The organism is Streptomyces sp. R35 (genome assembly GCF_041053035.1).
In the GTDB taxonomy this organism is placed as follows: Bacteria; Actinomycetota; Actinomycetes; order Streptomycetales; family Streptomycetaceae; genus Streptomyces; species Streptomyces lutosisoli.
In genome coordinates this window covers 7,300,036-7,530,721 of sequence record NZ_CP163440.1, presented here as the reverse complement: position 1 = coordinate 7,530,721, position 230,686 = coordinate 7,300,036, and the positions used below count along the sequence as shown (strand labels likewise).

The 230,686-nt window shown below is 69.6% G+C and carries 204 protein-coding genes, 2 tRNA genes, 4 pseudogenes and 1 riboswitch (2 of these 211 running past the window's edge); of the genes and pseudogenes, 94 read left to right on the top strand and 116 right to left on the bottom strand.

The annotated features are described in order from the left end of the window. On the bottom strand, positions 1–2 hold a 2-nt sliver of the coding sequence (locus tag AB5J50_RS34225; RefSeq protein WP_165340641.1) for an SCO5389 family protein. The gene continues 391 nt to the left of window position 1, outside the view; only 2 of the gene's 393 nt are visible here; the start codon is cut by the window's left edge — 2 of its three bases fall inside, at positions 1–2; the stop codon falls past the left edge of the window. Between the two features lie 301 nt (positions 3–303). Between AB5J50_RS34225 and nucS the strand changes: the two genes are divergently transcribed. Then, positions 304–975, top strand: a complete 672-nt coding sequence (nucS, locus tag AB5J50_RS34220; protein WP_327431784.1) for an endonuclease NucS — start codon at positions 304–306, stop codon at positions 973–975. Between the two features lie 67 nt (positions 976–1,042). On the opposite strand, the gene AB5J50_RS34215 is transcribed toward nucS, so the two are convergent. The 4 genes from AB5J50_RS34215 to AB5J50_RS34200 form a co-directional block, all read right to left on the bottom strand. Further along, positions 1,043–3,598 (bottom strand): ATP-binding protein, encoded by a 2,556-nt coding sequence (locus tag AB5J50_RS34215; RefSeq protein WP_369262223.1) that lies wholly within the window; start codon positions 3,596–3,598, stop codon positions 1,043–1,045. A gap of 269 nt (positions 3,599–3,867) precedes the next feature. Further along, entirely contained in the window at positions 3,868–4,191 is a 324-nt protein-coding gene (locus AB5J50_RS34210; protein WP_261707178.1) for an STAS domain-containing protein, read from the bottom strand. Positions 4,192–4,373: 182 nt separating this feature from the next. Then, positions 4,374–5,222, bottom strand: a complete 849-nt coding sequence (locus AB5J50_RS34205; protein ID WP_369262220.1) for a 3-hydroxyacyl-CoA dehydrogenase family protein — start codon at positions 5,220–5,222, stop codon at positions 4,374–4,376. 123 nt (positions 5,223–5,345) lie between these two features. Then, positions 5,346–5,987, bottom strand: a complete 642-nt coding sequence (locus AB5J50_RS34200) for a TetR/AcrR family transcriptional regulator (RefSeq protein ID WP_369262218.1) — start codon at positions 5,985–5,987, stop codon at positions 5,346–5,348. 98 nt (positions 5,988–6,085) lie between these two features. On the opposite strand from AB5J50_RS34200, the gene AB5J50_RS34195 reads away from it, so the two are divergent. The 3 genes from AB5J50_RS34195 to AB5J50_RS34185 are packed head-to-tail and all read left to right on the top strand — an operon-like array spanning position 6,086 to position 8,217. Then, positions 6,086–6,868, top strand: coding sequence for an ABC transporter ATP-binding protein (locus AB5J50_RS34195; protein ID WP_369262216.1), 783 nt, complete (start codon positions 6,086–6,088; stop codon positions 6,866–6,868). Positions 6,869–6,881: 13 nt separating this feature from the next. Beyond that, positions 6,882–7,631, top strand: a complete 750-nt coding sequence (locus tag AB5J50_RS34190) for an ABC transporter permease (protein WP_369262214.1) — start codon at positions 6,882–6,884, stop codon at positions 7,629–7,631. 13 nt (positions 7,632–7,644) lie between these two features. Beyond that, positions 7,645–8,217, top strand: a complete 573-nt coding sequence (locus tag AB5J50_RS34185; RefSeq protein ID WP_369262212.1) for a cob(I)yrinic acid a,c-diamide adenosyltransferase — start codon at positions 7,645–7,647, stop codon at positions 8,215–8,217. On the opposite strand, the gene AB5J50_RS34180 is transcribed toward AB5J50_RS34185, so the two are convergent. Continuing rightward, on the bottom strand, positions 8,214–8,363 hold the full coding sequence (locus AB5J50_RS34180) for a hypothetical protein (protein ID WP_369262210.1): 150 nt from the start codon (positions 8,361–8,363) through the stop codon (positions 8,214–8,216). The two genes, AB5J50_RS34185 and AB5J50_RS34180, sit on opposite strands and share 4 nt — an antisense overlap. Positions 8,364–8,393: 30 nt before the next feature. After that, positions 8,394–8,963, bottom strand: coding sequence for a hypothetical protein (locus AB5J50_RS34175; RefSeq protein WP_369262208.1), 570 nt, complete (start codon positions 8,961–8,963; stop codon positions 8,394–8,396). A 152-nt stretch (positions 8,964–9,115) separates the two neighbouring features. Between AB5J50_RS34175 and AB5J50_RS34170 the strand changes: the two genes are divergently transcribed. The 3 genes from AB5J50_RS34170 to AB5J50_RS34160 all read left to right on the top strand — a co-directional run bounded on the left by AB5J50_RS34170 (position 9,116) and on the right by AB5J50_RS34160 (position 12,907). Next, on the top strand, positions 9,116–10,303 hold the full coding sequence (locus AB5J50_RS34170) for a sensor histidine kinase (RefSeq protein WP_369262206.1): 1,188 nt from the start codon (positions 9,116–9,118) through the stop codon (positions 10,301–10,303). Further along, complete coding sequence (locus AB5J50_RS34165) at positions 10,300–10,941, top strand: response regulator (protein WP_369262204.1); 642 nt, start codon at positions 10,300–10,302, stop codon at positions 10,939–10,941. Before AB5J50_RS34170 ends, AB5J50_RS34165 begins: the two co-directional genes overlap by 4 nt. Positions 10,942–11,068: 127 nt before the next feature. Beyond that, positions 11,069–12,907 (top strand): glycosyl hydrolase family 18 protein, encoded by a 1,839-nt coding sequence (locus AB5J50_RS34160; RefSeq protein ID WP_369262202.1) that lies wholly within the window; start codon positions 11,069–11,071, stop codon positions 12,905–12,907. A gap of 10 nt (positions 12,908–12,917) precedes the next feature. Here the strand turns inward: AB5J50_RS34160 and AB5J50_RS34155 are convergent, their stop codons facing one another. From AB5J50_RS34155 to AB5J50_RS34030, 26 genes are all read right to left on the bottom strand, one after another. After that, positions 12,918–13,364 (bottom strand): DUF2550 domain-containing protein, encoded by a 447-nt coding sequence (locus tag AB5J50_RS34155; RefSeq protein ID WP_330307335.1) that lies wholly within the window; start codon positions 13,362–13,364, stop codon positions 12,918–12,920. Positions 13,365–13,502: 138 nt separating this feature from the next. Continuing rightward, positions 13,503–13,877, bottom strand: a complete 375-nt coding sequence (locus tag AB5J50_RS34150; protein WP_369262200.1) for a F0F1 ATP synthase subunit epsilon — start codon at positions 13,875–13,877, stop codon at positions 13,503–13,505. 128 nt (positions 13,878–14,005) lie between these two features. Beyond that, positions 14,006–15,442: a F0F1 ATP synthase subunit beta gene (gene atpD / locus AB5J50_RS34145; protein ID WP_369262198.1), complete on the bottom strand. Its 1,437-nt coding sequence runs from the start codon at positions 15,440–15,442 to the stop codon at positions 14,006–14,008. Beyond that, entirely contained in the window at positions 15,442–16,356 is a 915-nt protein-coding gene (locus AB5J50_RS34140) for a F0F1 ATP synthase subunit gamma (RefSeq protein ID WP_369262197.1), read from the bottom strand. Before AB5J50_RS34140 ends, atpD begins: the two co-directional genes overlap by 1 nt. Before the next feature lie 21 nt (positions 16,357–16,377). Next, entirely contained in the window at positions 16,378–17,967 is a 1,590-nt protein-coding gene (gene atpA, locus AB5J50_RS34135; protein ID WP_369262195.1) for a F0F1 ATP synthase subunit alpha, read from the bottom strand. A 129-nt stretch (positions 17,968–18,096) separates the two neighbouring features. Next, positions 18,097–18,918: a F0F1 ATP synthase subunit delta gene (locus AB5J50_RS34130; protein ID WP_369262193.1), complete on the bottom strand. Its 822-nt coding sequence runs from the start codon at positions 18,916–18,918 to the stop codon at positions 18,097–18,099. Continuing rightward, a complete protein-coding gene (locus tag AB5J50_RS34125; protein ID WP_327431769.1) occupies positions 18,915–19,457 on the bottom strand; it encodes a F0F1 ATP synthase subunit B in 543 nt (180 codons plus the stop codon). Before AB5J50_RS34125 ends, AB5J50_RS34130 begins: the two co-directional genes overlap by 4 nt. Before the next feature lie 42 nt (positions 19,458–19,499). After that, entirely contained in the window at positions 19,500–19,736 is a 237-nt protein-coding gene (locus tag AB5J50_RS34120; protein WP_043683105.1) for an ATP synthase subunit C, read from the bottom strand. Positions 19,737–19,810: 74 nt separating this feature from the next. Then, positions 19,811–20,632 (bottom strand): F0F1 ATP synthase subunit A, encoded by an 822-nt coding sequence (gene atpB / locus AB5J50_RS34115; protein ID WP_369262191.1) that lies wholly within the window; start codon positions 20,630–20,632, stop codon positions 19,811–19,813. A gap of 225 nt (positions 20,633–20,857) precedes the next feature. Further along, positions 20,858–21,292: a hypothetical protein gene (locus AB5J50_RS34110; protein WP_327431766.1), complete on the bottom strand. Its 435-nt coding sequence runs from the start codon at positions 21,290–21,292 to the stop codon at positions 20,858–20,860. Positions 21,293–21,585: 293 nt separating this feature from the next. Then, positions 21,586–22,944 carry an MraY family glycosyltransferase gene (locus AB5J50_RS34105; protein WP_369262189.1) on the bottom strand — a complete coding sequence of 453 codons (1,359 nt, stop codon included), beginning with the start codon at positions 22,942–22,944 and terminating at the stop codon, positions 21,586–21,588. Positions 22,945–23,073: 129 nt separating this feature from the next. Next, the gene (glyA, locus tag AB5J50_RS34100) at positions 23,074–24,312 is read right to left on the bottom strand and encodes a serine hydroxymethyltransferase (RefSeq protein WP_369262187.1); all 1,239 of its coding nucleotides are present in this window, start codon (positions 24,310–24,312) and stop codon (positions 23,074–23,076) included. A gap of 137 nt (positions 24,313–24,449) precedes the next feature. Further along, complete coding sequence (locus tag AB5J50_RS34095) at positions 24,450–25,115, bottom strand: protein-tyrosine-phosphatase (protein ID WP_369262186.1); 666 nt, start codon at positions 25,113–25,115, stop codon at positions 24,450–24,452. Continuing rightward, entirely contained in the window at positions 25,112–25,759 is a 648-nt protein-coding gene (locus AB5J50_RS34090) for an L-threonylcarbamoyladenylate synthase (protein ID WP_327431762.1), read from the bottom strand. Before AB5J50_RS34090 ends, AB5J50_RS34095 begins: the two co-directional genes overlap by 4 nt. A 53-nt stretch (positions 25,760–25,812) precedes the next feature. Beyond that, complete coding sequence (prmC, locus tag AB5J50_RS34085; RefSeq protein ID WP_369262184.1) at positions 25,813–26,658, bottom strand: peptide chain release factor N(5)-glutamine methyltransferase; 846 nt, start codon at positions 26,656–26,658, stop codon at positions 25,813–25,815. 70 nt (positions 26,659–26,728) lie between these two features. Further along, positions 26,729–27,805, bottom strand: a complete 1,077-nt coding sequence (gene prfA / locus AB5J50_RS34080) for a peptide chain release factor 1 (protein WP_327431760.1) — start codon at positions 27,803–27,805, stop codon at positions 26,729–26,731. Positions 27,806–27,940: 135 nt separating this feature from the next. Further along, positions 27,941–28,162 (bottom strand): 50S ribosomal protein L31, encoded by a 222-nt coding sequence (rpmE, locus tag AB5J50_RS34075; protein WP_033323852.1) that lies wholly within the window; start codon positions 28,160–28,162, stop codon positions 27,941–27,943. A 169-nt stretch (positions 28,163–28,331) separates the two neighbouring features. After that, positions 28,332–29,471: an LCP family protein gene (locus tag AB5J50_RS34070; protein WP_369262183.1), complete on the bottom strand. Its 1,140-nt coding sequence runs from the start codon at positions 29,469–29,471 to the stop codon at positions 28,332–28,334. Between the two features lie 206 nt (positions 29,472–29,677). Beyond that, on the bottom strand, positions 29,678–31,531 hold the full coding sequence (locus AB5J50_RS34065) for a trypsin-like serine protease (protein WP_369262181.1): 1,854 nt from the start codon (positions 31,529–31,531) through the stop codon (positions 29,678–29,680). A gap of 188 nt (positions 31,532–31,719) precedes the next feature. Further along, on the bottom strand, positions 31,720–33,735 hold the full coding sequence (gene rho, locus AB5J50_RS34060; RefSeq protein WP_369262179.1) for a transcription termination factor Rho: 2,016 nt from the start codon (positions 33,733–33,735) through the stop codon (positions 31,720–31,722). 389 nt (positions 33,736–34,124) lie between these two features. Beyond that, complete coding sequence (gene thrB / locus AB5J50_RS34055; protein WP_327431756.1) at positions 34,125–35,054, bottom strand: homoserine kinase; 930 nt, start codon at positions 35,052–35,054, stop codon at positions 34,125–34,127. Between the two features lie 443 nt (positions 35,055–35,497). Further along, positions 35,498–36,556, bottom strand: coding sequence for a threonine synthase (gene thrC, locus AB5J50_RS34050; RefSeq protein ID WP_327431755.1), 1,059 nt, complete (start codon positions 36,554–36,556; stop codon positions 35,498–35,500). 6 nt (positions 36,557–36,562) lie between these two features. Beyond that, positions 36,563–37,855 carry a homoserine dehydrogenase gene (locus tag AB5J50_RS34045; RefSeq protein ID WP_369262177.1) on the bottom strand — a complete coding sequence of 431 codons (1,293 nt, stop codon included), beginning with the start codon at positions 37,853–37,855 and terminating at the stop codon, positions 36,563–36,565. A gap of 201 nt (positions 37,856–38,056) precedes the next feature. Beyond that, on the bottom strand, positions 38,057–39,448 hold the full coding sequence (lysA, locus tag AB5J50_RS34040) for a diaminopimelate decarboxylase (protein ID WP_327431753.1): 1,392 nt from the start codon (positions 39,446–39,448) through the stop codon (positions 38,057–38,059). 7 nt (positions 39,449–39,455) lie between these two features. Beyond that, complete coding sequence (nrtL, locus tag AB5J50_RS34035) at positions 39,456–40,463, bottom strand: ArgS-related anticodon-binding protein NrtL (RefSeq protein WP_369262176.1); 1,008 nt, start codon at positions 40,461–40,463, stop codon at positions 39,456–39,458. A gap of 359 nt (positions 40,464–40,822) precedes the next feature. Further along, positions 40,823–41,359, bottom strand: coding sequence for a response regulator (locus tag AB5J50_RS34030; protein WP_369262175.1), 537 nt, complete (start codon positions 41,357–41,359; stop codon positions 40,823–40,825). A 243-nt stretch (positions 41,360–41,602) separates the two neighbouring features. Between AB5J50_RS34030 and AB5J50_RS34025 the strand changes: the two genes are divergently transcribed. Continuing rightward, a tRNA-Arg gene (locus tag AB5J50_RS34025) sits at positions 41,603–41,674 on the top strand. Between the two features lie 259 nt (positions 41,675–41,933). Here the strand turns inward: AB5J50_RS34025 and AB5J50_RS34020 are convergent. From AB5J50_RS34020 to AB5J50_RS34010, 3 genes and pseudogenes are all read right to left on the bottom strand, one after another. Continuing rightward, a pseudogene (locus tag AB5J50_RS34020) lies at positions 41,934–42,884 on the bottom strand (tyrosine-type recombinase/integrase); the annotation flags it as partial. Then, positions 42,800–43,831: an IS256 family transposase gene (locus AB5J50_RS34015; protein ID WP_369262173.1), complete on the bottom strand. Its 1,032-nt coding sequence runs from the start codon at positions 43,829–43,831 to the stop codon at positions 42,800–42,802. The pseudogene AB5J50_RS34020 and the gene AB5J50_RS34015, both read right to left, overlap by 85 nt. 154 nt (positions 43,832–43,985) lie before the next feature. Continuing rightward, positions 43,986–46,028, bottom strand: a complete 2,043-nt coding sequence (locus AB5J50_RS34010) for a SpoIIE family protein phosphatase (RefSeq protein WP_369262171.1) — start codon at positions 46,026–46,028, stop codon at positions 43,986–43,988. 381 nt (positions 46,029–46,409) lie between these two features. On the opposite strand from AB5J50_RS34010, the gene AB5J50_RS34005 reads away from it, so the two are divergent. The 4 genes from AB5J50_RS34005 (at position 46,410) to AB5J50_RS33990 (ending at position 47,762) form a co-directional block, all read left to right on the top strand. Continuing rightward, on the top strand, positions 46,410–46,847 hold the full coding sequence (locus AB5J50_RS34005) for a DUF6233 domain-containing protein (RefSeq protein WP_369262169.1): 438 nt from the start codon (positions 46,410–46,412) through the stop codon (positions 46,845–46,847). A 64-nt stretch (positions 46,848–46,911) separates the two neighbouring features. Continuing rightward, positions 46,912–47,136 carry a hypothetical protein gene (locus AB5J50_RS34000; protein WP_369262168.1) on the top strand — a complete coding sequence of 75 codons (225 nt, stop codon included), beginning with the start codon at positions 46,912–46,914 and terminating at the stop codon, positions 47,134–47,136. A gap of 165 nt (positions 47,137–47,301) precedes the next feature. Then, positions 47,302–47,628, top strand: a complete 327-nt coding sequence (locus AB5J50_RS33995; RefSeq protein WP_369262166.1) for a hypothetical protein — start codon at positions 47,302–47,304, stop codon at positions 47,626–47,628. Then, the gene (locus AB5J50_RS33990; protein ID WP_369262164.1) at positions 47,625–47,762 is read left to right on the top strand and encodes a hypothetical protein; all 138 of its coding nucleotides are present in this window, start codon (positions 47,625–47,627) and stop codon (positions 47,760–47,762) included. The genes AB5J50_RS33995 and AB5J50_RS33990 overlap by 4 nt, the downstream gene beginning before the upstream one ends. 896 nt (positions 47,763–48,658) lie before the next feature. Here the strand turns inward: AB5J50_RS33990 and AB5J50_RS33985 are convergent. Genes AB5J50_RS33985 through AB5J50_RS33975 form a run of 3 tightly spaced genes read right to left on the bottom strand, consistent with a single transcriptional unit; the run spans position 48,659 to position 51,330 of the window. Then, a complete protein-coding gene (locus tag AB5J50_RS33985) occupies positions 48,659–49,561 on the bottom strand; it encodes an NmrA family NAD(P)-binding protein (RefSeq protein ID WP_369262162.1) in 903 nt (300 codons plus the stop codon). Between the two features lie 49 nt (positions 49,562–49,610). Further along, complete coding sequence (locus tag AB5J50_RS33980) at positions 49,611–49,784, bottom strand: hypothetical protein (protein WP_369262161.1); 174 nt, start codon at positions 49,782–49,784, stop codon at positions 49,611–49,613. Between the two features lie 34 nt (positions 49,785–49,818). Beyond that, positions 49,819–51,330 (bottom strand): MFS transporter, encoded by a 1,512-nt coding sequence (locus AB5J50_RS33975; protein ID WP_369265590.1) that lies wholly within the window; start codon positions 51,328–51,330, stop codon positions 49,819–49,821. Positions 51,331–51,642: 312 nt separating this feature from the next. Here AB5J50_RS33975 and AB5J50_RS33970 point away from each other — a divergent pair, with 312 nt between their 5' ends. Next, positions 51,643–52,239, top strand: coding sequence for a TetR/AcrR family transcriptional regulator (locus AB5J50_RS33970; protein WP_369262159.1), 597 nt, complete (start codon positions 51,643–51,645; stop codon positions 52,237–52,239). A gap of 242 nt (positions 52,240–52,481) precedes the next feature. After that, positions 52,482–52,543, top strand: a tRNA-OTHER gene (locus tag AB5J50_RS33965). A 90-nt stretch (positions 52,544–52,633) separates the two neighbouring features. Here AB5J50_RS33965 and AB5J50_RS33960 read toward each other — a convergent pair. Further along, complete coding sequence (locus tag AB5J50_RS33960) at positions 52,634–52,795, bottom strand: hypothetical protein (RefSeq protein WP_369262158.1); 162 nt, start codon at positions 52,793–52,795, stop codon at positions 52,634–52,636. A 149-nt stretch (positions 52,796–52,944) separates the two neighbouring features. Between AB5J50_RS33960 and AB5J50_RS33955 the strand changes: the two genes are divergently transcribed. Further along, on the top strand, positions 52,945–53,550 hold the full coding sequence (locus AB5J50_RS33955) for a DUF4145 domain-containing protein (protein WP_369262157.1): 606 nt from the start codon (positions 52,945–52,947) through the stop codon (positions 53,548–53,550). Positions 53,551–53,831: 281 nt separating this feature from the next. On the opposite strand, the gene AB5J50_RS33950 is transcribed toward AB5J50_RS33955, so the two are convergent. Then, positions 53,832–54,566: a tyrosine-type recombinase/integrase gene (locus tag AB5J50_RS33950; RefSeq protein WP_369262156.1), complete on the bottom strand. Its 735-nt coding sequence runs from the start codon at positions 54,564–54,566 to the stop codon at positions 53,832–53,834. A gap of 213 nt (positions 54,567–54,779) precedes the next feature. Between AB5J50_RS33950 and AB5J50_RS33945 the strand changes: the two genes are divergently transcribed. The 4 genes from AB5J50_RS33945 to AB5J50_RS33930 all read left to right on the top strand — a co-directional run bounded on the left by AB5J50_RS33945 (position 54,780) and on the right by AB5J50_RS33930 (position 57,484). Beyond that, the gene (locus AB5J50_RS33945; protein WP_369262155.1) at positions 54,780–55,109 is read left to right on the top strand and encodes a hypothetical protein; all 330 of its coding nucleotides are present in this window, start codon (positions 54,780–54,782) and stop codon (positions 55,107–55,109) included. Between the two features lie 35 nt (positions 55,110–55,144). Next, positions 55,145–55,912, top strand: a complete 768-nt coding sequence (locus AB5J50_RS33940) for a transposase (RefSeq protein ID WP_369262153.1) — start codon at positions 55,145–55,147, stop codon at positions 55,910–55,912. A 275-nt stretch (positions 55,913–56,187) separates the two neighbouring features. Beyond that, positions 56,188–56,763 (top strand): SMI1/KNR4 family protein, encoded by a 576-nt coding sequence (locus tag AB5J50_RS33935; RefSeq protein ID WP_369262151.1) that lies wholly within the window; start codon positions 56,188–56,190, stop codon positions 56,761–56,763. A 169-nt stretch (positions 56,764–56,932) separates the two neighbouring features. Then, the gene (locus AB5J50_RS33930) at positions 56,933–57,484 is read left to right on the top strand and encodes a hypothetical protein (protein WP_369262149.1); all 552 of its coding nucleotides are present in this window, start codon (positions 56,933–56,935) and stop codon (positions 57,482–57,484) included. Between the two features lie 201 nt (positions 57,485–57,685). Here AB5J50_RS33930 and AB5J50_RS33925 read toward each other — a convergent pair whose 3' ends face one another. After that, positions 57,686–59,464, bottom strand: coding sequence for a hypothetical protein (locus AB5J50_RS33925; RefSeq protein ID WP_369262147.1), 1,779 nt, complete (start codon positions 59,462–59,464; stop codon positions 57,686–57,688). A gap of 787 nt (positions 59,465–60,251) precedes the next feature. On the opposite strand from AB5J50_RS33925, the gene AB5J50_RS33920 reads away from it, so the two are divergent. Together AB5J50_RS33920 and AB5J50_RS33915 are read left to right on the top strand one after the other, a co-directional pair. Continuing rightward, a complete protein-coding gene (locus AB5J50_RS33920) occupies positions 60,252–60,398 on the top strand; it encodes a hypothetical protein (protein WP_369262145.1) in 147 nt (48 codons plus the stop codon). A 333-nt stretch (positions 60,399–60,731) separates the two neighbouring features. After that, entirely contained in the window at positions 60,732–62,000 is a 1,269-nt protein-coding gene (locus tag AB5J50_RS33915; protein ID WP_369262144.1) for a hypothetical protein, read from the top strand. A 77-nt stretch (positions 62,001–62,077) separates the two neighbouring features. Here AB5J50_RS33915 and AB5J50_RS33910 read toward each other — a convergent pair whose 3' ends face one another. Continuing rightward, positions 62,078–62,227 (bottom strand): hypothetical protein, encoded by a 150-nt coding sequence (locus tag AB5J50_RS33910; protein WP_369262142.1) that lies wholly within the window; start codon positions 62,225–62,227, stop codon positions 62,078–62,080. Positions 62,228–62,565: 338 nt separating this feature from the next. On the opposite strand from AB5J50_RS33910, the gene AB5J50_RS33905 reads away from it, so the two are divergent. Beyond that, positions 62,566–62,859 (top strand): hypothetical protein, encoded by a 294-nt coding sequence (locus AB5J50_RS33905; protein ID WP_369262140.1) that lies wholly within the window; start codon positions 62,566–62,568, stop codon positions 62,857–62,859. 61 nt (positions 62,860–62,920) lie between these two features. Here AB5J50_RS33905 and AB5J50_RS33900 read toward each other — a convergent pair whose 3' ends face one another. Next, entirely contained in the window at positions 62,921–63,076 is a 156-nt protein-coding gene (locus AB5J50_RS33900; protein ID WP_369262138.1) for a hypothetical protein, read from the bottom strand. 500 nt (positions 63,077–63,576) lie between these two features. On the opposite strand from AB5J50_RS33900, the gene AB5J50_RS33895 reads away from it, so the two are divergent. Next, positions 63,577–64,566 (top strand): DUF6215 domain-containing protein, encoded by a 990-nt coding sequence (locus AB5J50_RS33895; protein ID WP_369262136.1) that lies wholly within the window; start codon positions 63,577–63,579, stop codon positions 64,564–64,566. A gap of 426 nt (positions 64,567–64,992) precedes the next feature. Here the strand turns inward: AB5J50_RS33895 and AB5J50_RS33890 are convergent. Beyond that, positions 64,993–65,634: pseudogene (locus AB5J50_RS33890) on the bottom strand (FG-GAP repeat domain-containing protein); the annotation flags it as partial. Positions 65,635–65,800: 166 nt separating this feature from the next. Between AB5J50_RS33890 and AB5J50_RS33885 the strand changes: the two are divergent. Further along, a complete protein-coding gene (locus AB5J50_RS33885; RefSeq protein WP_369262134.1) occupies positions 65,801–67,336 on the top strand; it encodes an aldehyde dehydrogenase family protein in 1,536 nt (511 codons plus the stop codon). 124 nt (positions 67,337–67,460) lie between these two features. Then, complete coding sequence (locus tag AB5J50_RS33880) at positions 67,461–68,477, top strand: DUF5954 family protein (RefSeq protein ID WP_369262132.1); 1,017 nt, start codon at positions 67,461–67,463, stop codon at positions 68,475–68,477. 92 nt (positions 68,478–68,569) lie between these two features. On the opposite strand, the gene AB5J50_RS33875 is transcribed toward AB5J50_RS33880, so the two are convergent. Continuing rightward, positions 68,570–70,036, bottom strand: coding sequence for an MFS transporter (locus AB5J50_RS33875; protein ID WP_369262130.1), 1,467 nt, complete (start codon positions 70,034–70,036; stop codon positions 68,570–68,572). Positions 70,037–70,192: 156 nt separating this feature from the next. Between AB5J50_RS33875 and AB5J50_RS33870 the strand changes: the two genes are divergently transcribed. Together AB5J50_RS33870 and AB5J50_RS33865 are read left to right on the top strand one after the other, a co-directional pair. After that, complete coding sequence (locus AB5J50_RS33870) at positions 70,193–70,648, top strand: MarR family transcriptional regulator (RefSeq protein WP_327431718.1); 456 nt, start codon at positions 70,193–70,195, stop codon at positions 70,646–70,648. A gap of 247 nt (positions 70,649–70,895) precedes the next feature. Beyond that, positions 70,896–72,659 (top strand): beta-ketoacyl synthase, encoded by a 1,764-nt coding sequence (locus tag AB5J50_RS33865; RefSeq protein ID WP_369262129.1) that lies wholly within the window; start codon positions 70,896–70,898, stop codon positions 72,657–72,659. A gap of 246 nt (positions 72,660–72,905) precedes the next feature. On the opposite strand, the gene AB5J50_RS33860 is transcribed toward AB5J50_RS33865, so the two are convergent. Further along, on the bottom strand, positions 72,906–73,910 hold the full coding sequence (locus tag AB5J50_RS33860) for a Ku protein (RefSeq protein WP_369262127.1): 1,005 nt from the start codon (positions 73,908–73,910) through the stop codon (positions 72,906–72,908). A gap of 80 nt (positions 73,911–73,990) precedes the next feature. Between AB5J50_RS33860 and ligD the strand changes: the two genes are divergently transcribed. Further along, the gene (ligD, locus tag AB5J50_RS33855; protein WP_327431715.1) at positions 73,991–74,872 is read left to right on the top strand and encodes a non-homologous end-joining DNA ligase; all 882 of its coding nucleotides are present in this window, start codon (positions 73,991–73,993) and stop codon (positions 74,870–74,872) included. A 304-nt stretch (positions 74,873–75,176) separates the two neighbouring features. Here the strand turns inward: ligD and AB5J50_RS33850 are convergent, their stop codons facing one another. Further along, a complete protein-coding gene (locus AB5J50_RS33850) occupies positions 75,177–75,980 on the bottom strand; it encodes a nuclease-related domain-containing protein (RefSeq protein ID WP_369262125.1) in 804 nt (267 codons plus the stop codon). 99 nt (positions 75,981–76,079) lie between these two features. Here AB5J50_RS33850 and AB5J50_RS33845 point away from each other — a divergent pair, with 99 nt between their 5' ends. From AB5J50_RS33845 to AB5J50_RS33815, 7 genes and pseudogenes are all read left to right on the top strand, one after another. Beyond that, entirely contained in the window at positions 76,080–76,589 is a 510-nt protein-coding gene (locus AB5J50_RS33845) for a dual specificity protein phosphatase family protein (protein ID WP_369262123.1), read from the top strand. Between the two features lie 24 nt (positions 76,590–76,613). Further along, positions 76,614–76,740, top strand: a pseudogene (locus AB5J50_RS33840) (class F sortase); the annotation flags it as partial. Between the two features lie 107 nt (positions 76,741–76,847). After that, positions 76,848–77,621 (top strand): hypothetical protein, encoded by a 774-nt coding sequence (locus tag AB5J50_RS33835; RefSeq protein ID WP_369262121.1) that lies wholly within the window; start codon positions 76,848–76,850, stop codon positions 77,619–77,621. Continuing rightward, positions 77,618–78,889 (top strand): ATP-binding protein, encoded by a 1,272-nt coding sequence (locus tag AB5J50_RS33830; RefSeq protein WP_369262119.1) that lies wholly within the window; start codon positions 77,618–77,620, stop codon positions 78,887–78,889. Before AB5J50_RS33835 ends, AB5J50_RS33830 begins: the two co-directional genes overlap by 4 nt. 132 nt (positions 78,890–79,021) lie before the next feature. Further along, positions 79,022–79,432, top strand: a complete 411-nt coding sequence (locus AB5J50_RS33825) for an SH3 domain-containing protein (protein WP_369262117.1) — start codon at positions 79,022–79,024, stop codon at positions 79,430–79,432. Positions 79,433–79,527: 95 nt separating this feature from the next. Beyond that, the gene (locus AB5J50_RS33820) at positions 79,528–80,904 is read left to right on the top strand and encodes an FtsW/RodA/SpoVE family cell cycle protein (protein ID WP_369262116.1); all 1,377 of its coding nucleotides are present in this window, start codon (positions 79,528–79,530) and stop codon (positions 80,902–80,904) included. 19 nt (positions 80,905–80,923) lie between these two features. Then, the gene (locus AB5J50_RS33815) at positions 80,924–82,411 is read left to right on the top strand and encodes a penicillin-binding transpeptidase domain-containing protein (RefSeq protein ID WP_369262114.1); all 1,488 of its coding nucleotides are present in this window, start codon (positions 80,924–80,926) and stop codon (positions 82,409–82,411) included. Here the strand turns inward: AB5J50_RS33815 and AB5J50_RS33810 are convergent. Continuing rightward, positions 82,379–84,406: a nitrate- and nitrite sensing domain-containing protein gene (locus tag AB5J50_RS33810; protein ID WP_369262112.1), complete on the bottom strand. Its 2,028-nt coding sequence runs from the start codon at positions 84,404–84,406 to the stop codon at positions 82,379–82,381. The genes AB5J50_RS33815 and AB5J50_RS33810 overlap by 33 nt on opposite strands. Before the next feature lie 166 nt (positions 84,407–84,572). Between AB5J50_RS33810 and AB5J50_RS33805 the strand changes: the two genes are divergently transcribed. After that, on the top strand, positions 84,573–85,031 hold the full coding sequence (locus AB5J50_RS33805) for a DUF3291 domain-containing protein (protein ID WP_369262110.1): 459 nt from the start codon (positions 84,573–84,575) through the stop codon (positions 85,029–85,031). A 320-nt stretch (positions 85,032–85,351) separates the two neighbouring features. Here AB5J50_RS33805 and AB5J50_RS33800 read toward each other — a convergent pair whose 3' ends face one another. Beyond that, the gene (locus AB5J50_RS33800) at positions 85,352–86,458 is read right to left on the bottom strand and encodes a ferritin-like domain-containing protein (protein WP_369262108.1); all 1,107 of its coding nucleotides are present in this window, start codon (positions 86,456–86,458) and stop codon (positions 85,352–85,354) included. A 138-nt stretch (positions 86,459–86,596) separates the two neighbouring features. Here AB5J50_RS33800 and AB5J50_RS33795 point away from each other — a divergent pair, with 138 nt between their 5' ends. From AB5J50_RS33795 to AB5J50_RS33780, 4 genes are all read left to right on the top strand, one after another. Next, complete coding sequence (locus tag AB5J50_RS33795) at positions 86,597–87,544, top strand: diiron oxygenase (RefSeq protein WP_369262107.1); 948 nt, start codon at positions 86,597–86,599, stop codon at positions 87,542–87,544. 230 nt (positions 87,545–87,774) lie between these two features. Next, positions 87,775–88,500, top strand: coding sequence for a helix-turn-helix domain-containing protein (locus AB5J50_RS33790; RefSeq protein WP_330307294.1), 726 nt, complete (start codon positions 87,775–87,777; stop codon positions 88,498–88,500). 34 nt (positions 88,501–88,534) lie between these two features. After that, positions 88,535–88,840 (top strand): hypothetical protein, encoded by a 306-nt coding sequence (locus tag AB5J50_RS33785; protein WP_369262105.1) that lies wholly within the window; start codon positions 88,535–88,537, stop codon positions 88,838–88,840. Between the two features lie 103 nt (positions 88,841–88,943). Beyond that, positions 88,944–90,095 (top strand): NlpC/P60 family protein, encoded by a 1,152-nt coding sequence (locus AB5J50_RS33780; RefSeq protein ID WP_369262104.1) that lies wholly within the window; start codon positions 88,944–88,946, stop codon positions 90,093–90,095. A 54-nt stretch (positions 90,096–90,149) separates the two neighbouring features. Here the strand turns inward: AB5J50_RS33780 and AB5J50_RS33775 are convergent, their stop codons facing one another. From AB5J50_RS33775 to AB5J50_RS33755, 5 genes are read right to left on the bottom strand one after another with little or no spacing between them, the layout of a single operon-like run. Then, positions 90,150–91,403, bottom strand: a complete 1,254-nt coding sequence (locus tag AB5J50_RS33775; RefSeq protein WP_369262102.1) for a styrene monooxygenase/indole monooxygenase family protein — start codon at positions 91,401–91,403, stop codon at positions 90,150–90,152. Positions 91,404–91,427: 24 nt separating this feature from the next. Next, on the bottom strand, positions 91,428–92,102 hold the full coding sequence (locus AB5J50_RS33770) for an ATP/GTP-binding protein (protein WP_369262101.1): 675 nt from the start codon (positions 92,100–92,102) through the stop codon (positions 91,428–91,430). Then, positions 92,083–92,484, bottom strand: coding sequence for a DUF742 domain-containing protein (locus tag AB5J50_RS33765; RefSeq protein WP_327431699.1), 402 nt, complete (start codon positions 92,482–92,484; stop codon positions 92,083–92,085). The genes AB5J50_RS33770 and AB5J50_RS33765 overlap by 20 nt, the downstream gene beginning before the upstream one ends. Next, entirely contained in the window at positions 92,481–92,987 is a 507-nt protein-coding gene (locus tag AB5J50_RS33760) for a roadblock/LC7 domain-containing protein (RefSeq protein ID WP_327431698.1), read from the bottom strand. The genes AB5J50_RS33765 and AB5J50_RS33760 overlap by 4 nt, the downstream gene beginning before the upstream one ends. Then, positions 92,984–95,962 carry a nitrate- and nitrite sensing domain-containing protein gene (locus AB5J50_RS33755; protein ID WP_369262100.1) on the bottom strand — a complete coding sequence of 993 codons (2,979 nt, stop codon included), beginning with the start codon at positions 95,960–95,962 and terminating at the stop codon, positions 92,984–92,986. Before AB5J50_RS33755 ends, AB5J50_RS33760 begins: the two co-directional genes overlap by 4 nt. 421 nt (positions 95,963–96,383) lie before the next feature. Between AB5J50_RS33755 and AB5J50_RS33750 the strand changes: the two genes are divergently transcribed. Further along, positions 96,384–97,172, top strand: a complete 789-nt coding sequence (locus tag AB5J50_RS33750) for a protein phosphatase 2C domain-containing protein (protein WP_369262099.1) — start codon at positions 96,384–96,386, stop codon at positions 97,170–97,172. Positions 97,173–97,179: 7 nt separating this feature from the next. Here the strand turns inward: AB5J50_RS33750 and AB5J50_RS33745 are convergent, their stop codons facing one another. Together AB5J50_RS33745 and AB5J50_RS33740 are read right to left on the bottom strand one after the other, a co-directional pair. Continuing rightward, positions 97,180–99,894 (bottom strand): hypothetical protein, encoded by a 2,715-nt coding sequence (locus AB5J50_RS33745; RefSeq protein ID WP_369262098.1) that lies wholly within the window; start codon positions 99,892–99,894, stop codon positions 97,180–97,182. 81 nt (positions 99,895–99,975) lie between these two features. Further along, on the bottom strand, positions 99,976–100,494 hold the full coding sequence (locus AB5J50_RS33740; RefSeq protein ID WP_327431694.1) for a MarR family transcriptional regulator: 519 nt from the start codon (positions 100,492–100,494) through the stop codon (positions 99,976–99,978). A 267-nt stretch (positions 100,495–100,761) separates the two neighbouring features. On the opposite strand from AB5J50_RS33740, the gene AB5J50_RS33735 reads away from it, so the two are divergent. Further along, complete coding sequence (locus AB5J50_RS33735) at positions 100,762–101,580, top strand: lysozyme (protein WP_369262097.1); 819 nt, start codon at positions 100,762–100,764, stop codon at positions 101,578–101,580. A 79-nt stretch (positions 101,581–101,659) separates the two neighbouring features. Here the strand turns inward: AB5J50_RS33735 and lon are convergent, their stop codons facing one another. Further along, positions 101,660–104,077 carry an endopeptidase La gene (lon, locus tag AB5J50_RS33730; protein WP_369262095.1) on the bottom strand — a complete coding sequence of 806 codons (2,418 nt, stop codon included), beginning with the start codon at positions 104,075–104,077 and terminating at the stop codon, positions 101,660–101,662. A 242-nt stretch (positions 104,078–104,319) separates the two neighbouring features. After that, positions 104,320–104,748, bottom strand: a complete 429-nt coding sequence (locus tag AB5J50_RS33725; protein WP_369262093.1) for a hypothetical protein — start codon at positions 104,746–104,748, stop codon at positions 104,320–104,322. A 329-nt stretch (positions 104,749–105,077) separates the two neighbouring features. Here AB5J50_RS33725 and AB5J50_RS33720 point away from each other — a divergent pair, with 329 nt between their 5' ends. After that, positions 105,078–106,655: a sulfatase gene (locus AB5J50_RS33720; RefSeq protein WP_369262091.1), complete on the top strand. Its 1,578-nt coding sequence runs from the start codon at positions 105,078–105,080 to the stop codon at positions 106,653–106,655. 13 nt (positions 106,656–106,668) lie between these two features. Here the strand turns inward: AB5J50_RS33720 and AB5J50_RS33715 are convergent, their stop codons facing one another. Both AB5J50_RS33715 and AB5J50_RS33710 read right to left on the bottom strand, forming a co-directional pair. Further along, a complete protein-coding gene (locus tag AB5J50_RS33715) occupies positions 106,669–107,571 on the bottom strand; it encodes a rhomboid-like protein (protein WP_369262089.1) in 903 nt (300 codons plus the stop codon). A gap of 133 nt (positions 107,572–107,704) precedes the next feature. Further along, positions 107,705–108,400: a TetR/AcrR family transcriptional regulator gene (locus AB5J50_RS33710; protein ID WP_369262087.1), complete on the bottom strand. Its 696-nt coding sequence runs from the start codon at positions 108,398–108,400 to the stop codon at positions 107,705–107,707. 203 nt (positions 108,401–108,603) lie between these two features. On the opposite strand from AB5J50_RS33710, the gene AB5J50_RS33705 reads away from it, so the two are divergent. The 9 genes from AB5J50_RS33705 to glgX all read left to right on the top strand — a co-directional run bounded on the left by AB5J50_RS33705 (position 108,604) and on the right by glgX (position 122,934). Beyond that, entirely contained in the window at positions 108,604–109,914 is a 1,311-nt protein-coding gene (locus AB5J50_RS33705; protein WP_369262085.1) for an MFS transporter, read from the top strand. A 30-nt stretch (positions 109,915–109,944) separates the two neighbouring features. Continuing rightward, positions 109,945–111,690, top strand: a complete 1,746-nt coding sequence (locus AB5J50_RS33700) for a glycoside hydrolase family 3 protein (RefSeq protein WP_369262083.1) — start codon at positions 109,945–109,947, stop codon at positions 111,688–111,690. Positions 111,691–111,738: 48 nt separating this feature from the next. Then, entirely contained in the window at positions 111,739–112,416 is a 678-nt protein-coding gene (locus AB5J50_RS33695; protein WP_369262081.1) for a spermidine synthase, read from the top strand. A gap of 113 nt (positions 112,417–112,529) precedes the next feature. After that, complete coding sequence (locus tag AB5J50_RS33690; protein WP_054236710.1) at positions 112,530–113,267, top strand: response regulator transcription factor; 738 nt, start codon at positions 112,530–112,532, stop codon at positions 113,265–113,267. A gap of 98 nt (positions 113,268–113,365) precedes the next feature. Beyond that, entirely contained in the window at positions 113,366–114,466 is a 1,101-nt protein-coding gene (locus AB5J50_RS33685; protein ID WP_369262079.1) for an ATP-binding protein, read from the top strand. Between the two features lie 292 nt (positions 114,467–114,758). Beyond that, the gene (locus AB5J50_RS33680) at positions 114,759–118,580 is read left to right on the top strand and encodes a multifunctional oxoglutarate decarboxylase/oxoglutarate dehydrogenase thiamine pyrophosphate-binding subunit/dihydrolipoyllysine-residue succinyltransferase subunit (protein WP_369262078.1); all 3,822 of its coding nucleotides are present in this window, start codon (positions 114,759–114,761) and stop codon (positions 118,578–118,580) included. Positions 118,581–118,768: 188 nt separating this feature from the next. After that, positions 118,769–120,109: a sugar phosphate nucleotidyltransferase gene (locus AB5J50_RS33675; protein ID WP_369262077.1), complete on the top strand. Its 1,341-nt coding sequence runs from the start codon at positions 118,769–118,771 to the stop codon at positions 120,107–120,109. A 27-nt stretch (positions 120,110–120,136) separates the two neighbouring features. Beyond that, the gene (locus AB5J50_RS33670) at positions 120,137–120,655 is read left to right on the top strand and encodes an SDR family oxidoreductase (RefSeq protein WP_369262075.1); all 519 of its coding nucleotides are present in this window, start codon (positions 120,137–120,139) and stop codon (positions 120,653–120,655) included. 146 nt (positions 120,656–120,801) lie between these two features. Beyond that, positions 120,802–122,934 (top strand): glycogen debranching protein GlgX, encoded by a 2,133-nt coding sequence (gene glgX, locus AB5J50_RS33665; RefSeq protein WP_369262073.1) that lies wholly within the window; start codon positions 120,802–120,804, stop codon positions 122,932–122,934. Positions 122,935–122,970: 36 nt separating this feature from the next. Here the strand turns inward: glgX and AB5J50_RS33660 are convergent, their stop codons facing one another. Beyond that, positions 122,971–124,659, bottom strand: coding sequence for an ABC transporter family substrate-binding protein (locus AB5J50_RS33660; protein WP_369262071.1), 1,689 nt, complete (start codon positions 124,657–124,659; stop codon positions 122,971–122,973). Positions 124,660–124,783: 124 nt separating this feature from the next. On the opposite strand from AB5J50_RS33660, the gene AB5J50_RS33655 reads away from it, so the two are divergent. From AB5J50_RS33655 to AB5J50_RS33640, 4 genes are all read left to right on the top strand, one after another. Continuing rightward, complete coding sequence (locus AB5J50_RS33655) at positions 124,784–125,767, top strand: ABC transporter permease (RefSeq protein WP_369262070.1); 984 nt, start codon at positions 124,784–124,786, stop codon at positions 125,765–125,767. Further along, complete coding sequence (locus AB5J50_RS33650) at positions 125,767–126,612, top strand: ABC transporter permease (RefSeq protein WP_369262068.1); 846 nt, start codon at positions 125,767–125,769, stop codon at positions 126,610–126,612. The genes AB5J50_RS33655 and AB5J50_RS33650 overlap by 1 nt, the downstream gene beginning before the upstream one ends. Further along, positions 126,609–129,029 (top strand): dipeptide ABC transporter ATP-binding protein, encoded by a 2,421-nt coding sequence (locus tag AB5J50_RS33645; protein ID WP_369262066.1) that lies wholly within the window; start codon positions 126,609–126,611, stop codon positions 129,027–129,029. Before AB5J50_RS33650 ends, AB5J50_RS33645 begins: the two co-directional genes overlap by 4 nt. A 645-nt stretch (positions 129,030–129,674) precedes the next feature. After that, positions 129,675–131,051 (top strand): helix-turn-helix domain-containing protein, encoded by a 1,377-nt coding sequence (locus tag AB5J50_RS33640; protein ID WP_327431675.1) that lies wholly within the window; start codon positions 129,675–129,677, stop codon positions 131,049–131,051. Between the two features lie 28 nt (positions 131,052–131,079). Here the strand turns inward: AB5J50_RS33640 and glgB are convergent, their stop codons facing one another. From glgB to AB5J50_RS33610, 6 genes are all read right to left on the bottom strand, one after another. Continuing rightward, the gene (glgB, locus tag AB5J50_RS33635) at positions 131,080–133,326 is read right to left on the bottom strand and encodes a 1,4-alpha-glucan branching protein GlgB (RefSeq protein WP_369262064.1); all 2,247 of its coding nucleotides are present in this window, start codon (positions 133,324–133,326) and stop codon (positions 131,080–131,082) included. Between the two features lie 228 nt (positions 133,327–133,554). After that, on the bottom strand, positions 133,555–134,985 hold the full coding sequence (locus AB5J50_RS33630; protein ID WP_369262062.1) for a hypothetical protein: 1,431 nt from the start codon (positions 134,983–134,985) through the stop codon (positions 133,555–133,557). Beyond that, positions 134,982–137,012: a maltotransferase domain-containing protein gene (locus AB5J50_RS33625; protein WP_369262060.1), complete on the bottom strand. Its 2,031-nt coding sequence runs from the start codon at positions 137,010–137,012 to the stop codon at positions 134,982–134,984. Before AB5J50_RS33625 ends, AB5J50_RS33630 begins: the two co-directional genes overlap by 4 nt. Further along, positions 137,009–137,626, bottom strand: coding sequence for a DJ-1/PfpI family protein (locus AB5J50_RS33620; RefSeq protein WP_327431672.1), 618 nt, complete (start codon positions 137,624–137,626; stop codon positions 137,009–137,011). Before AB5J50_RS33620 ends, AB5J50_RS33625 begins: the two co-directional genes overlap by 4 nt. 2 nt (positions 137,627–137,628) lie before the next feature. Then, the gene (locus tag AB5J50_RS33615) at positions 137,629–139,305 is read right to left on the bottom strand and encodes a thiamine pyrophosphate-binding protein (protein ID WP_369262059.1); all 1,677 of its coding nucleotides are present in this window, start codon (positions 139,303–139,305) and stop codon (positions 137,629–137,631) included. An 88-nt stretch (positions 139,306–139,393) separates the two neighbouring features. Continuing rightward, the gene (locus AB5J50_RS33610; protein ID WP_369262057.1) at positions 139,394–140,233 is read right to left on the bottom strand and encodes a type 1 glutamine amidotransferase domain-containing protein; all 840 of its coding nucleotides are present in this window, start codon (positions 140,231–140,233) and stop codon (positions 139,394–139,396) included. A gap of 323 nt (positions 140,234–140,556) precedes the next feature. On the opposite strand from AB5J50_RS33610, the gene AB5J50_RS33605 reads away from it, so the two are divergent. Continuing rightward, on the top strand, positions 140,557–141,018 hold the full coding sequence (locus tag AB5J50_RS33605) for a nuclear transport factor 2 family protein (RefSeq protein WP_330307259.1): 462 nt from the start codon (positions 140,557–140,559) through the stop codon (positions 141,016–141,018). A gap of 87 nt (positions 141,019–141,105) precedes the next feature. Here AB5J50_RS33605 and AB5J50_RS33600 read toward each other — a convergent pair whose 3' ends face one another. Next, positions 141,106–142,608 (bottom strand): MFS transporter, encoded by a 1,503-nt coding sequence (locus tag AB5J50_RS33600; RefSeq protein WP_369262054.1) that lies wholly within the window; start codon positions 142,606–142,608, stop codon positions 141,106–141,108. 58 nt (positions 142,609–142,666) lie between these two features. Then, positions 142,667–143,356: an NADPH-dependent F420 reductase gene (locus AB5J50_RS33595; protein WP_369262053.1), complete on the bottom strand. Its 690-nt coding sequence runs from the start codon at positions 143,354–143,356 to the stop codon at positions 142,667–142,669. Positions 143,357–143,666: 310 nt separating this feature from the next. On the opposite strand from AB5J50_RS33595, the gene AB5J50_RS33590 reads away from it, so the two are divergent. After that, complete coding sequence (locus AB5J50_RS33590; RefSeq protein WP_369262052.1) at positions 143,667–144,692, top strand: aldo/keto reductase; 1,026 nt, start codon at positions 143,667–143,669, stop codon at positions 144,690–144,692. A gap of 108 nt (positions 144,693–144,800) precedes the next feature. Here the strand turns inward: AB5J50_RS33590 and AB5J50_RS33585 are convergent, their stop codons facing one another. The 10 genes from AB5J50_RS33585 to AB5J50_RS33540 all read right to left on the bottom strand — a co-directional run bounded on the left by AB5J50_RS33585 (position 144,801) and on the right by AB5J50_RS33540 (position 159,888). After that, the gene (locus AB5J50_RS33585; protein ID WP_369262050.1) at positions 144,801–145,433 is read right to left on the bottom strand and encodes a nuclear transport factor 2 family protein; all 633 of its coding nucleotides are present in this window, start codon (positions 145,431–145,433) and stop codon (positions 144,801–144,803) included. Positions 145,434–145,475: 42 nt separating this feature from the next. After that, a complete protein-coding gene (locus AB5J50_RS33580; RefSeq protein ID WP_327431664.1) occupies positions 145,476–145,922 on the bottom strand; it encodes a nuclear transport factor 2 family protein in 447 nt (148 codons plus the stop codon). A 176-nt stretch (positions 145,923–146,098) separates the two neighbouring features. Then, positions 146,099–149,110: an FxSxx-COOH system tetratricopeptide repeat protein gene (gene fxsT, locus AB5J50_RS33575; RefSeq protein WP_369262049.1), complete on the bottom strand. Its 3,012-nt coding sequence runs from the start codon at positions 149,108–149,110 to the stop codon at positions 146,099–146,101. A gap of 255 nt (positions 149,111–149,365) precedes the next feature. Next, positions 149,366–150,892, bottom strand: a complete 1,527-nt coding sequence (locus AB5J50_RS33570; RefSeq protein ID WP_369265589.1) for an HEXXH motif-containing putative peptide modification protein — start codon at positions 150,890–150,892, stop codon at positions 149,366–149,368. After that, positions 150,892–152,091 (bottom strand): FxsB family cyclophane-forming radical SAM/SPASM peptide maturase, encoded by a 1,200-nt coding sequence (locus tag AB5J50_RS33565; protein WP_369265587.1) that lies wholly within the window; start codon positions 152,089–152,091, stop codon positions 150,892–150,894. The genes AB5J50_RS33570 and AB5J50_RS33565 overlap by 1 nt, the downstream gene beginning before the upstream one ends. A gap of 205 nt (positions 152,092–152,296) precedes the next feature. Next, the gene (fxsA, locus tag AB5J50_RS33560; RefSeq protein ID WP_369262047.1) at positions 152,297–152,482 is read right to left on the bottom strand and encodes an FxSxx-COOH cyclophane-containing RiPP peptide; all 186 of its coding nucleotides are present in this window, start codon (positions 152,480–152,482) and stop codon (positions 152,297–152,299) included. 52 nt (positions 152,483–152,534) lie between these two features. Further along, the gene (locus tag AB5J50_RS33555; protein ID WP_369262045.1) at positions 152,535–155,975 is read right to left on the bottom strand and encodes an SAV_2336 N-terminal domain-related protein; all 3,441 of its coding nucleotides are present in this window, start codon (positions 155,973–155,975) and stop codon (positions 152,535–152,537) included. Between the two features lie 7 nt (positions 155,976–155,982). After that, on the bottom strand, positions 155,983–157,011 hold the full coding sequence (locus AB5J50_RS33550; RefSeq protein ID WP_327431659.1) for a MoxR family ATPase: 1,029 nt from the start codon (positions 157,009–157,011) through the stop codon (positions 155,983–155,985). A 157-nt stretch (positions 157,012–157,168) separates the two neighbouring features. After that, positions 157,169–159,436 carry a trypsin-like peptidase domain-containing protein gene (locus AB5J50_RS33545; protein WP_369262042.1) on the bottom strand — a complete coding sequence of 756 codons (2,268 nt, stop codon included), beginning with the start codon at positions 159,434–159,436 and terminating at the stop codon, positions 157,169–157,171. Beyond that, positions 159,433–159,888, bottom strand: a complete 456-nt coding sequence (locus AB5J50_RS33540) for a CU044_2847 family protein (RefSeq protein ID WP_369262040.1) — start codon at positions 159,886–159,888, stop codon at positions 159,433–159,435. Before AB5J50_RS33540 ends, AB5J50_RS33545 begins: the two co-directional genes overlap by 4 nt. A 154-nt stretch (positions 159,889–160,042) precedes the next feature. On the opposite strand from AB5J50_RS33540, the gene AB5J50_RS33535 reads away from it, so the two are divergent. Then, positions 160,043–160,228, top strand: a complete 186-nt coding sequence (locus AB5J50_RS33535) for a DUF6104 family protein (RefSeq protein ID WP_030207192.1) — start codon at positions 160,043–160,045, stop codon at positions 160,226–160,228. A gap of 39 nt (positions 160,229–160,267) precedes the next feature. Here the strand turns inward: AB5J50_RS33535 and AB5J50_RS33530 are convergent, their stop codons facing one another. Beyond that, positions 160,268–161,107: a hypothetical protein gene (locus AB5J50_RS33530; protein WP_369262038.1), complete on the bottom strand. Its 840-nt coding sequence runs from the start codon at positions 161,105–161,107 to the stop codon at positions 160,268–160,270. A 165-nt stretch (positions 161,108–161,272) separates the two neighbouring features. Between AB5J50_RS33530 and AB5J50_RS33525 the strand changes: the two genes are divergently transcribed. Together AB5J50_RS33525 and AB5J50_RS33520 are read left to right on the top strand one after the other, a co-directional pair. Further along, entirely contained in the window at positions 161,273–162,244 is a 972-nt protein-coding gene (locus AB5J50_RS33525) for a DUF4097 domain-containing protein (protein ID WP_369265586.1), read from the top strand. 1 nt (position 162,245) lies between these two features. Beyond that, entirely contained in the window at positions 162,246–163,337 is a 1,092-nt protein-coding gene (locus AB5J50_RS33520) for a helix-turn-helix transcriptional regulator (protein ID WP_369262036.1), read from the top strand. Between the two features lie 319 nt (positions 163,338–163,656). Here AB5J50_RS33520 and AB5J50_RS33515 read toward each other — a convergent pair whose 3' ends face one another. From AB5J50_RS33515 to AB5J50_RS33500, 4 genes are all read right to left on the bottom strand, one after another. Continuing rightward, positions 163,657–164,226 (bottom strand): Clp protease N-terminal domain-containing protein, encoded by a 570-nt coding sequence (locus tag AB5J50_RS33515; RefSeq protein ID WP_369262034.1) that lies wholly within the window; start codon positions 164,224–164,226, stop codon positions 163,657–163,659. Beyond that, entirely contained in the window at positions 164,226–164,435 is a 210-nt protein-coding gene (locus AB5J50_RS33510; RefSeq protein WP_121405930.1) for a helix-turn-helix domain-containing protein, read from the bottom strand. Before AB5J50_RS33510 ends, AB5J50_RS33515 begins: the two co-directional genes overlap by 1 nt. Before the next feature lie 170 nt (positions 164,436–164,605). Continuing rightward, positions 164,606–165,571 (bottom strand): zinc-binding dehydrogenase, encoded by a 966-nt coding sequence (locus AB5J50_RS33505; protein ID WP_327431653.1) that lies wholly within the window; start codon positions 165,569–165,571, stop codon positions 164,606–164,608. Positions 165,572–165,996: 425 nt separating this feature from the next. Then, positions 165,997–167,220 (bottom strand): NADP-dependent malic enzyme, encoded by a 1,224-nt coding sequence (locus AB5J50_RS33500; protein ID WP_369262031.1) that lies wholly within the window; start codon positions 167,218–167,220, stop codon positions 165,997–165,999. 541 nt (positions 167,221–167,761) lie between these two features. On the opposite strand from AB5J50_RS33500, the gene AB5J50_RS33495 reads away from it, so the two are divergent. Genes AB5J50_RS33495 through AB5J50_RS33485 form a run of 3 tightly spaced genes read left to right on the top strand, consistent with a single transcriptional unit; the run spans position 167,762 to position 170,478 of the window. After that, positions 167,762–168,724, top strand: a complete 963-nt coding sequence (locus tag AB5J50_RS33495; protein ID WP_369262029.1) for an ABC transporter substrate-binding protein — start codon at positions 167,762–167,764, stop codon at positions 168,722–168,724. Positions 168,725–168,751: 27 nt separating this feature from the next. Continuing rightward, complete coding sequence (locus AB5J50_RS33490; RefSeq protein WP_369262027.1) at positions 168,752–169,717, top strand: amino acid ABC transporter permease; 966 nt, start codon at positions 168,752–168,754, stop codon at positions 169,715–169,717. Continuing rightward, positions 169,717–170,478, top strand: coding sequence for an amino acid ABC transporter ATP-binding protein (locus AB5J50_RS33485; protein WP_369262025.1), 762 nt, complete (start codon positions 169,717–169,719; stop codon positions 170,476–170,478). The genes AB5J50_RS33490 and AB5J50_RS33485 overlap by 1 nt, the downstream gene beginning before the upstream one ends. 68 nt (positions 170,479–170,546) lie before the next feature. On the opposite strand, the gene AB5J50_RS33480 is transcribed toward AB5J50_RS33485, so the two are convergent. From AB5J50_RS33480 to AB5J50_RS33470, 3 genes are all read right to left on the bottom strand, one after another. Continuing rightward, the gene (locus tag AB5J50_RS33480; RefSeq protein ID WP_369262023.1) at positions 170,547–171,320 is read right to left on the bottom strand and encodes a hypothetical protein; all 774 of its coding nucleotides are present in this window, start codon (positions 171,318–171,320) and stop codon (positions 170,547–170,549) included. Next, positions 171,317–171,805: a sigma-70 family RNA polymerase sigma factor gene (locus tag AB5J50_RS33475; protein WP_327431647.1), complete on the bottom strand. Its 489-nt coding sequence runs from the start codon at positions 171,803–171,805 to the stop codon at positions 171,317–171,319. The genes AB5J50_RS33480 and AB5J50_RS33475 overlap by 4 nt, the downstream gene beginning before the upstream one ends. Positions 171,806–171,932: 127 nt before the next feature. Next, on the bottom strand, positions 171,933–172,709 hold the full coding sequence (locus AB5J50_RS33470) for a trans-aconitate 2-methyltransferase (protein WP_369262020.1): 777 nt from the start codon (positions 172,707–172,709) through the stop codon (positions 171,933–171,935). A gap of 100 nt (positions 172,710–172,809) precedes the next feature. Here AB5J50_RS33470 and AB5J50_RS33465 point away from each other — a divergent pair, with 100 nt between their 5' ends. Further along, the gene (locus AB5J50_RS33465) at positions 172,810–173,439 is read left to right on the top strand and encodes an ABATE domain-containing protein (RefSeq protein WP_369262018.1); all 630 of its coding nucleotides are present in this window, start codon (positions 172,810–172,812) and stop codon (positions 173,437–173,439) included. Here AB5J50_RS33465 and sodX read toward each other — a convergent pair. After that, positions 173,343–173,777: a nickel-type superoxide dismutase maturation protease gene (sodX, locus tag AB5J50_RS33460; protein WP_327435207.1), complete on the bottom strand. Its 435-nt coding sequence runs from the start codon at positions 173,775–173,777 to the stop codon at positions 173,343–173,345. The genes AB5J50_RS33465 and sodX overlap by 97 nt on opposite strands. Positions 173,778–173,922: 145 nt before the next feature. On the opposite strand from sodX, the gene sodN reads away from it, so the two are divergent. Then, positions 173,923–174,318 (top strand): superoxide dismutase, Ni, encoded by a 396-nt coding sequence (gene sodN / locus AB5J50_RS33455; protein ID WP_023546844.1) that lies wholly within the window; start codon positions 173,923–173,925, stop codon positions 174,316–174,318. Between the two features lie 45 nt (positions 174,319–174,363). Here the strand turns inward: sodN and AB5J50_RS33450 are convergent, their stop codons facing one another. Continuing rightward, on the bottom strand, positions 174,364–175,635 hold the full coding sequence (locus AB5J50_RS33450; protein WP_369262016.1) for an MFS transporter: 1,272 nt from the start codon (positions 175,633–175,635) through the stop codon (positions 174,364–174,366). Between the two features lie 123 nt (positions 175,636–175,758). Between AB5J50_RS33450 and AB5J50_RS33445 the strand changes: the two genes are divergently transcribed. The 5 genes from AB5J50_RS33445 (at position 175,759) to AB5J50_RS33425 (ending at position 179,372) form a co-directional block, all read left to right on the top strand. Continuing rightward, positions 175,759–176,727, top strand: coding sequence for a LysR family transcriptional regulator (locus AB5J50_RS33445; RefSeq protein WP_369262014.1), 969 nt, complete (start codon positions 175,759–175,761; stop codon positions 176,725–176,727). A 92-nt stretch (positions 176,728–176,819) separates the two neighbouring features. Then, positions 176,820–177,245 (top strand): helix-turn-helix transcriptional regulator, encoded by a 426-nt coding sequence (locus tag AB5J50_RS33440; RefSeq protein ID WP_369262012.1) that lies wholly within the window; start codon positions 176,820–176,822, stop codon positions 177,243–177,245. 10 nt (positions 177,246–177,255) lie between these two features. Then, positions 177,256–177,672: a VOC family protein gene (locus AB5J50_RS33435; RefSeq protein ID WP_327431641.1), complete on the top strand. Its 417-nt coding sequence runs from the start codon at positions 177,256–177,258 to the stop codon at positions 177,670–177,672. Between the two features lie 77 nt (positions 177,673–177,749). Beyond that, on the top strand, positions 177,750–178,604 hold the full coding sequence (locus AB5J50_RS33430) for a hypothetical protein (RefSeq protein WP_369262010.1): 855 nt from the start codon (positions 177,750–177,752) through the stop codon (positions 178,602–178,604). Between the two features lie 15 nt (positions 178,605–178,619). Then, a complete protein-coding gene (locus AB5J50_RS33425; RefSeq protein ID WP_369262008.1) occupies positions 178,620–179,372 on the top strand; it encodes a VOC family protein in 753 nt (250 codons plus the stop codon). A gap of 22 nt (positions 179,373–179,394) precedes the next feature. Here the strand turns inward: AB5J50_RS33425 and AB5J50_RS33420 are convergent, their stop codons facing one another. The 8 genes and pseudogenes from AB5J50_RS33420 to AB5J50_RS33385 all read right to left on the bottom strand — a co-directional run bounded on the left by AB5J50_RS33420 (position 179,395) and on the right by AB5J50_RS33385 (position 185,766). Next, entirely contained in the window at positions 179,395–179,589 is a 195-nt protein-coding gene (locus AB5J50_RS33420) for a hypothetical protein (protein ID WP_369262006.1), read from the bottom strand. A 53-nt stretch (positions 179,590–179,642) separates the two neighbouring features. Next, a complete protein-coding gene (locus AB5J50_RS33415) occupies positions 179,643–179,990 on the bottom strand; it encodes a DUF952 domain-containing protein (RefSeq protein WP_369262004.1) in 348 nt (115 codons plus the stop codon). 10 nt (positions 179,991–180,000) lie between these two features. Next, on the bottom strand, positions 180,001–181,227 hold the full coding sequence (locus tag AB5J50_RS33410) for an RNA polymerase sigma factor (protein WP_369262002.1): 1,227 nt from the start codon (positions 181,225–181,227) through the stop codon (positions 180,001–180,003). Positions 181,228–181,242: 15 nt separating this feature from the next. Continuing rightward, the gene (locus AB5J50_RS33405) at positions 181,243–181,668 is read right to left on the bottom strand and encodes a YciI family protein (RefSeq protein WP_369262000.1); all 426 of its coding nucleotides are present in this window, start codon (positions 181,666–181,668) and stop codon (positions 181,243–181,245) included. A gap of 106 nt (positions 181,669–181,774) precedes the next feature. Continuing rightward, positions 181,775–181,975, bottom strand: a complete 201-nt coding sequence (locus AB5J50_RS33400; RefSeq protein WP_369261998.1) for a hypothetical protein — start codon at positions 181,973–181,975, stop codon at positions 181,775–181,777. 67 nt (positions 181,976–182,042) lie between these two features. Then, on the bottom strand, positions 182,043–182,651 hold the full coding sequence (locus AB5J50_RS33395) for a GNAT family N-acetyltransferase (RefSeq protein WP_369261996.1): 609 nt from the start codon (positions 182,649–182,651) through the stop codon (positions 182,043–182,045). A gap of 418 nt (positions 182,652–183,069) precedes the next feature. Then, positions 183,070–184,244, bottom strand: a pseudogene (locus tag AB5J50_RS33390) (family 2 encapsulin nanocompartment cargo protein polyprenyl transferase). Positions 184,245–184,359: 115 nt separating this feature from the next. Continuing rightward, positions 184,360–185,766 (bottom strand): family 2B encapsulin nanocompartment shell protein, encoded by a 1,407-nt coding sequence (locus AB5J50_RS33385; protein ID WP_369261994.1) that lies wholly within the window; start codon positions 185,764–185,766, stop codon positions 184,360–184,362. A gap of 277 nt (positions 185,767–186,043) precedes the next feature. Here AB5J50_RS33385 and AB5J50_RS33380 point away from each other — a divergent pair, with 277 nt between their 5' ends. The 3 genes from AB5J50_RS33380 (at position 186,044) to AB5J50_RS33370 (ending at position 188,049) form a co-directional block, all read left to right on the top strand. Next, entirely contained in the window at positions 186,044–186,277 is a 234-nt protein-coding gene (locus tag AB5J50_RS33380) for a hypothetical protein (protein WP_327431630.1), read from the top strand. A gap of 135 nt (positions 186,278–186,412) precedes the next feature. Next, positions 186,413–187,003, top strand: coding sequence for an N-acetylmuramoyl-L-alanine amidase (locus tag AB5J50_RS33375; RefSeq protein WP_369261991.1), 591 nt, complete (start codon positions 186,413–186,415; stop codon positions 187,001–187,003). A 101-nt stretch (positions 187,004–187,104) separates the two neighbouring features. Next, the gene (locus tag AB5J50_RS33370; protein ID WP_369261989.1) at positions 187,105–188,049 is read left to right on the top strand and encodes a 1-aminocyclopropane-1-carboxylate deaminase/D-cysteine desulfhydrase; all 945 of its coding nucleotides are present in this window, start codon (positions 187,105–187,107) and stop codon (positions 188,047–188,049) included. A gap of 54 nt (positions 188,050–188,103) precedes the next feature. On the opposite strand, the gene AB5J50_RS33365 is transcribed toward AB5J50_RS33370, so the two are convergent. After that, positions 188,104–189,699, bottom strand: coding sequence for a Na+/H+ antiporter (locus AB5J50_RS33365; protein ID WP_369261987.1), 1,596 nt, complete (start codon positions 189,697–189,699; stop codon positions 188,104–188,106). A gap of 61 nt (positions 189,700–189,760) precedes the next feature. Here AB5J50_RS33365 and AB5J50_RS33360 point away from each other — a divergent pair, with 61 nt between their 5' ends. The 3 genes from AB5J50_RS33360 to AB5J50_RS33350 all read left to right on the top strand — a co-directional run bounded on the left by AB5J50_RS33360 (position 189,761) and on the right by AB5J50_RS33350 (position 191,921). Continuing rightward, positions 189,761–190,021, top strand: a complete 261-nt coding sequence (locus tag AB5J50_RS33360; protein WP_369261985.1) for a UBP-type zinc finger domain-containing protein — start codon at positions 189,761–189,763, stop codon at positions 190,019–190,021. 338 nt (positions 190,022–190,359) lie between these two features. Further along, positions 190,360–190,773 carry an anti-sigma regulatory factor gene (locus AB5J50_RS33355; protein WP_330307219.1) on the top strand — a complete coding sequence of 138 codons (414 nt, stop codon included), beginning with the start codon at positions 190,360–190,362 and terminating at the stop codon, positions 190,771–190,773. Then, positions 190,770–191,921 carry an RNA polymerase sigma factor SigF gene (locus AB5J50_RS33350; RefSeq protein ID WP_369261983.1) on the top strand — a complete coding sequence of 384 codons (1,152 nt, stop codon included), beginning with the start codon at positions 190,770–190,772 and terminating at the stop codon, positions 191,919–191,921. The genes AB5J50_RS33355 and AB5J50_RS33350 overlap by 4 nt, the downstream gene beginning before the upstream one ends. Before the next feature lie 16 nt (positions 191,922–191,937). Here the strand turns inward: AB5J50_RS33350 and AB5J50_RS33345 are convergent, their stop codons facing one another. After that, on the bottom strand, positions 191,938–192,390 hold the full coding sequence (locus AB5J50_RS33345) for a hypothetical protein (RefSeq protein WP_369261981.1): 453 nt from the start codon (positions 192,388–192,390) through the stop codon (positions 191,938–191,940). A gap of 183 nt (positions 192,391–192,573) precedes the next feature. On the opposite strand from AB5J50_RS33345, the gene AB5J50_RS33340 reads away from it, so the two are divergent. Both AB5J50_RS33340 and AB5J50_RS33335 read left to right on the top strand, forming a co-directional pair. Next, entirely contained in the window at positions 192,574–193,542 is a 969-nt protein-coding gene (locus tag AB5J50_RS33340) for a diacylglycerol kinase family protein (protein WP_327431622.1), read from the top strand. Positions 193,543–193,860: 318 nt separating this feature from the next. Further along, a complete protein-coding gene (locus AB5J50_RS33335; RefSeq protein WP_006380970.1) occupies positions 193,861–194,118 on the top strand; it encodes a WhiB family transcriptional regulator in 258 nt (85 codons plus the stop codon). A gap of 218 nt (positions 194,119–194,336) precedes the next feature. On the opposite strand, the gene AB5J50_RS33330 is transcribed toward AB5J50_RS33335, so the two are convergent. Continuing rightward, positions 194,337–195,812, bottom strand: coding sequence for a sensor histidine kinase (locus AB5J50_RS33330; protein ID WP_369261979.1), 1,476 nt, complete (start codon positions 195,810–195,812; stop codon positions 194,337–194,339). Between the two features lie 449 nt (positions 195,813–196,261). Beyond that, positions 196,262–196,954, bottom strand: a complete 693-nt coding sequence (locus AB5J50_RS33325; protein ID WP_369261977.1) for a TetR/AcrR family transcriptional regulator — start codon at positions 196,952–196,954, stop codon at positions 196,262–196,264. A gap of 97 nt (positions 196,955–197,051) precedes the next feature. On the opposite strand from AB5J50_RS33325, the gene AB5J50_RS33320 reads away from it, so the two are divergent. After that, positions 197,052–197,804 carry an SDR family oxidoreductase gene (locus AB5J50_RS33320; protein ID WP_369261975.1) on the top strand — a complete coding sequence of 251 codons (753 nt, stop codon included), beginning with the start codon at positions 197,052–197,054 and terminating at the stop codon, positions 197,802–197,804. A gap of 164 nt (positions 197,805–197,968) precedes the next feature. Continuing rightward, a complete protein-coding gene (gene nagB, locus AB5J50_RS33315; protein WP_327431618.1) occupies positions 197,969–198,754 on the top strand; it encodes a glucosamine-6-phosphate deaminase in 786 nt (261 codons plus the stop codon). A gap of 127 nt (positions 198,755–198,881) precedes the next feature. Here nagB and AB5J50_RS33310 read toward each other — a convergent pair whose 3' ends face one another. From AB5J50_RS33310 to AB5J50_RS33295, 4 genes are all read right to left on the bottom strand, one after another. Continuing rightward, positions 198,882–200,393 carry a glycoside hydrolase family 3 protein gene (locus AB5J50_RS33310; RefSeq protein WP_369261973.1) on the bottom strand — a complete coding sequence of 504 codons (1,512 nt, stop codon included), beginning with the start codon at positions 200,391–200,393 and terminating at the stop codon, positions 198,882–198,884. A gap of 9 nt (positions 200,394–200,402) precedes the next feature. Continuing rightward, positions 200,403–201,269, bottom strand: a complete 867-nt coding sequence (locus AB5J50_RS33305) for a carbohydrate ABC transporter permease (protein WP_327435206.1) — start codon at positions 201,267–201,269, stop codon at positions 200,403–200,405. Positions 201,270–201,274: 5 nt separating this feature from the next. Continuing rightward, positions 201,275–202,261 carry a carbohydrate ABC transporter permease gene (locus AB5J50_RS33300; protein WP_369261971.1) on the bottom strand — a complete coding sequence of 329 codons (987 nt, stop codon included), beginning with the start codon at positions 202,259–202,261 and terminating at the stop codon, positions 201,275–201,277. A 155-nt stretch (positions 202,262–202,416) separates the two neighbouring features. Further along, the gene (locus AB5J50_RS33295; protein WP_369261969.1) at positions 202,417–203,700 is read right to left on the bottom strand and encodes an extracellular solute-binding protein; all 1,284 of its coding nucleotides are present in this window, start codon (positions 203,698–203,700) and stop codon (positions 202,417–202,419) included. 404 nt (positions 203,701–204,104) lie between these two features. Here AB5J50_RS33295 and AB5J50_RS33290 point away from each other — a divergent pair, with 404 nt between their 5' ends. The 10 genes from AB5J50_RS33290 (at position 204,105) to AB5J50_RS33245 (ending at position 217,515) form a co-directional block, all read left to right on the top strand. Continuing rightward, a complete protein-coding gene (locus tag AB5J50_RS33290; RefSeq protein ID WP_327431614.1) occupies positions 204,105–204,869 on the top strand; it encodes a GntR family transcriptional regulator in 765 nt (254 codons plus the stop codon). Positions 204,870–205,000: 131 nt separating this feature from the next. Next, positions 205,001–207,193 carry a carbon starvation CstA family protein gene (locus AB5J50_RS33285; protein WP_369261967.1) on the top strand — a complete coding sequence of 731 codons (2,193 nt, stop codon included), beginning with the start codon at positions 205,001–205,003 and terminating at the stop codon, positions 207,191–207,193. Beyond that, positions 207,165–207,386, top strand: coding sequence for a YbdD/YjiX family protein (locus tag AB5J50_RS33280; RefSeq protein ID WP_369261965.1), 222 nt, complete (start codon positions 207,165–207,167; stop codon positions 207,384–207,386). Before AB5J50_RS33285 ends, AB5J50_RS33280 begins: the two co-directional genes overlap by 29 nt. 128 nt (positions 207,387–207,514) lie before the next feature. Further along, complete coding sequence (locus AB5J50_RS33275) at positions 207,515–207,778, top strand: DUF3311 domain-containing protein (protein WP_327431611.1); 264 nt, start codon at positions 207,515–207,517, stop codon at positions 207,776–207,778. Beyond that, positions 207,775–209,382, top strand: coding sequence for a monocarboxylate uptake permease MctP (gene mctP / locus AB5J50_RS33270; RefSeq protein WP_369261963.1), 1,608 nt, complete (start codon positions 207,775–207,777; stop codon positions 209,380–209,382). The genes AB5J50_RS33275 and mctP overlap by 4 nt, the downstream gene beginning before the upstream one ends. Positions 209,383–209,566: 184 nt before the next feature. Beyond that, positions 209,567–209,659: riboswitch (cobalamin riboswitch) on the top strand. A gap of 143 nt (positions 209,660–209,802) precedes the next feature. Then, positions 209,803–212,184, top strand: a complete 2,382-nt coding sequence (locus tag AB5J50_RS33265; protein ID WP_369261962.1) for a ribonucleoside-diphosphate reductase subunit alpha — start codon at positions 209,803–209,805, stop codon at positions 212,182–212,184. Next, positions 212,184–213,209, top strand: coding sequence for a ribonucleotide-diphosphate reductase subunit beta (locus AB5J50_RS33260; protein ID WP_327431608.1), 1,026 nt, complete (start codon positions 212,184–212,186; stop codon positions 213,207–213,209). The genes AB5J50_RS33265 and AB5J50_RS33260 overlap by 1 nt, the downstream gene beginning before the upstream one ends. 405 nt (positions 213,210–213,614) lie before the next feature. Further along, complete coding sequence (locus AB5J50_RS33255; RefSeq protein WP_369261959.1) at positions 213,615–215,696, top strand: putative Ig domain-containing protein; 2,082 nt, start codon at positions 213,615–213,617, stop codon at positions 215,694–215,696. 147 nt (positions 215,697–215,843) lie between these two features. Further along, on the top strand, positions 215,844–216,323 hold the full coding sequence (locus AB5J50_RS33250; RefSeq protein ID WP_369261958.1) for a hypothetical protein: 480 nt from the start codon (positions 215,844–215,846) through the stop codon (positions 216,321–216,323). Positions 216,324–216,549: 226 nt separating this feature from the next. Next, positions 216,550–217,515 carry a GlxA family transcriptional regulator gene (locus AB5J50_RS33245; RefSeq protein WP_369261956.1) on the top strand — a complete coding sequence of 322 codons (966 nt, stop codon included), beginning with the start codon at positions 216,550–216,552 and terminating at the stop codon, positions 217,513–217,515. 59 nt (positions 217,516–217,574) lie between these two features. Here AB5J50_RS33245 and AB5J50_RS33240 read toward each other — a convergent pair whose 3' ends face one another. The 10 genes from AB5J50_RS33240 to AB5J50_RS33195 form a co-directional block, all read right to left on the bottom strand. Further along, on the bottom strand, positions 217,575–218,948 hold the full coding sequence (locus AB5J50_RS33240; protein ID WP_369261954.1) for a cytochrome P450: 1,374 nt from the start codon (positions 218,946–218,948) through the stop codon (positions 217,575–217,577). Further along, the gene (cyc1, locus tag AB5J50_RS33235; RefSeq protein ID WP_369261952.1) at positions 218,945–220,030 is read right to left on the bottom strand and encodes an epi-isozizaene synthase; all 1,086 of its coding nucleotides are present in this window, start codon (positions 220,028–220,030) and stop codon (positions 218,945–218,947) included. The genes AB5J50_RS33240 and cyc1 overlap by 4 nt, the downstream gene beginning before the upstream one ends. A 352-nt stretch (positions 220,031–220,382) precedes the next feature. After that, positions 220,383–221,033 (bottom strand): peptide deformylase, encoded by a 651-nt coding sequence (gene def, locus AB5J50_RS33230; protein ID WP_327431603.1) that lies wholly within the window; start codon positions 221,031–221,033, stop codon positions 220,383–220,385. A gap of 165 nt (positions 221,034–221,198) precedes the next feature. Further along, positions 221,199–222,179, bottom strand: coding sequence for a hypothetical protein (locus tag AB5J50_RS33225; RefSeq protein ID WP_327431602.1), 981 nt, complete (start codon positions 222,177–222,179; stop codon positions 221,199–221,201). A gap of 153 nt (positions 222,180–222,332) precedes the next feature. Further along, positions 222,333–223,625 (bottom strand): HD-GYP domain-containing protein, encoded by a 1,293-nt coding sequence (locus AB5J50_RS33220; protein WP_369261949.1) that lies wholly within the window; start codon positions 223,623–223,625, stop codon positions 222,333–222,335. Beyond that, positions 223,622–224,995, bottom strand: a complete 1,374-nt coding sequence (locus AB5J50_RS33215; protein ID WP_369261947.1) for an HD-GYP domain-containing protein — start codon at positions 224,993–224,995, stop codon at positions 223,622–223,624. The genes AB5J50_RS33220 and AB5J50_RS33215 overlap by 4 nt, the downstream gene beginning before the upstream one ends. Positions 224,996–225,176: 181 nt before the next feature. Continuing rightward, the gene (gene rsrA / locus AB5J50_RS33210; RefSeq protein WP_327431599.1) at positions 225,177–225,479 is read right to left on the bottom strand and encodes a mycothiol system anti-sigma-R factor; all 303 of its coding nucleotides are present in this window, start codon (positions 225,477–225,479) and stop codon (positions 225,177–225,179) included. Then, positions 225,476–226,159: an RNA polymerase sigma factor SigR gene (sigR, locus tag AB5J50_RS33205; protein ID WP_327431598.1), complete on the bottom strand. Its 684-nt coding sequence runs from the start codon at positions 226,157–226,159 to the stop codon at positions 225,476–225,478. Before sigR ends, rsrA begins: the two co-directional genes overlap by 4 nt. 255 nt (positions 226,160–226,414) lie before the next feature. Beyond that, on the bottom strand, positions 226,415–227,065 hold the full coding sequence (locus tag AB5J50_RS33200) for an alpha/beta family hydrolase (RefSeq protein ID WP_369261945.1): 651 nt from the start codon (positions 227,063–227,065) through the stop codon (positions 226,415–226,417). A gap of 1 nt (position 227,066) precedes the next feature. Beyond that, complete coding sequence (locus tag AB5J50_RS33195; protein WP_327431596.1) at positions 227,067–227,882, bottom strand: SOS response-associated peptidase; 816 nt, start codon at positions 227,880–227,882, stop codon at positions 227,067–227,069. Between the two features lie 50 nt (positions 227,883–227,932). Between AB5J50_RS33195 and AB5J50_RS33190 the strand changes: the two genes are divergently transcribed. The 3 genes from AB5J50_RS33190 to rsgA all read left to right on the top strand — a co-directional run. Further along, positions 227,933–228,655 (top strand): M50 family metallopeptidase, encoded by a 723-nt coding sequence (locus tag AB5J50_RS33190; protein WP_369261943.1) that lies wholly within the window; start codon positions 227,933–227,935, stop codon positions 228,653–228,655. A gap of 179 nt (positions 228,656–228,834) precedes the next feature. Next, positions 228,835–230,175, top strand: a complete 1,341-nt coding sequence (gene aroA, locus AB5J50_RS33185; protein ID WP_369261941.1) for a 3-phosphoshikimate 1-carboxyvinyltransferase — start codon at positions 228,835–228,837, stop codon at positions 230,173–230,175. A gap of 16 nt (positions 230,176–230,191) precedes the next feature. After that, positions 230,192–230,686, top strand: partial view of a ribosome small subunit-dependent GTPase A gene (gene rsgA, locus AB5J50_RS33180; protein ID WP_369261939.1) — the beginning only. 516 nt of this gene lie beyond the right edge of the window; the window shows 495 of its 1,011 coding nt (coding positions 1–495); its start codon is at positions 230,192–230,194; its stop codon lies off the right edge, out of view.

The following is a 230,686-nucleotide window of genomic DNA, read 5'->3' as shown; positions in this document are numbered from 1 at the left end:
ATGGGTACTCCTCTCGCACCCCCAGACCTCGGGGGTTGCCGGACAGGGATAGGGAATTCGCGATATCGAACACGCTGAGTACACGCATCGCGACCTCCCGTTTATACGGTAAGCAACGGACGGTGACGGCACCAGGAGAATGCGCACATAGCGAACTCCCAGTGGGCACACAATCAGCCACCACCGAACAGGGTTCTTCCAGGAAGAAAGGGGCGGGACCGGAGGGCCCTCGGTTGAGGGTGGTGGTGGGAGACGGGCGGGCGAATCGCGTGCACCACCGCCCGTCGAGTAGCGTTGCCGACCATGCGTCTCGTCATTGCCCGCTGTTCCGTGGACTACGCGGGCCGGCTCACCGCCCATCTCCCGTCGGCCCCCCGCCTCATCCTCGTGAAGGCGGACGGCAGCGTCTCGATCCACGCGGACGACCGGGCCTACAAGCCCCTCAACTGGATGTCGCCGCCCTGCACGCTGAAGGAGGGTTCCGGCGACGACGAAGGCACCTGGACCGTCATCAACAAAGCGGGCGAGAAGCTCATCATCACGATGGAGGAGATCCTCCACGACTCCTCGCACGAACTCGGCGTGGACCCCGGCCTGATCAAGGACGGCGTGGAAGCACACCTTCAAGAGCTCCTCGCCGACCGCATCGAGACGCTCGGCGAGGGCTACTCGCTCATCCGCCGCGAGTACATGACGGCCATCGGGCCGGTCGACATCCTGTGCCGGGACGCCGACGGCCAGACCGTCGCCGTGGAGATCAAGCGGCGCGGTGAGATCGACGGCGTGGAGCAACTCACGCGCTATCTGGAGCTGTTGAACCGCGACCCGCACCTCGCGCCGGTCCGCGGCATCTTCGCCGCCCAGGAGATCAAGCCGCAGGCCCGCGTCCTCGCCACCGACCGCGGCATCGGCTGCGCGGTCCTGGACTACAACGCGATGCGCGGCATCGAGGACGACAAGCTGCGGTTGTTCTGACCGCGGGGACGACTACAGCGGGAGGGCCGGGTCCACGTCGTGGACCCGGCCCTCCCGCTTCGTACGGTCAGATCACCGCGCCGCCCGGCGATGTGGCACCGGTGCTGCTCGCCGGAGCGCTGGTGACGCTGCTCTCCGGGGCGCTGGCCGACGTAGTCACCGGGGCGCTGCTCGACGCGGGGCCGCTGGCGGAGTCCGACGTGGTCGGCTCCGTCGATGCGGTGGGCGACTCCGTGGGCGTCGGAGTCGTCGTGGGCGTGGGCGACGAAGTGGTCGGCGTACTCGACGGCGGCTTCGTCGTGGACGACGGGGGCTTGGTCGTCGCCGACTTCGAGGGCGAAGTGGACGGCGACTTCGACGGCGTACCCGACGTATGCGTGCCGCTCGGGTCGTCGGACGGCGTACCGCTGCCCGTGCCCGTGTCCGACGGCGTCGGGTCGTCCGACGTCCCGTACGTACCGTCGGGACCAGGATCCGTGGGCGTCGCCGCGGTGCCCGTGTCGGAGTCGCCGCCCTTCTTGGCCTTGTCCGCGCCGAGGCTGTCGTCGTCGCTGCCCTGGCTGGCCGAGGGATTGACGCCGACCTTCTCGGACGGGGTGTCGTTGCTGTGGTCCGAGGTCGCGCCGAGCGTCACCACGGTGCCCAGCACGGCGGCGAGGAGCGCGCCGGCGCCCGCGGCCACCAGGTTGCGCCGGGTGCCGCTCACCAGCCGGCCCGCGACGCCGACGCGCTTGGGCGCGGGGCCGCCGGGCTCGGCCCGGTGGGTGACCAACGTGGTGGGTTCGCCGGGCGGTTCGGCCATCACGAAGGCGGCCGGTACGCCACCGGGGGGCGACGCCGACTCCTCGTGCCGCGCGTCGGGCACCTCCTCCCCCGCCGCCGTGCGCCCGCCGGCCAGGGTGGCTCCGGAGCGGTCGGCGACCAGCGCGAGGGCGCGGCGGCCCGCGACGGTGCCGCGCTTGTCGGCGAGGGCGCCGCGCAGCCCGATGGAGGCCTCCAGCTCGGCGCGGGCCCGGTCCAGCTGGCCGCCGCAGAGCGCGAGGATGCCCAACTCGTGGTGGAAGTAGGCCTGTTCGGAGACCTCGCCGGAGAGCCGGGAGGCCTCGGCGCCGGAGCGCAGGGTGCGATCCCAGGCGCTCCAGTGCAGCCCCGCGGCGAACGCGGGCGCGGCCGTGCGCGCCAGCTCTACGGCGACGCTCTCGTCCTGCTCGTCGAGCGGGGCCGTGGTGAGCGGCATCAGGACGGTGAGCGCGGCGAGCAGCGCGTCGGCCTCGGCGCAGACCCGCTCCGGGGTGACCGAGGGGTGCCCGGCCCACCAGGTGTAGTGCTTCGCCGCGGCGAGCGCCTGCTCCTCAAGGCCGTCCGCGTATCCGGCGGCCTCCAGCTGGGCCTGCACGCCGGCGGCGAGCCGGTAGCGGGAGCCGACCGGGGAGACCAGCGCGCAGCTCGCCAGTTCGGTGAGGGCGGCGTCGGCGTGGGTGTCGCCCACGAGCGCGGGCAGGTGCGCCTGGTGCGGCACCTCGCCGCCGAGGGCGACCGCGAAGCGCAGGGTGGCGCGGGCCGAGTCGCTCAGCCGGGAGGCGAGCAGCGCGGCGGGCGCGGCGCCTTCGGCGAGCGACGGCAGCGGTACGTCGTGATCGTCGCCGTCCTCGGCGTCGAAGGGCGCGTCGACGGGGATGTTCTGGAAGACGCCGAACTCGTCGACGGCGCTCTCGCTGGCCCGCAGCTGGTCGCGCTGCCGCAGCAGCGCTCCCGCCTGCATGAAGCGCAGGGGCAGGCCCTCGGACTCGAACCAGAGGTCGCCGGCCCAGTTCGACTCGTCCTCGGTGAGGACGCGGCCGACGGCCCGCTCCAGGAGTTCGAGGCCGCCGCTGCGGTCGAGTCCGCCGAGGAACACCTCTTCGAGGAGGGAGTCGGCGGACGGCGCGGCGACGTCGGGCGTCGTGCTGATGAGGAAGGCGCACTCGGGGGTGGCGTCGAGCAGCTCGTCGAGCGCGCTGCCGCCGAACTCCACGTCGTCGAGGACGACGACCGCGCCGATCTCATGGACGAGCTGGAGCAGTTCGTCCCGTTCCGGGCGGTACAGGGGTGCGCTGTAGACGGCGGCGAAGAGGTCGTGCAGCAGGTCGCTCGCCGTGCGCCGGTAGCCGGAGAGGCGTACGACGCCGTCGGGGGCGAGGTCCGCGCAGTCGTCGGCGACGGCGTCGAGGAGGCTGGTGCGGCCCGATCCCGAGGGTCCGGTGAGCCGTACCGAGCGCCCGCGCGCGAGGAGGCGTACGAGCCGCTCGCGCTCCTCCTGGCGCTCCAGGAGCGGCAGCCGGGGCTGCGCGGGTCCCGGCGGGACGGGCGGCTGGGCCGTGCGGGCCAGCTCGGTGCGCTCGGCGGCGCTGAACTTCACCGGGCGCTGCGGCCGCTCGTGCGGCGGGCAGTTCTCGATCTCGCTGCCGTCGACGGGGTTGACCGTCAGCAGGAAGTCGCCCGAGACGAGCTGGACGGTGCGGGCGAGCGCCGGTGTGTGCTGGCCCAGGTCGGTCGTGAGCGGATCGCGAGGCGGGCGCGAGCGAGGCGCCTGGCCGTCGTCGTCATGGCCGTAATCTTCGGGTCCCCGGGTGTTCGGGTCCATGTTCCAAGCCCCCCAAAAGCGTCGTGTGCCGAGCCCCTCCCGGCCTTGCTGCACACCGCGCTGTCGCTTCTGGTCCGGTGCCCGCTCGTAGGGTTTCGGTCGGCGGGCAGCCGAACCCTAAACCTTCGCACAGTATCTCCGAACAGTCGGGGTACCGCGCCGTCCGAGACGTCACAGCTTCGTGAGGATTGTGCGCGTGGTGCGTTTCGTACGCCGGTCAGGACGCGTGTACGAGGTCTCACCCCCGGGGTGGTGCAGGCCCCCGGGTCTCACACCCGGGGCAGGGATTCCACTCCGATGCCGCCCTCGATCGCCAGGATCCGGTGCAGCCGGGTGGCGACCAGCAGGCGTTGCATCTGCGGTGGTACGCCGCGCAGCACGAGCCGTCGGCCGCACCGCCCGGCCCGTCGGTGGGCCCCCATGATGACACCGAGCCCGGTGGCATCCCAGGAGTCCAGTTCGGACAGGTCGAGCACCAGGTCGCCGGCTCCGTCGTCGACGGCCGAGTGCAGGACCGTACGGGCGTCCGCCGCGCTGCGTACGTCGAGGCGGCCCCCGACGACCAGCTCGGCGTGGTCGCCCCTGATGTACATATGCGCTCCCCGAGAGTGCGTCTCGTACTCCGCGTCTGTCTGTTCGCGTTCTGGCTGTCGTTCTGTGTTGTGCACCGTCTGACTGCCGAAAGGGCGCAGAGGTTGCCGTCTGTAAGCGAACCGATACCGAATTCACCTCATGGAGTGATACTCCAGAGGCACGTGCGGTTTCAGTGGGTGATTCAGTGCTTGTAGAAGCCCTGCCCGCTCTTGCGCCCGATGTCACCGGCGTCAACCATCCGGCGCATCAGCTCCGGCGGCGCGAACTTCTCGTCCTGGGTCTCGGTGTAGATGTTGCTCGCGGCGTGCAGCAGGATGTCGACGCCCGTCAGGTCGGCCGTGGCCAGCGGGCCCATGGCGTGACCGAAGCCCAGCTTGCAGGCGAGGTCGATGTCCTCGGCGGTGGCCACGCCGGACTCGTACAGTTTGGTGGCCTCGACGACGAGCGCGGAGATGAGACGGGTGGTCACGAATCCCGCCACGTCCCGGTTGACGACGATGCAGGTCTTGCCGACGGACTCGGCGAACTCCCGCGCGGTGGCGAGCGTTTCGTCGCTCGTCTTGTAGCCGCGGACCAGCTCGACGAGCTGCATCATCGGCACCGGCGAGAAGAAGTGCACGCCGACGACCCGCTCCGGGCGTTCGGTGGCGGCCGCGATCTTGGTGATCGGGATGGCGGAGGTGTTCGAGGCGAGCACGGCGTCGTCACGGACGATCTTGTCGAGCGCCCGGAAGATCTCGTGCTTGACCTCGAGCTTCTCGAAGACCGCCTCGACGACGATGTCGGCGTCGGCGACCGCGTCCAGGTCGGTGGTGGCGGTGATGCGCGCGAGCGCCTCGTCGGCGTCCGCGGCTTCGAGCCTGCCCTTGCTCACGAACTTGTCGTACGAGGCCCTGATGCCGTCGACGCCACGGGTCAGCGCCTCGTCGGTGACATCGCGCAGGACGACGTCCCAGCCCGCCTGCGCGGAGACCTGGGCGATACCGGACCCCATGAGTCCGGCTCCGATGACGGCGAGCTTGCGTGCCACTCCGACTCCCCTTACATGCTGTTTAGTACACCTCTTCGGCGGACCATAGCGTTCGCGAGGGGCTGTGTGACCGGTAAGTAATGCGCGTCACGTCTCATAGGACGGACATCACACCGGCACGGGTCATTCCACCGCCCGTACGGCGTAGTTGAGGACCTTCTCGCTCAACAGCTCCTCCATGTCGTCGAGGAGAACGAGCACTTCGCGTGATACTTCGTCCGGATTTCGACCGGTCATCATCTCCCGGCCGATGACGGACATCACGGTCTGGTGCACCCAGTTGATCTGACCGGCGATCAGCCCGGGCAGCGGGTCGTCGTCGGGCGCGCCGGTCTCCTCACGCAGGGCCACCTCCAGGTTGTCGAGGATCTCCTGGCCGATCGCCCACAGCCGCGAGCGGAGCGCGGGAGCGTCGTGGATGACCTCCATGAAGCGGGCATAACCGTCCATCAGACCGAGCCGGGGCGAGACCGCCTCGACCTCCTCGCGCAGTTCGCGCAGCACGGCGGCGGCGGCCGACTCACCCTCCTCCCGGCCGCGCACCCAGCGGGCGAGCCGTTCGACGATTCCCTGGGAGCGGTCGAGGAAGAGGTCCTCCTTCGTCGGGAAGTAGTTGTAGACGGTGTTCACGGAGACGTTCGCGGCCTCCGCGACCTCCGCGACCGTCACCGCGTCGAAGCCCCGCTCCAGGAACAGCCCGGTGGCGACATCCGAGATGTACTGCCGGGTCTGCCGCTTCTTCCGCTCCCTGAGTCCCTCAGCCATGCCCGCATCGTAGCTTTCGGTGCACCTCCTGAAATTTTGGAGCCACAGAAATCTTGGTGTCATTGCAAAATTTCATCGCCTCTGTTTTTCTGTACGGCATGGCAATCATCAGTACGGCCGGTCTGGCCCGTACCTTCCAGACGAAGCGCGGCCCGGTGGAGGCGGTGCGCGGTATCGACCTCACCGTGCGGCCGGGCGAGATCCTCGGCTTCCTCGGCCCGAACGGCGCGGGCAAGACGACCACCCTCCGGATGCTCACGACCCTGCTGCCGCCCACCGGCGGCGCGGCCACCGTCGCGGGCCACGACCTCGCCACCGACCCGGCCGGCGTGCGCCGCGCCTGCGGCTATGTCGCCCAGTCGGGCGGCGTCGACCCACACGTGAGCGTGCGGGAGGAGCTGGTCACCCAGGGGCGGCTGTATCGCCTGACGAAGACGCAGGCGATGGAGAGGGCCGGGGAGCTGGCGCGCGAACTCGACCTCACCGAGGAGTTGGACCGCAGGACCTCGGCACTCTCCGGCGGCCGGCGCCGCCGTCTCGACATCGCGATGGGCCTCACCCATCGGCCACAGGTGCTGTTCCTCGACGAGCCGACGACGGGCCTGGACCCCGGCAGCCGCGCCGACCTGTGGGACCTCGTCCGCCGGCTGCGCGACGAGCACGGCACCACGGTCTTCCTCACCACCCACTACCTCGACGAGGCGGACGCGCTCGCCGACCGGCTGGTGATCGTCGACAAGGGCGTGGTCGTCGCCGAGGGCACGCCGAGCGCACTGAAACTGGCGCACGGCGGCTCGATCGACGCCACGCTCCAGGACACGTTCCTCGCCATCACCGGCCGCGGCCCGACGCCGGCGGACGCCACCCCCGTGGCCGTATAGGACGTACGACGACATGCTTCTGCACGACACCGCCCTGATCTTCGGGCGCTACGCCCGCCAGACCCTGCGCTCCAAGTTCCAGCTCCTCTTCGGCGTCCTGATGCCGCTCCTCTACCTTCTCTTCTTCGGCCCGCTGCTGACCGGCCTCCCGCTCGGCTCCCGGGGCAGCTCCTGGCAGATCCTGGTCCCTGGGCTGCTGCTCCAACTCGGGCTGTTCGGAGCCGCGTTCGCCGGATTCACGATCATCATCGAGAAGAACCAGGGGATCGTGGAGCGGATGCGGGTCACCCCCGTGAGCCGCCTCGCCCTGCTGCTGGGGCGGGTGCTGCGCGACGCCGCCGTCTTCGTCTTCCAGGCGGTACTGCTGGTACTGGCGGCGGTGGCGATGGGGCTGCGCGCCCCCCTCGCCGGCATCCTGATCGGCTTCGCCTTCGTCGCCCTGCTGACGCTCTCCCTCGCCTCCCTCTCGTACGCCCTGGCCATGAAGGTCCGTACGCCGCAGGAGTTCGGCCCCGCCATCAACGCGCTGACCATGCCGTCCATGCTGCTGTCCGGCCTGATGCTGCCGATGACACTGGCCCCCGGCTGGCTGGACGTGCTCTCGCACTTCATGCCGCTCCGCTATCTGGTGGACGCGGTGCGGGACGCATACGTGGGCTCGTACGCCACCGCCCACATGCTGTACGGCGCCCTCGTCGCCCTCGGCTTCACCGTGCTCGCCGTGACGGTGGGCACACGGGTCTTCCGGAAGGCCGGAGCGTAACTACGCTGGGCTCATGGTCAATCTGACGCGCATCTACACCAGGACCGGCGACCAGGGCACCACCGCCCTCGGCGACATGAGCCGAGTCTCCAAGACCGACCTGCGGATCTCGGCGTACGCCGACGCCAATGAGGCGAACGCGGTGATCGGCACGGCGATCGCGCTCGGCGGCCTGGACGAGGAGGTCGTCAAGGTCCTCACCCGCGTCCAGAACGACCTGTTCGACGTCGGTGCCGACCTGTCGACGCCGGTGGTCGAGAACCCGCAGTTCCCGCCCCTGCGAGTGGAACAGTTCTACATCGACAAACTCGAAGCGGACTGCGACCACTTCAACGAACGCCTGGAGAAACTCCGCTCCTTCATCCTCCCCGGCGGCACCCCCGGGGCGGCGCTGCTGCACCAGGCGTGCACGGTGGTCCGCCGGGCCGAGCGCTCGACGTGGGCGGCGATGGAGGCCCACGGCGAGGTGATGAACCCCCTCACCGCGACCTACCTCAACCGCCTGTCGGACCTCCTCTTCATCCTGGCCCGCACGGCGAACGGTGACGTCGGGGACGTGCTGTGGGTGCCGGGGGGCGAACGCTAGGTTCCACCGCCGACGGCCACACCGACGGCTTCCCAGGCGGCGAGGACGGCTCGGTGCTCCTCGCCGCCTTCGCCGTAAGGGGCGACGGCGGCTTGCGCGGTGAGGCGGGCCCAGTCGGCGAAGAGGGTCCCCTCGCCCACTGCCAAGCGCACCCCCTTCGCATTTCTCCTGCGTACTCAGAGCTTCGTGAGCGTCCGGGACCGCTCGGGGCCCACCGTCGGCCCCTTCTTCGGCCAGATCAGATAGGTCAGCGCGATCAACCCGTGGATCACGGCCGCGCGCAGCGCCACCCACTGGAAGGCCCGCAGGGACTCCGTGTTGCCGTCGCCGACGTACCAGATCGCGGCCTGGAGGAGAGCACAGGCGACCGCGGCCGCCAGGACCGTACGGAGCCAGATCTTCCCTTCGTGCCCCGCCCGCGCCATCCCGTAGCGGGGCGGCTTCGGCGGGGGCGGGGCGCCCGCGAGGCGGTGGGCCGCGTAGCCGTCGAGCCGGCGGATCGTGTAGTGGCCGTACGCGACCGTGAAGCCGATGTAGAGCGCGGCGAGGCCGTGTTCCCAGCTCGGCTCGGCGCCGTTCTTCAGGTCGATCGCCGTCACCACGAAGAGCACCACTTCCAGCAGGGGCTCGCACAGCAGCAGGGCCACGCTGGTGCGGCGCCGCTTCAGCAGGTAGCGGACGGCGAGGCCGGCGGCCAGCATTACCCAGAAGCCGACCTCACAGGCGATGATCAGTGCGACGATCACGGTTCGCTCCTCTCGGTCACCTTTCCAGGCTCATGTGCGCACGGGCGCGATGCGTCGTCGGCGGTGACGAAGCGGGACTGCATCCTTCGATGTAGTCACGGACCGTTCCAGGGGAGAAGGCGAGCCGCCAGTACGCCATGTTGGATGGAGTCATGGCCTACCGACTCCCCCGCCCGCACCGCGACGACGTGCGCATCGCCGTCGGCGGCCTGCTCGGCGGGCTCGTCTTGTGGGGCGTCGGGCTCTACAGCCGTACGCCGGACGACCCGGTCTCCCTCGTCGACCAGACGTGGGTGGTCCTCGTTCCGCTGGTCGTCATGGCCGGCTGTGAGCTGATGCGCCGTACGCGGCCGCGCACCGCCCTGCTCATCGGCACCGCGGCCCTCACCGCCGACCTGCTCACCCGCGGCAGCCTGGCCACCGTCGTGATGTTCACGGACCTCGTGTACGCGGCCGTCCTGTACGGCTCGCCCGGTGCGGCCCGGCGCATCCCCTGGATCACCGGTCTGATCACGGTGATCGCCACGGTGTGGCCCGTCGCGGCCTGGCGCAAGCCGGAGGGACTGCTGATCGGGGCGTTCACCGGCCTGGTGACCTTCACCCCGGCCGCCACCGGCTGGATCGTCCGCAACCATCGCGACACCGCCGTCGCCGAGCGCCTACGTGCCGAACAGACCGCCCTGCTCGCCGAGGTCGACCGCACCCAGGCGGTCACGTCCGAACGGGCGCGCATGGCACGGGAGTTGCACGACATGGTCGCCAACCACCTGTCCGCGATCGCCATCCACTCGACCGCCGCGCTCTCGCTCGACGACCCGAAAACGTCCCAGGACGCCCTCGCCGTCATCCGCGAGAACAGCGTCGAGGGCCTCGCCGAGATGCGCCGGCTCATCGGCATCCTGCGCGACGACAGCGGCGACAAGGAGCCCGCCGCGGCGCCCACCCTTGACGGCCTCGAAGCGCTCCTGGCGGGTGCCCGCGCCAACGGACTCGACGTCGCCCTCGACACGGCGCACGAGGACCGGCTGCCCGCTCCGGTCGAGCTCGCCGCGTACCGCATCGTCCAGGAGTCCCTGACCAACGCCCTCAAGCACGCCTCCCCGGGCCAGGTCACCGTGACGCTCGCCCAGCCGGACGGCTCGCTCACGGTGCGGGTGAGTAGTCCGTACGGCGACCGGGACGGGCCGCGGGCCCCGGGATCGGGCGCCGGGCTGGTCGGCATGCGGGAGCGAGTCGCCCTCCTGCGCGGCACCTTCGAGGCCGGCCCCGAGGACTCCCCCACCGGCAAGGTCTGGACCGTACGCGCCGCCCTGCCCCTGTCCCAAGGAGAAGACGCATGATCCGCGTGCTCGTCGCCGAGGACCAGTCCGCCGTACGGGCCGGGCTCGTCCTCATCCTGCGCAGCGCGCCCGACATCGAGGTGGTCGGGGAGGCGGCGGACGGGGAGCGGGCGGTCGCGCTCGCCCGTGGACTCCGGCCGGATCTCGTCCTGATGGACGTCCAGATGCCCCGGCTCGACGGGGTCTCCGCCACCCGTCAGGTCGTCGCCGAGCAGCTCGCCGACGTCCTGGTGCTCACCACCTTCGACCTCGACGAGTATGTGTTCGGGGCGCTGCGCGCGGGCGCCTCCGGCTTTCTGCTGAAGGACACCGACGCGAAGGACCTGCTGGAGGCGGTGCGGACGGTGGCGCGCGGCGAGGGGCTGATCGCTCCGGCGGTCACGCGCCGGCTGATCGCCGAGTTCGCGGCGAAGCCCGTACGGGAGCCGACGGCCGACCCGGCCGTTCTGGAAGCGCTGACCCGCCGGGAGCGGGAGGTGCTGTCCTGCCTCGGGGAGGGGCTCTCGAACGCGGAGATCGCGGGCCGTCTGGACATGGCGGAGGCGACGGTGAAGACCCACGTCAGCCGCCTGCTGGGGAAACTGGAGCTGCGCAGCCGGGTCCAAGCGGCCGTTCTCGCACGGGAGTTGGACGTCTAACACAGCAGGAGCACAGGCATCCACCCACTGGTCCAGACCTATTGACCTATGGTCCAGACCTTTCTATTCTCACCGCACCGCGCTTAGCCATGCCCACGACACCCACGACTCCCGAGGAGAGGCATCCATGCGCTTCCGGCAGAGAGCCAGACAACGAACCGTGGCAGGACTCACCACCCTGCTCCTCCCGCTCGCCGCGCTGGTCGGCCTCGCGAGCCCCGCCCAAGCGGCCACCAGCGCCACCGCCACGTACGCCAAGACCTCGGACTGGGGTACAGGCTTCGAGGGCAAGTGGACCGTCACCAACACCGGTACCACCGCGATCAGTTCGTGGACGATCGAGTGGGACTTCCCCTCCGGTACGTCGGTGACGTCGGCGTGGGACGCGGACGTCACGTCCTCCGGCACCCACTGGACCGCCAAGAACAAGTCCTACAACGGCACCCTCGCCGCAGGCGCCTCCGTCTCCTTCGGCTTCAACGGCGCCGGCTCCGGCTCGCCCTCCAACTGTCTGCTGAACGGCGGCAGTTGTGACGGCGGCACCACCGTCCCCGGCGACAGCGCACCCTCCGCGCCCGGCACTCCCACCGCCTCCTCGATCACCGACACCTCGGTGAAGCTCGACTGGAGCGCGGCCACCGACGACAAGGGCATCAAGAACTACGACGTCCTGCGCGGCGGCACCAAGGTCGCGACCGTGACGACGACCTCGTACACGGACACCGGTCTCACCGCCGGCACCGACTACTCGTACACCGTCCAGGCCCGTGACACCGCCGACCAGACCGGACCGGTCAGCGGCGCGGTCGCCGTGCACACCACCGGCGGCACCACGACCCCGCCGACCACGAGCGGCGCGGTCAAGCTCGGCTACTTCACCGAGTGGGGCATCTACGGCCGCAACTACAACGTCAAGAACCTGGTGACGTCGGGCTCGGCCGCGAAGATCACGCACATCAACTACGCCTTCGGCAACGTCACCGGCGGCAAGTGCGCGATCGGCGACTCCTACGCCGACTACGACAAGGCGTTCACCGCCGACCAGTCGGTCAGCGGCGTCGCCGACACCTGGGACCAGCCGCTGCGCGGCAACTTCAACCAGCTGCGTGAGCTGAAGGCCAAGTACCCGAACCTCAAGGTGCTGTGGTCCTTCGGCGGCTGGACCTGGTCCGGCGGCTTCGGACAGGCCGCGGCCGACCCCGCCGCCTTCGCCCAGTCCTGCTACGACCTGGTCGAGGACCCGCGCTGGGCCGACGTCTTCGACGGCATCGACATCGACTGGGAATACCCGAACGCCTGCGGTCTGTCCTGCGACACCAGCGGCTCGGCGGCCTTCAAGAACGTGATGTCCGCGCTGCGCGCCAAGTTCGGCTCCAGCAACCTGGTCACCGCGGCCACCACCGCCGACGGCTCCACCGGCGGCAAGATCGAGGCCGCGGACTACGCGGGCGCCGCGCAGTACGTCAACTGGTACAACGTGATGACGTACGACTTCTTCGGCGCCTGGGACGCGCAGGGCCCGACCGCCCCGCACTCCCCGCTCACCTCGTACAGCGGCATCCCGAAGGCCGGCTTCACCACGGCCGACGCGATGGCCAAGTTCAAGGCGATCGGCGTCCCCGCGAGCAAGCTGCTGATCGGCATCGGCTTCTACGGACGCGGCTGGACCGGAGTCACCCAGGACGCGCCGGGCGGCACGGCCACGGGCCCGGCCACAGGCACGTACGAGCAGGGCATCGAGGACTACAAGGTCCTCAAGACGTCCTGCCCGTCCACCGGCACCATCGCCGGCACGGCGTACGCGCACTGCGGCAGCAACTGGTGGTCGTACGACACTCCGACCACCATCGGTACGAAGATGGCGTGGGCCAAGACCCAGGGTCTGGGCGGCGCGTTCTTCTGGGAGTTCAGCGGTGACACCAGCAGCGGCGAGCTCGTGAGCGCCATCAACAGCGGACTGAGCTAAGCGTTAAGCGCTAAGCGACATTGACGCGCTGACCGGGCGGGGCTGCTTCCAGCCACGCGAGAAAACCGGTCAGCGCGTCTTCGCTCATCGCCAGCTCAAGGCGTGTCCCGCGGTGGAGACAGACGAGGATGATCGCGTCGGAGAGCAGCGCCAGCTCCTCCTCGCCCTCGGGGGCGCGGCGGCCCGCCACCTCGATCGCCGAGCGCTCCAGCGTGCGGCGCGGTCGGGGGGCGTAGGAGAAGACGCGGTACCACTCGATGCGGTCGCCGTTGTAGCGGGCGACCCCGTAGCTCCAGCCTTTGCCGTTGGGGTCGCCTTTTTCGGGGACGTCCCAGCGCAGGCTGCAGTCGAACGTTCCGCCGGAGCGCTGGATCAGCCGGCGGCGGAGGCCGAAGACGAACAGCCCCACCACCACGAGCGCCACTACCAACCCGCACACAGTCAGAGCGAGGACCATCGACACCGACCTCCTCGTCTCCTAGGTAAAGCAGGTAATGAAACGGAAAAAAGCACCCGCATCGCCTCAGCCGCGGCCCGGTCTGGATATCTCCAGTCCCGGCCGCGGCTGAGTCACATCATTCCGTGCGCGCTGGTTTCAGCGCGCTGCCACCGCACGCAGGCGGACGTCCGCGCGACGCTCGGCGGAGGCATCGCCCTCCGCCTTCGCGCGCTCGAGCTCCCGCTCCACGCGCTGGACATCGATCTCGTCCGACAGCTCGGCGATCTCGGCCAGCAGCGACAGCTTGTTGTCGGCGAACGAGATGAAACCGCCGTGCACCGCGGCGACGACCGTTGCACCATCACTCGTACGGATGGTCACCGGGCCCGACTCCAGCACACCGAGAAGCGGCTGGTGACCGGGCATGACGCCGATGTCGCCGGACGTGGTACGCGCGACGACCAGGGTGGCCTCGCCGGACCAGACACTGCGGTCCGCGGCGACGAGCTCGACGTGCAGCTCAGCAGCCAAGGTGGGCTCCTCGGGTCACCACCCGGCGTTACTGCCGGGTGTTGGGTCAAAGTCTAGTAGGCGTACGAAGAGGGGCGGGACGCACCCGCCCCTCTTCAACGAAGCAGTGCTCGATCAAAAGCGCTGGTTCAGGAGACGCCGAGCTCCTTGGCGTTGGCCTTGAGGTCCTCAATGCCACCGCACAGGAAGAACGCCTGCTCCGGGAAGTGGTCGTACTCGCCGTCGATGATCGCGTTGAAGGCCGCGATCGACTCGTCCAGCGGGACGTCCGACCCGTCGACGCCGGTGAACTGCTTGGCGACGTGGGTGTTCTGGGACAGGAAGCGCTCCACGCGACGGGCACGGTGGACGGTGAGCTTGTCCTCCTCGCCCAGCTCGTCGATACCGAGGATCGCGATGATGTCCTGAAGGTCCTTGTACTTCTGCAGGACCGACTTGACGCGCATCGCGGCCGCGTAGTGGTCCGCCGCGATGTAGCGGGGGTCCAGGATGCGGGACGTGGAGTCCAGCGGGTCCACGGCCGGGTAGATGCCCTTCTCGGAGATCGGACGGGAGAGAACCGTCGTCGCGTCGAGGTGGGCGAACGTGGTGGCCGGGGCCGGGTCGGTCAGGTCGTCCGCGGGGACGTAGATCGCCTGCATCGAGGTGATCGAGTGACCACGGGTCGAGGTGATGCGCTCCTGGAGGAGACCCATCTCGTCGGCCAGGTTCGGCTGGTAACCCACCGCGGAGGGCATACGGCCGAGCAGGGTCGAGACCTCGGAACCGGCCTGCGTGAAGCGGAAGATGTTGTCGATGAAGAACAGCACGTCCTGCTTCTGCACATCGCGGAAGTACTCCGCCATGGTCAGACCCGCGAGGGCCACGCGCAGACGGGTGCCCGGGGGCTCGTCCATCTGGCCGAAGACAAGGGCGGTCTTGTCGATGACGCCCGAGTCCGACATCTCCTCGATGAGGTCGTTGCCCTCACGGGTGCGCTCGCCGACACCGGCGAACACGGAGACACCGTCGTGGTTGTTGGCGACGCGGTAGATCATCTCCTGGATGAGCACCGTCTTGCCGACACCGGCACCACCGAACAGACCGATCTTTCCACCCTTGACGTACGGGGTGAGAAGGTCGATGACCTTGACGCCGGTCTCGAACATCTCGGTCTTCGACTCGAGCTCGTCGAAGCGCGGGGCCTTGCGGTGGATGGACCAGCGCTCGCCGTCGTACTTCTCGTCGGAGTTCAGCACCTCACCGAGGGTGTTGAACACCTTGCCCTTGGTGAAGTCGCCGACCGGGACGGAGATACCCGCACCGGTGTCGGTGACCGCGGCCTGACGGACCAGACCGTCGGTGGGCTGCATGGAGATCGTGCGGACCAGGCCGTCACCCAGGTGCTGGGCGACTTCCAGGGTCAGCGTCTTCTTCTCGCCGGCGTTGGCCGGGTCGGCCACCTCGACGTGAAGGGCGTTGTAGATGTCCGGCATCGCGTCGACGGGGAACTCCACGTCGACGACCGGGCCGATGACCCGGGCGACGCGGCCCGTGGCAACGGCCGTCTCAGAAGTCGTCGTCATTACTTGTCACTCCCCGCGGTCGCGTCGGCAAGGGCTGCGGAGCCACCGACGATCTCGCTGATTTCCTGGGTGATTTCGGCCTGGCGGGCCGCATTGGCAAGACGGGAGAGCGAGGTGATCAGGTCTCCCGCGTTGTCGGTCGCCGACTTCATCGCGCGGCGCGTGGCGGCGTGCTTGGAGGCAGCCGACTGGAGCAGCGCGTTGTAGATACGGCTCTCGACGTACCGCGGCAGCAGGGCGTCAAGGACGTCCTCCGCCGACGGCTCGAACTCGAACAGCGGAAGGATCTCGCCCTTGGGCGCCTCCTCCGCAACCTCTTCGAGGCGCAGCGGCAGCAGGCGGCCGTCGACCGCCGTCTGCGTCATCATCGAGACGAACTCGGTGTAGACGATGTGGATTTCGTCCACACCACCCTCAGCCGTCTCCTTCTCGATGGCCTCGATCAGCGGACCCGCGACCTTCTTCGCGTCCGCGTAGGAGGGCTCGTCGGTGAAACCCGACCACGACTCCACGACCTTGCGCTCGCGGAAGTTGTAGTGGGCCAGACCGCGGCGGCCGACGATGTACGTGTCGACCTCCTTGCCCTCGGCCTCAAGGCGGGCGGTCAGCAGCTCCGCCTCCTTGATGGCGTTGGAGTTGAAGGCGCCGGCCAGTCCGCGGTCGCTCGTGAGGAGCAGCACCGCGGAACGGGTCGCCGTCTCCGCCTCCGTGGTCAGCGGGTGCTTGGTGTTCGAGCCGGTGCCGACCGCCGTGACCGCGCGGGTGAGCTCGGTCGCGTACGGCGTGGAGGCCGCCACCTTGCGCTGCGCCTTGACGACACGCGAGGCGGCGATCATCTCCATCGCCTTGGTGATCTTCTTGGTCGCGGTGACGGATCGGATGCGACGCTTGTAGACCCGGAGCTGGGCTCCCATGAGTCAGGTCCCTTCCTTACGTCACTTGGCCGCGGCCGGAACGTCTTCGCCGAGAAGCTTGCCGTCCGAGGTCTCGAACTGCTTCTTGAAGTCCGCGATGGCGTCCGCGATGGCGGTGAGGGTGTCGTCCGACATCTTCGCGCCCTCCTTGATGGAGGTCATGAGGCCCTGCTCCTTGCGGTGCAGGTACTCCAGGAGCTCCTTCTCGAAGCGGCGGACGTCGGAGACCGGTACGTCGTCCATCTTGCCGGTGGTACCGGCCCACACGGAGACGACCTGGTCCTCGGTCGGCATCGGCTGGTACTGAGGCTGCTTGAGCAGCTCGACCAGACGCTGACCGCGCTCCAGCTGGGACTTCGACGCGGCGTCCAGGTCGGAACCGAAGGCGGCGAACGCCTCCAGCTCACGGTACTGGGCGAGGTCGAGGCGGAGACGGCCGGACACCTGGCGCATCGCCTTGTGCTGGGCCGAGCCGCCGACGCGGGAGACCGAGATACCGACGTTCAGGGCCGGACGCTGGCCGGCGTTGAACAGGTCGGACTCCAGGAAGCACTGGCCGTCGGTGATGGAGATGACGTTGGTCGGGATGAACGCCGACACGTCGTTCGCCTTGGTCTCGACGATCGGCAGACCCGTCATCGAACCGGCGCCCATGTCGTCGGACAGCTTCGCGCAGCGCTCCAGCAGACGGGAGTGCAGGTAGAAGACGTCACCCGGGTAGGCCTCGCGGCCCGGCGGGCGGCGCAGCAGCAGGGACACGGCGCGGTAGGCGTCGGCCTGCTTCGAGAGGTCGTCGAAGATGATGAGGACGTGCTTGCCCTCGTACATCCACTGCTGGCCGATGGCCGAACCGGTGTACGGCGCAAGGTACTTGAAGCCGGCCGGGTCGGACGCCGGGGCGGCGACGATGGTCGTGTACTCCAGCGCGCCGGCCTCTTCGAGGGCGCCACGCACGGAGGCGATGGTCGAACCCTTCTGACCGATGGCGACGTAGATGCAGCGGACCTGCTTCTTCGGGTCGCCCGAGCGCCAGTTCTCGCGCTGGTTGATGATCGTGTCGACGGCCAGCGCGGTCTTGCCGGTCTGACGGTCGCCGATGATCAGCTGACGCTGGCCACGGCCGATCGGGGTCATCGCGTCGACGGCCTTGTAGCCGGTCTCCATCGGCTCGTGCACCGACTTGCGGACCATGACGCCCGGGGCCTGCAGCTCGAGGGCGCGGCGGCCGGTGGTCTCGATCTCGCCGAGGCCGTCGATCGGGGCGCCGAGCGGGTCGACGACGCGGCCGAGGTAGCCCTCGCCCACGGCGACGGACAGCACCTCACCGGTGCGCTGCACCGGCTGGCCCTCTTCGATACCGCTGAACTCGCCGAGGACGACCGCACCGATCTCGCGCTCTTCCAGGTTCAGCGCGAGGCCGAGGGTTCCGTCCTCGAACTTCAGCAGCTCGTTCGCCATGGCCGAGGGGAGACCCTCGATCTTGGCGATACCGTCGCCGGCGACGGTGACCGTACCGACCTCCTCGCGCGAGGCCGCGTCCGGCTTGTACGACTGGACAAAGTTCTCCAGCGCGTCCCGGATCTCCTCCGGCCGGATCGTGAGCTCCGCCATCTGGGTTCCCTGCTCTCCTTGTTGGGCCCGAAGTTTCACTTGGGGGGATGGGGACTCCCCCCTAAGAGAGGTGAATCCTCTGCACGGCCCAACGAGGGCCGTATGTACGTACTACGTATTGAGTTGCTGCTAGCCGGCCATGCGGCGGGTGGCGTCTTCAAGCCGGTCCGCGATGGAGCCGTTGATGACCTCGTCGCCCACCTGCACCCGGATCCCGCCGAGGACCTCGGGGTCCACGTCGAGGTTGAGGTGCATCTGACGGCCGTAGAGCTTCGCCAGAGCGGCGCCGAGGCGCTGCTTCTGTCCGTCGCTCAGCGCGACCGCCGAGGTGACCACGGCGACCATGCGGTTGCGGCGATCGGCGGCGAGCTTGGACAGGGACTCGAGTCCCGCTTCCAGGCTACGTCCACGCGGAGCGGACACCAGGCGCGTCACCAGACGCTCGGTCGTCGCATTGGCCCGGCCGCCGAGCAGGCTGTGCAGCAGCGCGCTCTTGGCCGCCTTGGTGGCGGCGCGGTCGGTCAGCGCGGCGCGCAGCTCGGTGTTCGAAGAGACGATCCGGCCGAACCGGAACAGCTCGTCCTCGACGTTGTCGAGGGCGCCCGTCCGCTGCGCCGCCGTGAGGTCGGCGGTGGCGGCCAGCTCCTCGATGGAGTCCACCAGGTCACGCGAGCGCGACCAGCGGGAGCGCACCAGACCGGCCACCAGGTCGGCGGTCGACCCGCTGACCTGACCGCCGAACAGGCGCCCGGCCAGCTCGGCCTTGGCCTCGCCCGGCTGCGCCGGGTCGGTGAGGACCCGACGCAGCGACACCTCGCGGTCGAGCAGCGCGGTGACGGCGGCCAGCTCGTCGGCGAGCTGCGCCGCGTCCACGGACGTCGAGTCCGTCAGCGCGTCGAGACGCTCACGGGCCGCCGCACTGGCCTCGCGGCTCGCTCCGTGCGTGGTCATCGAGCCGCCTCGGCCTTCTCCTCGAGGTCCTCGAGGAAGCGGTCGATGACGCGGCTCTGCCGGGCGTGGTCCTCAAGGGACTCGCCGACCAGCTTGCCGGCCAGGTCGGTGGCCAGGTGGCCGACGTCCTGACGCAGCGCCTGAGACGCGGCCTTGCGGTCCGCCTCGATCTGCGCGTGACCGGCGGTGATGATTTCCTCACGCTGCCGCTGGCCTTCCGCGCGCATCTCGGCGATGAGCGTGGCGCCCTGCTCCTGCGCCTCCTGGCGCAGCCGCGCGGCCTCGTGACGGGCCTCGGCGAGCTGAGCCTTGTACTGCTCAAGAACGCTCTGGGCCTCGGTCTGAGCGGCCTCGGCCTTCTCGATACCGCCCTCGATGGCCTCGCGGCGCTGCTCCAGAACCTTGTTGATGTTCGGGAGGAGCTTCTTGGCGAGGAAGCCGAAGACGATGACGAAGGCGATCAGGCCGATGACAAGCTCGGGGATCGGCGGGACGAGAGGGTTTTCCTTCTCGGCCGCCAGAATGAGCAGCTGGCTCATGTCAGTGCCTTTCGTCTAGTGGGCTGTCGCTGATCGGGTGGATCAGGTGCCGTAGACGAACGGCATGACCAGACCGATGAGGGCGAGCGCCTCACAGAAGGCGAAGCCGAGGATCTGGTTGGCACGGATCAGGCCGGCAGCTTCGGGCTGACGGGCAAGAGCCTGGGTGCCGTTGCCGAAGATGATGCCGACGCCGACGCCGGGACCGATGGCGGCGAGGCCGTAGCCGATGGAGCCGAGCGAACCGGAGACGGCAGCGAGGGTCTCAGTGGCAGCCATGCTGATTCTTCCTTATCTGTACGGACCGGCGGGGGTTGGCCGCCGGACACCAAGGGGGGTTCGGGAGGCGGTGCTCAGTGGTGCTCGGCGAGCGCGCCCTGGATGAAGGTGCAGGTCAGCAGCACGAACACATACGCCTGCAGAGCCTGGATGAACAGCTCGAAGGCCGTCATGATGATCACCATGATGAACGAGACACCCGCGTAGGCAATCCCGATGCCGTTGAGCAGGTACCAGCTGGCGATCGTGAAGAGCAGCAGCAGCGTGTGGCCGGCGAACATGTTCGCGAAGAGTCGTACGGCGTGCGTGAACGGCCGGACGATCAGGTTCGAGAGGAGCTCGATGAACATGGCCAGCGGGAGAACCGGGCCCAGCGACTTGTCGTAGCCGGTGAAGTTCTTGAACGCGCCGACGAATCCGTGCCGCTTGAACGTCAGCGAGACCCAGGTGATGTAGACGATCGCCGCGAGGACGATGGGGTACGCGATGATCGACGTGACCGGGAACTGGGCGAGCGGAACGATCGACCAGAGGTTCATCATCCAGATGAAGAAGAAGAGAGAGACGACCAGCGGTACGTACTTCTCGCCTTCCCTCTTACCGATCGTCTCGTAGACGACGCCGCGTCGGACGAAGTCGTAGCCCGCCTCGGCGACCATCTGGAGCTTGCCCGGGACGACCTTCGGCTTACGGAAGGCTGCCCAGAAGAAGCCGACGATGATGATCGAGCCGAGCAGCGCCAGGAGCATCGTCTTGTTGAAGTACACGTTGCTGTCGCCGTCACCCCACAGGGGCTCGAACAGGAACGAGTGCAGGCCGGGAGCGGGGAAGCCACAGTCGGCGAAGATGTGGCAGTCGGTCTCGAAGGCGAGCACCTGCGTCGGGTCAGCACTCACCGCGGGCTCCTTCAGCGTGGCGCATAGGTACGGCAACCTCGTTGTGTCGGCGCGGCGCACAGCCGCGGTTCGGCACTGGACTGGTGTTACGGATGTGGGGGCGGCTGTGGGGCATCAAGCCTCGCGATTGAGCAGGCGTCAGCTCAGATGCCCGCGCCCGCGATGCCGCAGTTGGCACCGGACGATAGCAGGATCTCTTACGCGCACTTATCCCGGCCCTACCCCTCACGACGAGTGCCCCGTCTTTTCGGGCTTGTCGCCCTTCGAGTCGGGTTCGACGTAAAGGATCTTGGCCTTCATCTGAGCACGCGCCTGTGCGCCGATCCACGCGAGCGTGGTGGCGACGAGCGAGATCGCGAAAGCCTTGGGATTGAACAGCGTCGTGTTCTTGAACGCGGCGACAAAGATGAACAGCAGAAGAATCTGCGCCGTGTAGAGCATGAGGCCCATCGCCTGGAACAGGTGCGGAAGCGATTTGGCGGTGCGCTGCAGTACGTAGAGCCCGATTCCCATGAAGAGGATCACGACCAGCGTCGCGACGATCGCCCCGATGGCTCCCTTGCCGCCCGCGACCACGCCGCTGACGACGGCGGCAATCGCGCCGACGGCAGCTGTGGGCACAGCGGCCTGAAGGAGAATCCGGACGTCATTGGACGGCATGGCGGCAACTCCGCTTGCTAAGGGGGGCGTGTCGTCATGGACGAGCGTAGTCCCGGGCTGAGAGGGAACCTCACGCCAAAGGACCGTCGCACTAGGGTCCTTCGGCTCTGTCCCGGGTTCTCGTGAACGGTATCACAAACTATTTGATGCGGTCTTTACCTAGAAGGTGTGCTCGCTGTCACACATGAGGGTGACGCTGCGCGTCTGTGCGCCCAGCGCGCCAAGTTGTCTGGTATTGGGGAGCTTTGCACCCCCACGACTTGGCAACGCGTTAGTCAGATTCTTACCTTGCGTCAGCGCGACGACCCGGCTTTGCGCCGATCCAGGAAGCGCGAACGGGGGCCAATTGCCGTCGCTCCGTTGACTCCTGAGACTCCCACGGCGACCGGGGCACGGTGTTCGCGGGCCTCCTCCGACTCCTCGGCAGCCGCCGTCCCGTGCGTGACGGACGGCTCGGCACCGGCGGCGGCCACGGAGACGCCCCTGCGCCGGCGGTAGCGCGGCGGCACCAGGTGCTCGGCCCAGCGCGGGGCGCGCGGCGTGAAGCGGGGCAGCAGGAGCAGCACGAGACCGACCGCGCTGAGCGCCACGATGACGAGCACGCTCCACATGGCCCCTGAGTTGACCGAGTACGCGAGGGCGCCGAAGGCGATCGTCGCGCACCAGAAGTACATGATCAGGACGGCCCGGCTGTGCGAGTGGCCGACCTCGAGAAGACGGTGGTGCAGATGGCCGCGGTCCGCGGCGAAGGGCGACTGGCCCCGCCAGGTGCGCCGCACGATGGCGAGCACGAGGTCGGCGGCCGGCACCGCGATGATCGTCAGCGGCAGCAGCAGCGGGATGTAGACGGGCACCATCTGGTGCACGGTGTTGCGCTCCGAACCGGAGAACAGGTTCATCGCGTCGGGGTCGACCTGCCCTGTGATGGAGATCGCGCCGGCGGAGAGCACCAGCCCGATGAGCATCGAGCCGGAGTCGCCCATGAAGATCCGCGCGGGATGCATGTTGTGCGGCAGGAAGCCCAGGCACATGCCCATCAGGACCGCCGCGAACAGCGTCGCCGGGGCCGCGGCCTCGATGCCGTACGAGTACCAGATCCGGTAGGCGTACAGGAAGGACGCGGCGGCCGCGATGCACACCATGCCGGCGGCGAGGCCGTCGAGGCCGTCCACGAAGTTCACGGCGTTGATGGTGATCACGACGAGGGCGACGGTGAGGAGGGTGCCCTGCCACTGGGTCAGCGCGACCAGGCCGACACCGGGGATCGGCAGCCACAGGATCGTCAGACCCTGCATGACCATCACACCCGCGGCGATCATCTGACCGCCCAGCTTGATCAGGGCGTCGATCTCGAACTTGTCGTCCAGGACACCGATCAGCCAGATCAGCGCCGCACCGGAGAGCAGGGCGCGCGGTTCGTTGGAGTTCGAGAAGACCGCGTTGAGGTTCTTCAGGTGGTCGGCAACCAGCAGGCCCGCGCACAGCCCGAAGAACATCGCGATGCCGCCGAGCCGCGGAGTGGGTTCCCGGTGCACATCGCGCGCACGGATTTCCGGCATGGCTCCGGCCACGATCGCGAACTTACGTACCGGCCCTGTCAGCAGATACGTCACCGCGGCCGTGATGCAGAGCGTCAGCAGGTATTCACGCACAGGCTTCCCCACAGGTCTCGCTGGCCATCTCAGCCCCACACCCTAGCGATGCGCGCATATGGTTGGGGACTTCCGGGTAGCGACGATGGTTGCACGAGTGGCTGAGCCCGGGGGCGCGCCTGCCCCTCTCTAGCCGGGATAGGGCGGAAATCTTCCGGTCAGCTCCCGCACTTCTTCACGCGCTTGTCTGCCGTCGATGTCGTCCCGCAGCACCCCCGCGAACAGTACGGCGATCCGCTCCATCTCCGCGTCGCCCATGCCCTGGGTGGTGAGCGCCGCCGTACCGAGCCGCAGGCCACGGGCGTCCCCGTGGGGCAGCGCACAGGTGTCGAGGACCATTCCGGCGGCGGCGAGACGCCCGCGGGCGGTGCGTCCGTCGACGCCGAGCGGCGCGGGATCGGCGGTCAGCAGATGGGTGTCGGTGCCGCCCGTGGTGATCGCGAGCCCCTCCGCCTCCAGCGCCGCCGCCAGCGTCCGCGCATGGGCGACCACCTGATGGGCGTACGCCCTGAAGGCCGGAGTTGCCGCCTCGCCGAAGGCGACGGCCTTGGCGGCGATGGTGTGCATCTGCGCGCCGCCCTGGGTGAACGGGAACACGGCCCGGTCGACCCGCTCGGCCAGCTCGGCGCCGCACAGGATCATTCCGCCGCGCGGCCCGCGCAGCACCTTGTGCGTCGTCGCGCAGACGACATCGGCGTACGGCACCGGATTGGGCGCCGCGCCGCCCGCGACCAGCCCGATGGGGTGGGCGGCGTCCGCGATGAGATAGGCGCCCACCTCGTCGGCGATCTCCCGGAAGGCTGCGTAGTCGATGTGCCGGGGGTAGGAGATGGAGCCGCACACGACGGCCTTCGGCCGGTGCGTGCGCGCGAGGGCCCGCACCTGCTCGTAGTCGATGAGCCCGGTGTCCGCCTCCACCCCGTACCCGACGAAGTCGAACCAGCGTCCGGAGAAGTTCGCGGGCGACCCGTGCGTGAGGTGACCGCCGAAGGCCAGGCCCATCGCCAGCACGGTGTCGCCGGGGCGCAGCAGGGCGGCGTACGCGGCGAGGACGGCCGAAGACCCGGAGTGCGACTGCACATTGGCGTGATCGGCACCGAAGAGCGACCTCGCCCGGTCGATCGCGACCCGCTCGGCGACGTCGACGATCTCGCATCCGCCGTGGTGCCGGGCGCCCGGATACCCCTCGGCGTACTTGTTCGCCAGCGGCGACCCCAGCGCGGCCAGCACGGCCGGCGAGGTGAAGTTCTCGGCCGCGATCAACTGCAGCGTCGTCGACTGCCGGTCCAGTTCCCCGAGAAGGATCTCGGCGAGCTCGGGATCCTGTCGACGCAGGACATCCGCTTCAAGCGTTTGTGTGACCGGCATGATGGACTCCGGACCTCGGCGGGGACGCGCTACGTCCAATGTAGAACCGGGACCGTTGTGACGCCCGGTGTTACGTCCTGCCGGGTGTCACAGCCGATACCGCCGGGTGCCGTGCGATCAGAGCCCGGCGGTGGCCTCTAGGCCCGCGCACGCACCCCGGTCAGCGCGGTCACCACCGGATCCAGGGCCTCGTTGATCTCGTCCCCGATCGACCGGAAGAACGGCAGCGGCGCCCCGTACGGGTCGAACACCTCGTCCGCTTCCGCCGTGGGGGCCAGGAGCCACCCGCGTAGAGCGGCAGCGGCCCGCACCAGCGCACGCGCGCGTTCGATCACGCCGTCCTCCAGCGGCGGCAGCGTAGCCGGGTCTATCGCTCGTACGAGGCGGGTGAACTCCTTCAGGGTGAAGGTGCGCAGGCCCGCCGAGTGGCCCATGGAGATGACCTGGGCGCGGTGGTCACGGGTGGCCGTCAGGACCAGGTCGGCGCGGATGACGTGGTCGTCGAGGAGCTCGCGGCCGACGAAGCCGGAGGGGTCCGCGCCGAAGTCGGCGAGGACCGTCTCGGCGTTGGCCTCCATCGGCGCGCCCTCGTGGCCCCAGGTGCCCGCGCTCTCCACGATCAGGCCGCCCCACAGGGGGTCGCCGAGCCGGTCCGCCAGGGCGTGCCGGGTCAGCCGCTCGGTGATCGGCGAGCGGCACACATTGCCGGTGCTGACGTGGAGGATGCGGAAGGACCCCCTGGAGAACCCACTGGTCCCCGTGATCCCCGTGCCTATGCCACGCCCCGCGTCAGGGGCTGTCAATTCGCCACCTCGAGGTCGGGTACGACCTTCCGGAGCTCCTCCGCCGACAGTGCCCCCTCGCGCAGCAGCACGGGCACCTTGCCGGTCACGTCGACGATCGAGGACGGCACGATGCCCGGGGTCGGGCCGCCGTCCAGGTAGACCGAGATGGAGTCGCCGAGCATCTCCTGCGCGGCGTCACAGTCCTCGGGAGCCGGGTGGCCCGTGAGGTTCGCGGAGGAGACGGCCATCGGACCGACCTCCGTCAGCAGTTCGATGGCGACCGGGTGCAGCGGCATACGGATGGCTACGGTGCCCCGGGTGTCCCCCAGGTCCCACTGGAGGGACGGCTGGTGCTTGGCGACGAGGGTGAGCGCGCCCGGCCAGAACGCGTCGACGAGCTCCCAGGCCATCTCGGAGAAGTCCGTGACCAGGCCGTGCAGCGTGTTCGGGGAGCCGATGAGGACAGGGGTGGGCATGTTGCGGCCCCGGCCCTTGGCCTCCAGGAGGTCGGCGACGGCCTCCGAGGAGAACGCGTCGGCGCCGACGCCGTACACGGTGTCGGTCGGGAGGACCACCAGCTCGCCACGGCGGACGGCGGACGCGGCCTCACGCAGACCGGTGGTGCGGTCGGTCGCGTCATTGGTGTCGTATCGCCGTGCCATTTAGCGGGCCTCCTCGTACACGTACTGCTGGCTGGGGATCACGATGCGCGCGCTCACGGCATCGCCTTGCGTGCGGTCGCGAACCGCGGCCGGTTGTTGAGGTCCGGGTGGTCGGCCGCGTCGGCCCAGCCCCGCTCCTCGGTGAAGATCCACGGCACCTGCCCGCCCTGGGTGTCGGCGTGCTCGATGACGACGACACCGCCCGGGCGCAGCAGCCGGTGCGCGGTGCGCTCGATGCCGCGGATGAGGTCGAGTCCGTCCTCCCCTGAGAACAGGGCGAGTTCGGGATCGTAGTCCCGGGCCTCCGGAGCGACGTACTCCCACTCCGTGAGCGGGATGTACGGCGGGTTGGAGATCACCAGGTCCACTTGGCCGTCGAGGTCCGGGAAGGCCTCCAGGGCGTCTCCCTGGCGCAGGTCGACCCTGGACCCCTCGACGTTCTTGCGCGTCCACTGGAGGGCGTCCTCGGACAGCTCCACGGCGTGCACACGGGAGCGCGGGACCTCCTGCGCGAGGGCGAGCGCGATGGCGCCCGAGCCGGTACAGAGATCGACGATCAGCGGCTCGACGACATCCATCGCGCGGACGGCGTCTATGGCCCAGCCGACGACGGACTCGGTCTCCGGGCGCGGGACGAACACCCCCGGCCCCACCTGGAGTTCCAGGTACCGGAAGTAGGCATGGCCGGTGATGTGCTGGAGCGGCTCGCGGGCCTCGCGGCGCGCGGTCACCTCCCAGTAACGGGCGTCGAAGTCCGCGTCCTTGACGGTGTGCAGCTCGCCCCGCTTCACGCCGTGCACGAAGGCGGCGAGCTCCTCCGCGTCGTTGCGCGGCGAGGGCACGCCGGCGTCGGCCAGCCGCTGGGTGGCCTGGGCCACTTCCGCGAGCAGCAGGTTCACGCTGGTCCTCCGGGGCTGAGCTGTTGTCGTACGGCCTGACAAGTACGGCCGTACGAGGCTGTGTTCGGCTTTACGCGGCCGCGAGCTTGGCGGCCGAGTCGGCGTCGACGCAGGCCTGGATGACCGCGTCGAGGTCCCCGTCGAGCACCTGGTCCAAGTTGTACGCCTTGAAGCCCACGCGGTGGTCCGAGATGCGATTCTCCGGGAAGTTGTACGTACGGATCTTCTCGGATCGGTCGACAGTACGGACCTGGCTGCGACGGGCGTCGGCGGCCTCCCGCTCCGCTTCCTCCTGCGCCGCCGCGAGGAGCCTGGAGCGCAGGATACGCATCGCCTGCTCCTTGTTCTGCAGCTGGCTCTTCTCGTTCTGGCAGGAGGCGACGACTCCGGTGGGAATGTGCGTGATGCGCACCGCGGAGTCGGTCGTGTTGACGGACTGGCCGCCGGGGCCCGACGAACGGTAGACGTCGATGCGCAGGTCGTTCGCGTGGATCTCGACGTCGACCTCCTCGGCCTCGGGCGTGACGAGGACGCCGGCCGCGGAGGTGTGGATACGGCCCTGCGACTCGGTCGACGGCACACGCTGCACGCGGTGCACACCGCCCTCGTACTTCAGGCGCGCCCAGACGCCCTGGCCGGGCTCGGTGGCACCCTGGCCGCCCTTGGTCTTCACGGCGACCTGGACGTCCTTGTAGCCGCCGAGCTCGGACTCGGTGGCGTCGATGATCTCGGTCTTCCAGCCGACGCGCTCGGCATAGCGCAGGTACATACGCAGCAGGTCGCCCGCGAACAGGGCGGACTCGTCGCCGCCGGCGCCCGCCTTGACCTCCAGGATGACGTCCTTGTCGTCGCTGGGGTCGCGCGGGACCAGCAGCAGACGGAGCTTCTCGGTGAGCTCCTCGCGCTGCTTCTCCAGGTCCTTGACCTCGGCGACGAAGTCGGGGTCGTCGGCCGCGAACTCCTTCGCGGTCCCGATGTCGTCCCCGGTCTGCTTCCAAGAGCGGTACGTCGCGACGATCGGGGTCAGCTCGGCGTAGCGCTTGTTGAGCTTGCGCGCGTTGGCCTGGTCGGCGTGCACCGACGGGTCAGCGAGCTTCTTCTCCAGATCGGCGTGCTCGCCGATCAGTTCCTCGACCGCCTCGAACATCTCCGGCTCCAATGGACTGTCCCCAGCTCCAGTGTGGGCTCAGGGACGTAGGTAAGACGAATAGGGGCTGCACCGCAAAGCGCCGGTCCCAGCGCCCCCGTGCCGGGGACGCCGAAGACCGGCGCTGTGGGCTCGCTACTTCTTGGCAGCGGCAGCCTTGCCGAAGCGGGCCTCGAAGCGGGCCACGCGGCCACCGGTGTCGAGGATCTTCTGCTTGCCCGTGTAGAACGGGTGGCACTCGGAGCAGACCTCGGCGCGGATGGAACCGCTGGAGATCGTGCTACGGGTGGTGAACGACGCGCCACAGGTGCAGCTGACCTGCGTCTCGACGTACTCGGGGTGGATGTCGCGCTTCAAGGTGTCTCCTAGTTTCGGGAGGGCGCCGGGTCGCCTCCGCGGATTGCGGGTGCGTGAACCGGAGCCGACGTACCAGTCTGCCAGGACTGGCCGCATCCCCCAAAACCGGGGGCCGCTGTGATCTATTCCCGAGCTCCCTCAAAGGGGCTCACGACCGGCTTCAGGGGGCTCAGGACGAGCTGACGACGCCCTTCGCCGTACCTGTGGCCGTGCCCTTGGTGGCCGCCTTCGGGATCGCCTGGTCGTTCTTCAGCGCCTTCCAGACCAGCTCGGCCTTGGCGGTGTCGACGAGTACGCGGTTGGCGTTCGCGCTGTCGTACTGGACCGGCATCGTGACCATGTTCATGTGCGACGAGCTGATGCCCTTGAGGCCGTCGGCGAACGACGCGAGGTCGGTGACCGAGCCTATGTCCGAGTCGGTGGTGATGGCCTTGGTCGCGGTGTTGGCGAGCTTGACCAGCTTCGTCGGGCTGGACAGCACCCCGATGTGCTTGACCTGGTTGACCAGGGCCTTGATGAAGGCCTGCTGGAGCTGGATGCGGCCGAGGTCGGAGCCGTCGCCGACGCCGTGCCGGGTGCGGACCAGGCCGAGCGCCTGCTGGCCGTTGAGCGTGTGCGTGCCGGCCTTCAGGTTCAGGTGGCTGTCCGCGTCGGAGATGTCCTTGGTGGTGGTGATGTCCACCCCGCCGAGGTCGTCGATGAGCTTCTCGAAGCCGCTGAAGTCGACCTCGATGTAGTGGTCCATGCGGATACCGGTGATGGACTCGACGGTCTTCACCGCGCAGGCGGCGCCACCGGTGGAGTACGCGGAGTTGAACATGACACTGGAGGCCGCGTCGTGCGTGACGCCCTTGGTGTCGGTGCAGGAGGGCCGCTCGACGAGGGTGTCGCGGGGTATGGAGACCACGCTGGCCTTCTTGTGACCCTGGTACACGTGCACGATCATCGCGGTGTCGGAGCGGGCGCTGCCGTCGTCGGTGCCGCCGCCCAGCTTCTTGTTCGTGCCGGAGCGGGTGTCGGAGCCCAGGACCAGGATGTTTTCGGAGCCGTTGTCGACCTTCGTCGGCCGGTCGGTGCCGAGGGCCTGGTTGATGTCGACGCTCTTGAGGTTGCTGTTGAGCTTGAAGTACAGGATCCCGGCGCCCGTGCCGCCGAGCACGACGATGCCCGCGGCGGTCCAGGCCGTGATGAGGAGGGCCTTGTGGCGCGCGCTGCGGGCCTTGCGGCGGCGCCCCTTCCCGCGATGGCGCGCGGCGCTCGTGCCGGACTCCCCCGGTATGCCAGGTTCCGGCGTGCTCTCGGCAGGCATGTGCTCCTCAGTCCCTCTGCGGTCGGATACCCCCTGCTTTCAGGGCTAGGCCCGTCTGGTCGTGACACGTATTGCTCCATGGTCACTCCGTACGGTCAGACGGGGAAACTCGGCAAAGGGTTGCACAACGCAGCGTGCCCACCGCGTGGAGCGGTGGGCACGCTGCGTGATCGGTGAATCCGGGGAAACCCCGCTCACCTGCGATTTCAGCCGAAAATGTCGTACTGCTTGAAATCGGTACCGACGGAGACCCTTGTGGCGAAGATCTCGCTGGTCGCCTTGCCGGTGCCCTTGTACAGGTAGAGCGTGCCGCCGGGCGTACGGGCCAGGAAGTCGGCCTTGCCGTCGCCGGTGATGTCACCGACCGCGTCGAAGGCGTTGTAGCCGGTCCAGGCGCTGCGGACCTTGATACGGCTGGAGAAGGCGCCCGTGCCGGACTTGCCGGTGCCCTTGTACAGGTACAGGTCGCCGGTGCTCTTGTTGCGCGCGAGCAGGTCGGCCTTGCCGTCACCGGTGAAGTCGCCGTGGCCGCGCACGGTGTTGTACTGGTTCCAGCCGGAGCTGACCTGGACACGCGCCGAGAAGGTGCCGTTGCCCTTGCCCGGGTAGAGCCACAGGACGCCGCCGGAGTCGACCGAGAGCAGGTCGGGCAGGTAGTCGCCGTTGATGTCGCCCGGAGCGATGATGCGGGTGCGGGTCTTCCAGTTGCCGAAGATCTTGTCGGTGGACCAGCTCCCGCTCGCGAACCCGTAGTGCGACCAGTAGACGTCACCGGTGGCGCTGTCGCGGATCACGAGGTCCTCGACGCCGTCCCGGTTGAGGTCGGCCTGCAGCACGACGTTGACGCCGTCCCACTTGTCCCACGACTGGCGCGCGCCGAACCCGGTGCCCGTGGAGTCCTTCTCGTAACCCGTCTTGGTGGACGAGTTGCGCACCCACAGGTCGGCCTTGTGGTCACGGCTCAGGTTGCCGTCGTCGACGCGCGGGTACGCGGCACCGACGTACGTGCTGACCTTCGAGAAGACGCCGTACGCGCCCTTCGCGACGCAGTCCTCGACGCCCCAGGAGACGACGCCGACGATCCGGGGGTTGCCGGCCGAGTCCTTCACGATCAGCGGGCCGCCGGAGTCACCGTTGCAGGCCGTGGTGGTGCCGGTGTCGCTGCCGGTCGCCGCGGTGCCCGCGCAGACCATGTGGCCCTCGATGAAGTCGTCCTCACCGAGGACCGACTTCATGGCGGTGTTGCAGGTGCTGTCGGACTTGATCGGCAGCGTGGCCGTCTTCAGCGTCTGGGAGATGTCCTGCGTGGTGGAGCTGGTGCGGCCCCAGCCGTAGAGCGTCGCGTTGGTGCCGGACGCGTACGAGGCGGTGTCGCCGGACGTCGTCATGCGGATCGGCTTGGCCGTGACGGGCTTGTCCAGCGTGATGACCGCGATGTCGTTGTCGACGGTCGTCGCGTTGTACGACGGGTGGTTCCACTGCCGCAGGGGCAGCGAGACGGTGCCGCCGTGCAGGTCGGTGTTGCCGGAGCTGTCGGTGGTCGGCAGCTGGGCGGTGCCGGTGAGGACGGCGCCGTACTTGTACCAGTTGTAGCCCTTGACGCAGTGCGAGGCGGTGAGGATCTTCGTCGGCGACACGACGGAACCGCCGCAGAAGAAGCCGAGGTCGTCGCTCTCGTCGGTGGTGCCCTTGTCGTCGTAGTACCAGAGCTGCGCCATCCACGGGGCCGTGGTGATGGTGGTCGTGGTGCCGCCGATGATCTTCGGGTCGACCGTCGCGGTGCTGGTACTGGCCGTGTTCGTGCTGGCGCTCAGCGACGACTTCTGGGTCGTCTGGCCCGCGGTGTCGTCACCGGCGACGGCGCCCGCGACGCGCTTCTCCAGCTCGGCCAGGGTGGGCGCGGAGATGCTGGGCTTGACGGTCGGCGTCGGCGGCGTGGCGGCGGTGGCGGCGTTCGCGGACGACATCAGGAGCGCGCCGGCGACCGCGGCCGCCAGGCCCGCTGCCGCGACGGGCACGGCGATGCGTATCCGACGTCTGTGACGACCGTTCCCGGACATGGACGTATCCACTCAAGTCCCCCCAGAGACAGGCGAATTCGAAAGAGCTTCAAGGATTCGAGGAAGCTTCGAACATGCTGAGAAACTTCAAAGAACCGCGATCGTACACCTGTCCCGGACAGCGCAAAGGGCCGCCCCCGTCACGTGCGTGACGGGGGCGGCCCTTTGTACTTCTTGCCCGGCTGACGTCAGTCGTTGCCGTTGCCCTGACCCGGAGTCGTCTTCTGGATCTGGAGCAGGAACTCGGCGTTCGACTTCGTCTGCTTCATCTTGTCGAGGAGCAGCTCGATCGCCTGCTGCTGGTCGAGCGCGTGCAGCACACGACGCAGCTTCCAGGTGACGGCGAGCTCGTCGCTGCCGAGCAGGATCTCTTCCTTGCGGGTGCCGGACGCGTCGACGTCCACCGCCGGGAAGATGCGCTTGTCGGCGAGCTTGCGGTCGAGCTTGAGCTCCGCGTTGCCGGTGCCCTTGAACTCCTCGAAGATGACCTCGTCCATGCGGGACCCGGTGTCGACGAGCGCGGTCGCGAGGATGGTCAGCGAACCGCCGTCCTCGATGTTGCGCGCGGCACCGAAGAAGCGCTTCGGCGGGTACAGCGCGGTCGAGTCGACACCACCGGACAGGATGCGGCCGGAGGCCGGGGCGGCGAGGTTGTACGCACGGCCCAGACGTGTGATCGAGTCGAGCAGCACGACGACGTCGTGACCCAGCTCCACCAGACGCTTGGCGCGCTCGATGGCGAGCTCGGCGACCGTGGTGTGGTCCTCGGCCGGGCGGTCGAAGGTCGAGGAGATGACCTCGCCCTTGACCGACCGCTGCATGTCGGTGACCTCTTCCGGACGCTCGTCGACCAGGACGACCATCAGGTGGCACTCGGGGTTGTTGTGCGTGATCGCGTTGGCGATCGCCTGCATGATCATGGTCTTGCCGGTCTTCGGCGGGGCCACGATCAGACCGCGCTGGCCCTTACCGATCGGCGCGACGAGGTCGATGATGCGGGTGGTCAGCACGCCCGGGTCGGTCTCCAGACGGAGCCGGTCCTGCGGGTACAGCGGCGTCAGCTTGTTGAACTCCGGGCGTCCACGCCCGGATTCGGGCGCCATGCCGTTCTGGGAGTCGAGGCGGACCAGCGCGTTGAACTTCTCGCGGCGCTCGCCGTCCTTCGGCTGCCGGACCGCGCCGGTGACGTGGTCACCCTTGCGCAGACCGTTCTTGCGGACCTGGGCGAGGGAGACGTACACGTCGTTCGGACCGGGCAGGTAGCCCGACGTCCGGATGAACGCGTAGTTGTCGAGGATGTCGAGGATGCCCGCGACGGGGATCAGGACATCGTCGTCGGCGAGCTGCGGCTCGCCCGCACCGGCGGCACCGAACTCGTCGCGGCCACGACGGCCACGGCGGTCGCGGTAGCGCCCGCGGCGGCCACGGCGGCCGCCCTCGTCGTCGAAGTCGTCCTGCGGGCCGTTGTCACGCTGCTGACGGTCCTGGCGGTCCTGACGACCGCCGCCGCCCTGCTGCTGACGGTCCTGGCGCTCCTGCCGCTGCGGGCCGCCACCCTGGCCGCCCTGCTGCTCGTCGCCCTTGCCGCCGCGGCGGTCGCGGTCACGGCCGCCCCGGTCGCGGTCACGGCGGTCGCGGCGGCCCTGACGGCCGTCGCCCTCGGCGTCGCCCTGCGCCTGGACCGGAGTCTCGGCCTTCGGCTCGCTCTTCGCCTCGGCGGTGACCGTCTCGGGGCTGCCGGCCTCGGCGACGGCCCGACGACGGCGACGCTCGCCCGCGGGGGCGTCCTCGCTGGCGGGCTGGCCGGGAATCTCGATCTGCTGCTGGGCCACGGCCGTCTCGGCGGCGGGCTTCGCGGCGGCCTTCTTCTCGGCCGGGGCCGCGGCCTCGTCACCCGTACGAGCCTTCGAGGTGGCCCGGCGCTTCGGCTTGGTCTCGGTGGCGGCCTCGGCCTTGGCCGGGGCCCCCCCGCCCGCCTGCGCCTCCTTGATGACCTCGATCAGCTGGCCCTTGCGCATACGCGCGGTGCCCCTGATGCCGAGGCCGGATGCGACCTGCTGCAGCTCGGCCAGCACCATGCCCTCGAGGCCGGTACCGCGGCGCCGCCGGGACCCGGCACCGGTGGCAGGCGCGGAGGCGTCCGTGGCGGGCGCGGCAGCGGTCTCCTCGACACGTGCGCCCATCAGATCGGTGGTGTCGCTCACGAAGGGTCCTTCCCTGGAGCGGACGTCGGCCTGTCTGGCTCGGCGACCGGTTGTGCTGTCCGGATTTGGTCCTCTTTGTATGGACCGTGCCGGGGCGGTTGTCCGCCAAAGCGGCGGAAGACATAACTGGTGATGACGATTCCGGAACCGAGGCACTGAATTGCGGTGTCATCGGCTCGATCACGCCGGTTCCGGAGCCGTGCTCAGCACTGCTCAGCGCATAGCGCCCAATGCATCGCACAAAGCAGTTTGGGAGGCTCCCGGAAGAATGGTTGTCCCGGACGGGGACGTGAAGCACCTCGCCATGGTGGGGTCGGGTGCAGACTTGAGGTTAACACTACCGGATCCAACAAACATTCCCCCTCTCCAAATCCGGCAACCGTGCGCGCTTAATTGACCCCGACGGGTGCGAGCGGAAGCACGCACGCCCCCTGGGCGTCGAGGTCCAGCCGGTTGGCGGCCCAGCCCTGACCTGCGAGATCGGCGACTTTGTCGGCCGACGCCGGGTCCGCCAGGGCGAGGACTGTGGGGCCCGCGCCGGAGATCACCGCGGGGATGCCGTCGGCACGCAGCCGCTCCACGAGGGCCGCACTCTCGGGCATCGCCGGGGCGCGGTATTCCTGGTGCAGCCGGTCCTCGGTGGCGGGCAGCAGAAGCTCGGGGCGCCGGGTCAGGGCCTCGACGAGCAGTGCGGCGCGGCCCGCGTTGGCGGCGGCGTCGACATGCGGCACGGTGCGCGGCAGCAGTCCGCGCGCGGTCTCGGTGAGAACCGGTTTCCCCGGTACGAAAACCACCGGAACGATGGAATCGGCGGGATCCATCCTGATCGCCCGCGCAGCGCCGGCCTCCATCCAGGAGAGCGTGAAACCGCCGAGCAGACAGGCCGCGACATTGTCGGGGTGTCCCTCGATCTCGGTGGCGAGCTCCAGGAGCGCGGTGTCGTCGAGCTTGGTGTCCCCGCCTATGGTCACGGCGCGCGCGGCGACGATTCCGGCGCAGATGGCGGCCGACGAGGAGCCGAGGCCCCGTCCGTGCGGGATGCGGTTGGCGCAGACGATCTCGAGGCCGCGCGGCTGTCCGCCCAGCAGGTCGAAGGCGGTGCGCAGGGAGCGTACGAGGAGATGACTCTCGTCGCGGGGCAGCGTTTCACTGCCCTCACCTGCGATGTCGATGTGCAGCCCGGAGTCGGCCACCCGGACGACCACGTCGTCGTACAGCCCCAGTGACAGGCCGAAGGCGTCGAAGCCCGGCCCGAGATTGGCGCTGGTGGCGGGGACGCGCACCCGGACGGCGGCGGCGCGGAACGCTGGACCGGCCATCGCTCGAAGACTCTCCTTGAGCTGCGTGATGTACGAGATTTTCGATGAACTGCGATGAACTTCGATGAACTCGATGAGATGAACTGCGATGCGTACGAAGACCCGGAGGCCGTAATGACGGCGCGGCACCGCGGCATATGCGGCGGGCGGGTTCGGTACAGCCTATCGAAGGAAGGTTCTGTGGCGACATAGGGCGCACAGGAGGCGCACGATGCGTGTCGTAAGCCCCCCGTGCACCCCCTGTCGGGTTGCCGTAGGGGTGGGCCCCGCGTCAGGCGGTTTCCGTCGGCTTCGGGCGCTTTTCGCCGTCGGCTCCTGGCGCTTTCCGCCTGCCTGTGACCATGTCCGGCTGCCTCTGGCGGATTCCCGCCAGGCGGCTTTCCGCCAGGGCCGGGCCGCGTGTGGTCCGGCCCTGGCGGATTTCCAACAGCTTTCCGACGGCTTTACGCCAGACCGAGCCGCTCCGCCGCCGTCGCCGCGTCCACGGGGACCGTGACGGGCTGCGGGGCGCCCGCGACGGCCCAGTCGGGATCCTTGAGGCCATTGCCGGTCACCGTGCAGACGATCGTCTGGCCCGGGTCGACCTTGCCCTGCTCGGCGGCCTTGAGGAGACCGGCGACGGAAGCGGCGGAGGCGGGCTCGACGAAGACACCCTCCTGCGCGGCCAACAGCCGGTAGGCGCGCAGGATCTCACGGTCCGTCACCTCATCGATGAGACCGCCCGACTCGTCCCGCGCGGCCAGCGCGAACTTCCACGAGGCCGGGTTGCCGATGCGGATCGCGGTGGCGATGGTCGACGGGTCCTTGACGACCTCGCCGCGCACGATGGGCGCGGAACCGGAGGCCTGGAAGCCCCACATGCGCGGGGTCCGCGTGGCGATGCCGTCGGCGGCGTACTCCGTGTAGCCCTTCCAGTACGCGGTGATGTTGCCCGCGTTGCCCACCGGCAGGACGTGGATGTCGGGCGCGTCGCCGAGCATGTCCACGATCTCGAACGCGGCGGTCTTCTGGCCCTCGATGCGTACCGGGTTGACCGAATTGACCAGCGCCACCGGGTAGTTGTCGGACAGCGCGCGCGCCAGCGTCAGACAGTCGTCGAAATTGCCGTCGACCTGGAGGATCTTCGCGCCGTGGATGAGCGCCTGGCCCATCTTGCCGAGCGCGATCTTGCCCTGCGGGACGAGCACGGCCGAAACCATGCCGGCCCGCACCGCGTACGCGGCGGCGGAGGCGGACGTATTGCCGGTGGAGGCGCAGATGACCGCCTTCGCGCCCTCCTCCTTGGCCTTGCTGATGGCCATGGTCATACCGCGGTCCTTGAAGGACCCGGTGGGGTTCGCGCCCTCCACCTTGAGGTGGACCTCGCAGCCCGTGCGCTCGGAGAGCACCTGCGCGGGCACGAGCGGCGTACCGCCCTCGCGGAGCGTCACGACCGGCGTGCTGTCGGATACCGGCAGCCGGTCCCGGTACTCCTCGATGATTCCGCGCCACTGGTGGGTCATTGCTGGTTACTCTCCTTCAACCCGCATGATGCTGGCGACACCCCGCACGGTGTCGAGGCTGCGCAGCGCCTCGACGGTCCCGTTCAGGGACGCGTCGGACGCTCGATGGGTGACGACGACGAGAGAGGCCTCGCCGGCCTTCCCCTGCTGACGAACCGTATCGATGGACACGCCGTGCTCGGCGAAGACGGCGGCCACCTGGGCGAGAACACCCGGTTTGTCCGCCACATCGAGGCTGATGTGGTAGCGCGTGACGACCTCGCCCATGGACGAGACGGGCAGGGCGGCGTACGCCGACTCGCCGGGCCCGGTCGTGCCACTGAGCTTGTTGCGGCAGACGGCCACGAGGTCGCCGAGGACGGCGGAGGCGGTGGGAGCGCCGCCGGCGCCCGGCCCGTAGAACATGAGCTGCCCGGAGGCATCCGACTCGACGAACACGGCGTTGTACGCGCCGCGCACGGAGGCGAGCGGGTGGCTCAGCGGAATCATGGCCGGGTGCACGCGCGCGGTGACCGAGCCCCCGTCCGCGGCCCGCTCACAGATGGCGAGCAGCTTGATGGTGCAGCCCATCTCCTTCGCCGAGGCGAAGTCGGCGGAGGTGACCTCGGTCATGCCCTCGCGGTACACGTCGTCGAGGCGCACGCGCGTGTGGAAGGCGATTCCGGCGAGGATCGCGGCCTTGGCGGCGGCGTCGAAGCCTTCGACGTCGGCGGTCGGGTCGGCCTCCGCGTACCCCAGGGCGGTGGCCTCGTCGAGGGCCTCCTGATACCCGGCGCCGGTGGAGTCCATCTTGTCGAGGATGAAGTTGGTCGTCCCGTTGACGATGCCCATCACCCGGTTGATCTTGTCGCCGGCGAGGGACTCGCGCAGCGGCCGGATCAGCGGGATGGCACCGGCGACGGCGGCCTCGTAATAGAGGTCCTTGCCGTGCTCCTCGGCGGCGGCGTGCAGGGCCGCGCCGTCCTGGGCGAGGAGCGCCTTGTTGGCGGAGACGACGGAGGCGCCGTGCTCGAAGGCGGTGGTGATGAGCGTACGGGCGGGCTCGATGCCGCCGATGACCTCGACGACCACGTCGATGTCGCCGCGTTTGACGAGCGCGGTGGCGTCGGTGGTGACGAGGTCGGCCGGGATGCCCTCGCGGACCTTGGAGGGCCGCCGGACGGCGACACCGGCCAGCTCGACCGGGGCGCCGATCCTGGCCGCGAGATCGTCGGCGTGCGTCGTCATGATGCGCGCCACCTCTGAGCCGACAACCCCACAGCCCAGCAGCGCCACCTTCAGCGGACGCGTACGCATCATCCGACCTCGTTTCCTCATACCGTCTTCGGTTGGACCAGTCTCACTCACCGGACGGGAGTTTCTATCCTTCGTCCGGATCGTGAGACATCTATTTCATTATTCTGGTAGCCGGACGCAGGAGATCTTCCACCCGAGTCATTCCACGGCTTCCATGGCTTCCATAGGCTGGCCTATGGAATGACTCGGGGCATGGCCTATCGGTCAACCGACATCGAGACGCAGGAGGTCCTCCTCCGTCTCACGGCGGACGATCACCCGTGCCTCGCCGTCGTTCACGGCGACGACCGGCGGGCGCAGCGCGTGGTTGTAATTGCTGGCCATGGAGCGGCAGTACGCACCGGTGGCCGGGACGGCGATGAGGTCGCCCGGGGCCAGGTCGGCGGGCAGGAACGCGTCCTTGACCACGATGTCGCCGCTCTCGCAGTGCTTGCCGACGACGCGGACGAGCATGGGCTCGGCGTCGCTCGTGCGCGACACGAGAGCGACGCTGTACTCGGCGTCGTACAGCGCGGTGCGGATGTTGTCCGACATGCCTCCGTCCACGGAGACGTACGTCCGCAGCCCGTCGAGCGGCTTGATGGTGCCGACCTCGTAGAGCGTGAAGGCGGTCGGGCCGACGATGGCGCGCCCCGGCTCGACGGAAATACGAGGCGTCCGCAGCTTGGCGGCCTCGCACTCACGCGTCACGATCTCGCCCAGCGCCTTGGCGATCTCGTGCGGCTCACGAGGATCGTCCTCACTGGTGTACGCGATGCCGAGACCGCCACCGAGGTCGATCTCGGGCAGCTCGACACCGTGCTCGTCACGAACGGCGGCGAGCAGCGACACAACGCGCCGGGCGGCGACTTCAAAGCCCGCCATGTCGAAGATCTGCGACCCGATGTGGCTGTGAATCCCGACGAGTTCGAGCCCGTCGAGGGCGAGCGCCCGCCGCACGGCCTCGGCGGCCTGTCCGTCGGCGAGGGCGATCCCGAACTTCTGGTCCTCGTGCGCGGTGGCGATGAACTCGTGGGTGTGCGCCTCGACACCGACCGTCACCCGGATCTGCACCCGCTGCCGCTTGCCGAGGGACTGCGCGATGTGGGCGACGCGCACGATCTCCTGGAAGGAGTCGAGGACGATATGCCCGACGCCGACCTCGATGGCCGTACGGATCTCGGTTTCCGACTTGTTGTTGCCGTGGAAGGCGATCCGGTCGGCGGGCATACCGGCGGACAGAGCGGTGGAGAGCTCACCACCGGAACAGACGTCCAGGTTGAGCCCTTCCTCGTGCAGCCATCGCACGATGGCCCGCGAGAGGAAGGCCTTACCGGCATAGAAGACATCGGCGTCGTGCCCGAAGGCGGTACGCCAGGCACGGGCGCGGGCCCGGAAGTCGGCCTCGTCGAGGAAGTACGCGGGAGTGCCGAACTCCTCGGCGAGCCGCGTCACTTCCATGCCCCCGACGCTGACGACTCCCTCCTCCGTACGGCTGACGGTGTGCGCCCAGACCTTCGGATCGAGGGCGTTGAGGTCGGCGGGCGGCGCGGAGTAGTGGCCCTCGTGGAGGACATCGGCGTGACGGGGCCCGGCGGGGTGTGCGGAACGGCTCATTCTTCTCTCACAGATAGTCAGGGGCACTGATGCCGAGCAGGGACAGGCCGCCGGCCAGCACCGTCCCGGCGGCTTCGGCGAGCGCGAGCCGGGCGCGGTGGGCGGCCGAGGGTTTCTCGTCACCGAGCGGCAGCACGGCGTGCTGAAAGGCGAGGAGTGCGTCGGCGGTGACGACGAGGTGCCGGGCGAGCCGGTCGGGGGTGCGGTGGCTCGCGGCGACACGGAGGGCGTGGGGGTAGTCGCCGAGGGCGGCAAGGAGATCGTGTTCCTGAGACTCAAGTTCCCGAGACTCAAGCTCCTGAGACTCATGGGATACGTGACTGGGGTCGCTGACGTATCCAAGTGCGGCGGCGTTGCGGCTGAGGGCCCGGGTGCGGGCGTGGGCGTACCGGACGCGGAAGAGAGGGTTGCTCTCGCGCTGGACGAGGTGGTCGGCGGTGATCCGGGGCCGGTCGTGGGGTGCGGGGTGGAGCAGGGCCCAGCGGGCGGCGTCGGGTCCTAGGGGCGCGGGGTCCTCCGGCGCCGGTACGGGCCGCAGATTCACCGGCTCGGCGTGCCGCACCTCGGCACGGCCGCCCTGGGTGGCGACGATCCGTACGAGGGTGTCGGCAACGACCTCGGCACGAGCGTCGTACGGCACACGCAGCTCGACGACCCGCCCGGCGAGGGTGTCACCGTGCCCGTACCGCGCGCCTTGCGTCAGGACGTGGTGCACGAGGGCGGCGGGTGCCCCGGCGCCGAGGCTGATGTTCAGGAAGCCGGGCCCGGTGATCGCGACGTCCGCGACACCGGCGGCGCCGCTGAGGTGCGGCCGCAGGATCTCGGCGACCTCCAGGGGCCCCCGCCCGGCCGGCCGCGCCAGCTGAAGGGCGATGTTCGTGGCGTAATCCCCACACCCACCCGGCCCCGGCAGCGTCACCACGGCACGCGCCGGCACAGCGACACTCAGCTCCCCCTCATCGACAGCACGACGCACCGCGCGCAGCACGGTACGGGAGAGCTCGACGGGGGTCACGGGACAAGCGTATGGGAGGAGGGGGGTGGGTAGGCGAGTCGATTTGGGGAGGGTCCGGGATGTGGACGGGGGTGGGTGGGAGCTGGGGTGGGGGTGGAGCTGGGGTGGGCGCGCGCGTGGCCGGGGGCGAGGGGGAATGGCCGGTGGGGGGGCGGACCTGCGGGCGTTGCAGGGCCGGGCTGGGTAGGGGGATGGCGGGCGGGGCCAGGCAGAGGGTTGGCGGGCGGAGTCTCGGTGAGCTTGGTACTTCTCGGTGACCGTCGTGCTTCTCGGTGACCGTCGTGCTTCTCCGTGGCTGGCGCGGCCGGGGCAGTGGCCCGGCGAGGACGGACAGTGCCGACTCGGCCGGTCAGTACCGGTCAGTGGCTGGCGCGGCCTGCGCGCTCGGTTTCCTCGACCTCGGTGGTGGCCCCGAAGGCACTCTCGAACGACGGCGAGCCACCCTCACCGCCCCCCGCATTGCCGCCACGCCCTCGCCGCTCCATCAACTGCCTGACGAGCCGCACGAGTTCGGCAGGTTCGAAGGGCTTGGCGAGAAAGGCGTCGACACCCACATCGAGCCCGCTCTCGACCTCGTGCTGAGTGCAGGCGCTCACGATGGCGAGGGGAAGATTCCGGGTCCGGGGATCGGCACGGAGCCTGGCGGCGGTCCGCAGCCCGTCCAGCCGAGGCATGACGACATCGAGCGTCACGACATCGGGCCGCACCTGATGCACGACATCCAGGCACTCGGCACCGTCGGCCGCGGTCACGACCTCGAGACCCTCCAGTTCGAGGTTGACCCTGATCAGCTGCCGGATGACCTTGTTGTCGTCCACAACAAGCACCCGACCAGACGCGCCTGGCACAACTCGAGAGTAGGTCCGTACCCACCGCCGCGTCCGGCTTTTCCCCACTTCCACCCCGTGGGGGGGCGCCCGGTCCGCCCACTACGGGTCGCCCGGTCCGCCTTGGACGGCGCGCCCTGCCCGGCCCGCGCGAGACGGCCGTTCCACCGTGTGCGGAGCGCCCGCCCGCCGTCCGGGACGGCTCCTACACACTCCCCACGACCCGCCCCTCCCGGCACCAAAACCCGTGGCAATCACCCCCGAAAGAGCTGGTAGGGTTCTACCCGTCGCCGCGAACACCGCGCCCGACACGCCCCCGTAGCTCAGGGGATAGAGCAACGGCCTCCGGAGCCGTGTGCGCAGGTTCGAATCCTGCCGGGGGCACCTTGCAAGAGGTGCCCAAAGACCCCGCCATCAGCGCTTTAGCTGAGGACGGGGTCTTCGCGTATGTGCAGGCAGATGCCACCGAAAGCAGCCGTTTGCCAGTGATCACGTAATGACGACGTAATGATCTTGGCGAGCCTTCCGGCAGGTCAACGGCCGGTTGGCGACCCTTTGAGCTTAACTTTCCGACACACCTCCGACACGACGAAAGCCCCGGACCACTCCGGGGCTCGCGTGAGGGGCGTGTGGGTTGTGTCAGTCAGTCTTCGCTGTCGCCCTCCTCCCCCAGACCTTTCAAGATCCGGTCGTTCATCTCCTGCTCCTGGCCGTCGATGCACTTGGCGTAGATCTTCAGCAGGACGTCGACCGAGTGACCGGCACGGGCCGCTACCTCCGGGGCGGGTACACCGGAGTTGAGCCACTGAGACACGCCCGCGTGACGGAGGTCGTACGGACGGAAGGCCAGCACTGACGACACCTGGTGCGGGACGAGCGCCAGTTCCCGAGCCTGTTTCCACGCCCGGGAGTACGACGAGGCCGCGATCACATTGCCCCGCTCGCTGGAGAAGAGCCGGCCGTCCTCCGCCGTACCGAATTCCTTCAGGTGTTCGCGGAGCAGCCGCACCAACGGGGGCGGAATCGGCACGATGCGCACCTCGCCCTGTGCCCGCTGCTTCAGGCCGCGCCGATCGTGCGCTTCCCCGGAATCCGTCCACGCCTTCCCAGCCGTGGGCCGCGTCTCCGCCAGCTCGATACGTCCCCAGCCCGACGCCGGAAACGTGCAGTCGGAGCGGCGGAGCCCGAGTGCCTCCCCCGGACGCATGGCCGCGTAGTACAGACACCCGAAGAACGCCCGCAGCCGCCGGCCGCTCGCACGGTCGTAGCCACCCACGTAGGTGAGCGCGGTCAGTAGCTCCCGAGCCTGCCGAGGATTGACTACCACCCGGCGGTCAACCTCCTGCACCGCACGCTTGCCCCGCTTGCGGCGCACCCGGCTAAGCGGGTTGGACGTCAGGTATTCCAACTCCACTGCAAATTCCAGCGCGTTGAAGACCACCGCCCGCCGACGCCGGTACGTCTGGGTGGCTGCAGGCTTGCCGTCCAGCCTCCGCCCCAACCCGTCAATCAGCCCATGAACACGGGCGATCTCTTGCAACTCCCCCACAGGGAGCGAGGCCTTGTCGATCCACCGTACGGCCGCCGCGATCTCTCCGCGGTTGGCGCGGTGTAGACGTACCGCAGCTCCTTCGCGATGAGTGCCCAGTGCTTGGTGGAGGCGTACTTGAGGCTGTGGCGGACCATATGGACCACGCACAGCTGCACGTCCACGAGCGGCCAGATGTTCTGGATCGAGTCCGGCAGCCCCTTCAGCCCGTCGCAGCAGGCGATCAGCACGTCCTGCACGCCGCGGTTCTTCAGCTCGGCCAGCCAGGTCATCCACGCCTTGGCGCCCTCGCCGCCGGTGCCCACCCACATGCCCAGCACGTCGCGTTCGCCGTCGAGGCTGATGCCGATGGCCACGTAGACGGGCCGGTTGGCGACCGCTCCATCCCGGATCTTGATGACGATCGCGTCGATCATGATCACCGCGTAGGTGCGGTCCAGCGGACGGTTGCGCCAGGCGTCCAGTTCGCCGGCGACCTTGTCGGTGGCCCGGGAGATCAGGTCGCGGGAGACCTCCACGTCGTAGATCTCCGCCAGGTGGGCCTGGATCTCCCCGGTGGTCAGACCCTTCGCGTACAGCGACAGGATCGCCGCGTCGAAGCCCTTGATCCGACGCGAGTGTTTGGGCACCACCTGCGGCGTGAACGAACCGGCCCGGTCGCGCGGTACCTCGATGTCGACCGGCCCGACGTCGGTCAGCACCGTCTTCTTCGACGTGCCGTTGCGTGAATTGCCCGAGCCCGCACCGGCCTTGTCGCCCTTCTCGTAGCCCAGGTGCTCGGTCAGCTCCGCCTCCAGGGCACCCTCCAGGACCAGTTTGACCAGACCCGACAGCAGGCCGCCCTCGCCGACCAGGTTCACACCCTCCCGGCGGGCCCGTTCGATCAACTGCTCGGCCAGGTCCCGGTCCAGCTGGGCCGCTCGCGCCAACTCCGCACCCGTTCTCACGCTGTTCGCGACGCTCTCGCGCGGGCCATCGTCCTTGATCGCCATGGTGGATCCTTCCCGGCAGAGGCCACACCTCATGCCAGACGGGCCACACCAGGACTTACACGAAATTCAGGACAGTCCCGTGGGGGGCCCGCGGCACGGGGCGATCTCGCGGCCGATGCTTCTGGGTCGCCTTTGGGCCGTGTGAGTAACGCCGTTAGGGGAGTGCCTGTTCGGTCCAGATGGTTTTGCCATCGGCTGTGTAACGGGTGCCCCAGACGTGGGCGAGTTGGGCGATGATGAACAGACCGCGGCCGCCTTCGTCGATGGTGCGAGCGTGTCGCAGGTGTGGGGCGGCGGGGCTGGTGTCGCGGACCTCGCAGGTGAGGGTGCGATCGTTGATCAGGCGCAGTTCCAGGGGCGGACTTCCGTAGCGGACCACGTTGGTGACCAGTTCACTAACGATGAGTCCGGTGTTGTAGGCCGCGTCCTCGTCGACGTTCCATGCCCTCAGCTGGGCGCGGGCGAGGCGGCGGGCTGTGGCGGGGGCCGTGGGGTCGTCGTCGAGTTGCCAGGTGGCGACGCGGTCGGCCGGGAAGGGCCGGGTGCGTGCGAGGAGCAGTACGGAGTCCCTCCCGGCATCATGCGTGTACCGGAGCTCGTCGCACAGGTCGTGGATGGGACGTTCGCCTTGAGCCAGCGCGCGCTGGAGCGGGCCGGAGCCGTCGGAGGCGTCCGTGACTGGGATCGGGGGGCTGGAAAAGGCCAGGACGCTGCCTTCCAGGATCTTGACTGTGGCGGTGGCGAACGGGATGTCCTCGGCACCTCCCAGCTGTGGCCCCGTCGGCATGTCGGGAAGCGCTACGGTGCCGTCGGGGTAGGCGATGACAGGGCCCGGGTGGCCGGCCGTGGCGACCGTGCACGTCTCCGTCAGCGGGTCGTAGACGGCGTAGACGCAGCTGGCGGTGAGCGCCTCGCGGTACAGGGGGTCCCTGGGAGGCAGGGAGGCGCGTTCTTCCGCGAGGAGCGTCGCGGTGTCGTTCAGCCGGGCAAGTAGTTCGTCGGGTTCCAAGCCGGACTCGGCGAGGGAGCGGATGACGGTGCGCAGCTGTCCCATGGTCGCGGTGGCGTTGATGCCCTCCCCGCTGACTTTTCCGACGACCAGGGCGGTGCGGGCGCTGGACAGGGAAATGGTGTCGTACCAGCCTCCTCCCCGGTCGTCTGTCGCGCGCATGAAGGCGGTTTCCAGGGCGGTGTGCGAGACAGGGCGGCGCGGAAGCAGCCCGCGCTGAAGGGTCGTGGCGATGGTGTGCTCTCGCGCGTAGCGGCGGGCGTTCTCGATGCACAGGGCCGTGTGGTTGGCCGCCGCGAGCACGACCTCGACGTCCCCCTCGTCGTACGGATCCGACTTCCCGGTGCGATAGAGGCTGACCAGGCCGAGCACGGTGCCCTGCAGCGTCAGCGGCGCCGCAAGAAGCGAATGGGCGCCGGACGCGTGGATCGCGTCCGCGCGGGCCGGGTCGGTCGCCAGCCAGGGCAAACCCGGATGCAGGGTGACCACCCGAGGGCGCAGATCCGACAGTGCCTGCGTGTATGGGGTCGGCGCCGGCAGGCTGCGCACGTCCCCCGGCTGATACGCCTGCGGTGGATCGCCGTCGGCGCTGCTACGGAAGGCGACCCGGCGCAGCGGCACGTGAGCCGGCAGCGGAGCGAGCGGGGGCTCATCGCCCCGCGCCATCGAATCCACCACCTCCACGACCGCGATGTCCGCGAACCCCGGCACCAGGGTGTCAGCGAGGTCCCCGCAGGTCACCAACGCGTCGAGGGTCCGGCCCACCCGCTCGCGCACCGCACCGATTACGGCCGCATGAGCACGTGCCTTTTCACGATCCGTGACTTCGACGCCCATCAGGGCAACACCGAGCACCTGCCCGCGCGGATCGTGCAGACGGAATGCAGAAACCTCGTAGGCACGCTCGCGCCCTGGATCGGTGGGGGGGCGTCCCCGCACGACGTGCCCCATTACGGGGACACCGCTGTCCAGCACCCTGCGGACGAGCAGGGCGAGCTCCTCGGGTTCCGCGGCCCCCCGGGCGGAATCGGGGAAGCGGCGCCCGACGAGGTCCTCCACTGCCACGCCGTGCTTGGAGGCTGCGGCCGAGTCGGCCCGCACCACCCGCAGATCGGTGTCCAGCAGGCGCAATCCCAGGGGCGACTGGGTGAACAGAGCGTCGAGCATCGCCACGTCCGCATCACTCAAACGCCTAGCCGCGTCACCTTGAGTCATGGAAATCACCTCCGCCAATTAGCGGGCTTCCTCCACCCAGGATGGGAGTGACGGCGACAATGCACTACTCACGACCACAGCCCAGGCGACAAGATCGCGCTTGCCATAAGTGCGCGTGGACGCCGGGGACCGCAGCGCTGACGGCAACGAACATGTGGCCGACGCCTGATCGCGGACAACTCCGCAGCGCTACACCACGTCGCGGGACGCCACCTGCGCGCTAGCTTGGTCAGCGAAGCCGCAGGTCACCAACAGGACGCCCCACCCTCTCTCCTAAAGCGGTGTTGGGGGTGACCAACTCGCCCCCGCTCGGGGCGCTCGACGAGGCGGGGGCCTGGTGTTTGAATCGAACATGTGACCGAGTTGCCGCCTGTCCCTGCGCGCCTGCGTGTGATCTTGGCGCACCTCGAAGCGCAGCTCGCCGACGAAGAGACCGTCGTCACGTACCTGCGGCTCCAGCGGGACGCTGTACGCCAAGCCCTCGCGGTGGCTGAGGGCCGGCAGGAATCGGCGCGGCCTCCGCAGTCTCCACGCCGTCGGCCGCCCGAGTTGCGCCCCGTGCTTGGCCCGGCGCCGGCCAGGTGCGAGCGTCAGTCGTCCGGCTTCATGGTCGAGCAGCGGCGCACGCCCACCGCTCCGCAGGAGGCTTGCTTCCACATCGACGACTGCACGATGACCAGCAACAACACGCATCCCATCTCGGCGCAGGATGCTCGGATGGCGCTCACGGACGCGCGCTTGGAGGCGTGCGCGTTCTGCCGACCGGACACCGAGCTAGGGATCCTCGACTGAGCCCCCGCACGAGCGAGTGCGGGGGCTCGATCCATATGCGGATAACCCAGAGCACACTGGGAGTATGTCCGGACAAGCGCCCGTGATCGTTCACCCGCCGCAGCCGGACGGCGGACGGCGGGTGACGATCCGCGATGAGTACGTCGGCACGGCGTACCACCTGCTCGACGTGGTGGAGTTCCTACGCCTCGCAGGCCTGCCCGAGGCTGATACGAAGATCGACGACCCGGAGCTGCTCGAATGGCGCGGCGGGGGACCGACCCACTGGGCTCCGGAGGCGCGCGGCTGAGGTTGTGCGGTTGGGTATGCGTGAGCCCCCGCACGAGCGTGTGCGGGGGCTTCGCTGTGCCCCTGTACATCCCCGAACGAGCCGAGAGACCCTGGTTAGGCAGGCCCATCCGGGCTGGGGGCGGTGCCGTGCAACGCTGCTCCTGCCACGGGGTGCGCAATGCGAGTGGAATTGATCAAACGCGCCGCCGACGTGCTGTGGGACGTCCCCGACGACGCGCGCAAGGAGATCATCCTGATCATTAGCGCCACGGCCGAGGCCCCGTTCCCGCCGCCAGGGGCGAAAGCGGCAGCCTTCGGCAATCAGTGCTGGGTCGAGTACATGGCCCGGGGCAACGTGATCCAAGTGATCGACGTCGGGTGTCTCTGCTTACAGAGCTCCGCAGCGGCGCTCTGCTCGGTCCAGATGCGTCCGCACCTGGTGCAGCGGGCGACGGGTGATGCGCCGGTGCCTCCGTGGAGGTTCAGAGCCGCGGTGCGTTCGCAGAGGTGAACTCGGTCGGCGACACGCCCGCGACGCCTTCGACCTCACGGACCTCCAAACCCCCTGTCGGAGCAGACTGGATCGACGACAGCGAATTCACCGCGTATGGCCTCGATGACAAGGCGATTGCCGAGCTGCGCTGACAACGGCCTTGTGGTGGCAGCCAGCACCAACGCAGGCGTGCCAGATTCGTGCCAGATCCTGCGGGGAACCACGGGGAACACCGGACACCCGGACGGCGGCCGAGCGCACACCGGCACCACTCCCCCGCAGGTCAGCCATGCGGCCAGCTCTAGATCACCTCAGCTTCCCAAGCTGATAGCGCGCCGGAGTGCGCCCACGTGCACCAACAGGGGCTGTCTGCGCCTTGTCTGTCGGCAGGAGACCGGCCACGGTTCCTAGAAGCTTCAGGAACTGCGGGGCGAGACCCGGAGGAGGCAGCGGCGTGGCGACGTGTGGCGCACCGAACAAGTCAGGGGGGCGGTGCCGGCGGAAGGTGGTGACCGGCACGTCCCGGTGTCCGGTCCATCAAGGGCCGTGGTCCGCGTACGGCGTGGCCCAACGCAAGGAGAAGGAAGCCAAGGCGAAGAAGCGCAGGATCCGCAAGAAGCGCTAGCTACGGCTGACATCCACAGGTGACATCAACAGCACTGGACGCAGGCATCCATGGGCGGCCAGGCACGTACGGTCCGATCGCGTGAGGACCTTGTCGGGCGGCGCTCGGATCGAACTCCTAAAGCGGGTGTCGCAGGTTCGAATCCTGCCGGGGGCACAAGCGTGACCAGGGGAAACGCCCCGGGCCAGGATGGTCCGGGGCGTTTTGACGGCAACGACCCACAGGTGGCAAGCAGGCGACCGCTACGCGATACGGGTTGACTGACACCCGAATCCTTCGGCATCACAACACGCTTCGGCCGATGGACCACGGCTACGGCGTCCCTGACGCGCCCGAGCTCGGGTAAGCCCGCTCCCGGAGCCAATCGCAAATGATGGACACCGCCTCCCGCGGCAGGCACCGAACGCGCACAAGCAGGTCGGTTCAGCCCAGGTAGAAGTCCTTCCGGGCGGCTACGAACGCCTCGATGGACTGGGCGGGGATGCCCGTCACGCGCTCGACGCCGTTGGCAGTGCGGTTGTAACGGTTGTCCCGGTGCAGCCGGGCCATGGTGGCGACGTGCTGTTCGAGGTGCGGGGGCATCCCCAGCTTCGGGAGGTGGGCCTCCCACCGCTCCGGGGGCATGTCCACATAGGACACCGGCCTGCCCAGCGCCCGAGAGAATTCCGCGGCCAGCTCCGTCATGTCGACCGAGCGCGGCCCGGTCAGCTCGTAGACCTGCCCGATGTGGGGAGCCGGGTCGCGGAGCACAGTGGCGATGACCCGGGCGACGTCGTCCACGGCGACCGGCGAGGTGCGTCCGGTGCCGAACGGCACCGCGATCGTGCCGTTCTCCTGAATCGACCGCGCCGCCATCGTGGTGAACAGCGGAGTGTCCAGGAAAGCCGTCGGCCGGATGTGCACCACCGGCAGACCCGACCAGTCGAACACCTGCTCCGCCAGCCAGTGCAGCCGCTGTTGGTGGGACTCCTCCGTGCTGGTGGCGGTCATCTGCGACACCGTCATCTGCGACAGGTCGACCAGGGCCTCTAGCTTCCCGTACTCCTTCGCAACGGAAGCCACCACGGTCGCCGCCAGCAGATGGTCCGGCGACACGCGCATCCCGAAGTACATCCGCGCCACGCCCTGCAGCGCGGCCGCTACCGTCTCGGGCCGGGCCAGGTCACCGATGACGACCTCTGCGCCCAGTGCCCGCAGTTCAGCGGCCCGCTCGTCATCGCGGCGGACCATGAAACGCACTGGCACGTCCTGAGCACGCAGGTGCTCGAAGACCGTGCGGCCCACGCCGCCGGCACCGGGGATAAGAACAAGGTTGTTGGCAACCATCGGGCGATCTCCTTCGAAATTAATGGAAAATATCTGAGTTGAGGTGTGATCAGAGCGTCAGCCCAGCCGTCAGCAAGGCATTGGCCCCTGCGATGCCACTGTGGGTCCGTGTGGCGATTTCACACGTCGTGGCGGTCTCTTCGAGCAGCCGCAGTACCGTCTCGATGACGGCGGTTTCGGCGACGACACTGCGGGGACGTCCCTGGCAGGCGGTCGCCTCCATGTCTCGCGGGGATGGTTCGTGATCACCGTCGGGCTCAGACGGTCTGGCGCTGGGACTTAGCACCGCTGGCGGCCGCAGCGGCGTCCTTGCCAGGCAGGAAGACCAGCACGACGACCGCGCCGACCAGGGCGACGGCTGCGGACCCCATCGCGCTGATGTGCATGGCGTGGATGAAGGCGTCGTGCGCGGGCTGCACCAGTGCCCTGCCGGCCGGTCCCAGCTTCTCGGCGACGGTAAGGGTCGCCTGGACGGATTCACCTGCGGCGTGCCGGTCGGAGGTGGGCAGTACGTCCAGGTGGCCGTCGATGCCGTCGCGGTAGGTGGTGGACAGCAGCGACCCCAGCACGGCGACGCCCATGGCCCCGCCGACCTGCCGGAAGGTGTTGTTGACCGCGGATCCGGAGCCGGCCTTCTCCCGCGGCAGCGACGACATGATCATGACGGTGGCGGGCGGCATCACATGGGCCATCCCCGTGCCCATCAGGAAGAACAGCACCTCCAGCACCCAGATGGGGGTGTCCTGGCCGAGCAGCAGGAAGCCTGCGAAGGCCACGGCGGTCAGGACGAGGCCGGTGGCGCACACGGCTCGGGCGCCGAAGCGGCCCACGACCAGCCGGGCCCGCGGGGCGAAGAACATCTGGGAGGCGGCCAGCGGCAGCACGAGCAGTCCGGACTGCAGGACGCTGTAGCCGCGCACGCTCTGGTTGTAGAAGACGCTGAAGAACGTGACGCCCATGAGGGCGAAGAAGACCAGGCCGATGGCGGCCACGGACGCGGAGAACCGCCGGTTGCGGAAGTAGGTGACGTCGAGGGCCGGATGGTCGCTGCGGGCCTCGTACACCACGAAGCCGGCGAGGACCGCCAGGCCGCCGAGGATCGTCGTCCAGGACTCGGGCCGGGTGAAGTCGCCCAACTGGCCGCCCTTGATGATGCCGTAGACCAGCAGCGCCAGACCGGCGATCGACAGCAGCACGCCGAACGGGTCGAGCCTGCCGGGCCTGGGGTCCCTGGAGTCGGGGACGATCGCCACCATCGCGGCCATCGCGGCGACCACGATCGGCACGTTGACCAGGAAGACCGAGCCCCACCAGAAGTGCTCCAGCAGGACGCCGCCGGCGATCGGGCCGGCGGCGATGGCGAAACCGACCACACCGGTCCAGATGCCGATGGCCTTGGGCTGCTCGTCGCGCTCGAAGACGTTCATGATGATCGCGAGGGTGGCGGGCAGGATGAAGGCGCCGCCGAAGCCCATCACGGCGCGGAAGGCGATGAGCTGCCCGGAGGAGTCCGACAGCGCGGACAGCGCGGATCCCGCGCCGAACACCAGCATGCCGAAGAGCAGCACCTTCTTGCGGCCGAGCCGGTCACCGAGCAGGCCCGCGGTGAAGAGCAGTCCGGCGAAGACGAGTGTGTAGGAGTCGACCGCCCACTCCAGCTGGCTCTGGGTGGAGCCGAGTCCGGTGGGAGCGGGCTGGGCGATGGTCTTCATCGCCACGTTGAGTATCGAGTTGTCCAGCATCACCACCAGAAGGCTGCACGAGAGCACGGTCAGGATGGCCCAGCGCCGACGGTGGACCGCCTCGGAAACGCTTCGTCGCCGGGCAGGCGGCTCGGGTGGCGTGGACCCCGCGGGCGTCGAGGAGTCGGTGGGGGTGGGTGGTGATGCCACAGGGGTCTCCAGTGCCGTCGGTGGTTCTGCGATTGCGGGCGGAGGCTGGCGGCCTCAGACGGTGGGAGGCAGTGCAAGGCCTTGCCCGACCTGCCGAGTGATCTCATCGGCATCAAATAGATGTCGCCAGCAATTTAAACGGCGGCTAGGATAGATGGCAAGTGACATCTATTCGAGGAGAGTGATTCCGTGGGCCGCGTGTCCCAGGCGCAAGCACAGGAGAACCGGCAGCGCGTCGTAGCCACCGCCTCCCGGATGTTCCGCGAGAAAGGCACCGCGGTCAGCGTCGCCGAACTGATGAAGGCCGCCGGGCTCACCCATGGCGGGTTTCACAAGCAGTTCGCTTCCAAGGAGGATCTGGTCGACGAGGCCATCGCCCACGCCTTCGCCGAGCAGGCGGCACACTCGACGGTGGCGCTCGAGGAGCACGCCGCGGAGCACGAGGCCGCCCGGCGGACCCTGATCGAGGACTACCTCTCGGCCTGGCACCGTGATCACCCCGCGGACGGCTGCCCTGTCTCCGGATTCGCCGCCGACCTGGGGCGCGCGCCCGAGCAGGCCGCCCGCGCCCAGCACGTCTACATCAACGGGGTACGGAACCGCGCCGCTCGGCTGGCCACCGGCGACGACGACGGCATGGCCCAGCTCTGCACCATGGTCGGTGCCCTCGCCCTCGCCCGCGCCACCCGGGGCAACCCGATCTCCGAAGAACTGCTGCAGGCCGCGCGCACGGCTCTCACCAAGAGCGGCTCCGGGCAGTCCGAACCGCAGCACCGCACGGACTGACCGAGGCCGGCTGACGGTGCAGGCCGCCGCCCGGGCCCGCAAGTCGGCTTCAGGCCGAACCCTGGCAGGAGACCCGCCTTGACCACCTCGGCGCGGGGGTCGAATCCACCGAGCGAGTCAACGCAGCCACCGACGAGATGAAGAGCGACGGCAGTTTCTGACGGCAACGTCAGCACACTGACCCGGTCCTGAGCACCTCCCAGAACACTCGCCGTGCCCTGCCACGGGCTTGGCGCCCAGGCGCCCCGTTCAGCTGGCAGAACTCCTAAAGCGGGTGTCGCAGGTTCGAATCCTGCCGGGGGCAAAAGCCAAAAGGCCCCGGACCGATCATGGTCCGGGGCCTTTGACATCCACTTCGCCAACGGTGCGGACAGCCCGGACGCCGACCCATACTTCAGACTGCTGCTTCGTGTACGCCGACCTCGGCTGCCAGTACCCGCAGGTCTTCGGCGGGTGGCCGGGTCATGGTCAGCAGGTCGGACACGAGTTGCTTCACTACGGGCATGGCGCCGACGATCTCGGGCGAGAGGTTCTGTGCCGCCCGTACGGCCGTCACGGCATCGGCGATCTGCCGCCGTTGGGCGTGCGCGCGGCAAGCTTACGGGCCCCGATGTCTCGCCCCATGGCAGCTCCCGCCCTAACCGCTACACCGACCTCCTGCACGCTAGGCTCGGCAGTCGTCCACCGTCGAATCCGGGGGTATGCATGGGCCAAAAAATGCGGTTACTTGAGTGTCCACAGTGCGATGAAAAATCCCTTTTTGACGAATGGGTCATACGCCGCAACGGGTCACCAGACCAAGCTGGCCGCCCAGCTGACTTCAAGCTCTGGGGTTGCCTGGCGTGCGGACAACCCCAGCTCTGGAACGAGCCCGTAGATTCTGACAACTCGAACGAGCCTCAACGATTGTGGCCCCAGGTCACCGCACTTGCTCCGGGCATCCCAGCATCGATAGCGCGCGAGATAGTGGAAGCGCGTGCATGCTTCGATGCCAACCTGTACACGGCAGCTGCCGTCATGGTCCGCCGTACGCTGGAAGGCATGTGCATCGAGCAGGGAACGCAGAAGAAGGCCCTCTTCCAGGCACTCCAGGAACTCCGCGATAACGGGAAGATCGAGGGCCGCCTCTTCGACTGGGCACAGGCGTTGAGAGTGCTAGGCAACCAAGGCGCCCACTTCAGCGAGGAATCGGTGAGCCGGAAAGACGCAGCGGATGCGTTGTCTCTTGCCGAGGCTCTACTGAACTACATCTACGTCTTCACAGCCAAGTACGAGGAATTTCAGAACCGTAGGCAGGCGTCAGCAAACTGAGTTCTGACATCCACAGTTGACATCAACGACGCCAGACAGAGGCGTACATCAGCGTCTCTGTCCGGCTGCCGCGCCAGTCGACGGCAGTAGCCGGAGCAGACTCGGATCGAACTCCTAAAGCGGGTGTCGCAGGTTCGAATCCTGCCGGGGGCACACGACAGTTCGTGCAGGTCACGGGCTAGATCATGAGACTGGCCCCGGGGCTGACCCCCGGGGCCAGTACACATTTAGTACACCTGGATTTGGTCACCCGACGGGCGCGATTACCGCTCTCAGCTTTATCAGAGCGGCAGAACGGCCCGCGTCGAGCACATCGGCCACCTCGTCCAATCGGTCCGGCCACAAATGCCGTACACGTCCAACGTCATGGCCGCAGATTTGTGGCCCAACATCAACTGGACGACCTTGACGTCCGCACCCGCGCTGATCGCCAGCGAGGCGGCCGTGTGACGCAATTTGTGTGATGTGAGGTCGAGCCCTTCCAGGCCGGCCGACTTCACCGCCTTCTCCCAGTCCCGACGCCGGAAGTTCGGGTACCGCATCGGTCCGCCCTCCGGAGCAGTGAAGAGCAGGGCGTCCCGGGGACGTCCGACAACCAGGGGCCGCAACTCCTCTGCGAACGACCGCGGGAGCGGCACAGAGCGCTTCTCGTGGTTCTTCACCGGCCCGAGTTCGAGGTGCCCGTCGATGTCCGAGTACGCCTGGAGGATGCGTATCCGTCGGTCGTCCAGCTGCGTGCGGCCGACCTTGATGGCGATGGCCTCACCCCACCGGATGCCGGTGTACCCGAGCGTCGTGACGAACGTCTGGTAGCGGCCTGCATGTTCGGCCAGCGTCTCCAGTTGGTCGTGGGTCAGGTAGACGTGGTTGTGCTGATCGTCGTTGCTGGGTAGATCGTGTTCGTGGTATGGACTGACTGAGATCCGGTGACTCTTGACCGCGTGCTTCATGACGCTGCTGAGCACGTAGTCGGGGACTTTGTCGCTGCCACGATCGCCGATGATGAGGCCGGGCACGCTCCTTGCAGGAGCCAGCGGTCTCAATTGCTGTCTACGTACCGTCCACCGGTCGGTGATGCCTGGTGGTGGGTTGACCGGTGACGGAGGCGATCATGTCGAAAACGCCGTCGTAGCCGGGCACGGTTAAGGGCTGTCCCGTAACGGGAGTGACTGTTGAGGTGTCAGTTCCGGGCTATGGACTGCGGGTTGACTGGGATGAATGATCTGGGCATGTCCACGGACGAGGCACTCTCCGAAACCGACCTTGATGCGATGGCCGAGCGCGCTGCAGCCGCATCGCCGGGGCCTTGGGTGCCCTGGCTGGAGACGCGCGGAGCAACAGGTGGCGAGAGCTTCATCCAGGTCGATCCTGACCACGGCGAGGAAGATGACGAGATCTATGTCAACCGGATCGTCGGCGCTCGGCAAATCCTCGGTCCGGACCAGCAGTTGGATGCGGATCTCGACTTCATCGCATGGGCGCGTCAGGACGTACCCCGCCTGATCGCTGAGGTGAGGCGGCTGCGGGCCCTGCTCGTGGAGAGAGGCTCACAGGACTGACCTGTGTCACTCGCTTGTGGTGAGATCCTCGCCGCGTGCCTCAAGTGATCACTGCAGCGGAACCGTCCTGGATAGGCCCGTTCAGTGGGCTCAGCCCGAGATCCTTCACCAAACTGGTGAACGCACTCCGGCGTGAAGGCGTCGACGATGCCCGCACGGGCCGACCCTGGGGTCTTCCTCTGGCCGACCGGGTGCTCCTGCTCGCTGCGTACTGGCGAACGAACCTGACGCTGCGGCAACTTGCACCACTATTCGGGGTTTCGAAGTCGGCAGCGGACCGGATCATTGCCCACCTTGGGCCACTCCTCGCAATGCGGCCGCGCCAGCGGTTCCGGAAGAACACCGTGCTGATCGTGGACGGCACCCTGGTGCCCACCCGCGACCACACAGTGGCGGAGCAGTCGAAGAACTATCGCTATTCCACGGCCCATCAGGTCGTCATCGACGCTGACACCCGCCTGGTCGTCGTGGTCGGCCGGCCCCTGCCGGGCAACCGCCACGACTCCCGCGGCTGGGAGGAATCCGGCGCCAAGGCCGCCGTCGGCAACACCATGACCATCGCCGACGGCGGCTATCAAGGGACCGGCCTGCTCATTCCACACCGGCGCCGCAAAGGCGAGGAACTCCAGACATGGAAGGAGGAGCACAACCGATCGCACAAGCAGGTCAGGGCCCGTGTCGAGCACACCTTCGCCCGCATGAAGAGCTGGAAGATCCTCCGCGACTGCCGCCTCAAAGGAGACGGCGTCCATCACGCCATGCTCGGCATCGCCCGCCTGCACAACCTGGCCCTCGCCGGATAGGCGAGCAAGCCCCCTGCAGACGACCTTGCCTTTCCCTACTCCAAGATCGTTACGGGACAAGCCTTAGGTTCTGTCCGACGTGTGAACGACGGCGATATCCTCCAGGGGTCGTGTCGTTGTAATTCACCATCCCCTGGGCCTCGGCTCAGCGGTCGACTGCTCAGGTTGAGCCCGCGGGACGGGCGTCGATCGCAAAGCTGTGCGAGGCGCTTCTGTGGCGCTTGAGACGCAGGGACTCAGCGGCGGCACGAAAGGCCGTCGTCTAGCCTCGGGCCATGAACCGTCCCGCCGTGCCACGTCCGCTGACCGAGGCCGAGGTGATCGAAGCCGAGGCCGAACTTGGAGTCACCTTCCCCAGCGAGTATCGCCACTACTTGCTGCAGGTGAGTTCGGGCGGGGCGGTCGAACAGCTTGAGAAGACGGAGAACGGCTGGTGGTGGGCGGGTAACAGCACGAAGCGACGTGACCTCCTGCCCCTGCCCTTCCCCCACCCCGACACCTACGAGGATGCCGACGACGAGTTCTATCGGCGCCTGCCTCGGGCTGAGGACTACGCAGATGAGGACGCGTTCTCGGAGTCCATGAATGGCTGGAACACCGAGTATTGGGACTTCAACGAGCGGAAGACAGCGGGGTCTTTCGTCGCGAAGGAGCACGGTTGCGGATTCGCCACGCTTTTGGTGATCACGGGCCCGTTCGCCGGGACGCTTTGGTGGGACGGACGGGCGACAAGCGACCTGATCATCCCGCTGTCCCTCGACCATGCCGGCGGCGCCCGGCCTGTGACCTTCGGCGAATGGCTCGGTCGTGACTCCTGGGACCTGCTTCCGCCCGGCTGGGGACGAGCCTGACGTCATCGGGACGGCAGGGGAAGATGAGCCGTGATCCGAGGAAGCGGCTTAGCTTTTCGCCGGCTTCTCACCGAGGTTCTTGGGTCGCTTGTTCGGCCGGTAGCTGGGTCCGTTCATCGCGCGCTTGCGTCGCTGGTTCCGGTCTTGCGCGAAACAGGGGGAGTACTGCGTGTTTGTGGTGAGAACGTCCGGCCGAAGCGCGGCAGTCGACGACGACCGCCATGAGTTCAAACTCCTGGGCAGGAGACAGTCCAGCGGGCTGGACCTCGCACGCCCGGCCACCACGGGCGTCCGATCCCGCGCGGTTCTGGAACTGCAACAGAACTATGGCCGTCTGCAGTTCAGGGCTCTGGTGGGTGGCGAGTTCGTGCCGGGAGAGGGCGACCGGATTGCCTGGCGGGTCAGGTGCTGGGAGACGGCCCGGCCTACTCCACAGCAGGGGCTGCTGCCCGGTGCGCTGCTGCCGGGCCTGCCCGCAAGGCTGGATCACGCTGCGGCGATGGGCCTGTGGGCAAACCTCAACGCCGGGGCCCTACCAGCCGGCCAGCTGGTGATCGACCGGGCGGGCTACAACCAGGAGTCCTCCCCCGCATTGTTCACAACGGCCGTCAAACTCCTGGTACACGTCCTGCTGGCGGGCGTCTTCGGATCGCCCGCGGAGCCGGTCATCAGATCCTGGGTGGCCACTGGCCGAATCCCGGATGTCACTGCCCAGAGTTGATGTCGAAGCGTAGGTATGGAGAGTCCTGGCCAGTGCGAAGAACCCCAGCACCGTTCGCATCGAGGGACTGTGGCGCGGTCTGCGGGCCGTGCCACTCTCGTGCCAGAACGGACGGGGACTCACGGGGAAGCGCGGTGCGCCACGGCACTCAACACCAAGCGCGCCCGAAGCCGCAAAGCCGCTGGTCGGAGCGGGGGTCGCTCATGTGCATCCGGCGTCGTTTTTCGGCCGCAGGCCCGGCTCGCGGACCATCGCGGTGATCTCGGCGGCGGCACGCTCAGCACGGCCTGGGCGGCGCAGCCGTCGCTCCAGCGGCGGGAAGCCGACACTGCCGACGGGGGTGTCGTCGACATTGGTGCGGCAACGGACGATCAGCTCACCTTCGGGGGTGTAGACAGCGCCGATGACATCCGCCCACGGGAGATGGGCAGTACGCCACAGGCCGCGAACGTGCAGTCCATTGGAGTCGGCGGTGATCCGCCAGATCATCATCCGGAGGCAGACGCTCACCCAGTACAAACCACCTACCGACCAGAAGGGCAGCTGCCACCACGTAGGGGAACCCGTGAAGAGCGTCCCCAGCAGCATGATGGTCACGACGATCAACGCCGCTCCGACGGAGCGCGCCACCGGACCTGCCTGCCACCGGACCGGTCCGGTGGCAGGGGTCATCGCGGCGAGGGCGTTTTGGACGCGGGCCTCAGCGGCCCTGCGGTGTGCGGCCGTGCGTGCTGTGCGTGCTGTGCGTGCTGTGCGTGCTGTGCGTGCTGTGCGTGCTGTGCGTGCTGTGCGTGCTGTGCCGGGACGGTATACCCCGGGCTTGCCCGTGCCGTCGGGAGAACCGTGCCGTATCGGGGACGCGGTCCCCTCGACGAGCCACTGCCCGGACTCCGTTGCGCTCGCCAGAATCAACTCACCGCCCTCGCGAGGTGCACCGTAGAGCAGGGCTTGGCGCAGTGCCGTGCGGGTACCGGTGTGGGGCTCGTAGCTCAGCACCGGACGCAGGGTGGCGGTGTCGTCGGCGGCGAATATCTCCGTACGCCCCTGATCGTGACGGGTCAGGACGCGCAGTACCGGGACCGGGGCGCGGTGCAGCGCCACCGCCCGGCGGCGGGAGAGCAGGCCCGAGCCAAGCACGGTGACACCGAGCCCGGCGAGGACGAGTGCCAGCGCCTGACGGCCGGTGCGGTCGCCGTAGGGCTCAGTGGCGAGCCGCATCCAATCGCCGTGCATCAGCACCGGCACGCTACTACCAACCCGATAGCTGCCCTGCGCGTCGAACCTGTGTCGTGTGTTATCGGAGAGGCGGACAGTGACGGTGTAGTCGTCAGTGTTGTAGGCCACGACTCGGGCGTTCTCCGACGTGGCCGTACGAGCCAGGCGGTCGTCTGCCCGGTCGTCCACGACGACGGTCGCAATCAGGGCACCGGCCACCGCGCACAGGATCGCCCCCACAATGCCGCGGACCAGGCCCCGGCGCCAAGGGCGGACGTCGTCCGTCGCCGGGGCAGGCACCGTGATGCCGCCGGCCGCGTCGAGCACGAGCGAGCGTTGGCGGCCGCGCGCCCGCAGCCGCGCCACGACGGCCGCCCAGCCCCAGCACAGCCCCGCCACAACGACGGCGTCCGCGATCTTCTCGGCCGGCCCACCCAGCCAAATATCGGGATTGCTCATCCAGATCAGCAGCAACGGAGCGGACACGAGCGCGAGTTCCGGTAGCACAAACAACCACACCAGGTGCGGCAGGAAGAACATCGATCCGGCCGCATCGAGCCAGTCCGCCCCACAGGGCGCTGCCACCGTGCACATCGAGTCGGGCGAGAACATCACCGCCGCCATGACCACCGCCACCAGCAGCACCACAGCCGGCCCCACCGGCCGCGCCCACGCGGGCACCCGGACGTCCGCCCACCGCCTGGCATCGGCGGACACCCAGGGGCGAGCGGGAACATCCGCATACGGCACTGAACTCGTCGTCACCCGCGCATTATTCGTCACGGTTGTATGCCCCCTGCGCCTGGGGCCACCCCGAGTAGTACGCCCGGTGGCGAACGCCGATCGATACTGCCGTTGGTCTCAGTTCCGGTCTCATTCACAGACTTTTTAAGCGCTTGGCCGCAGGTTCAGTCCTGCCGGCCGTCACCAGCAAAAACGCCCCAGAGGGGATATTCCTCCAGGACATTTCGTGTCTCTGGCGGTAACGGAGCAGTGGCCGCACCAAACCAGCAGTAACTGTCGAGGGCGGCGCAGCGTGCCGTCAAGCTCCGATCCGTCATCCGTCTCGTTTCGCAGAGGCGATCACGGAGGAAACGACGGCGGTCACGACGAGGCTCCCCATCATGGCCATCCCCACGCCGACCATGAAGAGGCCGCTGGAGTCGTCCGACCAGTCGTACTAGGCAGCAACGGTGAGGCCAGCCGTGGTGCCGAGCACAGCGCCTGCGGGCCCGCATCCGAGAGTGCGGTCCCTCTCGCGACTCTCCGCTGTCCCACCTGTCCGGCTGTCTGGTTATGCCTTTCACCTGCATAAACGGCCCGGACAGCTCGCAGTGCTGGTGTCCGGGCTGTCCGGTCACAGACGGGCTGCAACACCCGGGGTGTTGCAGCCCGTCGGCGAAGCCGACCACTCAACAGGCGCAGGAGCCGGAGGCGACTTCCCATCTGCTCTGGCTCACGAGACGCAAACCGCAGGACGCGAAACTGCCCCTACCGGATCAAGGCCCGCGCACAGCGCTGGCGCGCGCCGCCACGAGGACAACTCGCACCCATGAGGGCCGGTACCGCGCCCCGAGCCCTGGCCAGCTTCCGCAACCTGGGCATCAGTACGTTCCGCCTGGCCGGACGAGCCAACAACGCCCATGCCCGCCGCGATCTCCTCAACCACAACGACGCCTTCGCCGTCTACGGCATCTGATCAACCACTACGAAGTCGGCACAACGGAACAACGCCGGGGCCGTGCAGATCTACAAGGACGCTGCTTGCGGGACAAGCGCGCCGACGCGCTGCGGCTGACCCGGATCACCGGCCAAGTTGACCTCGGAATGCCCACCATCGGCACAGCCCGATAGCCAAGCCAGCCGGATCGCTCCAGCGACTGGGCCACGCAGGGAGTGAACCGGCCTGCGGGCGGGGCCGGAATTTCGCTTGCTCGTCATTTCTAGGCCGCCATTGATGCCATGTCGCACTCCCTGTGATCCAGTTCACTGGAGCGCCCCCCTCAACCGGACCTGAAAGAGGGACACATTGTTGGGACGCACGCTAAAGCGCGGGCTCATCACGCTCGTCGCCGTCGGCCTTGCCTCTTCCGTAGTGTCGGTCACCACGGCATCGGCAGCCAGCAGCCCACTGACGCTCGCCGTGTTCGGAGACTCGCCGTACGGCAAGACGGCGTACGCGCCCGCGGGCCAGACCGCCGACACCTCGCAGCTCCAGAAGACCCCGGCGTTCATCGGCACCATCAACAGTGACCCGACGGTCAGCGACGTCATCCACGTGGGCGACATCCACTCGGGCAAGGAGTTCTGCACCGAGGACTACGACGCCTCGATCGCGTCCGCGTGGCAGACCTTCACGAAGCCGCTCGTCTACACCCCGGGTGACAACGAGTGGGCCGACTGCCACAAGGCGTCGAGCCTCACCTCGCCCGGTCAGGGCGGCGGCTTCTACGACTCGGCCTCCGGTGCGATCAACTACATCGGCACAAGCGGCCTGTCGACCAACCCGGCGGACTGCGTCAACTACCACTGTGGCAACCCGCTCGACAATCTCGCCAAAGTACGGCAGGACTTCTTCGCGCAGCCCGGCCACACCCTCGGCAGCGGGACACTGAACGTGGTGTCCCAGGCCACCGCCTACGACCCGAGCCACCCGGCCGACGCGCAGTACGTCGAGAACGTGATGTGGGCTCAGAACGACATCGTCTTCGTGACCGTCAACGCGCCGGGCGGCTCGAACAACGACGCCGACCCCTGGTACAAGGCGCCGGCCGCGACTCGGGCGCAGACCGACGAGCGGACCAACCGGACCGCGGCCGACGTCCGCTGGCTCGATGCCGCCTTCGCCGACGCGCGGGCCAAGCACGCCAAGGCCGTGGTGATCTCGGTGCAGGCCGACATGTGGGACCTCGACGGCAAGACCAAGGACCACCTGACGAACTACGAGCCGATCATCAGCGAGGTCGCAGCGAAGACGACCGAGTTCGGCCGCCCGGTGCTGATGCTCAACGGTGACTCGCACCTGTACCGCTCGGACAACCCGCTGTCGCCGACGGCGACGTGCACCGGCGAGACAGACCCGGCCACCGGCGCCAGCGTGTGTGCCCACGACCCGGGTAACAACGCGTGGAACGAGCACCCGTACTACAACGTCTCGAACTTCCACCGGATCGTCGTGCACGGCAGCACCACCCCGCTGGAATGGCTGAAACTGACCGCCGACCCGAACGCCAACTACGCCGTCACCGACACAACCTACGGCCCGTTCAGCTGGCAGCGGATGCCGCAGCCGCAGTTGTAACCCGCCAACTGCACACGACGGGCCACGGAGTCCGATGCGGACTCCGTGGCCCGTCGCGGTCCCGTCGGAAAGCCCGGTTACTTCAGCGCGGCGGACGACTTGTTCAGCAGCCGGCCGGCAACGATGAGCTGCGAGCCCTCGCCGTAGCCGACCGAGCTGGCCAGCTCCACCGCGCGCAGTGAGCCTTTCTCGTGCGCCCGGCAGAGCAGCAGGCCCACGGACGTCAAGGAAGAACCGCGTGGGCACTGGGGGTATGTCCGCATGCTTGCCCACCTCGGCCCGCTGACCGCGTGGCGCCCGGCGGGCAGCGAACTTCTGGTCCTACACGGGGCGGGGCACGCCGGTCCGTCTGCGCTCGCGCACGCCTATCTCAACAACACCCTGCACCTGACCGGCCGGGGCAGGGTTGGTCGATGCCCGAACTGCGGGCCCTCAACGGCCGGTTCCCACAGCCGGAGAGCTTCGGCGGGGAGATCACCCCGCTCATCCCCGGCCTCCGCCACACCGGAGGCAGGCCAGCTCGCGCCGGGCCCTGACCGGCAGCAGCCACGGAGCGGTCCTGCCCGTGGTGCTGGCCAACGGACTGAAGATGGGAGGCCCTTCCCTTCTGGCCTCCCTCACCAGGAACGAGGTACGCGCGTACTTCACCGGGCTCGGCTATCAGCCGTTCCTCCACGACGGCACTGACGTAGGCAGCTTCAGGGACCTGCTGGCCGGTGCCTTCGCCCGCATCCGTCCCCTCGGCACGGAAGGGCGGCAGCCGGTGATCGCGCTGACCATGCCCAAGGGCCACACCGGGCCCGAGCAGGTCGCCGGGCGGAAGATCGCCGGACGCCGGCCGTTCACAAGACCCCGCTGAAAACCCCCGCAAGGACCACGGCCCCGGCGTTGTTCCGTTGTGCCGACTTCGTAGTGGTTGATCAGATGCCGTAGACGGCGAAGGCGTCGTTGTGGTTGAGGAGATCGCGGCGGGCGTGGGCGATGTTGGCTCGTCCGGCCAGGCGGAACGTACTGATGCCCAGGTTGCGGAAGCTGGCCAGGGCTCGGGGCGCGGTACCGGCCCTCTCGCGCGACACACCTCCGACACACTACGGGATGCTTTGAGATCCCCGACCAGCTTCCGCGCAGGTCAGACGGCACTTCTCACACGATCGGCGCATTCTCTCCGGAGCCGTGTGCGCAGGTTCGAATCCTGCCGGGGCACAGAAGCCGGACCAGCGCGATCAACCTGCTGACCAGCCAAAGTGCCAGACATTAAGAGCCGGACCCAGTCCTACTGGGTCCGGCTCTTTGTCGTTGTTACGCACTGATCGCGAGTGAGCAGCGAGTGGGTTCAGGGACCTAAAGGCCGGTAGCGGACGGCGGGTCACGGGCGTGCCGTGGGTGTCCGAGCTCAGGGCAGTGGAGTGGTCCAGAACATCAGGCAGCTTTGGCTCAGCCCTTGCACCCGCTGTCGTCCCGATAGCTGATCTCGGGATCGTCGGCTTGGTGTCTCTTGCTTCGGCAGGCCCTGTACGTGTCCGGAACTGTGGCTTCCATCATGGCGAATGTGATCTTGTCCTGGTGAGATCGCCGGATGCTCGGTTTCCTGCTCCGTCTCCTGCCGTTCTGGGTCCGCGAGCCCCTGCTCATCGCGGTCGGGTCGGTTCTCGGCGTACGCATCATGTATCTCGCCGTCCGCGATCACGATCGGGTCGCGGCCGGTCTCGGCGTGGTGTTCCTCGTGTTCACCGCAATACGCGTCTACGCGGTGATCCGGGCCCTGCGCGCACGCCGGAACCCGAGTCCGACAGCCTCCGCAGACGGGGCGGCAGTCGATGCTGCCGCCCAGCTCCAGGCCCAGGCCGGAACCGGGCCGCGTCCCAGCCCGGACACTCCGGAGAAGGAGCACAACCCGTGGCGCCAGGCCATCGCGGCCGTGGCCGTGTTCGGGGCACTCGCGGCCTCGGTGTGGGTGGGCCCACGCTTCATGCCGTCCGACGACAACGCCCCGCAGGCCGCCTCGTGTTCGGACGGGGCACACGAGGAGCTTCCGAAGGCCTACAAGGACACGCCCAAGCCTGTGACCGGTGAAGAGCTGTGCAAGGCGCTCTACCGGCCAGACCTGGCCAAGCTCCTTGGAACGCCTGGAGAGACCGCGACCACTGTTTCCGGCACCAACAACACCGCTCCTCTGACTGATGGGAAGGTCGCCCAACCGGAGGCCGAGGTCACGTTCGACACGTACACCGTGAATGTGTCGGCCACTTACAACGAGCTGTCGATCGACCAGTACGTGAAGCTGATGAAGTTCGGGGACGAGACGGACATCAAGACGCTTAAGGTTCTCGGTCGGCCCGCGGTCCTCTCCTCGGATCACACCATGAAGTTCGAGATCAATCTCGGGAGTGGCGGTTCCGGCGGACCGGTCGAACAAGGCCCCCTGGCCAGGACGCTGTCCGTAGCCCTGGACCGTAATGACCGAGGCGGCTACTGCGAGATCACCGTGTGGAGCACGTCCGGAGCCCTCCCGAACGACAGCGTTCTCCTCAACATCGCCGAGAAGGTTCTTCCGAGGATCCCCTAACGACCTGTCCGATGAGACGCCGAAAACATCTCGGCGAAAAGATCGGTCCAGTCGCGCCGCCGGCGACAGCATCAGTCTTGTGACGGGATCCGTGCCGCAATCTCCGGAGCCGTGTGCGCAGGTTCGAATCCTGCCGGGGGCACTCGCTCGGGATCAGCAGAAAGAAATCAAGTGCTGACCGGGGCGGATGCCGACATGAGGGAGCGGGAACCAGTCTTGCCGGGTCCCGCTCTTTGTCGCTTCTTTGTCGTTGTTGAGCACTCCTCGCGATAGACCTGCGATAGAGCCGCGCCCGATTCAAGCGATGGGACGTTGTCCCCATCCCCTGCTCGGGCAGGGGATGCACAACGCACAGTGCCCATCGCGTGCGGCGATGGGCACTGTGCATGGCCGTTACCCGGCGGTGAGCCTTGCTCACCTGCGGTTTCAGCCCCAGATGTCGTAGTACTGGAAACCGTTGCCGACCGAGACTCGGGTGCCGAAGATCTCGCTGGTGGCCTTTGCGGTACCCGGGTACAGGTACAGCGTGCCGCCGGGGGTGCGGGCCAGGAAGTCGGCCAGGCCGTCGCGGGTGATGTCGCCGACCGCGTCGAAGGCGTTGTAGCCGGTCCAGGCGCTGCGGACCTTGATGCGGCTGGAGAAGGCCTCGGAGCCGGTCTTGCCGGTGCCCTTGTACAGGTACAGGTCGCCAGTGGTCTTGTTGCGGGCGATCAGGTCGGCCTTGCCGTCACCGGTGAAGTCGCCGTGGCCGCGTACGGAGTTGTACTGGTTCCAGCCGGTGCGGACCGAGAAGCGGGAGCCGAAGGTGCCGTTGCCCTTGCCCGGGTAGATCCACAGGGTGCCGCCGGAGTCGACGGACAGGATGTCGGGCAGGTAGTCGCCGGTGACGTCGCCCGGCGCGATGATCCGGGTGCGGGTCTTCCAGCAGGTGAAGATCTTCGTGTCGGTCCAGGAGCCGTCCGTGCGGGCGCTGTTGAGCACGAAGTGCTCCCATTACACGTCACCGGTGGAACTGGCACGGTAGATCAGGTCCTGGTAGCCGTCGCGGTTGAGCTGCGTCTCCAGGACGCGCTCGAACTCTGTGCCGCCTCCCCCATCGTGTTCTCCGCTCACCGGCCGACCGTATCGCGCGGCCGACAGGCAGAGTGCCGGCACCTGACCGAACAACTGACAGAGTTGCCGGGGAACCCATGAGAAGTGCCGGGAAACGCCCAAGAGCTGATGAGGAGTCACCATGGTTACGACAGTCAGCAGGACCGACGACGTCCGGGCCAGGGCCGAGGCCGCGCTGGCGCGCTGTGGAGTCGAGCTCGGCGCCGTCAAGGGCGATGCCCTGGCCGCTCGTACGCCGATCACCGGTGCGGAGCTGTTCGGGCTGCGCGCCGACACCCTGGAGGGTGTCGATCGGGCCGTCGAGGCGGCGCACGCGGCGTTTCTCGGGTGGCGGAGCGTACCGGCGCCGGTGCGGGGCGCGCTGGTCAAGCGGTTCGGGGAGCTGCTCGGCGAGCACAAGGAGCACCTCGCCGACCTGGTCACCGTCGAGGCCGGGAAGATCCGCTCCGAGGCGCTCGGCGAGGTGCAGGAGATGATCGACATCTGCGACTTCGCGGTCGGTCTGTCCCGGCAGCTCTACGGCCGCACGATGCCCTCCGAGCGTCCAGGGCACCGGCTGATGGAGACCTGGCACCCGCTGGGCGTGGTCGGCGTGATCTCCGCGTTCAACTTCCCGGTGGCCGTGTGGGCGTGGAACGCCGCGGTGGCCCTGGTCTGCGGTGACACCGTGGTCTGGAAGCCCTCCGAGCTCACCCCGCTGACCGCGCTGGCCTGTGCCGCCCTGCTCGACCGCGCCATCGCCGAGACGGGTGCCCCGGCTCACCTCAATCAGGTCGTGCTCGGTGGGGCCGATATCGGCGAGCGGCTCGTCGATTCGCCGCTGGTGCCGCTGGTCAGCGCGACCGGTTCGACTCGGATGGGGCGTGCGGTGGGGCCCCGGGTGGCCGCCCGGTTCGGCCGCAGCATCCTGGAACTCGGCGGGAACAACGCGGCCGTGGTGACTCCCTCGGCGGACCTCGATCTCACCGTGAACGCCGCCGTGTTCGCCGCCGCGGGCACGGCGGGGCAGCGGTGCACCACGCTGCGCCGGCTGATCGTGCACGACGACGTCGCCGACGCCGTCGTGGAGCGGCTCACCGCCGCCTACGGACGGCTGCCGATCGGCGATCCGTTCCAGGAGTCGACCCTGGTCGGGCCGCTGGTGAGCGAAGCCTCGTACGCCAGGATGAGCTCGGCCCTCGACCGCGCCGTCGAGGAAGGCGGCACCCTGTGCGCGGGCGGCGAGCGGCAACTCGCCGAAGCGGCACCGGGCGGCTACTACGTCCGCCCCGCGCTCGTACGCATGCCCGCGCAGACCGCCGTCGTCCGCGAGGAGACCTTCGCGCCCATCCTGTACGTCCTCACCTACCGCGACCTCGACGAGGCGATCCGGCTGCACAACGACGTACCGCAGGGCCTGTCGTCCGGGATCTTCACCGCCGACCAGCACGAGGCCGAACGGTTCCTGGCCGTCGACGGCGCGGACTGCGGGATCGTGAACGTCAACATCGGTACGTCGGGGGCGGAGATCGGCGGCGCGTTCGGCGGCGAGAAGGAGACGGGCGGGGGCCGCGAGTCCGGCTCCGACGCCTGGCGGGCGTACATGCGGCGAGCGACCAACACCGTGAACTACTCGGGGCGGGTGGCGTTGGCGCAGGGGGTGGACTTCTCGCAGTAAGGAGCGCGCCCGTCCTGTCCGAGCAGCGCCCTCTCATGCCAAGGGGCCGGGCCGAACGTGCCCGAGTTTGATCACTTGGGATATTCAGGGCGGGCGCCTGCCGGGCGAGCACAACAATGCGCGCATGGCCGATGACTGGAAGCAACATCTGGACAAGCTGCACGCGGGGCTGGTCGGGCGGGACGATCCGGCCGCCTGGGTGGCCGAGGCCGATGCTGTGGACGCCTCCCGGCGGTATCCGCACTTCGCGCTGCGCGGCCCGGTCTTCGGACTTGCCGCGCAGGACGCCGAAGCCGGCCCGGAGTGGCGGGTGTTGCAGCCGCTGACCAACGGCATGCCGCAGCAGGTCCGGGACGGTCTGAACTCCCTGCTGTGGTTCAGGGCCAAGGACGACACCGACGATCCCGGCGTACGGCGTGAGCTGCTGGCGGCGGTGGCGGTGCTCGAACGTGAGCCGGTGGACGAGTTGAGCGTGCTCGGCGTGCGCTACCGCGTCGTACGCGGCGACGAGTTCGCGCGCAGCGGGCCGGACGGGCTCGAACCGCCTCGGCCCACCGACCTGGAGCCCGCCGAACTGTCCTGGGAGGGCCGGCATACGACGCCCGAGCGCGATGTGGGGTTCGTCTTCGCGCCCGGTGAGGACGAAGGGCTCATGGCGGGCGCCTTGAAGATGGCGATGCGGGAGTTCGCGTACACCGGCGCACGGTTTCCCGCCGGGGTGCGCGCGGACTCCGAGCGGGCGATCACGAGCCACCCGGACGTCGTGCTCCTTCCCGTCGGCTTCGGCGTCGTGGAACACGGCGCGCGCGGGTGGCAGCCGCGCGGCGCGCTGATGCCGACCCCGCACGACGCGCGGCGGATGCTCTACGACGGGATGAACGAGATGTGGCCTCTGCTGTACGAGTTCGGCGAGGCGAAGCGAGGGCGGTACGCGCGGGCCGCCGAGAAGTTCAGGGCCGCCCGGCACGCCGATGAAGTCCGCGTGGACGACAGCCTGTTCAGGATCTGCCGTATCGAGCGGATGGCCCGGTTCGGCCCCGACGGGCCGGAGCCGCCCCGCCCCTCCGACCTGGACGACTACGGCCCGATGAAGATGCATCCGACCATGGACGAGGACGGCACGCTCCACCACGAGGAATGAGCGGCGCCCTGCACGACGGAAGCGTGTCGAAAGCGTCAGGGGCGGTCCCCCGTGGGACCGCCCCTGATCAGGTGTCAGCGAACCTCAGCCGGTTACGCCTTCGCCCCGGACGTCTCCGGCTCGGAGTCCGGCGCGGTGGCCGACCCCGGCGCGGCGGCGGTCGCCGGGCGTACGGGGATGAGCGAGGCGACGGCCGCCGCCGCGAGGCCCACGCCGCAGCCGATCAGCATGGCGACGCGGAAGCCGCTCTCGGAGGCGAAGGTGTAGGGGCCGAACTTGGTCGTCATCTGGGCCAGCACCACGCCGATCACGGCGGCGGCCACGGAACTGCCGATGGAGCGCATCAGCGTGTTGAAGCTGTTGGCCGAGGCGGTCTCCGACTGGGGCACCGCGCCCATGATGAGGGCCGGCATCGAGCCGTAGGCGAAGCCGACACCCGAGTTGCAGACGATGGTCACGAGCAGCAGGCCCCAGGGGGAGCCGGAGCTGATCAGCGGCAGGGAGATGCCGTAGCCGAGGGCGATGATCAGGGCGCCGACGATCAGGGTGACCTTGGGGCCCTTCGCGGCCGACAGCTTGGCGCCGACCGGCGAGATCAGCATCATCATCAGGCCCGCCGGGGCCATCCACAGGCCCATGGCCAGCATCGACTCGCCGAGACCGTAGCCGGTGGCCTCGGGCAGCTGGAGCAGCTGGGGGATCACCAGCGCCTGGGCGTACATCGCGAAGCCGATCAGGATCGAGGCGGCGTTCGTCGTCAGCACCTGCGGACGGGCGGTCACGCGGAGGTCGACCAGCGGGTCGGTGATGCGCAGCTCCCACCAGCCCCAGGCCAGCAGCACGATGACGGCGGCGGCGAACAGGCCGAGCGTGGTGCCGCTGCCCCAGCCCCAGTCGGCGCCCTTGGAGACGGCGAGGAGCAGACAGATCAGCGCGGTGCCGAGACCCAGTGCGCCCAGGAGGTCGAAGCCGCTCGACGCGGTGTTCTCGCGGCCCGCGGGCACGAAGAAGTAGATCAGCGTGCCGACCGCGAGGCTGAGCGCGGCGACGACCCAGAACAGCACCCGCCAGCTGGCGTTCTCGGCGATCGCCGCGGAGAACGGCAGGCCGAGCGCGCCGCCCACACCCATGGACGCACTCATCAGCGCGATGGACGTGCCCAGCTTCTCCGCCGGCACCACGTCGCGCAGCAGGCTGATGCCCAGCGGCACCACGCCCATGCCCATGCCCTGCAGACCACGTCCGGCGATCATCGGGATCACCGAGGAGGACAGGGCGCAGACCACCGAGCCGAGGATGAGCGGGACGAGGGAGGCCAGCAGCATGCGCCTCTTGCCGTACATGTCACCGAGGCGACCGGCGACGGGCGTCATCACCGCGGCCGCCAGCAGCGTGGCGGTGATCACCCACGAGGCGTTCGAGGCGCTGGTGTCGAGCAGGGTCGGCAGTTCCCCGATCAGCGGCACCACCAAGGTCTGCGTGATCGCGGCCACGATGCCCGCGAAGGCAAGGATGCCTACGACCCGGCCGGAGCCGGTCTCGGGCTTGGAACTGTCCACGGGTACTCCCTCAGGGCGATCAGAGTCATGTGCATCATGCAATTGATGTGCATCATGCACGGCAATTGCATCATACACACGCGTGGTATACCTGACAGATAGGCGGTCTCCCCATGAGGGAAGGGGGTGGCCGACCAGGAGCCGAAGGAACCTCGCGTGGACAAGCCCCTTGATCTGATCGAGTTCGAGACCATGCTGCTCGGGCGGTACATGCACCTGCTGACACCGCGTATGCGGGAGGGCGACCGGCGGCTCGACCGCAGCGCGTACCTGCTGCTCAGCCGCATCCAGGTGGACGGCCCGATGTCCATCGGTCAGCTCAGCGACGCCTTCGGCCTGGACACCTCCACGCTCAACCGGCAGACCGCCGCCATGCTGCGGTCCGGGATCGTCGAGCGCATCCCGGACCCCGAGGGCGGCATCGCCCGCAAGTTCGCCATCACCGCCGAGGGCCAGCGCCGGCTGGCCTCCGACCGCACCGAGAACCTGGACGGCCTGGAGAAGGTGATGGAGAACTGGGCGCCCGAGGAGGTGGCCGAGTTCGCCGCATATCTCGGCCGCCTGAACCGCGACATCGAGCGCCTGGACGGGCGCCCCTGGCCGCGCCGCTGATACCGGCCGCGGTACTGATGCACGGGTTGTGGCAAGGAACGAAAAGCCCAGGCCCGGCAACTCGAATCGATCGATTTCCGTAAGGACATCGCACCGGCCGGACTCACTTTCCCGGAGCGGGAATTGGGGCGACGCCTTCCGTGACGTTGCGCACTCAGTGGTGGGAAAACCTAGGCAACTGGCGATTTGTCGTCGACAGTTGAGCCTGGCATTCCCCCCACCCCCATGCACCGAAGGCTCTTGCCCCATGCGCAATTCGTCCGACGTTCCCGTACAGCCCCACGCCGTCACCGTCGCCGAAGTGATTCCCGGTGATCTTCTCGCCCTCTCGGAACAGGATGTGGCGGAAGACAAATGGCACGTGGTGATGCACACCCTCCCCGAGACCCCGCACACCATTCGAATAACCTTGCGACCGCCACTCGGCGGAATTGATCACGACGAAGTATTCGAGCGCGGCCACCGGGTGACCGTGGGCTGCCGGCGGATGGATGTCGCCGGAATTCCCGAGATCGCCCCCGCCGATCTCACTACGGTGGAATTCCGGGACGGCGACCGCGTCACCTCGCTGCGCGCCGTCGACCCCCGGGCCGTCGAGGAGTCGTACACCCGCAGGTGGGGCCACTGGCACCGGGACCTGGAGAGCCGGGCCGAGGAGCCCGTCTCGGACGCCGGGCTGCGCGAGCGCGTCGCAAACGCGGTGGAGCAGGGACATGTCGTACGGCATCTCCCGCGGCCGCGGCGTTCGGTCACCGGCGGCGCCGCGCCCCGACGGGTCGTCGTCACCGGGCTCGGGGCCGTCACCCCGCTCGGGATGGGAGTGGACGAACTCTGGCAGGGGCTGGTGGAGGGCCGCTGCGGGATACGGGAATTGGAGGGCGAGGAGTTCGCCGAACTGCCCGTACGGATCGCGGGGAGCGTTCCCGTGGATCCCGCCGGGCTGCTGCCGAGGCAGCAGGCGCGGCGGATGAACCGGGCCGCGCAGTTCGCGGTGCTCGCCGCGCGCCAGGCCTGGCAGGACGGCGGGTTCGACGTGGCCGGAACCGTCGAGAGCGGGCTCGACCCCGAGCGTGTCGGCGTCAGCGTCGGTGCCATCCTCGGCGACGCCTCCGTGCTCGTCGGCGGCGACCGGAAGCTGCGGGACAAGGGGCCGCGTGCCGTGTCGCCCCTGACCACGCCGATGACCGTGCCCTCGCAGGCCGCCTCCCAGGTGTCGCTCGCGCTGCGGATCACCGGCGAGGCCCGCACCGTGACCAGCGCCTGCGCCTCCGGCACCGAGGCCATCGGACAGGCCATCGACCGCATCCGGTACGGGCATGTCGACGTGGCCCTCGCCGGTGGCGCCGAAGCCGTGGTCACCCCGGCGATCATGGCCTCGTTCGCCGCGATGCGCGCGCTGTCCACCCACGAACTGGGGTCCACCAGCCCGTCCCGGCCCTTCGCCAAGGACCGCGACGGCTTCGTGAACGGGGAGGGGGCGGGCTTCCTGCTCCTTGAGTCCGAGGAGCATGCGCGGGCCCGCGGCGCACGCGTCTACTGCGAGGCCGCCGGCTGGGGGCTGTCCGCCGACGCCCACCACATGGCCGCGCCCGATCCCTCCGGCAGGGGTGTCGCGCTTGCGCTGCGGCGGGCCGTACGGGACGCGGGCGGACACGTCGTGGATGTCGTGCACGTGAACGCGCACGCCACCGCGACCACCGACGGCGATCTCGCCGAGGCGAGCGCCCTGCGTGCCGTGCTCGGCGGGGACGTGCCGGTGACCGCGCTCAAGGGGCATCTCGGGCATCTGCAGGGTGCGGCGGGCGGTGTGGAGGCTGTCGCCACGGTGCTCACGCTTCACCATGGGCTCATTCCGCCGACCATTGGCTGCGAGGACCAGGACGATGCCATTTCGCTCGACGTGGTGACCAAGAGCCCTCGGGTGCTGCCGGTGGTGGGGGATCTCGCCCTCAGCAATTCCTTCGGGTTCGGGGGGCACAACGCCGTGCTGGCGCTTCGACGGACCGGGTGACTTCGGGGGCCTACGGGGTTTTCGCCCCCGCCGCCCCTACCCGTCCCATCCCCAGGGGCTCTGCCCCTTCGACCCCGTTCGGTTGTGGGTCGGGTGCGGGTGGGTGGGGGCTGGTCCAAAAGATTGCGCAGTTCCCCGCGCCCCTAACGGCTCGGGGCTGCGCCCCATCGCCCCCCGTCCCGCCCCGGCCAGCCTCCGTCTTTGTCTTTTGTCTTTTAGGGGCCGGGGTCTGGGGCGGAGCCCCCCTCAGGCGGACGCGCGCTTTCGTGGGGTGGCCTTCTTCGGGGTGGTTTTCTTGGCGGCGGTCTTCTTGGTGGTCGACTGCTTCGTCGTGGTCTTCTTCGCCGTCGTCTTCTTCTCCGCGGATGTGGACTTCTTGCCGGCGACCTCCTTGGGGGCCGTACGCGCGGACTTGCGGGTCGGGAGGGGGGTGACCTCCGTGGTTTCCTGGCCCGTTTCCTCGCCGCGCGACTCCTTCGCGGCGCGGACGCTCTTCTCCAGGGCGGCCATCAGGTCGAGCACCTTGCCTCCGGTCCGCTCCCCCGCCGGGGCGGCGGGGGCCTCGACGCCGGAGGCCTTGGCGGCGATGAGTTCCTCGACGGCCTCGCGGTAGTCGTCGTGCAGGTCGGCGAGGTCGACCTCGCCGAGGGTGTCCATCAGGGCGTCCGCCAGGTCCAGTTCCTTCTCGCGGACGGTGACGCTCGTGTCCGGGGCGACCTCGTCGGTGGCGCGGATCTCGTCCGGCCAGAGCAGCCCGTGCATGGCGATGACGTCGTCGACCACGCGCAGCATGCCGAGCCGTTCCCGCCCGCGCAGCGCGAACTTCGCGACGGCGACCTTCTGGCTGCGCTTCAGGGCCTCGCGCAGCAGGACGTACGGCTTGGCGGCGGGGACGCCGTTCGCGGACAGGTAGTACGCCGTGTCCATCTGGAGCGGGTCGATCCGGTCGGCCGGTACGAACGCCACGATCTCGATGGTCCTGGCCGTAGGGATCGGCAGCGAGGACAGGTCCTCGTCCGTGATCGGGATCAGTGTGCCGTCCGCGTCCTCGTACGCCTTGCCGATCTCCGGGGTCGAGACCTCGCGGTCCTCCAGTTCGCAGACCTTGCGGTAGCGGACGCGGCCGCCGTCGTCGAGATGGATCTGGCGGAAGGAGATCGAGTGGCTCTCCGTGGCGTTCACGAGCTTGATGGGGATGCTGACCAGGCCGAACGAGATGGCGCCGTTCCATATGGATCGCACGTGCAGCACCCTTCTGACGCGAGTCCGAGTCGATCGGTGAATCGATCACCCTTATCCGATATCACCCGTTTTCATGGGATTCTCATCGTATGACGCCTATCACCGAGGTGGAGGGGCGAAGGCTCGCGCTCAGCAATCTGGAGAAGGTTCTCTATCCGGCCACCGGCTTCACCAAGGGCGAGGTCCTGCACTACTACGCCACGGTGGCGGACGCTCTGCTCCCGCACCTCCGCGACCGGCCCGTCTCCTTCCTCCGCTACCCGGACGGGCCCGACGGGCAGGTCTTCTTCACCAAGAACGTGCCGCCCGGTACGCCCACCTGGGTCAGGACCGCCGAGGTCCCCCGCTCGGAGGGGCCCGCGCGCATGGTCCTGGTCCAGGATCTGGCCTCGCTGATGTGGGCGGCGAACCTCGTGACGGAGTTCCACACGCCGCAGTGGACGATCGACACGCCCGGTGTCGCCGACCGGATGGTGTTCGACCTCGATCCCGGGGCGCCGGCGACGGTGGTCGAGTGTTGTGAGGTGGCGTTGTGGCTGCGGGAGCGGTTGGGGCGGGACGGGATCGAGGCGTACGCGAAGACGTCCGGGGCGAAGGGGTTGCATTTGCTGGCCGCGCTGGAGGCGACTCCGTCGGGCGAGGTCAGTGCGTATGCGAAGGAGCTTGCCGTCGAGGCCGAGCGGGTGTTGTCCGGGCGGGTCACGCATCGTATGACCAAAGACCTGCGGGCCGGGAAGGTCTTCGTCGACTTCAGCCAGAACGCTGCGCGCAAGACCACGGCGACGCCGTACACCCTCCGGGCTCGGCCCGAGCCCGGCGTTTCCACGCCGGTCACCTGGGACGAGGTCGGCTCTTGTGCCCGCCCCGCCCAACTCCGCTTCCTCGCTCCGGACATCGCACCCCGCCTCCAGCGCTACGGGGATCTTCTGGCACCCCTGTTCGATCCCGGGCGCGCGGGTCCGCTGCCATGAGCGGGGCCCGCTTTTTTCGCCCCCGCCGCCCCTACCCGTCCCATCCGTTCCTGGGGGCTGCGCCCCCAGACCCCCCTAAAAGATTGCGCAGTTCCCCGCGCCCCTCAAGAGAGTTCGGCTGCGGGCCTGTGGGGGTTGCTCGCGCAGTTCCCCGCGCCCCTTTCAGGGGCGCGGGGAACTGCGCAATCTTTTGGACCAGCCCCCATCCACCCGCACCCGACACACAACCGAACGGGGTCGAAGGGGCAGAGCCCCTGGGGATGGGACGGGTAGGGGCGGCGGGGGCGAAAACCGCTCGGCGCCCTCAGACCCGTAGCCACGTATGCCGGTCCCGGGCCATCGCGTGCAGCGCCTCCACGTCCGCCGGTTTCAGGACGCCCCCGAGGCGGGCCAGGGACGCGAGGTCGGTGTCCTGGAGGATGCGGACCTCGCGTGGGGGTGCGAGGACGTCGAGGTTGGCGGGGCCGGCCACGGCGAGGACGGGATGGACCTCGGCGGTGAGGGCGTAGGAGGCGCGGTCGGCGTCGGTGCGGACGTGGCGGAGCAGCGGGCGCGGCTCATGGCGGCCGACCGTGACCATCGGGTCGGCCACGAGGACACGCTGCTTGCGGGCATGGAGGGCGCGGACGGAGAAGAGACCGCCGGGGCCGATGAGCAGATGGTGGATGCGGTCGCCGCCGGGGAGCGGGAGGGAGTGCAGGGTGTGCCAGCCCGCGCCCTCCAGTCGGTCGAGGGCTTCGCCGACCGCCTGTTCGGCGGCGAGTGCGCGGCGCCGCGGATCGGGACGCAGCCGGTGCGCCGGGCCGGGATCGCGGTCGAGGTCGATGACCAGCGCCTCGCCCGGGCGGTTGGGCGCGAGATCGTCGTCCGGGTGGAGGGTCAGGCGGGCCAGCTCCGCCGGGGTCGGGACGGGGGGCGGTCCCACCGTCACCGGGCCGGTGAGGAAGGGGCCGAGTGCAGTAAGTACCTCCTCGCGCCGGTCCTCGCTGAGCAGATTGACCCGGGCCGTCTCACGGTCGTACCAGGCGACGTTCCTCCCGTCGGTCAGGCACACGTACAGACGCTCCTGTCCGTGGCGCCAGGTCGGTATGACGCGCAGTCCGTTCATGCACCATCACCCCATGACCATGGGAACAGGCGGGGTGCTCCAGGGGCAAGAACCCGGTTACCTTTGGGAGGAGTTGGGGGAGTCGGCTGGGAGGCGCCGTTGCGGACCCGCAGGAAGCAACCCGATGTTCCGGCTCCGGACAGCCCGTGGAGCGAGATCGTGCCCGGTCTGTGGATGGGCGGGCACGTGTTCGCCGGACGCTCCGGTGAGCCGGAGTTCGCTGTCGTGCGGGATGAGTTCGACCTGGTCCTGACGCTGTTGCGGCTGCCGGGGCACGGTCCGGACCCGGGCGTCGAGCACCACGTGTGGCCCATCCCGGACGGGCCCCTCGACGGTACGCAGCTCGCGGGTGTCATCCGTCTCGCACGGGCCGCCGACGATGCCCTGGAGGACGGGCGCCGGGTTCTCGTCCGCTGCCATCATGGGTACAACCGTTCGGGACTGGTCGTCGCGCATGCGCTCGTCCTCGCGGGGCACACCACCGAGGACGCGATACGGCTGATACGGACCCGGCGCTCCCCGTGGGCGCTGCACAACGAGCTGTTCGTGGAGTATCTGCGGGCCGGGCTCGCCACGGCCCGCCTTCTGGAGGAACTCGCGGAGCCCTGACGTCACCGCGTCGCCCGCTCGCACGAAATCCAGCAGGTGGATAAAAAGGACTTCCCTACGAATAAGGTATGCGGGACAACCGATCGTCCAGAGCTGCGCCTGATCAGCTGTGGCGGGCCCCTCGTGGACGGTTCACCGCGCCGACAACATCACTCACCGCATCACTCACCACATCATTCTCTCCAACATTCTCTACGCCGACCTCGCGCAGCAGCGGTACCGCCTGCCGGACGGGGGCGGCCCTGACGCAGGAGTGCCGTGACCCCCAGCCGCCTCGCGCGCGTACCCCTCGGCGCCGCCGTCACCGCCGTGCTGGTGGCGGTCCTGGCGGGCTGCGGCGACTCCGGCGACCTGCGGGGCGCGGGTGCGACGCCCACCGCCGTCGGCCCGACCAAGCTGTGGCCCCAGCTGCCGCCTGCCTCGACGCCCGCCCTCGACTACGGCGAGGCGGACACCGAGACCGTCAAGGGCATCACTGCGCCGGGCGACGACATCCACAAGGTGGACCCGGTCGTCGTCGTACGCGCCGAGGTGGCCGCGCACCCGGACGAGTACAGCGGCTCGCACGCCATGTATGCGGAAACGGTCCAGCAGCTCAAGGACTGCGGCAAGAAGGGCGCGCTCGGCAAGAAGTGCCCGATCCTCCAGGCGTACTACCGCGATCTCACCGGTGACGGGAAGGACGACCTGGTGCTCGGCATCCGCTTTCCCGAGCACCAGTTGGCGGTGCGTGTGTACACGTTCACGCATCACAAGCTGGTGCAGGTCATGGGTACCTCGGACAGCGTGGTCAGCGTGGAGCTGGCGGGCCGTGACGTGATCATCCGCTCGCCCTCGACGCTGCCGGGGTACGAGTTCCGTACGGTCTGGACGTGGGACCCGCACCAGAACGCGATGCTGGCGACGCGCGACGAGATCATCCGCGTCGGCTCCGTGACGCCCACCCCGACACCCACCCCGTCGGCCTCCCTCACGCCGACGCCCACGCCCTCGGCCTCCCCCACGCTGTCGCCCTCGGCGAGCGGCTCATGAGAAGGACCCTGCGGCGTCTCCCGCACTGGACCGCCACCCTCACCTGGAAGGCGGCCGCCTTCATCACGGTGATGTGCTGCGGCCTCGCCGCGCTCCTCGGTGTCCTCGTCCATGTCTCGGTGACCGACCAGACCGTCGGCGACGCCCGCGACCGGGCGCTCGACCGGCTCACGGATGTGACGGCGAGGTACGAGGCGGGCGACCGGCTGCCGCCGGACGCGGGCGTCGATCTGCCCGGGCTGCCGGCCCCGCTGCGCGCGCTGGCCGCGGCCGGGAAGCGCGGCACGATGGTCGGCGACCAGGACAAGCACCCCACGATGTGGGCGGCCGGACCCGCGGGCGGCGGACGCGCGCTGGCCGTGCAGTACGACTACGCGCAGGGTGCCCACACCATCGACGCGCTGGACCGGGCGATCGTGTGGTCGTCGGCGCTGGCGATCGGCGCGACGCTGCTGGTGGGCTCGTTCGCGGTGACCCGGGTGACGCGGCGGCTGCACGGGACGGCGCAGGTGGCGCGGCGGATCAGCGCGGGCGACCTGGACGCGCGCGTCAACGACCCCCGCGCGCAGGATCCGACGCGCCCGCAGGACGAGGTGGCCGCGGTCGCCGGGGCCCTCGACACCATGGCGTCCTCGTTGCAGAGCAAGCTGCTGAGCGAGCAGCGGTTCACCGCGGACGTGGCGCACGAGCTGCGCACCCCGCTGACCGGGCTGCACGCGGCGGCCGAGCTGCTGCCGCCGGGGCGCCCGACCGAGCTGGTGCGCGACCGGGTGGCCGCGCTGCGCACGCTGACCGAGGACCTGCTGGAGATCTCCCGCCTGGACGCCCGGAGCGAACGCCTCGAACTGGACTCGGAGCAGCTCGCTCCGCTGGCCGAGCGGGTGGTGCGGGCATCGGGGACCGACACCGAGGTCCGGGTCGTACGGGACGCGCGGGTCGAGACCGACCGGCGCCGGCTGGAGCGGGTGCTCGGGAATCTGGTGGCGAACGCGCACAAGCACGGCGAGGGACCCGTGGTGCTGACGGTCGACGGCCCGGTCGTCACCGTGCGGGACCACGGCGCCGGCTATCCGGAGTACCTCCTGGAGCACGGGCCGCAGCGCTTCCGTACGGAGGGCGGTTCGAAGGGGCACGGACTCGGACTGACGATCGCGCTCGGCCAGTCGGAGGTACTCGGCGCGCGGCTGACGTTCGGCGATGCTGCCGGGGGCGGCGCGCTGGCGACCCTGACGCTCCCTCAGTCCGGCCTCCCCGAAGGACCGTCCTGAGCGGCCTGAACCACCGCCCAAAGGACCCTGGGCGCCTTCGCGTCCCCGATGGCTCAGCGCGACCTGCGCTCACCCGACCCCACTCTTAATGTGGCGATTAGTCAGGTTCGCACCCTTCCCAGAGGAGCCCTCATGTCCCTGCGGTCCACGTACACCCGTCTCGGTATAGCCCTCGCCGCCGGCAGCCTCGTCGCACTCGCCGGCGCCACCCCCGCCCTCGCCGACGACGAATGGGTCCCCGGGAACGGCGACAGCCGCGGCACGGACAACGGATTCGGTGACGAACAGGGTGACGGTCGCGACAACGACGGCACGGTCAGGGGCCGGGTCGACGTGAACGGCGGGCTGGCCCTGCGCAACGCCCCGCATCGCGGCAGCCGGCTGATCCGTGTCGCGAGGAACGGCGAGATCGTCTACATCTACTGCAAGACCTGGGGCGAGTCGGTGGGCGGCGGCTCCCTCTGGTACCTGCTCACCGACGGCACCTGGGCCTGGGCCCCCGCGCGCTTCATCGAGACCTTCGGCTCTCCCCGCTGGTGCTGAACCGACGGCGCCGACTTCCCCGGCAGATATACCGGATCAGCCCGTTTGTCATCACATAACGGGACATCAGGTTCCTCGCTTGCTACGTTCCGCACATGAGTCAGCCCGGAATGCCCGGAACGACCGTGGCAGCGGACCCGTCCACACCCGCTGTACGCCTGCCCAGGCGCCGTGGCATCGAGTTCACCCTCATCGTCCTCGCCGTCCTGCTCTGCGTGTGCGGCTACTGCGCTGTCGGGTTCGCGCAGAACGGCACCGTCCCGCCCGGCGCCGCCGGTTACGGCGCCGGGCTCGGCGTGCTCGCGCTCCTCGCGCACCTCGCGGTACGGCTGCGGGCGCCGTACGCCGATCCGCTGCTGCTCCCCATCGCCGTACTCCTCAACGGCCTGGGCCTGGTGCTGATCTACCGGCTCGACCTGGACACCCCGGGCGACCAGGCGGCCCCCATCCAGCTCATGTGGTCGACGCTCGGGGTCGCGCTGTTCATCGCGGCCGTGCTCTGCCTGCGCGACCACCGCGTCCTGCAGCGCTACACATACATCTCCGTCGTCACCGCCCTGGCGCTGCTGATCCTGCCGATCCTCTTCCCGGCGGTGAACGGCGCCCGCATCTGGATCCGGATCGCCGGATTCTCCATCCAGCCCGGCGAGTTCGCGAAGGTGCTCCTCGCGGTCTTCTTCGCCGGATATCTGGCCGCCAACCGCAACGCGCTCGCGTACACGGGCCGGCACATCTGGAAGTTCACCCGGCTCCAGCTGCCCACCGGCCGCGTGCTCGGGCCGATCGTCGCGATCTGGCTGCTGAGCGTGCTGGTGCTGGTGCTGGAGCGGGACCTGGGGACATCGCTGCTGTTCTTCGGCCTGTTCGTGATTCTGCTGTACGTCGCCACGGGCCGCACCGGCTGGATCGCGGTCGGGCTGCTGCTGGCCTGTGTGGGCGCGATGGCCGTCGGCCGGCTCGAACCGCACGTCCACAGCCGGGTGCAGGACTGGCTGCACCCTTTCGCGTCGATCGACGCGGGCCAGGGACCCAACCAGATCGCCCAGTCCCTCTTCGCGTTCGCCGCGGGCGGGATGCTCGGCACCGGCCTCGGGCTCGGCCACTCGACCCTCATCGGCTTCGCCGCCAAGTCGGACTTCATCCTGGCGACCGCGGGCGAGGAGCTCGGCCTGGCCGGCCTGTCGGCGATCTTCCTGCTCTACGCCCTTCTCGTGGAGCGCGGCTACCGGGCGGGCCTCGCCCTGCGCGACCCCTTCGGGCGGCTCCTCGCGATCGGCCTCGCGTCGATCGTGGCGCTCCAGGTCTTCGTGATCGCGGGCGGGGTGACCGGCCTGATCCCGCTGACCGGGATGGCGATGCCGTTCCTCGCGCAGGGCGGCTCCTCGGTCGTCACCAACTGGATCATCGTGGCGCTGCTGATCCGGATCAGCGACTCGGCCCGCAGTCAGTACGACGGGACGGCCGCGCCGTGAGTGACCGGGAGGTCTCGCCATGACCAAGTACATCCGCCGGGCCGCAGGACTGTGTGCCGTGCTGCTGGTGGCCCTCCTGGTCAACGCCACTCGCGTCCAGGTCTTCCAGGCCCCGTCGTACGACGACAATCCCGCCAACCGCCGTCAGACGATCGCCCGTTACGGCCAGCCGCGCGGTGACATCGTCGTCGGCGGCGAGACGGTCACCGGCTCCGAGGACACGGGCGAGCAGCTCCGCTTTGAACGGACCTACAAGGACGGCCCGTTGTACGCGCCCGTCACGGGCTTCGCCTCGCAGCTGTACGGCACGACGTTCCTGGAGAACGCCGAGGACGACATCCTCTCCGGCGCCGACCCGATGCTCGCCCCGCTCCCCCTGTGGAACGACATCACCCACGCCGAGAACCCCGGCGGCAAGGTCGTCACCACGATCGACCCGGACGCGCAGGAGGCGGCGTTCGAGGGACTCGGCTCGCGCCGGGGCGCGGTCGCCGCGATTCAGCCGGCCACGGGGAAGATCCTCGCCCTGGTCTCGACACCGTCGTACGACCCCGCGGAGCTGTCCGGGACGGGCTCGGCGGTGACGCGGGCGTGGGAGCGGCTGAACGGGGAGGCCGACAAGCCGATGCTCAACCGGGCGATCCGGCAGACGTATCCGCCGGGGTCGACGTTCAAGGTGGTGACGGCCGCGGCGGCACTGGAGGCGGGGGTGGTGACGGATGTCGACGAGCCGACCTCGTCCCCGAACCCGTACCGGCTGCCCGGCACCACCACACGGCTGACGAACGAGACCGAGGGCTGCGAGGACGCCTCGCTGCGGTACGCCTTCGAGTGGTCCTGCAACACGGTCTTCGCGAAGCTCGGCGTGGACGTGGGCCTTGACGGCATGACGAACACGACGGCGAACTTCGGCTTCAACGACCGGAAGCTGAGGATCCCGTTCTCGGTCGCGCCCAGCAACTTCGACACCCGGCTCGACAAGGCGCAGCTGGCGCTCTCCTCCATCGGGCAGTTCAACACCCGGGCGACCCCCCTTCAGATGGCGATGATCGCGGCGGCCGTGGCGGGCGGCGGTTCGGTGAAGTCGCCGTACCTGGTGGAGCGGACGACCACGAGGGACGACAGCACGGTGGCCTCGCACGGTCCGAGCACGCTCCACCAGGCGATGAACCCGTCGACGGCACTACGCATGCGTGAGCTGATGACCGACGTCGTGACGGAGGGCACCGGCAGCATCGCCGCCATCCCGGGCGCCACCGTCGGCGGCAAGACCGGCACCGCCCAGCACGGCGTCGACAACTCCGGTCTGCCGTACGCCTGGTTCATCTCCTGGGCCCAGGCCGACGACGCGATGGAACCCGCGGTCGCGGTCGCCGTCGTCGTCGAGGACGCGGCGGCGCGCCGCGGGGACATCAGCGGGGGCGGGGACGCGGCACCGATCGCGAAGGCGGTGATGGAGGTGGTGCTGAACGCGTCATACGACGCCGCCTCCAACGGTGGCGGTTGACGACTGCGCGACGAGCGCGGCCGGCAGGGCGATGTACGCGGTGACGCCCGTACCCCGGGTGGGGCGCAGCTCGACCTGGGCGCCGAGGCGGGCGGCGAGCGCGCCGACGACGTGGTGGCCGAGGGTGGGCATCCCCTGTGTCCGCGCGGAGCCGGGAACGCGGCGGTGGGTGGGGGCGGCGAGGAAGGAACCGCCGTTGCCGGACAGCAGGGCGTTGACCTGCGTCATCCGTTCCTCGGTCATGCCGATCCCCTGGTCGACGACCGCGAGACAGTACTCGGCGCCGTCCCGCCAGCCGTAGATCTCGACGGGCTGCCCGGGCGGGCTGAACATCAGTGCGTTCTCCACCAACTCGGCGAGCATATGGGAGAGTTCGGCGACCGCGTGGCCGCGGATGCCGCACTGTTCGACGTCCACGGCGGCCACCCGCTGGTACTGCTCGACCTCCGAGACCGCCGACCGCACCACATCGGCGACGGCGACGGTGCCGGGCCAGGAGCGGGCGGGTGACTCCTCACCGGCGAGGACCAGGAGGGACTCGGCGTTACGGCGCATCCGGGTGGCCAGATGGTCGAGCTCGAAGAGTTCGGCGAGGGCGTCCGGGTCGAGTTCCTGGCTCTCCAGGGTGGTGATCAGGCCGAGCTGGCGGCCGAGGAGCGCCTGGTTGCGGCGGCCCAGACCGGCCAGGGACTCGGTGCTGTTGCGGCGCAGGACGGCCTGTTCGGCGGCGAGGCCGACGGCGGTGCGCTCGACGTTGCGCAGGGCGGCGGCGAGCCGGGTGATCTCCCGCGCGCCGTGGTCCGCCGCCGCCCGGGGTTTCGCCGGTTCGGTGGCGATCGGGATGTCCGGGGTGTCCGGGCCGTCCTCCTGGATGCGTTTGACCGCGACGGGCAGCCTGGTCCCCGCGACGGCGTCCGCCTCGTCGGCGAGGGCGCCCAGAGGGCGGGTGATGGAGCGGGCGGAGATGACCGCGAGCGCCGCGGCCACGGCGACGATCAGCGCACCGAGCCCGAGGAAGCCGACAAGTTGCCGGGTGGCCGCGTCGCCGGTCTCGGCGGCCCGGGCGCCCACATCGGCACCGACCCGCTTCTGCACGCCGTGCAGATCGTCGACGAGGGTCGTCATGTCGGCCCACCAACGGGACGGCGGGACGGCGAGGGCCGAGCCGTCGGCACCGCCCTCGGCCTGCCGTTCGTAGGAGGTGACACGGCGTGCCGCGGTCGACTTGAAGGCGGTGTCGAGGGCGGACTCCTGTGCGTGCGTGGCGAGTTGGCGGAACTGGCCGAGCCCGGCGACCCGGGTGGCGCGGATCTCGGTGAAGTCGAGGTACTCGCCGGAGCGGAACCGCTTGGCCGCGAACACGCCGTTGAGGGAGCCGCGTTCGAGGGCGACGGCCTCGGTGGCGCGGGCCAGGGCCTGGAGGGCCTGGACGCCGTCGCCGATACGGCGGTCTCCTTGCGGCGCCCCGGCGGACTCGGCGTCGATGAGGGCGGTGACGGCCTTGGTGTAGGAGGTCAGGGTGGCGGTGCGGTCGGCGGCGCCGGAGTCGACGTCGGCACGGAGGGTGGCGAGGTCGGCGAGCGGCAGCTGGGCGTCGCGGAGGGCGGAGGCGGAGGCTCCCGGCAGATCACCGCTCTCCTCGGAGAGCGCCGCTCGCAGTGCGGAGCGGGCGTCGTCGGTACGCCCCCGCTGCCGCCGCACATCGTCCCGGTAGCCCTCGGCCCCGCCCAATAACCCATTGGTCAGGCCGCGTTCGCGCTGGAGCTCACGTACGAGATCCTGCACCCGCAGCAGGACACCGACGTGCGCCTCGGTCGCGCGCGCGGCGGACCAGTCGGCGGCGCGGTCGGCGACGCCGAGTCCCGTCAGGGCGAGAAGCAGGCAGGTCGGGACGGCCAGCACGATGGCCATACGGCCGCGGATGGAGTGCCAGCCGGGAAGGGCCGGAAGGCGAAGGGTGGGAAGGCGAAGGGTGGTCTTTACGTTCCCCGTCATGCTCGGTGACGCTACGGGCGGGTCGGTCAGGGGGCGGTTTCCCTTCCGTAAGACAACGGTTCACAGGTACTCACCCGGGCGGCGGGTGTGCTGTGAGAGACGGACAATGCTCACTTGATGAGACGGGGCTGGGACCGGCGCGCGTCCCCGACCTATCGTTCGGTTCATGACGCCTCCCGCCGCGTACGAGCTCGCCCAGGCCAACATCGGCCGCCTCAAAGCCCCTCTGGACTCCCCTCAGTTGAAGGACTTCGTCGAGGCCCTCGACCCCGTGAACGCCGTCGCGGACGCGGCCGACGGATTCGTCTGGCGCCTCCAGAGCGACTCCGGCAACGCGACGGACGTGCCCGTCCTCGGCGACGACTGGCTGATCATCAACATGTCCACCTGGCGGGACACGAACACGCTGACGGCGTTCATGTACCAGGGACAGCACCGCGAGCTGCTGGCGCGGCGGCGTGAGTGGTTCGAACGCCTGGAGGAGGCGATGACCGTGCTGTGGTGGGTCCCGTCCGGCCACCGCCCCACGGTGGCGGAGGCCGAGTCCCGCCTTCTCCATTTGCGCGAACACGGGCCTACGGAGCATGCGTTCACCTTGCGGACGTCGTTCCCGGCGGGGGCGTAGGGGATTCTTCGCCCCCCCCGCCCCTACCCGTCCCATCCGTTCCTGGGGGCTGCGCCCCCAGACCCCCCTAAAAGATTGCGCAGTTCCCCGCGCCCCTTAACAGTCGGCTGCGGGCCGGTGGGGGTTGCTCGCGCAGTTCCCCGCGCCCTAAAGAGCGGGGCCGCGCCCCGCAATCCCCCGCCCGCCCCGGGGTCTTTTAGGGGCGCGGGGAACTGCGCGACCAGCCCCCACCCACCCGCAGCCAAAGAACCGGCCCACGGGGTCTGGGGCGGAGCCCCAGGAACGGGATGGGACGGGTAGGGGCGGCGGGGGCGAAAACCCTAGGACTCCGCGCCCCCGTCGATCATTTCATTCACCTCCGCCACCCGTTCCTTCTCCTCCAGCGCGAACCGTTCCGCGTCCAGCTGCTCCGCGATCTCCTCGTCCTGGGCCATCAGCAGGTCGAGGTTGGAGTTGCCCATGTCGAAGACGCCCATGTCGACGTAGGCCTGTTGGAGGCGTTTGCCCCAGAGGCCGATGTCCTTGACGCAGGGGACGATGCGGCTGAAGAGCAACTGGCGGAAGAGGTGCAGGAATTCGGACTGTTCGCTGTACTCCTCGGCCTCGGCCTTCGGGATGCCGAAGTTCTCCAGGACTTCGATCCCGCGGAGCCGGTCCCGCATCAAGTAGCAGCCCTCGATGACGAATTCCTCGCGTTCGCGGAGTTCGGCGTCGGAGAGCTGCCGGTAGTAGTCGCGCAGGGCCATGCGGCCGAAGGCGACATGCCTCGCCTCGTCCTGCATCACGTACGCCAGGATCTGCTTCGGGAGCGGCTTGTCGGTGGTGTCCCTGATCATGCCGAAGGCCGCCAGGGCCAGGCCCTCGATCAGGACCTGCATGCCCAGGTACGGCATGTCCCAGCGGGAGTCGCGGAGGGTGTCGCCGAGGAGGGACTGCAGGTTGTCGTTGATCGGGTAGAGCATTCCGATCTTCTCGTGCAGGAAGCGGGAGTAGATCTCGGCGTGGCGGGCCTCGTCCATGGTCTGGGTGGCCGAGTAGAACTTGGCGTCGAGGTCGGGGACCGATTCGACGATGCGCGCCGCGCAGACCATGGCCCCTTGTTCGCCGTGCAGGAACTGACTGAACTGCCAGGACGCGTAGTGCTTGCGCAGTTCGCCCTTGTCCCGGTCGGTCATCTTCGCCCAGTGTCGGGTTCCGTAGAGGGTCATCGCCTCGTCGGGGGTGCCGAGCGGATCGTACGGGTCCACTTCCAGGTCCCAGTCGATCCTCTTCTGGCCGTCCCACTGCTTGTCCTTGCCCTTCTGGTACAGGGCGAGCAGCCGGTCACGACCGTCGTCGTACTCCCAGCTGAAGCGCGCCGCCCCGGAGGCCGGTACTTGCCAGAGGGGGTCTCCCGAGTCCTTGGCGTACAGCTCATACGTCGGCATACATCGCAGGCTCACACGGGGTAGACGCGTCGTCAACAAGTCGCGCGCAAGGGATTGACGGTCTTGCTGACAAGCAGTCTCATAAGATGTGACCGCCGGTAACCCTTGCAGATCGCGTACGACGAGGTGGAAACAGTCATGACGACGGTGACGGAAGACGGACGCGAAGGTCTCCGCGAAGGACTCCGCGACGCACTCGGGCTGCTCAAGGACCGTGAGCAGGTGGCCGAGCGGCTCCTCGGCTCTTCCGCCAAGCACTCCTTCGATCCGGACAAGGAGCTGGACTGGGACGCGCCCTTCGAGGAGGGCAAGTGGTTCTGGCCGCCGGAGCTGGTGTCGCTGTACGGCACCCCGATGTGGCGGCGGATGAGCGAGGAGCAGCGGATCGCGCTGTCGCAGCACGAGGCCGCCGCGCTCGCGTCCCTGGGCATCTGGTTCGAGATCATCCTGATGCAGCTGCTGGTACGGCACATCTACGACAAGCCGGCCACGAGCGCGCACGTCCGGTACGCGCTGACCGAGATCGAGGACGAGTGCCGGCACTCCAAGATGTTCGCCCGGCTGATCTCGCGCAGCGGGACGCCGTACTACCCGGTGAGCCGGGCACACCTGAACCTCGGTCGGCTCTTCAAGACCATCTCGACGACGCCCGGGTCCTTCACGGCGACGCTGCTCGGCGAGGAGGTTCTGGACTGGATGCAGCGGCTGACGTTTCCGGACGAGCGGGTGCAGACCCTGATACGGGGGGTCACGCGCATTCACGTCGTGGAGGAGGCTCGGCATGTGCGCTACGCGCGGGAGGAGCTGCGGCGGCAGATGGTGACCGCGCCGAGGTGGTCGCAGGAGTTCACCCGGGTCACGTCGGGTGAGTTCGCGCGGGTCTTCTCGGTCGCGTTCATCAATCCCGAGGTCTACACGAATGTCGGGCTCGACAGGCGGGAGGCGATGGCGCAGGTGAAGGCGAGTGGGCATCGGCGGGATGTGATGCAGAGCGGGGCGAAGCGGTTGACGGATTTCCTGGATGACATCGGGGTGTTGCGGGGGGCGGGGCGGCGGCTGTGGAAGTCGTCGGGGTTGCTGGCCTGAGGGGTTTTCGCCCCCGCCGCCCCTACCCGTCCCATCCCGTTCCTGGGGGCTGCGCCCCCAGACCCCCCGAAAAGATTGCGCAGTTCCCCGCGCCCCTAAAAGGGGCGCGGGGAACTGCGCAATCTTTTGGACCAGCCCCCACCCACCCGCACCCGGGGTCGAAGGGGCGGAGCCCCTGAGGATGGGACGGGTAGGGGCGGCGGGGGCGAATACCCGGTTACGCTGCCGATATGACCTCCGAGGCTGCTCCCCGCGCGTACCGACGGCTGAGCGTCGAGGAGCGGCGCAGTCAGCTGCTGGAGGCGGCGCTGTCGCTCTTCGCGCAGCGGGTGCCCGAGGAGGTGTCGCTGGATGACGTGGCGGAGGCGGCGGGGGTGTCGCGGCCCCTGGTGTACCGGTACTTCCCGGGCGGGAAGCAGCAGCTGTACGAGGCCGCGCTGCGCTCCGCCGCCGAGGAGCTGGAGCACTGCTTCGCGGAGCCCCCGGAGGGACCGCTCACCGAGCGGCTGTCCCGGGCTCTCGACCGGTATCTCGCGTTCGTGGATCAGCACGACGCCGGGTTCAGCGCGCTGCTGCAGGGCGGAAGTGTCATCGAGACGTCCCGGACCACCGCCATAGTGGACGGCGTACGGCGGGCCGCCGCCGAGCACATTCTCGATCATCTGGCGGTCGAGGACCCCGGGCCCCGGCTGCGGATGACGGTGCGGATGTGGATCACCGCCGTGGAGGCCGCCTCGCTGATCTGGCTCGACGAGGACAAGGAACCGCCGCTGGACGAGCTGCGGGACTGGCTCGTCGAGCAGTTCGTGGCGGCGCTCGCGGCGAGCGCGGGACGGGATCCGCAGGCCGCGGCGGTGGTGAAGGCCGCACTCGCGCTGGAGACGGCGGACGGGGCCGTGGCGGCGCTGGCCCGCCGGGTGCTGCCGGTGATCGGGGACGCGGCGCGCCTGCTGTGACGGCTGCGACCGTCGGGTTTGTGACACTGGTGCGGTGAAGAGCCAAGACACTCCCTTTTTCGGCGGCCCGCTGGACGGGCGCGTACTGCCGGTCCTGCTCGGGATCACCGGTCATCCGCCGAAGACGTACCGGATCCCGGTGCCGGACGCGGACGGCGGTCCGCCGACCGTGCTCGTCTACCGGCGTGTGCAGTCCAGCCGGAGCAAGCGCCTCGGGCTGCACCAGGGCTGGAAGTACGAGTACGACCCCGAGGGGAAGCCGGGGCGCGGGCCGGCCTGGCCCTGGTCGAAGCCCGAGAGCAAGGGTGACGCCACGCCGGAGCCCCACGCCGACGAGTGACCTTCTTGGGCCGAAGCGATCAGCCGGGCGCGCGCTCGGGACGCGGCTGCCCGATCCTGCCGGTGCGAGGTGGATCCGCCACCCCGGCACCGGAGGTGATGACGTGTCACGAAGGCTTCTGCGTCTGGTCTGTACGGCGGCGGTTGCGGCCGGGGCGTTGCTCGCGCCGTCGCCCGCGGTGGCCGTCCCGGATCCCGCTCCCGAGGCCGGTGCGGCCGTCGCTGAGCCCGGACAGCGCTCCGCCGCCTCGCTGCTGACGGACCTTCAGCGGCTGTACCGGGACACCGAGCGCGCCACCGAGAAGTACAACGCGACCGCGGAGAAGCTGAAGAAGCAGCGCGCCGAAGTCACCCGGCTCGACACCGGCCTCGCCAAGGCCCGCCTCTCCCTGCACGACAGCCGTGGCGCCGCGGGGCGGCTCGCCCGGCAGCAGTACCAGAGCAGCGGCGAGATCTCCTCGTACGTACGACTGCTGCTCGCCCGTGATCCGCAGCACGCCCTCGACGAGGGGCACCTGATCGGGCAGCTGTCGCTGGAGCGGGCCGAGACCGTGCAGCGGGTGGCCGGCAGCGAGAAGAAGACCGACGCGCTCGCGCGCGCGGCCCGCAAGGCGCTCGACGGTCAACTCGCCCTCGCCGAACGGCAGAAGAAGGAGCGGGACGACGTACGCAAGCGGCTCGACGGCGTCGAGCGGCTGCTCGCCTCGCTGACCGTCGACCAGCTCGCCGAGCTGGACAAGTTCGAGAAGTCGGGGGCGGCCGAGGCGCAGAAGAAGTTCATGGCCTCGGGCGCCCTGAGCAGCGAGCGGCCGCCCTCGCGGGAGGGCGCGGAAGCCCTCCGGTACGCCGTGCGGCAGATCGGGAAGCCGTACGCCTGGGGTGCGGAGGGCCCGAAGTCGTACGACTGCTCGGGCCTCACCTCACAGGCCTGGCAGCGCGCCGGGCACCCTGTCCCCCGCACCAGCCAGGAACAGTGGGCCGAGCTCCCGAGAATCCCCCTGAGCGAACTGCGCCCCGGGGATCTGGTGGTGTATTTCCCCGAGGCCACCCACGTCGCCCTGTACGCGGGCGACGGGATGGTGGTGCAGGCCCCGAGGCCGGGCGCGAAGATCAAGGTCTCCCCGATCGCCGCGAATCCGCTGCTGGGCGCGGTACGCCCGGATCCTGGTGAGAAGCCCCTGCGGCACTACACACCGCCGAGGCTCCCCCAAGGGGCAACAGATGGATCGAGCCAGGGGTACAGCAGCGCCCCGTAAGGGGCGCGGGGAACTGCGCGAACGGCCCCACCGGCCCGCACCCGGATTACGAGATCAGGCCCCGGTAACAGAAGCCAAGTACGCCTCGGTCTTCTCCGGCTCATAGAAGAAGTTCTCGAAGTCCGCCGGGTTGTCGAACCCATTGACGAACCGGTGAGCGACCGGCGGCAGTTGCCCCGCCGCACCGATCAGGTTGAGGACATGCTCCGGCGGCACGCCGAGCATCGCGTTCGTCCACTTGGTGACGTGCTGCGCGGTCTCCCAGTAGCGGTCGAACGTGGCCTGCATCCACTCCTCGTCGAAGGGCTTGTCGCCCTGCTCGACGATCGAGGCGAGATACGCGGCGGCGCACTTGGAGGCCGAGTTGGAGCCCTGACCGGTGATCGGGTCGTTCGCCACGACCACGTCGGCGACGCCGAGGACCAGGCCGCCCCCGGGCAGGCGACCGATCGGATTGCGGATCGTGGGCGCGTAGCGTCCGGCCAGCGTGCCCTGCGCGTCGGTCAGTTCGGCCTTCGTGGCCCGCGCGTGCTCCCACGGCGTGAACCGCTCCATGAGTTCCAGGGTCAGGGAGAGGTGTTCGGCCGGGTCCTTGACGCCGTTGAAGACGTCGAGCGGGCCGCCGGGTATGCCCTCCCAGAAGAGGATGTCCGCACGGCCGGACGTGGTGAGGGTCGGCATGATGAAGAGCTCGCCGACGCCGGGGACCAGGTTGCAGCGGACCGCGTCGAAGTCCGGGTGTTCCGGGCGCGGGCCCAGACCGTGGACGTAGGAGACCGCCAGCGCCCGCTGCGGCTCGCTGTACGGCGAACGGGAGGCGTCGCGGCCGAACATGGAGACCAGCTCGCCCTTGCCCGCCGACACGAGCACCAGGTCGTACGTACGGGAGAAGTAGTCCAGGTCGGAGACCGCCGCGCCGTGGATGACCAGCTGGCCGCCGCGCTGGGCGAACGTCTCCATCCAGCCGGCCATCTTCACGCGCTGGTCCACGGACTGGGCGTACCCGTCGAGCTTGCCCACCCAGTCGATCGCCCGCTGCGAGGGGCCCGGGTCGAACGAACCCGGCACGGCGACCGAGATGCCGACTCCTTCGATCTTCGGGGCCTGGGACTCCCAGAAGTTCAGCTGGAGATCGCGCTCGTGCTGGAGTGCCGTGTCGAACATGCACTGTGTCGACATGACACGGCCGGTACGGATCTCGTCCGCCGTCCGGTTCGACATCAGGGTGACCTCGTACCCGTGCGACTGGAGTCCGAGGGCGAGCTGGAGACCGGACTGGCCGGCTCCGACGACGAGTATCTTCCGCATGCGCGTCCTAACTCTGCGTACGACTTATTCGGGGCTCACGTCGAGCGCGTGCCCCACCAGCGCGAGCAGGCTCTCGACAACCGAGATCCGGCGCCTGGCATCCATGATCATGACAGGTATGTGCGGGGGCACCGTGAGGGCCTCGCGTACGTCCTCCGGCTCGAACCGCTCACTGCCGTCGAAGTGGTTGACGGCGACGACGTACGGCAGTCCGCAGCTCTCGAAGTAGTCGAGCGCAGGGAAGCAGTCCGACAGGCGGCGGGTGTCGGCGAGGACCACCGCGCCGATCGCGCCGCGCACCAGGTCGTCCCACATGAACCAGAACCGCTGCTGGCCCGGCGTACCGAAGAGGTAGAGCACCAGGTCGTCGTCGAGCGTGATGCGGCCGAAGTCCATGGCCACGGTGGTGGTCAGCTTCTCCGGGGTCGCGGTGAGGTCGTCGGTGTCCTCGCTGGCCTGGGTCATCAGCGCCTCCGTCTGGAGGGGCGTGATCTCCGAGACGGCGGTGACGAGGGTGGTCTTGCCGACGCCGAAGCCGCCCGCCACCACGATCTTCGTGGCGATCGGGGCGCGCGTGCGGTCCGTCTGCCAGGCCTGGAGGTTCTCGTCGGTCTCGGGCAGCGGCACGGGGGCCGCGGGTATCGGCGCCGTGGCGGGGAAGGCGGTTCTCGGCGCGCCCTCAGAGACGACGGAGTCCATTCAGCACCCTTTCCAGCAGTGCGCGGTCCGGCTGTCCCGGGCCGTGACCTGTTCCGTACACGCGGATCTTTCCCTGGTCCGCCAGGTCGCTCAGGAGCACGCGGACCACACCGAGCGGCATCCTGAGGAGCGCGGCGATCTCGGCCACCGTCCGCATCCGGCGGCAGAGTTCGACGATGGCCCGCATCTCGGGCATCACCCGGGTTCCGAGGGAACCTTTCGGCAGTTCCTTGCGCTCCTCGGGGGCCTCCAGCGCCGCCACGAACGTCTCCACGAGGAGGACGTGGCCGAAGCGGGTACGGCCGCCGGTGAGCGAGTAGGGGCGTACGCGGGCGGGTTTGCGGTCGCCGCCGCGGACGGGAAGCTTGCTGGGCGTGCTCATCGGCCACTCCCCATCGGTTCGGACTCCAGCGATTTTCGGAGCTCGCTGCGGAGTTCGGGGGTCAGCACATGTCCGGCCCGGCCGACGAAGAGCGCCATGTGGTACGCCACCACGCTCATGTCGCAGTCCGGGGAGCCGTGCACACCGAGCAGCGAGCCGTCGCTGATGGACATGACGAAGAGGCTGCCCTCGTCCATCGCGACCATCGTCTGCTTGACGCCACCGCCGTCCATCAGCTTGGCGGCGCCGATGGTGAGGCTGCCGATGCCGGAGACGATGGTGGCGAGGTCGGCGGCGGAGCCCTTGGGGCCCGTGGGGCGGTCCGCCTCCGTCCCCGCTCGCGCTTCCGCGTTTCTGCCGGGGTCGGAGGAGAGCAGCAGCAGGCCGTCGGAGGAGACGACCGCGACCGACAGGAGGCCCGGCACCTCCTCGACGAGATTCGTCAACAGCCAGTGCAGATTGCGGGCTTCACTGCTCAGGCCGAAGGTACTGGGCGCGGTCAACTGCTTGCCTCCTCGACGGTGCCCCCCGATGCTTCTACGTCCTGTGCGTTGAGCTGGTGCGGCGCGTTCACTTCCGCCGTCTGTTCAGCGATCTCCGCCTCCACGTCCCGGCGGCCCTCCATCGCGCCCCGGTGGAAACCGCCGAGCCTGCGGCGCAGGGCATCGGCGTCCACGCCGCCCGTGCGCGGTCGCGGAGCGGGCGCGGGCGTGGAGATCTTCGGCGTCCGCTTGGGCAGGCCCTTGTCGGTCAGCCGGGGGCGCTGGTCCGGGACACGTTCGTGGGTGTCGGGGCCGATGGCGTAGGGGTCGGTGGTGGTCTGGGCGGGGAGGTCCGCTTCCGGGGTGGGTGCGGGAGTGGCCTCGGTGGTTTCGGGGGCAGCCCGGGTGGGCTGGGGTTCGGGCTCCGTGAAAGCGCGAGCCGATTCCTCTGCCTGCGGTTCCGATTCCGTGAACTCGGGGGCCGCCTCTTCCGCCGGCGGCTCCGGGAATGCGCGGGGCGCCTCTGCCGCCGCGAGGTCCGGGAGCAGGAGCTCCATCGTGGTCTCGGGCGTCCGCTCCGGCGTCGGCATCGGCGTCGGCTCGGGTTCGCGCGGGGCCGGGATGGTCAGGGCCGGCACGGCTGCCTCGGGCTCGGACGCCGGATACGGCCCGGGTGCCGTTTCCCGCTCGGGCTCGGGCACAGGCTCAGCGGCGGCGTCCCGTACGGCTTCCTCGGCTGCCGCGATCAGCGGGTCCTCGTCCCCCGCCGGATCCGACGCCGACGCGGCGAGGGCCGAACGGCCGTACAGGACGTTGGAGTTGGCTTCGGCGTCGGCTCCGGGCAGCGTCACCGTGGCGGCGCCGCCGACGAGGCGGGTGGCCGGGGGGAGGGTGACGGCGGGCGCGGCGGCGAGCATCGTCTTCGGGAGGACGACCACGGCGGTCACGCCACCCTGCTTCTGCTCGCGCAACTGCACGCGCACACCGTGCCGGTGGGCGAGCCGGGCCACCACGTACAGGCCGAGCCCGAGGCCTTCGCCGCTCTCCAGGTCGTACGCGTCCTCCGGATCGAAGTCCGCGAGGCGGGAGTTGAGCTGGCTCATCCGCTCGTCGGTCATGCCGATGCCCTGGTCCTGCACGGAGAGCATCACCTCGCCGCTCTCCAGGAGCCAGCCGGAGACCTCGACGGGGTGGTCGGGCGGCGAGAACGACGAGGCGTTCTCCAGGAGTTCGGCCACGAGGTGGCTGATGTCGTCGGCGGCGAAACCGGCGAGGTGCGCGTGCGGCGGCAGCGCGGCGATCCGGACCCGCTCGTACCGCTCGATCTCGCTGACCGCGGCCCGTACGACGTCGACGAGCGGGACGGGACCCGCGTGGTGCTGGACGTGTTCGGCGCCCGCGAGGACGAGCAGGTTCTCGCTGTGGCGCCGCATGACGGTCGCGAAGTGGTCGAGCTTGAAGAGCGTGGCGAGGCGGTCCGGGTCCTGCTCCCGCTCCTCCAGGCCCTCGATGACGCCGAGTTGGCGTTCGACCAGGCCGAGGGTGCGCAGCGCCAGGTTGACGAAGGTGCCGTGGATGCTGCCGCGCATCTGCTCCAGGTGGGCGGTGGCGTCGGCGAGTTCGGTACGGAGCTTGTCGCGCTCGTCGGCCATCAGCCGGCGCTGGCCGATGAGGTGCTTGCGGTCGCCCTCCAGGGTGGTGATCCGCTCGTGGAGCGTGGCGGCGTGCGTGTGCAGCGCGTTGACGGAGCGGACGACCTGGGCGAACTCGTCGTTGCGGCCGGTGAACTTGACCGGTTCCTCGGTGCCCGGGTCGGCGGCGAGGCGGGCCGAGCCGATCCGCAGGACGGCCAGCGGGCGGGTGAGGCTGCGGGCCATGGCCATCGAGACGCCGACCGCGACCAGCAGCAGCGTGCCGATGAGGGCGATCCGGATCTCCAGCGCGGTGACATCGTCGTCCCGCAGCTGTGCGAGGTCCTTGGTGCGGTGGTCGTTGAGGGAGGCCTCGGCGCCGCGCATCAGCTCGATCCGGGCGGACAGGGCCGCGTCCAGCTTCTTGGTGCTGGTGTCGAGCTCGGCGTCGGAGAGCTTCGGCTGGTCGGTGAGGCTCGCGAGGTATTTGTCGGCGGTCGTGACGTCGGGCCCGGTGACCGTGGAGTCGTACGAGGACGTGGCGGCCTTGGGCGCCGTCTCGTGGAAGTCGGCGAGGGCCGCGTCCGAGCGCAGGCGGGCCTGCTGGGCGGCGGCGCTGAGCGCGTCGCGCTGCTTGGTGCCGGCGGCCGTGGAAGTGCTGGTGGTGGTCGCCAGACCGGTGAGCGGGTCGATGACGGTCTGGGTGGTGCGCGGGATGTTGAGGGCCGCGAGAAGCAGTCCGCGGGCGGCGGCGGACTGCTGGACGGCGGAGTCCAGCTCGGCGAGGGCGTGCGCGCCGGTGCCCGCGCGGGGCGGTAGCTGGTCGGCCAGATCCTCGGCGAGGGCATGCAGTTCGGTGATGGCGGCGGAGTACGCCTGGTGCGCTTCGAGAGCGGTGCTCTTTCCGGTGAGCGCCGCTCTGCGCAGGGAGGTGATGGAGTCGAGGTCCTTCAGCAGGGTGGCGGGGGCGTCCTCGTCCGCCCGCAACTCCTCGACCTCCCGGTCGACGCGGGCGCCGCGCTGCTCGGAGGGGGCCTTGGCCTTGGACCGCCCCGCGGCGATGTACGAGGTGACTTCGTCCCGCTCGTCGGCCAGCGAGTGCGCGAGGACCAGTGCCTGCTGGGTCCGCTGCGCGAGCGTCACCAGGTTCTGGGAGTCGTTCAGTTGCCCCGAGGCGGCCAGCACCGTGGGGGTTCCGGCGCCGGCGATGGCTGCCGCGACGACCGCCACGGCGACGATCAGCCGGTTGCGTACGTGGGCGGGGCGGCCCCGGCCCGCGGAGTCGGCGGCGTCGCCGGTGGAACCGCCCTCAGTCGAGCTGGAGGCCGTCTGCTTGCCTGTGCGCCTCGGCCGCGTCTTCTGCACCGGTGCTCGCATTCCTGACTCGTGTACCCATGGGCCCGGGTGACGTCCCGTCAACGGGGGTGTCCGCCCACCCCCGAGCTTTTTCGACTTCGCTCAAGCGGTTCGCTCAAGCAGCGGGACCCCCGTCGGCCCCCGACCCTCCCAGTGCCGGTGGGCAGTGGTCCCGCATCATCCGGCCCGCCACCCGAAGGAGTGAACCCCGGAGGGGAGTTGCCGGGCAAGTTCCTCGGGCGTGTGCGACGGCCTTGACCGGCGGGCCGGTTGGACGTCGGCGACGCGCTTTGACAGTATTCGCCGCCACGCTCCACCGGAGTCGATCATTCCATGCCAAACCCGGCGCCTGAGCTGCTGGTCCGCACTGGTTCGGCGACCGATGCCAGCCTTTCGTGGGCCTTGTGAAGGGCTCGTGCAGACTGGCCGGATGCGCACTGAACTCTTTTCGGAGCCCGGCGACCCGGACCGCCCCAATGAGGACTTCGCATCGGTCGGACTTCCCGCCTCAGGACAGGGGGGTTCCCTGGTCGCCCTGGACGGCGTGACACCCCCTCAGGGCGACGACGGCTGTCTGCATTCCGTTGCCTGGTTCTCCGCGCGCCTGGGCGGAGCCCTGACCGAACTGTCCCTTTCCCGCCGGGATCTGACGCTGCCGGAGATCCTGTCCGACGCCATTCGCCGGGTGGCCGAGGCCCACGCCGACACCTGTGACCTTTCTCACCCACGCACACCCCAGGCAACCGTGGTCCTCGCGAGGTGGTCCGCGACCGAGGTCGAGTACTTGGTCCTCTCGGACTCGGCCCTGTTGCTGGAGTCCCCCACGGGCGAGGTGACCCCCCTCCTCGACGACCGCCTCTCCCGCCTCCCCCGCACCTCCCTCACCACGGACGCCGTCGCCGACGCGACCGTCCGCAACAAGGAGGGCGGCTTCTTCACCGCGGCGGCCGATCCCTCGGTGGCCGGGCGCGCGGTGACGGGCGTATTGCCGCGCACCTCCGTCCGCGCCCTGGCCGCCCTCACCGACGGCGCCACCCGCTGGGTGGAGAAGTTCCGGGAGGGCGACTGGACCGACCTGTTCACCCTCGTACGGAAGGAGGGCGGCCAGGGGCTCGTGGACCGCGTACGGGGGCTGGAGGCGGCGGACGCGGAGGCGCGGGTGTATTTGCGGCGGAGCAAGACGCATGACGATGCGACGGTGGTGTTCGTGGAGTTGTGAGCCGCCGTCATGGACCGGGCGTCGGACTGCCGCTGACGGATGGCCGGTTCTCGGGTGTCTCGGAAGCCGGGCCGTTGTCCGGTGCGACCCACACACCCACCATGGCGGTCGCCAGTGCGGTGGCCGCGGCCACGAGCACGGTGGTCGCCGGGACCGCGGTCGCGGACAGCGACCGGAAGTTGCGGATCTGTCCCCAGCGCAGGCCGGCCGCCCGGACCAGCCGGGCTTCCCAGGCCAGGCCGAGGATCAGGAAGACGGCCAGGCAGTTGCCCGTGGTCAGGAGTGCGGAGACGCCGAGGCTTCCCAGATCCCGGTCCCGGTAGAGGAGTTGGGCGAGCTCTGACGGGAGGACGACGGCCAGCAGGCACATCGCCTTGCCGATGGGAGTGCCGCCTCGGAGCCAGGAGTAGGCGTAGCCGTAGACGAAGCCGTAGAACCACCAGTGCAGGACATGGAGCCACTCGTCGATCTCGCTCGCGGCCTGAGTCGCGGCGAGCAGGGACGGCAGCGTGTACACGATCCACGGGAGGCTGAGCACGGTGAGCAGGAGGGCCGCGGCCGTGCCGTTGCTCCAGGCCGCACGGCCGCCGGAGGTGCCGAGGGCCGACAGCCGCAGCGCGACCGAGCGCTGTGGCGCCCTGTCTCGGCGGCCGAGCGCGCGCAGTGCGCGCCATCTGTCGCTCCACTGGCTGGCGGTGAGCTCGCCTTGCGCCAGAGCGGTGCGCGACGCCGTGAGGAACTCCCGACGGCTCGCGGCCAGGGTCTGGTCCTTCAACAGAGCGTGCATACGCCGGTTGTGCGCAGCGGGGCTCTTGTTGTGCAGCCGGACGGCCCCGGCCTCGGCGGCCGGCGGCAGCAGCCATGCGAAGCCCATGGCGGCGATGGCCACCGCGATGTAGAAGCCGCTTCGCTGGGCGTCCTCTTCGAACATGACGAACTGGAACTGGTCCAGGCCCGTACCCACCGCTGCCACGCCCAGTCCCAGGACGATCGTGCGGACGTACGGGGGCCATCTTCCGTCCGTTCCCCGGTACGAATGCAGGAGTATGAGGGCAACGGGGAGGCCCAGGGGCAGGATCGTCGAGAGGGGCCAGTTGGCGGCGAAGCGGGGATAGACGCCGACGGCCGACCATGGGCCGCTGTCATCCCTTACCCACACGTATGCCGAGCTCTGATCGAATGCCATCCTGGGTAGGGCCAACCCCATCAGCACCGCCAGCGCCCGAAGCTGCCATTTGGCCCAGTCCGCGGCCCGCAGAATGTGCCAGAGGAGTGCGACCCAACTGCAGAACAGGACAGCCAGGGCACAGGTGTTCGCCGCGTTCCAGGTGTCGAAGTGCGGCGAGCTCGTGGTGGCGGGCAGGCCCGTCCCAGGTCCGGCGACCAGACCGGCCAACCAGACACAGGCAGCCGCGACGACGGCCCATCGCCGCCCCGCCGGTCCCAGCGCCCCACGCCACAGGGCGTACGCCACCGAGGCCGTCACCACGGCCGTCACCGCGACCGTCACCAGAGGCATCGGCGTCCGCCCCGTGACGATGAGGACACCCACGGGCGCCAGAAGCAGGACACTCGGCACCAGCGACGGCAGCAGCTCCTGCACGCGAGGCGCGCGTCCGGTGGCCGCCCGCACCACGAAGGCCGCCAGCAGGAACGGCAGCAGCGTCCACCACCAGACGGCGAGGAACACTCCTCGACCTCTATCGACCCACCACGGCCACAGCGATACGAAGGTCTCGCTGAGCGCGTACACCAGCGTCGCCCCGGTCAGCACACCGCCCGCCACCGCCGCCACGGTCCAGCGGAGCCGAGTGGCGGACGGTGCCCAGCTCCTCACGTGGGGCACCACCAAGCAACCCATCACCGATGTCACCGCGAACAGCAGCCAAAACGCCTCCCGCTGAGCGGACTGCTGGCCCTCCAGCGCGTCGGTGAGAACCTCCGTGGCACTCCGGTCGCCCGATAGGCCGGAGTCGGGGCCCACCAGCGTGATCAGCACGGTGGCCGTCTTCGCCGGGAGCAGCAGTTCGGCGCTGTGGGCGCTCTGGCGCAGCGTGGTCGCGCCCTTGATGGCGAGGATCGTTTCCTCGGGTGCCTCGACTGTGAAGGTCCACCGGTCGTACAGGCCGCGTTCCCCCAGCCAGTGACCGTCGACATGGAGAGTGATCACGGTTCGGCCGTGGTTGCAGTCGGGGTCCTCGTACCAGCTCATGCTGGAGTAGTCGATGGCCCGGACCTTCGACTCCGGCGATTCCTGGTCGAGGCGATCGTCATCGTCCGAGGACGAGAAGCTCCCCTCCCAGCAGTCCTTGGCTCCAGCGGTGAGCTCGAACGGCAGCCAGTCGCCCAGGTCCTGGGAGTCGACCCGCAGATCCTCGACCAGTGGGTCCGCCGAACGCAGCTCCAGCGTGTGCTTCGCCGTCACCCACCACCCATGGGCGACCGATGCGGGTTTCGGGGTGACCTTCAGGCGGGTGCTGCCGGTCCGCCGCGGACGGCCCTTGGCGCGGTACTTCTTCTCGGCCGCGGCCCTCGCCCGTTCGCGCTCCTTGTCGTCCTGCGTGGCGCCGGTCTGCTCGTTCTCACGGGATACCGAGTGTTCGTACACCCGCCCCGCCGTGCTCACCCACAGCAGATGCGTCACCACGGGCGCCGACACCGCCACGACGAGCAACAGCGGTACGGCAACTGCCCGCGCGCACCGCCGGATCACTCCAGCCATCCGTCGACCCCCGTCCCCCGGAGGCGTCAGAGTAGCCGTCCCGACGGCGCTCCACAGTGGCCTTGCGCAAGCCCTCCCGGCCTACTTCTCCATACCCAGATTCAGCTGATGCAGCAGCCGCGCCAACTCCGCCACCTCGTCCTGGTCCCAGTGGGCGAGCTGGCTGACGTAGCGTGCGCGGCGGGCCTCGCGGACGCGGGTGACTCGGCTGCGGCCCTCCTCCGTGAGGTGGACGAGCCAGGCGCGGCCGTCCGCGGGGTCGGGTTCGCGGGCCACGAGGCCGAGGTCTTCCAGGGCGCGCAGCTGGCGGGACATGGTGGCCTTGCCGACGCCGATGTAGGCGGCGAGTTCCGTGGCGCGCTGGCGGCCGTACTCCTCGAGGCGTACGAGGAGTCCGTAGGCGGCGGACTCCAGGTCCGGATGGACCTCGCGAGCCATCTCCCCCTGGTTGGCGCGGGCGCGTCGCAGGAACACGGTCAACTCGCGTTCCAGGGAGAGGAACTCGTGGTCCCCGCCACCGTGCGCGGCAGGCTGGTCCGCACCGTGTCCCGACACGTCGGATTCGACCGGACGTCGGCCGTCGTTCCCGTCCTCGTGCACGTCAGCCCCTCACCCGGTTTCCCGGTCCTGAAAGTTTCCGCCAAAATTCGCCGTTACCGCAGCTCCGACAGTATTTCGCAGGCGTAGACCAACGGCAGCCTCCGGGCCCTCTTCCCACACCGTCTTCTCCGCGCCTAGCTTCTTTACCAGGCAGTTACTGGCATGCGCACGCCATCCCAGGTCGACGAGGACCTGACCCCCCACTACGGCACGCGTGCCCGAGCATTCCCCCCACCGAGCTCCACCGAGCCCTTCGGAGGCACGCACATGCCCGTGCACAGATCCGGAACGGCCCACCGCCTGCGCCCGCTCGCGGTAGGAATTCTGCTCACCGCCTTCTCCCTCCTGTTCACTCTCCCCTCCTCCGCCGCCGACGTCCCCGCCCGCGGCTCCGCCCGCATGGGCATGGGCGTTGTCGCCCACGACGGCCAGGACGGTACGCCGACCAGCGGTGACGCCACGCAGACCGAAGGTGTGGACGTGTCCGGCTATCAGGGCAACGTCGCCTGGTCGACCCTGTGGAGCAGCGGGGTCAAGTGGGCCTACACGAAGGCGACCGAGGGCACGTACTACACGAACCCGTACTTCGCCCAGCAGTACAACGGCTCATACAACGTCGGGATGATCCGCGGCTCGTACCACTTCGCCACCCCCGACACCACGAGCGGCGCCACGCAGGCCAACTACTTCGTCGACCACGGCGGCGGCTGGTCCGGTGACGGCAAGACGCTGCCCGGCGCGCTCGACATCGAGTGGAACCCGTACGGAGCCTCCTGCTACGGCAAGTCGCAGAGCGCCATGGTCAGCTGGATCAGCAGCTTCCTCACCCAGTACAAGGCACGCACCGGGCGCGACGCCGTGATCTACACGGCCACCAGCTGGTGGAGCTCCTGCACCGGCAACTACAGCGGCTTCGCCTCCGCCAACCCGCTGTGGATCGCGCGGTACGCCTCCGATCCGGGGACCCTGCCGGCCGGGTGGTCGTACTACACGATGTGGCAGTACACGTCGTCCGGACCGACCGTCGGTGACCACGACAAGTTCAACGGCGCCCTGGACCGCGTACAGGCACTCGCCAACGGCTGACGGGAAGCGGAAGGCACGCGCGTACGGCGAAGGCCCGGGCCTCCCTCACGGGACCCGGGCCTTCCCTTTCCGGTGGGCGTCACGCCGCGACCGGAAACTCCTGCTGCGCACCGTTCGTCGCCGGCGACAGTGCCAGCTCCAGGACCTGGCGGACGTCCGTGACGGCGTGGACGTCGAGCTTCTCCAGGACCTCGGCCGGGACGTCGTCCAGGTCGGGCTCGTTGCGCTTCGGGATGATGACCGTCGTGACACCCGCGCGGTGCGCGGCGAGCAGCTTCTGCTTCACGCCGCCGATGGGCAGGACACGCCCGGTCAGCGAGACCTCGCCCGTCATCGCCACGTCCGTGCGGACCAGACGGCCGGACAGGAGCGAGGCCAGCGCCGTCGTCATCGTGACGCCCGCGCTCGGACCGTCCTTCGGGACCGCGCCCGCCGGGAAGTGGATGTGCACACCCCGGTCCTTGAGGTCACCGACCGGCAGCTCCAGTTCGGCCCCGTGCGAGCGGAGGAAGGAGAGTGCGATCTGCGCGGACTCCTTCATCACGTCGCCCAGCTGGCCCGTCAGGGTCAGACCCGCCGCGCCCGTCTCCGGGTCGGCCAGCGACGCCTCCACGAAGAGGACGTCGCCGCCCGCGCCGGTGACCGCGAGCCCGGTGGCGACACCGGGGACGGCCGTACGGCGCTCGGCCGGGTCCTGGGCGGACTCGGGCACGTGGTGCGGCCGCCCGATGAGCCCGCGCAGGTCCGCGTCGGTCACCGTGAACGGCAGCTCCCGCTCACCGAGTTCGTGCTGCGCCGCGACCTTGCGGAGCAGCCGCGCTACGGCCCGCTCCAGGGTGCGCACGCCCGCTTCCCGCGTGTACTCGCCGGCGAGCTTGCGCAGCGCGCTCTCGTCGAGCGTGACCTCGTCCTTCGCCAGACCGGCCCGCTCCAGCTGGCGCGGAAGCAGGTGGTCACGGGCGATGACGACCTTCTCGTCCTCGGTGTAGCCGTCGAGGCGGACCAGCTCCATACGGTCGAGCAGGGCCTCCGGGATGGCTTCGAGCACGTTGGCCGTGGCCAGGAACACCACGTCGCTGAGGTCGAGTTCGACCTCCAGGTAGTGGTCGCGGAAGGTGTGGTTCTGGGCGGGGTCGAGGACTTCGAGCAGCGCCGCGGCCGGGTCGCCGCGGAAGTCGGAGCCCACCTTGTCGATCTCGTCGAGCAGGACCACCGGGTTCATGGACCCGGCCTCCTTGATGGCGCGGACGATACGGCCGGGCAGCGCGCCGACGTACGTACGCCGGTGTCCGCGGATCTCCGCCTCGTCCCGTACGCCACCGAGGGCGACGCGGACGAACTTGCGGCCCATGGCGTGCGCGACGGACTCGCCGAGCGACGTCTTGCCGACACCGGGCGGACCGACGAGCGCGAGCACGGCACCGCCGCGCCGCCCGCCGACCACGCCGAGCCCGCGCTCGGAGCGCCGCTTGCGCACGGCGAGGTACTCGGTGATGCGCTCCTTCACGTCCTCGAGACCGGCGTGCTCGGCGTCGAGGATCGCCTGGGCGCCCTGGATGTCGTACTCGTCCTCGGTCCGCTCGTTCCACGGCAGTTCGAGCACCGTGTCGAGCCAGGTCCGGATCCAGCTGCCCTCGGGCGACTGGTCACTGGACCGCTCCAGTTTCTCGACCTCCTTGAGCGCGGCCTCGCGGACCTTCTCGGGGAGGTCGGCGGCCTCGACGCGGGAGCGGTAGTCGTCGGACTCCTCACCGTCCGAGGAGTCGCCGTTGAGCTCGCGCAGCTCCTTGCGTACGGCCTCCAGCTGGCGGCGCAGCAGGAACTCGCGCTGCTGCTTGTCGACGCCTTCCTGGACATCCTTGGCAATGGACTCGGCGACGTCCTGCTCGGCGAGGTGCTCACGGAGCTGCTCGGTGGCGAGCTTCAGGCGGGCGACCGGGTCGGCGGTCTCCAGCAGCTCCACCTTCTGCTCGATGGACAGGAACGGGGAGTAACCGGAATTGTCGGCAAGGGCGGAAACGTCATCAATCTGCGCCACGCGGTCCACGACCTGCCAGGCGCCGCGCTTGCGCAGCCAGCTGGTGGCGAGGGCCTTGTACTCCTTGACCAGGTCGGCGACCCGGCCGGGCAACGGGTCGGGCACCGTCTCGGCGACCCGGGTGCCCTCCACCCACAGTGCGGCACCGGGACCGGTCGTCCCCGCGCCGACCTTCACGCGCCCACGCCCGCGGATCAGCGCGCCCGGGTCGCCGTCGGCCAGGCGGCCGACCTGCTCGACGGTGCCGAGCACACCCGTGCCCGCGTACGTCCCGTCGATGCGTGGCACCAGCAGGACCTGCGGCTTGCCCGGTGTCGAACGGGCGGCGGCCTGGGCGGCCTCCACCGCGGCGCGTACATCGGTGTCGTTCAGATCGAGCGGAACCACCATCCCGGGCAGCACGACCTCGTCGTCAAGTGGCAGCACGGGCAGGGTGAGCGGTGTGGACGTGGATGCCATGATCTCCCCTTAGGCAGTCAAGTTGAGCTATGCCGACTCAATGCACGTGAGCCTCCGATTGTTCCCCGGGTGGCGTTCGCTCACAGCGATCGCCCGGTACCAGGGCTTCGGCCTGCGACTTTCGTCGCCGGGCGGAGGGGTGATCACGGCGCTCCCGCGCCGCGGTGAAGCCGCGAGGCCTCCCTCTCGTCAAGTTCCGGGACGCCGCGTGAATTCCTGAGCCAGCTCGTCTCCGGCCGCGGCTACGGCACTGGTGACCAGCCGCCCGAGCAGGAAGCGGTGCACGGTCCCGGCGAACGCGGGCATACGGCGTCCCCGGACTCGCGGCCCGTGGCGTGCAGGTAGACCACCCGCTCGCCGTCCTCGGCCGGCCGGTGGGCCACGCGTCGCAGCAGCGTGCTCTTGCCGATGCCGGCCGCCCCGTAGAGCTGCACGGGGCCGCCCCCCGCCACGGCCCGGACGACATCGGCCGCCTCCTCCTCCCGCCCGATGATGTCCTGGGCAGGTCTGGGCAGCAGCGTCATGTCTTCCCGCGGAACGGGACGAGGCAGCTGTTCCCGCTGGATCAGAGTCACCGACGAGTGCGCACCCGAAAGCTGGATGAGGTGGTGTCCGACGGCTATCTGTCCCGCCACATCCCGCCCGACCTCGATCCTTACCCCCTCGTCCACGGCCTCTCCGTCCCCCTCGACCGGTGGCCGCCCGCATCGGGCGCCCGCTCGGGCCAGACAGCCTTGCGGTCCCCGTCCGTGCGGGGCAGAGCGCACGGAAGCGCACGTCACCACTCATTGCCCCGCACGCCACCCACGCACGTCGCCGGAAGCGTTTGTTCCTGCCAGAGGGTCCACACCGGCGGGCGTCCGGCCGGGGATCGCCATGGCTTCGCAGCGGCACTGCTACACGACCGCAACGGCATTCACAGGCAACGCCTGCAAACTGCAAGCGCATTCACAGCCAACGGGGACGGCAAGGCGGGGCGAACGGGAACATGGGGGACGATATGCGCGACGAGCAGCGGGGGCGGCCCGGACGCCGCGGGGTGATCGCCGGGGCCGGGGCCGTGGTGGCGGCGGGCGTCGGTGTGGCCGCGGTCAGGGCGACGACGGGCGCGAACGGGGGCGCGACGGAGGGCAAGGCGCCGGTGACGCGCACCGTGGCGCCGGCCGTCAGCCGGGCCCCGGCCAAAACGCCCCAGGCATCACCGACACCAGCAGCACCAAGGCGCACGCCACCCCCGGGCAGCCCCAACATCCTCGTCGTGGTCACCGACGACCAGCCCAAGCAGACCGAGTGGGCGACCCCGCAGACCCTCGACTGGCTCGGCGAACACGGCGTGACCTTCGAGCGGGCGCACGCCAACACCCCCCTCTGCGCGCCGTCGCGGGCGTCGATCATGTCGGGCCGTTACGCCCACAACCACGGCGTCCTCGACACCCGCCACCCCGAGCGCCTCGACCAGAACACCACCGTGCAGCGGCAGTTGTACGAGGCCGGGTACCGCACGGGCCTGTTCGGGAAGTACCTCAACTACTGGCGTACGGGCGAGAATCCGCCGCACTTCGACGAGTGGCTGCTCCAGGAGCCGGTCCGGTACTACAACGGCCACTACAACGACAACGGGACCGTCCGGAACATCCCCGGCTACAACACCACCGTCATCAAGAACCGCACCCTCGCCTTCATGGAGCGGTCCCGGGGCGACGAGCGCCCGTGGTTCGCGTATGTCGCCACGCGAGCGGCGCACGAGCTGAACATCCCGGAGAAGAAGTACGAGGGGGTCCAGGTCCCGGAGTGGGAGGGGCGGCCGTCCGTCTTCGAGGACGACAAGAGCGACAAGCCGCCGTTCCTGCGCGGCGGCGCGGCGCAGCACTCGCTCGCCGACGGACAGGCCCTGCGGGCACGGCAGTTGCGCACCCTGCTGTCCGTCGACGACGCGATGCGGGACTTCCGCGACAAGTTGCGCGCGCTGGGGCAGCTCGACAACACCCTGGTGCTGTACACGAGTGACCACGGCCTCCTCTGGGGCGACCACGGCTGGCTGCGCAAGTCGGTGCCGTACCGGCCGAGCCTGGAGGTGCCGTTCTACCTGTCCTGGCCGGGTGGCGGGCTCGGCAAGGCCAGGACCGACGACCGGCTCGTCGGCCACATCGACATCGCGCCCACGCTGCTCGACGCGGCCGGGGTCAAACCGGACACCCCGCACGACGGGCACTCGCTGCTCGGCACGAACGACCGCGATCATCTGCTCGCCGAGTGGTGGTGGAACCGCCAGGACAAGCAGCCGATCCACAGCTGGGCGACGTATGTCGGGAAGACCGAGCAGTACACGGAGTACTACCGCCTCCGCCTCGACCGGGACGGCCGGCTACCCTCCGGCGCGATCAACGCGGGCACGGACTTCGGTGGCGCGGACTCCGGTGGTGCGAACAGCGGCGAGGTCACCTTCCGCGAGTACTACGACCTGCGCGCCGACCCCTACCAGCTCACGAACCGGCTCCACGGGGCAACCGCCGTGCAGGAGAAGCTACTTGGCATCCCGGAGCTGGCCCGGCGCCTCACGGCGGCCCGGAGCGGCTGACCGGCGGGAGCGGTTACGGGGCCGTGGTTCCCAGGCAGGGCGCCGCCGCCCCGTGACCGGCCTCCCGGCCGGCGGTCCGCACCGTCCGGGAAGCGCCGCGCACCGCCCGCCAGCGCCGTACCAGCGGCCATGTCGAGATCCCGATGGCCAGAGACATCAGGTGCCCCCACTCCGTCATCGGGTCCGCGAAGGTGAGCAGGTCACCGGCGAGCATCGCGCCGAAGCCGGTCAGGACCGGCCAGCGCAGCCACGGCGACAGCAGTCCCGCGAGGGCGCCGATGCTCGCGGCGACACCGAAGCTGATGCCGTAGTCGAGGCGGTGCAGGGAGCTGTCGGGCAGATGGCCGGCCAGCACCGAGAGCCCGACCGGCACTTCGGTGGCCAGGGTCGCGACCACATGGCCGAGCAGGAAGACACCGGCCGTCCGCAGCCCGCCTATCCGCCGCTCCAGCGCGGTGAGGACGAGGAGGAACCCGATCGCGTACGGCGAGGTGATGCCGCCCGCGATCCACAGCGCGCTCGCGATCAGCACCAGCACCGGGTTCTGTACGAGGTGGGCGACGTCCGTGCTGGATCCCTGGTGCAGCGCGTGCACGACGGAGGGGTCGGCGTGGTCGGCGACGAACGAGGTGACGACGAGGACAGCCGCGTACCCGAAGGTGAAGGGGGTCCCGGTGGGGGTGGGGAACAGGCGCCAGGGGCGGACGGCACGGAGCCGGGCGAGGGCGCGCGGGGCCGCGGGAGCGCCGGTGGTGTCCGGTTCGGCCGTCGCGTCCGGAGCCGGTGCCGTCGTCGCCCGGTGGACGGGCCCGGTGCCGGAGCCGCCGCGCTGTTGCGGCACCCCGTCCAGCAGGGGCGCACCCGTCTCCGGGTCGGTGAGCGTGACGTCGGCCTGAACGGTGGTGCTCCGGTCCACGGTGAGGCGCTCCTTCCGTTGCACCCCACCCTTCGTGTCCCACGCGTCGCTGTCTATGACCGACGCCACGCACGGGGGTATTCATAGGAATTCCAGAGACAACCTCAGAAGGTCGTCAGGCGTCCGCAGTTCGTCAGACGTCCGCAGGGCCTCGGACGTCCGCGGGAAGTCCCCGTCCGTCGACGGTGATCGACCGCAGGAGCCGGTCGGCGTACGCGCGGAAGCGTCCGACCATGTCGAAGCCCTTCGGGTCGAGCACCCACTGGACCTGGAGGCCGTCCATGACGGCGGCGGTCTCCTGCGACACCGCCACGATGTCGGTGCCGGGCTTCAGTTCCCCGCTCTCGACGGCCTGCCGGAGCGGGTCGGACATGTGCTCGACGATGTCCGTGTACCGCCGGGTGAAGTACGCGTGCGCCGGGTGTCCGGGGTCGCCGGCCTCGGCGGCGAGGACGTTGAACATGCGCGTCCGGCCCAACCGTGTGCTGTTGTACTCGGCGAGCCGGACCAGGCACGCGTAGCACTCGACGGCCGAGACGAACTCGTGGGAGAAGAACTTCTCCTTGTCGTTCTCGTCGGCGCGTGCGAGAACCTGCACGAGCAGGTCCTCCTTGCTGCGGAAGTGGTGCAGCAGCCCGCCTTGGGTGATGCCGACGTCCTTGGCGATGCGGGCCAGCGAGGAGGCGTGGAAGCCCCATTGGGCGAAGTGCTCCACGGCGGTGTCGAGGATCCGCGAGCGGCGCTCGTCGCCCACGGCGTACGTACCCCTGCCCGCGGACGCGGCCTTCCGCTCCGGTGACCTCTCGCCCGACCTCTCGTTCTGCGCCATGCCCGCCACCATAGCCCGCGTGCGGAACCCTTTTCCGGGCGCCGCGGACCGGTGATTACACGAGTAAGCCAGGACCCTTTTTCAAGCCATGTGCAGCGTGATTCTGGCCACGCGCGCAAAACCTAGTACCTACTCGGTTTTGCTGTTTCCCTAGGGGCGCCGGTGCGGCAAGGAAGCCGCCCACGTCCCCATGGAGAGCCGCCATGGCCGTCACGCCAGACGCCTCGCTCGGTGCCCGCTCGCCCGAGCTCCCCGCGCAGGACACGCCTTGCCCCGAGGCCCCCGCGACCACGGAGAACGCCCCCGCCAAGCTCGTCCTCGGACTCGCCTTCGCCCAGTTCGGCGCCTATCTCGCCGTCCTCACCCCGGTGATGGTCACCCTCGCCCTGCGGGTCAGCCAGATCGTCCCGGAGGACGACCGCAGCACCGCGCTCGGCCAGGTGCTGGCCCTCGGCGCCCTGCTCGCGATGCTCGCCAACCCGGTCTTCGGTGCCCTGTCCGACCGCACGACGGGCCGATTCGGCCGCCGCCGGCCCTGGTTGATCGGCGGCATGCTGGCGGGTCTCGGCGGCCTCGTGGTCGTCGCGCTCGGCTCCAGCGTCCTGACGCTGATGTTCGGCTGGGCGCTCGCACAGCTCGGCATCAACGCCGCCCTGGCCGCGCTGACCTCCTGCATCCCGGACCTGATCCCCCAGCAGCAGATGGGCCGCGTCTCCGGGATGATCGGCATGGCGACACCGTTCGCGATCATCTGCGGTTCCGCGCTGGCCCAGGCGTTCAGCGGCTCGATGGCCCTCGCCTTCGTCGTCCCCGGCGTCATCGGCCTCGTCTCCGTCGGCTGCCTCGCCGCCGTGATGAAGGACCGTCCGGCCCGGGCCGGAGCCTTCGAGCCCTACAGCGTCAAGGAGTTCCTGCGCAGCTTCTGGGTCAACCCGCGCAGGCACCCCGACTTCGCGTGGAACTTCGCCGGGCGCTTCCTGGTCTTCACCGGCGCCTCCTGCGTGACCAGCTACCAGGTCTACTTCCTGATGGACCGCCTCGGCTACAGCGACGACGACGTCTCCGGCAAGGTCCTCGTCGGCTCCCTCGCCATGGTCGGCGCGATCGTGTGCGGCTCGCTGCTCGGCGGCCAGCTCTCCGACCGGTCGGGCCGCCGCAAGCCGTACGTCCTCGGCTCCTCGCTCGTCATGGCCGCCGGCCTCGGGATCATCGCCTCGGCGCAGTCCTTCGGCATGTACGTCGTCGCCCTGGTCGTCTTCGGCTTCGGTGAGGGCCTTTATCTCTCTGTCGACATGGCGCTCGCCGCCGCGGTCCTCCCCAACCCCGAGGAGTCCGCCAAGGACATGGGCGTGCTGAACATCGGCAACGCCCTCCCCCAGTCCCTCGTCCCCATGGTCGCCCCCGCCTTCCTCGCGATCGGCGGCGGCGGCAACTACGGCGCGCTGTTCCTCTTCGGCGCGGTCGCCGCCGTACTGGGCGCCCTCGCCGTCCAGTTCGTCCGCTCCGTCAAGTAGCCCCCGTACGAAGGAAGCAAGGAACCCGGGATGACCACGCCCACCTACCGCGATCCGCACCGCCCCGTCGACGAGCGTGTCGAAGACCTGCTCGCCCGGATGACCCTGGAGGAGAAGGCGGGCCAGCTCTTCCACACGATGCTCAGCATGGGCCCCGGCGGAACCCTCGCCGAAGAGGGCACGTTCCTCCAGTGCGGCACCACCGAGCTGGTCGCCGAACGGCAGTTGACCCACTTCAACCTGATCGGCCAGGGCAGCGCCCGCGAGATGGCCACGTGGGTCAATCGCGTCCAGGGGCTCGCCGCGAGCACCCGGCTCGGCATCCCGCTCACCCTCTCCACCGACCCGCGCCACGCGTTCACCGAAAACCCGGGCGCCTCTTTCCTGGCCGGGGACTTCTCGGCTTGGCCCGAGCCGCTGGGTCTGGCCGCAATCGGGGACGCGGAGCTGGTGGAGCGGTTCGCGGACACGGTCCGCCGCGAGTACCTGGCGGTCGGCTTCCGGGTCGCGCTGCACCCGCAGATCGACCTGGCGACGGAGCCTCGCTGGTCACGGCAGTCGGGCACGTTCGGTTCCAGCGCTGATCTCTCGAGCGAGTTGGTACGGGCGTACATCCGCGGCCTCCAAGGCCCACAGCTCGGCCCGGAGTCCGTCGCCGCCATGGTCAAGCACTTCCCGGGCGGCGGCCCGCAGAAGGACGGCGAGGACCCGCACTTCCCGCACGGCAAGGAGCAGGTCTACCCGGGCGGCCTGCGCGACTACCACCTGGAACCCTTCAAGGCCGCGATCGAAGCCGGCTGTTCGCAGATGATGCCGTACTACGGCCAGCCCGTCGGCACCGACTGGGAGGAGGTCGGCTTCGGCTTCAACAAGGACGTCCTGACCGGCCTGCTGCGCGAGCGCCTCGGCTTCGAGGGGATCGTCTGCACCGACTGGGGCCTGCTCAACGACGCCGAGATCCTCGGCGAACCGGCCGCCGCCCGCGCGTGGGGGGTCGAGCACCTGAGCGTCGCCGAGCGCGCGGCGAAGGCGCTGGACGCGGGCACCGACCAGTTCGGCGGCGAGCAGTGCCCGGAGCTGATCGTGGACCTGGTCCGCTCCGGCCGTATCTCCGAGGAGCGGATCGACGCGTCCGTACGGCGGCTGCTGCGCGAGAAGTTCGCCCTCGGGCTCTTCGAGAACCCGTACGTCGACGTGGACAAGGCCGAGGAGATCGTGGGCGCGAGTGAATTCACCGCCCTTGGTGAGGCCGCCCAGCGCCGCTCCCTCACCGTCCTGGCCAACCGCACCCTGCTGCCGCTGGCCGGCCGCCCGAACCTCTACGTCCAGGGCGTGAGCGAGCAGACGGCGGCGGCGTACGGCAATGTCGTCGCCGACCCGGCCGAAGCGGACGTGGCCGTACTGCGGTTGGGCACCCCCTACGAGCAACGGCCCGGCACCTTCGAGTCGTTCTTCCACGCGGGTTCGCTCGCCTTCCCCGAGGAGGAGTTGAAGGAGATCCTGCGGCTGCTCGACACGACGCCCACGCTGGTGTGCGTCAACCTGGAGCGGCCCGCCGTCCTCCCCGAGATCGCCGCGAAGGCGGCCGCCCTGGTCGCCGACTACGGCGCGAGCGACGCGGCCCTCCTCGACGTCGCCTTCGGACGGGCGCGGGCCCAGGGACGCCTGCCGTTCGAACTGCCGCGCTCCATGGCGGCGGTGGAGGCCTCCCGGCCGGACGTGCCCAACGACACGGTGGATCCGGTGTTCCCCTGCGGGCACGGGATCCAGCTCTGAAGTCGTAAACCGGTGGCCTGTCCTGGCGTAACTGCCAGGATGGGAACCATGACTGCCTCGTACGACATCCCTGTAGTCATCGATCGCCGGGAGGGCCCGTACGGCGAGGTCGTGCTGCGGCGCCACGGCGCGCTGCTGCAGATCATCGCCAACGGGTGCTTCCTGATGGACACCTCCGACGGCCGCTCGGAGCGGCTGCTCGTCGACGCCGCGTACGACGCGCTGGACGGGCGCCCGGCGCCGAGCCTGCTGATCGGGGGGCTCGGCGTCGGGTTCTCACTCGCGCACGCCGCCGCGGACCCCCGGTGGGGGCGCATCACGGTGGTCGAACGCGAGCCGGCCATCATCGACTGGCATCGCGACGGACCGCTGTCCGTGCTCTCCGCCGGGGCGCTCGCCGACCCGCGTACGGAAATCGTCAGGACTGATCTGGTCGCCTACGTCAATGAGATCTCCGACACGTACGACGCGCTCTGCCTCGACATCGACAACGGGCCCGGCTGGACGGTCACGGACGGCAATGAGGGCCTCTACACGAAGGCCGGACTGGCAAGCTGCGCAAGGGCGTTGAGGCCCGGCGGGGTACTCGCGGTGTGGTCCGCGCAGCCCTCTCCGGAATTTGAAGAAACCTTGCGGAATGCCGGGTTCCAGCGGGTGCGTACCGAACAGATCCCGGTTGCCCGGGGCGTTCCGGACGTCGTACATCTCGCAATCGGGCCTGGATAGCCGAGGCACGGTGACTGCCCGTACCCTGCTTGCCTGACGCAGATCATTCAAGCGTCAAGCGCAGTCATGGGATCACCCCACGGATTCCGGAAAGCACACCTCAGGGGCGGGCGATGGAGCAGACACACACCTCCCACAACGGCACGGCGGCGACGCCGGGCGCTCAGCGGCGGGTACTGGTGGTCGAGGACGACCCGACAATCGTCGACGCCATCGCGGCCCGCCTGCGCGCCGAGGGATTCCTGGTGCAAACCGCGGGCGACGGTCCGGCCGCCGTCGACACCGCCGAGGCCTGGCAGCCCGATCTGCTGATCCTCGACATCATGCTGCCCGGCTTCGACGGCCTGGAGGTCTGCCGCCGCGTGCAGGCCCAGCGCCCGGTGCCGGTGCTGATGCTCACCGCGCGCGACGACGAGACCGACATGCTGGTCGGGCTCGGCGTCGGCGCCGACGACTACATGACCAAGCCGTTCTCGATGCGTGAGCTGGCCGCGCGCGTGCACGTCCTGCTGCGCCGGGTGGAGCGTGCCGTCGTGGCCGCCTCGACGCCGCGCAGCGGGATCCTGCGGCTCGGCGAGCTGGAGATCGACCACGCGCAGCGCCGGGTGCGGGTGCGGAGCGAGGACGTGCACCTCACCCCCACCGAGTTCGACCTGCTGGTCTGCCTCGCGAACACCCCGCGTGCCGTGCTCTCGCGCGAGCAGCTGCTCGCCGAGGTGTGGGACTGGGCGGACGCCTCCGGTACCCGGACCGTGGACAGCCACATCAAGGCACTGCGCCGGAAGATCGGCGCCGAGCGGATCCGCACGGTCCACGGCGTGGGCTATGCGCTGGAGACCCCGACTCCCTGAGCCGGGCCTTCGCCGGGGCCTTCGTGAGAGCCTGTGTCTGCTCTCCCGCCGTGCACCCGGCCCGGGAGCAGACAGAGGGCTCTGAGGGGGCTGATGTGATGAGCGGGTTCGGGGAACGCAAGAACGACAACCCCTGGGGCGGCGTACGTCCCTTCTCGATCAAGACGAAGCTCGGGTTCCTGGTCGTCGTCTCGGTCTTCATCACCACCGGTCTGCTGATGATCGCGGTGCGCACCGAGACGGAGCTGCGCTTCATCACGGTCTTCTCGATGATCGCCACACTGCTGATAACGCAGTTCGTGGCCCATTCGCTCACCGCCCCGCTGGACGAGATGAACGCGGTGGCCCGGTCCATCTCGCACGGCGACTACACGCGCCGGGTGAGCGACAGCCGCCGCGACGAGCTGGGCGACCTGGCCGAGACGATCAACCTGATGGCCGACGAGCTGGAAGCCCAGGACCGCCAGCGCAAGGAGCTCGTGGCGAATGTCTCGCACGAGCTGCGCACCCCCATCGCGGGCCTGCGCGCGGTCCTGGAGAACGTTGTGGACGGTGTCTCCGCCGCCGACCCCGAGACGATGCGTACGGCCCTGAAGCAGACGGAGCGGCTCGGGCGGCTCGTGGAGACCCTTCTCGACCTGTCCAGGCTGGACAACGGCGTCGTACCGCTGCATACGAGGCGTTTCGAGATCTGGCCCTATCTCTCCGGCGTGCTCAAGGAGGCCAACATGGTCGCCTCCGCGCGCGCGGGCATCGCCTCGGGCTCCGGCAGCCACACCCGCACCGACGTCCATCTGCACCTCGACGTGTCCCCGCCCGAGCTGACGGCGCTCGCGGACCCGGAGCGGATCCACCAGGTCGTCGCCAATCTCATCGACAACGCGGTCAAGCACAGCCCGCCACACGGCCGGGTGACGGTGAAGGCACGGCGGGGCTCCTACCCGGAGTCACTGGCCCTGGAGGTCCTGGACGAGGGGCCCGGCATTCCGAAGTCGGAGTGGCACCGGGTCTTCGAGCGGTTCAACCGGGGCGGGGTGCCCTCGCCGCACGGTCCCGGCAGCGACGGCGGTACGGGGCTGGGCCTGGCCATCGCGCGCTGGGCGGTCGATCTGCACGGCGGCCGGATCGGTGTGGCCGAATCCCAGCGGGGTTGCCGGATCCAGGTCATCCTTCCGGGGCTTCCTTCTCTGCCAAGTTGACGTAAAGTTCGAACCGGAGCCACAAGATCCATCAGTGTCGCCACTGGCGGACACGTGTGATCAGGCTCCCATCAGGCAGTGGGCCGCGTGAGTCGTGCCGCGACCCCGGATCGACGTGCCCATTCCAATGCGGAACCACGCTTGTTTCCCGCCATTTCCACAGCCGAAACACGGTTTCCGATGTGACTTACACGACGTTGGACCGGCCCGGCCTGACCTTCTCGGCCAGGGAGGCGTAGCCTTTATTCCCGCTGTCCATCACCTTGTGAAGCGGAAGAGGGCGGTTGCCGCCGTGTCGCCACAGTCCCCCAGTAACTCGAGCATCTCGACCGACACCGACCAAGCCGGGAAGAATCCCACGGCTGCGTTCGGCGCCAATGAGTGGCTCGTCGACGAGATCTATCAGCAGTACCTCCAGGACCCGAATTCGGTAGACCGCGCCTGGTGGGACTTCTTCGCCGATTACAAGCCCGGGGCGGCTGCCGCCTCGGCTCCGGCGGGTACTGCGGCCGCGGGGGCCGCAGGGACCACCCCGGCGGCCCCGGCCGCGCCGGCCGCCCCTGCGGCGCCCGCGGCTCCCCCGGCTCCGGTTCAGGCCGCTCCCCCGGCCGCCGCGCCGGCTCCGGTGGCCCCGAAGCCCGCCGCCGCTGCTCCGGCCCCGGCCGCTGCCCCGGCTCCCGCGAAGGCCGCTCCGGCCGCCGCCAAGCCGCAGGCCGCGCCCGCGACCCAGGCCCCGGCCCTTGCCGGTCCCGAGTTCGTGACGCTGCGCGGCCCCGCCGCCGCGGTCGCGAAGAATATGAACGCCTCGATCGAGGTGCCGACGGCCACGTCCGTCCGCGCGGTCCCGGTGAAGCTGCTCTTCGACAACCGCATCGTCATCAACAACCACCTGAAGCGCGCCCGGGGCGGGAAGATCTCCTTCACCCACCTCATCGGCTACGCGATGGTGCAGGCCATCAAGGCCATGCCGTCGATGAACTACTCCTTCCAGGAGAAGGACGGCAAGCCGACCCTGGTCAAGCCGGAGCACGTCAACTTCGGCCTCGCCATCGACCTGGTGAAGCCCAACGGCGACCGCCAGCTGGTCGTCGCGGGCATCAAGAAGGCCGAGACGCTGAACTTCTTCGAGTTCTGGCAGGCCTACGAGGACATCGTCCGCCGCGCCCGTGACGGCAAGCTGACGATGGACGACTTCACCGGTGTCACGGTCTCCCTGACCAACCCCGGCGGCCTCGGCACCGTCCACTCGGTCCCGCGTCTGATGCCCGGCCAGTCGGTGATCATGGGCGTCGGCTCCATGGACTACCCGGCGGAGTTCCAGGGCACCTCCCAGGACACCCTGAACAAGCTCGGCATCTCGAAGGTCATGACGCTCACGTCGACCTACGACCACCGGGTGATCCAGGGCGCCGCCTCCGGCGAGTTCCTGCGCATCGTCGCGAACCTGCTGCTCGGCGAGGGCGGCTTCTTCGACGAGATCTTCGAGTCGCTGCGGATTCCGTACGAGCCGGTCCGCTGGCTCAAGGACATCGACGCCAGCCACGACGACGACGTCACGAAGGCCGCCCGGGTCTTCGAGCTGATCCACTCCTACCGGGTCCGCGGCCACGTCATGGCCGACACCGACCCGCTGGAGTACCGCCAGCGCAAGCACCCCGACCTGGACATCACCGAGCACGGGCTCACCCTGTGGGACCTGGAGCGCGAGTTCGCGGTCGGCGGTTTCGCGGGCAAGTCCCTGATGAAGCTGCGCGACATCCTCGGCGTGCTGCGCGACTCGTACTGCCGCACCACCGGCGTCGAGTTCATGCACATCCAGGACCCGAAGCAGCGCAAGTGGATCCAGGACCGGATCGAGCGCTCACACTCCAAGCCGGAGCGCGAGGAGCAGCTGCGCATCCTGCGCCGGCTGAACGCGGCGGAGGCCTTCGAGACCTTCCTGCAGACGAAGTACGTCGGCCAGAAGCGCTTCAGCCTGGAGGGCGGCGAGTCCGTCATCCCGCTGCTGGACGCCGTCATCGACAGCGCGGCCGAGTCGCGCCTCGACGAGGTCGTCATCGGCATGGCCCACCGCGGCCGGCTGAACGTCCTCGCCAACATCGTCGGCAAGTCGTACGCGCAGATCTTCCGCGAGTTCGAGGGCAACCTCGACCCGAAGTCGATGCACGGCTCCGGCGATGTGAAGTACCACCTGGGCGCCACCGGCACCTTCACCGGTCTGGACGGCGAGCAGATCAAGGTCTCGCTGGCCGCCAACCCGTCCCACCTGGAGACGGTCGACCCGGTCATCGAGGGCATCACCCGCGCCAAGCAGGACATCATCAACAAGGGCGGCACGGACTTCACCGTCCTGCCGGTCGCCCTGCACGGTGACGCGGCCTTCGCGGGCCAGGGTGTGGTCGCCGAGACGCTCAACATGTCGCAGCTGCGCGGCTACCGCACGGGCGGCACGGTCCACATCGTCATCAACAACCAGGTCGGCTTCACCGCCGCCCCGGAGTCGTCGCGCTCCTCCATGTACGCCACCGACGTGGCCCGCATGATCGAGGCGCCGATCTTCCACGTGAACGGCGACGACCCCGAGGCCGTCGTCCGCGTCGCCCGTCTGGCCTTCGAGTTCCGTCAGGCGTTCAACAAGGACGTCGTGATCGACCTCATCTGCTACCGCCGTCGCGGTCACAACGAGTCGGACAACCCGGCGTTCACGCAGCCGCTGATGTACGACCTGATCGACAAGAAGCGCTCGGTGCGCAAGCTCTACACCGAGTCCCTGATCGGTCGCGGCGACATCACCCTGGAAGAGGCCGAGCAGGCGCTGCAGGACTTCCAGGGCCAGCTGGAGAAGGTCTTCACCGAGGTCCGCGAGGCCGTCTCGGCTCCGGCCGAGGTGCACGTTCCCGACGCGCAGCCCGAGTTCCCGGTGGCCGTGCAGACCGCGGTCTCCCAGGAGGTCGTGAAGCGGATCGCCGAGTCCCAGGTCAACATCCCCGACCACGTCACCGTGCACCCGCGGCTGCTGCCGCAGCTCCAGCGCCGGGCGTCGATGATCGAGGACGACACGATCGACTGGGGCATGGGCGAGACTCTCGCCATCGGCTCGCTGCTGCTTGAGGGCACCCCCGTCCGTCTGTCGGGCCAGGACTCCCGCCGCGGCACCTTCGGCCAGCGCCACGCGGTGCTGATCGACCGGGTCACGGGCGAGGACTACACCCCGCTCCAGTACCTCTCCGACGAGCAGGCCCGCCTGAACGTCTACGACTCGCTGCTCTCCGAGTACGCGGTCATGGGCTTCGAGTACGGCTACTCGCTGGCCCGTCCCGAGTCCCTCGTGATGTGGGAGGCGCAGTTCGGCGACTTCGTCAACGGCGCGCAGACGGTCGTCGACGAGTACATCTCGGCCGCCGAGCAGAAGTGGGGCCAGACGTCCGGCGTCACCCTGCTCCTCCCGCACGGCTACGAGGGCCAGGGCCCGGACCACTCCTCGGCCCGCATCGAGCGCTTCCTCCAGCTGTGCGCGCAGAACAACATGACGGTCGCCCAGCCGACGCTCCCGTCGAACTACTTCCACCTCCTGCGGTGGCAGGTGCACAACCCGCACCACAAGCCGCTGGTGGTCTTCACCCCGAAGTCGATGCTGCGCCTCAAGGCCGCGGCCTCGAAGACGGAGGAGTTCACGACGGGCGCGTTCCGTCCGGTCATCGGCGACGACACGATCGTCGACGCCTCGGCGGTCCGCAAGGTCGTCTTCTGCGCCGGCAAGCTGTACTACGACCTCGAGGCCGAGCGGAAGAAGCGCGGTGTCACGGACACAGCCATCATCCGCATCGAGCGCCTGTACCCGCTGGCGGGTGCGGAGCTCCAGGCGGAGATCGCCAAGTACCCGAACGCCGAGAAGTACCTGTGGGCCCAGGAGGAGCCGGCGAACCAGGGCGCGTGGCCCTTCATCGCCCTCAACCTGATCGACCACCTGGACCTGGCGGTCGGCGCCGACATCCCGCACGGCGAGCGCCTGCGCCGCATCTCCCGCCCGGCCGGCTCGTCCCCGGCCGTGGGTTCCGCGAAGCGGCACCAGGCGGAGCAGGAGCAGCTGGTGCGTGAGGTGTTCGAAGCCTGACGGGCTGTCTGTACAGAGTCTGACGGGTTGTACGTACGAAGGGCCCGGCGCCGAGTCATCAGGACTCGGGGCCGGGCCCTTCGGCGTATCCGGAGGTCACTCACCTTATTTACAGTTAACTTGACTGAACATGACTGCGGCTGTTGAAATTGACCTGTCGGGAAGTCGGTCGAGAAGACAGGACAGCGATGGGGGACGACAGCACAGTCGGCATCATCCTGGCCGGCGGCCGGGGGGAACGGGCGAAGCCCATCACCCTGCAGTCCGCCGACTACATCCGCAGCAAGGCACTCATCCCGTTCGCCGGCAGACCCCTCATCGAGTGGATCGTCGAGACCTGCCGTGACCAGGGCATTCGCTGTTTCTACGTGGTCGCCCAGGGGGCGGAGAACCGCAGCCAGATCAAGCTCGTACTGGGCCACGGCGAGCGGTACGGCGTCGAGATCGACTACTCACGGGCCCGCTTCGACCAGTACAACGTGGGGTCAGGAGCCGCCACGCTGCACAACCTCGAACAGTGGAACCTCACGGGGTCCGCGCTTGTCATGCCGGTTGACTCACTGTTCGACTTCTCGCTCGACGAGCTGCGCGCCACCCATGAAACGGCCGACGCGGTGGTCACGGTGGCCGCCGTCTCCCGCACACCCGAGGAGATCGCGGGGAAGTACGGTGTCATGCGGACCACGGCGGACGGACTGGTGTCCGGCTTCCTGGAGAAGCCCCAACTCGCCTGTATCCACGAGGAGTTCCCCCACACCGGGCCCTCGCACAGACCGCACACCCTGCCCACCAACGCCGGGATGTATCTGATCGACTGCGCGCGGCTGCGGCTCGCCGCCCGCACCCCCGAGCTGATCCGCCTCGCCCAGCAGCGCCTGGACTGGGGCCACGATCTGCTGCCCTGGCTGGCCGGGCACGATCAGCGGGTGGCGGTCGGACCCATCGCGCGCCTGGGCGACCTGGGCAGCATCGGCGACTATCTCGGCACCCTCGGCGAGGCCTTGAACGGCCTGTATCCGTACGTGAACCGCGCGCTGGGCGATCCGCTCAGCGCCGATCCGCGGTACTGGATCCACGAGACGAGCCTGCGGACCAAGGACAGCGCGACCGGCACGACCCTCGCCCAGAAGATCGCCGAGGGCAGCGTCGTCCTCGGCCCCGGAGTGCGCATCGGCCGCCATGCGGAGATCGGCACCGACGTCCACCTCCGGTACACGGACATCGGCGACGGCGTCGATGTCGCCGAGGGCGCGCGGCTCGACCGGACCGTCGTCGGAGACGGCGCCGTCATCGGCCCGTACGCGCGCATCAGCGACTCGTACGTCGGCCCGATGGCCCAGGTGCAGTCGGACCGCCGCACACCCGTCCGGCTCGAACAGCACACGGCCGTCGGTGACGGCGCGTACCTGTGGCCGGGGACCCGGCTCTCCGGGGTCAGCGTCTATCCGCGGCTGCGCGTTCCCGCCCTGTCCAAGGTGCCCACCGGAACACAACTCACCAGCTCGGACGACATCTTGCAGTGGATATGAAGCCCCGTCACTCGTCAGGAGAGTTCCGTGAAGAGTCCGATCGCCGTCATCGGCGGCACCGGCGGAGTCGGCCGGCTCGTCACGCGCAAGCTGATGGCGCGGGGCGAGACCGTCCGCGTCATCGGCCGCGCCACCCTGCGCGCCCGACGTCATCTGCCGCCCCTCGCCCAGTTCTTCCTCGGTGACGTGCGCGAACCCGAGACCCTGCGCACCCCGCTGCACGGCTGTGGGGCGGTCGTCTACGTGATGGAGCCGAGCGCCCTGGAATCCGGGGTGGTCAACACGCTCGACACCCTGCTGAGGGGCGCCGTGTCCGGCGGCCCGCGGTTCGTTCTCGTCAGCCGGCCGGACAGCCCGCCGCACACCCAGGAACGGCCGGCCGGACGCCGTCCGGCCGGCGAGGACGCCGTACGCGCCTCGGGGCTGCCCTACAGCGTCGTACGCCCCGGCCGGCGCACCGAACACGACGTCGCCGAGGCCTGCGTCCAGGCGCTGTTCGGCGGGCCCGGCACACGGCAGCCCGCGCCGGACCGCGCCCTCGCCTGAGGGCAGGCGAGCAGACGGCCGGACGGCCGCACGGATCAGAGAGACCGAAGAGACCAGAGGGACCGGCGCCACCGATCATCCGCACATCAGCGAGGCAAATGACCGGGGATGACACTGCATCCCCGTCATGAGACCGGGGAGAGACCATGACCGAGGCGCCGGACATCACCGCAGGACGCCCGCAGCCGCTGGGCAGCACCGTGGACGCGGACGGCGTCAACTTCTCCGTCTTTTCCGAGCACGCGACACGTGTCGACCTGCTGCTCTTCGACCACTGCGACGACCCCGAGCCCTCCCGGACCATCCAGCTGCACGCGGAGACCCACCGCAGCTTCCACTTCTGGCACTGCCATGTCAGGGGCGTCGGCGCGGGACAGGTCTACGCGTACCGCATGGACGGGCCGCGTGACACGAGCAAGTCGGGCACCCGCTTCGACCACCGCAAGGTCCTGCTCGACCCGTACGCCCGCGCCAACATCAACAGCCGCTGGGAGCGTACGTACGCCATCGGTCTGGAGGACAACGTCGCGCACTCCATGCGCAGTCTGGTCGTCGACCTCGACGACTACGACTGGGAGGGCGACCGGCCGCTGCGGCTCCCGATGGCGGACACCGTGCTGTACGAGCTGCATGTGCGCGGCATGACCGCGTCGCCCACCGCGCGGGTGGCGAGCCCCGGCACGTTCTCCGGGGTGGTCGAGAAGATCCCGTACCTCAAGGAACTCGGCATCACCGCGGTCGAGTTACTGCCCGTCTTCGACTTCGACGAGACGCAGATCCTGCGCACCGGGCCGGACGGCAGCAAGCTGCCCAACTACTGGGGCTACGACCCGTACGGCTTCTTCGCCCCGCACACCGGTTACTGCACCTCGCCCCATCTGAACACGCACATCAGCGAGTTCAGGGACATGGTGAAGGCCTTCCACCAGGCGGGCATCGAAGTCATCCTCGACGTCGTCTTCAACCACACCAGCGAGGGCAACGAGTTCGGCCCGACGATCAGCTTCCGCGGCCAGGCCAATGAGGCGTACTACCACCTGTGGCCGCAGGACCGCAGTCACTACATGGACTTCACGGGCTGCGGCAACGCGGTCAACGCCAACCATCCCTTCGTGGCCAAGTTCATCGTCGAATGCCTGGAGTACTGGGTCACCGAGCACCACGTCGACGGCTTCCGCTTCGACCTCGCCTCGGAGCTCTCCCGCGGCGACAAGGGGTACGAGATGGCCGTGCCGCCCGTCCTGTGGGCGATCGAGCTGTCCAAGGTGCTCGCCGAGACGAAGATCATCGCGGAGCCCTGGGACGGCGGCGGGCTGTACCAGGTGGGCCGCTTCCCCGGGAAGCGCTGGGCGCAGTGGAACGGCCCGTTCCGGGACGACGTACGCCGGTTCGTGCGCGGTGACGCCGGGCTCGTCGGGGAGGTCGCCAAGCGGCTCGGCGGCTCGGAGGACCTCTTCGGGCCGCAGAACGAACTGCCCACCAACAGCATCAACTTCATCACCTGCCACGACGGCTTCACCCTCAACGACCTGGTGTCGTACGAACACAAGCACAACTACGCCAACGGGGAGGCCGAGGCCGACGGCGCGAACGAGAACTTCAGCTGGAACTGCGGAGTGGAGGGCCCCAGCGAGGAGCACGACGTCGAGCGGCTCCGAGTGCGGCAGATCAAGAACCTCATGTCCGTGCTGCTGCTGAGCCGCGGTGTGCCGATGCTGCTGGCCGGCGACGAGTTCCGCAACAGCCAGGGCGGCAACAACAACGCGTACTGCCAGGACAACCCGACGTCCTGGCTGGACTGGGACCAGGCGGAGAAGGAGCAGGAGACCAAGGACTTCACCCGCCGCCTCATCCAGCTGCGCGGGCGCTACCGCACCTTCCGCGAACCGCGGTTCTTCAACGGGCACCTCAACACCCGGGGGCTGCCCGACGTCACCTGGCACGGCACCCGGCTTGAGCAGCCCGGCTGGGAGGACACCAACGCCCGTGTCCTGGCCTGCACGCTCGGCGGGTTCGAGGACGATCCCGATCTGCATCTGATCCTGAACATGTACCACCTGGGCCTGGACTTCGAACTGCCCCGGATCCGTGGCCACCGGTGGCACCGCGTCCTGGACACGGCGCACCGGGGACCGCACGACATCGTGCCCGCCGGCAAGGAGAAGCCGGTCGACGGCCACACGCTGCACGCCCACGGCCGCAGCGTGGTCCTCCTCGCCGCCCTGCCGGAGAAGCCCGAGAAGCCGGAGAAGGCCGACACGAAGGACGCCTCCCGGTGACCGAGGAGGGCGAGGGAGGTGTCAGCCGCCGGAGGCCTACCGTTCCCAGCCGACCTTGGCGAAGTCGATGTCGCCGAGGCCCGGAACCCCGTAGTTGGCGAGGCCCTTGCGCACCGCCATCACCTGGGGGCGCTGATAGAGCTCGATGTCGTGGCCGAGCCGCCAGATCTCGGCGTCGGCCTGGTTGTAGAGCTCGGTGGCACGGGTGCGGTCGAGGGTTCCGGCGGCCTCCTTGAGCAGGCCGTCCAGCTTGGCGTCCGAAACCCGGCCGTAGTTCAGGAAGGCCTGCTCGCCCTTCGGCTGCTGGTAGATCGACACCGTCGACCCGGGATAGGTGAGTCCGGTGAAGCGGAAGATCACCATGTCGAAGTTGCCCTTGAACACGTACTTCGAGGCGTAGTCGTTGGCCGGCACCTTGGTGATGTCCACGGCGACGCCGGCCTGGGCGAGCATCTGCTGGATGAGCTGGGCGAGGTCCAGGCCGAGGCGGTTGGTGGCGTTGCTCAGCACGAACCGCAGCCGCAGCTCCTTGCCGTCCTTGACCCGCGGCTTGTCGCCCTGGCTCTTCCAGCCCGCCCGGTCCAGCAGGCGCCGTGCCTCGTCCAGGTCGTACGTCCCCCACGGCGAGGAGTGGTCGACGTACCCGGGCTGGTTGGTCATGAAGATGTGGTTGCCGAGCAGCGGGACGCCGACGGGCAGCCCCTCGGCGGCGACCTGCGCCAACGCCTCGCGTTTCACGGCTCGTTGGACCGCGTGCCGGACGTCGATGTCCGCCAGGGGACCGCCCACCCCGTTGAGGGAGACATGGACATCGTCCCAGGCGGAACCGGTCCTGATCTCGCTGTCCTTGGCGTCCTTCAGCTTCGCGTAGTCCTCCGTCGTGGCCGCGTTGACCGCGTCGATCTCGCCGTTGAGGTACGCCTGCTGGGCGGCGTCGGGCAGCAGCGTACGGAAGATCACCTTGTCGAGTCGCGGCGGGGTGCCCCACCATCCGGGGTCGGGCACGGCGGTGACGGTCTGCGCCGTGCGGTCGATCGACTCGATCTTGAAGGGGCCCGCGGTGACGGGGACCCGGTTGATCCAGCCCTTGTTGAACCGGTCCGGAGTCGCGGTGGCCGAGGCCGGGAAGAGCGGGGTGAACAGCCGCTGCCAGTCGGCGTACGGGGTGCTGAAGACGACCTTCACCTCGTGCGCGTCCGCGCCCTGGCGTACGTCCTTGATCCGGTCGTATCCGGACGGGTCCGCGATGCCGAACCGGTCGTCGCCTCGTCCGAGCGCCTGCCACTGCGCCGCGAAGTCCCTTACGGAGAGCGGCTTTCCGTCCGACCAGTGCGCCTTCGGGTTCAGGCGGTAGGTGACGGTCTGCGGGGAGGTGGAGGAGAGTTCGGCCGAGGTGACGTAGTCCGGGTCGGCCTGCGGGACACCCTTCGCGTCCAGCCGGAAGAGGACGGGTTCCACCAGGCCGTCGATCTGCTCGACCTGGTCGATGGCGCCGTCGGTCTGGTTGAAGTTGTACTGGGTGGCCCACTGCGGGTTCGCGAGGGTGAGGGTGCCGCCCTGCTTCAGCTGGTTCACGGGGTGGGAGTTGATGTCCTGGGAGCCGTACTCGACGGCCTTCGTGGGGGTTCCCCCGTCCGGGTGTGCGCCGCCGGACGACGTACATCCGGAGACCAGCGCCAGCATCACGAGACCGGACGCGACCCAGGACCGCCGCAAACGCGCCACACCAGCTCCCTGATTGACAGTGCGTCAACTAACCGAACTGATCTCCGATTTACGTGCCGAGACCATAGCATTGGCGTGCGTCACGCCGATGAACCGACGACCTTCCTGAGCCATGAGGAGTCACATGGTCAGGCGCCTGTCCCAGCGTCTCATCCACTGCGCGATCCTGCTGTTGGTCTCCACCCTTCTCTCGTACCTCGTCAGCTCCACCGCCCTCAGTCCGCGCGCCTATTTCCAGGACCGTCAACCGCGTCCGCCGGCGGCCTCCGTCGACCGAGAACTCACCACGCTGGGACTCGACGACCGCACGCCCGTCGTCGACCGGTTCGCGCACTGGTCCTGGCGGGTCCTCCACGGCGACCTGGGACGCACCATCGACGGCGAGTCGGTCAACGCCGAGTTCGGCCGGCGGGTGGGGGTCTCGGCACGGCTGCTGCTCGTCGGCACACTCGTCGGAACCGGTCTCGGCGTCCTCGCGGGGGTCTGGGCCGCCGTGCGCCGGGGCCGGCTCCCGGACCGGGCGCTGACCGTCTTCTGCTTCCTCGTCCTGTCCGTGCCCACCTTCGTGCTGGCGCTGCTGTGCAAGGACAGCGCCCTCCAGCTCAACCAGGCGGTGGGGCACACGGTCATCCGCTACACCGGCGAGCGCACCCCCGGCCACACCGGCGGTCTGCTGTCCCAACTCCGGGACAGGGCCTCCCATTTGGTGCTCCCGGCGACCACCGTCGCCCTCGGTTCCGTCGCCTCCTACAGCCGCTACCAGCGCGGCGCGACCCTCGATGTCCTCGGCTCCGACCATCTGCGGACGGCCCAGGCCAAGGGGCTCACCCCGGGGCGCGCGCTGCTGCGGCACGGACTGCGGACCTCGCTCATCCCGATGACCACGTTCTTCTCGTTCGGGTTCCTGACCCTGTTCACCGGCTCGGTCTTCGCCGAGCAGATCTTCGGCTGGCCCGGCATGGGCAGCTGGTTCATGGACGCGGCGCAGAAGGGCGACGTCAACTCGGTGGTGGCGGTCAACCTGTTCGCCGCCGTGACGGTGCTGCTCGCCGGCCTGATCGCCGATCTCCTGCTCGTCGTGCTCGACCCGAGGGTGCGGCGCGGGTGATGCAGGGGCTGCGCGGGCTGGCCCGCTCACCACGCGCCCTCACGGGGGCGGTGCTGATCCTGGCCCTCTTCCTGCTGGCCTTCGTCGGCCCGCACCTCACCCCGTGGAGCCACACCGACGTCGACTACACCGCGCTGCGCGGCGCACCGGACGCCCGGCACTGGTTCGGCACCAACCGGATCGGCCAGGACGTCTTCGCGCAGACGGTGCGCGGGCTGCAGAAGTCACTGCTCATCGGGCTCTTCGTCGCCCTGTTCAGTACGGGGCTCGCCGCCGCGGTCGGCACCTGCGCGGGCTACTTCGGCGGCTGGACGGACCGGCTCCTGATGTTCCTGGTAGACCTGCTCCTCGTGCTCCCCGGCTTCCTGGTCCTGGTCGTCGTCGCGCCGTCGCTGCGCGGGGCGGGCTGGATGGCGTACGTGGGACTGCTCGCCGCCCTCGGCTGGATGCTCACCGCGCGGGCGGTGCGGGCCATGACGCTCTCCCTCAAGGAACGTCCGTACGTCACCGCCGCCCGCCACATGGGAGTCGGACCCTTCCTGATCATCCGACGCCATCTCCTCCCCCACATGGCGTCGTTCCTCATCACCCACGCCACGATCGCGGTGGCCGGCGCGGTGATCAGCGAGACCGGTCTGTCGTACTTCGGCTTCGGGGTGCAGCCGCCGGACGTGTCCCTGGGCACGCTCATCGCCGACAGTACGGATGTGGCGCTCACCTATCCGTGGATGTTCTTCTTCCCCACCGGGCTGCTGCTCTGCTTCGTCCTCGCCGTGAACCTGGTCGGCGAGGCGCTGCGCGACGCGCTCGACCCGGTGGCCGTCCGGGCGGAGCTGCGCGTATGACCGGGAGCGCGATCCTCGAAGTACGGGACCTGCACGTGTCGTTCCAGGGCGGCCGACGGACCGCGCCCCTCCCCGTCGTACGCGGCGTGGACCTCACCCTGCGCGCGGGCGAGGTCCTCGGGCTCGTCGGGGAGTCGGGAGCGGGCAAGTCCGTCACCGCACTCTCCGTGCTCGGGCTGCCGCCGCCCGGCGCGGTGGTCAGCGGCTCGGTCCGGCTGCTCGGCACCGAGCTGGTGGGGCTGCCCGCGCGGGAGCTCGCGCGGCAGCGCGGGCGCCGGATCGCCATGGTCTTCCAGGATCCGCTCACCGCCTTCACTCCGGTCCGGCGGATCGGGGACCAGATCGGCGAGGCGCTGCGCATCCACCAACGGCCGCGCCCGGGACGGGAGCCGGCACGCCGGCGCGCCGTCGAGCTCCTGGAGAGCGTGGGGGTGCCCGAGCCGGACCGCGCCGCGCGCGCGTACCCGCACGAACTCTCCGGCGGCCTGCGCCAACGGGCCATGATCGCCATGGCCATCGCCAACCGCCCCGACGTCATCGTCGCCGACGAGCCCACCAGCGCCCTCGACGTCACCGTGCAGGCGCAGGTCCTCGACGCGCTCAAAACGGCCCGCAAGGCGACCGGCGCCGCGCTCCTCCTGGTCAGCCACGACCTGGGCGTGATCGCGGGAACGGCCGACCGGGTCGCGGTCATGTACGCCGGCCGCATCGTCGAGTCGGCCCCGGTGGACGAGCTCTTCGCCCACCCCCGGATGCCGTACACCCTGGGCCTGATCGGCTCGGTACCGAGACTCGACGGCGTCGGCACACTCACGCCGGTCCCCGGCACCCCGCCCGCCCCTGGCAGGACGGGCCCGGGCTGCTCCTTCGCACCGCGCTGCCCGCTGGCGGACGAGGAGTGCGAGCGGGGGGAGCCCCGGTTGATCGAGCTGGGTGAGGGCGGCTCGGAAACCCTGGCCGCCGCCTACGGAGGCGACCGTGACGCGGAGCCGGCCCCCGGCAACGGCAACGGCAACGGCAACGGCAACGGCAACGGCAAGCATGACTCCGGAGACGGACCCCCATCCGCGCCCCGCAAGGCTCCAGCCTCAGCCCCGGCGCCCGTACCGACGCCGACGAGCGTAAGCAATCGCCCCGCAGGAAGGTCCCGGCCCCAACTCCCCTCCCCCCAAGCCCATGTGGCCGCCTGCCTCCACTCCGACGCCCTCGCGAAATACACCGCGGCCGAGTTGTTCCCCGCGTCCGCGCAGGCCGGGCGACCCGGGCGTACGGCGGCCGGGGCGGAGCCGGTCCTGCGGATCACAGGTCTCGCCAAGAGCTATCCGCTCCCCCGCCGGTCGGCCGTACGGCCGCGGGGGTGGCGCTCCGCGGACGACGACGCGCCGCACGCCGTCGAGCGGGCGGATCTCGACATCCGCCGGGGCGAGACGGTCGGGCTGGTCGGGGAGTCCGGGGCCGGCAAGTCCACGATCCTGGCGCAGGTGATCGCGCTCGCGGCGCCCGAGGCGGGCCGGATCGAGGTACTCGGCCGCGACACGGCCACCCTGGGCCGGGCCGAGATCCGGAGGCTGCGCGGTCGCGTGCAGCTCGTCCTGCAGGACCCCATGGCCAGCCTGGATCCGCGGATGACGGTGGGCGCCATCATCGCCGAACCGCTCCAGGCCCAGCGGGCCGCCAAGGAGCACATCGACGCGCGTATACCGGAGTTGCTCCGCCAGGTGGGGCTCGACCCCGCCGCCGCCCGGCGCCATCCGCCCGAGTTCTCCGGCGGCCAGCGGCAGCGCATCGCCATCGCCCGTGCGCTGGCCGTCGAGCCGGACCTGCTGCTCCTGGACGAGCCGGTCTCCGCGCTCGACGTCTCCGTGCAGGCGGGGATCCTCGACCTGCTGCGCCGCCTCAAGCGGGAGCTCGGCCCGGCCTGCCTCTTCGTCTCGCACGATCTCGCGGTGGTCCGGCAGATCGCCGACCGGATGGTGGTGATGTACGGCGGCCGCACGGTCGAGTCGGGGGACGTCACGGAGGTCTTCAGCAGGCCCCGGCACCCCTACACCAAGGCCCTGTTGTCGGCGGTGCCACTGCCCGACCCCCGCGCGGAGCGCACCCGCGAGCGGATCATCCTGCCCGGGGATCCGCCGGGCGCGGGCCGCCGCACCACCGGCTGCAGATTCCGTACGCGCTGCCCGGTGTACCAGGCGTCGGGCCCGCGGGCGCGTGAGCTGTGCGAGCAGGAGACGCCCGAGCCGCTCGGCGCGACCGCGTCCAACCCACATGTGGCGGCGTGCCACTTCCCGTACGAGGACGACGAAGTGCCCCTCCGACGCCCGCGGGCTTCGAAGGGGCACTCCCTGTTCACCGACCGGTTCACCGATCCGTCCAGCAATCGGTCCTGCGGCCGGTCCCGTGACCTGGAGCCCTGATCAGCGAGCGGTCAGGACGTCCGTCCGAGGCATCAGGACATGCCTCGGACGTGACCGGGGTGGAACACCTCGTCCCGTACGGTGCGCAGTTCCTCGACAAGAGTGGCTGCGCACGACTCCCGTACCGGCACAGTCACCTGCCATCACCAGGTCGACACCGAGGAACTTCAACGCCCCGTCGGCGTAGGCGAGTTCCTTCGGCGTGGCGAGAATATCGACCAGGCCTTTTCGCACGTCTTCAGCAGCAAACACCAGGACCATTTTCCGAGGCGGATGGCGTCACGGAAGCAGGTTGGCTGGTCGGCCCGGATGAAGCTACGGCAAGGCCGGTGGCAAGTACCCCACCAACGAAAGCCAAGGCCGCGATGAGCAGAAAGATCCGTCCCTTCATTACTTCACCTTTCGAGTCCCGCGGTGAATTGACTTCACGAGTCAAGTTTACATTACTCAATCAGTCAAGTCTTGTTTTGGTAAAGGAAGATCTTGCCTTTGAAATCGGAATATCGACATCCACTTCGAAGGTGAACCCCGGGTCCAGACGGGAGAGATGGGGATTAATTGCTTCGCGTTAACCGGAAGGCCGTGGGTTGACTCTTTGACATCGACCAGTCAAGCTGGTAACTTAGGTTTGTAATCTGGACTGTCATGAGTGCGGAAGGAGTCCAGGTGGAGCACACCGAGGCGGACGCCCCCACAGGTCTTGGCGATCGGATAAGGGCACTCCGCGCGAGGCACGGGCTGAAGCAGCAGGACCTGGCCTCGCAGGACGTATCGATCAGCTACATCTCCTTGATCGAATCGGGGAAGCGCACCCCGTCGGAGTCGGTGCTCTCCACCATCGCCAACAAACTCGGATCTTCCGTGGAATATCTCCGCACGGGACGCGACGCGCACGAGCTGGGCGAGACCCACATCAAGGTGGCGTTCGGCGAGATGGCGCTGCGCAACGGCGCCAACGGAGAAGCCCTCCAGACCTTCAGCGAGGTCCTGGCCCATCGCGCGGCCCTGGACACCTCGATGATCCGCCGCGCCCTCGTCGGGCAGGCCACCGCACTGGAGAAGCTGGGCCGGCTGGAAGCCGCGATCCCGATCCTCGAGGACCTGTTCCGCGAGCCCTCGCTCGCCGCCGGCTCGGACGACTGGTGCCGCATCGCCGTCGCCCTGTGCCGCTGCTACCGGAACTCCGGCGACATCACGGTCAGCATCGAGATCGGCGAGCGGGCCTTGGCCGAACTCGACTCGCTCGGACTCGATGTGACGATGGATCACATCCAGCTCGGCTCCTCGCTGATGGCCTCCTACTACATGCGGGGCGACCTCACCCGGGCCCATCTGCTCGGTGAACGCCTCATCCCGGCCTCCGAAGCCGAGGGCTCGTACGCCGCACGGGGCGCCGTCTACTGGAACGCGGGGCTCGTCGCCAACTCCCGCGGCAAGCTGCCCGAGGCACTCGCCCTGGTGGAGCGGGCCCTGGCCATGATGGCCGAGGGCGACAACCAGCGCCATGTCGCCCAGCTCAAGATGAACTTCGGGTACCTGCTGCTGCAGAGCGACCTCCCCGACCCGGACCGGGCCAAGGAGCTGCTCGAAGCCGCCCAGCAGTCCCTGGCCGAGGTCGGCAACGCCGACGATCTCGCCCGGTGCGAGATCTCCCTCGCCGATGCGGAGAAGGCTCTCGGCCACTGGGACGAGGCGGTGGCCCACGCGGAGCGCGCGCTGGGGCTGCTCGGCACGGAGCCCCGGGTGCTGTCCACGTCCGCGCGGGCGACGCTCGCCGAGATCTACTTCCTCAAACAGGAACCGGACCGCGCACTGAAGTACCTGAAGGCAGCAGCCCGCCAGCTGCGGCACTTCCCTCCGTCCCATGAGGCCACCCTCAACTGGCGCTACATCGGCGATCTGTGGCAGCGCCACGGCAACGACATCCATGAAGCGCTCAAGGCCTACGACATGGCGCTCTCCTCGGCCGGGGTGGCCCGCACCGCCCATCTCCAGGCCACCCTCGCCGACGACCGCCGATAGGTCCATCCCCTCACCGGCACGGCACATCTCACGCTTCCTCCCGCGTGGCCGCCTCTCCGCCCTCAAGGGAGCAGGGCCGCAGCCAGCACACCCCCAGCGGCGGCAGCGTGAGCGCCGCACTCCAGGCCTGCCCGTGCCAGGCCGTAGCCTCCGCCCGGACGACGCCGCCGTTGCGTACGTCGCTGCCGCCGTACGCGGCGGCGTCGCTGTTGAGTACCTCCCGCCAGGCACCGCCCTCCGGCAGCCCGACGCGGTACCCGGTGCGGACGACCGGCGAGAAGTTGCAGACGACCACCAGCGGGCGCCCGTCGGCGTCGTAGCGCACGAACGACAGGACGTTGGCCTCGGCGTGGGAGCCGTCGATCCAGGCGAAGCCGGCCGGCGAGGTGTCGAGTTCCCACAGGGCCGGGGTCCCGGCGTAGATCCGGTTGAGGTCACGCACCAGGGAACGGATGCCCCGGTGGTCGTGGTGCCCCGGCCAGCCCTCGTCCAGTACCCACCACTGCGGTCCCGCGTCATGGTCGAACTCCGCGCCCTGCCCGAACTCCTGTCCCATAAAGAGGAGTTGTTTTCCGGGGTGGGCCCACATGAATGCCAGGCACGCGCGTAGATTCGCCCTCCGCTGCCACCAGTCCCCCGGCATTTTGGCCACCATGGCTCGTTTGCCGTGCACGACTTCGTCGTGGGAGAGCGGGAGCAGATAGTTCTCGCTGTACGCATAGACCATGGCGAACGTCATGTCGTCGTGGTGATAGGCGCGGTGCACCGGGTCGCGTTCCAGATAGTCGAGCGTGTCGTGCATCCAGCCGAGGTTCCACTTCAGGTCGAAGCCGAGTCCGCCGAATCCATCGGGGCCGACCTCGAAAGTGGGCCGGGTCACACCCGGCCATGCGGTGGACTCCTCGGCGATGGTGAGCGCGCCCGGCACCCTGCGGCGGACGGTGTCGGTCAGCTCCTGGAGGAAGGCGACAGCGGCCAGGTTCTCCCTGCCACCTCGCTCGTTGGGGCTCCAGCCCCCCTCGGGGCGGGAGTAGTCGAGGTAGAGCATGGAGGCCACCGCGTCCACCCGCAGCGCGTCGATGTGGAACTCGGAACACCAGTAGACGGCATTGGCCACCAAGAAATTACGGACCTCTCGGCGACCGTAGTCGAATTCCAGGGTCCCCCAGTCCGGATGATGTGCGCGACGCGGGTCGCCGGGTTCGTAAAGGTGCTCTCCGTCGAAGCGGGCGAGCGCGAATTCGTCGCGTGGGAAATGCGCGGGAACCCAGTCGGCGATCACACCGATACCGGCGGCGTGCAGGGAATCGACCAGATACCGGAAGTCGTCGGGATCCCCCATCCTGGCAGTGGGGGCATAGAACCCGGAGACCTGATATCCCCAGGAGCCGCCGAAAGGATGCTCCATCACCGGCATGAACTCCACGTGGGTGAATCCCAAGTCGCTCACATAGCCCGGGAGTTCTCCGGCGAGCTGCCGGTAGGACAGGCCCGGGCGCCACGACGGCAGGTGCACCTCGTACACGGACATCGGGCTCGCCCGGCAGTGCCGGCCGCCACGGTGCGCCATCCACTCCGTGTCCGTCCACTCGTACGCCGAGGTGTGGACGACGGACGCGGTGGCGGGCGGGCACTCGGCGGCGCGGGCCAGCGGGTCGGCCTTCTGGACCAGCTGCCCCGCCCGGGTGCGGATCTCGTACTTGTACCGGGTGCCGGCGCCGACCCCGGGCACGAACAGCTCCCAGATCCCGCTGGACCCGAGCGAGCGCATCGGGTGCGCGACGCCGTTCCAGCCGTTGAAGTCGCCGATGACACGCACCCCTTGGGCGTGCGGCGCCCAGACGGCGAAGGCGGTGCCCGTGCTGCCGTCCAGAGTCCGGACGTGTGCGCCGAGGACCCGCCACAGCTCCTCGTGGCGGCCCTCCGAGATCAGGTGCAGGTCCAGTTCGCCGAGAGTGGGCAGGAACCGGTAGCCGTCGTCGTGCTCCTCCTGCCGCTCCCCGTACGTCACGAGCAGCCGGTACCCGGTCACCTTCCCGCCCAGCAGCGCTCCGGTGAACAACCCGCCCGACTGGTGGGCCAGTTCGACCCGCACGCCCTCGTCCGTGACCACCGTGACGGCCCTGGCGAGGGGCCGGAGCACGCGCACGACGACGCCGGAGCCGTCCGCCGCCGCGTGCGCCCCGAGGACCGCGTGCGGGGCGTGGTGGGCCCCGGCGAGCAGCCTCTCCAGCTCGGCGTCGGCCAGCCGGGCGTCCGGAAGTCCGGGGCGCACGAGGGTTTGAGCGTGCCGTGTCTGCAGCAACGGTGGGGTCCTCTCCGGGTAGTTGGTTGTCTGCGGGCCGGTGGGGGCTGGTCGCGCAGTTCCCCGCGCCCCTAGAAGCGGGGCTGCGCCCCGCAATCCCCCGCCCGCCCCGGGTTCTTTTAGGGGCGCGGGGAACTGGGGGCGCAGCCCCCAGGGATGGGACGGGTAGGGGCGGCGGGGGCGAAGAAGCCACCCACCTCAGCCCCGCACCGCCGCCAGCCGATGCACAGCCCCGAGCGGGATGCTCAGCCAGTCCGGCCGGTGCCGGGCCTCGTACACGGCCTCGTACACCGCCTTGTCCGCCTCGAACGCCCGCATCGGCACCGGATGACACCACGGATCGGCACCCCCGGCCTCGGCGTAACCGGCAATGAACGCACGCCGGTTGCGCACCGTCCAGGCGTCCGCACGCCGGATGTGCCGCAGCCGGAGCCCGGGAGCCGGCTCGACGGACCGGCGTACGGCGGCAAGCCCGGCCCGCGCGGCGTAGTCGAAGGAGCGCAGCATGCCCGCGACATCCCGCAGGACGTGCTGGGGAGCGGCGCGCTCGGCAGCGGAGCGCTCCGGCTCCCCCTCGAAGTCGATCAGCCGCCAGCCGTCCGCCGTAGGCAGCGCCTGCCCGAGGTGCAGATCGCCATGGACGCGCTGCGCGAAGACGGGGCAGCCGCGTCCGGCGTGGCGTGCGTAGTCGTCGTAGAGCGCGCTGATCCTGGAGCGGTAGCGGTCGAGGGCGGGCACCTCGTCGACGGCCAGGCTGAGGCGGCGGTTCATGAGCCGGGCCTCCTCGGCGGCCTCCCCCGGTGTGACCCGGGTCCGCGGGAAGGCGTCGGCGAGCACGGTGTGCACCTCGGCGACGGCCTGGCCGAGGGCGCGTGCCCGCACGGTGAAGCCGCCGATGGCGGGGACGGTGGTGCCGGTTCCTTCGACGCAGTCGCCGACCTGTCGTACGGCGGTCTCCCAGCCGTCCGCCTCGACGGGCAGGAACTCCTCGAAGAGGCCCAGCACCAGGCCCTCGCCGCCGGGGGCGTCGGTGTACAGCGTCCCGTGCAGCGCGGGTGTGCGGGTGCAGTGCCGCTCGGTGAGGGCGCGCAGGGCCTCCACCTCCAGGTGAGGTCCTGGCTCGGGGCGCCGGTAGATCTTGAACAGCAGCCGGTCGCCGTACACCACCGCGCTGTTGCTCTGGTCGGCGGTCAGCAGGCGGGGGACGAGACCGACGGGCAGCGGGTGCGGAGAGGTCGGTTCCAGACGAGGTCCGCCCCGTGGCTCCCGCGCGGCCAGGGAGCGCAGCAGCACCCCCATCAGCGCGGGGTCCTCCGTCGCCTCGTACACCGTCCAGCCCTGCCAGCGTCCCTCCGGCACGGTGGCGATGGCCGCGCCCGCGAGCCGCTCCGGCAGCTCGGGGCACAGCCCGAGGAGCAGCTGGTAGAGCTGCTCGGCGCCGTTCCGGTGCCGGGTGCGGAGCACCGCGTGGACCAGGACGGGCGCGTCGTCGTGGACGACCGAGACCACGACGGGCCGTATGCCGTCCAGAGGGCCGCCCGCGTCGCCGTACCAGCGGCGGGTGCGCAGCCAGGGGGTCAGTACCGGCAGCAGCGGTTCGAGCACGGGTTCCGCGACGGCGACAGTCATGACGCCTCCCGGGGCCCGAGCGGAACCAGCAGGTGCGCGGGCGCCACCCCGGGTTCCAGCCGTACGTAGGTGTGGCGGCCCCAGGTGTGGATCTCGCCGGTGAGTTCGTCGCGCACCTTCAGCGAGCCGTCCTCGGGCAGGCCGAGCGCGGCCAGGTCGAAGGTGACCGTGGTCTCGCCGGTGTGGTGCGGGTCGAGGTTGACGACGGCGAGGACCGTGTCGGCGGAACCGTCCGGCCGTACCAACTGCTTGGAATAGGCGAGCACTTGGCCGTGGTCGGTGTGGTGGAAGCGCAGGTTGCGCAGTTCCTGGAGGGCGGGGTGGGCGCGGCGCAGCTGGTTGAGGCGGGTGATCAGCGGGGCGATGCTGGTGCCCGCTGCCTCGGCCGCCGCCCAGTCGCGCGGGCGGAGTTCGTACTTCTCGGAGTGCCGGTAGTCCTCGGTGCCCGCCGCCAGGGCCTCGTTCTCGCACAGTTCGTACCCGGCGTAGATCCCCCAGGTGGGCGCGAGGGTCGCGGCGAGCACGGCCCGGGTCTCGAAGGCGGGCCTGCCGCCGTCCTGGAGGTAGCCGTGCAGGATGTCCGGGGTGTTGACGAAGAGGTTGGGGCGCAGGAAGTCGGCGCTGCCCAGGGCGAGTTCGCTCGCGTACTCGGTCAGCTCCCGTTTGTCGTTCTTCCAGGTGAAGTAGGTGTACGACTGCTGGAAGCCGGCCTGGGCGAGGGCGTGCACCATGGCGCGGCGGGTGAACGCCTCGGCCAGGAACACCACATCGGGGTCGGTCAGGCCGATGTCGCCGATGACCCGCTCCCAGAAGGAGACCGGCTTGGTGTGCGGGTTGTCGACGCGGAAGATGCGTACGCCCTGGTCCATCCAGTGGCGCAGCAGCCGCAGCGTTTCCTCGACCAGGCCTTCGAAGTCCGTCTCGAAGGAAAGGGGATGGATGTCCTCGTACTTCTTCGGCGGGTTCTCGGCGGTGGCGAGTGTGCCGTCCGCGCGCCGGGTGAACCACTCGGGGTGCCCGGCCGTCCAGGGGTGGTCGGGCGAGCACTGCAACGCGAAGTCGAGGGCGACTTCCAGGCCCAGTTCCCCCGCCCTGGCGACGAACCGGCGGAAGTCGTCCAGCGTGCCGAGGTCCGGGTGCACGGCGTCGTGCCCGCCCTCGGCCGAGCCGATGGCCCAGGGCGAGCCCACGTCGTGGGGCCCGGCGGTGAGCGTGTTGTCCGGGCCCTTGCGGTGGGTGTGCCCGATGGGGTGCACCGGTGGCAGGTACACCACGTCGAACCCCATCTCCGCGAGGGCGGGCAGCCGTCGCGCGGCCGTCTCGAAGGTGCCGCTGACGGGCGGCTCACCGGGCCGGAGCACCGCGCCCTCCGAGCGCGGGAACATCTCGTACCAGGAGCCGACGAGCGCCCGCCGCCGCTCGACGAGCAGGGGCAACGGCCGGGAGACGGTGACCAGTTCACGCAGTGGATGGCGTTCCAGCGCGGCGACCACCGCACGTCCGGTGGTCGCTTCGAGCCGGCGCAGGGAGGGGCTCGCTTCGTCGCGGAGCGCCCCGGCCACTGCCGTCACCGCCTCCCGGCGGTCCTTGTCCGGGATGCCGAGGGCGGCCCGCTCGTGCAGCAGGGCCCCCTCCGCGAGCGTCAGCTCGACATCGACCCCGGCGGGAATCCTCAGGTGCGCGTCGCGGCGCCAGGTGGCGACCGGGTCGGCCCAGGCCTCGACGGTGTACGTCCACAGCCCCGGGCGGCCGGGGCCGACGACGACCGTGGCCTCCCAGCGGTCGGCGTCGGCGTCGACGAGGGCCATCGGTGTCCAGGGGCCCCGCCGTCCGGCCGCGTCGTACAGGACCACGTTGGCGCCGACCTCCCCGGCGCCCTCGCGGAAGACGACGGCGCTGATGGTGAGGGTCTCGCCGCGCACCGCCTTGGCGGGCACCGCGCCGCCGCGCACCTGGGGGCGGACGTCCCTGATGGGGATGCGCTCCTCGGTCGTCGGGTGGGCCCGCGACGGCACGACGGCGGTCATGACCGGCTCCTCACCGGTGCGCGGGGTCCTGGGACCGCCGGCCTCTCCTTGTCCGCGATGAGGTCGATGATGGTGCGGGCGAACAGATGGCAGTGCTGGCCGGTGCGCGCGGTGACCAGGTCGTCATGGACGACGACGTCCTCATCCACGTACTCGCCGCCCATGTTGCGCAGATCGCCGAGCAGGTTGTTGTGGACCACCGCGCGCCGTCCGCGCACCAGGGAGGGCAGCGGCGCGGTCAGCCACATGCCGTGGCAGATGATGCCCTTGACGATGGCCGGGTCCTGGAAGGCGCGGCGCAGGAACGCCGACGCGGGCGGCAGTTCGGCGGGGTCCTCGGTGTAGCGGAGCCGGTCGGAGACCATCCCCGAGGGAACGATCACGGCGGAGAACTCCTTGAGGGCGAACTCGTCGATGTCCTCGAAGGACTCGGAGACTTCGAAGGGCATCCGGTGCTCGTGCCCCTGGAAGGTCATGGAGTCCTGGCCCCAGAGCCGGGACAGGAAGTGGACCTCGGCGCCCTCCTCCGGGAAGCGGAACTGGTAGTAGAGAATCTCGGGCTCGTAGAAGTCGCTCTCCATCAGGACAGCGATCTTGTGGCCGGAAAGCCGCACGGCTATTCCCTCCCCCTGCCGGTGACCAGGTCGATCAGGAACGGACCCTCGGTGCTCAGCGCCTCGGCGACCGCGGCCTGAACCTGGTCGGGCTTCTCGACGCGCACGGCGGGTACGCCGAGCGAGCGGGCGAGGCCGACGAAGTCGATGGCGGGCCGCGAGAGGTCGAAGATCTCCGGCTGCTCGTGGGCGGCGATCGCCTGCGACTTCCAGTACTCCTCGATGTTGAGTTCGAGGAGCTTGTAGCTGCTGTTGTTGCAGATCACGAACTTGGCGCCGATGCCGTGCCGGGCCGCCGTCCACAGCGCCTGGATGGTGTACATGGACCCGCCGTCGCCGGTGAAGCCCACGACCGTACGGCCTGGGAACGCGAGCTGGGCGCCGAGCGCGCCGGGGATGCCGACGCCCAGGGAGCCGCCGCGTGTCTGGAACCAGTGGCCGGGGCGGTTCGGCGGCAGATGCCGTGAGACGTCGGGCGAGGCGGTGAGTGCCTCGTCGAACACCACGGCGTCCTCGGGGAGTTGGCGTGCCAGCTCCCGCAGGAAGGCCGTGGTCGGCAGGGCGTTCGGGGCGGTCGTCGCCTCGTCCACCTGCCTGGCCTCCTCGATCTCCCGCGCCCGTTCGACGGACCTGCGCCGCAGCCACTCGAACGCGCGGACCCGGCTCTCCTCACTCATCCGCGCCTGAAGTGCCGCGGTGAGCCCGGCGAGTGCCCGGCGGGGATCGGCCACCAGGCCCAGGTCGACGGGGAAGTTCTTGGCGATCGCGTCGCTGTCCAGGTCGATGTGGACGACCGGGGTGCCCTCGGCGAAGACGCCGTCGAGGACCGGATAGACCTCGGGCAGCGCGTACGTCCCCACGATGAGCACGGCGTCGGCCGCCCCGGTGACGCGTCGGCTGGACTCGCCGAACATATGGCCCAACTGACCCGCGTAGGCGGGGTGTTCGGCCGGCAGATTGACCTCTGCCCAGTCCGCGCCCCACACCTCGGCGCCCCACACCTCCGCCAGTCGCCCAAGCTCCTCCGCGGCCTGGGCGAAGTGGACACCGTCGCCGGCGACGACGATCGGGTGCTCGGCACCGGCGAGGAGTTCCGCCGCCCGGTCGAGGGCCGCCGCGTCGGGCGTGCTCCGCGTGACGGGGTACGACGTCGGCACGGCCGCCTCGGCGGTGTCCCGGTCCATCACATCGGCGGGCAGCACCACCAGGACGGGGCCGTACGGGGGTGTGCCCGCCACCTTGAACGCACGGCGCAGGATCCGCAGGGTGGACTCCGGGTCCACCACCCGGGTGGCCCACTTGGTGACCGGCTCCGCCATGCCGACCAGGTCGGCGGCCATCTGCGCCTGCATGGCCTCGTAGCGCAGACCCGACTCGCCGGCGAGCACGACCAGCGGGGCATGGCCGCGCATGGCCTGGTAGAGCATGCCGATGCCGTTGCCGAGGCCGACTCCGGTGTGCAGCTGGCAGACGGTGGGCGTGCGGGTGGCCCGCGCATGGCCGTCCGCCATGCCGACGGCCGTGGCCTCCTGCAGCGCGAGGACGTATTCGAGCTCGGGGAAGTTGCGCAACTCGTCGAGAAAGCCCTGCTCGACCGTGCCGGGGTTGCCGAACATGTACCGGACCCCGTCGGCCCGCAGCTGTTCCAGGATCGCGACCCGCGCGGGCCTGCTGACCATGATGCGTCCACCTCTCGATGTGAACTTCGGTGCGGTGTACGTCAGTTGGCGTGCACGACAGTTGGCGTGCATGTCATTGGCGCGCGCGTCAGTCGGCGGCCCGGAAGCCCCACTGCCGCAGGCCGTTCTCCAGCACCTCGACGACCTTCTCGCCGGTGAGGTAGGAGTCGGGGGTCGAACGCCCGGTGATGAACGGGTAGTCGACGATGACCGACGTCGTCTTCCCGAAGTTGCCGTGGAAGGCGCCGTCAGGGCCTGTCGCGTCCCGCAGGATGTACTCCAGCGGGTACGGCGGCGGGCCGATCACGAAGTCGGTGCCCATGAAGCCGGTGCCGTCCTTGTAGTCGTACTCGATGCAGTGCCCGGTGACGTGCTTGCCGCGGATGATGGAGACGCGGTCCTCCTGGTCACGGGCGAAGGCCAGCGCGGTCACCCCGTAGCACTCGGCGGCGATCGGCAGGTCGAGCGCGCGGAAGGCGAGGATCAGGTCGTGCACCCGCCAGTTGTTGGCGAGGTCCACGATCGGGCCGCTGCCGCCGACGATGAGCAGCGCGTCGTAGCGGCTCGCGATCTGCTCGCGGATCTGCTCCAGGCGGGTGTTGTACGCCTCCCAGTCGCGCAGGAAGTACGGCTTGCTGCGGTAGGGCCGGTCGGGCAGCCAGGACGACAGGTCGAGCGGGTCGTCGAGGCGGGCCGAGGTGTCGATCGCCCGGACCTTGTCGGCCATCTCGGGCGTCGTGACCGAGCGGCCGAGGGGCGGGTCGATGTAGTCGGGGTCCATGCTCGGCGGCAGGGCCACGGGACGCTTTCCGGTCGGCGTGGCGAAGCTGACGTGATACCCGGCCTTGTCGAAGGTCTCCAGAGGGCCGATCAACTCTTCGCCCCAGTACCCGTATTCGGACAGGACGACGAGGATGCGCTTGCTCATGGGGATGTCCTCTCGTTCGGTTCGGTCCGCGAACCGTCGAACTCATGTCTACGTTCTGGGAGTTCGAAGCGACCAGGAGTGCATGAGGTGATGGGCCCATATCGGCAAGTGGCCGGAAACACTTCCGTAAATAGGCCATTTGCCCCGCGCGCCGACGAGCCGGACGGGGGCGTACGGCGGCCGGAGCGCGGTTCGGGCGAAGGTCAGCCTGTGTGCGCGCCGACTTGGCGAGGTACGCCCGCCGTTGTGCGGGAGCCCGCTCCGGGCGGCGCCCGCGGCCAAGGATGAAGTCGACTGTGTGCCGACCGAAAGGATCCCCAGCCATGCCCGACACCCCGAGCGCGCACCTGAGCCCCCGCGAGGTTCTGGCCGCCTACCACCAGGCGATCGTCGAGGCGGACCCGGACGCCGTCGCCGAGCTGTACGCGGTCGACGCCGTCCACGAGTTCCCGTTCCTGTTCCCCGGAGTCACCGACTACCACGGCCGCGAAGAGGTCCGGGCCGGCTACCGGGCCGCCTGGGAGCAGAGCCCCGCGCGGACGGAGAAGGTCGTCGAGGTCGCCGTCCACGAGGGCCGGGACCCCGAACTCCTCACCGCGGAGCGGCTCTTCGAGGGGACGATCTCCACGACGGGGAAGACCTTTTCCGTGCCGAGCATCCTGGTCCTGCGGGTCCGGCACGGCCTGATCGTCCACGCGCGCGACTACATGGACGGCCTCGGCACGGCCAAGGCCATGGGCGCCCTGGAGTGGGTGGTGAGCGCCCTGGAGTCGGGCGACGAGTAGGCAGCCCCCGCAGGGAAACGTCCGCACCGGGCGGAACACCGTGGTGTTCCGCCCGGTGCGGACGTATGGACGTGTCTCGTGGACGGGCTAGGAGGTGGCCCCCGTGGCGTGCGGCTCGTCCAGCGAGGGCTCGATGACCTCACGCACGGGCGCGCTCTGCGCGGCGGCGGAAGAGCCGGCTGCCGATCCGGCCGTGGCCGGTCGCGTACGCGTCGCCAGCCAGCCGACGACCGCGCCCAGGGCGATCAGCGCGGCGGCCACGAGGAAGCCCAGCCGGAAGCCGGCGGTGAGCGCGGAGTCGTCCACCGGGCCGTCGGCGATCCGGTTGGTCCGCCAGGTCGCCACGGAGGCGAGGATGGCGAGACCCAGGGCACCACCGATCTGCTGGCACATGTTGATCATGCCGCCGGCGATACCGGAGCGCTCCGGCTCGACACCCGAGACGGACGACACCACGAGCGCCGTGAAGGCGAACCCGCTGCCGACCGCGAGCAGGAGTCCCGGCCCGAGGATGCTCTTGAGGAACGATCCGTCCGTCGACAGCTGCGCGAACCACAGGAAGGACGCGGCGGTCAGGCCGAGACCGATGACCAGGACGGTGAAGATGTGCATCCGCCCCATCAGCCGGCCGACGACCACCTGGGAGGTGATCACCTGGCCCACCGCGATGGGCAAGAAGCACAGACCGGCGGCGATCGGACCGTAGTTCAGCACCCGTTGCACATAGATCGTGACGAAGAAGGTCATCGCCACCGCGCCCGCGGAGAACATCAGCATGATGACGTTCGCGGCGGTGAGCCCGCGCACCTTGAAGATGCTGAAGTCGACGACGGGTTCGGGCACGTTGAGCTCGGTGATCACGAAGACGGTGAGCAGCACCGCGGCGGCGGCCAGCGCGATACCGGCGCGCCCGTCCCAGCCGTGCTCGCCGATCCGCACGAATCCGTAGATCAGCGCCGACAGGCCGGCGGTCACGGTGATCGCGCCCAGCGCGTCGAAGTGACGTACGTCGCCGGTGCGTTCGGTCTCGGTGAGCAGCCGTACGCCGACCAGCGCGGCGCCCAGCGTGAGGGGCACGTTGATCCAGAAGACCCACTCCCAGCCCAGGGCGTCGGTGATCACACCGCCGAGCACCACGCCGGTCGCACCACCGGCGGCGGCGACGGCACCCCACAGGCCCATCGCCCTGTTGCGCTCCCGGTCCTCCGGGAAGGTCACGACGACCAGGGAGAGGGCCGCGGGCGACATCAGCGCACCGCCCAGGCCCTGCGCCGCGCGCGCCGCGATGAGCTGGGTGCTGGTGTCCGACATTCCGCAGGCGAAGGAGGCGAGGCCGAACAGGGTCAGGCCCGCCAGGAAGATCCTCTTGCGGCCGAACAGGTCGGCCGCCCGCCCGCCCAGGAGCAGGAAGCCGCCGAATGTCAGCATGTAGGCGTCGACAACCCACTGCAGACCGTCCTGGGTGAACCCCAGCGGGGCTTGCATCGACGGCAGTGCGATGTTGACGACGCTGATGTCCAGGATTACCACGAACTGCGCTATGGCCAGCAGGGTGAAGACACCCCAGCGCCGGTCGATTACCGATTTCACGGCTGTCATACGCTCCTCGAATTCTGAACTCTGCCCGGTGGGACGGGGCCGCCTTCCGTTACACCCCCTCGGGCAGCAACGGCTCCACGTTCGGGTCCCAGACGACCGAGATGTTGAAATGCAGGTGCCGGATCTTCAGGAACATCCGGGAATAGAGAGCGACGAACATCTCCGGGCCGCGGGCCGTGGTGATGTCGCCGAGGTCGAAAATGGTGTCCTCGGCCCAGCCGAACTGGCCCAGCAGAGACGCGACCTGGTCCTTCGCGGACCGGTCGTCTCCGCTGACGAAGACATTGTGGTGACCGGACAGCACTTTCGGGTTCACCATGATGTCGCAGTTCATGGTGTTGAGGGTCTTCACCACCCGCGCCGACGGATAGCGGCGCTGAATGCGTTCGCCGAGGCTGTCGTCGTTGAGAATGCCGAGCGAGGGCGGTTCCGTCTCGCTGGTGATCACCAACGGGTTCGCGACATCCATGATGATCTTGCCGTCCAGGTTGTCCTCACCGGCGGCTTCCAGCACGTCGAGCGAGATGATGCCGCGAGTGGCGTTCACGACGACGGAGCCGAAAGCGGCGGCGTCGGCGAACGTACCGCCGCTCGCCGCCTCACCGTTCTCCTCGACCCACTTCAGCAGACTCTCGTTGTCCGCGGTCCGCGAGCCCAGACGCACTTCATGTCCGACTTCCACCAGGCGAGTAGCTATGGCCTTTCCGACCATTCCGGTGCCCAATACGCCGATGCGCATGCTATGCATCCTTCCGGTTGTCCGGCATACGAAGGCGATATCGCCCGCTCCTATTGCTAGCACCGGAAATTCGAGGCCGTCGCCGGTCACGGCGCCCGGGCGGGAACTGCGTCAAGTCGTGCCCGGTGCTTCCTGAGGACGCCCGCGCGCGAGGCCGCGACGAGTGGTGCGTCGGCGTACTCCCCCGGGGTCCCCAAGGGTCCATCGGGCGGTACGACCTGACACAGTGCCGTCTCCTCCCGCGGCGCTACGCGTGTCGCGGCAGTTCAGCCGCCTAGCATGCGGCCGAGTTCTACTGAGGAGGACAGACATGCTCTATCAACTGCTGGGGCAGACGGGGCTACGGGTGTCCGAACTGTTCCTCGGCGCCATGACGTTCCACGGGCGGGACCGCGACGACACCGCGCACAAGGAATACGCACGCATCGTCGAAACCTATGCGCAGGCCGGCGGAAATGTCATCGACACCGCGGTCAATTACGGCGAAGGGGAGAGCGAGGAGATTCTCGGCGAGTTACTCCAGAAGGACCGTGACCGCTTTGTGCTGTCCACCAAGTACACGCTCTACCGTGACGCGTCCGACCCGAATGCCTCCGGAAATCACCGGAAGAATCTGAAACTCTCGCTGGAAACCAGCCTTCGCCGGCTGCGGACCGACTACATCGACCTCTACTGGGTGCACATCTGGGACCGGAACACCCCGCTCGAAGAGACGATGCGCGCCCTCGACGACGTCGTGCGCTCGGGCAAGGTCCTCTACCTCGGTATCTCCGACACCCCCGCCTGGGTGGTGGCGCGGGCCAACACACTGGCCGCACAGCACGGCTGGACTCCCTTCTCGGCGATCCAGGTGCCGTACAACCTCCTCAACCGTGACATCGAGCGCGAGCTGCTGCCCATGGCCGAGGCGACCGGGCTGTCCGTCGCGGGGTGGGGCCCGCTGGCGAGCGGCGCCCTCTCCGGCAAGTACACGCGCCCGAACGGCCGGCCCACGGGCAGGACCCGGATGTCCGCGCAGGACCTCAGCCCGCGCGACCGTGCCGTGGCGGAGGCCGTCGCCGAGGTCGCGGACGAGGTGGGCGCCACGCCCTCGCAGGTGGCGATCGCCTGGACCCGGGCCCGCTCCACGGCCGTCCATCCGATCGTGGGCGTGCGCACCGTCGACCAGCTCACCGACAACCTGGCCGCGACCGGGGTCTCGCTCTCCGCCGAGCAACTGGCCAGGCTGGAGGCGCCGACCGGGTTCAGCCGCGGCTTCCCGCTGGACTTCATCGACTCCACAGCCCAGTGGGTCTACGGCACGGTGGGCCCCCAGGTCGTCCCCCGGAGCCGCTGAACACCGGCGGCGGCGGCGGTGCTGACCACACGCGGCGGTGGGCCGGGAGGGATGTCCCTCCCGGCCCACCGTCCGGCCGCCCGCGCCCCGCGAGTGCGGCCGCGCCGCTCAGGCGAAGAACTCGTTGTACTCGGTGGTCCCGGTGCCGAAGATCGATCCACGACCCTCGACGATCTTGCCGTCCCGCCAGCGCATGACGTGCACCACGTCGATGTCGAGCTTGCGGGACGAGTCACCGGCCCGGGTGGCGGTGTTGTGCGTCAGGTCGACGCTGATGTCGCCCTTGACCAGGGTGTTCGTACGCTCCATGGCGAAGGAGTTGTCGGCGAGCGCGCCCACCTCCCCCATGAAGGCGAGGAAGGTGTCGAGCCCCTGCTTGAGGCCCGAGACCGGCGCCTCGCCCGGGACCAGCCACGTCATGTCGGCATCCCAGTACTTGTCGATCTCGGCACGGTCGCCGCTGGCCAGCGCCTCATAGGCGGCGATCACGCGCGCCTCGTCGAGCCGGTTGGCTATCTGCTGGTTGGAGATGGCCTTGCCGCCGGCCACCATCTCCTGGTCCGCGACGACACCGCCGATGGACCAGGAGCCGGGCTTCACTTCCCGGATGAGGGAGAAGATGTTCGGCTTGGTGATCTCACCGAAGACATTGACGACTACGTCGGCGAGCTTGGTGATCACATCCGACTTCTGCTCGTCGTCGGCGAATCCCTCGACCAGGGTCAGCTCGATGATGGGCATGTGTGTCTCCTGTCTGCGTTCCGACCTATGGGTGCGGGCCTGCTACTTGGCCCACCTGTCCGGAATGGGGGCGAGGTCGTAGGCGGCCCAGAAGAAGTTGTCGGCCGCGTACTGGTCGCTCATATAGACCTGGACTTCCGCGATACGCCCGTCGCGAATGCGGTAGTGGGTGCAGTTCAGCGCGTCGAGGGTGGCGCCCCGGGACTCTCCGTATCCGCGGTGCACCTCGACCACGGTGTCGTCGCCCCATGCGTCGATCCGAACGATGTCGACCTTGATCCCCGAGTTCACGAGGCCGCCGAAAAAGGCGATGACCTCGTCCGGCCCCTGTTTGACCCCGCCCACCGGATTGCGTCCGGGCAACGTCCACACGAGGTCCGCCGCGAAGACTTCTTCCTTCAGGAGGCTCAGGTCTCCGGTGTTGAAGAGCTCATACATCCGCTCGACCAGCGCCACATTCCGCTTGGCCGGCTCATCTTCGTGCGGCACAGCATCTCCCTTCGGCACTGCGGTGTTCTCCCGTTCAGCAGTGAACGTCCGGAGTCCGCCGTACCGCGACAACTTGAAAGTGCTTGCCCCACACTTCCGGGAGTCGACAATGCGTACGGCTGAGGCCCGGCCCCCTTGGAAAAGGGGACCGGGCCTCAGCCACAGGCGGGGAATTCTCAGGTCGACTGGGGTTCGAAGTCCCAGTAGGGCCGGTTGCGGGAGCGCGCCGAGATGGTGTGGACGTGCTGTTCGCCCAGGGTGGCGGCGAGGTCGGAGAGGGCCTCCTGCTCGACCTTCTCGGCCTGCTGACGGTCCCGCAGGCCGCGCAGGTCGGCGGCGAGGGCGACGCGGGCGGACAGGGTCAGCGGGTGGGTGCGGCCGACTGCCTCGGTGGCCCGGGCGACCGCCTGCTTGCTGAGCGCGGCCGCCCCCTCGGGGTCGCCGACGAGGTTGCGCAGGGCGGCGGCGTTGATGGCGCAGCCCAGCGTCCAGGGGTGGCGCTCCCCCACCGCCTCGGTCATGTCGGCCAGCGACTGTTCGATGAGGACATGGGCGTGGTCCCGTTCGCCGACGCTGCGCAGCACCAGGGCATGGTTGGCGCGGACACCGGCGATGTAGGGATGCCCCTCGGCGAGCATCACTTCGTAGCGGGCGACGACGGACTCGCCGAGCTCCCGCGCCTGGTCGATGTCACCGTGCTCCCGCGCGAAGCAGCTGGTGCTGGTCGCGAACCTCAGCGTCTGCGGGTCCGCTTCGCCCAGCACGCGCTCGCAGCGCTCCAGTACGCGGGCGAGCATCGGCCCCGCCGTGGCACGGTCGCCGCTGCGGTAGCGGCACAGGGCCAGATTGTGCTCGGCGTCCAGGGTCTGCGGCCGGTCCTCACCCATGACGATGCGGTTCTCCCGCACGTTCTTCGTCTGGATCGACGTGGCCTCGGTGTAGCGGCCCAGCAGACGCAGGTCCGTGGCGTAGGAGTTCTCCGAGTTGAGCGTCCAGGGATGCCGGGCCCGCAGCAGCAGGCGGCGTGCCTCCATGGTCTGCCGGTCGGCGTTCAGCGCCTCCCCGTAGCGGCCGAGCAGCCGCAGCGACACCGCCAGGTTGTTCTGGGCTCCCAGGGTGCGCGAGTCCTGTTCGCCGAGGAGGCCGCGGTAGGTGACGAGGAGCTGCTGGGAGAGCTCCAGCGCCTCGTCGTAGCGGGCCAGGCCGCGCAGGTCGGCGGCGAGGCCGCCGACCGCGCGCGAGTAGTCCAGGTCGTGCTCGCCGCGCTGCTCGCGCAGATGGTCGACGGCGGCGCGCTCGATGGTCTCGGTGCGCTGGTAGTCGCCGACCGCGCGCAGCAGGTTGGCGTAGTGGTGGGTCAGCTCCCAGATCCTGGGGTGGTTCTCGCCGAGCAGCTTCCGCCAGGCCTTCAGGGCGCGTTCGCCGAGCTTGATGCCCGCGCGGTACTCGCCGGAAATGTACATGTAGCGCAGGCAGTTGAAGACCAGCGACTGCACCGCCGGGTCCTTGCTCTGCAGTACGTCGGCGTACTTCAGATGCGGCACGATCTCCGCGTAGCCGGTCCACAGCCGGGTGTCCGTGGGCCGCCGCGGATCGGCCGCGGCCAGCGCCCGGCGGACCACCTCGATGAACTCGGCGCGGTCCTCGTCGGGCATGTCCTTGCGGACGATCTGGTGGACCATGCGGTGGAGGTAGAGGGACTCACCGGAGGACGTGATCTCGTCGGTGGCGGTCTCGTGGGACTCCAGGCGGACGACCGAGTACTGGCGGAGCTGGTTGATCGCCTTGTTCCACAGGAGCGGGTCGTTGAGCAGCCCCGCGATCTGTTCGGGCAGCTCGTCGTGCGGCATCTCCTTCAGGAGGCGTACGGGGATGAAGCCCGGCGCGAAGAAGGTGCACAGGCGGAGCAGGTCGACGGACTCCGGGACGGTGTCGCGGAGCTTGTTCAGCAGTATCGACCAGGCGGTCTGGAAGGCGACCGGGAAGTCGGCGGAGATCTTGACGACGTCCTGGTCGATGCCGCCCTCCAGGAGGCCGATGTACTCCTGGACGGACAGATCCGAGTCGTTGAGCCAGCCCGCCGTCTGGTCGAGCAGCAGCGGCAGGTCCTCCAGCGCTTCGGCGAGCTGGTCGGCCTCGGGCTCGCTGAGGCGGGGCGCCCGGCGGCGGATGAAGGCGACCGACTCGTCGCGGTCGTAGACCGGCACTTCCAGCAGCTTGCTGTTGTGCTCGCTCCACTCGGGGTTGCGCGAGGTGATCAGGACATGGCCGGGTCCGGTGGGGACGAGGTCGTAGATCTGGTCCGGCTCGTCCGCGCCGTCCAGGATCAGCAGCCAGCGGGCGTACGGGTCGCCGCGCCGCAGCGAGTCCCGCACGGCGCGCAGCCGCTCGCCGTACTCGGCGCCTGTCGAGAGGCCCAACTGCGGTGCCAGTTCGGCCAGTCGGCGTCGGTAGGTGACGCGCTTCTCCGAGTTGACCCACCACACCACGTCGTACTCGGAACCGAAGCGGTACACGTACTCCGCGGCGAGCTGTGTCTTGCCCACGCCCGACATGCCGTGCAGGGTGACCACGCCGGCGCCCGACTCGGCGCCCTGGAGCAGGTGGTAGGCGTCGTTCAGCAGGGGCTCGCGGCCGGTGAAGCGGGTGTTGCGGCGGGGCACTCCGCCCCACACCTCGGGCATGGCGGCCGGGAAGCGGGGGCCCCGGCGGGTGCCTTCGGCGGACTCCGGGAGGGGGTCGGCGGGCAGGTCGAGGCGGTCCAGGACACGCCGCTCGGCTTCGTCGGCGCCCATGTTGTTCAGCTCGACCGCGCCGAGCACGGTGGTGGCGGTCGGCACCGGGACGGTGGTGACGGAGACGGCCGCGAAACGGGTCGGGTCGGGGGCGATGACCTCGCGCAGCGCGCTGTTCCACTCGTCGTGGGTGCGCGGGCCCAGCTGGAAGTACCACTCACTGACGATGATCAGGATCCGGCCCTGGGCGAGCATCAGGTCGCGCAGCAGGTCCACGAGCGGCACTTCGGCCGGGGAATCCCAGCGCTGGTACACGACGCGATGGCCACGCCGCTCCAGACGGTCCCCGATCCAGGCCGCCCAGGCCCGGTTGAAACCGGCGAAGCTGATCGTGACGGTCTGCTTCGCGGCCCCCCTCTCGGTTGGCCCGACCGGCGTACGAGCTCCAGACATGCAGCGGCCTCCCCGCACGTGATTTTAGAACCGGTGCGAGGTCCGGCGAAAGGCGCTGACGGCTACCAGTCGCTTGCTCCACGGTTCCTTTTCATCCTGCTCAAGCGACGATCTTGGCGCACCGATCGCCCCGCGTCCGGGAACCCGCGACTTTCGGCGAGGATGGCTCAATCGCGCGGGTGGCGTGGCGCGTTCAGCGGGCGCACAGCGCGTTCGGCGGGCGTGCGTCGTGCTTCCGGTGGGCGCGCGCGGGCCTCATTCGCCCGGCGCGTGGCGCTGCGTCCACAGCGCGCGGGAGGCGCGTACGTACGCCTGGGCGCGCGCCGCCTGCCCGCGCGGCGCGGGATGGTCGGCCAGCCGTTCGTACACCGCGACCATCTGGTCGACGAACCGCCGCCCCTGCGCGGTGAGGTCGCCCGATCCGACGAGGCTCGGCAGGACGGCGCCGACCTGCTCCCGGTAGCGCGCGTGCTGGGCCCAGGCGGCGTCCCGCCGGGCCGGATGGGTGGTGGCGAGGGCGCTGCGCTGGAAGAAGTCCGCCAGCGCGAGGTGGGAGTACGCGCCCTGCAACAGGCCGTCGTACGGGCGTGGGTCGGGCCGCCAGGGTGCGAAGTAGCGTGCCCCCGCTCCCGCGTGATGGAGCGTGAGCATGTCACTGAGCGCGGCCAGTTTGGTGTGCTGCAGTTCGTGCACCAGGGTGGCCGCGAAGGTCGTGGCGGTGGCCGGGGTGCTGCTGAGGACGGCACCGAAGGCCTCCCGCCGGGTGCCGCTGCAACTGCCGGTGGTCCGGCCGCCGGGCGTCGAACCGGGCGGCGCGGACAGCGGGACCAGACAGCGCAGCAGCGCGACGGCCTCCGTGAGGCGGTGCTCGCCGCCGAGCCCGAGCACGGACGCGACGCCCGACCACGACTGCAGCCAGCGTTTGCGCTCGGCGTCGTCCAGGGTGACGGGTCCGCTGAGCTCGTGGTGGCGGGGACCGCCGCGCGTGGTGCGGTACGGGTCGAGGTCGTCCAGCGGTACGGGGCCGGAGCCGGGCAGCAGCCCGGGCAGGGCGTGCGCGGGTGTCCAGGCGGCGGCCTCGGACCAGGCGCCGATGCCGCCGCTCTGCAGGTGGACGACGACGTCCTTCGCGCCGCGCTGCCGCAAGGTCAGGCTCTGCCGGCGGTGCACGACGTCGACCGGGGCGTCCCCGGGCGCGGCCGTGTGCAGTGCGCCGAGCGAGGGCAGCGTCAGCACTCCGTCGCGCGCGGTCAGCCGTACCGCGAAGGACACTCCGGCCCGGACGGCGGCCACGGCGGCGAGCGCCCCGAAGTGGGCGAGGTCGCGGCCCAGTTCCCGGGCCTCCCGCTCGGTGCGCGGCCCGGGTTCCGTGCGGAGGCCGCGCAGACAGTGCCGGGCCCAGGGCCCGACGAAGGGGTGCAGGACGAGGGCGCGGACCGGCGAGAGCGGAGGTCCGGCGCCCGTGCCGGCCGGCGGCGTCGGTGCCGGCGAACCGCCGTACGCGGCCTCGGGTGCCGCACCGCTCTCGTCCGCCCAGGCCGCCGGCCGGACGGGCGGCTCCATCCGGTCCGCCTCCTCCAGCAGCGCCCAGTCCTCCCCGAGCCGGACCCGGGCGGCGGCGGAGCACACCGTCGGGTCGGCCGCCGCCACGGCGTCGAGCACCGCGCGGAGCAGCAGCAGCCGCCGCGTGTGCTGGTCGCGTACGAGGAGCCCCAGGGTCTCGGGGCCGCCTTCGGTGCGGCCGAGTTCGGTCAGGGCCCGGTCCGGGACCACCGGCAGGATCACGGGGTGCCTCCTTCGAAAGAGGCGGAGACGGGGGCGACCCCGGCGAGCCGGTCCGCCACATGGCGGATGAAGCGCTGGAGGTCGGCGCAGTAGACGGAAGGGTTGGCGAAGCCGTTCTCGGCCCGGTAGCGGTGGGCGTAGTGGCCGCCGCCGCAGACGGAGAGCAGCGGGCAGGTCCGGCAGCGTGCGGCCAGCGAGGCGGCGCCCGTCTGCCGGGCCACGACACCGGGGTGGCGCAGTGCCTCGTCGAAGCTGTGCCGGAAGACGTCGAGGCCGGTCTCCGCCGCCCCCTCGTAACAGGACTTCAGGGAGTCGACCTGCTCGATCGACCCGTCGGTCTCCACGACCACGGCGTCGAAGGGCGCGAGGCCCAGCGACTCGGTGGCGGCGGGCAGCCCGAACAGCAGAGCGACGCAAGCTTCGAAGAGCCGGACCCGCGTCTCCCGCCGCCCGGCCCCCCACCAGCGGTCGAAGACGGCACAGAGCCAGTCCCCGTACGGGGCACCCGTGCCGTCTCCGTACGGCGGCGGCGCCGACCAGTTGCCGTGCGGCAGCAGCAGGTCGATCGCCGGTGGCCGCAGGGCCAGCAGGGACTCGTACAGCTCGACCGGGTCCGTCGTGGGGTCGACGACCGTGAGGATCCCGGCGTACGCCTCCGGGAAGCTGTCGGCGATCAGCCGCGCGCCACGCGAGGCGGCGGGCCAGGACGGGCGCCCGGCGCGGTCGGTGCGCAGCGCGTTGTGCGCGGGCAGGCCGCCGTCCAGGCTGATGCCGACGCGGATGCCGTGCCGGGCCAGGACGGCGAGCCGCTGCTCGGTGAGCTGGGTGGCGTTGGTCTGGACGGTGGTGTGGACCGTGCAGGAATCCGGAACCCGGTCGCGTACGAGAGTGGTGAAGCGGGCGAGAGTGTCCGCGCCCGCGAGCAGTGGCTCTCCGCCGTGCAGGACGAGGGAGAGCGCCGTCGTGCCGTGGGCGCGCGCGTGCTCGCCGATCCGTGTCGCGGTCCGGTCGAGGACGCCGGGCGGGGCGGCGGCCGGGCGGGTGCGCCAGGTGTGGTCGGGGCCCTCGTAGAGGTAGCAGTAGCGGCAGGCGAGGTTGCAGCGGCCGTGCATCTTGACGATGAACTGCCGGAAGGGAAGGGGCTGTTCGGGCAATCGGACGAAGGTCGCGGAGGTGGCGGAGGTCGTCGGGGTCACCTCTTCAGACACTCCGGCACCCCCATGCTGTAAGGCCCCGTGATCCCACGGTACGGTCCGCGCCACGGCCCCCTGCCCGTACGGGGCGGCATTCCCGGGCGGGGGCCCGACACAAACGCGGCACGATCGAACTTGTCCGGTTCAACGACAAGTCAGACCGGAACTGACGCCTTGCGATGAAGAATTGACCATTCACATTGACTATTCAGAAGGAGTTGTTGAACCCCCAGAGCATCTCGCTCGGCTGCCCCGCCTGTTCCCGCAACTCCTCCAGCACCTCGGTCAGCACCGGGTGCTGAACCGTCCTGAGGTCCGCGAGGTCCAGCTCCAGCAGATCCGGCAGCCGCCCCGCGGCGATGTCGGCATTCAGTGCGTCGTCCCGTGCACCCATGTCCTCCCCCTTTTCCCTCACTCCGCCCCGGCGGCCGCCGGGAGGCGCTCCCTCACTCCAGCTCTGCCAGCCGCTGCGCCGTCTGCCGGGCCGTCGGCTCGCCCGTGCTCACGGCGCCGTCCGGCAGCCTGGACCACTCGGCCCGGGCGGCCCGGTAGGCCTCGCGTGCGGCACGCGGGCGTGCCGCCGCCTCGTAGGACATACCCCGCCAGTGATGCGCCTGCGCACCCAGCTCCATGGCCTCCTGGCGCCGCCGGTCCGTCTCCGCCTCCTCCTCGGCCGCGCGGGCCGATTCGGCCGCGGCGCGGAAGGCGTCGACCGCCTCGTCGAGCCGCGCGGGCCTGCCCAGGCTCTGGTACGCCTCGAACTGCGCCTGCCCGAGCTCCAGCCAGCAGCGCGCGGCCGTCAGCGGTTCACCGGCCTCCAGCGCCGCGAGCCCGAACAGGTGCTCGGCCTCCCGCAGATCCACCCGGTCGCCCCGGGCGCGGTAGCGCAGCATCAGGGCGCGGCCGAGCAGCAGCAGGCGGTACGCCAGCTCGCCGCTGCCCGCGGGGGTTTCGGTACGGCAGTCGCGCAGCACCCGGATGGCCTGGGAGAGCGACTCGCGCGAACCGGGACCGTTGGCCGGCACCGCCCGGCGCAGCAGCGCCTCACCCCATTCGGCGAGGACGTCCGCGTGCGCGGGGGCATCCCTGGGCACGCCCCGGGCGGCCTGCTCGAACCGTGCGGCGGCGTCCTGGAGTTCGCGCGGGTCGCCCGACTCGGCGTACCGCGCCACGCCGATGCGCCCGGCGCGCACCAACAGCTGGGCGCGCAGGCCCTGTTCACGCGTCAGGCCCAGCGCCTCGTCGACGTGTGCCTGGGCGTCGTCCAGCGCGCCGCCCGACTTCAGGAGCGCGTCGACGAGGTCGAGGAGGATCCGGACGCGGGAGGGTTCACCCGCCGTGGGGAGCACCGGCCCGGAGCCGGGTTCCAGGGCGGCGCGCAGGGAGTGCGCGCCCTGTTCGGCGTACAGCCGGGCCTGTTCGTGGTCGGCCGTGGCGCCCGACAGGCGCAGCAGGACGCGGCCGTGGGCCAGCGGGAGTTCGGGCGGACGCTGCCGCCGGTCGGGCCAGGCGTCGGCGAAGGCCTCCAGCATGCCGACCGCACCCTGGAGCAGCGCGCTGTCGCCGCCGAGCCGCCACTGTGCCTCCAGCGCCCGCACTCGCTCCAGGGTGAGCCGCAGGGCTTCCTCCCGGTCGTCCAGGTCGGGCGCGGCGCAGGCCACCGCGTACTCGCGGTCGGCGCGTTGCAGCAGGTCGAGCGCGCCGCGCCGGTCGCCACGGCGCCTGCGGTCGGTGGCGGCGGCGTGCAACACCCGTGCCAGTACGGCTCGTTCGCGCAGTGCCCTGGGGTGGGCGACGGCGCGCTCGGCGGCCGCCTCCGCCTCGCGCAGCAGCTCGGCGCCGCCCTGCACCTCCCACAGCCGCAGCACGCAGTTGGCGTACTCGGCCCACAGCTCGGGGTCGGCGCCCGCGGGCTGTTCGTGCTCGGTCGCGCCGCGCAGCAGCTGTACGGCGTCGATGAGGTCCTGCACCATGCCGTCGGTGTCGAACTGCCCGACCAGGGAGCGGGCCCGGATGACCGCCGCATGGGTCGGCCGCTCGTCGGGCGGATCGTCGATCCCCCGGCCGCCGTACAGCGCGAACTGTTCCGGCAGCGGCATGAAGCGTTCCAGGACACGCGCGGCGACCTCGGCGAAGGGCTGCGGGACCAGCGTGGCCCCGCCGTTGTCGCCGTTCTCGCCCGGGTATGCGGCACCGGCGGCACCGGGCGCGTACGGCCGCCCCGAGCCGCCGTCGCCGAGCTGCGCGAGCGCCAGGGCCGGGAAGTTGGGGCCGCCCTTGCCGAAGCGGTACTCGATGTACTCCGAGCAGTGCTTGAGCACCAGCATGGCCTCGTCGCGGCCCAGCGGCGACAGGAGGGCCTCCTGCACACCGGGCGCGAACTCGTACCACTGGGCGCCGTCCGCCCCGTAGGCCTCCTCTTTGGCGCGTGACACCAGGCCGCTGAGCAGGACCTCGGCCAGTTCGGAAGGTCCGGAGTCGGGCAGCATGGTGCGCTGGACGAGCTGCATCACGGGGAGGCTGAGGGGTGCCGCCGCCAGATAGCCGGCCAGGCGTCCCGCCGTCTTGGAGGCGTTGGAGCGGAACCGGCTGACCAGTTCGAGCGCGGACAGCCTGCGCCCGGGGCGGGCGGCCGGGGCGGGCGGATGGTTGTGGCGCACCCAGCCGACCGCACCGGCCACGGGACCGGCGCCCGCCCCGGACAGCAGCCGCGCCCAGGCGCCGAGCGCGGCGGGCTCGGGAGGCAGTACGGGCACGGGAAGCGCACCCGCGTGCGCCTCCGGCGGGGTGCCGGCCGGCAGCCGGACCTTCAGCGTGGCCGCGCCCGCGAGGGCCTCGCCGCGCGTCAACTCGCCGTACGACACGGGCAGTCGGGTGCGGTTCCACATGCGCTGCGGCAGCGGCTGGATCACGGCGGCGGGGCCCTGACGGGACAGGTGGTACAGCAGCCGGTGGGCGTGGCCGCTGTGCCACAGGGGGCCCGCGCAGTCGCTGACGAGGAGGGTGATCCGGCGGCCGGTGGGGTCGCTCAGCCGGTCGGCGGAGTGCAGCGGGGCCGCGCGCGGCTCGGGGCTGCGGCTGACGGCGGGCTCGCCGTCCGGGCCCTGGTGCAGATGGCTGACCTCGATGTCCCAGAAGGCGCCCAACTGGCCGAAGACCTGCTCCAGTTCGGCGAACATCCGGTCCCACACCCGCATCGACGAGGAGGCGTCCATCACCAGCTGGAGCGCCGCGTCGGCCCGGGTCACTCCGCGGAACACAGGCAGGACCAGACCGCCCGCCCGGGCACTCAGCTCCGCGGTGGCCGTCTCGTCGAGAGTCGTGCGCAGGGGCGGGGCGCCGGTCCGGTACCCCTGCAACGGCCGTAAGGCGCGCTGGAGTTCGAGCGGGGCGGGGAACGCGGGCGCGGCGGGCACCCCGATCGGCAGCACCGTCACCCGGCCCTGCCCATGGCCGCGTGGCGCGCCGTCCCGCGGCACCGGGTACAGGGCGACACGCCGGTCCGCCCCCTCGACCGGCGGCGGCCCGGGCAGGTCGCCGGACGGCACCGGAGCGGCGCCCCGCGGGTCCGGACGCTCGGGTACCGGGTCACGTCCGGTCAGCGGCGCTCCGGACGGCGGCACACTCCCCCGCTCCGCCTCATCACCCTCGACGGCGTCCGTCGGGCGCGCCCAGCGGGCCAGCCAGAGGGTGTCGCAGAGCTGCTCGGCGTCGGGATCGAGCCCGATCTGCCGCATCCCGGCGATGAGTTCGGCGATCGGGTCACCGCCGGAACGGATCCGGTCACCGCCGGAACGTGTCCGGTCGCCGCCGGAAGCTGTCCGATGGCTCCCGGAGGGTTCGACGGGGTCGGGGTCGGGCCCGTGGCGCGCCGCGGCGTCAGGCATCAGCGCGTCACCTCGGGCGGTCGAGTCGCTGGATGAGGAGGTCCGCGAGACGGTCGCGACTGGGCGGGGCGGCCGCGTCGGTGAGGTAGATGGCGTTCAACAGCTGGTCCGCGGCGACCAGTTCACTGCGCGAGCGCTCCAGGAAGTGGGTGATGAGATCGTCTCCGGCCCGCGCGGCCTCATCACCGAGATGGGCGCGTACGAAGGTGGCGAGCCGCTTGTGGTCGGGGCGCCCCAGTTCCAGGTGGATGCAGCGGCGCATCAGCGGAGCCGGGAAGTCGCGCTCCCCGTTGCTGGTGAGCACCACGAACGGGAAGGCGCGGCAGCGCACCCGGCCGTCACGCACCCGCGCCTTGGTGCCGTCGGCGGTGAGCACCTCGGCCACGCCGCCGGGCAGCCGGTCGGCGACGCGCTCCAGCTCGGGGATGGCGAACTCGCCCTCCTCCAGCACGTTGAGCAGGTCGTTCGGCAGGTCGATGTCGCTCTTGTCCAGCTCGTCGATGAGCAGCACGCGCGGGGTGTCGGACGGCAGCAGCGCGGTGCCGAGGGGGCCGAGCCGGATGTAGCTGCCGATGCCCTCGACGGAGCCGGGGGCCCCGGGAGTGGCGGGATCGGTGCCCTGCGGCGCGGCGATCTGCACATCCTGGAGCCGGGCGATCGCGTCGTAGTGGTACAGCCCGTCCTGGAGCGTGGACCGGCTGACGATCGGCCAGCGCAGTACGTTGCCCAGTCCCAGTTCGTACGCCACCGAGTGCGCGAGCGTGCTCTTGCCCGCACCCGGGCTGCCGGTGACGAGCAGGGGCCGGCGCAGATACAGCGCCGCGTTGATCATCTCCAGTTCCTCGGCGCCCGGCCGGTGCAGCTCGGCCAGGTGCCGGTGCGCGCCCAGCCGCCGGTCCTGGGAACCGTCCGCACCCCTCCCGGCCGCGTCCCGGCTCGCGAAGTCGCGCCAGGGAGGCGGGGCCGGGAGGCGGTCTATGCCGTCGTGGGGTTCACCGGCACCTCGGTAGATGAGCCACTCGCTGGATTCGGTCATTGCCCAGTCCTCGTCGTCACTCGTCCACCACGGCAGCCGTCCGAACCTGCATCACGGTATCGATCCTCGGAGGGCCTCGTAAGGTCCCAAGACAGGCTCATAACAGGCCACTTGGGCGTCGCACGCGTGTCGTACGACAGATCACCGGGCGATCCGGTCATGGCGCCTCCAACAGGTCCCCGGTACCGGGCAGCGGCCGGCCCGGATCGTCATAGAGCAGGGCGATTCCATCGGCCCAGAACGCCTCCGTCCGGCCCTCGTGCAGCCCCGCCCGCAATGCGTGGACGAGCTCGGGAAGCCGCACCACGTTGCCCGGGCCCGCCACGGTGTCGCCCACCTGCCGGTGGAACTCCCCGCACACCGCCTCGGGCCGGCCGTGCCAGCGCCGCCACAGGGCGACGCCGTAGCCGCCGTGCACGATCCGCACGAGCGCCATCGGGTCGTCCTCGAAGCGGTGGTCGCCATAGCGGCAGAGCACCGGGACCGTCCGGTAGGGCAGTCCCCGCAGCACCTCCACGAGCGGGACGGGTATCCGCAATCCGTCGTCGCAGTCCAGGACTTCGGCCTTGGCCTCGTGCTCGTGAATCCACTTCCAGCGGGCCACACGCTCCTGGGACTCCGCCTCGGCCGCTGGCCGCTCCGCGCCGAACGGCCAGAACTCGTCCTGCTCCAAGGGCTGTTCACGGCCCGCGAAGCGCACGTAGACGGGGCGCTGCACGCCGATCGGAGGCTCGCCCGGGCCCAGCCGCCACTCGTCCACGGCCAGTCCGAGCAGCGGATGGAGCAGCGCGACCTGGAGGGCGGCGGGCCGTCCTGGCTGATCGCAACGGCGGAACGCCTCCGCCAGGGGGGCGGCCAGCGGACCGGGCAGCTCGGCCAGGGGCGTGCGCTCGGCCTCGTGGAGGCGTTCGACTTCTCCGTCGGGCCGTACCACGCAGACCCGCCAGTCGCAGCGGTCCGGCTCCCAGCCCCGCTGTGCGAGTTCGATCAAGGCGGACGGGCCGGGCCCGCGGTCGGGGCCGTGCGTCTGCCGGACCTTCATGCGTACCAAGGAGCTCAAGGTCGCCACCGTGAGCTGTCCGGAACCGGACGAGGTGACCGGTGTTCCCGTCGACGACCCGGCCGGCGCGGCCGGGGCCGACGGCGCCCCGGAGGCTGTCGCCGCCGCGGGGTCCGGCCCGTCCTCCCCCGGAGCCTCCGCGGGCGGGGTGCCGGGGTCCTGCCGCCGCCGGAGCAGGTCCGTCCACTGCTGTGCGAAGCGGCCGCGGTGTGTGGGGTCGATGCCCTCCGCCGCGTTCCGCACCCACTGCCACAACGCCTGCTCCGCGCCCCGGGTCCCCGGGGTGCCGAAGGGGCGGTCGGCGGACAGGACCAGCATCGTGTAGGCGAGGACGAGGTCCAGCATGGCGCCCTGGTGCGAGCTCTCGTACAGCGCGCCCAGACCGTCGCGCCAGCCACGCGGCGCGGGATGCGGGATCGCGGCCGGGCCGCCGAGGAGCAGTTCGAGGATGTCGAGCAGAACGCGCGTGCTGACAGGGGGCGGAAGGTCGGCGAGCCTGCCGAGCAGCTGGGTCCGCTCCTCCGGGCTGAGGGCACGTCCGGGCCGCGCGCCGAGCCGGCTCTGGACGTCGGTCCAGGTGCTGCGGGTGGTGTCGGGATGGCGCTGCCGGTCCCGGTGGTAGCGGTCGTGGCCGTGGAAGACGGCCTGGTAGCTGTCGTCGTGCTCGGCCCGCACCGCACTGGCCGGCACCGGCAGGGCACGTAACTGCTCCACCCCCGTGCACGTTCCGCCGATCCCCCTGTCCACCTGCGATTTCAGGACGCCGACGACCTCCCCGCGTACGGGATCGACCACCGGCCCGCCCGAGACGCCGGGCGGCAGTATGTCGCCGCCCAGCCGGATCTGCTCGTCGTCCGACGAGCCGAGGGTGCCCTGGACCGTGCAGGTCCCGGTCAGCCGGCGCAGCTCGCCGCCGACCACGGACCAGCCGGAGTAGAAGACGACCGCCTCTCCGTAGTACGCCGCCGGGCGCTCGGTGACATAGGCGCAGTCGTGGACCACGGGCTCGCGCAGCCGCACGAGCGCCAGGTCGGGGGCCGGCCAGCTGCCCCGCACGGCCCGCTCGACGTGCTCCGGGAGGACGGTCGCGACCTCGGCCGCGACGGCGGATGTACCGCGGCCCTGATCCGTCTCGTAGACCACGGTCACCTCGCCCCCCTCCCCGCTCAGTGCCACATGCGCGCAGGTCAGAACCCAGTTGGGGGCGACAAAAAACCCACTCCCGAGGAACGTGCCGGGCTCGTCCAGGGCATACCCGGCCCCCGCGCGATGGATGCGTACGGTCGCCGCCCTGACGAGATCACGCAGCGCACGGTGAGCGTTCTGCGGGCCGCCCGGTGCGCCCCGGGCGTACCCCTCCGTCATGCCCCGCCCCCGACGGAGGCGTCACCGGAGCCGCCGTGCGCCGGGGCGCCGGTGTGCGCGCCGGGCGCCGGCTGCGCCTGCGCGTAGCCCTCGGGAGGGTCGAGGTCCGGTGGACCGCCGTTCCAGGTGAGAGTGACGGTGATACCGGCCTTGGCCTCACCATCGGCCAGCAGGCCGACCACCTTGCCCGCCTTCGCCGTCAGCTCGATCCCGAACTCGACACTCACCTCGTCGGGCCGCACCGCACGCAACGGCGCGGCCAGCGAGCGCGCGACACCGGTGATCACCGACTGCAGGCTCTCGACCTGCGCCTCGACCCGCTCCCCGAACCCGGTGTCCGTGAACGACAGCCCGCCGGAACCCTCCAGCTCGTCGGCCCCCGAGATCCGCGCCCACACCGGCGTCCCGTCCGGCATCTCGATCCGTGCGATCCGGGACACTGCGTCACCCATGACATCCCCCGTTCCCCCACGCCCCCGTGGTCCCGCCGGCCTTGCAGGCTAGCCGCCGGGGGGCGCCCACGACAGAGGACCTCCGCGCACCCCGCGCACCCACTTATCCTTTTCCCCAGCGTTCCACTTCACTTTCACCGACGGAGCACCATCCATGTACTTCACCGACCGTGGCATCGAGGAACTGGAGAAGCGGCGCGGCGAGGAAGAGGTCACCTTCGAGTGGCTCGCCGAGCAGCTGCGCACGTTTGTCGACCTCAACCCGGACTTCGAGGTGCCGGTGGAGCGGTTGGCGACGTGGCTGGCCCGCCTGGACGACGACGAGGACGACGAGGAGTAGGACTCGGCGCCCTCCAGGCGCCGGGCCTCCGCCCGGCCTTCAGTCGAAGGCGCGCAGCCGGTCGTACGCGACCCCGAGCGCACCATGGATCACCAGCAGCACCCCGGCAGCGATCCACCCACCACTACGCCGCCGCACACCCCACACAGTGAGCGGAACCCCGGCGGCCAGCTCAGCCGTGGCAAGGGCCCGAGCCTTCGACCCCCGCACCCAGACCCCCACCGCACTGCCCTCCACGACGTCAAGCTCTGCCCGCACGGCGGCCCGCCACCCCGTCCACTCGACCTGCTCGGCCCCCGGCTGAATCCGCGCCACGTCACGAAGCCGGTCGGCGGACTCACCCGGACTGAGCCCGGCCGGAAGCATCACCCCCGCGCGCGCGAGAACGGCGATCAGCCCCCGCAGCCGCGCACGCGAGTCCGCACCGGGGTCGGCCTTCGTCAACTGCTCCAGGGACTGCATGTCGAGCACGGGATCGAGACCGAGCCGCGCGGCGAAGGTGCGCATCGCCTCGTCCTCGCCGACGGGGGTACCGTTCGCCAGCCATTCGTAGCCGACGGTGCGGCGGAACCCCGAGGCGAGGGTGAAACCACTGCGATCGGGGTCCCACCAGAGGGCGAGTACGGGCCAGGGGGCACTGACGGCGAGGGCGCCGGCCCAGCCGGTGAGCACGCGGTCCACGGGCTCCACGCCGTGCTGCCAGGGCTTGCCCTCGGGAACCAGCACGCTCCACTCGGGACCGGCCCCGGTGAGCAGCATCCGCTCGCGCAGCAGCTGGGCGGCGGGACCGACGGACTCGGGGTGCGCCCGGCACAGGAGCAGGGCGCCGGGGGCCTTGGCCGGGAGGTCGTCGGAGGGCTCGCCGGAGGCAGTCGACATAGTCACACTTTAGGACGATTTACCCACTTCAATCCCTCCATGATCCCCAGAACGGGTGTCTTGACTTTCGACATCCGCGATATATCGTGATTGATGGAAGACGCGATATGGCGCGTCGAGTTCGGGCTCACGTGGGGGTCCGGTCCGGTCGAGGAGGTCTGCACCATGTCCGAGTGGTCCGTCGCAGAGCCGAAAAAGCTCACCTTCGACGACCCCGTGACGGCGCTGCACGTACGTGTCGTCAATGGAACGGTGAACATCGTGGGCACCGACGAAGGTTCCGCCCGGCTGGAAGTGTCCGATCTGGAGGGCCCGCCGCTCCAGGTGACCCAGAAGGACGGCACCCTCACGGTGGCGTATGAGGACCTGCCCTGGAAGGGCTTCCTCAAGTGGCTCGACCGCAAGGGCTGGCGCCGTTCCGTGGTGGTCTCCCTGGCCGTTCCCACCGGCACCCGGGTCGAGGTCGGCGTGGTCGGCGCCGCCGCCGTGGTCTCCGGGATGGACGCACGCGTGGACGTCAAGGGCGTCACCGGCGACACGACACTCGTCCGCGTCGCCGGTCCCGTACAGGTGAACACGGTGTCCGGGAACCTGGAGGCCCAGGCCGTCACCGGCGACCTCCGCTTCAACTCCGTCTCCGGCGACCTGACCGTCGTCGAGGGCTCGGGCTCCTCCGTGCGGGCCGAGTCGGTGACCGGCTCGATGATCGTGGACCTGGACACCACGGGCATCCCGACCGACGTCCAGCTGTCGAACGTCTCGGGCGAGATCGCCATCCGCCTCCCCCACCCGGCGGACGCGGAGGTGGAGGCGAACACCGCGAGCGGCACCGTCTCCAGCGCCTTCGAGGACCTCCGGATCAGCGGGCAGTGGGGCGCCAAGAAGATCACCGGCCGGCTGGGCGCGGGCAACGGCAAGTTGAAGGCGATGACAGCCTCCGGCTCCATCGCCCTCCTCCGCAGGCCACCGACGGAGGACGAGCCGTACGACGAAGCCCCCGAACCGCAGGAAGCCGCCACGACCGACAGCCCCCGCGACGAATCGACGTCCGAATCAACGTCCGAATCGACCGACAACTCGACCGCCGACTCAACCGAGGCCGCTACCGAGGGCGCGACCGACAGGAAGGTTCTCTGAGATGCCCCCCGTCTTCGCTCATGGACGCCTGCGCCTCTACCTCCTCAAGCTGCTGGACGAGGCGCCGCGCCACGGATACGAGGTGATCCGGCTCCTGGAGGAGCGCTTCCAGGGTCTGTACGCGCCGTCGGCGGGCACCGTCTACCCCCGACTGGCCAAGCTGGAGGCCGAGGGACTCGTCACGCACACCACCGAGGGCGGCCGCAAGGTGTACGCGATCACGGACGCGGGCCGCGCCGAACTGGCCGACCGCAGCGGCGAACTGGCCGATCTGGAGCTGGAGATCCGCGACTCCGTGTCGGAGCTCGCCGCCGAGATCCGCGCCGACGTACGGGGCGCGGCTGGCGACCTGCGCCGCGAGATGCGCGCCGCGGCCACGGAGGCCCGGCGGGGCGCCAAGGGCGGCGCCGGCGCGAAGGAACACGAAGCCGCACCGGGCGAGTTCGGTGGCTTCGAGGACTATCGCGACAAGGAGTCGTGGCGGGCGGCGAAGGAGGAGATGCGGCGCGTCCGGCAGGAGTGGAAGGAACAGGCCCGCCGCGCGAAGGACGAGAGCCGCCGCGCCCGCGACGAGGCCCAGCGCGCCCGCCGCCAGGCCAAGGAAGCCCAGGAGAAGGCCCGCGCCCAGGCCCAGGAGGAAATGCAGCGCATGGCCAAGCGGGTCCAGGACCAGGTCCAGGACCACTTCGCCCGGGGTGACTGGCCGACGGGCGTGCGCGAGGGACTGACCGAACTGGCCAAGGAATTCGGCGACTTCGGAAAGAACTTCGGAAAGGACCTGGGCAAGGACTTCGGCAAGGACTTCGGCTTCGGCCGCACCGCCACAGCAGCCGGTTCGACCACGGACCCGGAGTACACGGTCACCCCCGAGGACTTCCCCGCCGACTACGAACCCTCCTGGGCCCACGAGGACTCCACCGGCAACCCCGCCCGCGACCTCGACCGCCTCCTGGACCGCTTCCGCGACGACATCCGCGACGCGGCCCGCGACCACGGCGTGACAGAAGACCAACTGCGCGAAACCCGCCGCCACTTGTCAACAGCAGCAGCACACATCGCCGCGGCACTGCGCAGCGGATCGACCCGGAGCTAAGTTCCTCGACATCGCGAAACGGCCACTGTTCCCCCGGCCGACGTTCGAGAACGAGCCCGTTCAGGCCACAGCGGGACCTGGGGGCGCAGCCCCCAGAAAGGGGCGCGGAGAACGGCGCACCCAGCCCGCACGGCCCCGCACCCAACAAACAACCCCCACCCCCACCCACCCAAGGGGCGCGGGGAACTGCGCGACCAGCCCCCACAACCCCGCACCCGACAAACAACCGAACGGGGTCGAAGGGGCAGAGCCCCTGAGGATGGGACGGGTAGGGGCGGCGGGGGCGAAAACCCCTGAGCCGCACCCACCCCCCTGAAACTCACCCCGCCTTGGCCACACCCCCGTCGCCGTACAGCACCCGCGTCACCGCCGCATACGTAACCCCATGATCGGCAAGCACCTCCGCGACAACACCACCCCGCGCGGTGAGCGCCATGAGCAGATGCTCATCCCCGATGAACCGATCCCGGTGCGCGAGAGCCACTCGAAGAGCCTGCGTCAGCACATCCTTGGCCCCCTGAGCAAAGGGCCGACGCCGAGACCACCGACCGCCCCCTCCCCTCCTCCCGGACTCCAACGCCCCCTCCCCGTGCGCTTCCTCAACCCGGAAGACGATCTCCGCCAGATCGATACCAAGCCCGGAGAGCGCATCCACATCGGCACGGGAGAGCCCCCCACGACGCCGCGCCTCGGCAAGGTCCCGCTCCACCGAGTCCCGACGACCGGCCACCCCGAGCGAGGCCAGAACGAACGAACCCCGGCTGCCCTCCCGGTCGAGGAGCGCGAGCAACAGGTGCTCCTCCCCGACGGTCTCGGCCCCCGCCCGCTCCGAGTGTCCGACCGCACCCTCGACCACGGCCCGCGCATCCTTCGTGAACCGCTCGAACATCACTGCCTCCCGTACTTCTTGTGGACGGCCTGCCTGCTCACTCCGAGTTCCGCGGCAATCTCCTGCCACGACCAGCCCTGATTGCGCGCACTGCGCACCTGCACCGCTTCCAACTGCTCCAGCAACCTCCGCAGCGCGGAGACGGCCCGCAGCCCGACCCGCGGATCACGATCACCCGCGCGCTCGGCAAGATCCGTTGCTTCGGTCATGCTGTCAACCTACATTGACACCCCACCTACGTCAACCAAAGTTGACAGACGTCGAGCGCTCGCACGGAACACAAACGGCGGGCCCGGAACCCCGAGCCCGCCGCACTGAGAGACGAGTAACCGAAAGACAACTAACCGAAAAACGAGTAAGCGAGCGACTACGACAACCGTCAGCCGACAGTAAGCACGATCTTCCCGAACTGATCACCCGTCTCCATCCGTTCGAACCCCTCGCGGGCCCGGTCAAGCGGAAGTACCTCGTCAATGACGGGCCGTACACCCGTGGCGGCGCAGAAGGACAGCAGGTCCTCCAACTCGTCCTTGGTGCCCATCGTGGAGCCGACGATCTTGAGTTCGAGGAAGAAGACACGGGTCAGCTCGGCATGGGACGGCCGGTCACCGCTGGTCGCACCCGAGATGACCAGCGTGCCGCCGGGCCGCAGGGACTTGATGGAGTGCGACCAGGTGGCGGCACCCACCGTCTCGATGACGGCGTCGACCCGCTGCGGGAGCCGCGCGCCCGATTCGAACGCCTCCACGGCCCCCAGCTCGACAGCCCTCTTCCGCTTGGCCTCGTCGCGACTGGTGGCGAACACCCGCAGCCCGGCGGCCTTCCCGAGCGCGATCGCGGCGGTGGCCACGCCGCCTCCCGCGCCCTGCACGAGAACGGAGTCGCCAGGCCGTACCCCCGCGTTGGTGAACAGCATGCGGTACGCCGTCAGCCAGGCGGTGGGCAGACAGGCGGCCTCTTCGAAGGACAGTTCCTTGGGCTTCGGGAGCACATTCCACGTCGGTACGGAGACCTGCTCGGCGAAGGTGCCCTGGTAGCGCTCGGTGAGGATGGACCGGGGTTCCTTGGGGCCGACCCCGTGGCCGGTCTGTCCGATGACGGAGTGCAGGACGACCTCGTTGCCGTCCTCGTCGATTCCGGCGGCGTCGCAGCCGAGGATCATCGGCAGCTTGTCCTCAGCCAGGCCGACTCCGCGCAGCGACCACAGGTCATGATGGTTGAGCGAGGCGGCCCGTACGTTCACGGTCGTCCAGCCCGGCCTCTTCTCCGGGGCCGGACGCTCCCCCAACTCCAGGCCGTTCAGCGGCTGGTCACGGTCGATTCGGGCGGCATAGGCAGCGAACATGCCCCCGACGATAGGCTCCGCCCCCGCCCGACGGAACCAGGTCCCCCTGTGACACACGTCCCGCCCCTGGCGGCTGCGCCCCCAGACCCCCCTAAAAGATTGCGCAGTTCCCCGCGCCCCTGAACAACCGCCGGCCCACCCCAGGCGCCTTTAAGGGGCGCGGGGAACGGCGCGCCCAGCCCGCACGGCCCCGCACCCAACAAACAACCCCCACCCCCACCCACCCAAGGGGCGCGGGGAACTGCGCGACCAGCCCCCACAACCCCGCACCCGACAAACAACCGAACGGGGTCGAAGCGGCAGAGCCCCTGGGGATGGGACGGGTAGGGGCGGCGGGGGCGAAAAACCACCCACCCGGACGCCCCCGAAAGCAAAAAATGGCCCCACCGGGAAGCAATCCCGGCGGGGCCACAAGAGACACCGCGTCAGCGTCGGGCGACACCCTCGGCCCGAGCAGCCGCAGCCACCGCCGCAGTAACCGCCGGCGCCACCCGCTCATCGAACGGCGAAGGAATCACATAGTCCGCGGCAAGGTCGTCCCCGACCACCGCAGCCAACGCCTCAGCCGCCGCGATCTTCATCCCTTCAGTGATCCGAGAGGCCCGAACCTGCAGCGCCCCCGCGAAGATCCCGGGGAACGCCAGCACGTTGTTGATCTGGTTCGGGAAGTCCGACCGCCCGGTCGCGACGACGGCCGCGTACTTGTGGGCGACGTCGGGATGCACCTCGGGATTCGGGTTGGCCATCGCGAAGACGAAGGCACCCTCCGCCATGGAAGCCACCGCCGGCTCCGGCACCGTACCGCCGGAGACCCCGATGAAGACGTCGGCGCCGGCGAGGGCCGACTCCAGCGAGCCCGAGAGCCCCGCCTTGTTGGTGATCTCGGCCAGCTCCCGCTTGACGTCCGTCAGGTCGTCCCGGTCCTTGGACACGATGCCCTTGCGGTCCGTGACGGCGACATCCCCGAGCCCCGCCTCCAGCAGGAACTTGGCGATGGCGACGCCGGCCGCACCCGCGCCGGAGATGACCGCGCGCAGGTCGCCCAGCGACCGCCCGGTCAGCTTCGCGGCGTTCCGCAGGGCCGCCAGCGTGACGACCGCGGTCCCGTGCTGGTCGTCATGGAAGACGGGAATGTCCAGGCGCTCCTGGAGCTTCCGCTCGATCTCGAAGCACCGCGGTGCCGAGATGTCCTCCAGGTTCACGCCCCCGAACGAGGGCGCCAGCCGGGCCACGGTCTCGACGATCTCGTCGACGCCCGTGCAGGCGAGCGCGATCGGCACCGCGTCGACTCCGCCGAACTGCTTGAACAGGATGGCCTTGCCTTCCATGACCGGAAGGGAGGCCTCGGGGCCGATGTCACCCAGGCCCAGAACAGCCGTTCCGTCCGTGACCACGGCCACGACGGACGACTTCCACGTGTAGTCGTGGACGAGCTCCGGCTGCTCGGCGATCGCGCTGCACACCTTCGCGACGCCGGGCGTGTACGCCAGGGACAGGTCGTCCTTGTTGCGGACGGGCACGGTGGCCTGCACGGCCATCTTGCCGCCGCGGTGCAGCGCGAATGCCGGATCGAAGGAATCGAGGGGCTCGGCCCCGCCTTCCTGATCCGTACTGCTGTCGCTGCGAGGATTGACGATCTCCGCTGCCACTTTGTTTTACCCCTTAAGTCTTCATTGTTTGAGGGTGACCACTCCTGGTTGAGGGGTGGGCGGGCACCGCGCAAGCCCAGCCGCCGTGGTTGCGTACGGGCGTTTGCGCGACGGGCGCGCCGCACACGCGCCCTGAGCCCCGGATGAGGGGTGTAAAGAACCTTCTTACCGGACGGATGGTGTCGACGACGAGTCCATAACGCCAAGGTCACACGCCGGTGACATGACTCATAGCCGAATATGTGGACAAGTCCGCGACTTGCCCACATGTCGCCGCAGGTGCGGAGTAGCGGCCGCTCGCATCCTGAGATGCGCCGAAGATCTTCCGGCCGGAAGGAAGGATTCCCGCATAAGGTCCGGCCTTGATGTACCGGCTGGTAGCGGTTCGGGGGTCACCCGTTATCCGATTTTGACATAGCGAGTCCCCTGAATGCCCTGGTCCGAATGGCAAGATGCCGTCATCACACAAGGTCGCGACACCCGAAGGTGTGTGTTCTCGTCGACCTATCGGCTACTCCCTCATCCGCCGGAGGAACCCCAAATGACCGCAGGCACCACCCGTCGTACGACCGCCATGCGCACCCGGACAGCAGCGGTCGGCGCGATCGCGGTCGCGGGCGCCCTGATCCTCACCGGCTGCGGTGACCAGACGAACGGTGGAGGCAGCAGCTCCACCGAGTCCTCCAACGCCAACAGCGCTCCCCTGTTCTCCAAGCTTCCGAAGAAGATCCAGGACGCGGGCGTCATCAAGGTCGGCACGAACGCCGAGTACGCCCCGATGGAGTCGACCGAGGGCGGCAAGATCGTCGGCGTCGACCCGGACCTGGCCGACGCGCTCAGCAAGCAGCTCGGCGTGAAGTTCCAGTTCACCTCCGGCTCCTTCGACGGTCTGATCACCGCCGTGAACTCGGGCCGCTACGACATCGCGATGTCGTCCATCACGGACAACAAGCAGCGCCAGGAGGGCCTGGACGACAAGGGCAAGAAGCTCGGCGAGGGCGTCGACTTCGTCGACTACTTCACCGCCGGTACTGCCATCTACGTCAAGAAGGGCAACCCGGAGAAGATCACGGGCATCGAGGACCTGTGTGGCAAGACCGCTGCCGTGCAGCGGGGCACCACCTACGAGCAGGCGCTCAAGGACCAGTCGAAGAAGTGCACGACCGATGGCAAGAAGGCCATCAACATCGAGTCGTTCGACAACGACACCGAGGCCCAGACCCGCGTGAAGTCCGGCGGCGCGGTAGCCGGCATCAACGACTACCCGGTCGCCCTGGACCTGGCCCGCAAGGCCGACGGCGGCAACGCCTACGAGGTGATCAACAAGCAGTACGACGCCGGCCCGTTCGGCATCATCCTCGACAAGCAGAACACCGAGCTGCGTGACGTGCTGAAGGAAGCCGTCGACGCGATCATCAAGGACGGTTCGTACCAGAAGGTCCTCGAGAAGTGGGGCGCGGAGTCCGGCGCGATCGAGCAGTCCGCGATCAACGGCGGCAAGTGAGCCGGCGCACCACTGAAGGGCAGTCACGTGACTGACAATCTCGACAAGTCCCCCGAGGACACCCCGCCTCCGGGAGGCCCGGTCTCCAAGACCTCGGCGTCCGGGACCAACCCGGAGGCCATCAAGGCGATCCCGGTGCCGCACTACGGCCGGTGGGTCAGCGGCATCATCGTCGTCGCGCTCCTCGTCGCGCTCATCTACGCGTTCTCGCAGGGCGACATCCAGTGGCACACGGTCGGCGACCAGCTCTTCGAGTCCAGTGTCGTCAAGGGCGCGGGCCGTACGCTGCTGATCAGCGTGCTCGCCATGATCGTGGGCGTGGTGCTGGGCATCCTCCTCGCGGTGATGCGCCTCTCGAAGAATCCGGTGACCAGCACCGTCGCCTGGCTGTACATCTGGTTCTTCCGCGGCACCCCGGTCTACGTCCAGCTGCTGCTCTGGTTCAACCTGGCGCTGATCTTCCCCGTCCTGAACCTCGGTCCGATCTACAAGAACGAGATGACGGACGTCATGACCCCGTTCATGTGCGCCCTCCTGGGCCTCGGCCTGAACGAGGCCGCGTACATGGCGGAGATCTGCCGCGCCGGCCTGCTGGCCGTCGACGAGGGCCAGACGGAGGCGTCGCACGCCCTGGGCATGAGCCACACCAAGACCCTGCGCCGGATCGTGATCCCGCAGGCGATGCGTGTGATCGTGCCGCCGACCGGCAACGAGTTCATCAACATGCTGAAGACCTCGTCGCTGGTGTACGCGGTCACGTACAACGAGCTGCTGCGCTCCACGTCGGCCATCGGTTCCACCTCGTACGCTGTGATGGAGATGCTCTTCGTCGCCTCGATCTGGTACCTGGCCATGACCAGCGTGTTCAGCGTCTTCCAGTACTACCTGGAGCGCTACTACGCGAAGGGTTCCAGCCGCAGCCTGCCGCCGACCGTCTTCCAGAAGATCAGGGCCAACCTGTTCTCGAAGGGCAGCCCGAGGGGAGCCGTGTGATGACCGCGATGGTGAAGTCCGAGGGCGTCCACAAGTCCTTCGGCAGCGTCGAGGTCCTCAAGGGCATCGACCTTCAGGTGAACACCGGCGAGGTGTTCTGCCTCATCGGCCCGTCCGGCTCCGGCAAGTCGACCTTCCTGCGGTGCATCAACCACCTGGAGAAGATCAACGCCGGTCGCCTGTACGTCGACGGTGAGCTGGTCGGCTACCGCCAGAAGGGCGACAAGCTGTACGAGCTCAAGGACAGCGAGGTCGCGCTGAAGCGCCGGGACATCGGCATGGTCTTCCAGCGCTTCAACCTGTTCCCGCACATGACGGCGCTGGACAACGTCATGGAGGCGCCGGTCCAGGTCAAGGGCGTCAGCAAGTCCCAGGCGCGGGAGCGCGCGGGCCAGCTGCTGGAGCGCGTAGGCCTGGCCGACAAGGCGAAGAACTACCCCTCGCAGCTCTCCGGCGGCCAGCAGCAGCGCGTGGCCATCGCCCGTGCGCTGGCCATGGACCCGAAGCTGATGCTCTTCGACGAGCCGACCTCGGCGCTCGACCCGGAGCTGGTCGGTGACGTCCTCGACGTCATGCGCGACCTCGCCGAGTCGGGTATGACGATGATCGTCGTCACGCACGAGATGGGCTTCGCCCGCGAGGTGGGCGACTCGCTGGTCTTCATGGACGGCGGTGTGGTGGTCGAGTCCGGCAACCCGCGCGACGTCCTGACGGACCCGCAGCACGAGCGGACGAAGTCGTTCCTGTCCAAGGTGCTGTGAGCCATCTGAGCCACTGAGGAAGGGGCGGTACGGGATTCCCGTACCGCCCCTTCTTCATGCCCTGCCCGCTACGGCAGCAGCTTCGGGTTCAGGATCAGCTTGTGCAGCTGGTCCCGGGTCAGCGGCGGCGTCTTGAGCAGCGGGCCCAACTGGCCCTTGCCCAGGAAGCCGCCGGTGTCCCGCACATGCAGCACCCTGCCGTCCGTCAGCTTCAGGACGGCGCTGAACGTCGGGCCCCAGGTCGGATACGAGCCGGCATCCGCTTCGCCCTCCTGCCAGATGCCCAGGAGGTTGCCGTTGGACAGCTTCTGGGAGGTGCAGCCCACCCGCCCGTCCTTGGGGGCGTCCTTGCACGGGTCCTCGATGCCCTTGCCGCCCGACTTGGCCTGAGCCTCCTTGCGGGTGGCCAGAGTCACCGAGATGTATCCGACGCCGCCGTCCCGGTGGACGGCGTAGTCACCGTCGTACGGCCCGACGGGTTTGCGCAGCGGGGCCTTCGGCGCCTGCTTGACCAGGCGCATCAGCGAGACCTCGCTGATCTTGCCGGTCCCGGCGGGCAGCAGCTCCTCGAACTTGCCCGCCCTGGTGGTGAAGTCCCCCGCGGTGGGCGCGCCGGCCACGCGCACCCCCTGGCCGTCGCTCAGCAGCCCCGGCCCGAGGACCAGACCCGCCGCGACGGCCGCCGCCGCGACACCCGTGGCCGCCGCGCGCCGCCGCAGCCGTACCCGCGAGGCCTGCGCGAAGACGGCCTCGCTGCCGCGGCTTCCCGGTGCGCGCACGGTGTCCACGGCCCGCCCGAGCAGCTCCTTGACGTGTTCCGCCTCAACTTCCCGCTGATTCATGCGTATTCCTCCCGCACCGCGGCCCTGAGCGCCGCGAGTCCCCTGGCCGTATGGCTCTTGACCGTGCTCTCCCGCATCCCGAGCAGCTGAGCAGTGGCGGCCACGCTCAGGTCGTCCCAGTAGCGCAGCACCAGCACGGCCCGCTGCTTGGGCGCGAGTTCCGCGAGGGCGGCCCGCACCATGAGTCCGGTGTCGCTGTCGACCGACCGCCCCGCCACGTCCGGCACTTCGCCGTACGCCTGTTCGCGCCGCCAGAACCGGCGGCGGGCGGAGATGAAGGTGTTGACCAGCGTTTTGCGCGCGTAGGCCTCAAGGTTGTCGAGGCGTCCGTGCCGGCGCGCGCCGAGGACGACCTTCACCAGGGTCGTCTGAACGAGATCCTCCGCCTCGTCGCGGTTGCCGCACAGCAGATAGGCGCTGCGGAACAGCGCCGTGCGTCTGCCCTCCACGAAGGCGTGCAGAGCGGCTTCCTCGCCGCGCGTCATCCCGCCCCCTTCCCCGGCCCGCGGGCGCGGGCCGTCTCACCCTTCCAGTGCGGCGGGATGCCCGGGGGGTTGCAGAAGAGGCGGTACGGAAATTCCGTACCGCCTCCGAAAACGCGTACCCCCGTGGCTACTTGACCGCGAGCACCAGCGCGTCCGAGGGGGAGCGCCACACCGGACGGGCCTCTCCGAAGCCCTTCTCGCGCAGTACGCGCGCGTGCCAGTCGGCGGACGGCATGTCACCGTCGGCGTGCTCGCCGTAGATCTCGAAACGGCGGGCGGTGGGCGCGGCGAGGGCGGGGTCCTTCGCGGCCACCTCCCACCATTCGGCCCAGTCGAGGGCGCCGTCCGACTTGGCCTGATCCATGCGGGCGTGGCGCTGGGCGCGCTCGGCCGCGTTGATCCTGGGCGTCGACTCGTCGATCATGTGGTCGGCGTTCATGAAGACACCGCCGTCGCGGACGAGTTCCGCGACCTGACCGTAGAGGGCCGCGAGGGGTTCGCTGTGCAGCCAGTGCAGGGCCGTGGCGGTCAGGACGGCGTCGTACGAGTCGTACGGCAGCAGCGTGGTCCACTGCGGGTCCTTGAGGTCGGCCGTGACGAAGGAGACCCGGTCGTCGCCGTCGAAGGTGCCCTCGGCGATGGTGAGCAGCGCGGGGTCGAGGTCGACGCCGGTGCTGACGGCCTTCGGGAAGCGGGCGAGCAGCCGGGCCGTGATGGTGCCGGTGCCGCAGGCGAGGTCGAGGACGCGCGGCTCGGGCCCGACCAGGGCCTCGACCATGTCGAGCATCACCCGGAAACGCTCCTCGCGGTCCGGCATGTACCACTCCTGCTGCCGGTCCCAGCTCTCCTGCCAGGCGAGCCAGTCGGGTCCGGTCGTGGTGCTCGTTCCGGTCGTCGTGGTCATGGAAGCCCCTTCTTCGCCACGCCTCGTAATACCCTGGAAGCACGATCATCTGTTACCTGACCGCAGTCACGACGATAGAGCGCCCCCGTAAGGACTACAAGTGGAACTGGCCTATTACTCGGATTACGCTGTCCGTCTCGTCAACAGCGAGGAGCCGGCCCGGGGCAAGGACTCACTGACCTCGGTCGAGGCCATCCGCGACCTCTTCGGGGGCAACGCCCAGGCGGCCCGCCGCGCCACGGACGCGGACGTCACCCGTTTCCGTTCCGTACGAGCCCGGCTGCGGGCGGTCTTCGAGTCGGCGGACGGCGGCGACGAGACCCTCGCCGTGGACCTGCTGAACTCACTCCTGCTGGAGTTCCCGGTGAGCCCGCAGATCTCCGGGCACGACCACCGGGACGACGACGGGCGCCCCCTGTGGCACATGCACCTGGCGGACCATCCGTCGAACGTGACGGCGGGCTACGCGGCGATCGCCGCGATGGGTCTCGCCTTCCACCTCACCGAGTACGGCGTCGACCGGCTGGGCCTGTGCCAGGCAGCGCCCTGCCGCAACGCCTACCTGGACACCTCGACGAACCGTTCCCGGCGCTACTGCTCGGACCGCTGCGCGACCCGCGCCAACGTGGCGGCCTACCGCGCCCGCAAGCGCTTGGAGGCGGACCGGTCGGACAGCACGGGCCTGGCGGCCCCGAACACCCACCGCACGACGGCGGCCGGCGACCGCTGACCGTCCTTCAGGGGCCGGTACCGCAGCCGTACCTTCCCCAGGACGAGCTCCTGGGGCACGGTTCCGTAGTCAGTGCTGTCGCCCCCGGCGAACGCGTTGTCCCCGAGCACCCACCACCCCCCGTCCCGCCGCTCGGCGACCCGCTTCACGACCAGCAGATCCTGCTGGAACGGATGGCGCAGAACGACCACGTCCCCGGGCCGGACCCGCGCCCCCCACTGCACGACGAGCCGATCCCCGTGCTGGAGCGTGGGCACCATGGACGGTCCCGTCACCTCGGCCGCCCCAAACGGCAAGACGGCCCTCCCACGCTCGGTCTCCTGCGACAGCTCCGGCATCACCGGCACCTCCCCGGTCCTATCCTCCACGAGTCCCAGTTTCACCCTGGACTTTTGTCCTAAGCCCATGGGGGCACTCGCGAAAAGACGTCTCCTACGGAGTAATGTCCCACCTGAGAAGACGATCACGAGGAAGGACAGCTCAATGCTCTCCCGCCTGTTTGCCCCCAAGGTCAAGGTCAGCGCACACTGCGACCTGCCCTGCGGTGTGTACGACCCGGCCCAGGCCCGCATCGAGGCGGAGTCGGTGAAGGCCGTCCAGGAAAAGATGGCCGGCAACGACGACCCGCACTTCCAGGCTCGCGCCACGGTCATCAAGGAGCAGCGCGCCGAGCTCGCCAAGCACCACGTCTCGGTGCTCTGGAGCGACTACTTCAAGCCCCCGCACTTCGAGAAGTACCCGGAGCTGCACCAGCTGGTCAACGACGCCCTGAAGGCCCTCTCGGCCGCCAAGGCGTCCACGGACCCGGCGACGGGCCAGAAGGCGCTGGACTACATCGCCCAGATCGACAAGATCTTCTGGGAGACCAAGAAGGCCTGATCTTCGATCATGCCGCTTGACCTGCGATTTTTTCCGTCGCCTGGTCTACCTGCCCGCACCCGGTCCGCAGGCCGTCGAACTCGGCGTCCATGACGGTCCGGGTGCGGTCTTGTTCTCCAGATGTATCCGCTTGGGCAGCAGGAGCGGAGTGGCGAGCAGGAGAACGCCGGACATGGTGATCGCGGCGAGCGGGCTGGTGAGTGTGGCGAGAATGCCCCAGATCACCATCAGGGCGGCTTGCAGGAGTTTGCTGATGGCGCTCCAGGTACTGAGGACTTGGGCGGTGCGATCCGCGGGAGTCCGTTGCAGGCGTTCTGTTGCGTAGATCGGATTGAAGACGCCCATGCTGGTGATCAGCAGGCCCTCGACGATGATCACGGTGAGCAGTCCGGGGATGCCGGGACGGACGAACGTGAGGCCGAGCGGGAAGAGCGATCGCAGCCAGCCGGAGACGCTCATGACCCGGTGCCGGCCGTAGCGGGTCACGAGGCGCGCGGAGAGGCGGGCGCCCACGAAGCCGCCGAGTGCCGGAATGCCGAAGGCCAGACCGTACTGCCAGGCCGGGAAGTGGTACTGGCCCAGCAGGAGGACGGACAGGAGCGGGACGGTGGCCATGATGAGGCCGCTGACCAGGATTGAGTTGAGGAACAGGCGCCTCAGTGCGCGGTCGCGGAGGATGAACCGCCAGCCGCCGAGAAGGTCGGCTCCGCGCCACCTGGTGGCCCGGTCGCGGGGTGCCGCGACGTCGCCCCCGCGGATGCGGAGGACCCCGAGCGCGGACAGCAGGTAGCTGAGGGCGTCGGCCATGACCGTGACGACCGGACCGAGCAACCCGATGAGTGCACCGCCGAGTGGCGGGCCCGCCGCGGTCGCCACCCAGCTCGTGCCCTCGAATCTCCCGTTCGCCACGAGGAGGTGATCGCTGGGGACGAGATACTTCAGATACGCGCCGGACGCGGCCGTGAAGGCGATGCCCGCGGTCCCGGAGACGACCGAGACGACCAGCAGCTGGCCGTAGGAAAGCACGCCGAGGACGTACGCGATCGGGACACTTGCCATCGCGGCGAACCGGATCAGGTCCATCGCGATCATCACCGGACGCTTGGCCCGGTGCCCGACCCACGGCCCCAGCGAGAACGCGACCATCGCCGCGACGGCGAGCCCGGCCGCCTCCAGGAGCGACACGGCGAACGCCGGCGAGTGCAGCACTCGAACCGCGATCAGCGGGAACGCGCCGAAGGCGATCCATGTGCCATAGGTACTGACGGCGTAGGCCGACCACAGCCAACCGAAACCGCGCCCCAACCGCGCGCGCATGCGACTCCCTCGTGCCAACCGATGTTCGGGGCTCTGCATCACACCGCCCGCACCGGCGCGGGATCAAACAACCGGCTCCCGGGCGAGCCACAACCATCAGTTGGGCACGTTTACGCTGGATCAATGGATACCGAGGCCGTGCGATCGTTCGTCCGCGCGGCCGAGCTCGGACAGTTGCAGCACGCGGCCGACGAGCTCGGCGTGACGCAACAGGCCGTGTCGAAGCGGATCGCAACCCTTGAGCGCGAACTCGACGTCCGGCTGTTCACCCGCACCGCCCGAGGGGTCGAGCTGACACTCGACGGCCAGGCCTTCCTCCCGCACGCCCGGAGCATCGTCACGGGTGTCGATCGCGCCATCACCGCGATCAGACCGGGCTCGCGGGCCCTTCGGATCGACGTTCTCGGCCTGCGATCCGCGCAGGCCGTCGTCCTGCACGACTATTGGCGGTCGCATCCCGAAACCGACCTCGACGTGGTGACCCTCAGGGTCGACGACCCGCGCCTTGCGGTCGCCGCCGTCCAGGCAGGCGACATCGACGCCTCGTTCCGCTCGGTCACCGACCCGGCCGCACTGCCGCGCGACGTGCAGATGATCCACGCGTTCCACTCCCCGCTGGAACTCCTCGTCGGCCCGAGGCACCCGCTCGCCTCCGCACGAACACTGACACCGTCCCAGCTGCGCCGGCACCGGATCTGGGTGCCGGGTATCGCGCCGCGAAGCGAATGGGCGGAGTTCTACGATCAGCTCGCCACCGACTTCGACCTCCGCATCGACGCCGCGGGCCCGAACTTCGGCAACGAGGTACTCCTCGACATCCTCGCGGACTCCGCGGACGTGGCAACCTTCGTAGGCTCGCGCGACCGGTACATCTGGCCGACGAACCACGACCTGCGCCGCATCCCGATCGTGAATCCGACTCTCGCCTACCCGCTCTCGCTCATCCTCCCCCGAGCGAATCCACACCCAGGACTGCGGGCCATCATCAACCACTTCGGAAGCCTGCCACCACTCCCCGAGACAGCCTGGCTCCCCTCCTGGGCAACGACACCGCGCCGCGGCGACGGAACCGTCGAACCCACCCGACGCTAGCGATCGCTTCCAGCAGCACACCGCCTAACCGTGCCGCACCCGGTGCGCTGGTGTGCGGGACGGCTGTCAGTGGCCCGTGCCATTCTTGTGTGGTGACCCTGGAGGACCTGGTCCGGCTGCGCCGGGCCCGCGACCGTATGGACCGTGAGTACGCGGAGCCGCTGGACATGTCCACGCTCGCGCGCAGCGCGCTGATGTCGCCGGGCCACTTCCAGCGGAGTTTCCGCGCGGCCTTCGGCGAGACGCCGTACACCTATCTCATGACCCGCAGGATCGAGCGCGCCAAGGCCCTGCTGCGCCGCGGCGACCTGACGGTCACGGAGGTGTGCTTCGCCGTGGGGTGTACGTCGCTCGGCTCCTTCAGCTCCCGCTTCACGGAACTGGTCGGCGAGACCCCGAGCGCGTACCGGGCCCGCCCGCACGACCACGGCGCCCCCATCCCGTCCTGCATCGCCCGGCATCTGACCCGCCCGGCCCGCCACCGCAACCCGGAAGCGGAACCGGGGACGCGCCTCTAGGGTGAGCACCATGGACGTGAAACTCTCCCAGTGCTTCATCGCCGTCGACGACCACGACAAGGCACTCGCGTTCTACCAGGACGTGCTGGGCCTGGAGGTCCGCAACGACGTCGGGTTCGAGGGGATGCGCTGGGTCACGGTCGGCTCGCCGCTCCAGCCGGACGTGGAGATCGTCCTGGAGCCCCCGGGGGCGAACCCGGACGCCTCCCCCGCGGACCGGCAGGCCATGGCCGAGCTGCTGGCCAAGGGCATGCTGCGCGGCGTCATCTTCTCCACCGCCGACTGCGACGCACTCTTCGAACGCGTCCGCGCCTCCGGCGCCGAAGTCCTCCAGGAACCCATGGACCAGCCCTACGGCGTCCGCGACTGCGCCTTCCGCGACCCGGCGGGCAACATGCTGCGCTTCAACCAGCCCTCCGGCGGCTGACCGTCCCGCCGACGGCATCCGTCTCCCCCGGTGCGCCGGAACTATCATCGGCTGATCACCACCACCGGGAGCCACCCATGCCGTCCGCACGCCCTCGCATCCTCTACGTCAGTGACCTGGCCTATCCGGCCAAGGGGCGCCGGTACTGCGACGAGGACATCTTCCTCACCTCACGGCTGCGCGAGGAGTTCGACGTCGCCGTGTGCCATCCGCTGGACGCGGCCGGGCTGATGGACGGCTTCGACGCGGTGGTCGTACGCAACAGCGGGCCGGTGCTGAACTACCAGGCGGAGTACGACGCGTTCCGCGAGCGCGCGGTCGCGGCCGGTGTGCGCGTGTACAACCAGTTGTCGGGCAAGGGCGACATGGCGGGGAAGCACTACCTGCTGGAGCTGACCGCCGCCGGGTACCCGGTCATTCCCACGGTCGACCGCGCGCAGGACCTGGGGCTGCTGCCCGAGGCGGACCAGTACGTGGTGAAGCCGAAGCTGGGGGCGGACTCGATCGGCCTGGAGTTCGTGCCCCGCGCGCGGCTCACCGAGCTGGCGTACGGCGATGTCCTGGTCCAGCCGCGCATCGACTTCCGCTACGAGGTGTCCTTCTACTTCGTCGACCACACCTTCCAGTACGCCCTGTACGCGCCCCGCCCGGACGAGCGGTGGGCCCTGGAGCCGTACGACCCGACCGACGAGGACCTGGAGTTCGCGCGGCGGTTCGTCGACTGGAACGACATCGCGTACGGGATCCAGCGCGTGGACGCCTGCCGGGCGCCCGGCGGTGAGCTGCTCCTCGTAGAGCTGGAGGACCTCAACCCGTATCTGTCCCTGGACGTCCTCTCCCCCGGCGCGCGGGACGCCTTCGTCGCGAGCGTGAAAACCTCGTTGCGCGGGCTGATCGGGCAGGAGACGGTACGAGCCGTACCGACCGTCTGACTGGGAGCGCCCCCGATGACCGCTGAACCGATCCGGTGGACCTACGCCTTCATCGACCGCCCCATGAAGGAGTTCGGCCCGGCCACCGACTTCTGGACCGCGGTCACGGGGACGCGGCTGTCCGAACCCCGCGGCGACCAGGACGAGTTCGTGACCCTGCTGCACGACGGCGCCGACGCGTGCGTGAAGGCGCAGGGCGTCGGGGCGGGGGACGGCGGCGCGCATCTCGACCTCGCCGTCGAGGACGTACCGGCGCTGGTGGAGTCGGCGCTGCGGCTGGGCGCCGAGGTCGTCGCCGACCACGAGGGGTGGGCCGTACTGCGGTCCCCCGGCGGTCAGTTGTTCTGCGCGGTGCCCTGGCACGGGGAGTCGACGCGGCCGCCCGTCGTCGAGGGACCGAGCGGTGCTGCCAGCCGGCTCGACCAGGTGAGCATCGACCTGGCACCGTCCGTGTACGACACCGAGATCACCTTCTGGAGCGAGCTCACCGGCTGGGCCTCCCACCCCGGCGCGCTCCCGGAGTTCCACCTGGTCAAGCCCCCCGCCGCGCTCCCCTTCCGCATCCTCCTGCAACGCCTCGGCACCGACCGCCCCACCTCCGCCCACCTCGACATCGCCTGCTCGGACATCGAGGCGGTTCGGGCAAGGCACGAAGACCTGGGCGCTTCGCTGGTCACCCGCGGCGCGCGCTGGGCGGTGATGCGGGACCCGGCGGGCGGCACGTACTGCCTGACACCACGGGATCCGGGGACGGGCAGCCTCCGCTGAGGCGTGTCACTCGGGTCAGGCCCTAGAGACGGTGGCGAATGAAGCAGAGACCGTCCTCCCCCTCCTTGATGCTCGGGCAGGACGACGGCAGGTCATAGCGCAGGAGTGGCGCCGGGGAATCGTTGTTCTCCTCGTTCTCCTCCCAGCCGGACGGCCGCTGCGGCTCGGCCGAGTCCTGGAGCCAGAGGGTGAGGCCACCGCCCACGACCACGGTCACCGTCCACACCGCCAGCACCCATCGCCATAACCGGCGCCGTCTCCCCGCCGCGGTCACTCCGACGTCACTCCGCTCTGGTCCCAGTTCTCCACGTCCACGACGGCCTCCACCGGAATCGGCCCGTAGATGTGCGGGAACTCCTCGCCCCCGGGCTTCATCGCCTCGAACCGCACCGGCACCCCGAGCCGTTCGGCGTCGATGACGAGGACCACCAGGTCGTCGGGGCCGGTGGAGGAGCCGTACAAGAAGGCGGCCACGCCCGCGAGTTGGTGACGCAGGGAGCAGTGGATGAAGCCCTCCTCCTGGAGGGTGCGGCCACGGGTGGACATCTCGAAGGTGCCGGACGCACGGGCCGCTTCCCAGAGGGAGCGCTCGGTGAGGTGCAGCAGAGGTTCGGACATAGCGCGAACGCTACGGCTTCAGGCGTGCGGCCCGCGCGTGCAAATAGCGTTGTTCGGGGAGGCTGAGCGTCTTGCGGGCCGCCGACTCGTAGGCCGCCCGGGCCGCCGCCGTGTCGCCGGCGCGTTCCAGCAGGTGTCCGCGGACCGCGTCCAGGCGGTGTCCGGCCGCCTGCTCGTCCTCCAGCAGGCCGAGTTCGGCCAGCCCTGCCCGCGGCCCGTGCACCATGGCCACCGCCACCGCCCGGTTGAGGCGTTCGACGGGACCCGGGACCAGGCGGACCAGCACGTCGTACAGGCCGAGGATCTCGCGCCAGTCCGTCTCCGCCGCCGAGGGCGCCTCGTCGTGCACGGCGGCGATGGCGGCACGCAGCTGGTAGGGGCCCGCCCGCCCCCGCGACAGCGCCGCCGTCACCAGCGCCACGCCCTCCTCGACCGCCGCCTTGTCCCACAGGCCGCGGTCCTGCTCGTCGAGCGGCACCAGCTCGCCGTGCGGGCCGGTCCGCGCGGCGTGCCGGGCGTCGGTCAGCAGCATCAGCGCCAGCAGGCCCGTCACCTCGCGGTCCTCGGGCAGCAGCCGGTGGACCATACGGGTCAGCCGGATCGCCTCCCCAGCGAGTTCGGCGCGCTGGAGCGCCGCTCCGGACGTGGCCGTATAGCCCTCGTTGAAGATCAGGTACAGGGTGTGGAGGACAGCGGGCAGCCGCTCCTCCCAGTGGTCCGGGCGCCCGAAGGACACCCCTTTGACACGCTGCTTGGCCCGGCTGATTCTCTGCGCCATCGTCGCCTCGGGCACGAGATACGCCCGCGCGATCTCCGCGGTGGTCAGACCGCCGACGGCCCGCAGGGTGAGCGCGATCTGCGCGGGCGGGGTCAGCTCCGGACGGCAGCAGAGGAAGAGGAGGGACAGCGTGTCGTCCTCCGACGGCGCACGGTCCGCCCCCGGCGGCGGCGCCGTGAAGGCGTCCCGGGGCGTCAGCGCCGCCACCCGCTCCTCCCGCAGCCGCCGCGCCTCCTCCGCCCGCAGAAAGTCCACGAGCCGCCGCGAGGCGACCCTGATCAGCCAGCCGCGCGGATTGTCGGGCACGCCCTTGAGGGGCCACTGCCCGGCCGCCGCGAGCAGCGCCTCCTGTACGGCGTCCTCGGCGGCGTCGAAGTGCCCGTACCGGCGTACGAGCGCGCCGAGGACCTGCGGCGCGTGCAGGCGCAGCAGATCCTCGACCTCGCTCGTGGCCCTCATACCGCTACCCTCGGATCAGACCTCCGCGCAGATCTCTCCGGCGCCGTCCAGGATGGGCCGGATGACCACCGGGTAGTCGATGAGCCCCTCGGGGCCGGGGCACCGGGCGACACGCTCGGCGATCTCGGTGACCCGCTCCAGGCTCGCGCACTCCAGGACCCAGTAGCCGGCCATCAGCTCCTTGGTCTCGCTGTAGGGCCCGTCGGTGATCACGGTCTTGCCGTCCTGGCCGAGGGCGACGAGCCGGGTCCGCGCGGGCTCGGCCAGCCCCTGCCCGTCGACCAGTTCCCCGGACTCGGAGAGGTCGTCGTTGATCGCGCCCATGTACGCGTACATGGCCTGCAGTTCCTGCTCGCTCCAGGCCGGGGCCTGCGCGGACGCCTTGCCACGCATGCCCTCGTAGTCGGCCTGTGTGCCCTGCACCATCACGAGGTACTTCATGAGTCCGTTCCTTCGCTTCCTCGGCTCGGACCGCCCGTGCCGGGCAGCTCTCACAGGGGACGTCGGAGCCGGACCGCTTTTCTCTACACGGCCGCGCGGCACTCCGTCAGGATTTTTCCGTGGGGGCCGGCTCCTCCGGCTGATCTCGGGGCACGTACTCGGCCTCGCCGGCGTACGCCTCGCACTTCGGGTTCCAGCAAGGGCCGGCCACCCACCGGGGGACCCACGCGCCCAGCGTCTTGTAGCGCCGCACAACCGTGGCGACCGGCTGCCCGCAAGCGGGACAGACATGCTCATCGGTGCCCATGCCTTCAGGGTAGGGCGCCAGAGGGTTCAGCGCTTCCTGCGGTACGTCGGCACGAGCACCCCAGCGCTCAGGGGGTGTCTTCCTGCCCCGCCCTGGGCTCGCGCCACATGGGCCACATCTGCGGGCCGTCCGGCAGGTCGAGCGGACGCTCGACAAGGCCGAAGCCGAGGCGCTCGTACAGCTTGCGGCTGCGGGCGTTGCTCGCCTCCAGATACGCGGGCAGACCCTCACGGTCGCAGCGGTCCAGGACCGACTGGATGAGCGCGGTGCCGAGCCCCTCGCCCTGGCGCTCCGGTGCCACGGCGATCATCCACAGGTACTCGTGGGCGCGGCCCACGGGGTGAATGTCCGCGGTCAGCCGGCCGATCAGCTCAACACGTTCGTTGTCCGGGTCGACGGCCTCCCGCAACTGCACGGGCCCGTCGACGTCTGCGTGCTCCTCAGCGGGAACGGCCAGCCACAGCGCACACGCCGTCCCGTCCTCGGCCAGGTCGACGCGCCCCTCCGCCAGCACAACATCGAGAAAGGCGGCCATCAGCTTGTGATGCGTCGCCCGCCGATGCCCCTCGTCCGGAAAGACCCAGCCACTCACCGGATCCCCCTGAAAGGCCTCGTCCAGCAACCGCACAACCACCCCTCTGTCACCCTCACCCGCCGCCCGGATCACCATACCCATGCCCCGCCCCTTCGCCTCAACTGACGTTGATCGTATGGCCGTTGGCAGCCTAGCTGGGCGGCCCGGACGAATCGGGGGCGAGGGGGCGCAGCCCCGAGCCGCCAGGGGCGCGGGGAACTGCGCGCCCAGCCCCCACCCCGCCGCACCCAACACACAACCCCACCCCCACCCACCCAGGGGCGCGGGGAACTGCGCGCCCAGCCCCCACCCCGCCGCACCCAACACACAACCAAACGGGGTCGAAGGGGCAGAGCCCCTGGGGGATGGGACGGGTAGGGGCGGCGGGGGCGAAAAGAACGGGCCCCGCACACCGTGGGGATGTGCGGGACCCGCCCCAGCCGAAGCCCGGTGCCGTACGGAGGTCAGGTGCCGTACGGTCCCGAAGCTCCGGGGTCCACCAACCGCCCAACCGACGGAGTCAGTTGTTGCGCCGCGTCACAAACTCCGCCAGCGCAAGCAGCCCACCCGCCGATTCCGGCTCAGGAACCGCCCGGGCCAGCTCGTGCATCGCCCGCGACATCCGGTCGGCCGCCTGGACCTGCGCCCAGTCACGCCCACCCGCCCGCTCGACAGCCAGCACGGTGCGCTCCAGCTCCCCCGCGCCCCCTCCTTCGTAGGGCACCTCGTACAGCTCGGCGAGCTCGGCCGCCGCCGCGGTACCCGAGGCCAGCGCGGCGACCACAGGCAGCGACTTCTTGCGGGCGATGAGATCCGCCCCGGCCGGCTTGCCGGTGCGGCTCGGGTCCCCCCAGATCCCGATCACGTCGTCGATCAGCTGGAACGCGAGCCCGGCCTCCCGGCCGAACGCGTCGAGGGCCTCGACGTCCTCATCCCCCGCCCCCGCGTACAGCGCCCCGAGCGCGCACGCGCAGCCGAGCAGCGCACCCGTCTTCGCCTCGGCCATGGCGAGCACCTCGTCGAGGGTGACCTCGTCGGGGCCCATCTTCTCCATGGCCGTGTCCGCGTGCTGCCCCGCGCACAGCTCGACGACACAGGCCGCGAGCCGGGCGGCGGCGCCGAGGACGCCGGGTGCGGGTCCTCGGCGAGCAGCCGCTGGGCCAGCGCCTGCAGGGCGTCCCCGGCGAGGATCGCGTCGGCGTCGCCGAACACGGTCCACGCGGTGGGGCGGTGCCTGCGGGTGGTGTCGCGGTCCATGACGTCGTCGTGCAGCAGGGTGAAGTTGTGGATCAACTCCACGGCGGCGGCCGCCCGTACGGCCGTCGTCTGCTGTCCGCCGAGCGCCCGGACGGCGGCCAGGACGAGCGCGGGCCGGATCGCCTTGCCCGCGTTGCCCGCCGCGGGAGTACCGTCCGCGTGCTCCCAGCCGAAGTGGTAGAGCGCGATCCGGCGCATCGAGCCGGGCAGCGAATCGATGGCCCTGCGCAGCTCGGGGTCGACGGACGCCCGCGCGCGCTCCAGGATGCCCGCCGCTTCCTGCCCTCCCCCGCCCTCGGCTTCGTTCGAGCGGGGGGTCACCCAGCCCGGGCTCGCCGGCCCCTGCCTTTCCCTGGGCTCCATGGGCCTCCCGATGGGGCTCCGACTTTCCAGGATCTCGGTCGGGCTCTGCGTGGTCTCCGTCATGAACTCACCCATGGGCTTGCCTCGGAGAGTCTGCGGAGGGTGGCGCTTCCGCGGCCGCTGGGCGCGTACCCCCTCGGTGTACCCGCCCCGGAGGACGGGAAATCGGCGACCGCCGGCTCGCGGAAGGTCACCGCCAGCGGCCGATCTCGACGTTCTCCAGGATTCCGAGGGCGTCCGGCACGAGCACCGCGGCCGAGTAGTACGCCGTCACCAGGTAGGAGATGATCGCCTGTTCGTTGATGCCCATGAAGCGCACCGACAGGCTCGGCTCGATCTCGTCCGGGATGCCCGCCTGCTGGAGCCCGATCACGCCCTGCTCGGCCTCGCCGGTACGCATGGCGATGATCGAGGTCGTACGGGTGTCGCTGACCGGGATCTTGTTGCACGGGTAGATCGGGACTCCGCGCCAGGTCGGGATGCGGTTGCCCGCGATCTCGACGCTCTCGGGGACGAGTCCGCGCTTGTTGCACTCGCGGCCGAACGCGGAGATCGCGCGCGGGTGGGCGAGGAACAGCTTGGTGCCGCGCCTGCGGCTGAGCAGTTCGTCGAGGTCGTCGGGGCTGGGCACACCGTCGTGCGGCTGGAGCCGCTGGTCGTACTCGCAGTTGTTGAGCAGTCCGAACTCCCGGTTGTTGATGAGCTCGTGCTCCTGGCGCTCCTTCAACGCCTCCACGGTGAGCCGCAACTGCTGCTCGGTCTGGTTCATCGGCTGGTTGTAGAGGTCGGCCACGCGCGTGTGCAGGCGCAGTACGGTCTGGGCGATGCTCAGTTCGTACTCGCGCGGTGCGGCCTCGTAGTCGACGAAGGTGCCGGGGATGTCCGGCTCTCCGGTGTGGCCGGCCGCGAGGTCGATCTCCTTCTCGCCGTACTTGTTGGCGCGCTGCTCCGGAATCGCGCGCAGCGCCCTGAGGTGGTCGCGCAGGGACTCGGCGCGCTCCGCGACCTGTTCGAGGTCCTGGCGGGGCAGCGTGAGCACGGTGACCGCGGTGACCGCGCGGGCCGTGTACTCCCAGATGGCCTCCGGGTCGATGAGCGCCTGCTCCCCGAAGTACGCGCCGTCGGCGAGGACGCCGAGCACCGCGTCGTCCCCGTAGGGACCCGTGCCGATCTTCTCGACCTTGCCGTGTGCGAGCAGGAACACCTCGTCGGCCTGGCTGCCGAACGAGGCGAGCACGTCCCCCGGTGCGAACTCCCGCTGCTGGCAGCGCTGGGCGAGTTCGCCGAGCACCTCCTGATCCTCGTACGACCGCAGTACGGACAGCTCGCCGAGCTCCGCGGGGATGACCTGGACGCGGTCCCCGGTCTTCACGAACGTCACGCGGCCATCGCCCACGGAGTAACTGAGCCGCCGGTTCACTCGGTACGTGCCACCTTGCACGTTCACCCACGGAAGCATGCGCAGCAGCCAGCGGGAGCTGATCTCCTGCATCTGGGGTGCGGACTTGGTGGTGGTGGCCAGGTTCCGCGCGGCGGATGTGCCGAGACTCTGCTGCGGCTTGCCCTGCTCCGCGCGGACCTCTTCGCCTACCGACATGAAAATTGCCCTCCCAGTCGTGCACTGATTCGCGGGATCAGCCTTCCATCACGGAGCGTGCCGGTGCTATTACACGAATGAGGGGGAATGGATCACCGAGGAGTGGGCAGAGGGGGGCGTTTTGTCGACCTGCCGAACGGCCGGGCCGTGCCCTGCCGACCCGTCGAACGACGCGGGCGGGAACTCCAAGATCCGGCCATCCGTTTGATCCCACGACGGACAACGACCGCAGACAACGACCGCGGACGATGACAGCGGACAACGACAGGAGACGGCAGTGGCAGGCTTCCTGGACCGTGCCAAAGAGCAGGCGCAGCGCGGCCTCACGCAGGGCAAGCAGAAGATCGACGAGGTGCAGGCGCAGCGCGCCGGCGGCGACCTCCTCAAGAAACTGGGCGCCGCGTACTACGCGGAGCGGCGGGGCACCGGCTCCCCCGAGGCGACACAACAGGCCCTGCAGGCCTTGGAGAGCCACATAGCGACGCACGGGGACACGTTCCTCCACTCCTGACCGCTTCCTCCCCTCCTGTCCGGATCGGCTCGCACGCTGTGCGAACGAGTAGGCCCGGGCGCCCGGTTGCGGGTACAAGCTGCGGTACGAGACGGCCACGAGAGGTGGCCGCCGCGCAGCGCGAAGGAGGCGGTCATGGCCCCACCCATGTCCGCGGGCATTTTCCTGGACCGGCTCAGGGAGGAAGGCATCACCGTCGTCGAGGTCGGCGACTGGGAGCATCACAACCGCAATCACAAGGGCCCCTGGGGTCCGGTGTACGGCGTGATGATCCACCACACGGCGACCTCGGGCAGCGAGCGCACTGTCGAGATCTGCCGCGAGGGTTACACGCACCTGCCCGGACCGCTGTGCCACGGCGTCATCACCAAGGACGGCGTCCTCCACATCGTCGGCTACGGCCGGGCCAACCACGCGGGCCTGGGCGACGACGACGTCCTGCGCGCGGTGATCGCGGAGAAGAGACTTCCGCCCGACAACGAGGCGAACACCGACGGCAACCGCCACTTCTACGGCTTCGAGTGCGAGAACCTCGGCGACGGCGAGGACCCCTGGCCCGAGGCGCAGCTGGAGACCATCGAGAAGGTCTCCGCGGCGATCTGCCGCCATCACGGCTGGACGGAACGCTCGGTCATCGGCCACCTCGAATGGCAGCCCGGAAAGGTGGACCCGAGAGGATTCACGATGGACTCCCTGCGGGAACGCGTCGGCGACCGTCTGAAGTGACGAGAGCGGGCATCCGCGGCGTGCCCCTGTAGCGGACATCCGTAGCGTGCCCCTCGGACGGGCATCCGGCGCGCCCCCGTAAGCGCCCACCCCCCGGACGAATGTCCGACAATGGTGGGGTGACCAGCCCCGACGTCCCCGACGTCCCCGAAGCGCTCGGCCCCGCCGGCCTGCGGCCGCGACTTCCGTCGCCGCTGCGGGAGGCCGCGGACGAGCGCTTCGCGCGCCACGGCGTCCGGCTGCTGCTCAAACGGGACGATCTGATCCACCCGGAGCTGGTCGGCAACAAATGGCGGAAGCTGACCCCGAACCTGGAGGCGGCGGCGGGCCGCACGGTGGTCACCTTCGGCGGGGCGTACTCGAACCATCTGCGCGCCACGGCCGCCGCGGGCCGCCTCCTCGGTCTGTCCACCCTCGGCGTGATCCGCGGCCAGGAGCTGGCCGACCGCCCCCTCAACCCCTCGCTCGCCCGCTGCGCGGCGGACGGCATGCGACTGCACTTCGTCGACAGATCGACGTACCGCCGCAAAGCGGAACCGGGGACGCTGGCCGGGATCCTGCGTGCGGTGGGCGCCGAGGACGCGTACGTCGTGCCCGAGGGCGGCAGCAACTCCCTTGCCGTACGCGGCTGTCAGGGGCTCGGCGCGGAGCTGCGCGGCCACGCCGACATCGTCGCCCTCGCCTGCGGCACCGGCGGCACCCTCGCGGGCCTGGCCGCCGGACTCGCCCCCGACCAGCGCGCCCTCGGCATTCCGGTTCTCAAGGGCGGCTTCCTGAGCGCCGACATACAGGCCCTCCAACAGGCCGCCTTCGGTGCCCGTCGCGGCATCTGGTCCCTCGACGACCGCTTCCACTTCGGCGGCTACGCCCGCACCACCCCCGAACTCGAAGTCTTCGCGGAGGACTTCGAGCACCGCCACGGGCTGCCCGTCGAACGTCTCTATGTCGCCAAGATGCTGTACGGACTTGTCGCCCTCGCGCAGGAGGGCGCGTTCCCGCGCGGGACGACGGTGGCGGCGGTGATCACGGGAGCACCGCTCTCCTGAAGCACCGCTGTCCTGAAGGGGCCTCTCCCGAAACGGCCTCTCCCGAAGCGGCGCTCAGGCCGCCTCCCGATAGGCCGCCGCCTCCTCCAGGTCCAGTCGGCGCAGCAGCGTGCGCAGCATCTCGTCGTCGATGTAGCGGTGGTCCCGGAGCTTGACGAAGACCTCGCGCTCGGCGCCGATCATCTCGCGGGAGAGCCGCCGGTAGGTGTCGTCGGCGGTCTCGCCGGTCACCGGGTTGACCGCGCCGAGGCGCTCCCAGACGGCGTTGCGGCGCCGCTCCAGGACCGTGCGCAGGCGCTCGGCGAGGGGCGGGGGCAGGGCGTTGCGCTCGTCGGTGAGGAGTTCGTCGAGGCGTTCTTCGGCGACCCTGGAGGCCTGCGCCTGGGCGTTGGCCTCGGCGAGCGTCTCGGCCTGCTGATCGCGCCCCGGCAGCTTCAGCAGACGGATCAGCGGGGGCAGCGTCAGCCCCTGCACGACCAGGGTCCCGATGACCGTCGTGAAGGTCAGGAAGAGGATCAGATTGCGATCGGGAAAGGCCCCGCCGCCGTGCACGGTGAGCGGGATGGAGAAGGCGATGGCGAGCGAGACCACGCCCCGCATGCCGGCCCAGCTGATGATGAACGGCCCCTTCCAGGTGGGGTCGGGCTCGCGCTCCCGGATCCGCGCCGACAGCAGACGCGGCAGAAACGTCCCCGGGTACACCCACGCGAACCTGGCCGCGACCACAACGAGGAAGAGGGCCACCGCGTACCAGGCGGCACGACCGATCGAGTACTCCCCAAGCCCCTTGAGAACGACCGGCAGTTGCAGTCCGATCAGTGCGAACACCGCCGACTCCAGGACGAAGGCGACCATCTTCCACACCGCCTCCTCCTGGAGCCGGGTCGCGAAGTCCACCTCCCAGGAACGGTGTCCGAGGTAGAGCGCGACGACCACCACCGCGAGCACCCCGGAGGCGTTCAGCTGCTCGGCGATCCCGTACGCGACAAAGGGGATCAGCAGGGAGAGGGTGTTCTGGAGAAGCGCCTCCTTCATGTGGGTGCGCAGCCAGTGGATGGGGATCATCAGGACGAGCCCGACGAGCACACCGCCGACCGCCGCGAGCAGGAACTCGCGGATGCCGCCCGCCCAGGTCGCGCCCTCGCCGACCGCCGCGGCGAGCGCCACCTTGTAGGCGGTGATCGCGGTCGCGTCGTTCACCAGGGACTCACCCTGAAGGATCGTGGTGATCCGCGAGGGCAGCCCCACCCGGCGCGCCACCGCCGTCGCCGCGACCGCGTCCGGCGGCGCCACCACCGCGCCCAGGACCAGCGCCGCGGGCAGCGGCAGGCTCGGCACGATCAGATAGGCGGCCCATCCGACCACGAGGGTCGCGAAAAGGACGTACCCGACCGACAGCAGCGCGACGGGCCGCAGTTGCGCCCGCAGATCGAGGTACGAGCTGTCGGTGGCCGCCGTGTACAGCAGCGGGGGCAGCACCAGCGGGAGCACGACCTCGGGGTCGAGTTCGTACGCGGGCACCCCGGGGACGTACGAGATCAGCAGGCCCGCGGCGACGAGCAGCAGCGGTGCGGGGACCGGGGTGCGGCGGGCGGCCCCGGCGACCGCCGCACTGCCCGCGACCAGCAACAGCAGTGGCAAAACGTGCATCGTCTTCCGCCCGCCCTCGTTTTCGCGCGGCTTCCCGCACACCCGACGTAACCTGGCAATCATGAAACAGTGCACGCACGCCGACGCGCTGCCGCACCCCGAACCCGAGCCCCTGAGCGAGACCTGCGTGGAGTGCCTTGCGGCCGGCACGCACCCGGTGCAGCTTCGCCTGTGTCTGGAGTGCGGGCACCTGGGTTGCTGCGACTCCTCTCCGCTGCGGCACGCGACGGAGCACCACAAGGACACCGGACACCCGGTCATGCGCACCTTCGAGCCCGGGGAGAGCTGGCGCTGGTGCTTCGTCGACCACGTACTCGTATGACGCATGTACACATATGACGCCTCGATGGCATCCGGCGGCGGCATACTGAAGAGGACCCGTGGATCACGTACGCGTGCGACCCTCGGTCCGGACGGTTCGACCGTCTGACGCCTGGGTACGTCAACCCGGCGCGCGCTCTTCCTATTTGGGCCCGCAGACCCCTAGCCACTGTCCGTACTCATAGGCTTACTATGAGTGACAGCAAGGGGCGGGGTCCCCGGGACAGGAAACCTGAGAGCGCGGTAGCGTCACCGCTGAACCACGTAGCGCGTTACCCCGGGGGGCGACCCTCGGCCCCGTTGGAGCTCGAAAGAGCTTGTACCACCATGGAGGTGAGGGTGTCCCAGATCGCAGGCGAGCCCGCGACGAAGGACTTCGTGGAAGTCCGGCTGCCGGCCGCGGGTGCCTACCTGTCGGTGCTGCGCACGGCCACGGCCGGGCTTGCGGCCCGTTTGGACTTCACCCTCGACGAGATCGAGGACCTGCGCATCGCGGTCGACGAGGCCTGCGCGATCCTGCTGCAACAGGCCGTCCCCGGCTCGGTGCTCAGCTGTGTCTTCCGGCTCATCGACGACTCGCTGGAGGTCACGGTCTCGGCCCCGACCACAGACGGTCACGCCCCCGCCAGGGACACCTTCGCGTGGACCGTCCTCTCGGCCCTCGCCGGCAAGGTCGACTCGACCGTCGCCGAGGACAAGACCGTTTACATCAGCCTCTACAAACAGCGCGGCGCGGGACCCGGGCCGGCGTGAGGAACGGGGACGGGCCGGTGCGGGACGAAGAGCGCGGCACACGGGAGCTTCCCGCCGAGCGCGTCGACGGCCTCGGCGGGCCGCGGCGCACGGCGGACGGCGTCGACGGCATCCCCGAGCAGGCCCGGCCGCACCCGGAGGACAGCACATCCTCGGCGGCCGCCGAAGCGCCTTCAGAGGCAGCGCCGGACGACGAGGACGAACGGGAGAAGCTCTCCGGCCAGAGCGACGGGCAACGGGATCCGGAGGGTGCCGCGCTGAGCACGTCCTCGGAAGGGCGGCGGCTGGTGACGGGCGGGACTATGAGCGAGCACGAGCGACACGACAAGCCAGGGGCGCAGAGCGTGCAGGGCGCGCAGCACGGGCCGAGCGCCCAGCACATCCAGCACGACCCCCAGGACCGCAGCGGGGCGCGGGCGATGTTCATCGAGCTGCGCAAGCTGAAGGAGGGCAGCGCCGAGTACGCGGAGCTGCGCAACCAGCTGGTCCGCATGCACCTCCCGCTCGTCGAGCACCTCGCGCGCCGCTTCCGCAACCGCGGCGAGCCGCTGGACGACCTCACCCAGGTCGCCACCATCGGCCTGATCAAGTCGGTCGACCGCTTCGATCCGGAGCGCGGCGTCGAGTTCTCGACGTACGCGACCCCGACCGTCGTCGGTGAGATCAAGCGTCACTTCCGCGACAAGGGCTGGGCGGTGCGGGTACCCCGCCGTCTTCAGGAGCTGCGGCTGGCGCTCACCACGGCGACCGCGGAGCTCTCGCAGCTGCACGGCCGCTCTCCGACCGTCCATGAGCTGGCCGAGAAGCTGGGGATCTCGGAGGAGGAGGTCCTGGAGGGTCTGGAGTCCGCCAACGCGTACTCCACGCTGTCCCTGGACGTCCCCGACACGGACGACGAGTCCCCGGCCGTCGCGGACACCCTCGGCGCCGAGGACGAGGCCCTGGAGGGCGTCGAGTACCGCGAGTCCCTCAAGCCGCTCCTGGAGGATCTGCCGCCGCGGGAGAAGCGGATCCTGCTACTCCGCTTCTTCGGCAACATGACGCAGTCGCAGATCGCGCAGGAGGTCGGCATCTCGCAGATGCACGTGTCGCGCCTGCTGGCCCGCACGCTGGCCCAGCTGCGCGAGAAGCTGCTCGTGGAGGAGTGAGACCGGTGACTCTCGGTTACTTCTGATCCTGCACATCGCCGCCGGGCCCTCGGATTCCGAGGGCCCGCGTCGTTGCCGGGTTCACGAGCAGTACGAGGGCCGCGACCGCGACGACCGCCAGGGCGATGCCGGCGGGGATCGCGATGCTGTCGGCCTGGAGCAGGTTGTAGGCCACCGGCAGCGCCATGATCTGGGTGATGACGGCCGGGCCCCGGCTCCAGCCGCGGCGCAGCAGCAAGCCGCGCGCGGCCAGCAGCGGCAGCAGGGCGAGCACGATCAGCGTGACGCCGCCCGTGACGGCCTGCCGGCGGTCGACGGGGTCACCCGTGAAGCCGAGGACGAGGATGTAGACGCCGCCGGCGACGAGCGCGAGCCCCTCCAGCGCGGCCAGCGCCGCCGCGGCGGTCAGCCGCCCGGGGCGGGGTTCTGCGGCGGGGGCGTCAGGGGTGGGATTCTGCTCAGGGCTCACCCCTGAAGAGTAGCCGTCGGCCACCGGCGGCCGATGGGCCCGGGGGCCGCCTTCCGGGCGGCGTGGGCGCCGGGGCACGTTCCGGAGCCGGCCGCTCCACGTGCGCAGCGTCACGCCCCGAGCTCTTACCTGATCCCTACCTCGGCCTGGGATCAGTACCACCCAGTAGGTACGCTGCATCACATGCGTGCACTTCTCGTGGTCAATCCGGCAGCAACCACCACAAGTGCGCGTACGCGTGACGTACTGATCCACGCACTGGCCAGCGAGATGAAGCTGGAGGCGGTCACCACCGAGTACCGCGGGCACGCCCGGGACCTCGGCCGGCAGGCCGCGGAGAGCAAGGACATCGACCTGGTCGTGGCCCTCGGCGGCGACGGCACGGTCAACGAGGTCGTGAACGGTCTGCTCCACCACGGCCCCGACCCGGAGCGCCTGCCCCGCCTCGCCGTGGTCCCCGGCGGCTCCACCAACGTCTTCGCGCGCGCCCTCGGCCTGCCCAACGACGCCGTGGAGGCCACCGGCGCGCTGCTGGACGCGCTGCGCGAGGAGCGCGAACGCACGATCGGCCTCGGCCTCGCCGCGGGCACACCCGGCACGGAGGACGAAGCCGTGCCCTCCCGCTGGTTCACCTTCTGCGCCGGCCTCGGCTTCGACGCGGGCGTGATCGGCCGGGTCGAGCAGCAGCGCGAGCGCGGCAGACGCTCCACGCATGCGCTGTATCTCCGCCAAGCGGTACGCCAGTTTTTGGACGAACCTCACCGCCGGCACGGAACGATCACGCTGGAGCGCCCCGGCGCGGACCCGGTCACCGATCTGGTCCTGTCCATAATCTGCAACACCTCGCCGTGGACGTTTCTCGGCAATCGTCCGGTGTACGCCTCACCTAAGGCCTCGTTCGATACCGGGCTCGACGTACTCGGTCTCAGCCGCATGTCGACGCCCGCGGTTGCCCGGTATGCCACGCAGTTGCTCACTTCGTCCCCCGAGCGCGGACCCCATGGCAAGCATGCGGTGTCCCTGCACGATCTGACGGACTTCACCTTGCATTCGAAGGTGCCGCTCCCCCTCCAGATGGACGGCGACCACCTCGGACTGCGCACCAGCGTGACGTTCACAGGCGTACGCCGTGCACTGCGTGTGATTGTGTGAGCGGAAGGGCTCAAAGTCCTTTCACTCGAACGTTTAGACCAGGGTCCACCCCATGGAAGTACGGCTGTGACCTAGTCGACACCGAGGAATCAAAAAAAACTTTCCAGAAGGGGTTGTATCCGCCGCTGAGGTTTGCGAGTCTCTACGTGGCGATCGGGACGGCCCGCAACATCGGCCCCACAGAGAGCCAGAACCCCTCCTCAAATCACAGGACCACGTCAGGTCATCTGACAGTCGGCCCTTCACTTGTTGAGGGATTCGTGAAAGCGTTCACATTCACAAGCAACTTGCATGTAATACCAAGGAGAGGTAGCAGCCATGGACTGGCGTCACAACGCCGTTTGCCGCGAGGAAGACCCCGAGCTCTTCTTCCCCATCGGCAACACCGGTCCTGCGCTGCTGCAGATCGAGGAAGCCAAGGCCGTCTGCCGCCGCTGCCCCGTCATGGAGCAGTGCCTGCAGTGGGCGCTCGAGTCCGGCCAGGACTCAGGCGTCTGGGGTGGCCTCAGCGAGGACGAGCGCCGTGCCATGAAGCGTCGCGCCGCCCGCAACCGGGCCCGTCAGGCCACCGCCTGACACCCCACCCCGCACGAGCCTGAGCTTGGCGGCGCGTACAGCGAGTACGCATCTCCCGCCCCCGAGCCGCAGCGCGCAGTACCCCCGATGCGCATAGCAACGTGAGCATGAGCCCCGGACCACCCAGTGGTCCGGGGCTCATTGCTGTTTGCGTCCGCGTGGATTAGCTGTGCACGTCTGTGGATTACTTGTGGACGTCGGCCGCGTACGGGTGCCGACTACTTCTGAGCCCGCACCGGGATGTCCAGGATCACCTGGGTCCCGCGCTCCGGAGCGGCCACCATGTCGAAGGTGCCGCCCAACTCGCCCTCCACCAGCGTCCGTACGATCTGCAGACCGAGGTTGCCCGAGCGGTGCGGATCGAATCCTTCCGGAAGTCCGACGCCGTCGTCCTGGACGGTGACCAGGAGGCGGGCGTCCTTGGTGGTGCCGCCGCGCACCGCGGAGACCTCGACGGTGCCCCGGTCGCCCTCACGGAAGCCGTGCTCCAGGGCGTTCTGCAGGATCTCCGTGAGGACCATGGAGAGCGGGGTCGCGACCTCGGCGTCCAGGATGCCGAAGCGGCCGGTGCGCCGGCCGGTGACCTTGCCGGGCGAGATCTCGGCGACCATGGCGAGCACCCGGTCGGCGATCTCGTCGAACTCCACACGCTCGTCCAGGTTCTGGGAGAGCGTCTCGTGCACGATCGCGATCGATCCGACCCGGCGTACGGCTTCCTCCAGGGCCTCCCGGCCCTTGTCCGAGTCGATGCGCCGGGCCTGGAGCCGCAGCAGGGCCGCCACCGTCTGGAGGTTGTTCTTCACCCGGTGATGAATCTCCCGGATGGTCGCGTCCTTGGTGATCAACTCACGCTCGCGGCGCCGCAGTTCGGTGACGTCGCGCAGCAGCACCAGTGAACCCACGCGGGTGCCCTTGGGCTTGAGCGGGATCGCGCGCAGCTGGATCACTCCGTCACCGCTCTCGATCTCGAACTCGCGGGGCGCCCAGCCGCTGGCGACCTTGGACAGCGCCTCGTCCACCGGGCCGCGCGACGGGGCGAGTTCGGCGGTGGTCACGCCGAGGTTGTGGCCCACGAGGTCGGCGGCGAGGCCGAGGCGGTGGTACGCCGACAGCGCGTTCGGGGAGGCGTACTGGACGATGCCGTCCGCGTCGAGGCGGATCAGTCCGTCGCCCACCCGCGGCGAGGCGTCCATGTCGACCTGCTGGTTCGGGAACGGGAAGGAGCCCGCCGCGATCATCTGGGCGAGGTCGGAGGCGCTCTGGAGGTACGTCAGCTCAAGGCGGCTCGGGGTACGCACGGTGAGCAGGTTGGTGTTGCGCGCGATGACCCCGAGGACGCGCCCCTCACGTCGTACGGGAATGGACTCGACCCGTACCGGAACCTCCTCGCGCCACTCCGGGTCGCCCTCGCGCACGATCCGGCCCTCGTCGAGCGCGGCGTCCAGCATGGGGCGGCGACCGCGTGGGACGAGGTGGCCGACCATGTCGTCCTGGTACGAGGTGGGGCCGGTGTTGGGCCGCATCTGGGCCACGGACACATAGCGGGTGCCGTCGCGCGTGGGCACCCACAGGACGAGGTCGGCGAAGGAGAGGTCGGAGAGCAGCTGCCACTCCGAGACCAGCAGATGCAGCCACTCGAGATCGGAGTCACCGAGGGCGGTGTGCTGGCGTACGAGGTCGTTCATGGAGGGCACGTGTGCGAGCGTACCCGGCGGATACGACAGGCCCCGAAATCAGCCACTCGCACGGGTCCCGCGGAGGCTTCGCACGGGCCCGGAAACACCCGCGGGCCGCGGCGCCTGGGAGGGACCCTCAACCCTCCCGGCACCGCAGCCCGGAGCAACAACGGCCGCGGGGTGTGCGGTCCCGATGGCCGAAGAGAGGAGCCGGAGCAGTCAGGGCAGAGAGCGCCGGTTCCTCGGTCCGCCTTCCTGTGCGGGGAAGACGGAGGCTTGTTCAGTTACTTGGCATTTACTCAAGCATGGTGATCCCAGCCATGGCGATCCCAAGCATTGTGGACTAGACCATGGTCCTGCGTCCATGCGTCATCTGTCCATGCCTAGCCACGCGCTGGGGGATGTTTATTGTTGTCGGCTTATCCAACATCCAACAGCATCCATCACGCAGACTAACCCGCTTCGGTTCATGAACGGGCCGGATTGACGGATGAACGGACCGGATTGACCGCCGAGCGGGGCCAGACGGCCATGGCGAGCTCCGCCAGCGCCTCCAGTTCTTCCCGGGTGGCGCCGTCGCGGGCCTGCTGGGACATGCCCTGGATGATCGCCCCGGTGTACCGGGCGAGGGCCGCCGCGTCCGTGCCCGCGGGCAGCTCACCCGCGGCGATACCCGCCTTTATGCGGCTCTCGAAGACGGCGATGTTGGCGTTGCGCCGCTCGCGCAGGGACTCCTCGACCTCGGGCGAGGTGCAGTTGGTGGCCGCGTGGATGACCAGGCAGCCGTGCGGGTGGCCCGGGTCGGTGTACTCGACGGCCGCCTCGCGCAGCATCCGCTCGACCGCGCCGCGCGCGGTGGGCTCCTCGGCCAGCGCGCGCTCACCGAACGAGCCGTACTTCGTGCCGTACTCGCGGACCACCTCGTCGAAGAGCGACCGCTTGTCACCGAACGCCGCGTACAGGCTCGGGGCGCCGATGCCCATGACGCGGGTGAGGTCGGAGACGGAGGTCGCCTCATACCCGTGCTCCCAGAACGCGAGGATCGCCTTCTCCAGCGCGGTCTCACGGTCGAAGGAGCGGGGACGGCCGCGCTGCTTGGTCAGGACCTTGGCGTCCTCGGGTGCCGCGGTCCCCGGCTCGGTCTGCTGCCTGCTCACCATGGGGTGGATTTTATAGCGGCTGCTAGAGAAATGTCGGTGGGCTGTTGTACGGTTTTTTCTGTAGCGACCACTAGTGAAATGCGAAGGGGGCGTCGGCATGGGCGTGCTCACCGGCAGGACGGCACTCGTCACGGGCGGCGGCAGGGGCATCGGGCGGGGCATCGCCGAGCGGCTCGGACGGGACGGCGCACGGGTGGCCGTGCACTACGGCAGCAATGAGGCAGCCGCGAAGGAGACGGTCGCCGCGATCGAGGCGGCAGGCGGATCGGCGTTCACGATCGGGGTGGAGCTGGGGCTGCCGGGCGACGCGGAGGCCCTGTGGGAGTCCTTCGACCGACAGGCGGACGGGCTGGACATCCTGGTGAACAACGCGGGGATCGGTACGTCGCGTTCGTTCCACGAGATCGATGAGACGGAGTACGACAAGGTGTTCGCGGTGAACGTGAGGGCACCGCACTTCATCACCCGGCTCGGCGCCTCGCGCCTGCGGGACGGCGGGCGCGTCATCAACATCTCCTCGGGCCTCGCCCGCAACGCCGTGATGCCGGACAAGATGGCGTACGCGATGACGAAGGGCGCCCTGGACGTCTTCACCCGGGATCTGTCCAAGGTGCTGGGCCCCCGGGGGATCACCGTGAACTCGGTGGCCCCGGGCATCATCGACACCGACAACACTGCCGAGTTCCTGCACGGGACCGAGGACGGATGGGCGCAGGCCTCGGCGATATCGGCGCTGGGCCGGGTCGGGGCGCCGGCGGATGTGGCGGACGTGGTGGCGTTCCTGGCGTCGGACGACGGGCGGTGGATCACGGGGAGCTGGGTGGACGCGACGGGGGGTTCGCTCATGTGAGGCGGGCGCCTTCAGTGGCGCGGGGGCCATCGCGGGGACTTCGGGCGACGATAAGGAGGGGCTCTGCTAGATTGGTCTATACCACATGTGTCCCTTTTCGGGATCCAGTGAGTCCCCTGAGTCCTTGAGTCCCTGAGTCCCCTCTCCAGATCGGCAGGCCCAGCGTGGAAGTTGTCATCGTCCCGGACGCCAAGGCGGGCGGCGAGCTGATCGCCGAGGCCATGGCGGAGCTCCTCCGACGCAAGCCCGACGCCCTGCTCGGCGTGGCCACCGGCTCGACTCCGCTGCCCATCTACCAGGCGCTGACGGCCAAGGTGAGCTCCGGTGCCGTGGATGCCTCCGGCGCGCGGATCGCACAGCTCGACGAATACGTGGGGCTGCCGGCCGAGCATCCCGAGTCGTATCGGTCGGTGCTGCGGCGCGAAGTGCTTGAGCCGCTGGGGCTGGGCATGGACGCGTTCATCGGGCCGGACGGCACCGCGGAGGACGTGCGGGCCGCGTGCGAGGCGTACGACAAGGCGCTCGCGGAGGCCGGCGGGGTCGATCTCCAGCTGCTCGGGATCGGGACGGACGGGCACATCGGGTTCAACGAGCCGTGCTCCTCGCTCGCCTCGCGGACCCGGATCAAGACGCTGACCGAACAGACCCGGGTGGACAACGCGCGGTTCTTCGAGGGCGACATCGAGCAGGTGCCGCACCACGTCATCACCCAGGGCATCGGCACGATCCTGGAGGCACGGCACCTGGTGCTGCTCGCCACCGGCGAGGGCAAGGCGGACGCGGTGGCCGCGACGGTCGAGGGGCCGGTGGCCGCGGTGTGCCCGGCGTCGGCGTTGCAGCTCCACCCGCACGCGACCGTCGTCGTCGACGAGGCGGCGGCCTCCAAGCTGAAGCTCGCGGACTACTTCCGGCACACGTTCGCCAACAAGCCGGACTGGCAGGGGATTTAGCGGCACGGGCACGGATCGTCACGGACGCATACCGACCGCACAAAGGTGCCGGGTCTCCCCCAGGGAGGCCCGGCACCTTTTCGTTCAGGTGGTCAGGTGGTCAGGTGATCACGTGATCGCTGCCGCGCTACTCCCCCGCGATGACCTCCGCCGCCGCCCGGCCGCACACGCGTGCCGCGCCATGGGTGGCAATGTGCAGGGTGCCCCGGGGCGGGGACTGCGGTACGCCCATCTCGACCACGACCGTGTCGGGGCGGGCGGCGAGGAGGGTGTCGAGGGCGGCCGCCATCCAGGGGTGGCGGTGTTCGTCGCGGACGACGGCGACGATCCGGCGGGTGCCCGCGGCGGCGAGGGCCAGGGCGCCCGCGCTCTCACCGGTGAAGCTGCCGGTCTCCGTGCCGGGGAGCAGACGGGCCAGTTCCGCCGCCACGCCCCAGGGGGTCTCGTCACCGACGGCGATGTTCGCGACGGGGGTGAGCGCGGCGACGTACGGGGCCTCGGTGAGCGGGGCGTACGTCTCGGCGTGGGTCACCGTGAGCGCGCGACGGGCGGCGACCAGGCCGACGTCGGCACGATCACCCGCACGATCACCCGCACCCACGCTCGTATCCGCACCCGCACCCCCGCCTGCCGCCGTCCAACGTGCCAGCGCCCGTACCCGGTTCGCCGCGTCCGCGAGGCGCTCCTCGGGGAGTTCGCCGGTGCGGACGGCTGAGACGAGGGCGTCGCGGAGGCGGCGTACCGTGTCGTCGTCCGCGAGGCCGCCGCCCACGCAGATCGCGTCCGCGCCGGCCGCGATGGCGAGGACGCTGCCCCGCTCGATGCCGTACGTCGCGGCGATGGCCTGCATCTCCATGCCGTCGGTGACGATGAGACCGTCGTAGCCGAGTTCCTCGCGGAGCAGGCCTGTGAGGATGCGGCGGGAGAGGGTGGCCGGGCGGTCGGGGTCCAGCGCCGGGACGAGGATGTGCGCGCTCATCACGGCGCGCGTCCCCGCGGCGATCGCGGCGCGGAACGGGGCGAGTTCGCGGGACTCCAGTACCGACAGGCCGGCGTCGATGCGCGGCAGCGCGTGGTGCGAGTCGACGGCCGTGTCGCCGTGCCCCGGGAAGTGCTTGGTGCAGGCGGCGACCCCCGCGGACTGGAGCCCGGTGACGTAGGCGGCCGTGTGCCTGGCCACCAGGTCGGTGTCGGCGCCGAAGGACCGTACGCCGATGACGGGGTTGTCGGGGTTGGAGTTCACGTCGGCGGACGGGGCCCAGTTGAGGTTGACGCCGCAGGCGGCGAGGCGGCGGCCCAGTTCGGCGGCCACTTCCTCCGTCAGCGAGACGTCGTCCACCGCTCCCAGCGCGTGATTGCCGGGGAACGAGGACCCCGTACGCACCTCCAGGCGGGTGACGTCACCGCCCTCCTCGTCGATCGCGACGAGCACGTCGTCGCGTTCGGCGCGCAACTGGGCCGTCAGGGCGGCCAGCTGCTCGGGCGAGTCGATGTTGCGGCCGAACAGGCCGACCGAGGCGAGGCCTTCACCGAGGCGGCGGAGCAGCCAGTCGGGGGCCGTGGTTCCGGTGAAACCGGGTTGGAGGACGGTGAGCGCGTCGCGCGTGATGGTGTCCGTCCCACTGGCGAGTGTCGTCATCGGGTGGCGTTATCCCTTCACGGCGCCCGCGGTCAGCCCCGCGGCCATCTTGCGCTGGACGATGAGGAACAGGACGACGATCGGCACGGCCATCATCGTGGAACCGGCCATCATCGGGGCGTACTCGGTGCCGTGCTTGGTGGTGAAGTTGCCGAGCCAGACGGTGGCGGTCTGGTTCTTCTGGCTCAACAGCATGAGGGCGTAGAGGTATTCGTTCCACGCCTGGATGAAGCCGTATACGGACGTGGCGACCATGCCGGGTGCCAGCAGCGGGAAGACCACGCGGACGAAGGCGCCCGTGCGGCTGCAGCCGTCGACCATCGCCGCCTCCTCCAGCTCCTTCGGGATGTTGACGATGAAGCCGCGCAGCGTCCACACCGTGAAGGGGAGGATGAAGGTCAGATACGTGATGATCAGACCGGAGAGCTTGTCGTACTGGTCGAGGTCGTTCAGCAGCAGGAAGATCGGGATGATCATGGCGACCAGCGGGACCATCTGGACCGCCAGGATGCCGACGATCACGATCTTCCGGCCGCGGAAGGCGAAGCGGGAGATGGCCAGCGCGGCCAGCAGCCCCACCACCATGCCGATCACGACCACCGACAGGGACACGATCAGGCTGCGGCCCACCGGGCCCCAGAAGTCGGCGATGTCCAGCGCGCGGCGGAAGTTGTCGAGCGTCACCGCCGTGGGGAACAGGCTCGGATCCGAGTCGATGGCGTCCTTGGCCGGCTTGAAGGCCGTGTTGAACATCCAGTAGACGGGGAAACCCGCGGTGGCGAAGACGAGCAGGCCGAGCAGGTTCCAGCCGAGCTTGGACTTGCGGGGTCCGGAGGACTTGCGGGGTCCGGAGGACGTACGCCGCGAGGTGGTGATCGCGCTCACTCGACCTCTCCGATCTTCAGCATCTGACGCATGTACACGGCGACCACGCCCAGCAGCAGGAGCACGGTCAGCAGGGCGATCGCCGATCCCTGCGCGTAGTCGTTGACCACGAACGCACGGTCGTACGAGTACGTGGTGAGCAGCTGGAACTCGGCCTCCGGGTGGCCGCCCCGCATGACGAAGACCTGGGGGAAGACGCCCATGTCCCAGATGACGGAGAGGGTCGTGAGCATCACGATGATCGGCTTGAGGATCGGCAGCGTGACGTAACGGAAGACGCCCCAGGCGCCCGCGCCGTCGAGGCGTGCCGCCTCCTCCAGCTCCGCCGGCACCTGTGTGAGTCCCGCGCTGAGCGTGATGACGACGAACGGCACCGCGCCCCACACCACCAGGAGCATGATCACGGCCAGGCCCTGGGTGCCGCTGGCGAACCAGTTGTGGCCGACCATGTCGACGCCCGGCAACTTGCTGAGCAGCGCGTTGAAGACGCCGTAGTCGGAGTCGAAGAGCCACTTGAAGACCGTGGTGGCCACGATGATGGGCATGCCCCAGCTGGCCACGAGCACGATGTTGATGAGTGTCTTCACCCAGCCGGAGACCCGCTGGAGGAGCAGCGCGATCAGCATGCCGATGACCATCGTGAAGATGACGGAGCCGCCCGCGAAGACGATCGTCCGGACGACCACCGCCCAGAACTCGCTGTCCCCCAGCACCTTGCTGAAGTTGTCGAAGCCGACCGACTCGGCCGGCTGGAAGCCCCAGAGCTGGGACTGCCCGAACTTCTGGAAGGACAGCGTGACCAGACGGACGAGCGGATAGCCGAGGACCAGTCCGAGAATCAGCAGACAAGGGGCGAGCAGGGCCCAGGGGACGGCTGCCCCGCCGTTCGTCCGCTTTCTCCGTGGCTGCTCCCGCGCGGCCGATGGTGGTGGCGACTGCCGCGCAGGCGGCACTTTGGCAGTGGTCGTTTCAGCGGCACTCATCCGCGCGCTCCTCAGCGGTACCTCAGGTCGTACGGGTCGTACGGGAAGCAAGCCCCGCCCGCGACCGGGTCGTACGGGAGGCTCACCCCCCGGTCGTACGGGGAGCAGGGCCCCGCGCCTCCGCGAGGGAGGACCGACGGGGCCCTGCTCTCAGGTCACTTGGTGTTGATGACCTTGTCGATCGCGGCGTCCGCTTCCTTCGCGGCGTCCGCGACCGACTTCTTGCCGGTGCCGATGCTCTGCAGCATGGTCTGCAGGACCTGGGCCTTCTCGACCTGGCCCCAGCCCGGCGCCATCGGGACGAACCAGTTGGACTCGGCCGCCGTGGCCGGGACCGCCGTCGCCGGGTCGTTCTTCAGGGTGGCGAGGTCGGTCTTGTTGTTGGGCAGGTTGCCCTTGCCCATCAGGCCCTTCTGGCCCTTGGCGCCGGTGAACGCGTTGATCCACTCGGCGGCGACGGCCTGCGCCTTGGACTTCACCGGTACGGCGAGGTCGGAGCCGCCGAGGAAGACGGGGAGGTTCTTGCCGGACGGGCCGGGCATCACGAAGTTCTCGAGGTTGCCCTTGAGCTTGCCGGTCTTGTCGTTCTTCGGGTCCTCGGAGGTCGCGCCCTCCCAGGCCGCGCCGAAGATCATGGCGGACTTGCCCTGGCCGTAGACGATGTAACGGTCGGACTCGTCCTTGGTCTTGTCGCCGTGCATGTACGTGTCGACGACGTTCTTGAACTCGGTGAGGCCCTTGATGGACTCGGGCGAGGAGAGGTTGGCCTTCCACTGGCCGCCGTCTTCCTTCGCGATGGAGCCGCCGGCGTCGTAGACGAAGGACATGGCCGCGTACCAGTCACGGGTGGGCTGGTACCAGGCGCTGAACTTGTCGCCCTCCTTCTTCTGGATCTTGTCCAGAGCGGAGGTGAGCTCCTTGTACGTCTTCGGGGCGGACTTCACGCCGACCGAAGCGGCGAGGTCCTTGCGCCAGTTGCCGACGCGGCCACCGGCGTAGTACGGGACGCCGTAGGTCTTGCCGTCGTAGGTGACCGAGGCCTTGAGGCCGTCGAGCCAGGCGTCCGACTGCTCGAACTTGGTGGCGTCGAGGGGAGCGAAGGCGCCCTTGACCATGTAGCCGAGCATCTCGGTGTTGCCCATCTCGACCACGTCGGGGGCCTTGTCGGTGGCGAGGACCGCGTCGAGCTTGGTGTTCTTGTCCGGCCAGCCGTAGTACTCGTGGTTGATCTTGATGCCGGGGTGCTTCGCCTTGATCGCCGTGTCGGCGGCCTTGACCAGCTCGGGCCAGTTGTTCTGCGCGTCGACGGTGAGCCAGACGGTCAGCTCCTTGGCGTCCGCGCCCTTGTCCGACCCCCCGGACTTGTCGTCACTCCCGCACGCCGCGATGGAGACCATCATGCCCGCGATACCGATCGCGGCTATCAGCTTGCGCTTCACGCCACCCTCCTCAGGGATGCCATAAACCCCCCTGCTCCCTGCGGTGACATACGACGCGTACCGCCCGTGGGGCCGGGACTGGACCAATGGTGTAGACCAGTACGGGGAGCTTGGCCTAGACCTAGAAGGGTGTCAAGGCGTTCACAGGCACTCCGACCGTCCGTTATGGGACCTACATATGAAAGGACCTTTAATTAGGTAAGTGGCATAACGGACAGCCCAGTTCACGCACCATGTGCGACTCGTCTCCGCGCGGTGGACTAGACCAACGGGTACGGCGACGGTATATAGAGGGGATCACGGAGCGTGCGGGGGGACACTCGCACACGAAGCCGTGCCACGATGTGAGCCGTGGCCGATAGGGATGTCGGTCGCTTCGGCATCCGGAGCCGGGAAGGCAGAGCATGAGCACCGACGTCAGCAGTGCGGAGAACGAGGGTGGGGCGCCCATCCGTACCGCGCGCGTGCCCAAGTACTACCGCCTGAAGAAGCACCTGCTCGACATGACGGAGACACTGCCGCCCGGCACGCCGGTACCGCCCGAGCGCACCCTCGCCGCCGAGTTCGACACCTCGCGCACCACCGTGCGGCAGGCCCTTCAGGAACTGGTCGTCGAGGGCCGCCTGGAGCGTATCCAGGGCAAGGGCACCTTCGTGGCCAAGCCCAAGGTCTCCCAGGCACTGCAACTCACCTCGTACACCGAGGACATGCGCGCCCAGGGCCTCGAACCCACCTCGCAGCTCCTGGACATCGGCTACATCACCGCCGACGAGACCCTCGCCGGGCTGCTCGACATCTCGGCCGGCGGCCGGGTGCTGCGCATCGAGCGGCTGCGCCTCGCGAGCGGCGAGCCGATGGCCATCGAGACGACCCATCTGTCCGCCAAGCGCTTCCCTGCGCTGCGCAGGTCTCTCGTCAAGTACACCTCCCTCTACACCGCGCTCGCCGAGGTGTACGACGTCCATCTGGCCGAGGCCGAGGAGACCATCGAGACCTCGCTGGCCACCCCGCGCGAGGCCGGACTGCTCGGCACCGACGTCGGCCTGCCCATGCTGATGCTCTCCCGGCATTCGCTGGACCGGCAGGGCGAGCCGGTGGAGTGGGTGCGCTCGGTGTACCGGGGTGACCGGTACAAGTTCGTGGCGAGGCTCAAGCGCCCGCAGGACTAGAGGGGCCCCTGGTGGGCCGCCGCACTCAAGTGCCCTCAGAAATAAGCCACTTGAGGTAGTGCACGTGGTGTAGCGCAGCTCCTCTTCCTGCTCTACGGTCCTCCCGTCACCCATGGACGGGAGGACGACCCGTGCGCACCGAAAGCCCTGAAAGCCCTGGAATAGCATCCGCTCGCAAGGCAACTCCCCGCACCATCGTCACCTGGACCCTCGTCGCGCTGGTCGGCGGCGCGGGCTGGTCCGTGCTCGCGCTCGCCCGCGGCGAGAACGTCTCGGCCGCCTGGATGGTGGCCGCGGCCCTCGGCACGTACGCCATCGCCTATCGCTTCTACGCCAAGTTCATCGCGTACAAGGTGCTCAAGGTCGACAAGACCCGGGCCACCCCCGCGGAGCGGCTGAACAACGGCATCGACTTCCACCCGACGGACCGGCGCGTGCTGCTCGGTCACCACTTCGCGGCGATCGCGGGCGCGGGGCCGCTGGTCGGACCCGTGCTGGCCGCGCAGATGGGCTACTTGCCCGGCACCATCTGGATCATCGTCGGCGTGATCTTCGCGGGCGCGGTCCAGGACATGGTGGTGCTGTTCTTCTCCACCCGCCGGGACGGACGCTCGCTCGGGCAGATGGCCCGCGAGGAGATCGGCCCGTTCGGCGGCGCCGCGGCCCTGCTCGCCACCTTCGCCATCATGATCATCCTGCTCGGTGTGCTCGCGCTGGTGGTCGTGAACGCGCTGGCGCAGTCGCCGTGGGGCACCTTCTCGATCGGGATGACCATCCCGATCGCCCTGCTCATGGGCTTCTACCTGCGGGTACTGCGGCCGGGACGAGTCGCCGAGGTGTCGCTGATCGGCGTCGCGCTCCTCCTGCTCGCCCTCGTCGCCGGACGCTGGGTCGCCGAGTCCTCCTGGGCCGGCACCTTCACCCTCGCCCCCTCCACCCTGGTGATCTGGCTGGTGGCGTACGGCTTCATCGCATCCATCCTCCCGGTCTGGATGCTCCTCGCCCCCCGCGACTACCTCTCCACCTTCATGAAGATCGGCACGATCGCGCTGCTCGCGCTGGGCGTCGTGATCGCGCTGCCGACGCTGAAAATGGACGCGGTCACCAGCTTCGCGCGACACGGCAACGGGCCGGTCTTCGCGGGCTCGCTCTTCCCCTTCGTCTTCATCACGATCGCCTGTGGTGCGCTCTCGGGCTTCCACTCGCTGATCTCATCGGGCACAACACCCAAGATGATCCAGAAGGAGACGCAGGTCCGGATGATCGGGTACGGCTCCATGCTGATGGAGTCGTCGGTCGCCGTCATGGCCCTCGTCGCCGCGTGCATCATCGACCCGGGCCTGTACTTCGCGATGAACGCGCCGGCCGGAGTCATCGGCACCACGGTCGAGTCGGCGTCGCACGCGGTCGCGGGCTTCGGCTACACGATCTCCCCGGCGGACCTCGCGCAAGCCGCCCACCAGGTCGAGGAGCAAACCCTGCTCTCCCGCACCGGCGGCGCGCCCACTCTCGCCGTCGGCGTCTCGGAGATCTTCTCCAAGGTCACCGGGGGAAGTCTGCGGGCCTTCTGGTACCACTTCGCGATCATGTTCGAGGCCCTGTTCATCCTGACCGCGCTCGACGCGGGCACCCGCGTGGGCCGGTTCATGCTCCAGGACATGCTGGGCAACGTCTACCGCCCCTTCAAGAACGTGAGCTGGAAACCCGGACTCGTCATCACCAGCGCCATCGTGTCCGCTCTGTGGGGCTATTTCCTCTGGGTCGGCGTGCATGAACCGCTCGGCGGCATCAACCAGCTCTTCCCGATCTTCGGCATCTCGAACCAGCTGCTCGCGGCGGTCGCCCTGGCCGTCTGCACGACCCTGCTCGTGAAGTCGGGCCGCCTCAAGTGGGCCTGGATCACCGGTGTTCCACTCCTCTGGGACGCCACGGTCACCCTCACGGCCAGCTACCAGAAGGTGTTCTCCAGCGACCCGCGCGTGGGCTTCTTCAAGCAGCGCTCGATCTACCAGGACGGCATCGACGCGGGAAAGGTCCTGCCACCCGCGAAGAGCATGGACGACATGCACACCGTCGTCACCAACTCCACGGTGGACGGCATCCTTTCGGCCATTCTCGCCGTCCTCGTCGTCGTCGTGATCGCGGACGCGGCCCGGGTGTGCGTCCGGCACATACGCCGCCCGGCGCTGTCCACGCTCAGCGAGACGCCGTACGTGGAGTCGAAGATCGTCGCTCCGGCCGGGCTGATCCCGACCAGGGAGGAGAAGGAGGAGGAAGCGGAGGAGGCGGAGCGCGATGCGGTCGGCGCTGAAACGGGCGGTTAGCCGCGCGGGAAGGGGAATGCGCGGAATTCGCTGGTACGTAAGGGAGTTGACCGATGAATCCGCCTACGACCGCCATGTCACCCACCTGCGGAAGGACGATCCGGACACACCCGTACCCTCGCGCCGTGAGTTCGAACGATGGCGGACGGACCGTCAGGAGCGGGACCCACGCCAGGGGTTCCGCTGCTGCTGAGGCCATCACCGGCTGCCCACACGAACCCTCCACATCCGCTATCCGGACGGGGGTTCCATAAAGGCGGAACCGTCGCCTAGATTGCCTGCGCGTTACACAGGTGATCAGTGAGGGGACGGAGCCGCCGTATGTCAGATGTGCCTGAAGTGAAGCCACCGGCAGTGACGCCGGTCCGCGTAGTGATCGCGCTCTGTCTGTTCGCGCCGTTCGTGGCGATGCTGTGGGTCGGCTCGTACGCGAAGACGGACCCGGCCTTCATAGGCATCCCGTTCTTCTACTGGTACCAGATGCTGTGGGTCATCATCTCGACCGCCCTCACGATGACCGCGTACCAGCTGTGGCAGCGTGACCAGCGGGCCCGCGCCGCCGCGAAGGGCGGTGTCGAAGCATGAAGGACGGCGTGAACGGCGTGGCACTCGCCGTCTTCATCTTCTTCTTCCTGGCCGTCACGGTCATGGGCTTCCTGGCCGCGCGCTGGCGCAAGGCGGACGACGAGCACAGCCTCGACGAATGGGGCCTGGGCGGACGGTCGTTCGGCACCTGGATCACCTGGTTCCTGCTCGGCGGCGACCTCTACACGGCGTACACCTTCGTCGCCGTTCCGGCCGCCATCTACGCGGCGGGCGCGGCCGGCTTCTTCGCGGTGCCGTACACGATCCTGGTCTACCCGCTGATCTTCACGTTCCTCCCCCGCCTGTGGTCGGTCTCCCACAAGCACGGATACGTGACGACGTCGGACTTCGTGCGCGGCCGCTTCGGCTCCAAGGGCCTGTCCCTCGCCGTGGCCGTCACCGGCATCCTGGCCACCATGCCGTACATCGCGCTCCAACTGGTCGGCATCCAGGCCGTGCTGGACGTGATGGGCGTGGGCGGCGGCGAGAACACGAACTGGTTCGTGAAGGACCTCCCGCTCCTCATCGCCTTCGGCGTGCTGGCGGCCTACACCTACTCCTCGGGCCTGCGCGCCCCGGCGCTGATCGCGTTCGTGAAGGACACCCTGATCTACATCGTGATCGCGGTGGCCATCATCTACATCCCGATCAAGCTGGGCGGCTTCGACGAGATCTTCAAGGCGGCGAACGACAAGTACACGGCGGCGGGCGCCGGCGGAATCGTCCCCGCCGAGGCGAACCAGTGGACGTACGCCACCCTCGCCCTGGGCTCAGCACTCGCGCTCTTCATGTACCCGCACTCGATCACGGCGACGCTGTCGAGCCGCAGCCGCAACGTCATCCGCCGCAACACCACGATCCTCCCGCTCTACTCCCTGATGCTGGGCCTGCTGGCCCTCCTCGGCTTCATGGCGATCGCGGCCGGGGTGAAGGTCACGAACGGCCAACTCGCCATCCCCCAGCTCTTCGAGACCATGTTCCCGGACTGGTTCGCGGGCGTGGCCTTCGCCGCGATCGGCATCGGTGCGCTCGTCCCCGCGGCGATCATGTCCATCGCCGCCGCGAACCTTTTCACCCGCAACATCTACAAGGACTTCATCAAGCCGGACGCGACCCCGCAGCAGGAGACCAAGGTCTCCAAGCTGGTCTCGCTCCTGGTGAAGGTGGGCGCGCTGGTCTTCGTCCTGACGATGGACAAGACCGTCGCGATCAACTTCCAGCTCCTCGGCGGCATCTGGATCCTCCAGACGTTCCCCGCCCTGGTGGGCGGCCTGTTCACCCGCTGGTTCCACCGCTGGGCGCTCCTCGCCGGCTGGGCCGTGGGCATGCTCTACGGCACGCTCGCCGCGTACGGGATCGCCTCCCCCACCCAGGATCACTTCGGCGGCAACTCGAAGGAGATCCCCGGCATCGGGGAGATCGGCTACATCGGCTTCACGGCGTTCGTCCTCAACGCGGTCGTGACCATCGTCCTCACCTTCGCCTTCCGGGCCTTCAACGCCCCCGACGGCGTGGACGAGACGTCCCCTGAGGACTACACGGCGGACGCGAGCGCCCCGAACGCGGCGAAGCTGCCGCCGGCGACAGCGGAGGCGACCCACTAGCTTCCCCGGGTATTGCGCGGTTCCCCGCGCCCCTTGAGGGGCGCGGGGAACCGCGCATTCTTTTGGACCAGCCCCCACCCACCCGTAGCCGAAGTAGCACTCCCTGACACCGACGCGACACAACATGTGGTGGTGCTCCCGCAGCCCAGCACAAGATGTATGCTCATGCTCGCTGTCGCCGCAGGGGAATCCGGTGCGAATCCGGAACTGTCCCGCAACGGTGTACTTGTGTGTGTTCGCGTACCCGCGTGCACATACTCGCGTCAGTCCGAGGACCTGCCGACAGCGCGCCCCGGCCACCCGGTCCGGGCGCCGACGACGTCCGGGCCTCGTGGAATGGGCCGGTGGACGCGACGCCGTGCGCGCTCGTGTGCCCCGCCGCTTTCCCCTGGCCCCGTGCCGAGCGAGGGAGAGCCCCAAGTGACCATCGCGCCAGCCGATCCGGCTTCAGTTTCCGTGCCGCAGGCCCCGGTGGAGAACGACGGTCCCGGTACCACGCTGCTGCGTACCCTGACCGACCTCACCGCCGACCTCCCCGACGCCGACCCCGGCCGGGTCGCCGCCGCCGCGCTGCGCGGCCGCTCCGCCCGCGCGGACGACACGGAACTGCGCGAACTGGCCACGGAGGCCGCCGCGGGCCTCATCTCCGAGGACCCCGCCTACTCGAAGCTGGCAGCCAGGCTGCTGACGATCAGCATCGCGGCCGAGGCCGCCTCCCAGGGCGTCACGACCTTCTCCGAGTCGATCACCACGGGCCACCGCGAGGGCCTGATCGCCGACCGCACCGCCGAGTTCGTCCGGCTGCACACGGCTCGCCTCGACGCCCTGATCGACACCGAAGGCGACGACCGCTTCGGCTACTTCGGCCTGCGTACCCTGCACAGCCGTTACCTCCTGCGGCACCCGATCACCCGCAAGGTCGTCGAGACGCCCCAGCACTTCATGCTCCGCGTGGCATCGGGCCTCGCCGAGGACGACACCACCAGGGCCCTCGACGAAGTAGCGGCGCTCTACAGCCTGATGAGCCGCCTCGACTACCTTCCCTCCTCCCCCACGCTCTTCAACTCCGGCACCCGGCACCCCCAGATGTCGTCCTGCTACCTCCTCGACTCCCCGCTGGACGAGCTGGACTCCATCTACGACCGCTACCACCAGGTCGCCCGCCTCTCGAAGCACGCGGGCGGCATCGGCCTGTCGTACTCCCGTATCCGTTCGCGCGGTTCGCTGATCCGCGGCACGAACGGCCACTCCAACGGCATCGTCCCGTTCCTGAAGACGCTGGACGCCTCGGTCGCCGCCGTGAACCAGGGCGGCCGGCGCAAGGGTGCGGCCGCGGTCTACCTGGAGACCTGGCACTCCGACATCGAGGAGTTCCTGGAGCTGCGCGACAACACCGGCGAGGACGCCCGCCGTACGCACAACCTGAACCTCGCGCACTGGATCCCGGACGAGTTCATGCGCCGGGTGAACGAGGACGGCGTCTGGTCCCTCTTCTCCCCGGCCGACGTGCCCGAACTGGTCGACCTGTGGGGCGACGCGTTCGACGCCGCGTACCGCAAGGCGGAGGAGGCGGGCCTCGCCAAGAAGACCATCCCGGCCCGCGATCTGTACGGCCGCATGATGCGCACCCTCGCGCAGACCGGCAACGGCTGGATGACCTTCAAGGACGCCGCCAACCGCACCGCCAACCAGACGGCGGAGCCGGGCCACACCGTCCACTCCTCGAACCTGTGCACCGAGATCCTGGAGGTCACGGACGACGGCGAGACGGCGGTCTGCAACCTGGGCTCGGTGAACCTGGGCGCGTTCGTCATCGGCGACGACATCGACTGGGACCGCCTGGACGAGACGGTCCGCACGGCCGTCACCTTCCTCGACCGCGTCGTCGACATCAACTTCTACCCGACCGAGCAGGCGGGCCGCTCCAACGCGAAGTGGCGCCCGGTCGGCCTCGGCGCGATGGGCCTCCAGGACGTCTTCTTCAAGTTGCGCGTCCCCTTCGACTCCCCCGAGGCCAAGGCCCTCTCCACCCGTATCGCCGAGCGCATCATGCTCGCCGCGTACGAAGCCTCCGCGGACCTCGCCGAGCGCAACGGCCCGCTTCCTGCCTGGGAGAAGACCCGTACGGCCCGCGGAGTCCTCCACCCCGACCACTTCGACGTGGAGCTGAACTGGCCGGAGCGCTGGGCGGCCCTGCGCGAACGTATCGCCGCCGTAGGCATGCGCAACTCGCTCCTCCTCGCCATCGCGCCCACCGCCACGATCGCCTCCATCGCGGGCGTGTACGAGTGCATCGAGCCGCAGGTCTCGAACCTCTTCAAGCGCGAGACGCTCTCCGGCGAGTTCCTCCAGGTCAACTCCTACCTGGTGGCCGAGCTGAAGAAGCTCGGCGTGTGGGACGCGCAGACCCGCGAGGCGCTGCGCGAGTCCAACGGCTCGGTGCAGGGCTTCACCTGGGTACCGCAGGACGTCCGCGACCTGTACCGCACGGCCTGGGAGATCCCGCAGCGCGGCCTCATCGACATGGCCGCCGCCCGCACCCCGTTCCTCGACCAGGCCCAGTCGCTGAACCTGTTCCTGGAGACGCCGACCATCGGCAAGCTCTCCTCGATGTACGCCTACGCCTGGAAGTCGGGCCTGAAGACGACGTACTACCTGCGCTCGCGCCCGGCGACCCGCATCGCCCGCGCCGCCCAGGCACAGGCACAGCCCGAGAAGACCATCCCCGTCCAGCAGGCGGCCGACCCCGACGCCGTCGCCTGCTCCCTTGAGAACCCCGAGTCCTGCGAGGCCTGCCAGTAATGACGACCGCCCCCGAAAAGACCGAGAAGAACCTCCTCGACCCGGGCTTCGAACTCACCCTCCGCCCCATGCGCTACCCGGACTTCTACGAGCGCTACCGGGACGCGATCAAGAACACCTGGACCGTCGAGGAGGTCGACCTCCACTCGGACGTCGCCGACCTCGCGAAGCTCTCGCAGGGCGAGCAGCACATGATCGGACGGCTGGTCGCGTTCTTCGCGACGGGCGACTCGATCGTGGCGAACAACCTCGTGCTGACGCTGTACAAGCACATCAACTCCCCCGAGGCGCGCCTGTATCTCTCCCGGCAGCTCTTCGAGGAAGCGGTCCACGTCCAGTTCTATCTGACCCTGCTGGACACCTATCTCCCCGACCCGGACGACCGCGCCGCCGCCTTCGACGCCGTCGAGAACATCCCCTCCATCCGTGAGAAGGCCGAGTTCTGCTTCAAGTGGATCAACGAGGTCGAGAAGCTGGACCGCCTGGAGACCCAGGCCGACCGCCGCCGCTTCCTGCTCAACCTGATCTGCTTCGCCGCGTGCATCGAGGGCCTGTTCTTCTACGGCGCCTTCGCGTACGTCTACTGGTTCCGCAGCCGGGGTCTGCTGCACGGCCTGGCGACGGGCACCAACTGGGTGTTCCGCGACGAGACGATGCACATGTCCTTCGCCTTCGAGGTGGTCGACACGGTCCGCAAGGAGGAGCCGGAGCTCTTCGACGACCGGCTTCAGCAGCAGGTCACCGACATGATCCGGGAGGCCGTCGACGCGGAGCTGCAGTTCGGCCGCGATCTGTGCGGTGACGGTCTGCCGGGCATGAACACCGACTCGATGCGGCAGTACCTGGAGTGCGTCGCCGACCAGCGCCTCCAGCGGCTGGGCTTCGCGCCGGTGTACGGCTCCGAGAACCCCTTCTCCTTCATGGAGCTCCAGGGTGTTCAGGAGCTGACCAACTTCTTCGAGCGGCGTCCGTCCGCGTACCAGGTCGCGGTGGAGGGCACGGTCGACCTCGACGAGGACTTCTAGACCGCCTGTCCCGCAGGGACTCTGACGGCGCATCACCGACGACGCCGGGCCGCTTGTGCGGCCCGGCGTCGTCGCGTCCCGCCCATGAGGCGGCTATGCGCGGTCCATGGAGCGGCCATGGGGCGGCAAAGTTCTTCCGGCACGCCTGTTCGCACGGCATCGGACCCGGCTACGTTCTGGCCGTCCCGCCGCGTCACGTACACCACGGCGTCACAGGACGATCAAAGTGTCATGCCCACGACAGCCCAGAACGGTCCCTGGCGGCTGCTCCGCTGTCTCGACGCTACGCGCGTCACGGGCCTGCCACTTGTGCGCCGAGAACCCCACTCCCGGCCATGGCGTCGCGTACGGCCCCACCCAGGCCCTCGCGGCACCGGCCTCAAACCGATGGAGGCAGCACCCCCCATGCGCGAGATACCCCCGAACAGACCCGCCCGGAGCCTGCGAAGACTTCTGACCGCCGCCCTCCCGGCCCTCGCCCTCGGCATCGCCGGATTCGCCGCGGCCCCGCCCGCGGACGCGCAGCCGGCGCCCGCCGCACACGTCTCCCGCACCAGTCAGAACGCGAAGGCCCTCACCGATCCCGCCCGACAGGCGGTCCACTCGACGGGCAAGGCCGGCCAGAAGGTCGCGACCAAGCACCTGTGCGCCGAGGCCACCAAGGCCGGCCAGATGTCCTGCTTCGCGCAGCGGCGTACCGACATCGCGCAGAAACTGGCCGCCGCCGTCTCCCCGAACGCCGCCGCCGCGGTGTCCGGCCTCAGCCCGGCCAACCTGCACAGCGCCTACAACCTGCCCTCGACCGGCGGCTCCGGCCTGACCGTCGCCGTGGTCGACGCGTACAACGACCCCAACGCGGCCTCCGACCTGGCCACTTACCGTTCGCAGTTCGGCCTGTCGGCCTGCACGGTCGCCAACGGCTGCTTCAAGCAGGTCAGCCAGACCGGCTCGACCACCTCGCTGCCGACGAACGACACCGGCTGGGCGGGCGAGGAAGCGCTCGACATCGACATGGTCAGCGCGGTCTGCCCGAACTGCAACATCATCCTGGTCGAGGCCAACTCGGCGACCGACTCCGACCTCGGCACCGCCGAGAACGAGGCCGTGGCCCTGGGCGCGAAGTTCGTCTCCAACAGCTGGGGCGGCTCCGAGTCCTCCTCCCAGACCAGCGAGGACACCTCGTACTTCAAGCACCCGGGCGTCGCCATCACCGTCTCCTCGGGTGACTCGGGCTACGGCGCCGAGTACCCGGCCACGTCCCAGTACGTGACCGCCGTCGGCGGCACCGCGCTGTCCACGTCCTCCACCACCCGTGGCTGGAGCGAGTCGGTCTGGAAGACCAGCAGCACCGAGGGCACCGGCTCGGGCTGCTCCGCGTACGACGCCAAGCCGAGCTGGCAGACCGACACCGGCTGCACCAAGCGCATGGAGTCCGACGTCTCCGCGGTCGCCGACCCCGCCACCGGCGTGGCCGTCTACGACACCTATGGCGGCTCCGGCTGGGCGGTCTACGGCGGTACGAGCGCCTCGGCGCCGATCATCGCGGGTGTGTACGCCCTCGCGGGCACCCCGGGATCCAGCGACTACCCGGCGAAGTACCCGTACTCGCACACCTCGAACCTGTACGACGTGACCAGCGGCAACAACGGCTCCTGCTCCACCTCGTACTTCTGCACCGCGGCCACCGGCTACGACGGCCCGACCGGCTGGGGCACCCCCAACGGCACCGCCGCCTTCACCTCGGGCACCAGCACCGGCAACACGGTGACGGTCACCAACCCGGGCAGCCAGTCCACCGCCACCGGCGGCTCGGTCAGCCTGCAGATCTCGGCCAGCGACAGCGCGGGCGCGACTCTCACCTACAGCGCGAGCGGCCTGCCGACCGGGCTGTCCATCAGCAGCTCCACCGGCCTGATCTCCGGCACCGCGAGCACGGCGGGCACCTACAGCACCACCGTCACCGCGACCGACAGCACGGGTGCCTCCGGCTCGGCCTCCTTCACCTGGACCGTCAGCACCTCCGGCGGCGGCACCTGCACCTCGGCGCAGCTGCTCGGCAACCCGGGCTTCGAGTCGGGCAACACCACCTGGACCGCCACCAGCGGTGTCATCACCAGCTCCAGCAGTGAGGCCGCCCACGCCGGCTCGTACAAGGCCTGGCTGGACGGCTACGGCTCCACCCACACCGACACGCTCTCCCAGTCGGTGACCATCCCGTCCGGCTGCAAGGCCAGCTTCACCTTCTACCTCCACATCGACACGGCGGAGACGACCACCAGCAGTCAGTACGACAAGCTGACGGTCACCGCCGGTTCGACCACTCTGGCGACGTACTCGAACCTCAACGCCGCCTCGGGCTACGCCCAGAAGACGTTCGACCTGTCCTCGTTCGCCGGGTCCACCGTCACCCTGAAGTTCAGCGGTGTCGAGGACTCCTCGCTCCAGACCAGCTTCGTCGTCGACGACACCGCCGTCACGACCAGCTGACACACGGAGGCCCTGGCCGCCACGGCGGTCAGGGCCTTTCCGCGCCCGGAGGGGGATCCGAAAGTATCGAGAAAAAGGATCGAGAAAAAGGATCACGACGGGATCCTGATCGGCGGGTGGCACGTCCAAGTCGCAAGGAGGCCCCCCATGCGCTTGCACCGTACGATCCACCGCCGGACCCTCGCCCTCGCGGCGGCACCCCTCGCCGCCGTAACGCTTCTGCTCGCGGGCTGCGGCACCCAGAGCGGGGACGACGCGGGCGGCAGCGGCACCGTGTCGCCGTCCCCCACAACGTCCCGTAAGGGCTGTACGGAGGCGAAGGCGGAGCTCGGCGCCGCCGACACCGGCCACACCTTCTGCCTGACGACGGGCGAGGTGCTCCGCATCAGCCTCGACGGCACGACCAGCAAGCCCTGGTCGCCGGTCAAGGCCGACGGCGGCGGCCTAGAAGCCACGAACAGCGGCATCGTCCTTCAGGCGGGCGACGCGTCCGCCGCCTTCAAGGCGGTCTCGGCCGGCACGGCCCACCTGACGTCGTCCCGACCGCTGTGCCCGAGCGACCCGGCCCGGATCTCGTGCAAGGGCCTTCAGGAGTGGACGGTCACCGTGGTGGTCGCGAAGCCCTAGCTGACGGTCGACGCGCCGCTCGTGAGCCAGGCCGACCAGCGCCGGCAGGGCCAGGACCACGAAGATCCCGAGGACGGTCAGCAGTCCGACGAGGTAGTCGCGGTTGTCAAGGTTGTTCATCAGCGTCTCCATGAACACCACTGTCGCGCCGATGACTCCTTACCGGCAGTGGCAGGACTGCCGCACACCCTCGAATTACTGCCACTTCCGAGGCACACTGGAGAACATGCTGAAGAACGTGGCCGCAGTGCTGCTCGACGGTGTGCATCCCTTCGAACTCGGCGTCGTCTGCGAGGTGTTCGGCCTCGACCGCAGCGACGAGGGGCTGCCCGTGTACGACTTCGCGATCGCCTCGGCCGAGGGCCCGACCCTCGGCACCCATGTCTCCGGGTTCACCGTCTCCACGCCGCACGGCCTCGACCGGCTCGACGAGGCCGACCTCGTCGTCGTGCCGGCCGGGGACACCTACGCCGTGCGCGACTACCCGCCCGCGCTGCTCGACGCGCTGCGCCGGGCCGTCGAGCGCGGTGCCCGGGTGCTCAGCGTCTGCTCCGGCGCCTTCGTGCTGGGCGCGGCCGGGCTGCTCGACGGGCGGCGCTGCGCGGTGCACTGGCATCACGCGGAGGCGCTGGCCCGGCAGTATCCGCGGGCGATCGTCGAGCCGGACGTGCTGTACGTCGACGAGGACCCGGTGATCACCTCGGCGGGCACCGCGGCCGGAATCGACGCCTGCCTGCACCTGGTGCGCAAGGAGCACGGCCCGGAGGTCGCCAACGCCATCGCCCGCCGCATGGTCGTACCGCCGCACCGCGACGGCGGCCAGGCCCAGTACATCGAGCGCCCGCTGCCCCGCTCCCCCTGCGACACGGTCGGCGAGGTGCTGGTGTGGATGCAGCAGCACCTCGACGAGGAGGTGACCGTCGAGCAGCTCGCGGCCCGTGCCCATATGTCCCCGCGCACCTTCGCGCGCCGCTTCCAGCAGGAGACCGGCACCACGCCGTACCGCTGGATCCTGCGCCAACGGGTGTTGCTGGCACAGGAGTTGCTGGAGTCCACGGACGAGACGATGGACGCGGTCGCGGGCCGCACCGGGTTCGGGAACGCGGCCGCGCTGCGCCACCAGTTCGTCCGGAGTCTGGGGACGACCCCGCAGGCGTACCGGCGCACGTTCAGGGGCCCGCGGGCTGCCTGAACGCGCGCCAGTAGACGCGCGGGGCCAGGGCCTTTCCGGCGCGGCACGCCGGAGAGGTGCTAGCGGGGTTCTGCCTTGAGCAGCAGTTCGTGCGGCCGCAGGGTGATGCCGACGTGGGGTGCGTCGTTGGAGCCGGACACCTGCTCGAAGCGCCACCTGGACGCCACAGTCGCCGTGATCAGGCTGAGCTGGGCCATCGAGAAGTGGTCACTCGGACACTTCCGGTTGCCCAAGCTGAACGGGCGCATCGCGTACTTCCCTATGTCCTTGGACCGTTCCGGAAGCCAGCGGTCGGGGTCGAAATCCAGGTGCTGCTGGTACGACTGGGGATCGCGCTGGATCGCGTACGGGCTGTAGACGATGTCGGCACCGGCCGGAATGCGATAGCCGCCCAGGTCGGTTTCGGTCACCGCGCGCCGCGTCAATATCCATACGGCGGGGCGCAAACGCAGCGTCTCGACGACGACATTGTTCGTGTGCGACAGCCTCCGGACGTCGTCGAATCCGACGGGTCGGCCGCCCGTGACGGATTCGACCTCCTTGCTCACCTTGTCCGCCTGTTCCGGGTGTTCGGTGAGTGCTTGCAGAAGCCACATGATCGTGGACGCGATGGTTTCGCTGCCGGGGGTGAGTATCGCGACGACTTGGTCGTGGATCTCCTGTTCGTCGATGGGGGCGCCGTTGTCGTCCTTCGCTTCCAGCAATGCCGTCAGCAAATCGTCCGGCTTTTGACCAGATGCCCGCCGCTCGTCGATGATCTCGTCGACGATGTCATGCAAATCGGCCAATGCGCGGTCGAATTGACGATGGGACGGAAGCGGCAGCCGATAGAGCGGCCCGGCCGGGATGACCATGCGCCGGTACATGCCGCGGAACACGTCGCCGAGCGCGATGCTCAGCCGCTCGGCCCGCTCGTCCATGAACTGGCCGCGCAGCAGACAGCGGGACGCGATGCGGACGGCGACGCGGAACGACTCCGATGTGCAGTCGATCGTCTTCCCCGGCACCATGCGCGCCGCGAACGCGCGCGCCTCCTCCTCCATGATCGACCCGTACTCATGGATGATGTCGGCCCGGAACGCCGGCTGGATCGTCCGCCGCTGACGCCGGTGCCGCGGCCCGTTGGCCGTCGCGACCCCTTTCTTGCCGAGCAGCCCTTCGAGGGACTCCCACAGCGGGCCGCCGATCTCGTAGTCGGGGCTGAGTGCCAGCGCTCCGGTGAGCTCGGGGGTGGTGACGGCGTACACCGTCTTGGGGCCCAGCTTGAGCCGGACGACGTCGCCGTGGTCGCGCAGCTGGGCCAGGAAGCCCAGCGGGTCGCGGACCAGTTTCCAGCCGTGACCGAGGCCGGGTACTCCGCCCCCCGCGAGGGGCGGGGTGGACAGCGGCTCCAGCCTCTGAGGTACCTCGGGCCGCACAGACTCGACGGTCATTTCTCACCTGCCGCTTCATTGTTGACGTACGGGGGTGTGGCGCGGTCGTCCCAGTTGTCGACCATGTACCGGCCCGACTCGTGGTGGAACCAGTACACGGAGCTGAACCAGTTCCGCATATTGCCGAGGCACGCCGTCACGGCGATGCTCGCCGCATTTCCCCGGACGGTCCCGTCCGCGAGGGTGTCGGCGAGCCGTAATACGTCCAGTTCGGCGACGAGGAATTCGTTGATGCATTCCTCGACCCGTCGTCGTACTTCTACGACGGATTCTTCGAGAGTCAGCCCTTCATGGTGAATGAGGCTGATTCCGAGATTGTGGAATTCGTCGCCCGCTATTTCCTTGGGGAGCGAGCACAGATCGTTGTACCATGCGGCGAATTCCTGGCTGAGCAGTGCCGCCCTCCGATATGCGGGGTGATTCCGTACCACGGCGGGGAGTTCATACCCCGCGCTCGGTTCCAGGAGGTCGGTCCAGATCCAGTGCGCGAACGTCAGCCTGCGGAGTTCGAGATACTCCTCGACCGTGGGGACGGTGCCCGAGGAACGGTTCCGGAATTCCCGGTCGTACGCCTCGATCACCGCGTGGAAGTGGAGCGCGAACCGTTCGTTCCACTTCTTGCTGAGGAACGAGTACAGGCGCACCATGGTGTCCGCGAACGCCGCGACCAGGGGATCCCGGTGGTGCAGATGACTCCTTGGAGAGTCGAGGGCCGCGTGCAACTGGAACCTGAGCCTCCGCCAGGCGTCCGTCCGGCCGTGGATGACATCGCGGTCGTGGCGGTCGTCCCAGACGAAGAACCACGCGCTGTAGTCCGCTATCGCCTGCATGACCTCGTCGGGGGCGCCAATGTAGTAGCCCGCCATGAGGTCGGTGTAGCACAGGCCATCGGCATATTCTTCGACCTTGTCCGCCGGCATGAGCCGCTTTTCGAGCAGCCAGGTCCTGGTCTTCTCCTGGAGCCGGGGCCAATACGGATGCAGTTGGCGGGGAAACGCTGCCTCGATCACCGGGAGAGAGAGCGCCGGTGGTACCGCGACCGCTGTTGGTGTCGATGAAGTGCTCTGTGAGAAAGCATGCACGAACAAACCCCTCTCAGCCGCCTGTTGGCGCTACACCCCTCCCGCTGTGCCGGGCGTGCGCCGTTGCGTATCCCCGCACTTCCCATTCAGCACCACAACTGACCGTTCTGGGAACGGATTTGCATCGTTCACTACCCCATGATGCCGAGAACCTCCCCTTGTGTGACTGAATATGGATCACTAGAGGAGCACAAGGGATCGAACGTGCGACGTACACGCGAACGGCGCCTGGTCAGGGGGTACCTGTCCAGACGCCGTACGAGGAGATCAACGAACGGGGCTCACGAGAGGTCGCCAACCCCACCTGTCATTTTCTGTCACTGCCGTGCGTGACGACGGCCGCTGTGCTAAGTCAGTCGTTCGCGACGATCGCGTAGCGGGGCTCGTTCTCGGCCATCTGCCGCAGCGCGTCCTTGCGCTCGCGCTTGGAGAGCCGGTCGATGTACAGGTAGCCGTACAGGTGGTCCGTCTCGTGCTGGAGGCAGCGCGCGAAGTAGCCGGTGCCACGCACCTTGATCGGGTTGCCCTTCTCGTCCTGCCCGGTGACCTCGGCGTAGTCGGGGCGGGCCAGCGGCGCGTACGCGGTCGGCACCGAGAGGCAGCCCTCGTTGCTGTCGTCCAGGCGGCGCTGCTCGGCGGGCAGCTCGACGAGCACGGGGTTGCAGACGACGCCCACGTGCTGCTTGCCCTCGTCGTCCATGCAGTCGTAGACGAAGACCTTCAGGTCGACGCCGATCTGGTTCGCGGCCAGGCCCACGCCCTCGGCGGTGCGCTGGCTGGCGAACATGTCGGCGACCAGCTGGTCCAGCTCGTCCCCGAACTCGGTGACGTCCTTGCACTCCTTGTGCAGCACCGGGTTCCCGACGACCGTGATCGGCCGCGAGGTCCCACGCTCACGGTAGGCCGCCTCACGCTCCTCGCCGTCCTCGGTGTCGATGACGAAGCCCTCGTCGTCCACGGGGAGCACGCCCACGTGCTGCTGATCGGTGTCCTGCTGCGCCATGACCGACGTACGCCTTCCTCGAAACCAGGGGTGTGGTGCTCATACAGGGTAAGGGGACCATTCGGCGCCCTTCCCACGTCGGGGTAGGGGCAACGCGCCCCGTAACGGGCGCGGGGAACTGCGCGACCAGCCACGACGAACCCGCAGCCGACGAACAACGAGCGCCTAGCAGACCTCTTCCAAATCCCGCCAGTCCCGGGAATCCGGACTGTCGGCAACCCACCCGTCCAACAACCCCCGCACCAGCCCAGCCGGCGCAGCCACCCCACACTCCCGCTCAGGCACCCACAGCTGCCCGTCCGTACGGTGCCCCAGCGGCCCAGGATGCCCGGGCTCACTGTGATCATGCGGATCCAGATGCTCACCGTCCCCCTCATCGGACGGCATCCGCGACTCGGAACACATCCGGCACAGCAACCGCACCGACGAAGACCAGTCCTCCGCGGCGAACCCGGCATCGGCGGCCAGCTGCTCCAGCGCGTCCCGGTCGTCCTCGGTGGCCGCCTCAAGGAGGACCACCCAGGTAGGCACCGGTGACGGCGCCCACAGCTCGATCTCGTCGAACACGGGATAGGCGTGCCCGGCCGCGGTCGTCCGCTCCCCGTGGGGCACCCCGTCGTGCAGTACGACCTCGCCCCAGCGCCGCCCGGACGACGGCAGCGGAATGGACAGCACCTCGACGCGCGCGGGGTCCAGCCTGCGCCCCCACACCACCTCGGCCTCGCCCTCCGGAGACAGCCGTACGGCCGCACTGCCCAGGTCCATGCCCACCGGCTCCCCGGAGACGGCGGCGCCGCCGGGCACCCGCAGCCCGTACGCCTGCCAGGCGCGCCGGGCCAGCGGCCAGTCCTGCAGGGCGGTGGCCGCGATGCCCACGTTCCACCAGTCAGGTGCGCCGGTCTCCCGGTCGAGCAGTGCGACGGCGCGGAGACCGGCCGCCCGGGCCTGCTCCCAGTCGTGCCGGAACTTGTGCAGCAGGGCCAGGTTGAACCAGGACTCGGACAGCCACGGCTCCAGGTCCGCGGCGCGTGTCAGCAGCGCTCCCGCGTCCTCGTACCGGCCGTCGCCGATCAGCGTGAACGCACGGTCGGTGGCCTGCCGCCATGAGGCGGAGGGCCGGTGTCGTCCCTTGCCGAAGATCCTCACGATTCCCGCCTGCCAGTTCCTTGCGATTCCCGCCTGCCGGTCCTTTGAAGAGTCCCTTGAAGACAGTGCAGCCCCGGGCTGGCCCGTGCCCCCGAACACCCTCTTCCTCGCATCCAACCACGTACCGTCGGACGGGCGCTCATTACCCATGGGTTACCCAGCCTGGGGCAGGGTAAGGCCACCCCGCAACAGCACCCTGGCCAGCGACTCCACGACCTCCGGCTGATAGTCGCGGGCGGTGGCCAGGCGCAGCTTCTCCAGTGCGGTCAGGGTCCCTCCCGGCCCTGCTTCCCGGGCCAGCTCCTCGTATGCGTTCACGGCCCGGACGATCCGTGCGGTGACCGGCTGCTCCCGGTACGGGTCCGCCTGCCGCTCCACCACCACGGCGACCTCGGCATCCACCCCGGTCTGGCGTACGACGGCGCCGCCGAGGAGGGCTATCCGCCGCTGTTCGTCGGCGGCGAGCGTGGAGGTGGCCCCGGCGGGGACGGGATCGACGAGGCTGAGCTGCCCGATGTCGTGCATCAGTGCCGCGTACTCCAGAACGGTCAGATCGGGCTCGGAGAGGCCCAGCTCCCGCCCGACGGCCCTGCTGAGGGCGGCCACCCGTCGCGCGTGCCCCGCGGGCGTGTATCCGGCGATCTCGGTCGCCCGCGCGAGGGAGGCGATGGTCTGCCGATAGGTGACGCGCACGGCCGCGTACCGCCGGAAGGACAGCTGGGTGAGCAGCAGGGGCAGCGAGAACACGGGCAGCGCCCACAGCCCCACGACCGCCACGGCGAGCGACATCACGGCCCCGGTCGCGCACACGGCCGACCCGATGCCGAGCGTGGCCCGCAGCTCGTCCCACAGCAGCGGCCCGAACGGCCACCGGGTGCGCGCGTGCGCCAGCGCCGCCGCGAGCACGGCGTCGCACAGCGCGGTGAGCACGAGCAGCGCGACCAGCAGCAGCGCGTACGCCGGGCCGCCCCACTCCAGCAACCGGCCCTGGTTGTAGAGCGGTTGGAAGCAGACGGCGGCGAAGGCGACGGTGAGAACGCGCCGTGTGAGGTGGTCGACGGTCGGCCCCCGCCCCCTGGCCACATGCGGCACGCATCCCAGCAGGGCCGCCGCGGCGACGACCGCGACCACCTGGAGAACCCCGTGATGGGTGGGCCGTCCGGCCTGCTCCCCGAGCAGTGCGTACGACAGTGCCGCCGCGGCCCCGAGCGGAGCCGACTCCCGCTCTTCGGCACCGGACCAGCGGGTGAGTTCGCCGACCGCGATGAGGATGCCGAAGGCGAGGGCGGTACCGCGTTCGTCGAGGCCGTGCCAGAGGGTGTCGGCGAGGGCGACGAGGGTGAGGAGGAGGGTGAGGGCACTGACGAGGGTGAGGGGGTCGAGGAGCCTTGGATGCCACGGGAAACGGCCGGGGCGGGCGACAAACCGGGAGGTGAGGGCACTCATGGCGCCCTCCGCCCGCCAAGGTTCTGCAGGTCCCCTTGTGGCGTGCTGGAAACGGCCGGAGCGGGCGGGTGAACATCTGCGGTCACGGCGGGATGCCAGCCGTATCGGTCCAAGGCCCGCACAAGGGCCCCCACCATCCCCGGATCGAACTGCGCCCCCGAGCACCGCTCAAGTTCCTCCAGCGCCGCGGGCACCGGCCGAGCCCTCCGGTAAGACCGCGTGGACGTCATCGCGTCGAACGCGTCGGCGACAGCCACCACCCGCGCGAACTCCGGGATCTGCGCCCCCACCAGCCCGTACGGATACCCGCTGCCGTCCAGCCGCTCATGGTGGTGCAGGATCGCCGACCGGGCCTCCCCCAGAAAACCGATGCCGCGCACCATCTCGTGCCCGTACTCGGGATGCAGCTCGATGACCCGCCGTTCCTCGGGCGTCAGCGGCCCGTCCTTGCGCAACAGCCGCGTGGGCACACCGAGTTTGCCCACGTCATGCAGGATCCCGGCGAACCGCAGCACTTCCACGCGCTCGTCGTCCATGCCGAGTTCCCGCGCGATCATCATCGACGCCTGCCCGACCCGCTCGCTGTGCCCTCGGGTGTATCCGTCCTTGATGTCGACGGCCTGGACGAGCGCGCGAATCGTGGCCTGGTGGGCGGCCCGCTCCCGGTGGTACTGCGCGAACACCCAGGAGGACACGTACATCGGCAACAGCACGAGCAACGCGGCGACAGGCCCGTACGGACTGCGCCACAGCACCGCCATCATCAGCCCCGCGAGCCCGTGCACGGCGACGGGTGCGAGGGAGCGGGCGAAGAGCCCGCGCCAGGCGGCGCGCACCGGCACCCGGTCGGCGAGCGCCAGGATCCCCCCGTCGAGGACGGCCAGCACGAGGCAGAACGTGAGCACTCCGGCGCCGGCGGGCACGAGCGCGTACGGGAAGTGGGGCGCGACCACCGCGTCCCGGCCGCCCAGCGCCCAGTGCACCCGGGAGGTCGCCCAGATCGCGACGGCGAGCTGGGCCGCGCGCCAGACCCGGCGCAGCCACCGCGGCCGTTGTTCGACCCGGGCGAGCAGCGCCCCCGGCAGCGCGACGAGCGCGGCGGCGGGAGGCGGCAGCAGAAAGGCCCCGGCCAGCAGCACGGGGAGGAAGGTGCCCATGCCCTTCGGAGCGTCACGGGCGTCACGGCCGGGCGCGCCCGCTCCCCTCGTCCCACGCGGCAGCGTGATCCGCTCGCACCCGGCGTACAGCACGGCGAGCAGCGCGACGGCCCACCACGGAACGTGGAGGTGCGGCAGGGGGGCCATGCAGGCCAGGGCGGCGAGGACGGCACAGGCCACGTACACACGGGCCCACGCCGGAACCGACCCCATCCTCGTCCCCTCCCCGACTTCAGGCTCCGGAGCCTAGAACGGCGGGGGCGGCACGGGGACGGGTATGGCTGAATCCGCGGGCTCAGAGCCCGCGGATTAGCACGTTCGGGTGATAAACGGACGATCTACGTCCGGATGGTCCTACGACTCACCCGGTGGTCTTACGACTCGCCAGGGTGTCTTACGACTCCTGGGGCGTCGCCGTCACATCGTGCTCCGGCACGACCTGCCCGGAGCGGATCAGATCGATACGGCCCATGACCTTGGCGCGCAGATCGGTCGGCACGTCGTCCTGGCCGCAGCAGCGCTTGACCAGCTTCTTCACGGCCTGCTCCAGGCCGTACTTCTCGAGGCAGGGGGAGCACTCCTCGAAGTGCACCTCGAACTTGGTGCAGTCCGCGTCCGGCATCTCATGGTCGAGGAACTCGTAAAGGTGGTCGAGTACCTCACTGCAATCCGTCTCGTGCGGCTCTCCGCAGCTCATGAGCCCGAGCCTTTCGCTTCGTTCGACTCTCCGGCACCGGCCGGAACCAGCCCGCGGTCACGCGCGTAGTCCTCGAGCATGCCGCGCAGTTGACGGCGGCCCCGGTGCAGCCGGGACATCACCGTACCGATGGGTGTCCCCATGATGTCCGCGATCTCCTTGTACGCAAAGCCCTCTACGTCGGCGAGATAGACCGCGATGCGGAATTCCTCGGGGATCGCCTGCAGCGCCTGCTTCACGTCCGAGTCGGGCAGGTGGTCGAGCGCCTGCGACTCGGCGGAGCGCAGACCCGTCGACATGTGCGACTCGGCGCGCGCGAGCTGCCAGTCCTCGATCTCCTCGGCCGCGGAGCGCTGGGGTTCACGCTGCTTCTTGCGGTACGAGTTGATGAAGGTGTTGGTGAGAATGCGATACAGCCATGCCTTGAGGTTGGTGCCCTCGCGGAACTGGTGGAAGGACGCGTACGCCTTCGCATACGTCTCCTGCACCAGGTCCTCGGCGTCGGCCGGGTTGCGCGTCATGCGCAGGGCGGCCGAGTACATCTGGTCGAGGAATTCGAGCGCGTCCCGCTCGAAGCGCGCGGTGCGCTCGGCGGACGACTCCGTGCTCGTGCCCTGGCCCTCGGGCTGCTCCGCCTGGCCGTGATCGGTCCCTGCGTCGGTCCCAGGTACCGGACCCACCTCCTCCAGCGTCGTCGTGAGACCGAGACCGGTCCCACTGGAATCGGAGGATAGACGAACATCAGGCCCACCCGCCGCCCGAATAGGGGCGTTCTTGCCTGCGTGCAGCACCGTCCAGTCCAGGTCAGCGCGGCTGCTGCGGCTCGGGCAGATGGTCGAACCCATGCGGCGGACTTCCTCTCGTACGAACGGTCCAGCACGGTCCGTGCTGTCTGCTCGGCACAACAGTCGTCCGTCGGGCAACATTCCCGGGTGTCACCCGAGTGACGCGGTCCACTGCACGACGCCGTCCGTGATGATCTTCAGCGCGTCGGTCTGATCGAGCGGCGCCCGCTTCAGGACGGCGAAGCCGTGATCGCCGTACGGCACCTCGATCAGCTCGTACGAGCCCTTCGGGAACTCCTCCGGCTTCCCGAACGCATCGTTTCCGCCCTGGACGACGAGTGTGGGCACCCCGGAGCCGAGCAGTTCGTCGGCGCGGGACTTCTCGGGCTTGCCCGGCGGGTGCAGCGGGAAGGCGAGCGCGAGCACGGCGGCGGCGCCGAGCTCCGTCGCCGTACGACAGGCGACGCGGGCACCGGCGCTGCGACCGCCGGAGACGACGGGCAGCCCCGGCTTCTCCAGCACCGGCCACACCCCCCGCCACCCCACGTCCAGCGTCTTCGGCGCGGGCGCCACCTTCTTGCCGGCCACCCGCCAGGGCTGCTCGACGAGCGCGACGCTCACCCCCTGGCCGGGCAGCACCTCCGCCAGCGCCTGAAGGTCCCGCGCCTCGATGCCACCGCCCGCACCATGGCTGACGGCGAGGACGAGCCGCGCCTTCTTCGCCCGGTGCCAGGTGACGCGGGCGGTACCGGCATCCGTCTCGACGCTCTCCGTCGTGTCATCCGTCACGTCATTCGTCACGTCAGAAGAGTGTGCCCTCTTCGGGCCCCTCCAGCTCCTTCAGCAGCTCCGGCCCGTTGTTGCGGACGTTGCTGACCGCCGTGGAGACGGGGTACGCGCGCATCAGCCCGGCGGGCGGCGCCGCGAGCAGCTCGCGCAGGCCGTCGACGTCGGTGCGGGCCGGGTCGAGCCAGGCGTCCCAGCGGTCCGGGGTGAGCATCAGGGGCATCCGGGGGTGGATGTCGGCCAGGGCGTGCGGGCCCTCGGCGGGCGCGATCGCCAGCGGCGAGGTCTCCGCGTCGGTCGTGATGACCGAGCACGTCACCCACCATGCCTGCGGATGGTCGTCGGGGAGCGTCTTGTCGCGCCAGAACTCGTACAGCCCGGCCATCGCGAAGACCGAACCGTCCGCCGGAGTCACGAAGTACGGCTGCTTGCGCGGCCGCTTCTTCCTGCCCTCGACCTCCAGATCGCGCTCGGCGGCGCCGGTGACCCACTCGTAGTAGCCGTCGGCGGGGAGGATGCAGCGCCGGGCGGTGAAGGCGCGACGGTACGAGGGCTTCTCGTGCACGGTCTCGGCGCGTGCGTTGATCATCCGGGCACCGCCCTCGGGCGTCTTGGCCCAGGACGGGACGAGCCCCCACTTGAGCTTGCGCAGCTGGCGAACCGGGCGCGGGTCTTCGGCGTCCTTAACGGGACGGTCCAGGACCGCGTAGACCTCCTTGGTCGGGGCCACGTTGAAATCGGGTGCCAGGGTCTCCTCGGGTTCCCACTTCTCGATCTCAAAGATTCCTGCGAGATCCTCGGGCCTACGACTCGATGCATACCGTCCGCACATACGTGCCACACTGCCAGATTCCGCGACAGCTGAGGGAGCCACCGCAGACAATGGACAGCACCGCATCCACCTCGCTGGCCTCGCTCTGGGACCAGGTCTCCGGCACCCAGCCGGACCCCGATCTGTGGGTGGTGATCGCCACCCTGGTCGCGGCACTGGCGGTGATCGTCCCGCACGGCGTCTGGCGCGTCTCCCGCAACGCCATCACCATCGCGCACGAGGGCGGCCACGGTCTGATCGCGCTGATGACCGGACGCAGTCTCAGCGGCATCCGGCTGCACTCCGACACCAGCGGCCTCACCGTCAGCCGCGGCAAGCCCACCGGCCTCGGCATGATCCTCACCGCCGCCGCGGGCTACACCGCTCCGCCGCTGCTCGGCCTCGGCGGCGCCGCGCTGCTCGGCGAGGGCCGCATCACGCTGCTGCTGTGGCTGGCCACGGCCCTGCTCATGGTCATGCTGGTGATGATCCGCAACGCGTACGGCGCGCTCACCGTGGTCCTCACCGGCGGCATGTTCCTGCTGGTGTCCTGGCTCGCCGGCCCCCAGGTGCAGGCCGCCTTCGCCTACGCCGTGGTGTGGTTCCTCCTGCTCGGCGGCGTCCGTCCGGCCTTCGAACTCCAGGCCAAGCGCAGCCGGGGCGGCGCGGGCGACTCGGACGCGGACCAGCTGTCGCGACTGACGCACGTCCCGGCGGGCCTGTGGCTGTTCCTTTTCCACGCAGTGTCACTGTGTTCGCTGATAGGCGGCGGCCGCTGGCTGTTGCAGGTCTAACTTTCGAGAACCGCTTCAGGGACGCGCCCCTGTCTTCAGGGGCGCGGGGCTGTGACATTTGCGGCTCCGCCGCGGGGCGCGACCAGCCACAACGCACCCGCAGCCGCAAAACGACCCGCATTCAACGGCCAGAGCCGGCGCAGCGAGCCGCGGAGCGAACCCCCACTAAAGTGGAGCCCATGACCGCGAACCCCGCCCACACCGCCCTCTGGCCCGCCCCGCACGCAAGCGGAGCCGTCGACGCGACGGTCCACGTGCCGGGGTCCAAGTCGGTCACCAACCGCGCCCTCGTCCTCGCCGCGCTGGCCTCCGAGCCGGGCTGGCTGCGCCGTCCGCTGCGCTCCCGCGACACGCTGCTGATGGCGGGCGCCCTGCGCGCGATGGGCGTCGGCATCGAGGAGACGGTGGCGTCCAGCTCCACGGTCGCCGCGGGCCCGGACGCCTCGGGCGAGGCCTGGCGGGTCATCCCCTCGGGCCTGCACGGCCCGGCCGCGGTCGACGTCGGCAACGCCGGCACCGTGATGCGCTTCCTGCCCCCGGTCGCCGCCCTCGCGGACGGCCCCATCCGCTTCGACGGCGACCCGCGGTCGTACGAGCGCCCGCTGAACGGCGTGATCGACGCGCTGCGCCTGCTCGGCGCCCGTATCGACGACGACAGCCGTGGCGCGCTGCCGCTGACCGTGCACGGCGGCGGCGCCCTGGACGGCGGCCCGGTGGAGATCGACGCCTCGTCGTCCTCGCAGTTCGTATCGGCCCTGCTCCTCTCCGGTCCGCGCTTCAACCAGGGCGTCGAGGTCCGCCACATCGGTTCGGCGCTCCCCTCCATGCCGCACATCCGGATGACGGTCGACATGCTGCGCGCGGTCGGCGCCCAGGTGGACACCCCGGAGTCGGGCGGCGAGCCGAACGTCTGGCGGGTCACGCCGGGCGCCCTGCTCGGCCGCGACCTGATCATCGAGCCGGACCTGTCGAACGCGCAGCCGTTCCTGGCGGCGGCCCTGGTGACCGGCGGCACGGTCGTCATCCCGGACTGGCCCGCGCGCACCACCCAGCCCGGTGACAAGCTGCGGGAGATCTTCACCGAGATGGGCGGTTCCTGCGAACTGACCGAGAGCGGCCTGGAGTTCACCGGTTCGGGCGCTGTCCACGGCATCGACGTGGACCTGAGCGAGGTCGGCGAGCTGACCCCGGGCATCGCGGCGGTCGCCGCCCTCGCGGACTCCCCCTCGACCCTGCGGGGCGTGGCCCATCTGCGCCTGCACGAGACGGACCGGCTGGCCGCGCTCACCAAGGAGATCAACGAGCTCGGCGGCGACGTCACCGAGACCGCCGACGGCCTGCACATCCGCCCGCGCCCGCTGCACGGCGGCGTCTTCCACACGTACGACGACCACCGCATGGCCACGGCCGGCGCGATCATCGGGCTGGCGGTGGAAGGCGTGCAGATCGAGAACGTGGCGACGACGGCGAAGACCCTGCCGGACTTCCCGGACATGTGGACCGGAATGCTCGGGAACTGACGGGCGGACCGGGATCATGCGCCGTTACGGCAAGCACACCGACGAGGACGACATCCGCCAGCGCCCCAACCGCAAGGGCAACCGGCCTCGTACGAACATCCGCCCCAAGCACGAGGAGGCGGTCGAGGGCATGGTCGTCACCGTCGACCGGGGCCGTCTGACCTGCCTGGTCGAGGATCGCCTCGTGATGGCGATGAAGGCCCGCGAGCTGGGCCGCAAGGCCGCGATCGTCGGCGACCGTGTCGCCATCGTCGGCGACCTGTCCGGCGAGAAGGACACCCTCGCCCGCATCGTCCGCATCAAGCCGCGCACCTCGGTCCTGCGCCGCACGGCCGACGACGACGATCCGTACGAGCGCGTGGTCGTCGCCAACGCCGACCAGCTCGCCATCGTCACCGCCCTCGCGGACCCCGAGCCGCGCCCGCGCCTGATCGACCGGTGCCTGGTCGCGGCCTACGACGGCGGCCTCACCCCGCTCCTGGTCCTCACCAAGTCGGACCTGGCCTCCCCG

Coding starts and splice junctions, on each gene's coding strand:
- nucS (WP_327431784.1), top strand. CDS start 304: ATGCGTCTCGTCATTGCCCGCTGTTCCGTGGACTACGCGGGCCGGCTC.
- AB5J50_RS34215 (WP_369262223.1), bottom strand. CDS start 3,598: ATGGACCCGAACACCCGGGGACCCGAAGATTACGGCCATGACGACGAC.
- AB5J50_RS34210 (WP_261707178.1), bottom strand. CDS start 4,191: ATGTACATCAGGGGCGACCACGCCGAGCTGGTCGTCGGGGGCCGCCTC.
- AB5J50_RS34200 (WP_369262218.1), bottom strand. CDS start 5,987: ATGGCTGAGGGACTCAGGGAGCGGAAGAAGCGGCAGACCCGGCAGTAC.
- AB5J50_RS34195 (WP_369262216.1), top strand. CDS start 6,086: ATGGCAATCATCAGTACGGCCGGTCTGGCCCGTACCTTCCAGACGAAG.
- AB5J50_RS34190 (WP_369262214.1), top strand. CDS start 6,882: ATGCTTCTGCACGACACCGCCCTGATCTTCGGGCGCTACGCCCGCCAG.
- AB5J50_RS34185 (WP_369262212.1), top strand. CDS start 7,645: ATGGTCAATCTGACGCGCATCTACACCAGGACCGGCGACCAGGGCACC.
- AB5J50_RS34170 (WP_369262206.1), top strand. CDS start 9,116: ATGGCCTACCGACTCCCCCGCCCGCACCGCGACGACGTGCGCATCGCC.
- AB5J50_RS34165 (WP_369262204.1), top strand. CDS start 10,300: ATGATCCGCGTGCTCGTCGCCGAGGACCAGTCCGCCGTACGGGCCGGG.
- AB5J50_RS34160 (WP_369262202.1), top strand. CDS start 11,069: ATGCGCTTCCGGCAGAGAGCCAGACAACGAACCGTGGCAGGACTCACC.
- AB5J50_RS34155 (WP_330307335.1), bottom strand. CDS start 13,364: ATGGTCCTCGCTCTGACTGTGTGCGGGTTGGTAGTGGCGCTCGTGGTG.
- atpD (WP_369262198.1), bottom strand. CDS start 15,442: ATGACGACGACTTCTGAGACGGCCGTTGCCACGGGCCGCGTCGCCCGG.
- AB5J50_RS34140 (WP_369262197.1), bottom strand. CDS start 16,356: ATGGGAGCCCAGCTCCGGGTCTACAAGCGTCGCATCCGATCCGTCACC.
- atpA (WP_369262195.1), bottom strand. CDS start 17,967: ATGGCGGAGCTCACGATCCGGCCGGAGGAGATCCGGGACGCGCTGGAG.
- AB5J50_RS34130 (WP_369262193.1), bottom strand. CDS start 18,918: ATGACCACGCACGGAGCGAGCCGCGAGGCCAGTGCGGCGGCCCGTGAG.
- AB5J50_RS34125 (WP_327431769.1), bottom strand. CDS start 19,457: ATGAGCCAGCTGCTCATTCTGGCGGCCGAGAAGGAAAACCCTCTCGTC.
- AB5J50_RS34120 (WP_043683105.1), bottom strand. CDS start 19,736: ATGGCTGCCACTGAGACCCTCGCTGCCGTCTCCGGTTCGCTCGGCTCC.
- AB5J50_RS34110 (WP_327431766.1), bottom strand. CDS start 21,292: ATGCCGTCCAATGACGTCCGGATTCTCCTTCAGGCCGCTGTGCCCACA.
- glyA (WP_369262187.1), bottom strand. CDS start 24,312: ATGCCGGTCACACAAACGCTTGAAGCGGATGTCCTGCGTCGACAGGAT.
- AB5J50_RS34090 (WP_327431762.1), bottom strand. CDS start 25,759: ATGGCACGGCGATACGACACCAATGACGCGACCGACCGCACCACCGGT.
- prfA (WP_327431760.1), bottom strand. CDS start 27,805: ATGTTCGAGGCGGTCGAGGAACTGATCGGCGAGCACGCCGATCTGGAG.
- AB5J50_RS34070 (WP_369262183.1), bottom strand. CDS start 29,471: ATGCCTGCCGAGAGCACGCCGGAACCTGGCATACCGGGGGAGTCCGGC.
- AB5J50_RS34065 (WP_369262181.1), bottom strand. CDS start 31,531: ATGTCCGGGAACGGTCGTCACAGACGTCGGATACGCATCGCCGTGCCC.
- thrB (WP_327431756.1), bottom strand. CDS start 35,054: ATGGCCGGTCCAGCGTTCCGCGCCGCCGCCGTCCGGGTGCGCGTCCCC.
- thrC (WP_327431755.1), bottom strand. CDS start 36,556: ATGACCCACCAGTGGCGCGGAATCATCGAGGAGTACCGGGACCGGCTG.
- AB5J50_RS34045 (WP_369262177.1), bottom strand. CDS start 37,855: ATGATGCGTACGCGTCCGCTGAAGGTGGCGCTGCTGGGCTGTGGGGTT.
- lysA (WP_327431753.1), bottom strand. CDS start 39,448: ATGAGCCGTTCCGCACACCCCGCCGGGCCCCGTCACGCCGATGTCCTC.
- AB5J50_RS34015 (WP_369262173.1), bottom strand. CDS start 43,831: ATGGCGATCAAGGACGATGGCCCGCGCGAGAGCGTCGCGAACAGCGTG.
- AB5J50_RS34000 (WP_369262168.1), top strand. CDS start 46,912: ATGTCCGGACAAGCGCCCGTGATCGTTCACCCGCCGCAGCCGGACGGC.
- AB5J50_RS33985 (WP_369262162.1), bottom strand. CDS start 49,561: ATGGTTGCCAACAACCTTGTTCTTATCCCCGGTGCCGGCGGCGTGGGC.
- AB5J50_RS33980 (WP_369262161.1), bottom strand. CDS start 49,784: ATGGAGGCGACCGCCTGCCAGGGACGTCCCCGCAGTGTCGTCGCCGAA.
- AB5J50_RS33955 (WP_369262157.1), top strand. CDS start 52,945: ATGGGCCAAAAAATGCGGTTACTTGAGTGTCCACAGTGCGATGAAAAA.
- AB5J50_RS33945 (WP_369262155.1), top strand. CDS start 54,780: ATGTCCACGGACGAGGCACTCTCCGAAACCGACCTTGATGCGATGGCC.
- AB5J50_RS33935 (WP_369262151.1), top strand. CDS start 56,188: ATGAACCGTCCCGCCGTGCCACGTCCGCTGACCGAGGCCGAGGTGATC.
- AB5J50_RS33920 (WP_369262145.1), top strand. CDS start 60,252: ATGAGGGCCGGTACCGCGCCCCGAGCCCTGGCCAGCTTCCGCAACCTG.
- AB5J50_RS33895 (WP_369262136.1), top strand. CDS start 63,577: ATGCTCGGTTTCCTGCTCCGTCTCCTGCCGTTCTGGGTCCGCGAGCCC.
- AB5J50_RS33885 (WP_369262134.1), top strand. CDS start 65,801: ATGGTTACGACAGTCAGCAGGACCGACGACGTCCGGGCCAGGGCCGAG.
- AB5J50_RS33880 (WP_369262132.1), top strand. CDS start 67,461: ATGGCCGATGACTGGAAGCAACATCTGGACAAGCTGCACGCGGGGCTG.
- AB5J50_RS33865 (WP_369262129.1), top strand. CDS start 70,896: ATGCGCAATTCGTCCGACGTTCCCGTACAGCCCCACGCCGTCACCGTC.
- ligD (WP_327431715.1), top strand. CDS start 73,991: ATGACGCCTATCACCGAGGTGGAGGGGCGAAGGCTCGCGCTCAGCAAT.
- AB5J50_RS33850 (WP_369262125.1), bottom strand. CDS start 75,980: ATGAACGGACTGCGCGTCATACCGACCTGGCGCCACGGACAGGAGCGT.
- AB5J50_RS33830 (WP_369262119.1), top strand. CDS start 77,618: ATGAGAAGGACCCTGCGGCGTCTCCCGCACTGGACCGCCACCCTCACC.
- AB5J50_RS33825 (WP_369262117.1), top strand. CDS start 79,022: ATGTCCCTGCGGTCCACGTACACCCGTCTCGGTATAGCCCTCGCCGCC.
- AB5J50_RS33820 (WP_369262116.1), top strand. CDS start 79,528: ATGAGTCAGCCCGGAATGCCCGGAACGACCGTGGCAGCGGACCCGTCC.
- AB5J50_RS33815 (WP_369262114.1), top strand. CDS start 80,924: ATGACCAAGTACATCCGCCGGGCCGCAGGACTGTGTGCCGTGCTGCTG.
- AB5J50_RS33810 (WP_369262112.1), bottom strand. CDS start 84,406: ATGACGGGGAACGTAAAGACCACCCTTCGCCTTCCCACCCTTCGCCTT.
- AB5J50_RS33805 (WP_369262110.1), top strand. CDS start 84,573: ATGACGCCTCCCGCCGCGTACGAGCTCGCCCAGGCCAACATCGGCCGC.
- AB5J50_RS33800 (WP_369262108.1), bottom strand. CDS start 86,458: ATGCCGACGTATGAGCTGTACGCCAAGGACTCGGGAGACCCCCTCTGG.
- AB5J50_RS33795 (WP_369262107.1), top strand. CDS start 86,597: ATGACGACGGTGACGGAAGACGGACGCGAAGGTCTCCGCGAAGGACTC.
- AB5J50_RS33790 (WP_330307294.1), top strand. CDS start 87,775: ATGACCTCCGAGGCTGCTCCCCGCGCGTACCGACGGCTGAGCGTCGAG.
- AB5J50_RS33775 (WP_369262102.1), bottom strand. CDS start 91,403: ATGCGGAAGATACTCGTCGTCGGAGCCGGCCAGTCCGGTCTCCAGCTC.
- AB5J50_RS33770 (WP_369262101.1), bottom strand. CDS start 92,102: ATGGACTCCGTCGTCTCTGAGGGCGCGCCGAGAACCGCCTTCCCCGCC.
- AB5J50_RS33765 (WP_327431699.1), bottom strand. CDS start 92,484: ATGAGCACGCCCAGCAAGCTTCCCGTCCGCGGCGGCGACCGCAAACCC.
- AB5J50_RS33750 (WP_369262099.1), top strand. CDS start 96,384: ATGCGCACTGAACTCTTTTCGGAGCCCGGCGACCCGGACCGCCCCAAT.
- AB5J50_RS33745 (WP_369262098.1), bottom strand. CDS start 99,894: ATGGCTGGAGTGATCCGGCGGTGCGCGCGGGCAGTTGCCGTACCGCTG.
- AB5J50_RS33735 (WP_369262097.1), top strand. CDS start 100,762: ATGCCCGTGCACAGATCCGGAACGGCCCACCGCCTGCGCCCGCTCGCG.
- lon (WP_369262095.1), bottom strand. CDS start 104,077: ATGGCATCCACGTCCACACCGCTCACCCTGCCCGTGCTGCCACTTGAC.
- AB5J50_RS33720 (WP_369262091.1), top strand. CDS start 105,078: ATGCGCGACGAGCAGCGGGGGCGGCCCGGACGCCGCGGGGTGATCGCC.
- AB5J50_RS33710 (WP_369262087.1), bottom strand. CDS start 108,400: ATGGCGCAGAACGAGAGGTCGGGCGAGAGGTCACCGGAGCGGAAGGCC.
- AB5J50_RS33705 (WP_369262085.1), top strand. CDS start 108,604: ATGGCCGTCACGCCAGACGCCTCGCTCGGTGCCCGCTCGCCCGAGCTC.
- AB5J50_RS33700 (WP_369262083.1), top strand. CDS start 109,945: ATGACCACGCCCACCTACCGCGATCCGCACCGCCCCGTCGACGAGCGT.
- AB5J50_RS33695 (WP_369262081.1), top strand. CDS start 111,739: ATGACTGCCTCGTACGACATCCCTGTAGTCATCGATCGCCGGGAGGGC.
- AB5J50_RS33690 (WP_054236710.1), top strand. CDS start 112,530: ATGGAGCAGACACACACCTCCCACAACGGCACGGCGGCGACGCCGGGC.
- AB5J50_RS33685 (WP_369262079.1), top strand. CDS start 113,366: ATGAGCGGGTTCGGGGAACGCAAGAACGACAACCCCTGGGGCGGCGTA.
- AB5J50_RS33675 (WP_369262077.1), top strand. CDS start 118,769: ATGGGGGACGACAGCACAGTCGGCATCATCCTGGCCGGCGGCCGGGGG.
- glgX (WP_369262073.1), top strand. CDS start 120,802: ATGACCGAGGCGCCGGACATCACCGCAGGACGCCCGCAGCCGCTGGGC.
- AB5J50_RS33655 (WP_369262070.1), top strand. CDS start 124,784: ATGGTCAGGCGCCTGTCCCAGCGTCTCATCCACTGCGCGATCCTGCTG.
- AB5J50_RS33650 (WP_369262068.1), top strand. CDS start 125,767: ATGCAGGGGCTGCGCGGGCTGGCCCGCTCACCACGCGCCCTCACGGGG.
- AB5J50_RS33645 (WP_369262066.1), top strand. CDS start 126,609: ATGACCGGGAGCGCGATCCTCGAAGTACGGGACCTGCACGTGTCGTTC.
- AB5J50_RS33640 (WP_327431675.1), top strand. CDS start 129,675: ATGAGTGCGGAAGGAGTCCAGGTGGAGCACACCGAGGCGGACGCCCCC.
- AB5J50_RS33630 (WP_369262062.1), bottom strand. CDS start 134,985: ATGACTGTCGCCGTCGCGGAACCCGTGCTCGAACCGCTGCTGCCGGTA.
- AB5J50_RS33625 (WP_369262060.1), bottom strand. CDS start 137,012: ATGACCGCCGTCGTGCCGTCGCGGGCCCACCCGACGACCGAGGAGCGC.
- AB5J50_RS33615 (WP_369262059.1), bottom strand. CDS start 139,305: ATGGTCAGCAGGCCCGCGCGGGTCGCGATCCTGGAACAGCTGCGGGCC.
- AB5J50_RS33610 (WP_369262057.1), bottom strand. CDS start 140,233: ATGAGCAAGCGCATCCTCGTCGTCCTGTCCGAATACGGGTACTGGGGC.
- AB5J50_RS33605 (WP_330307259.1), top strand. CDS start 140,557: ATGCCCGACACCCCGAGCGCGCACCTGAGCCCCCGCGAGGTTCTGGCC.
- AB5J50_RS33595 (WP_369262053.1), bottom strand. CDS start 143,356: ATGCGCATCGGCGTATTGGGCACCGGAATGGTCGGAAAGGCCATAGCT.
- AB5J50_RS33590 (WP_369262052.1), top strand. CDS start 143,667: ATGCTCTATCAACTGCTGGGGCAGACGGGGCTACGGGTGTCCGAACTG.
- AB5J50_RS33585 (WP_369262050.1), bottom strand. CDS start 145,433: ATGCCCATCATCGAGCTGACCCTGGTCGAGGGATTCGCCGACGACGAG.
- fxsT (WP_369262049.1), bottom strand. CDS start 149,110: ATGTCTGGAGCTCGTACGCCGGTCGGGCCAACCGAGAGGGGGGCCGCG.
- fxsA (WP_369262047.1), bottom strand. CDS start 152,482: ATGGGTGCACGGGACGACGCACTGAATGCCGACATCGCCGCGGGGCGG.
- AB5J50_RS33555 (WP_369262045.1), bottom strand. CDS start 155,975: ATGCCTGACGCCGCGGCGCGCCACGGGCCCGACCCCGACCCCGTCGAA.
- AB5J50_RS33550 (WP_327431659.1), bottom strand. CDS start 157,011: ATGACCGAATCCAGCGAGTGGCTCATCTACCGAGGTGCCGGTGAACCC.
- AB5J50_RS33545 (WP_369262042.1), bottom strand. CDS start 159,436: ATGACGGAGGGGTACGCCCGGGGCGCACCGGGCGGCCCGCAGAACGCT.
- AB5J50_RS33540 (WP_369262040.1), bottom strand. CDS start 159,888: ATGGGTGACGCAGTGTCCCGGATCGCACGGATCGAGATGCCGGACGGG.
- AB5J50_RS33535 (WP_030207192.1), top strand. CDS start 160,043: ATGTACTTCACCGACCGTGGCATCGAGGAACTGGAGAAGCGGCGCGGC.
- AB5J50_RS33530 (WP_369262038.1), bottom strand. CDS start 161,107: ATGTCGACTGCCTCCGGCGAGCCCTCCGACGACCTCCCGGCCAAGGCC.
- AB5J50_RS33525 (WP_369265586.1), top strand. CDS start 161,273: ATGTCCGAGTGGTCCGTCGCAGAGCCGAAAAAGCTCACCTTCGACGAC.
- AB5J50_RS33520 (WP_369262036.1), top strand. CDS start 162,246: ATGCCCCCCGTCTTCGCTCATGGACGCCTGCGCCTCTACCTCCTCAAG.
- AB5J50_RS33515 (WP_369262034.1), bottom strand. CDS start 164,226: ATGTTCGAGCGGTTCACGAAGGATGCGCGGGCCGTGGTCGAGGGTGCG.
- AB5J50_RS33510 (WP_121405930.1), bottom strand. CDS start 164,435: ATGACCGAAGCAACGGATCTTGCCGAGCGCGCGGGTGATCGTGATCCG.
- AB5J50_RS33505 (WP_327431653.1), bottom strand. CDS start 165,571: ATGTTCGCTGCCTATGCCGCCCGAATCGACCGTGACCAGCCGCTGAAC.
- AB5J50_RS33495 (WP_369262029.1), top strand. CDS start 167,762: ATGACCGCAGGCACCACCCGTCGTACGACCGCCATGCGCACCCGGACA.
- AB5J50_RS33485 (WP_369262025.1), top strand. CDS start 169,717: ATGACCGCGATGGTGAAGTCCGAGGGCGTCCACAAGTCCTTCGGCAGC.
- AB5J50_RS33480 (WP_369262023.1), bottom strand. CDS start 171,320: ATGAATCAGCGGGAAGTTGAGGCGGAACACGTCAAGGAGCTGCTCGGG.
- AB5J50_RS33475 (WP_327431647.1), bottom strand. CDS start 171,805: ATGACGCGCGGCGAGGAAGCCGCTCTGCACGCCTTCGTGGAGGGCAGA.
- AB5J50_RS33470 (WP_369262020.1), bottom strand. CDS start 172,709: ATGACCACGACGACCGGAACGAGCACCACGACCGGACCCGACTGGCTC.
- sodX (WP_327435207.1), bottom strand. CDS start 173,777: ATGCCGGAGCTGTCGCAGGAGACCGAGCGTGGGAGGGCCGTCTTGCCG.
- sodN (WP_023546844.1), top strand. CDS start 173,923: ATGCTCTCCCGCCTGTTTGCCCCCAAGGTCAAGGTCAGCGCACACTGC.
- AB5J50_RS33450 (WP_369262016.1), bottom strand. CDS start 175,635: ATGCGCGCGCGGTTGGGGCGCGGTTTCGGTTGGCTGTGGTCGGCCTAC.
- AB5J50_RS33445 (WP_369262014.1), top strand. CDS start 175,759: ATGGATACCGAGGCCGTGCGATCGTTCGTCCGCGCGGCCGAGCTCGGA.
- AB5J50_RS33435 (WP_327431641.1), top strand. CDS start 177,256: ATGGACGTGAAACTCTCCCAGTGCTTCATCGCCGTCGACGACCACGAC.
- AB5J50_RS33430 (WP_369262010.1), top strand. CDS start 177,750: ATGCCGTCCGCACGCCCTCGCATCCTCTACGTCAGTGACCTGGCCTAT.
- AB5J50_RS33425 (WP_369262008.1), top strand. CDS start 178,620: ATGACCGCTGAACCGATCCGGTGGACCTACGCCTTCATCGACCGCCCC.
- AB5J50_RS33415 (WP_369262004.1), bottom strand. CDS start 179,990: ATGTCCGAACCTCTGCTGCACCTCACCGAGCGCTCCCTCTGGGAAGCG.
- AB5J50_RS33410 (WP_369262002.1), bottom strand. CDS start 181,227: ATGAGGGCCACGAGCGAGGTCGAGGATCTGCTGCGCCTGCACGCGCCG.
- AB5J50_RS33405 (WP_369262000.1), bottom strand. CDS start 181,668: ATGAAGTACCTCGTGATGGTGCAGGGCACACAGGCCGACTACGAGGGC.
- AB5J50_RS33400 (WP_369261998.1), bottom strand. CDS start 181,975: ATGGGCACCGATGAGCATGTCTGTCCCGCTTGCGGGCAGCCGGTCGCC.
- AB5J50_RS33395 (WP_369261996.1), bottom strand. CDS start 182,651: ATGGGTATGGTGATCCGGGCGGCGGGTGAGGGTGACAGAGGGGTGGTT.
- AB5J50_RS33385 (WP_369261994.1), bottom strand. CDS start 185,766: ATGTCGGTAGGCGAAGAGGTCCGCGCGGAGCAGGGCAAGCCGCAGCAG.
- AB5J50_RS33375 (WP_369261991.1), top strand. CDS start 186,413: ATGGCCCCACCCATGTCCGCGGGCATTTTCCTGGACCGGCTCAGGGAG.
- AB5J50_RS33370 (WP_369261989.1), top strand. CDS start 187,105: ATGTCCGACAATGGTGGGGTGACCAGCCCCGACGTCCCCGACGTCCCC.
- AB5J50_RS33365 (WP_369261987.1), bottom strand. CDS start 189,699: ATGCACGTTTTGCCACTGCTGTTGCTGGTCGCGGGCAGTGCGGCGGTC.
- AB5J50_RS33360 (WP_369261985.1), top strand. CDS start 189,761: ATGAAACAGTGCACGCACGCCGACGCGCTGCCGCACCCCGAACCCGAG.
- AB5J50_RS33340 (WP_327431622.1), top strand. CDS start 192,574: ATGCGTGCACTTCTCGTGGTCAATCCGGCAGCAACCACCACAAGTGCG.
- AB5J50_RS33335 (WP_006380970.1), top strand. CDS start 193,861: ATGGACTGGCGTCACAACGCCGTTTGCCGCGAGGAAGACCCCGAGCTC.
- AB5J50_RS33325 (WP_369261977.1), bottom strand. CDS start 196,954: ATGGTGAGCAGGCAGCAGACCGAGCCGGGGACCGCGGCACCCGAGGAC.
- AB5J50_RS33320 (WP_369261975.1), top strand. CDS start 197,052: ATGGGCGTGCTCACCGGCAGGACGGCACTCGTCACGGGCGGCGGCAGG.
- AB5J50_RS33310 (WP_369261973.1), bottom strand. CDS start 200,393: ATGACGACACTCGCCAGTGGGACGGACACCATCACGCGCGACGCGCTC.
- AB5J50_RS33300 (WP_369261971.1), bottom strand. CDS start 202,261: ATGAGTGCCGCTGAAACGACCACTGCCAAAGTGCCGCCTGCGCGGCAG.
- AB5J50_RS33290 (WP_327431614.1), top strand. CDS start 204,105: ATGAGCACCGACGTCAGCAGTGCGGAGAACGAGGGTGGGGCGCCCATC.
- AB5J50_RS33280 (WP_369261965.1), top strand. CDS start 207,165: ATGCGGTCGGCGCTGAAACGGGCGGTTAGCCGCGCGGGAAGGGGAATG.
- AB5J50_RS33275 (WP_327431611.1), top strand. CDS start 207,515: ATGTCAGATGTGCCTGAAGTGAAGCCACCGGCAGTGACGCCGGTCCGC.
- mctP (WP_369261963.1), top strand. CDS start 207,775: ATGAAGGACGGCGTGAACGGCGTGGCACTCGCCGTCTTCATCTTCTTC.
- AB5J50_RS33260 (WP_327431608.1), top strand. CDS start 212,184: ATGACGACCGCCCCCGAAAAGACCGAGAAGAACCTCCTCGACCCGGGC.
- AB5J50_RS33255 (WP_369261959.1), top strand. CDS start 213,615: ATGCGCGAGATACCCCCGAACAGACCCGCCCGGAGCCTGCGAAGACTT.
- AB5J50_RS33250 (WP_369261958.1), top strand. CDS start 215,844: ATGCGCTTGCACCGTACGATCCACCGCCGGACCCTCGCCCTCGCGGCG.
- AB5J50_RS33245 (WP_369261956.1), top strand. CDS start 216,550: ATGCTGAAGAACGTGGCCGCAGTGCTGCTCGACGGTGTGCATCCCTTC.
- AB5J50_RS33240 (WP_369261954.1), bottom strand. CDS start 218,948: ATGACCGTCGAGTCTGTGCGGCCCGAGGTACCTCAGAGGCTGGAGCCG.
- def (WP_327431603.1), bottom strand. CDS start 221,033: ATGGCGCAGCAGGACACCGATCAGCAGCACGTGGGCGTGCTCCCCGTG.
- AB5J50_RS33220 (WP_369261949.1), bottom strand. CDS start 223,625: ATGAGTGCCCTCACCTCCCGGTTTGTCGCCCGCCCCGGCCGTTTCCCG.
- AB5J50_RS33215 (WP_369261947.1), bottom strand. CDS start 224,995: ATGGGGTCGGTTCCGGCGTGGGCCCGTGTGTACGTGGCCTGTGCCGTC.
- rsrA (WP_327431599.1), bottom strand. CDS start 225,479: ATGAGCTGCGGAGAGCCGCACGAGACGGATTGCAGTGAGGTACTCGAC.
- AB5J50_RS33195 (WP_327431596.1), bottom strand. CDS start 227,882: ATGTGCGGACGGTATGCATCGAGTCGTAGGCCCGAGGATCTCGCAGGA.
- AB5J50_RS33190 (WP_369261943.1), top strand. CDS start 227,933: ATGGACAGCACCGCATCCACCTCGCTGGCCTCGCTCTGGGACCAGGTC.
- aroA (WP_369261941.1), top strand. CDS start 228,835: ATGACCGCGAACCCCGCCCACACCGCCCTCTGGCCCGCCCCGCACGCA.